At 59.2% G+C, this 162256-nt stretch carries 144 protein-coding genes, 4 tRNA genes, 1 rRNA gene and 2 pseudogenes; 70 read left to right on the top strand and 81 right to left on the bottom strand.

Going from position 1 to position 162256, the window contains the following annotated elements; all coding sequences use genetic code 11:
* Positions 1 to 401 precede the first annotated feature (401 nt).
* The 6 genes from msrQ to BLR20_RS25135 form a co-directional block, all read right to left on the bottom strand.
* A complete protein-coding gene (msrQ, locus tag BLR20_RS25160) occupies positions 402 to 1034 on the bottom strand; it encodes a protein-methionine-sulfoxide reductase heme-binding subunit MsrQ (RefSeq protein ID WP_010427363.1) in 633 nt (210 codons plus the stop codon).
* A complete protein-coding gene (gene msrP, locus BLR20_RS25155) occupies positions 1034 to 2047 on the bottom strand; it encodes a protein-methionine-sulfoxide reductase catalytic subunit MsrP (protein ID WP_010427366.1) in 1014 nt (337 codons plus the stop codon). The genes msrQ and msrP overlap by 1 nt, the downstream gene beginning before the upstream one ends.
* 69 nt (positions 2048 to 2116) lie before the next feature.
* Positions 2117 to 2962 carry a CDP-diacylglycerol--serine O-phosphatidyltransferase gene (gene pssA, locus BLR20_RS25150; protein WP_010427369.1) on the bottom strand — a complete coding sequence of 282 codons (846 nt, stop codon included), beginning with the start codon at positions 2960 to 2962 and terminating at the stop codon, positions 2117 to 2119.
* Between the two features lie 170 nt (positions 2963 to 3132).
* Entirely contained in the window at positions 3133 to 4149 is a 1017-nt protein-coding gene (ilvC, locus tag BLR20_RS25145; protein WP_002552076.1) for a ketol-acid reductoisomerase, read from the bottom strand.
* Positions 4150 to 4196: 47 nt separating this feature from the next.
* On the bottom strand, positions 4197 to 4688 hold the full coding sequence (gene ilvN, locus BLR20_RS25140; RefSeq protein ID WP_002552075.1) for an acetolactate synthase small subunit: 492 nt from the start codon (positions 4686 to 4688) through the stop codon (positions 4197 to 4199).
* A 2-nt stretch (positions 4689 to 4690) separates the two neighbouring features.
* Positions 4691 to 6415: an acetolactate synthase 3 large subunit gene (locus BLR20_RS25135; protein WP_025990798.1), complete on the bottom strand. Its 1725-nt coding sequence runs from the start codon at positions 6413 to 6415 to the stop codon at positions 4691 to 4693.
* A gap of 397 nt (positions 6416 to 6812) precedes the next feature.
* Between BLR20_RS25135 and BLR20_RS25130 the strand changes: the two genes are divergently transcribed.
* The gene (locus BLR20_RS25130) at positions 6813 to 7229 is read left to right on the top strand and encodes a DUF4124 domain-containing protein (protein ID WP_010427376.1); all 417 of its coding nucleotides are present in this window, start codon (positions 6813 to 6815) and stop codon (positions 7227 to 7229) included.
* An 11-nt stretch (positions 7230 to 7240) separates the two neighbouring features.
* Here the strand turns inward: BLR20_RS25130 and BLR20_RS25125 are convergent, their stop codons facing one another.
* The 3 genes from BLR20_RS25125 to mrcB are packed head-to-tail and all read right to left on the bottom strand — an operon-like array spanning position 7241 to position 10652.
* Positions 7241 to 7570 (bottom strand): YqcC family protein, encoded by a 330-nt coding sequence (locus BLR20_RS25125; RefSeq protein WP_003392631.1) that lies wholly within the window; start codon positions 7568 to 7570, stop codon positions 7241 to 7243.
* A complete protein-coding gene (locus tag BLR20_RS25120; RefSeq protein ID WP_050549157.1) occupies positions 7570 to 8313 on the bottom strand; it encodes a tetratricopeptide repeat protein in 744 nt (247 codons plus the stop codon). Before BLR20_RS25120 ends, BLR20_RS25125 begins: the two co-directional genes overlap by 1 nt.
* A 17-nt stretch (positions 8314 to 8330) precedes the next feature.
* On the bottom strand, positions 8331 to 10652 hold the full coding sequence (mrcB, locus tag BLR20_RS25115) for a penicillin-binding protein 1B (protein WP_054992583.1): 2322 nt from the start codon (positions 10650 to 10652) through the stop codon (positions 8331 to 8333).
* A 130-nt stretch (positions 10653 to 10782) separates the two neighbouring features.
* On the opposite strand from mrcB, the gene BLR20_RS25110 reads away from it, so the two are divergent.
* Positions 10783 to 12321 (top strand): bifunctional aminoglycoside phosphotransferase/ATP-binding protein, encoded by a 1539-nt coding sequence (locus tag BLR20_RS25110; protein WP_032613685.1) that lies wholly within the window; start codon positions 10783 to 10785, stop codon positions 12319 to 12321.
* 100 nt (positions 12322 to 12421) lie between these two features.
* Positions 12422 to 12766 (top strand): pentapeptide repeat-containing protein, encoded by a 345-nt coding sequence (locus BLR20_RS25105; RefSeq protein WP_010427385.1) that lies wholly within the window; start codon positions 12422 to 12424, stop codon positions 12764 to 12766.
* Between the two features lie 368 nt (positions 12767 to 13134).
* Here BLR20_RS25105 and deoC read toward each other — a convergent pair whose 3' ends face one another.
* Entirely contained in the window at positions 13135 to 13920 is a 786-nt protein-coding gene (gene deoC, locus BLR20_RS25100; protein ID WP_032613683.1) for a deoxyribose-phosphate aldolase, read from the bottom strand.
* Positions 13921 to 14145: 225 nt separating this feature from the next.
* Between deoC and BLR20_RS25095 the strand changes: the two genes are divergently transcribed.
* The gene (locus tag BLR20_RS25095) at positions 14146 to 14484 is read left to right on the top strand and encodes a Rieske (2Fe-2S) protein (RefSeq protein WP_054992582.1); all 339 of its coding nucleotides are present in this window, start codon (positions 14146 to 14148) and stop codon (positions 14482 to 14484) included.
* Positions 14485 to 14507: 23 nt separating this feature from the next.
* Here the strand turns inward: BLR20_RS25095 and sfsA are convergent, their stop codons facing one another.
* Both sfsA and BLR20_RS25085 read right to left on the bottom strand, forming a co-directional pair.
* The gene (gene sfsA, locus BLR20_RS25090; RefSeq protein ID WP_010427391.1) at positions 14508 to 15221 is read right to left on the bottom strand and encodes a DNA/RNA nuclease SfsA; all 714 of its coding nucleotides are present in this window, start codon (positions 15219 to 15221) and stop codon (positions 14508 to 14510) included.
* Positions 15221 to 16393 carry a pyridoxal phosphate-dependent aminotransferase gene (locus BLR20_RS25085; protein ID WP_010427393.1) on the bottom strand — a complete coding sequence of 391 codons (1173 nt, stop codon included), beginning with the start codon at positions 16391 to 16393 and terminating at the stop codon, positions 15221 to 15223. Before BLR20_RS25085 ends, sfsA begins: the two co-directional genes overlap by 1 nt.
* A 349-nt stretch (positions 16394 to 16742) precedes the next feature.
* Here BLR20_RS25085 and dksA point away from each other — a divergent pair, with 349 nt between their 5' ends.
* From dksA to BLR20_RS25015, 13 genes are all read left to right on the top strand, one after another.
* Positions 16743 to 17183, top strand: coding sequence for an RNA polymerase-binding protein DksA (dksA, locus tag BLR20_RS25080; protein WP_003317723.1), 441 nt, complete (start codon positions 16743 to 16745; stop codon positions 17181 to 17183).
* 897 nt (positions 17184 to 18080) lie between these two features.
* Positions 18081 to 18968 carry a tRNA glutamyl-Q(34) synthetase GluQRS gene (gluQRS, locus tag BLR20_RS25065; protein WP_054992703.1) on the top strand — a complete coding sequence of 296 codons (888 nt, stop codon included), beginning with the start codon at positions 18081 to 18083 and terminating at the stop codon, positions 18966 to 18968.
* Between the two features lie 98 nt (positions 18969 to 19066).
* Positions 19067 to 19243 carry a hypothetical protein gene (locus BLR20_RS25060; protein ID WP_002552060.1) on the top strand — a complete coding sequence of 59 codons (177 nt, stop codon included), beginning with the start codon at positions 19067 to 19069 and terminating at the stop codon, positions 19241 to 19243.
* Positions 19227 to 22181, top strand: a complete 2955-nt coding sequence (locus BLR20_RS25055) for a sensor histidine kinase (protein ID WP_024641215.1) — start codon at positions 19227 to 19229, stop codon at positions 22179 to 22181. The genes BLR20_RS25060 and BLR20_RS25055 overlap by 17 nt, the downstream gene beginning before the upstream one ends.
* 22 nt (positions 22182 to 22203) lie before the next feature.
* Positions 22204 to 23637, top strand: a complete 1434-nt coding sequence (locus tag BLR20_RS25050; protein WP_010428596.1) for a sigma-54-dependent transcriptional regulator — start codon at positions 22204 to 22206, stop codon at positions 23635 to 23637.
* A 472-nt stretch (positions 23638 to 24109) separates the two neighbouring features.
* Complete coding sequence (locus tag BLR20_RS27910) at positions 24110 to 24409, top strand: hypothetical protein (RefSeq protein WP_156357940.1); 300 nt, start codon at positions 24110 to 24112, stop codon at positions 24407 to 24409.
* The gene (locus BLR20_RS25045) at positions 24336 to 25739 is read left to right on the top strand and encodes a polynucleotide adenylyltransferase PcnB (RefSeq protein WP_054992623.1); all 1404 of its coding nucleotides are present in this window, start codon (positions 24336 to 24338) and stop codon (positions 25737 to 25739) included. The genes BLR20_RS27910 and BLR20_RS25045 overlap by 74 nt, the downstream gene beginning before the upstream one ends.
* Positions 25732 to 26238: a 2-amino-4-hydroxy-6-hydroxymethyldihydropteridine diphosphokinase gene (gene folK / locus BLR20_RS25040; protein WP_054992624.1), complete on the top strand. Its 507-nt coding sequence runs from the start codon at positions 25732 to 25734 to the stop codon at positions 26236 to 26238. The genes BLR20_RS25045 and folK overlap by 8 nt, the downstream gene beginning before the upstream one ends.
* A gap of 228 nt (positions 26239 to 26466) precedes the next feature.
* A complete protein-coding gene (gene panB, locus BLR20_RS25035) occupies positions 26467 to 27267 on the top strand; it encodes a 3-methyl-2-oxobutanoate hydroxymethyltransferase (protein ID WP_054992625.1) in 801 nt (266 codons plus the stop codon).
* Complete coding sequence (gene panC / locus BLR20_RS25030) at positions 27264 to 28115, top strand: pantoate--beta-alanine ligase (protein ID WP_054992626.1); 852 nt, start codon at positions 27264 to 27266, stop codon at positions 28113 to 28115. Before panB ends, panC begins: the two co-directional genes overlap by 4 nt.
* A 253-nt stretch (positions 28116 to 28368) precedes the next feature.
* Positions 28369 to 30033 carry a glucose-6-phosphate isomerase gene (gene pgi, locus BLR20_RS25025; RefSeq protein WP_010428585.1) on the top strand — a complete coding sequence of 555 codons (1665 nt, stop codon included), beginning with the start codon at positions 28369 to 28371 and terminating at the stop codon, positions 30031 to 30033.
* A 368-nt stretch (positions 30034 to 30401) separates the two neighbouring features.
* Entirely contained in the window at positions 30402 to 31268 is an 867-nt protein-coding gene (locus BLR20_RS25020) for an oxygenase MpaB family protein (protein WP_054992627.1), read from the top strand.
* Positions 31269 to 31375: 107 nt separating this feature from the next.
* On the top strand, positions 31376 to 32554 hold the full coding sequence (locus tag BLR20_RS25015; protein WP_054992704.1) for an acetyl-CoA C-acetyltransferase: 1179 nt from the start codon (positions 31376 to 31378) through the stop codon (positions 32552 to 32554).
* 39 nt (positions 32555 to 32593) lie between these two features.
* On the opposite strand, the gene BLR20_RS25010 is transcribed toward BLR20_RS25015, so the two are convergent.
* From BLR20_RS25010 to ptsP, 3 genes are read right to left on the bottom strand one after another with little or no spacing between them, the layout of a single operon-like run.
* Positions 32594 to 34336 (bottom strand): PTS fructose-like transporter subunit IIB, encoded by a 1743-nt coding sequence (locus tag BLR20_RS25010; protein ID WP_010428577.1) that lies wholly within the window; start codon positions 34334 to 34336, stop codon positions 32594 to 32596.
* 12 nt (positions 34337 to 34348) lie between these two features.
* The gene (gene pfkB, locus BLR20_RS25005) at positions 34349 to 35290 is read right to left on the bottom strand and encodes a 1-phosphofructokinase (RefSeq protein ID WP_054992628.1); all 942 of its coding nucleotides are present in this window, start codon (positions 35288 to 35290) and stop codon (positions 34349 to 34351) included.
* Positions 35290 to 38160, bottom strand: coding sequence for a phosphoenolpyruvate--protein phosphotransferase (ptsP, locus tag BLR20_RS25000; RefSeq protein ID WP_054992629.1), 2871 nt, complete (start codon positions 38158 to 38160; stop codon positions 35290 to 35292). The genes pfkB and ptsP overlap by 1 nt, the downstream gene beginning before the upstream one ends.
* 355 nt (positions 38161 to 38515) lie before the next feature.
* Here ptsP and cra point away from each other — a divergent pair, with 355 nt between their 5' ends.
* A complete protein-coding gene (cra, locus tag BLR20_RS24995; protein WP_054992630.1) occupies positions 38516 to 39511 on the top strand; it encodes a catabolite repressor/activator in 996 nt (331 codons plus the stop codon).
* Positions 39508 to 40308 (top strand): TatD family hydrolase, encoded by an 801-nt coding sequence (locus tag BLR20_RS24990; RefSeq protein ID WP_054992631.1) that lies wholly within the window; start codon positions 39508 to 39510, stop codon positions 40306 to 40308. The genes cra and BLR20_RS24990 overlap by 4 nt, the downstream gene beginning before the upstream one ends.
* 21 nt (positions 40309 to 40329) lie before the next feature.
* On the opposite strand, the gene ampE is transcribed toward BLR20_RS24990, so the two are convergent.
* The 3 genes from ampE to BLR20_RS24975 form a co-directional block, all read right to left on the bottom strand.
* Positions 40330 to 41166, bottom strand: coding sequence for a regulatory signaling modulator protein AmpE (gene ampE / locus BLR20_RS24985; protein ID WP_054992632.1), 837 nt, complete (start codon positions 41164 to 41166; stop codon positions 40330 to 40332).
* A gap of 15 nt (positions 41167 to 41181) precedes the next feature.
* Positions 41182 to 41730 carry a 1,6-anhydro-N-acetylmuramyl-L-alanine amidase AmpD gene (gene ampD / locus BLR20_RS24980; protein WP_010428559.1) on the bottom strand — a complete coding sequence of 183 codons (549 nt, stop codon included), beginning with the start codon at positions 41728 to 41730 and terminating at the stop codon, positions 41182 to 41184.
* A 210-nt stretch (positions 41731 to 41940) separates the two neighbouring features.
* Positions 41941 to 44196 (bottom strand): DUF1631 domain-containing protein, encoded by a 2256-nt coding sequence (locus BLR20_RS24975; RefSeq protein ID WP_032613664.1) that lies wholly within the window; start codon positions 44194 to 44196, stop codon positions 41941 to 41943.
* Positions 44197 to 44549: 353 nt separating this feature from the next.
* On the opposite strand from BLR20_RS24975, the gene nadC reads away from it, so the two are divergent.
* Together nadC and BLR20_RS24965 are read left to right on the top strand one after the other, a co-directional pair.
* The gene (gene nadC / locus BLR20_RS24970; RefSeq protein ID WP_054992633.1) at positions 44550 to 45398 is read left to right on the top strand and encodes a carboxylating nicotinate-nucleotide diphosphorylase; all 849 of its coding nucleotides are present in this window, start codon (positions 44550 to 44552) and stop codon (positions 45396 to 45398) included.
* Positions 45399 to 45443: 45 nt separating this feature from the next.
* A complete protein-coding gene (locus BLR20_RS24965; protein ID WP_054992634.1) occupies positions 45444 to 46520 on the top strand; it encodes a TIGR00266 family protein in 1077 nt (358 codons plus the stop codon).
* 215 nt (positions 46521 to 46735) lie between these two features.
* On the opposite strand, the gene BLR20_RS24960 is transcribed toward BLR20_RS24965, so the two are convergent.
* The 13 genes from BLR20_RS24960 to BLR20_RS24900 form a co-directional block, all read right to left on the bottom strand.
* Positions 46736 to 47314, bottom strand: coding sequence for a TerD family protein (locus BLR20_RS24960; protein WP_032613659.1), 579 nt, complete (start codon positions 47312 to 47314; stop codon positions 46736 to 46738).
* A 37-nt stretch (positions 47315 to 47351) separates the two neighbouring features.
* The gene (locus BLR20_RS24955) at positions 47352 to 47927 is read right to left on the bottom strand and encodes a TerD family protein (protein ID WP_010437904.1); all 576 of its coding nucleotides are present in this window, start codon (positions 47925 to 47927) and stop codon (positions 47352 to 47354) included.
* 27 nt (positions 47928 to 47954) lie between these two features.
* Positions 47955 to 48989: a TerC/Alx family metal homeostasis membrane protein gene (locus tag BLR20_RS24950; protein ID WP_010437902.1), complete on the bottom strand. Its 1035-nt coding sequence runs from the start codon at positions 48987 to 48989 to the stop codon at positions 47955 to 47957.
* A gap of 26 nt (positions 48990 to 49015) precedes the next feature.
* Entirely contained in the window at positions 49016 to 49465 is a 450-nt protein-coding gene (locus BLR20_RS24945) for a tellurite resistance TerB family protein (RefSeq protein WP_002552036.1), read from the bottom strand.
* A gap of 51 nt (positions 49466 to 49516) precedes the next feature.
* Positions 49517 to 50716, bottom strand: coding sequence for a TerD family protein (locus BLR20_RS24940; RefSeq protein WP_054992635.1), 1200 nt, complete (start codon positions 50714 to 50716; stop codon positions 49517 to 49519).
* Positions 50713 to 51306: a TerD family protein gene (locus BLR20_RS24935; RefSeq protein ID WP_010437893.1), complete on the bottom strand. Its 594-nt coding sequence runs from the start codon at positions 51304 to 51306 to the stop codon at positions 50713 to 50715. The genes BLR20_RS24940 and BLR20_RS24935 overlap by 4 nt, the downstream gene beginning before the upstream one ends.
* A 46-nt stretch (positions 51307 to 51352) precedes the next feature.
* Positions 51353 to 52099 (bottom strand): HAD family hydrolase, encoded by a 747-nt coding sequence (locus BLR20_RS24930; protein ID WP_032613655.1) that lies wholly within the window; start codon positions 52097 to 52099, stop codon positions 51353 to 51355.
* A complete protein-coding gene (locus BLR20_RS24925) occupies positions 52100 to 53050 on the bottom strand; it encodes an HpcH/HpaI aldolase/citrate lyase family protein (protein WP_054992636.1) in 951 nt (316 codons plus the stop codon). It abuts the gene before it with no gap.
* Positions 53050 to 54144, bottom strand: a complete 1095-nt coding sequence (locus BLR20_RS24920) for a cysteine protease StiP family protein (protein WP_054992637.1) — start codon at positions 54142 to 54144, stop codon at positions 53050 to 53052. The genes BLR20_RS24925 and BLR20_RS24920 overlap by 1 nt, the downstream gene beginning before the upstream one ends.
* The gene (locus BLR20_RS24915) at positions 54137 to 54895 is read right to left on the bottom strand and encodes an HAD family hydrolase (protein WP_054992638.1); all 759 of its coding nucleotides are present in this window, start codon (positions 54893 to 54895) and stop codon (positions 54137 to 54139) included. The genes BLR20_RS24920 and BLR20_RS24915 overlap by 8 nt, the downstream gene beginning before the upstream one ends.
* A complete protein-coding gene (locus tag BLR20_RS24910) occupies positions 54888 to 56021 on the bottom strand; it encodes a phosphoribosyltransferase domain-containing protein (RefSeq protein ID WP_054992639.1) in 1134 nt (377 codons plus the stop codon). The genes BLR20_RS24915 and BLR20_RS24910 overlap by 8 nt, the downstream gene beginning before the upstream one ends.
* 66 nt (positions 56022 to 56087) lie before the next feature.
* Positions 56088 to 57230, bottom strand: coding sequence for a trypsin-like peptidase domain-containing protein (locus BLR20_RS24905; protein ID WP_054992640.1), 1143 nt, complete (start codon positions 57228 to 57230; stop codon positions 56088 to 56090).
* A 54-nt stretch (positions 57231 to 57284) separates the two neighbouring features.
* Positions 57285 to 58283: an ATP-grasp domain-containing protein gene (locus BLR20_RS24900; RefSeq protein ID WP_054992641.1), complete on the bottom strand. Its 999-nt coding sequence runs from the start codon at positions 58281 to 58283 to the stop codon at positions 57285 to 57287.
* Positions 58284 to 58402: 119 nt separating this feature from the next.
* On the opposite strand from BLR20_RS24900, the gene BLR20_RS24895 reads away from it, so the two are divergent.
* Positions 58403 to 58948, top strand: a complete 546-nt coding sequence (locus tag BLR20_RS24895; RefSeq protein WP_054992642.1) for a DUF1523 family protein — start codon at positions 58403 to 58405, stop codon at positions 58946 to 58948.
* Positions 58949 to 59044: 96 nt separating this feature from the next.
* On the opposite strand, the gene gstA is transcribed toward BLR20_RS24895, so the two are convergent.
* Positions 59045 to 59665, bottom strand: coding sequence for a glutathione transferase GstA (gstA, locus tag BLR20_RS24890; RefSeq protein WP_054992643.1), 621 nt, complete (start codon positions 59663 to 59665; stop codon positions 59045 to 59047).
* A gap of 156 nt (positions 59666 to 59821) precedes the next feature.
* Between gstA and BLR20_RS24885 the strand changes: the two genes are divergently transcribed.
* Entirely contained in the window at positions 59822 to 60181 is a 360-nt protein-coding gene (locus tag BLR20_RS24885) for a winged helix-turn-helix transcriptional regulator (protein WP_054992644.1), read from the top strand.
* A 199-nt stretch (positions 60182 to 60380) separates the two neighbouring features.
* Here BLR20_RS24885 and BLR20_RS24880 read toward each other — a convergent pair whose 3' ends face one another.
* The gene (locus tag BLR20_RS24880; RefSeq protein ID WP_046269790.1) at positions 60381 to 60797 is read right to left on the bottom strand and encodes a pilin; all 417 of its coding nucleotides are present in this window, start codon (positions 60795 to 60797) and stop codon (positions 60381 to 60383) included.
* A gap of 225 nt (positions 60798 to 61022) precedes the next feature.
* Between BLR20_RS24880 and pilB the strand changes: the two genes are divergently transcribed.
* The 5 genes from pilB to yacG are packed head-to-tail and all read left to right on the top strand — an operon-like array spanning position 61023 to position 65637.
* The gene (gene pilB, locus BLR20_RS24875) at positions 61023 to 62717 is read left to right on the top strand and encodes a type IV-A pilus assembly ATPase PilB (RefSeq protein WP_054992645.1); all 1695 of its coding nucleotides are present in this window, start codon (positions 61023 to 61025) and stop codon (positions 62715 to 62717) included.
* Positions 62718 to 62719: 2 nt separating this feature from the next.
* Positions 62720 to 63937 carry a type II secretion system F family protein gene (locus BLR20_RS24870; RefSeq protein WP_054992646.1) on the top strand — a complete coding sequence of 406 codons (1218 nt, stop codon included), beginning with the start codon at positions 62720 to 62722 and terminating at the stop codon, positions 63935 to 63937.
* Position 63938: 1 nt separating this feature from the next.
* Complete coding sequence (locus tag BLR20_RS24865) at positions 63939 to 64811, top strand: prepilin peptidase (protein ID WP_054992647.1); 873 nt, start codon at positions 63939 to 63941, stop codon at positions 64809 to 64811.
* Positions 64808 to 65431 carry a dephospho-CoA kinase gene (gene coaE, locus BLR20_RS24860; protein WP_054992648.1) on the top strand — a complete coding sequence of 208 codons (624 nt, stop codon included), beginning with the start codon at positions 64808 to 64810 and terminating at the stop codon, positions 65429 to 65431. The genes BLR20_RS24865 and coaE overlap by 4 nt, the downstream gene beginning before the upstream one ends.
* Positions 65428 to 65637, top strand: a complete 210-nt coding sequence (gene yacG / locus BLR20_RS24855) for a DNA gyrase inhibitor YacG (RefSeq protein ID WP_007251656.1) — start codon at positions 65428 to 65430, stop codon at positions 65635 to 65637. The genes coaE and yacG overlap by 4 nt, the downstream gene beginning before the upstream one ends.
* A 268-nt stretch (positions 65638 to 65905) precedes the next feature.
* Here yacG and BLR20_RS24850 read toward each other — a convergent pair whose 3' ends face one another.
* Positions 65906 to 66232 (bottom strand): hypothetical protein, encoded by a 327-nt coding sequence (locus BLR20_RS24850; RefSeq protein WP_032613630.1) that lies wholly within the window; start codon positions 66230 to 66232, stop codon positions 65906 to 65908.
* A 196-nt stretch (positions 66233 to 66428) separates the two neighbouring features.
* On the opposite strand from BLR20_RS24850, the gene BLR20_RS24845 reads away from it, so the two are divergent.
* The 14 genes from BLR20_RS24845 to BLR20_RS24770 all read left to right on the top strand — a co-directional run bounded on the left by BLR20_RS24845 (position 66429) and on the right by BLR20_RS24770 (position 79756).
* A complete protein-coding gene (locus BLR20_RS24845) occupies positions 66429 to 67058 on the top strand; it encodes a DUF1780 domain-containing protein (RefSeq protein ID WP_003345130.1) in 630 nt (209 codons plus the stop codon).
* Positions 67055 to 67588: an MOSC domain-containing protein gene (locus BLR20_RS24840; RefSeq protein ID WP_032613628.1), complete on the top strand. Its 534-nt coding sequence runs from the start codon at positions 67055 to 67057 to the stop codon at positions 67586 to 67588. Before BLR20_RS24845 ends, BLR20_RS24840 begins: the two co-directional genes overlap by 4 nt.
* 216 nt (positions 67589 to 67804) lie before the next feature.
* Positions 67805 to 69103 (top strand): NAD(P)/FAD-dependent oxidoreductase, encoded by a 1299-nt coding sequence (locus BLR20_RS24830; protein WP_032613626.1) that lies wholly within the window; start codon positions 67805 to 67807, stop codon positions 69101 to 69103.
* A gap of 750 nt (positions 69104 to 69853) precedes the next feature.
* Positions 69854 to 71071 (top strand): methyl-accepting chemotaxis protein, encoded by a 1218-nt coding sequence (locus BLR20_RS24820; RefSeq protein WP_074595075.1) that lies wholly within the window; start codon positions 69854 to 69856, stop codon positions 71069 to 71071.
* A gap of 9 nt (positions 71072 to 71080) precedes the next feature.
* A complete protein-coding gene (locus BLR20_RS24815; protein ID WP_002553206.1) occupies positions 71081 to 71449 on the top strand; it encodes a response regulator in 369 nt (122 codons plus the stop codon).
* Between the two features lie 23 nt (positions 71450 to 71472).
* Entirely contained in the window at positions 71473 to 71763 is a 291-nt protein-coding gene (locus BLR20_RS24810; protein WP_003347075.1) for an STAS domain-containing protein, read from the top strand.
* Positions 71764 to 71809: 46 nt separating this feature from the next.
* On the top strand, positions 71810 to 73921 hold the full coding sequence (locus BLR20_RS24805; protein WP_054992649.1) for a chemotaxis protein CheA: 2112 nt from the start codon (positions 71810 to 71812) through the stop codon (positions 73919 to 73921).
* Positions 73922 to 73951: 30 nt separating this feature from the next.
* Positions 73952 to 75607, top strand: a complete 1656-nt coding sequence (locus BLR20_RS24800; RefSeq protein WP_054992650.1) for a methyl-accepting chemotaxis protein — start codon at positions 73952 to 73954, stop codon at positions 75605 to 75607.
* 36 nt (positions 75608 to 75643) lie between these two features.
* Positions 75644 to 76183, top strand: a complete 540-nt coding sequence (locus BLR20_RS24795; RefSeq protein ID WP_005745466.1) for a chemotaxis protein CheW — start codon at positions 75644 to 75646, stop codon at positions 76181 to 76183.
* Positions 76184 to 76192: 9 nt separating this feature from the next.
* Positions 76193 to 77002 (top strand): CheR family methyltransferase, encoded by an 810-nt coding sequence (locus BLR20_RS24790; protein WP_010437762.1) that lies wholly within the window; start codon positions 76193 to 76195, stop codon positions 77000 to 77002.
* Complete coding sequence (gene cheD / locus BLR20_RS24785) at positions 76999 to 77532, top strand: chemoreceptor glutamine deamidase CheD (protein ID WP_032613176.1); 534 nt, start codon at positions 76999 to 77001, stop codon at positions 77530 to 77532. Before BLR20_RS24790 ends, cheD begins: the two co-directional genes overlap by 4 nt.
* Positions 77495 to 78571 carry a protein-glutamate methylesterase/protein-glutamine glutaminase gene (locus BLR20_RS24780; protein ID WP_010437760.1) on the top strand — a complete coding sequence of 359 codons (1077 nt, stop codon included), beginning with the start codon at positions 77495 to 77497 and terminating at the stop codon, positions 78569 to 78571. Before cheD ends, BLR20_RS24780 begins: the two co-directional genes overlap by 38 nt.
* Before the next feature lie 199 nt (positions 78572 to 78770).
* Positions 78771 to 79298 carry a hypothetical protein gene (locus BLR20_RS24775; protein ID WP_054992651.1) on the top strand — a complete coding sequence of 176 codons (528 nt, stop codon included), beginning with the start codon at positions 78771 to 78773 and terminating at the stop codon, positions 79296 to 79298.
* A 14-nt stretch (positions 79299 to 79312) separates the two neighbouring features.
* Positions 79313 to 79756, top strand: a complete 444-nt coding sequence (locus BLR20_RS24770; RefSeq protein ID WP_054992652.1) for a DUF421 domain-containing protein — start codon at positions 79313 to 79315, stop codon at positions 79754 to 79756.
* Positions 79757 to 79805: 49 nt separating this feature from the next.
* On the opposite strand, the gene BLR20_RS24765 is transcribed toward BLR20_RS24770, so the two are convergent.
* The 3 genes from BLR20_RS24765 to BLR20_RS24755 all read right to left on the bottom strand — a co-directional run bounded on the left by BLR20_RS24765 (position 79806) and on the right by BLR20_RS24755 (position 81809).
* Positions 79806 to 80477: a haloacid dehalogenase type II gene (locus BLR20_RS24765; protein ID WP_054992653.1), complete on the bottom strand. Its 672-nt coding sequence runs from the start codon at positions 80475 to 80477 to the stop codon at positions 79806 to 79808.
* Between the two features lie 104 nt (positions 80478 to 80581).
* Entirely contained in the window at positions 80582 to 80737 is a 156-nt protein-coding gene (locus BLR20_RS24760) for a hypothetical protein (RefSeq protein ID WP_003317799.1), read from the bottom strand.
* Positions 80738 to 80888: 151 nt separating this feature from the next.
* On the bottom strand, positions 80889 to 81809 hold the full coding sequence (locus BLR20_RS24755) for a LysR family transcriptional regulator (protein WP_054992654.1): 921 nt from the start codon (positions 81807 to 81809) through the stop codon (positions 80889 to 80891).
* Between the two features lie 132 nt (positions 81810 to 81941).
* Between BLR20_RS24755 and BLR20_RS24750 the strand changes: the two genes are divergently transcribed.
* From BLR20_RS24750 to BLR20_RS24740, 3 genes are read left to right on the top strand one after another with little or no spacing between them, the layout of a single operon-like run.
* Positions 81942 to 82436 (top strand): YagU family protein, encoded by a 495-nt coding sequence (locus BLR20_RS24750; RefSeq protein ID WP_054992655.1) that lies wholly within the window; start codon positions 81942 to 81944, stop codon positions 82434 to 82436.
* A 56-nt stretch (positions 82437 to 82492) separates the two neighbouring features.
* Complete coding sequence (locus BLR20_RS24745; RefSeq protein ID WP_054992656.1) at positions 82493 to 83062, top strand: cupin domain-containing protein; 570 nt, start codon at positions 82493 to 82495, stop codon at positions 83060 to 83062.
* A 20-nt stretch (positions 83063 to 83082) separates the two neighbouring features.
* Positions 83083 to 84099, top strand: coding sequence for an SMP-30/gluconolactonase/LRE family protein (locus tag BLR20_RS24740; RefSeq protein ID WP_054992657.1), 1017 nt, complete (start codon positions 83083 to 83085; stop codon positions 84097 to 84099).
* 77 nt (positions 84100 to 84176) lie between these two features.
* Here the strand turns inward: BLR20_RS24740 and BLR20_RS24735 are convergent, their stop codons facing one another.
* Positions 84177 to 85754 carry a carbohydrate porin gene (locus BLR20_RS24735; protein WP_054992658.1) on the bottom strand — a complete coding sequence of 526 codons (1578 nt, stop codon included), beginning with the start codon at positions 85752 to 85754 and terminating at the stop codon, positions 84177 to 84179.
* A 167-nt stretch (positions 85755 to 85921) separates the two neighbouring features.
* Here BLR20_RS24735 and BLR20_RS24730 point away from each other — a divergent pair, with 167 nt between their 5' ends.
* The 7 genes from BLR20_RS24730 to BLR20_RS24700 all read left to right on the top strand — a co-directional run bounded on the left by BLR20_RS24730 (position 85922) and on the right by BLR20_RS24700 (position 94766).
* Positions 85922 to 87196: an ABC transporter substrate-binding protein gene (locus BLR20_RS24730; protein WP_054992659.1), complete on the top strand. Its 1275-nt coding sequence runs from the start codon at positions 85922 to 85924 to the stop codon at positions 87194 to 87196.
* A gap of 21 nt (positions 87197 to 87217) precedes the next feature.
* Entirely contained in the window at positions 87218 to 88180 is a 963-nt protein-coding gene (locus BLR20_RS24725) for a carbohydrate ABC transporter permease (protein WP_054992660.1), read from the top strand.
* Positions 88177 to 89019: a carbohydrate ABC transporter permease gene (locus BLR20_RS24720; RefSeq protein ID WP_054992661.1), complete on the top strand. Its 843-nt coding sequence runs from the start codon at positions 88177 to 88179 to the stop codon at positions 89017 to 89019. The genes BLR20_RS24725 and BLR20_RS24720 overlap by 4 nt, the downstream gene beginning before the upstream one ends.
* A gap of 27 nt (positions 89020 to 89046) precedes the next feature.
* Positions 89047 to 90192: an ABC transporter ATP-binding protein gene (locus BLR20_RS24715; protein WP_276325960.1), complete on the top strand. Its 1146-nt coding sequence runs from the start codon at positions 89047 to 89049 to the stop codon at positions 90190 to 90192.
* On the top strand, positions 90189 to 91703 hold the full coding sequence (locus BLR20_RS24710) for a glycoside hydrolase family 32 protein (protein WP_054992663.1): 1515 nt from the start codon (positions 90189 to 90191) through the stop codon (positions 91701 to 91703). Before BLR20_RS24715 ends, BLR20_RS24710 begins: the two co-directional genes overlap by 4 nt.
* A gap of 67 nt (positions 91704 to 91770) precedes the next feature.
* The gene (locus BLR20_RS24705) at positions 91771 to 92763 is read left to right on the top strand and encodes a LacI family DNA-binding transcriptional regulator (RefSeq protein WP_054992664.1); all 993 of its coding nucleotides are present in this window, start codon (positions 91771 to 91773) and stop codon (positions 92761 to 92763) included.
* Positions 92764 to 93146: 383 nt separating this feature from the next.
* Complete coding sequence (locus tag BLR20_RS24700; RefSeq protein WP_054992665.1) at positions 93147 to 94766, top strand: methyl-accepting chemotaxis protein; 1620 nt, start codon at positions 93147 to 93149, stop codon at positions 94764 to 94766.
* A gap of 149 nt (positions 94767 to 94915) precedes the next feature.
* Here the strand turns inward: BLR20_RS24700 and trpC are convergent, their stop codons facing one another.
* On the bottom strand, positions 94916 to 95716 hold the full coding sequence (gene trpC / locus BLR20_RS24695) for an indole-3-glycerol phosphate synthase TrpC (protein WP_054992666.1): 801 nt from the start codon (positions 95714 to 95716) through the stop codon (positions 94916 to 94918).
* Positions 95717 to 96272: 556 nt separating this feature from the next.
* Here trpC and BLR20_RS24685 point away from each other — a divergent pair.
* Positions 96273 to 96713: an MEKHLA domain-containing protein gene (locus BLR20_RS24685; RefSeq protein WP_054992668.1), complete on the top strand. Its 441-nt coding sequence runs from the start codon at positions 96273 to 96275 to the stop codon at positions 96711 to 96713.
* A gap of 142 nt (positions 96714 to 96855) precedes the next feature.
* On the opposite strand, the gene cysC is transcribed toward BLR20_RS24685, so the two are convergent.
* Positions 96856 to 97485, bottom strand: a complete 630-nt coding sequence (cysC, locus tag BLR20_RS24680) for an adenylyl-sulfate kinase (RefSeq protein WP_054992669.1) — start codon at positions 97483 to 97485, stop codon at positions 96856 to 96858.
* A gap of 193 nt (positions 97486 to 97678) precedes the next feature.
* Here cysC and BLR20_RS24675 point away from each other — a divergent pair, with 193 nt between their 5' ends.
* Entirely contained in the window at positions 97679 to 99760 is a 2082-nt protein-coding gene (locus BLR20_RS24675) for a M10 family metallopeptidase C-terminal domain-containing protein (protein WP_054992670.1), read from the top strand.
* Between the two features lie 459 nt (positions 99761 to 100219).
* Here the strand turns inward: BLR20_RS24675 and BLR20_RS24670 are convergent, their stop codons facing one another.
* The 3 genes from BLR20_RS24670 to BLR20_RS24660 all read right to left on the bottom strand — a co-directional run bounded on the left by BLR20_RS24670 (position 100220) and on the right by BLR20_RS24660 (position 103128).
* Positions 100220 to 100852, bottom strand: coding sequence for a LysE family translocator (locus tag BLR20_RS24670; RefSeq protein WP_054992671.1), 633 nt, complete (start codon positions 100850 to 100852; stop codon positions 100220 to 100222).
* Between the two features lie 63 nt (positions 100853 to 100915).
* Entirely contained in the window at positions 100916 to 102079 is a 1164-nt protein-coding gene (locus BLR20_RS24665; protein WP_032613211.1) for a beta-methylarginine biosynthesis bifunctional aminotransferase, read from the bottom strand.
* Positions 102076 to 103128, bottom strand: a complete 1053-nt coding sequence (locus tag BLR20_RS24660) for a 2-ketoarginine methyltransferase (RefSeq protein WP_032613213.1) — start codon at positions 103126 to 103128, stop codon at positions 102076 to 102078. Before BLR20_RS24660 ends, BLR20_RS24665 begins: the two co-directional genes overlap by 4 nt.
* 789 nt (positions 103129 to 103917) lie before the next feature.
* Between BLR20_RS24660 and BLR20_RS24655 the strand changes: the two genes are divergently transcribed.
* Together BLR20_RS24655 and BLR20_RS24650 are read left to right on the top strand one after the other, a co-directional pair.
* On the top strand, positions 103918 to 104886 hold the full coding sequence (locus BLR20_RS24655) for a ParB/Srx family N-terminal domain-containing protein (RefSeq protein WP_054992672.1): 969 nt from the start codon (positions 103918 to 103920) through the stop codon (positions 104884 to 104886).
* 294 nt (positions 104887 to 105180) lie between these two features.
* A pseudogene (locus tag BLR20_RS24650) lies at positions 105181 to 105498 on the top strand (TraI domain-containing protein); the annotation flags it as partial.
* A gap of 710 nt (positions 105499 to 106208) precedes the next feature.
* On the opposite strand, the gene BLR20_RS24645 reads toward BLR20_RS24650, so the two are convergent.
* The 7 genes from BLR20_RS24645 to rluD all read right to left on the bottom strand — a co-directional run bounded on the left by BLR20_RS24645 (position 106209) and on the right by rluD (position 111351).
* Positions 106209 to 106285 (bottom strand) — tRNA-Pro (locus tag BLR20_RS24645).
* Positions 106286 to 106382: 97 nt separating this feature from the next.
* A tRNA-Lys gene (locus BLR20_RS24640) sits at positions 106383 to 106458 on the bottom strand.
* A gap of 5 nt (positions 106459 to 106463) precedes the next feature.
* Positions 106464 to 106540, bottom strand: a tRNA-Pro gene (locus tag BLR20_RS24635).
* Between the two features lie 29 nt (positions 106541 to 106569).
* A tRNA-Asn gene (locus tag BLR20_RS24630) sits at positions 106570 to 106645 on the bottom strand.
* Between the two features lie 294 nt (positions 106646 to 106939).
* The gene (gene clpB, locus BLR20_RS24625) at positions 106940 to 109504 is read right to left on the bottom strand and encodes an ATP-dependent chaperone ClpB (protein WP_054992674.1); all 2565 of its coding nucleotides are present in this window, start codon (positions 109502 to 109504) and stop codon (positions 106940 to 106942) included.
* Positions 109505 to 109663: 159 nt separating this feature from the next.
* A complete protein-coding gene (gene pgeF, locus BLR20_RS24620) occupies positions 109664 to 110392 on the bottom strand; it encodes a peptidoglycan editing factor PgeF (RefSeq protein WP_054992675.1) in 729 nt (242 codons plus the stop codon).
* Complete coding sequence (rluD, locus tag BLR20_RS24615; RefSeq protein WP_010427432.1) at positions 110389 to 111351, bottom strand: 23S rRNA pseudouridine(1911/1915/1917) synthase RluD; 963 nt, start codon at positions 111349 to 111351, stop codon at positions 110389 to 110391. The genes pgeF and rluD overlap by 4 nt, the downstream gene beginning before the upstream one ends.
* Before the next feature lie 149 nt (positions 111352 to 111500).
* Here rluD and BLR20_RS24610 point away from each other — a divergent pair, with 149 nt between their 5' ends.
* The 4 genes from BLR20_RS24610 (at position 111501) to BLR20_RS24595 (ending at position 115806) form a co-directional block, all read left to right on the top strand.
* Entirely contained in the window at positions 111501 to 112523 is a 1023-nt protein-coding gene (locus BLR20_RS24610) for an outer membrane protein assembly factor BamD (RefSeq protein WP_010427430.1), read from the top strand.
* 121 nt (positions 112524 to 112644) lie between these two features.
* Complete coding sequence (locus BLR20_RS24605) at positions 112645 to 112884, top strand: PP0621 family protein (protein ID WP_054992676.1); 240 nt, start codon at positions 112645 to 112647, stop codon at positions 112882 to 112884.
* A complete protein-coding gene (locus tag BLR20_RS24600) occupies positions 112874 to 114466 on the top strand; it encodes a sensor histidine kinase (protein WP_054992677.1) in 1593 nt (530 codons plus the stop codon). Before BLR20_RS24605 ends, BLR20_RS24600 begins: the two co-directional genes overlap by 11 nt.
* A 2-nt stretch (positions 114467 to 114468) precedes the next feature.
* A complete protein-coding gene (locus BLR20_RS24595) occupies positions 114469 to 115806 on the top strand; it encodes a sigma-54-dependent transcriptional regulator (protein WP_054992678.1) in 1338 nt (445 codons plus the stop codon).
* 128 nt (positions 115807 to 115934) lie between these two features.
* Here BLR20_RS24595 and thiO read toward each other — a convergent pair whose 3' ends face one another.
* Genes thiO through BLR20_RS24560 form a run of 7 tightly spaced genes read right to left on the bottom strand, consistent with a single transcriptional unit; the run spans position 115935 to position 122879 of the window.
* Positions 115935 to 117038 carry a glycine oxidase ThiO gene (gene thiO, locus BLR20_RS24590; RefSeq protein WP_054992679.1) on the bottom strand — a complete coding sequence of 368 codons (1104 nt, stop codon included), beginning with the start codon at positions 117036 to 117038 and terminating at the stop codon, positions 115935 to 115937.
* Positions 117039 to 117063: 25 nt separating this feature from the next.
* Positions 117064 to 117468, bottom strand: coding sequence for a type IV pilin protein (locus tag BLR20_RS24585; protein WP_054992680.1), 405 nt, complete (start codon positions 117466 to 117468; stop codon positions 117064 to 117066).
* 11 nt (positions 117469 to 117479) lie between these two features.
* Positions 117480 to 120677, bottom strand: a complete 3198-nt coding sequence (locus tag BLR20_RS24580) for a pilus assembly protein (RefSeq protein WP_054992681.1) — start codon at positions 120675 to 120677, stop codon at positions 117480 to 117482.
* Positions 120664 to 121170, bottom strand: a complete 507-nt coding sequence (locus BLR20_RS24575) for a pilus assembly PilX family protein (protein WP_054992706.1) — start codon at positions 121168 to 121170, stop codon at positions 120664 to 120666. Before BLR20_RS24575 ends, BLR20_RS24580 begins: the two co-directional genes overlap by 14 nt.
* Before the next feature lie 11 nt (positions 121171 to 121181).
* Positions 121182 to 121886 carry a PilW family protein gene (locus BLR20_RS24570; RefSeq protein ID WP_054992682.1) on the bottom strand — a complete coding sequence of 235 codons (705 nt, stop codon included), beginning with the start codon at positions 121884 to 121886 and terminating at the stop codon, positions 121182 to 121184.
* Positions 121883 to 122398, bottom strand: coding sequence for a type IV pilus modification protein PilV (gene pilV, locus BLR20_RS24565; RefSeq protein WP_054992683.1), 516 nt, complete (start codon positions 122396 to 122398; stop codon positions 121883 to 121885). The genes BLR20_RS24570 and pilV overlap by 4 nt, the downstream gene beginning before the upstream one ends.
* Positions 122388 to 122879, bottom strand: a complete 492-nt coding sequence (locus BLR20_RS24560) for a GspH/FimT family pseudopilin (RefSeq protein ID WP_054992684.1) — start codon at positions 122877 to 122879, stop codon at positions 122388 to 122390. Before BLR20_RS24560 ends, pilV begins: the two co-directional genes overlap by 11 nt.
* Before the next feature lie 131 nt (positions 122880 to 123010).
* Here BLR20_RS24560 and BLR20_RS24555 point away from each other — a divergent pair, with 131 nt between their 5' ends.
* Positions 123011 to 123511 (top strand): GspH/FimT family pseudopilin, encoded by a 501-nt coding sequence (locus BLR20_RS24555; RefSeq protein WP_054992685.1) that lies wholly within the window; start codon positions 123011 to 123013, stop codon positions 123509 to 123511.
* Between the two features lie 6 nt (positions 123512 to 123517).
* On the opposite strand, the gene ispH is transcribed toward BLR20_RS24555, so the two are convergent.
* The 6 genes from ispH to murJ form a co-directional block, all read right to left on the bottom strand.
* Positions 123518 to 124465, bottom strand: coding sequence for a 4-hydroxy-3-methylbut-2-enyl diphosphate reductase (gene ispH / locus BLR20_RS24550; protein WP_003318785.1), 948 nt, complete (start codon positions 124463 to 124465; stop codon positions 123518 to 123520).
* 57 nt (positions 124466 to 124522) lie between these two features.
* A complete protein-coding gene (locus BLR20_RS24545) occupies positions 124523 to 124999 on the bottom strand; it encodes an FKBP-type peptidyl-prolyl cis-trans isomerase (protein ID WP_010427409.1) in 477 nt (158 codons plus the stop codon).
* Positions 124992 to 125498, bottom strand: coding sequence for a signal peptidase II (gene lspA, locus BLR20_RS24540; RefSeq protein ID WP_054992686.1), 507 nt, complete (start codon positions 125496 to 125498; stop codon positions 124992 to 124994). Before lspA ends, BLR20_RS24545 begins: the two co-directional genes overlap by 8 nt.
* Positions 125491 to 128322 carry an isoleucine--tRNA ligase gene (gene ileS, locus BLR20_RS24535; RefSeq protein WP_054992687.1) on the bottom strand — a complete coding sequence of 944 codons (2832 nt, stop codon included), beginning with the start codon at positions 128320 to 128322 and terminating at the stop codon, positions 125491 to 125493. The genes lspA and ileS overlap by 8 nt, the downstream gene beginning before the upstream one ends.
* A 20-nt stretch (positions 128323 to 128342) precedes the next feature.
* Positions 128343 to 129269 carry a bifunctional riboflavin kinase/FAD synthetase gene (gene ribF / locus BLR20_RS24530; RefSeq protein ID WP_003371105.1) on the bottom strand — a complete coding sequence of 309 codons (927 nt, stop codon included), beginning with the start codon at positions 129267 to 129269 and terminating at the stop codon, positions 128343 to 128345.
* Between the two features lie 132 nt (positions 129270 to 129401).
* Positions 129402 to 130940, bottom strand: a complete 1539-nt coding sequence (murJ, locus tag BLR20_RS24525; protein ID WP_010427402.1) for a murein biosynthesis integral membrane protein MurJ — start codon at positions 130938 to 130940, stop codon at positions 129402 to 129404.
* 250 nt (positions 130941 to 131190) lie between these two features.
* On the opposite strand from murJ, the gene rpsT reads away from it, so the two are divergent.
* Positions 131191 to 131469, top strand: coding sequence for a 30S ribosomal protein S20 (gene rpsT, locus BLR20_RS24520; protein WP_003344603.1), 279 nt, complete (start codon positions 131191 to 131193; stop codon positions 131467 to 131469).
* A 316-nt stretch (positions 131470 to 131785) separates the two neighbouring features.
* On the opposite strand, the gene BLR20_RS24510 is transcribed toward rpsT, so the two are convergent.
* From BLR20_RS24510 to rplU, 5 genes are all read right to left on the bottom strand, one after another.
* Positions 131786 to 132256 (bottom strand): CreA family protein, encoded by a 471-nt coding sequence (locus tag BLR20_RS24510; protein ID WP_010436750.1) that lies wholly within the window; start codon positions 132254 to 132256, stop codon positions 131786 to 131788.
* Positions 132257 to 132283: 27 nt separating this feature from the next.
* Positions 132284 to 133402 carry a glutamate 5-kinase gene (proB, locus tag BLR20_RS24505; RefSeq protein WP_003318792.1) on the bottom strand — a complete coding sequence of 373 codons (1119 nt, stop codon included), beginning with the start codon at positions 133400 to 133402 and terminating at the stop codon, positions 132284 to 132286.
* Between the two features lie 89 nt (positions 133403 to 133491).
* Positions 133492 to 134715: an Obg family GTPase CgtA gene (gene cgtA / locus BLR20_RS24500; protein WP_002551973.1), complete on the bottom strand. Its 1224-nt coding sequence runs from the start codon at positions 134713 to 134715 to the stop codon at positions 133492 to 133494.
* Positions 134716 to 134931: 216 nt separating this feature from the next.
* Positions 134932 to 135207, bottom strand: coding sequence for a 50S ribosomal protein L27 (gene rpmA / locus BLR20_RS24495; RefSeq protein WP_002551972.1), 276 nt, complete (start codon positions 135205 to 135207; stop codon positions 134932 to 134934).
* A gap of 32 nt (positions 135208 to 135239) precedes the next feature.
* Entirely contained in the window at positions 135240 to 135551 is a 312-nt protein-coding gene (gene rplU / locus BLR20_RS24490) for a 50S ribosomal protein L21 (RefSeq protein WP_002551971.1), read from the bottom strand.
* A gap of 239 nt (positions 135552 to 135790) precedes the next feature.
* Between rplU and BLR20_RS24485 the strand changes: the two genes are divergently transcribed.
* The gene (locus BLR20_RS24485) at positions 135791 to 136759 is read left to right on the top strand and encodes a polyprenyl synthetase family protein (RefSeq protein WP_010436744.1); all 969 of its coding nucleotides are present in this window, start codon (positions 135791 to 135793) and stop codon (positions 136757 to 136759) included.
* Positions 136760 to 136848: 89 nt separating this feature from the next.
* Here BLR20_RS24485 and BLR20_RS24480 read toward each other — a convergent pair whose 3' ends face one another.
* The 5 genes from BLR20_RS24480 to selD form a co-directional block, all read right to left on the bottom strand.
* Positions 136849 to 137745 (bottom strand): LysR family transcriptional regulator, encoded by an 897-nt coding sequence (locus tag BLR20_RS24480; RefSeq protein WP_054992688.1) that lies wholly within the window; start codon positions 137743 to 137745, stop codon positions 136849 to 136851.
* A 58-nt stretch (positions 137746 to 137803) separates the two neighbouring features.
* Complete coding sequence (mdaB, locus tag BLR20_RS24475) at positions 137804 to 138391, bottom strand: NADPH:quinone oxidoreductase MdaB (protein WP_032613241.1); 588 nt, start codon at positions 138389 to 138391, stop codon at positions 137804 to 137806.
* 198 nt (positions 138392 to 138589) lie between these two features.
* Positions 138590 to 139354, bottom strand: a complete 765-nt coding sequence (locus BLR20_RS24470; protein ID WP_054992689.1) for a sulfite exporter TauE/SafE family protein — start codon at positions 139352 to 139354, stop codon at positions 138590 to 138592.
* Positions 139355 to 139387: 33 nt separating this feature from the next.
* Positions 139388 to 140488, bottom strand: coding sequence for a tRNA 2-selenouridine(34) synthase MnmH (gene mnmH, locus BLR20_RS24465; RefSeq protein ID WP_054992690.1), 1101 nt, complete (start codon positions 140486 to 140488; stop codon positions 139388 to 139390).
* Positions 140488 to 141522, bottom strand: a complete 1035-nt coding sequence (selD, locus tag BLR20_RS24460) for a selenide, water dikinase SelD (protein ID WP_054992691.1) — start codon at positions 141520 to 141522, stop codon at positions 140488 to 140490. Before selD ends, mnmH begins: the two co-directional genes overlap by 1 nt.
* 235 nt (positions 141523 to 141757) lie before the next feature.
* Between selD and BLR20_RS24455 the strand changes: the two genes are divergently transcribed.
* The 4 genes from BLR20_RS24455 to phnE are packed head-to-tail and all read left to right on the top strand — an operon-like array spanning position 141758 to position 144988.
* The gene (locus BLR20_RS24455; RefSeq protein ID WP_010434149.1) at positions 141758 to 142609 is read left to right on the top strand and encodes a putative selenate ABC transporter substrate-binding protein; all 852 of its coding nucleotides are present in this window, start codon (positions 141758 to 141760) and stop codon (positions 142607 to 142609) included.
* Positions 142606 to 143403, top strand: a complete 798-nt coding sequence (locus BLR20_RS24450) for a phosphonate ABC transporter ATP-binding protein (protein ID WP_054992692.1) — start codon at positions 142606 to 142608, stop codon at positions 143401 to 143403. Before BLR20_RS24455 ends, BLR20_RS24450 begins: the two co-directional genes overlap by 4 nt.
* The gene (locus BLR20_RS24445) at positions 143397 to 144224 is read left to right on the top strand and encodes a PhnE/PtxC family ABC transporter permease (RefSeq protein ID WP_032613249.1); all 828 of its coding nucleotides are present in this window, start codon (positions 143397 to 143399) and stop codon (positions 144222 to 144224) included. Before BLR20_RS24450 ends, BLR20_RS24445 begins: the two co-directional genes overlap by 7 nt.
* On the top strand, positions 144221 to 144988 hold the full coding sequence (gene phnE, locus BLR20_RS24440; protein ID WP_054992693.1) for a phosphonate ABC transporter, permease protein PhnE: 768 nt from the start codon (positions 144221 to 144223) through the stop codon (positions 144986 to 144988). Before BLR20_RS24445 ends, phnE begins: the two co-directional genes overlap by 4 nt.
* 67 nt (positions 144989 to 145055) lie before the next feature.
* Here the strand turns inward: phnE and ggt are convergent, their stop codons facing one another.
* The 3 genes from ggt to BLR20_RS24425 all read right to left on the bottom strand — a co-directional run bounded on the left by ggt (position 145056) and on the right by BLR20_RS24425 (position 149434).
* The gene (gene ggt, locus BLR20_RS24435; protein WP_054992694.1) at positions 145056 to 146783 is read right to left on the bottom strand and encodes a gamma-glutamyltransferase; all 1728 of its coding nucleotides are present in this window, start codon (positions 146781 to 146783) and stop codon (positions 145056 to 145058) included.
* A 203-nt stretch (positions 146784 to 146986) separates the two neighbouring features.
* A complete protein-coding gene (gene mmsB / locus BLR20_RS24430) occupies positions 146987 to 147874 on the bottom strand; it encodes a 3-hydroxyisobutyrate dehydrogenase (RefSeq protein ID WP_054992695.1) in 888 nt (295 codons plus the stop codon).
* Between the two features lie 33 nt (positions 147875 to 147907).
* A complete protein-coding gene (locus tag BLR20_RS24425) occupies positions 147908 to 149434 on the bottom strand; it encodes a CoA-acylating methylmalonate-semialdehyde dehydrogenase (protein ID WP_054992696.1) in 1527 nt (508 codons plus the stop codon).
* A 158-nt stretch (positions 149435 to 149592) separates the two neighbouring features.
* Between BLR20_RS24425 and BLR20_RS24420 the strand changes: the two genes are divergently transcribed.
* From BLR20_RS24420 to BLR20_RS24410, 3 genes are all read left to right on the top strand, one after another.
* The gene (locus BLR20_RS24420; protein ID WP_054992697.1) at positions 149593 to 150540 is read left to right on the top strand and encodes a LysR family transcriptional regulator; all 948 of its coding nucleotides are present in this window, start codon (positions 149593 to 149595) and stop codon (positions 150538 to 150540) included.
* 229 nt (positions 150541 to 150769) lie between these two features.
* Complete coding sequence (locus tag BLR20_RS24415) at positions 150770 to 151930, top strand: polymorphic toxin type 44 domain-containing protein (protein WP_054992698.1); 1161 nt, start codon at positions 150770 to 150772, stop codon at positions 151928 to 151930.
* On the top strand, positions 151917 to 152336 hold the full coding sequence (locus BLR20_RS24410) for a hypothetical protein (protein ID WP_054992699.1): 420 nt from the start codon (positions 151917 to 151919) through the stop codon (positions 152334 to 152336). Before BLR20_RS24415 ends, BLR20_RS24410 begins: the two co-directional genes overlap by 14 nt.
* Before the next feature lie 59 nt (positions 152337 to 152395).
* Here the strand turns inward: BLR20_RS24410 and BLR20_RS27585 are convergent.
* The 5 genes and pseudogenes from BLR20_RS27585 to rrf all read right to left on the bottom strand — a co-directional run.
* A pseudogene (locus BLR20_RS27585) lies at positions 152396 to 152590 on the bottom strand (NUDIX domain-containing protein); the annotation flags it as partial.
* Between the two features lie 119 nt (positions 152591 to 152709).
* Positions 152710 to 154803, bottom strand: a complete 2094-nt coding sequence (gene recD / locus BLR20_RS24400) for an exodeoxyribonuclease V subunit alpha (protein ID WP_054992700.1) — start codon at positions 154801 to 154803, stop codon at positions 152710 to 152712.
* On the bottom strand, positions 154800 to 158492 hold the full coding sequence (gene recB, locus BLR20_RS24395; protein ID WP_054992701.1) for an exodeoxyribonuclease V subunit beta: 3693 nt from the start codon (positions 158490 to 158492) through the stop codon (positions 154800 to 154802). The genes recD and recB overlap by 4 nt, the downstream gene beginning before the upstream one ends.
* Entirely contained in the window at positions 158489 to 161962 is a 3474-nt protein-coding gene (gene recC / locus BLR20_RS24390; RefSeq protein WP_054992702.1) for an exodeoxyribonuclease V subunit gamma, read from the bottom strand. The genes recB and recC overlap by 4 nt, the downstream gene beginning before the upstream one ends.
* 194 nt (positions 161963 to 162156) lie before the next feature.
* Positions 162157 to 162256: ribosomal RNA gene (rrf, locus tag BLR20_RS24385) — 5S ribosomal RNA — on the bottom strand; the annotation flags it as partial.

Genomic DNA, 162256 nt, shown 5'->3' with positions numbered 1-162256 from the left:
TGTTGACTTCAGTCTGACACCACAAGCACCCACACGAATTGCTTGATTCATTTGTTAAAGAGCGGTGGGTTAAGATCTTTCGTCTCAACCGAGGCGCGCATTCTACAGCGTCCTCTGTATCTGTCAAGCGGTTATTTTAAGAAGTTTTCAAAGTTTCCTTTGCAACTTCAACCACTTGCGCTGCGATCAACTCTGGAGTTGCTCATCAGCGGGAGGCGAATTCTACAGCGTTACAACCGCGTGTCAAACTCTTTTTTCTCACCGCTGTCGATCAATCCAGACCCGACCTCCTTCCTCGCTGACTCTTCACTCCAAAACCTTGCAACCTATTGATCTACAAGGTTTTTTCGTTTCCGTCTGCGCCGGAAGTGGGGCGAATTATAGACACCTCACAGAGGGCGTCAACCGTTATTTTGAACTTTTACCGATCTGGCCTTGGCAGCGCCGCCCAGACGCGGGATTCGCCGAGCAAACACGGGAATCCGTAGCAATAAAAGGAATGCACCTATCCCCGCATACAGCGCCCACTCTTTAAGGTCGGCCCGGACAATCCAGAACATATGTAGCAAACCCAGCCCCAGAATCGCATAGATGATCCGATGCAGCTTTTTCCAGCGTGCTCCGAGGCGACGCTGACTATACCGGTTGGAGGTCACCGCCAGCACAAGCAGCCCCAGCAACGCCAGCGCACCGACGATGATATAGGGACGCTTGACCAGCTCGACACCCAGCTGCCCCCAATCCAGCCCAAGAATGAACAGCGCATACATGGTCAGGTGGAGCAACGCATAGGCAAAACACCACAGGCCCAGCTGGCGACGTACCACAATCCAACCGGACCAACCGGTAAGGCGCTGCAACGGCGTCATGGAGAGCGTGATCAGCAGCATGACCAACGTCGCCACTCCGAAGTTCTCCACAAGGACTTTGCCGGGATCAGGCCCGAGCGCAAAAATCCACGCCTGATACAACCACCACACAGGTGCAATGCAAGCGGCAAGAAATACAGCCAGACGCACGAACGGATATCGCATCAATAGTCCTTCCGCAAATCCATGCCGGCGTACAAGGAACCGACCTCTTCCTCATAGCCATTGAACATTTTCGTGTCGCGCAGATTCGGGCTGAACAGACCGCTCGGCAAGCGACGCTCACGGGCCTGCGTCCAGCGCGGGTGATCGACCGTCGGGTTGACGTTGGCATAGAAGCCATACTCGTTCGCCGCAATGCTCTGCCAGGTGGTCTTCGGCTGCTCACTGACCAGGCTGATGCGCACGATGGACTTCACACTCTTGAAACCATATTTCCATGGCACCACCAGGCGTAACGGTGCGCCATTCTGGTTAGGCAGCTCCCGCCCGTACATGCCCACCGCCAGAATCGCAAGAGGGTTCATCGCCTCATCCAGACGCAGCCCTTCTACATAAGGCCAGTCGATCAGAGCGAAGTCCGAACGCTGACCCGGCATGGACTTGGAGTCCTCCAGCGTTTCGAAACGGATGTACTTGGCTTTGGAGGTCGGCTCTACCTGCTTGAGCAACGCGGCGATCGGAAAACCAATCCACGGAATGACCATCGACCAGGCTTCGACGCAACGCAACCGGTAGATCCGTTCTTCCAATTGGTAAGGCTTCATGAAGTCTTCGAGCGCATAGCGGCCGGGCTTGCCGACCTCACCGTCGATCACGACACTCCAGGGCTCGGTCTGCAGGGACCCGGCATTCTTCGCAGGGTCGCCCTTGTCAGTACCGAACTCATAGAAGTTGTTGTAATGAGTCGCGTCCTTGAACGGCGTGATCGCCTCGTCCTTGACGTTGACCGCCTGCCATTTCGTGGAAGGCAATTTGTCCGCGAACCAGCCCGGTGCTTTACCTGGCTCGACATCGGCATACCGAGAAGCATCGGCGGCACCGGCCCAGCGCGGCATTGCGGTGACGGCAAGACCTGCAAGCGAGCTCGAGAGCAATGTGCGTCGTGAGAGATAAATGGATTCGGGCGTGACGTCCGACTCTTTGGAGTCGGACGCAGAAGGAAGTTTGATTAACATGATGACTCCGCAGGCCAGGGAACTGATGCACCAATAGACTACGGAGTATGGTGGAAATTAGATCCTTGACTAGGCCTTGCGGCGACGAAGTAGATACTGAATCGGCCCGGACAACGCGTAGGCGAGGAATATCAGCAGCAAAATGCGCGGCGGGTCGCTGAATACGACAGCAAACACCAAGACCACTGCCAGAATCGCAACGAAAGGCACGCGCCCCTTCAAGTCCAGCTCCTTGAAGCTGTTGTACTTGATGTTACTGACCATCAGCATACCGGCGGCGGCGACCAGCAACGCAACGAGAAACGACAGTTTGGAGCCCTGAATCCCGAAATCGCTGAATGCCCAGACCGTGCCGGCCACCACACCTGCCGCAGCCGGACTGGCCAGGCCGATGAAGTAGCGCTTGTCAGCCTTGCCGACCTGAGTATTGAAGCGCGCCAGACGCAATGCAGCGCCGGCTACATAGATGAAGGCAACCATCCAGCCCACCTTGCCCATGTCACCCAGTGCCCAGCCGAATGCCAGTAACGCCGGGGCTACACCGAAGGCGACCATGTCGGACAAAGAATCATACTCGGCGCCAAACGCGCTTTGCGTATTGGTCATGCGCGCAACACGACCATCCAGGCCGTCGAGCACCATGGCCACGAAGATAGCGATCGCAGCGAATGCGAAATACTTGCTTGCCCCGGCAAAATCACCTGCACTCATGGCGCTTTGCGCACTCATGGAACTGATGATGGAGTAGAAACCCGCGAACAAATTCGCCGTGGTAAACAGATTGGGAAGCAGATAAATACCCCGATGCCGGACCTGCCGGCCGTCGGCGTCATGGCCCTCTTCCACATGTTCATCGATAGGTAGCAGACTTTCAGCGTCAGAGGCCTTGATGGGCTCTTCAGGACGTTCGCTCATGGAGATTACCTTGCAGCGGTATGAAAAGGTTCGACACAGGTCTGCGGCGAGGGTTCGCCTGCAAACGATGCAGCTTTATACCAGAGCCTGACCCATAACGAAAAAGCGCGACCGGTTGGTCGCGCTTTTTCCTGTAAACCAGCTGTAGTCCGGCAGTGAACCAGAAAAGCTTAGTTCTTGTCCTTGTCGACGATTTTGTTCGCCGCGATCCAAGGCATCATCGAGCGCAGTTTTTCACCGATGATTTCGATACCGTGCGCAGCGTTGTTACGACGCTTGGCAGTCATCGATGGGTAGCCGGTGGCGCCTTCGCTGATGAACATCTTCGCGTATTCGCCGTCCTGGATGCGCTTCAGAGCGTTGCGCATGGCCTGACGGGATTCAGCGTTGATGACTTCAGGGCCGGTGACGTATTCGCCGTATTCGGCGTTGTTGGAGATCGAGTAGTTCATGTTGGCGATACCGCCTTCGTACATGAGGTCAACGATCAGCTTCAGTTCGTGCAGGCACTCGAAGTAAGCCATTTCCGGCGCGTAGCCAGCTTCGACCAGTGTTTCGAAACCAGCCTTGACCAGCTCGACAGTACCGCCGCACAGAACAGCCTGCTCGCCGAACAGGTCGGTTTCAGTCTCGTCCTTGAAGGTAGTTTCGATGATGCCGGTACGGCCGCCGCCAACGCCCGAAGCGTAGGACAGGGCAACGTTCTTGGCGTTGCCGGAAGCATCCTGATAAACAGCGATCAGGTCAGGGATACCGCCACCCTTGACGAACTCGGTACGCACGGTGTGACCTGGAGCCTTCGGCGCGATCATGATCACGTCGAGGTCAGCGCGCGGTACGACCTGGTTGTAGTGAATCGCGAAGCCGTGGGAGAACGCCAGTGTTGCGCCCTTCTTCAGGTTCGGCTCGACTTCGTTCTTGTACAGCTGGGACTGGAACTCGTCCGGGGTCAGGATCATGACCAGGTCGGCAGCAGCAACGGCAGAAGCGACGTCAGTCACTTTCAGGCCATGAGCCTCGGCCTTGGCGACAGTGGCCGAACCTTTACGCAGGCCGACAGTGACATCAACGCCGGAGTCTTTCAGGTTGCACGCCTGAGCGTGGCCTTGCGAACCGTAACCGATGATGGCGACTTTCTTGCCCTGGATGATCGAAAGGTCACAGTCTTTGTCGTAGAAAACTTTCATGGAAATCCCCTGTTATCTTGGCCACGCAGGCCATTTGCTTAATTGATTTAAATGCTCAGCACTTTGTCGCCACGGGCAATGCCCGTTACGCCACTGCGTACTGTTTCCAGGATAGCGGCGGTGCCGATGGCCTGAATGAAGCTGTCCAGTTTGTCGCTCGTGCCGCTCAGCTGCACGGTGTAGACGCTGGCGGTCACGTCGACGATCTGCCCGCGGAAGATATCCGTGGTGCGCTTGATCTCCGCACGCTGCGCGCCGGTGGCCTTGACCTTGACCAGCATCAGTTCGCGCTCGATATGAGCGCTTTCCGACAGGTCGACCAGCTTGACCACTTCGATGAGCTTGTTGAGGTTCTTGGTGATCTGCTCGATCACCTCATCATGACCTACGGTGGTGAGCGTCAGACGCGACAGGGTCGGGTCTTCGGTCGGCGCAACCGTCAGGCTTTCGATGTTGTAGTTACGCTGGGAGAACAGACCGACAACGCGCGACAATGCACCCGGTTCGTTTTCCAGCAGCAGGGAAATGATATGGCGCATGATTATGTCCGCTCCGTCTTGCTCAACCACATATCGCGCATGGAGCCGTCCTTGATTTGCATCGGATAGACGTGCTCGGTCACATCGACCTGAATATCCATGAACACCAGCCGGTCAGTCATGGCAAAGGCTTCTTCCATCTTCGGCTTCAGATCCTTCAGGTCCGTGACACGCATGCCGACGTGGCCATAGGCCTCGACCAGTTTGACGAAATCAGGCAGCGACTCCATGTAGGAGTGCGAGTGACGCGCGCCGTAGCTCATGTCCTGCCACTGGCGGACCATGCCCAGCACACCGTTGTTGAGCAGGATGATCTTCACCGGCAGGCCGTACTGCAGGCAGGTCGACAGCTCCTGGATGTTCATCTGGATGCTGCCTTCACCGGTCACACACGCGACATGCGCATCCGGAAAGTTCAGCTTGACGCCCATAGCAGCCGGGAAGCCGAAGCCCATCGTGCCCAGACCGCCCGAGTTGATCCAGCGGTTCGGCTTGTTGAAGCGGTAGTACTGCGCAGCGAACATCTGATGCTGACCGACGTCCGAGGTGACATAAGCGTCGCCCTTGGTGACTTCGCACAGCGTTTCGATAACGGCCTGCGGCTTGATGACCGTGCCATCGCCACGGTTGTACGGGAACAGATCACCCGTGCCGCGCCACTCGTCAATCTGCTTCCACCACGCGGCAACGGATGCCTTGTCGGGCGTCTCGCCGATCTCTTTCAAGGTGGCGACCATTTCGGTCAGCACGCTTTCGACAGGACCGACGATAGGCACGTCGGCCTTGATGGTCTTGGAGATCGAAGCCGGGTCGATATCGATGTGGATAATCTTGGCGTTCGGGCAGAACTTGCTGGCACCGTTGATGACACGGTCATCGAAGCGCGCGCCGACTGCCAGGATCACATCGGTGTGGTGCATCGCGAGGTTGGCGGTGTAGCTGCCGTGCATCCCGAGCATACCGACGAACTGACGATCAGTGCCCGGATAGCAACCAAGCCCCATCAGGGTGTTGGTTACCGGAGCATCGAGCAGTTGCGCCAGTTCGGTCAGTTGCGCCGAAGCATTGCCCATGATCACCCCGCCACCGGCGTAGACGATCGGACGCTTGGCAGCCAGCAGCATCTCGACGGCCTTGCGGATCTGACCGGAGTGGCCACGAACCGCAGGGCTGTAGGAGCGCAGCTTGGCTTTTTTCGGGAAGACGTATTCGAATTTTTCGGCCGGGTTGGTCATGTCCTTCGGAATATCGACGACCACCGGGCCCGGACGACCGGACTGTGCCAGGTAGAAAGCCTTCTTCAGGACTTCAGGGATTTCCGACGGGTGCTTGATCATGAAGCTGTGCTTCACGATCGGCCGGGAGATACCGATCATGTCGGTCTCCTGGAACGCGTCGGTGCCCACCAGCGTACTGGCTACCTGGCCGGACAGGACCACCATCGGAATGGAGTCCATGTACGCCGTGGCGATACCGGTAATGGCATTGGTTGCACCCGGACCCGAGGTCACCAGCACCACGCCCGCCTTGCCGGTAGCCCGCGCATAGCCGTCAGCCATGTGCGTGGCAGCCTGCTCGTGGCGAACAAGGATGTGGCTCACCGCCGGTTCTTTGAACAGGGCATCGTAGACATGCAGGAGGGCACCACCCGGGTACCCATAGATATGCTCAACGCCTTCGTCACGCAAAAAGCGGACGACCATTTCAGCGCCAGATAAAAGCTCCACGTTGTTCACCTCTAAAACGCCAGAATACCGTCCACTCCGGGACGGGTCTTAATAGGTTTACTGCCAGCAGAGCATGAGCGACGGTGGTCGCCGACTACGTCAGCACTGACTGAGCAAGTATTGGGAGGTCCCTGAGTGTTGCGGAACATTCCCACCCAGCGCGAGGTAACGCGTTGCGGGTGTTACAGGTCGGCGCGGGTGTGCGCCTCATGATCTACCGAGAGGGTCTGCTTCTGGCAGTCCTTCTACAGCGAACTTTGGATTGTTGTGATTCCCCCCCTTCAAGTCAAGCGATCCGTGCGCTTTCTTGACACCCGACAAGTGAAATCGCACCGTTTCGGACTGAAATGCACTGTTATGGTAGCTTTCTGCATGCACAGACTTTCAAGGACCCGACATGCATTGGATGATTCTCGCCGCCGCGCTGGCCATCAGCGCAACCAGTCAGGCCGCTTCGATCTACAAGTGGGTGGATGCTCAGGGTGTGACGCACTTTGATGCCCAGCCCCCCACTGGCCAGCCAGTGCAGGAAATCAATGTGCAGACGCCGCCACCTGCCGCCCCACCCGGCATCCCCGCAGACGACGGAGCTGCGCAACAGCGCGAGATTGACCAGAAAGTCAAAAGCCAGGTGAAGGTTCAGGAAGCAAAGCGCGTGGAAAATTGCGAAAACTTGCGCACCAATCTCGCGCAACTGCAAAACAATCCGCGAGTGCGCGAGCAGGTGGGAGGGGTATCAAGGCGCCTTACGGATGAGAACCGCAAGACGCGTATCGAAGAGACCAACAGGGCTATCGACGACTACTGCCGCTAGGAGCGTGCCGATCAGCGCGCCGCTGTAATCAACTGGTCGAACCGCGCCAGATGCGCCTGCAGCTGCCGTGTTTCACTCATGCACCCGGCATAGACCATCTCGGCCATTTCCAGAATGCCGGAAGCATTCGGCAATGGCAGGTCGCGCTCAAGGATGACCTTCATCCGCGGCAGGAAAATCCATTGCAGCCACTGGGCGAACTCCAGGGTATCGACGCTGAACGGTTCCTGACTGGCGAGCGCCTGCTCGCTGGGCGGTGTCGCATCCCACCAGCCCAGCAGGCGCAACTCGCGCTCTATCAACAGCAACTGCTCGGCAACCTCAGGCAAACGTCCGTCCATCAGCGAGCCTTTTGGCGAGCCAGGGCAGCACCGGCCGCATCACCCTGCTTTTCGCGTGACTGAGCGATCAATCCCCACAGACTGGCCTGAAGGCTGGTACGTCCATTGGCGTAAGTCAGAGCGCGACGGGCGAGTTGCTCGGCTTGGGCGGCATCGCCTTGAGCCAGACGCACCTGAGCCAGACGATAGAGCACTTGCGGCTCGCGCGGTGCAACCCGCTGCGCACGCTCGAGACTGGATGACGCGCCGTTGAGATCGCCACTGGTCTGCTGTTGCTGTGCGGTGGTCAGCAATGCCAGTACGGGCCCGTCAAGCTGCTCGTCCTCTGACAGACCGCCACCGCTGGACGGGATTCCGGTCGGGGCAGAGGCAGCCGGCATGCTGTAACTGTTGTTCGCAGGAGCCTGACTGACCGGGGCCTGATTGACCGGAGCGGCATCGACTGGCGGAGTATTGACACTGAACGGTGCCTGACTGGCGGGTGCAGAGTAACTCTGCCCGGCATCGGCACCACCCGCGCCCGGCACCATCACCACAACGCCAGAGTCCTGCGGTACGGCTTGCGGCTGCTGTTGCACCGGAGCCGTGTTGGTGCGGTAAGTACCGTTACGCGACGCTGCCGCACGTTCACCGTTGGACACCTTGGAGCTCGAATCCACGACTGGAATCGAGCCGCGTTCCACACTGGCGCAGCCGTTCAGCAAGGCCAGTGCCGTTAAAGCTGGAATCCACCATTTATTCACTTCAAAACCTCGATTGCCTAGTTCAACCAACCCTTGACCCAGTCCATCACCTCAGTGGCAGGTGCCGGAGCGCCGCCGCATGTCGCGCCGGGCTGGGGCTCACTGCCGCGAATATACGGCATCTGCACGGCATTCGGGCAGCTTGCATCCGAACCCTGACCGGTCTGCGCATCGACCCACGCCTGAACGACGTTGTCCGGCATCGCCATGTCCAGGGGTAGCGGACCGGCCTTGCGCATGAAACTGGTCCAGACCTGCAGGGCACCGGTGGCACCGGTAAACGGTGTCTTGCCGTTGTCGTCGCGGCCCATCCACACCACGGCCAGCAGATCCTGACTGAACCCGGCAAACCAGCTGTCGCGCGAGTCATTACTGGTGCCGGTCTTGCCTGCCAGATTCAACGATCTCGGCAACACGTTGTAAACAGATTTGCCCGTACCTTCACGCATGACCCGCTGCATCGCATTCTGCACCAGGTAAATCGCACCCGGATCGAAGCGCTGTTCGATCTGGAACGGATAACGTTTGAGCGGCTCGCCTTCAGCGGTGAGCACGCTGCGAATACCCCGCATCGGCGTATTGAACCCGCCGCTGGCGATGGTCTGATACATGGTGGCCACTTCCATCGGACTCAAGCCCCCCGCACCCAGCAGCATCGACGGGTAGGCAGGCCATTCGCGCGTCACACCCAGCCTGGCCAGGGTTTTGAACACGTTTGGAATGCCCAGTTCAAGACCCAGCTTGGCGGTCGACAGGTTGTACGAATGCGCCAGCCCCTGATACAGGAAGATATTGCCGTGTGACTTGTGATCGTAGTTCTGCGGTTTCCAGATCTGGCCATCGGCGCCTTTGACCTGGAACAATTCGTCGGCGATCCAGCTGGTCAACGTGTACTGGCTTGGTCGTTCGAGAGCCGTCAGGTAGATAGCAGGCTTGACCAGCGAGCCGATCGGCCGCACCGCGTCGATCGCCCGGTTGAAACCCGAAAAACCGGCCTCACGCCCACCGATCAATGCCTGCACTTCGCCGGTTTCAGGGTTAGTGACGACCATGGCCGACTCAACTTCATCAGAACCCTTGCGCCCGGCGAGCTTCTTGAACGTATCGTCCATGGCAGCCTGGGACTTCATCTGCAAAATTGGATCGAAGCTGGTAAAGATCCGCAGTCCTTCTTCGGTCAAGTCTTCGTCGCGATAGTCTTCGCGCAGCTGACGCTTGACCAGATCGAGGAACGCCGGGAACGAGCTGTCGGCGAGGGTCCCGGTCTTGGTCACACCCAGTGGCATTTTCTTCGCAGCGGCAACCACTTCCGGTGTGGCCACGCCCTGCTGCTCGAACAGATCGAGCACCAGGTTGCGACGTTCCATAGCACGCTCCGGATTACGACGCGGGTTATAGAAAGACGGCCCTTTGACCAGACCGACCAGCATCGCCACCTGATGGATCTTCAGTTCGGAGAGCGGCTGGCTGAAGAAATACTGACTGGCCAGACCAAAACCGTGAACGGCACGCTGGCCGTCCTGCCCGACGAACACTTCGTTGAGATAGGCCTCGAGGATTTCCTGCTTGCTGTAATGAATCTCCAGCAGGATCGCCATCATGGCCTCGGTCAGCTTGCGGGTCAGGCTGCGCTCGTTGGTCAGGTAGAAGTTCTTGACCAACTGCTGGGTCAGCGTACTACCGCCCTGCCGCATCTGCCCCTTAGAGCTGTTGACCCAGATCGCCCGGGCGATGGATTTGGGTGACACACCGAAGTGGTGATAGAAATCCCGGTCCTCGACCGCCACCAGCCCGTCGAGCAGATAGGGCGGCGCCTGGTCCAGCTTGATCAGGATCCGGTCCTCCAGATTCTTCGGGTACAGGCCGCCGATCAGCAAGGGCTCAAGCCGTGCCACCGCAAGCTTGGCACCATTGCCCGAAGACAGGTCGGCTACGTAATCACCGGAAAAGCGCACGCGAACCTGCTGCGCTGCGTCGGTGCCTTCATAGAACTGAAAGCCACGCGTATTGAGGTCGACCGTGTTGCCGTTCACCGCTGCGGCACCGGGCCCGTTCGCCACGCTTTCGCGGCGATAGCCCAAGGCGTCCAGCTCGATGAGAAAGTCATCGCGGCTCAGCTTCTGTCCGACGAACAGCTCCAGCGGTCGTGCATAGACCTTGGCCGGAATGGTCCAGCGCTTGCCGGAGAATTTCTCCTGAACGATTGCATCGAGGTAAATGGCCAGGCCGCCCAGCAGAACCAGGCCGACAATACCGAGCTTCAACGCCCAGCCCAGCCACTTGTTGAGGCTGCGGGGGGGGTGTTTTTTTGCAGAACGAGAGGTGCGGGATCGAGTCATGGGCGCGGATTATACGCACTTTGCCAAGGATCGACAGACGCCCGAGTCAGCGGTTTGCAGCCTCGCGCCAAGCGGCCATAATGGCGGCATCGTGTACTTACATCTTGAACACATTCCTGAAGGATCGACCGTGAGCCAGTCTTTGATTGCTGCCCTGCAGAACCCTGCCCTCTTCCCCCATCCGGTGGAGAGTTTCCAGGTCATCGAAACGCACATTTCCTGGGTGCTGCTGACGGGTCCGTATGCCTACAAATTCAAAAAACCGATGAACTTCGGCTTTCTGGATTTCACCACCCTGGCCCTGCGCAAGCATTTCTGCGAGGAAGAGTTGCGCCTGAATCAGCGCCTGACCGACGACCTCTACCTCGAGGTACTGCCGATCACCGGTACAGCGGACGCGCCGCAACTGGGTGGCGACGGCGAAGCCATCGAATACGCGCTCAAGATGAAGCAATTCTCGCAGGATGGCCTGCTGAGCACACTGCAGGCCAACGGTGAGTTGACGACTGGGCACATCGACGAGCTGGCACACCAGATTGCCGGTTTTCACCTCACCTCACCGCAAGTCGGAGCCGAAAGCGAACTCGGCTCGCCTGAAAGCGTGATGGCCCCGGTGGTACAGAATTTCGAGCAGATTCGCCCACTGATCAGCGAAAAAGCCGACCTGGCACAGCTTGATGCACTGCAGGCGTGGGCAGAGTCGAGCTTTGCGCGTCTCAAGCCGTTGCTGGCTCGCCGCAAGGCCGACGGGTTCATCCGAGAGTGCCATGGCGACATCCATCTGGGCAACGCGACGGTGATTGATGGCAAGGTCGTGCTGTTCGACTGCATCGAGTTCAACGAGCCGTTCCGCAAGACCGACGTCTATGCCGACATCGGTTTCCTGGCAATGGACCTTGAAGACCGTGGACTGAAATCGCTGTCACGACGTTTGATCAGCCAGTACCTGGAAGTCACCGGCGACTACGCAGGCCTGGAGCTGCTGAATTTCTACAAGGCCTACCGTGCAATGGTCCGCGCCAAGGTGGCACTGTTCAGCCAGCCGGCCGATGCCGACGGTGTGCAGCGCGCAGCGACACTTCGTCAATACCGCAACTATGCCAATCTGGCCGAGAGCTACAGCGCCATCCCTTCACCGTTCCTGACGATTACCCACGGTGTATCTGCCGTCGGCAAAAGCCACGTTGCGATGCGCCTGGTGGAATCGCTGGGCGCCATCCGCCTGCGCTCGGACGTAGAGCGCAAGCGCTTGTTTGCCGGCAAGGATCAGGACCTGTACGACGCGCAAGCCAGCAGCGCAACCTATGCACGCTTGCATGAGCTTGCCACTGCAACCCTGCGCGCGGGCTTCTCGGTGGTGATCGATGCCACCTACCTGAAGCGCGAGCAACGCGATGCGGCGGCGAAGATTGCCGAAAACACCGGTGTCCCGTTCCTGATTCTGGATTGCGAAGCGCCGCAGGCAGTGATCGCGGGCTGGCTTGCGCAGCGCCAGGCACAGAGCAACGACCCATCTGACGCGACACTGGAAGTCATCGAAGCTCAGCAGGCCAGTCGCGAGCCGCTCGGCGCCGAGGAAATCCTGCGCAGCAAGAAGGTTGCAACCAACGTCAGCAGCGAACTGGACAGCCTTATTGATAACCTGCGTCAGCGCCTGCCGGGCCTGTGAAAAGACACATGGCCGTTGAGCGGTTAACGCTTCACGGCCTCAAGATGATGGCGATATACTGGCGCCATAATTCCAACGCAATGACATGTCCGAGGCCATCATGAGCCATCCCAAACAGATCGACTCACCGCTTTATATGCTGCTGCGCAAAGATGATGTCGAAGGTTTCAATCAGGAGAAACCGCGAACCGGCACCATCGATATGGCCGGGGGCGACTTCAGAGGGTTGGACCTGCGCGAGCTGGACACCGCCGGTATCGACTTCACCGACGCCTACTTTCGCTCTGCCGACCTTCGTGGCCTGGACCTGCGCAACACGCCGATGGAAGGTGCGAGCATCGCTCACGCACAGATTTCAGGGGTGTTCTTCCCGGCCGAACTCTCGGCTGACGAGATTCTGATGTCAGTGAACTTCGGCACGCGCCTGCGCTACCGTACCCGCTGATACCGCAAAAACGTTGCAGCCTGCATGCGCTACGCACAGCAGGCTGGCGATGTATTGTCCTGTTTTCAACTCCCCTCCTCGCTTGCATGCGCAACCCGGTCGCCGCTGAGGCTACGCTGTGCCCGCCACTTTTAATCCCTTGATGTTTGTTCTGAATCAGGTGCAAGCGCCGGCATGCGTACGGTCAAAAGAAAAGTTTGACTTACAAATGAGAATCGTTATGATTATCACATCCGGTCGCGAGACTGGACGGTAGCCTGAAAGACCTTGGTTCGGACTTTCAGATTATCTCCTCATCAGGCTAATCACGGTTTTTGACCCGGCTCTTTGCCGGGTCTTTTTTTGCCCGGCGCAAAGCTACCGATCATTCAAAAGCCATCGCCGCCGCCATGCGATTCGAGCAGGCCGAGCCTTGCCAGCAAGTCGTCCAGCAAGCTCGATCCCCCCAGCCGTAGGCGCCCGGCGTTGATCCATTGCAGACCAAATCGCGCGCGGACCAATGCCATGTAAATACGTGCCTCGTCGAACGTACGGATCCCGCCTGCAACCTTCAGTCCCACTTGCCCGCCTACGTCCGCAATGGACTCCAGCATGACCCGCGCAGCCTGCGGCGTGACATGAGTGGCGGCCTTCCCCGTGCTGGTCTTGATGAAGTCGGCGCCCGAAACAATCGCATCGCGACAAGCGTCGAGGATCATCTGCGAGTCACGCAAGTCACCGGTTTCAAGTGTCGCTGTAAGCCTGACATGCCCCGCGCACAAGGCAGAGCACGCCGAGATCATCGCAAGACCGGACTGCCGATCTCCGCCAAGCAGCGCGCGAAAGGGATAGACGACGTCGATCTCGTCCGCGCCGGACATCAGCGCAGCGCGTACCTGCGCGATGACTGACTGAACATTGCTGCTGCCATGAGGGAAATTGACCACGGCGACGACCTTGATGTGACGAGCCTGTATGCGATCCAGCGTGGTGCGCGCCAGACACACGAAACGTTGCTGGACGCTGACCGCTGCAACCGGCCCCACAGGCGTGCATGCACGCCGACAGATGCCGACAATGCGCCGCTCCGTGTCGTCTGTATTGAGGGCGAACAGCTCAAGCAGCCCGATGACCTGACGTGCCAGCCGCTCATCATCTGCTGTCATATCTTTCATAGTGTTTCCGCTCTGCAAAACATCAGCGGACGATATACGGCTGCACGGCTTGCAGCCGCGAGTAGTGTGCTTAGAGACGAAGGCTACAAAAAGACAGGAAAGAACCGACGCAGCCTGTAATAACTTCAACGTAACTCAGCGCATCAATCCGAAGAAGATGCCAGACTTGTCCGATCAGGCATCGACCCGAAAACGGGTTCACGAAGAATGGCCCAAGGAGGCTTTTTGATATTTCTTTGCTCGTCAAGCCAAGTGCCCGAAGCCCACAGCAAAGGCTTCGAGCTGGGCGAACACGCACTGTTCGCCGTGCGCCGCCAGGGCGAGGTGTTCGTCTACAAAAACCGCTGCCCGCATCGCGGCGTTCCCTTGGAATGGCAACCCGATCAATTTCTGGACAGCAGTGCAAGCCTGATCCAGTGCGCTACGCATGGCGCGTTGTTCCTGATCGAGAACGGCGAATGCGTGGCCGGGCCTTGCGAAGGCCAGTCCTTGACCGTCATCAAAAGCCGTGAAGACGCCGAGGGCATCTGGGTGTCGCTGCATCGGGATGCAGACGGAGTCTGAACCGCCGCCTGTAGCCAGATACCTCAATCCAGTCCGTGCACTTGCAGGCGCCGGTCGATAAAAATCTCTTCCGACGTCAGTTGCGCACCGTAGGCGAGAATTTGCACACCGGCAGCAATGGCTTCACGCAACGCCGCTGCGTAGGCAGGATCGATCTCCTGCGCAGGCCGCACAGCGTCGATACCGCTGAGATTGACGCAATACAACAGCACGGCGCGCACACCCTCGCGTGCCAGCGTCGCCAGTTCGCGCAAGTGCCGCGCGCCACGCTGGGTAACGGCATCGGGGAATGCCGCCACGCTGGAGCCATCGAATCCCAGCGTGACACTTTTCACTTCCAGGTACAGGTAGCCATCCGGATACTCCAGACGAAAGTCCACACGGCTTTTTTCCTGTCCATAGGCCACCTCGCGCTTGAGCGCCGTGAACCCCGTCAGTTCGCTGATGACACCGGCACGCAGGGCCTCTTCAACCAGCGTATTGGCCCGTCCGGTATTGATGCAGGCCAGGCGCCCCTGCGGGGTTTCGCTAATCTCCCAGGTCCCCGGCAGTTTGCGCTTGGGGTCATTCGAGCGACTGAACCACACGCGCCCGCCGGGCATCATGCAGTTGAGCATCGAGCCGGTGTTAGGACAGTGAATGGTCAGCAACTCACCGCTATCGGTTTCGATATCAGCTAGAAAGCGCTTGTAACGTACCAGCAGACGACCCTGTTCAAGCTGCGGAGAAAAACGCATCAGACGCCCCAGCTACGCAGACCGCGAGCGATTCGTTCGACCGCCTGTTCAAGGCGCGGCAGGCTTTGCGTGTAGGCAAAGCGCACGTGGTGCCCGGCCTGAAAACGGCCAAAGTCCAGCCCCGGTGTAAAGGCGACGTGCTCGGTTTCCAGAAAGTGTTGGCAAAAGGCAAAGGCATCGCCGCCAAACGCGGAGATATCGGCATACAGATAAAAGGCCCCTTCCGGCTCGACGGCGATACCGAACCCCAGTTCGCGCAGCGCTGGCAGCAGAAAGTCCCGGCGGCGGCCGAACTCGGCGCGCCGTTGCTCGAGTATGGCCAGTGTCTGCGGCTCAAAGCAGGCGAGCGCGGCGTATTGCGCCATGCTCGGCGCGCTGATGTACAGGTTCTGGGCCAGCTTTTCCAGATCGGCCACCGCATCCTGTGGCGCGACCAGCCAACCAAGACGCCACCCGGTCATGCCGAAATACTTTGAAAAACTGTTAAGGACGAAAGCGTCGTTGTCCACTTCCAGCACACTGCTGGCGTCCACGCCGTAGGTCAGGCCGTGATAGATCTCGTCCACCACCAGATGGCCATTGCGGACTTTCAGTGTCTGAGACAAGGCTGCCAGTTCTTCACGACTCAATAGAGTGCCGGTCGGGTTGGCGGGGGATGCCACCAGAGCGCCGACACTGTTCTGGTTCCAGTGCGTGGCCACCAGTTCGGGGGTCAACTGATAGCGCTGTTGCGGACCGACCGGCACCAGTTGCGCCTCACCTTCTATCAGACGCAAAAAGTGTCGATTGCACGGATAGCCAGGGTCGGCCAGCAACCAGTGCTTGCCCGGATCGACCAGCAGACTGCTGGTCAGCAACAAGGCACCCGAACCACCCGGCGTGACCAGAATTCGCTGAGGATCAATGTTGACGCCGTAGCGCTGAGCGTAAAACCCGGAAATGGCCTCGCGAAGCTGCGGCAGACCGCGCGCAGCGGTGTAACGCGTCTTGCCGTCTGCCAGTGCCGCCTGGCCAGCCTTAATGATGGGCTCTGCAGTCGTGAAATCGGGCTCGCCGATTTCGAGGTGAATCACATCATGACCCGCCGCCTGCAATTCATTGGCACGCGCCAGCAGCGCCATGACGTGAAAAGGTTCTATGGCGCGACTGCGCGCACTGTAAGGCTGGCTCATGGATATTCCTTTATGAGGGCGGGCGTTAAAACATGATTGTCATCACGGCACGCCATGATTCTACCCAAGCACCCGCCCGACGGTGCGTTTGCGGACTGAAAAACCTGGCCCCCAAACGCTGAATAAAAGAAAGCTACGACGGTGCGCAGCGACTAGAGTTCATTTAGATGCAGGGCAGATGCGAAATGGCCATCTCCATAGGAAGACGGCGTCGTCATGCTCGACAACCGGGAGTAGCGCACTCCGATTTGATCTGGTAAGTTCGCCCGCTTGCAGCTGCAGGGCCGACGGGTGTCGGTGATGGAACAATCCTGCGCAATAGATTAGAAGAGTGAGAGGCGGTCCAGACATGCCCACCCCAGAAAAGCAACAGAACCATCTAATCAGCGGCTTTGAGCCCTACGTGCAAACGAAGGGTGAAGAGTACATGGGCGAGCCGATGCGCGCGCACTTCACCAAGATCCTGAACAAGTGGAAGCAGGACTTGATGCAAGAGGTCGACCGAACGGTAGACCATATGAAGGATGAAGCTGCCAACTTCCCTGATCCGGCCGACCGTGCCAGTCAGGAAGAAGAGTTCAGCCTCGAACTTCGTGCCCGCGATCGCGAACGCAAGCTGATCAAGAAGATCGACAAGACGCTGCAATTGATCAAGGACGAAGAATATGGCTGGTGCGAATCCTGCGGCGTAGAGATCGGCATCCGCCGTCTTGAAGCACGCCCGACTGCAGACCAGTGCGTCGACTGCAAGACCCTTGCAGAAATCAAGGAAAAACAGGTCGGTAAATGACCTGGGGCCGCCTTTGACTGAAAAGACGCTTCGGCGTCTTTTTTTGTGCCTGTTGAAAGCACTCTGGAGCGCATGCCAAGGGAAATGTCTCTTCGGACACCTCTCATTCTTCACACTCTGCGCTCATCGTTATACACAAATCTGCTCTTGATTCTGGCCGAAGGCCGTTGGAGTGAGCCGGGCGACGCTTCGCTTGCTCGCGAAGAGGCCAGTAAAGCACCTGAAAATGGGGCGTCTGGACCATTGTATTCGTGAACCATGCGATTCACCGCAACCTGCATCGTCAGTGCCATCGCGGTTTAAAAGCACCGCGCTGGCAGCTGCTGCGGATGAGGCATGAGATTGTTTTGACTATCGTTCCAACGCTCCGCGTGGGAATGCAGTTCGTGACGCTTCGCGTCACATAGCGGTTCTGCGATGTCAGGTAGATTGAGGTCCGACTCAGGTCACCTTTTCGCCCCTCGGCGACTTACTTTGATGGGGCCAAAGTAAGCAAACCCCCAAGCTCCGTTTCCGGCCCGACTTCGTCGGGTTCCTTCGTCTTGACACTGATCCGGGGGTCGCCGCAACGGGCCATCCATGGCCCGGTGCGGCTAACTCGGCATCCTTGCCGAGTTACCCCCGGATCAGCGCCAGGACTCAGCCGTCACTTACGTCGCACTCTGCGTCGTCAGTGCCATTGTGGTCGAAAAGCGCTTCGCTGGCAGCGGCTGCGAGTAAGGCATGAGATTGTTTTGACTATCGTTCCAACGCTCCGCGTGGGAATGCCGTTCGTGACGCTCCGCGTCACATAGCGGTTCTGCGATGTCAGGTGAATTTGGGTTCGGCTCAGGTCACCTTTTCTATCCTCTGCGTTCCACTTGCCCGCCCAAGCCCGTCACCCGTAACATCCCGCCCATGAAAAAACCGGCCTATATCGGGCGCTTTGCGCCGACTCCCAGTGGTTACCTGCATTTTGGCTCGCTGATCGCAGCCCTCGCCTCGTATCTCGATGCGCGCGCGGCAGACGGTCAGTGGCTGTTGCGCATGGAGGATCTCGACCCGCCGCGTGAAGTGGCCGGCGCGCAGGCGGCGATTCTCGAGACGCTTGAGCGCTACGGTTTTGAATGGGACGGCCAGATGGTGCGACAAAGCGAGCGCCATGACGCCTACGCCGAGATCCTCCAGCGCTGGTTCAATCATGGCCTGGCCTACGCCTGCACCTGCTCGCGCAAACAGCTTGAAGACTTTCAGGGTGTCTATCCGGGTTTCTGCCGCAATGCAGGACATTCGCCGGACAACGCCGCGATCCGCATTCGCGTACCGGAGCTGGAATATCGCTTCGAAGACCGGGTTCAGGGCACCTTCAAAATGCACCTGGGGCGCGAAAGCGGTGACTTTGTGATCCGCAGGCGCGACGGGCTATATGCCTATCAACTGGCCGTGGTCATTGACGACGCCTGGCAAGGCATCACCGATATCGTCCGCGGTGCCGACCTGCTCGACTCGACCCCCCGCCAGCTGTACCTGCAGGAACTGCTGGGCCTGCCCCAACCGCGCTACCTGCATGTACCGTTGATCACCCAGCCGGATGGCCACAAGCTGGGCAAGTCCTATCGCTCGCCACCGCTGCCGGCCGATCAGGCGACGCCACTGCTGCTGCGGGCCTTGCGAGCATTGGGCCAACCGCTCGATGCACACATGACCGATGGCACTGCGCAGGAAGTGCTTGCCTGGGGCATCCGTCACTGGAACGCTGACCTGATACCTCGACTGCGCAATATTGAGGAAGCCCGGATAGACTGATCCAGAGCGGTCGCCGCAAACTGCGACGCAAGGATACTTGCAGGTTATCCGGCATCCGTTAACATGCCGCTCCTCATCTACCAGCGCAGGGAGACCAGATGTACATATACCGGTTGGTTTTGCTTCTGGTGGTCGGCATTTATCTGTTCTCTCCAGCCATCATGGACTGGTGGATCGATGCCACCGGTGCCTGGTATCGGCCTTACATGTTGTGGCTGATCCTGATTGTGGTGACGTTCATTCTGCAGAGCCAGCGAGATGCCGATGAGCTTTAGTCTGACGCAGATGTTGCTGGTCAGTGCCGCCTACCTGCTGGTGCTGTTCGGTGTAGCCTGGGTCAGCGAACATGGTCTGATTCCGCGCTGGATCATTCGTCATCCGCTGACCTACACCCTGTCACTGGGCGTCTACGCCAGCGCCTGGGCGTTCTATGGCACGGTCGGCCTGGCCTATCAGTATGGCTATGGCTTTCTGTCCAGTTATTTGGGGGTGTCCGGAGCCTTCCTCCTCGCGCCGGTGCTGCTTTACCCGATCCTCAGAATTACCCGTACCTACCAGCTGTCATCACTGGCCGATCTGTTCGCCTTTCGTTTTCGCAGCACCTGGGCCGGCGCGCTGACCACCGTATTCATGCTGATCGGCGTGCTGCCACTATTGGCCTTGCAGATTCAGGCGGTCGCCGACTCCATCGGCATTCTGACCCGCGAGCCGGTGCAGGATCGGGTCGCAGTGGCGTTCTGCGCATTGATCACGCTGTTCACGATTTTCTTTGGTTCACGGCACATCGCGACCCGCGAGAAACACGAAGGGCTGGTATTTGCCATCGCCTTTGAATCGCTGATCAAGCTGATCGCTCTGGGCGGCGTCGGGCTGTACGCCTTGTACGGGGTGTTCGACGGCCCGCAACAATTGGAACTGTGGCTGCTGCAGAATCAGACCGCTCTCGCCTCGCTGCACACACCTTTGCAGGAAGGCCCGTGGCGCACGCTGCTGCTGGTGTTCTTCGCCTCGGCCATCGTCATGCCGCACATGTATCACATGACCTTCACGGAAAACCTCAACCCGCGCTCGCTGGTCAGCGCGAGCTGGGGTCTGCCGCTGTTTCTGCTGTTGATCAGCCTGGCAGTGCCGCTGATCCTCTGGGCAGGGCTAAAGCTGGGGGCCACCACCAGTCCGGAATATTTCACGCTCGGCATCGGTATCGCCGCCAACAGCAAGTCCCTGGCCCTGCTCGCCTACATCGGCGGGCTATCGGCGGCCAGCGGTCTGATTATCGTCACCACGCTGGCGTTGTCCGGCATGGCCCTCAATCACCTGGTGCTGCCGCTTTATCAGCCACCCGCCGAGGGCAATATCTATCGCTGGCTGAAGTGGACGCGACGCGGACTGATCGTGGCGATCATCGCGCTGGGTTACGGCTTCTACCTCATGCTCGGCGCTCAGCAGGACCTGGCCAATCTGGGTATCGTCGCCTTCGTTGCGACCCTGCAATTCCTGCCGGGCGTGCTGTCGGTGCTGTACTGGCCGACCGCCAACCGGCGCGGCTTCATTGCCGGGCTGCTGGCCGGCATTTCGGTCTGGGCGGTCAGCATGCTGTTGCCGCTGATCGGCAACCTGCAGGGCTTCTATATTCCCTGGCTGAACATGATCTATGTGCTGGACGACACCAGTTGGCACATGGCAGCCATCGCCTCGCTCGCCGCCAACGTATTGCTGTTCACCCTGATATCGCTGTTCACCAATGCCAGCCCTGAAGAAGCCGGGGCCGCCGAGGCCTGCGCGGTCGATAATGTGCGCCGCCCGCAACGCCGAGAACTGCACGCCGTGTCGCCGCAGGAGTTCGCCACCCAACTGGCCAAGCCGCTGGGCGCGAAAGCCGCGCAGAAGGAGGTCGAGCAAGCGCTGCGCGATCTCTACCTGCCGTTCGACGAGCGCCGTCCTTATGCCCTGCGCCGCCTGCGCGACCGCATCGAGGCCAACCTGTCCGGGCTGATGGGCCCGAGCGTTGCGCAGGACATGGTGGAAACCTTCCTGCCGTACAAATCGGGCAGCGAAAAATACGTCACCGAAGACATACATTTCATTGAAAGCCGGCTTGAGGATTACCACTCGCGCCTCACCGGCCTTGCCGCGGAACTCGATGCCCTGCGCCGCTACCACCGCCAGACCCTTCAGGAACTGCCGATGGGGGTGTGCTCGCTGGCCGAAGATCAGGAGATCCTGATGTGGAACAGGGCCATGGAAGAATTGACCGGAATCGTCGCCCAGCGCGTGGTCGGTTCACGGCTGGAAACCATTGCCGAGCCGTGGAAGGGCCTGCTGACCGGTTTTACCAGCCTGCCCGATGAGCATTTGCACAAGCAGAAACTCGGTCTGGACGGTCAGACACGCTGGCTCAATCTGCACAAGGCGGCTATCAACGAGCCCCTGGCGCCGGGCAACAGCGGCCTGGTGGTGCTGGTCGAAGACCTGACCGACACGCAGATGCTCGAAGACAAGCTGGTGCATTCGGAACGCCTGGCCAGTATCGGCCGACTGGCCGCCGGGGTGGCGCATGAGATCGGCAATCCGATCACCGGCATTGCCTGCCTCGCCCAGAACCTGCGCGAAGAACGTGAAGAAGACGGCGAGCTCAAGGAAATCAGCAGCCAGATCCTCGAACAGACCAAACGCGTATCGCGCATCGTCCAGTCATTGATGAGCTTTGCCCACGCAGGCGCCCATCAGCATAGCGACGAAGCCGTCTGTCTGGCCGTGGTGGCTCAGGATGCTATTGGTCTGCTGGCGCTGAACCGGCGCAATTTCGAAGTACACTTCTACAACCTGTGCAACCCCGAGCACTGGGCTGTCGGCGATCCGCAGCGGCTGGCGCAGGTATTGATCAATCTGCTCTCCAACGCCCGCGATGCCTCCCCGGCAGGCAGCGCAGTCAGGGTCAGAAGCGAAGTATCCGAGCACACTGTGGACTTGATCGTCGAAGACGAAGGCAGTGGGATTTCAAAGGCAATCATGGACCGATTGTTCGAGCCGTTCTTCACCACCAAGGATCCTGGCGAGGGAACCGGACTTGGCCTGGCGCTGGTCTATTCCATCGTTGAAGAGCATTATGGACAAATCACCATCGACAGCCCGGCCGATCCCGAGCAGCAGCGTGGAACCCGAATCAGGGTGACCTTGCCACGCCATGTCGACGCGACGTCCACCGCGAACTGAGACCGTCGAGAGAACTGAATCAATGCCGCATATTTTGATCGTCGAAGACGAAACGATTATCCGCTCAGCCCTGCGTCGCCTGCTTGAACGCAACCAGTATGAAGTCAGTGAAGCAGGCTCCGTTCAAGAGGCTCAGGAACGCTTCAGCATCCCGTCGTTCGATCTGATCGTCAGCGACCTGCGCCTGCCCGGCGCACCCGGCACCGAGCTGATCAAGCTTGGCGAAGGCAAACCGGTGCTGATCATGACCAGTTACGCGAGCCTGCGTTCGGCAGTCGATTCGATGAAGATGGGCGCGGTGGATTACATCGCCAAACCCTTCGATCACGATGAAATGCTGCAGGCAGTCTCGCGGATCCTGCGTGATCGGCAAACGGTCAAGCACCTTCAGGACGAACGCAGCACCACTGCCAAAACCAGCAGCGCTGAAAAAGGCCCGTCTCAGAACCATAACGGCGAGATCGGCATCATCGGCTCATGCCCACCCATGCTGGATCTCTACAGCAAGATCCGCAAAGTCGCCCCGACTGATTCAAACGTCCTGATTCAAGGGGAATCGGGCACCGGCAAGGAACTGGTCGCCCGCGCCCTGCACAACCTCTCACGCCGTGCCAAGGCGCCGATGATTTCCGTCAACTGTGCGGCCATTCCCGAATCGCTGATCGAGTCCGAACTGTTCGGTCACGAGAAAGGCGCGTTCACCGGGGCCAGCGCAGGCCGCGCAGGGCTGGTCGAGGCCGCTGACGGTGGCACGCTGTTTCTCGATGAAATCGGTGAACTGCCGCTGGAAGCCCAGGCTCGACTGCTGCGCGTATTGCAGGAAGGCGAGATTCGTCGCGTCGGTTCGGTGCAATCGCAAAAGGTCGATGTGCGCCTGATTGCCGCGACCCACCGCGACCTGAAAACGCTGGCCAAAAATGGCGAGTTTCGTGAAGACCTGTTCTATCGCCTGCACGTCATCGCCCTGAAACTCCCCGCGCTGCGGGAACGGGGCAGCGACATCCTGGAAATCGCCCGTGCGTTTCTGGTCCGCCAGAGCAGCAAGGTCGGGCGCGACGACCTCACATTTGCACACGACGCCGAACAGGCGATCCGTCATTACAGCTGGCCGGGTAACGTACGCGAGCTGGAAAACGCTGTGGAGCGCTCGGTGATTCTGTGCGAGAACCCGGAAATCACCGCTGACCTGTTGGGTATCGACATCGAACTCGACGGTCTGGATGACGATGAGTACATGGGCATGGCGCCGTTGCCGGGCTCTTCCGGCTCGTCGGGCAACGAGCCTGCCGAAGACCTGTCCCTCGAAGACTATTTTCAGCACTTCGTTCTGGAACATCAGGACCACATGACTGAAACCGAGCTGGCGCGCAAACTGGGCGTCAGTCGCAAATGTCTGTGGGAACGCCGTCAGCGTCTGGGCATCCCGCGACGCAAGGGCGTCGCCAGCGAGACATAAAACCAGCCCAAGGCTCTGGCACGCGGTGCGCAGGGCGGGGACAAACTGTTACCTCAAGCGCTTCACGTAACAAAAGCCGGGTCTTACGGTAACGCAGGCCCGGCTTTTTTGTGTGAGCAAAAACCGTCTGATGCCCGCAAAGGCCCGGTTTACGGGGCTTGGTAAAAGTTGGCACAGCTTCTGCTATATCCTTAGTACAAGAAGAACAACAAGCAGTACGACACCTACAATAAAAACAATACGAATCGACTCACGCATAACAAGAACAACACGGCGGAGGCGCAGCTAACTGATTCTTTTGGAGAGGAGTTGTATTTGGGGCTTGCCCCGCAACCAGGCCGAGAACAACAAAAACTACCCTTAGGTAGCGCCTGAACTGGTTGGATCGAATGATCATTGCAACGCAGCGACCAAAGCAATCCGTTTGCTCTTGACTCCCGACTGGGAGGTTTCACAGACGCGAGTCTCGTGAATGGGCACTCAACAAAAACAAGAAGCCCAGGCAGAAAACAATAATAAAGAGCACACACTTTGGGGGAGCTTCGGCTCCCCCAGTAGCTTCCCCGCCTTTATCCGCGTCATCGTTTGTCCTTCAGCGACAGCTTCCTACACCATCACTCGACTAAATGCTAGAATCCCCGCCCATCATGCGGTCATTCCACGTTTTTGGCCGAATATTCCTTCAAACAGTGCATCCCATGCTGAAGAAGTTGTTCCAGTCATTTCGTTCCCCACTGCGCAAACCGCAGCAACATACGCGCACCACGCCTGAAGTGCTCAACAGCAGCCAACACTCGCTGCAACGCAGTCAGTTCAGCCGCTATGCCGTGAATATCGTCGAGCGCCTGCAGAATGCCGGCTACCAGGCCTATCTGGTCGGTGGCTGCGTACGCGACATGATGCTCAACATCACGCCCAAGGACTTCGACGTCGCCACCAGCGCCACGCCCGAACAGGTGCGTGCCGAATTCCGCAACGCGCGGATCATCGGCCGCCGGTTCAAGCTGGTGCACATCCATTTCGGTCGCGAAATCATCGAAGTGGCGACGTTCCGCGCCAATCATCCCCAGGATGATGAGGAAGAGGACAGCAACCAGTCCTCGCGCAATGAAAGCGGACGCATCCTGCGTGACAACGTATACGGCACGCTTGAAGAAGACGCCCAGCGTCGCGACTTCACGATCAACGCGCTTTACTACGACCCGGTCAGCGAGCGCGTTCTGGATTACGCCAACGGCGTGCATGACATCCGCAATCGCCTGATCCGCCTGATCGGCGATCCGGAACAGCGTTATAAAGAAGACCCGGTACGCATGCTGCGTGCCGTGCGTTTCGCGGCCAAGCTGGACTTCGGTATCGAGAAGCACAGCGCTCAACCGATCCGCGCACTGGCGCCGATGCTGCGTGACATTCCGTCGGCACGCCTGTTCGAGGAAGTGCTCAAACTGTTCCTTTCCGGACATGCCGCCCCCACCTTTGAAATGCTGGTGGATCTGGAACTGTTCGAACCGTTGTTCCCGGCCAGCTCCAAGGCCCTGGAATACAACCCGACCTACACCCACACGCTGATCAGCAATGCGCTGATCAATACAGACCTGCGCATCAAGCAGAACAAACCGGTCACGCCGGCGTTCCTGTTCGCTGCCCTGCTCTGGCCTGCGCTGCCCGCCAAAGTGCTGCGTGCCCAGGAACGTGGCATGCCGCCGATCGCAGCCATGCAGGAAGCCGCTCACGAACTGATCATCGAACAATGCCAGCGCATCGCGATCCCCAAGCGCTTCACGCTGCCGATCCGCGAGATCTGGGACATGCAGGAGCGCCTGCCGCGCCGTTCGGGCAAACGCGCCGACCTGCTGCTTGACAACTCGCGGTTCCGCGCAGGCTACGACTTCCTGCTGTTGCGTGAAACGGCGGGCGAACAGACCGATGGTCTGGGCCAGTGGTGGACCGATTACCAGGACTGCAACGACAGCGAGCGCCGCGACATGATTCGCGACCTGAGCAACAAGCCGGAGGCGGCGGGCGCTGCCCCGCGCAAGCGTCGTCGTAACAGCGGTGCCAAACGCAAGCGCGCCACGGGCGAGGCGCAAAGCGGTGAATGAACCGCTGTTGGCCACTGAACGCGTATACATCGGTCTGGGCAGCAACCTGGCTGACCCGGCCGAGCAATTGCGCAGCGCCCTCAAGGCCATTGCGCAGTTGCCCGATTGTCAGTTGAGCGGCGTGTCGTCCTTCTATATCAGCGACTCGCTACTGCCCGGCCAACCGCGCTTCACCAATGCCGTCGCCGCAATCGACACCGCTCTGCCGCCCCTGACACTGCTTGATGCGCTACAGGCCATTGAACTGGATCAGGGCCGCGAACGCCACGAACGCTGGGGGCCGCGCACGCTGGACCTCGATATCCTGTTGTTCGGCGACCGTCTGATCGACGAGCCACGCCTCAAAGTGCCGCATTACCACATGCAGGCCAGGCCATTCGTGCTGTACCCGCTGGCAGAGCTGGCTCCGGGTCTGACACTGGCTGACGGGCGCCCACTAAATCGTTTGCTCGATGAATGCCCGTTCACAGGTCTCGAGCGTCTGCCCGCCGAGGCATGAAGCCTGTCTGTCACCGCACCGGTGTAACCGGTCCGACGCACAGGTAACACCTTCAATTGACTTCACGCCCCCTCCTCACGAAGATAGGCCTCCCGCCGCCACACCACAGGCGAACGGGCGCGAAACAGGCCTTTGCAAAACACCGCGACACGACGGTGTGCCTGCTTTTCCAGGATGACTCTCACGCGCTGAGCACCCGTCTTCACAGCGCCTGATGGAGGACTTTACATGCCGAACATAACCGTTACGTCGCTGCTGGCCATGAAGCAGAAGGGTGAGAAAATCACCATGCTCACCTGCTACGACGCAACCTTCGCCCACACGGCCTCCCAGGCGGGTGTCGAAGTGCTGCTGATAGGCGACTCGCTGGGCATGGTCCTGCAGGGTCACGACAGCACCCTGCCTGTTACCACCGCTGAAACGGCGTACCACGTTGCGTGTGTGAAACGCGGCAACCAGGGCGCAATGATTCTCGCCGACCTGCCGTTCATGGCCAACGCCACACTGGAGCAGACCCTGATCAACAGCGCGACGCTGATGCAGGCGGGCGCACACATGATCAAGGTCGAAGGCGCCGCCTGGCTGGGCGAGTCGATCCGTTTGCTGGCCGAACGCGGCATTCCGGTGTGCGCGCACATGGGCCTTACGCCGCAGGCGGTCAACGTGCTGGGCGGTTACAAGGTTCAGGGTCGGCTGGAGGCACAGGCGCGGCAGATGCGCGCCGATGCAATCGCTCTGGAACAGGCGGGCGCAGCAATGATCCTGCTGGAGTGCGTGCCCAGCGAACTGGCCGAGGAAATCACCCACGCGGTGAAGATCCCGGTCATCGGCATTGGCGCAGGCAGCGCCACCGACGGCCAGGTCCTGGTGCTGCATGACATGCTCGGCCTGTCCATCACCGGGCGCGTGCCCAAGTTCGTGAAAAACTTCATGACCGGTCAGCCCGATATCCAGTCGGCTATCCAGGCCTACGTGGCCGCCGTCAAAGACGTCAGCTTTCCGGCCACTGAACACGGATTCTCGGCATGAACACAGTAAAAACCGTACAGGACCTGCGCGCCGCTGTTGCGCGGGCACGCAGCGAAGGCAAGCGGATTGCGCTGACCCCGACGATGGGCAACCTGCACAGCGGCCACGCCGCGCTGGTCACCAAGGCGGCGCAGCGTGCCGACTTCGTGGTCGCCACCATTTTCGTCAATCCGCTGCAGTTCGGCCCCAACGAAGACCTGGCCACCTACCCTCGCACGCTGGCTGCCGATCAGGAAAAGCTCCTGCAGGCCGGTTGCAACCTGCTATTCACCCCAGGCGTCGAAGAAATGTACCCGCACGGCATGGCCGACCAGACGCTGGTCAGCGTGCCGCACCTGTCGCAAGGCCTGTGTGGCGCCAGCCGTCCCGGCCATTTCGAAGGTGTCGCGACCGTGGTCAGCAAGCTGTTCAACATGGTGCAGCCTGACTTGGCCATCTTCGGGGAAAAAGACTTCCAGCAACTGGCCGTGATCCGGGCCATGGTCCGTGATCTGAACATGCCGATCCAGATCATCGGCGAACCGACGGTACGTGCCGACGACGGGCTGGCGCTGTCCTCGCGCAACGGCTATCTGAGCGACGATCAGCGCGCCGCAGCACCCGCGTTGTATCAGGCGATCCGCCAGACCGCCGACGCAATAAGTGCCGGCGAGCAGGATTTCGACACGCTGCTGGCAAGCAAGAAACGGCAACTGGAGAACGCTGGTTTTCGCATCGATTATCTGGAGATACGCGACGCCACCAGCCTGCGCCCGACGAATGCCGAAAATCGCGACCTGGTCATCCTCGCCGCGGCATTTCTGGGCACAACCCGCTTGATCGACAACCTGCACCTGACCAGAAGCTGACAGGATGTGCGCAGGCAATGAACTAAGACACACCGGTAATGCCATAACGGTACAGGTTGCCTGAACCGCAACCGGCAGTATTCGAGACAAAGCCCCGGTTGCCTGTGTGCGAAAAAGTACCGGGGTCATGTAAGGCGAGGCGCAGACAAACAGGTACGCGAAGGGTAGTCTGCGATGTGTAGCCCGTGAGAAAGCTTGCGACCTCGCTCCAAGAATATCCAAAGACAGAACCAGTTAAAGGAAACCCGCAGCGATGGCGTACTACCGCACTCCTTCCGATGTGACCGCTCTGCCCGCCTGGCAAGCGTTGAGCAAACACCGCCAGGCCATGCAGAACTTCAGCATGCGCGAAGCGTTCAATACCGATCCGCAGCGCTTCAGCCAATTTACCCTCAGCAGCGCCGGTCTGTTTCTCGACTACTCCAAAAACCTGATCACCACCGAAACCCGCGACCTGCTGGTCAGCCTGGCTGGCGAAGTGGGCCTCAAGGACGCGATCAAGGCTCAGTATGACGGCGAGCTGGTCAACTCATCCGAAGGCCGCCCTGCCCTGCACACCGCTCTGCGCCGCCCGGTCGGCGACAAGTTGAAAGTCAACGGCGTCGATGTGATGCCGGACGTACACCGCGTACTCAATCAGATGACCGAACTGGTCGGCCGCATCCATGACGGCCTGTGGCGCGGTTACACCGAAAAGCCGATCACCGACGTGGTGAACATCGGTATCGGTGGCTCTTTCCTCGGCCCGGAGCTGGTTTCCGAAGCGCTGGTGGCCTATGCGCACAAAGGTGTTCGCTGCCATTACCTGGCCAACATCGACGGCAGCGAGTTCCATGAGCTGTCGATGAAGATTCGTGCCGAGACCACGCTGTTCATCGTTTCGTCGAAATCCTTCAACACACTGGAAACCCTGAAAAACGCACAGGCTGCACGTGCGTGGTATCTGGCGCAGGGCGGCTCGGAAGTCGAACTGCATCGCCACTTCATCGCTGTGTCGAGCAACAACGCGGCGGCCGTGGCATTCGGCATTCGTGAAGAAAACATCTTCCCGATGTGGGACTGGGTCGGCGGTCGCTATTCGCTGTGGTCGGCCATCGGTCTGCCTATCGCGCTGGCCATCGGCATGTCCAACTTCAAGGAACTGCTGTCCGGTGCCTACACCATGGACCAGCATTTCCAGAGCGCGCCTTTCGAACAGAACATGCCGGTATTACTGGGCTTGCTGGGCGTCTGGTACGGCAATTTCTGGAACGCACAAAGCCACGCGATCCTGCCGTACGACCACTACCTGCGAAACATCACCAAGCACTTGCAACAACTGGACATGGAATCCAACGGCAAGAGCGTCCGTCAGGACGGTACGCCGACCTCGACCGATACCGGACCGGTGATCTGGGGCGGCGTGGGTGCCAATGGTCAGCACGCCTACCACCAGTTGCTGCACCAGGGCACGCAGATGATTCCGGCCGACTTCATTGTGCCGATCGTCAGCTTCAACCCGGTTTCCGACCATCACCAGTGGCTGTACGCCAACTGCCTGTCGCAGAGCCAGGCGCTGATGATGGGCAAGACCCGCGCAGAAGCCGAAGCCGAACTGCGCGAGAAGGGTATGGACGAGAAAGAGGTGCAGAAGCTGGCACCGCACAAGGTCATCCCCGGCAACCGTCCTAGCAACACGCTGGTGGTCGAGCGCATCAGCCCGCGTCGTCTTGGCGCGCTGGTGGCCATGTATGAACACAAGGTGTTCGTGCAGAGCGTGATCTGGGGCACCAACGCCTTTGACCAATGGGGTGTGGAGCTGGGCAAGGAAATGGGCAAGGCGGTATACCAACGTCTGACGGGCGGCACCGAAGAGCCGGCTGACGATGCTTCGACTCAAGGCCTGATCAACTACTTCCGCGGCCGTCACCGCGGCTGATTGTTTCCCTCTCGTTCCCACGCTCTGCGCTCAGCGTTACGCAGAAGTCTTGATGAGTAGGGGAAACGGGGCTTTTGTAGGAGCGACCGGGGCGGCGATCCGCCTTGTTCGCGAAGTCGTTATGTCAGGCACAGAAACTTCTGCGGCTGCACAGGCCCTTTCGCGAACAAGTTCGCTCCCACGCCCTGCGGGCAGAAGCCCTGTAAATCTTCAGCGGATGTACGCTCTCCTTGTTCGCGAAAGCTTTATTTCGGGTGATACATCTTTAGCGGATGTACCGGCCCTTTCGCAAGCAAGCGAAGGGTCGCCCGGTCGGTTACCACAAAAGCCTCTTTGCCGTACTTCCCTCCCCGATGCACGAGCACGACATGGAATTCATCCGTACCCGCATCGAAAACCAGGTCATCAGCCTTACCGGCCTGGCGCTGGGTCAGCTGGATCTGGCAAGCCCCAAGGGCGACCCTGGCCTGTTTGGTCCCCAGGCGGTGTGCTGGAAGGTGCATGGCGACTTCACCAGCATGCTGGTCGGCGGTATCAGCGCATTGATGCTCCAGGCGTTGCACCCGTTGGCACTGGCGGGCATCTGGGATCACTCCAACTTTCGTCAGGACATGCTTGGCCGCCTGCGGCGTACCGGGCAGTTTCTGTCCGGTACCACCTACGGCTCCACGCGAGATGCCAACTGGCTGATCGACAAGGTTCGCAACATTCACCTGAACATCGTCGGCACTGCGCCCGATGGCCGGCCATACTCCGCCAGCGATCCGGATTTGCTGACCTGGGTGCATGTAGCCGAAGTCAGCAGCTTTCTCGCAGCGCATATGCGCTACCTCAACCCGGACATGCCGCTCGCCGATCAGGACGCGTACTACGCTGAAACAGCGCTGGTTGCCGAGCGACTCGGCGCCCGCAACGTGCCGCGCTCCCGTCAGGCCATTGCTGACTATCTGGCAGACATTCGTGGTCAACTGGTCTGTGACCAGCGCAGCCGCGAAGTAATGCGCCTGCTGCTCGATGCGCCGGCACCCAACTGGCTGGCCAAGCCGTTTGGCGTGCTGATGATGCGCGCCGGTATCGATCTGCTGCCGGACTGGGCCAGCGAAATGCTCGACGTCACGCAAAGCTCCGTCACGCGTCGAATAATCCGTCTGGGCGTCAACAGCACCGCGCCCATTCTGCGCTGGGCGGTGCGCGACGGATCGGCGCAACGCGCCAGACGCCGCATGGACGTTTGAACGAGACATGAAGGTTTTCGGCAAACCGTGACCGAGCGGTTCACGGTTGGAACCTGCCCGCCTATCTGTGCCACCATGAGCGCTCAATAACAATGAGGATCAGCACCATGCACGACGTCGTTATCGTCGCCGCCACCCGTACCGCCGTGGGCAGTTTTCAGGGCTCACTGGCCACTGTATCCGCAGTCGACCTCGGCGCAGCGGTCATTCGTCAACTGCTTGCCCGCACCGGCATAGACGGCGCGCAGGTCGATGAAGTCATCATGGGTCAGGTGCTGACCGCAGGCGCTGGTCAGAACCCCGCGCGGCAGGCAGCCATCAAGGCCGGCCTGCCCTTCTCGGTACCGGCCATGACCCTCAACAAGGTCTGCGGCTCTGGCCTCAAGGCCCTGCACCTGGCGACCCAGGCGATCCGCTGCGGCGACGCCGAGATCATCATCGCCGGTGGCCAGGAAAACATGAGTCTGTCCAACTATGTGCTGCCGGGCGCACGCACCGGATTGCGCATGGGCCACGCCAGCATGGTGGATACGATGATCACCGACGGTCTGTGGGATGCGTTCAACGATTACCACATGGGCATCACCGCCGAGAACCTCGCGCAGCAGTACGACATCAGCCGTGAGGCCCAGGATCAGTTCGCCGCGTTGTCTCAGCAAAAGGCGCTGGCTGCGATTGAAGCCGGACGTTTCGTCGATGAGATCACCCCGATCCTGATCCCGCAGCGCAAGGGTGATCCGCTGTCGTTTGCAACAGACGAGCAGCCCCGCGCCGGCACCACCGCCGAGACCCTGGCCAAGCTCAAGCCCGCCTTCAAAAAGGACGGCACGGTCACCGCCGGCAATGCTTCGTCGCTGAACGACGGGGCTGCCGCCGTGATGCTGATGAGCGCCGCCAAGGCCGAGCAACTGGGCTTGCCGGTGCTGGCGCGCATTGCCGCTTATGCCAACGCCGGTGTCGACCCGGCGATCATGGGCATCGGACCGGTCAGTGCCACACGTCGCTGCCTGGACAAGGCTGGCTGGTCGCTGGCCGAACTGGACCTGATCGAAGCCAACGAAGCCTTTGCCGCACAGTCCCTGTCGGTCGGCAAGGAGCTGGGGCTGGATCCGCAAAAGCTCAACGTGAATGGTGGCGCTATCGCCCTTGGCCACCCGATTGGCGCGTCGGGCTGCCGCGTGCTGGTGACACTGCTGCACGAGATGATCAGGCGCGATGTGAAGAAGGGCCTGGCCACGCTGTGCATCGGTGGTGGTCAGGGGGTTGCCCTGGCGCTGGAGCGCTAGGGCAGGCAGAAGGCGCGGGTCAGCCCGCGCCTTGCATCATCAGGCGGCTGCGGGAGCCACTTCCATGTCAGCAGGCTCCGGACGCTTGATCAGCGCGTAGATCACGCCGGTCAGCACACTGCCGGCGATGATCGCCACCAGATAAAGCAGCGCATGGTTGATCGCGTTGGGAATCAGCATCACGAACAAGCCGCCATGCGGTGCCATCAGCTTGCAGCCGAAGTACATCGACAGCGCACCGGTCAGCGCCCCCCCCACGACACTGGCCGGAATCACCCGCAACGGGTCCTTGGCAGCGAAGGGAATGGCACCTTCCGAGATGAAGCACAGCCCCAGCACGAACGCCGCCTTGCCTGCTTCACGCTCACTTTGGGCGAACTTGCGGCGAGCCAGAATCGTGGCGATGCCCATACCGATGGGTGGCACCATGCCGGCAGCCATGGCGGTGGCCATCGGCGCATAGCTCTGAGACGCCAGCAAACCGACCGAGAACGCATAGGAGGCCTTGTTGATCGGCCCACCGAGGTCGACGCACATCATCGCGCCCAGCACCACGCCCAACAGGATCGCGTTGGTGGTGCCCATGCTGTCGAGGAAGTGCGTCAACGCTTCGAGCATCCCGGCAACCGGCTTGCCGACCACGTAGATCATCACCAGACCGGTGAACAGGCTCGACAGCAGCGGGATGATCAGAATCGGCTTGAGCGCTTCGACGCTCGCAGGCAGACGCGCGTAGCGGTTGATCGCGGCAGCACTGTAACCGGCCAGAAAGCCTGCAACGATACCGCCAATGAACCCTGCACCCAGCGTACTCGCCAGCAGACCACCGATCATGCCGGGTGCCAGCCCCGGACGGTCGGCAATCGAGTAGGCGATGTAACCGGCCAGCAACGGCACCATCAGTTTGAACGCCGCTTCCCCACCGATCTGCATCAGCGCTGCGGCCAGCGTGCCAGGCTCCTTGAACGCGGTGATACCGAACACGAAGGAAAGAGCGATCAACAGCCCGCCCGCCACGACCATCGGCAGCATGAACGACACGCCGGTCAGCAAGTGTTTATAGACGCCCGCTTTCTCCTGTCTGGCAGGTGACTTGGCGGCGGCCTCATCGGATTCCACCTGCCCTTCCGCGAGGGCTTTTTTCAGAGTTGCCTCGGACTGCTTGAGCGCGATCCCGGTGCCGCAACGGTAGATCTTCTTGCCGGCAAAGCGGTCGGTGTTGACTTCGATATCCGCCGCCAGCAGCACCACGTCGGCATCGGCGATAGCCTTGGCGCTGAGCGGGTTGCGCGCCCCTACCGAGCCCTGGGTTTCGACTTGCAGGTCGTAGTTCAGACGCTTGGCAGCCTGCTGGATCGCTTCGGCAGCCATGAACGTGTGCGCGACACCGGTCGGACAAGCGGTGATCGCAACGATGCGCGGTTGCGCGCCCGTGCTACCGCTAACCTGAGGCGCCGCTGCTTCGGACGCTGCATGAACCTGCGCGTCTCGCTCGGCGCGCTGCAGAAAACTGTCGACATCCTGCAAGGCATGCGCAGGCGAATCCTGAAACAGGCGTTTGCCGACAAAGCGGCTCAAGTCCACAGGACCGGTATTGACCACCAGAACAAGATCGGCGGCTTCGATGTCCTGGGCGGACAATTGTTGATCGGCCTTGTTGGGGTCGATGATTTCGACGCTGGTTTCCCAGCCCTGGCGCAGGGCCGCCGCTTCGAGCAATCGTGCGCTGAGTACGCTGCTGACCTTGCCGTTCGGGCAGGCCGTAACTATGGCTAACTTCATGACGATCCTCTCTTATTGTTCTGAAAGGCTGCGTACAGTGACGCCGCCTTCAAGCCGTTTGAGTTGCGCGGCATCGGTGATACCGAAACCGATCTGGGTCACCGCCATGGCGGCGATCGCTGTGGCAGTGCGCAAGGTCTTGTGCGGCTCTTGACCACTGATCAAGCCATGCACCATGCCTGCCAGCAGCGAGTCGCCAGCACCTACCGTACTGGCCACCGTGACCTTGGGCGGCAGTGAGTGCAGCGCCACGCTCGGGCTGAACCAGTGCACGCCTTCGGAGCCTTGCGAGATCACCACGTGCTCGATGCCCTGCGCCTGCAGACGCGCAGCCGCCTCGGCTTGCGCAGCGATAGAGATGATCGGTGCGTCAAGGGCATCAGCCAGCTCTTCGGTATTGGGTTTAATCAGCCAGGGCCCGGCCTTCAGACCGGCACGCAAGGCCAGACCACTGCTGTCCAGCGCCACTTTCAGACCGAGGTCCTTGAGCATCAGCAGCAGTTTTTGCAGCCACTCCGGGGTGACGCCGCGCGGCAGACTGCCCGCCACGACCACCACGTCGAAACCCTGGGCGATCTGTTCGACGCGGGTGAACAGCGCTTGCTGCGCCTCTTCACTGACCTGTGGCCCGGGGCCGTTCAGGTCGGTGATACGCCCACTGCCTTCGGCCAGCTTGATATTGCTGCGCGTTTCGCCCGGCACCCGGACAAACTCGTCGACGAACTGACGACGCTCGAACAATGCTTCGAACGCTTGCGGATTGTCGACACCGAGAAAGCCGGCAACGGTCAGGTCATGGCCCAGGTCAGCCAGCACCTGCGCCACATTCAGGCCCTTGCCCGCGGCGTGAGTGAGCATCGCCGTGCTGCGGTTGACCTGGCCCAGCTCCAACTGCCCCAACTGCACAGTCAGGTCCAGCGCCGGGTTCATGGTCAGGGTAAGAATCTTCGCCATTACACAGCCTCCACAAGCGCGCGGACTTCGGCGGCGCTGCCCGCCGTCAGCGCATTCTGCGCCAGTTCCCGAGCGCTGCTCAGGGTCAGTTCACGCACGCAGGCCTTGACCTCGCCAATGCTGCGCGCCGAGACACTCAATTCATCCACGCCCAGACCGACCAGAATCGGCACTGCCAGCGGGTCTGCAGCCAGTTCGCCGCACACGCCCACCCATTTGCCGTTGGCATGCGCAGCACGTACGGTCATGTCGATCAGTTGCAGCACCGACGGGTGCAGCCCGTCAGCCTGGGCCGACAGTGTCGGGTGGCCGCGGTCGATGGCCATGGTGTATTGCGTCAGGTCATTGGTGCCGATACTGAAGAAGTCCACTTCCTTCGCCAGCACCGGGGCGATCAGCGCAGCCGATGGCACCTCAATCATGATCCCCAGTTGCAGGTCGCTGACCGGAATTTCCTCGCGCAGGCGCTGGGTCATGTCCCGCGCCTGACGCCACTCTTCAAGCGTGCCGATCATCGGGAACATGATGCGCAGCGGGCCACTGTCTGCCGAACGCAACAGGGCACGAAGCTGGCTTTCCATGACGTCCGGTCGCTGCAGGGTAAGACGGATACCGCGGACGCCGAGGAACGGGTTTTCCTCTTTGGCGATCGGCCAGTAAGGCAGCGGCTTGTCGCCACCGACATCCAGCGTGCGCACCACCAGCGGACGCCCGCCCAGATCGGTCAGCACGCGGCGGTATTCAGCTTCCTGCGTGGCTTCATCCGGCGCCTGGGAATGCGCCATGAACAACAGCTCGGTGCGCAGCAGGCCGACGCCTTCCGCGCCCTGCTCGACGGCGGCCGGTGTGCCGGTGCTGTCGCCGATATTGGCGAAGACTTCGACGGCATGACCATCACGCGTCACAGCAGGCTCCATGCGCGCTTCGGCGGCCGCCTTGAGACGTTGCTCACGCGCGTCACGGTCCTGAACGGCACGCTGCAAGGTCGCTTCGTCAGGCGCGACGGTCAGCCGTCCGCGCTGGCTGTCGAGCAGCAGTACGGTGCCAGGCTTGAGCAGCAGCACTTCGTCGCCGGCACCTACCAGCGCAGGAATGCCCAGTGCACGCGCCACGATGGCACTGTGCGCCGTGGCACCGCCACGCGCGGTAAGAATGCCGGCGACCTGTGCCGGGTCGAGACGGGCAACGTCGGACGGGCCAACTTCATCCATCACCAGAATGTAGGGTTCGTCCGGGGCCGCAACGGTTTCGACGCCACAGATCTGCGCCAGCACGCGGCGCCCGACATCACGCAGGTCCGCGGCGCGCTCGGCCAGCAGTGCGTCCTGCAGTTGCTCCTGCTGAACGGCAGCGGTCTCGATAACCGTGGCCCAGGCCGCAGCCGCGCTTTCATCGTTGTTGAGGCGCGCTTCGACTTCGCTGGTCAGTTCCGGGTCTTCGAGCATCTCCTGGTGGGTGATGAAGATTTCCCGGATGGCCTTGGACTTGCTGCGCTGAATGAGGTTTTCGATATCGCTGCGCACCTCGCCGATCGCCTTGTGCAGGCGCTCGCGCTCGGCAGCCACCGACTCGCCACGCTGGGGATAATCGAAGCTTTGCAGCACTTGAACGTGGGCCGGCCCCATGGCAATGCCCGGTGAAGCAGGCACGGCCTGCAACACGCTACCGGCTGGCGGAGCGCTGAGCGGTTTGGCCGCAGCCGGGGCCGGCGTTGGCGCAGCCTCGGTCGGCGAGACGGCGGGCAAGGGTTCGACTTCCTCGCCCAGACCTTGCTCCACGGCCGCGATCAGCGCTGGCAGCGCGTCGTCGGCGATGCTCGGCTCGGCAATGAATTCCAGCGTCTGACCACGGCGGGCGCCGAGGCTGAGCAGCTTGCTCAGGCTCTTGGCCGACACGGCAGCTTCGCCGGTTTCCAGCACGCGCATGCGGATCTCGCCGTCAAACTCCTTGGCCAACTGCGCCAGTATCTTCGCCGGGCGGGCGTGCAGGCCATGGGCGTTGGCCAATTGAATCTGCCGGGTCGGCCACTCGGCTGGCAGTTCGCCGCCCAGCGCTTCGAGCACGGCGCGACTGTTGGTGGCGTGACCCAACTCGTGGCCACGGCCTTCGATCAGCAACAGGCAGAGACGCTCGAGCAGCGCCTGATGCGCCTCACCGAGGCTGGCCAGGCAGAACAGACCGGTCAGCGGCTGGCCCAGATAGCGCATCGGTTTGTCGGGGGTGACGAACGCCAGACCGGGACGCTTGACGGTTTGCTCGCTGTGCAGCCACCAGAGGCCATCACCCAGCGACAACGCTTCCACTTGCTGGAGCACGGCGGCAAATCCGTTACTCACGCAGTCGGCCTTGCGCAACAGGCGTGCGCCGCGCCAGACCAGTTCTTCAAAATCGTCGGCTGATACGCCGAGGCTGATCATCTGTGCGTCGAGCGCCAGTTCCTGCGGAGCGCCCTGCAATAGCTTGAGCAGGTCTTCCGGGGTCTTCGCTTCGCGCAGCGCCTGGCCAAGATCCTCTTCGCCCAGTGCGCGAGTCAGCAGTTGCAGCAGGCGCAAGTGCTCGTCGGATTTGGCAGCAATACCAATCGCCAGGTAAACCATTTGTCCGTCGCCCCAGTCCACCCCTTCGGGGAACTGCATCAGACGTACGCCGGTGGTAAACACCAGGTCGCGGGTCTCGGGTGTACCGTGTGGGATGGCGATGCCCTGACCGAGGAAGGTCGAGCCTTGCTGCTCACGGTTCATCAGCCCGGTGAGGTAGCCCTCGGCAACCAGACCATCAGCGACCAGGTGGTCGGCAATCAGCTTAAGTGCGGCAGTTTTATCCACAGCCGACTGGGCCATGGATATTTGCTCCAGAGTGAGTTCGAGCATTGCCTTGACTCCTGTGCAGCGCCAAGGCGCCACCTGATTCTTGTTTTAATGGCGATCATGTGATCGACAGCTTAGGGGGGATGAAGGTGATATCTGTCCGAGCATCGTATCGGACATCACTTTCATCTCGATTGCAGCAGACAACAGGCGTGCTGAATCGTTTAATCTAGAATTGCCCGGCACGTTACTCGATTCTGGGGTTTCATTGAAGCCCGGTCGGTCCGATCACTGTGGGACACTTCCCAAAATACTTGAAGTACTTGGGAATTTCCTACGGTCTGGTGTAAAGATCAGCGCCATGAAAAAAATAACTCGATTGTCCTGAGCCGCGTACCTAATAAAAGGAAATTCCGGGGTGAAACTTAGCGATATCGCACGTCTGGCAGGTGTTTCTGTCACTACGGCCAGTTACGTGATCAATGGCAAGGCCGAAAAACAGCGCATCAGCCCGGCAACGGTCGAACGTGTCAAAGCCGTGGTCGAGCAGCACGACTTCCGACCCAACCCGCAAGCGGCGGGCCTGCGCAGCCGCCATAGCAAAACACTGGGCTTTATCCTGCCCGACCTGGAAAACCCCAGCTATGCGCGCATCGCCAAATTGCTCGAGCAAGGCGCGCGCAGCCTCGGTTATCAACTGCTGATCGCCAGCTCCGATGACGACCCTGCCAGCGAGCTGCAGCTATTGCAGCTGTTCAAGGCACGCCGTTGCGATGCGCTGCTGGTCGCCAGTTGCCTGCCGACCAGTGACGACAGCTATCGGGAATTACAGCTCAAGGGCACGCCGATCATCGCCATTGACCGGGAAATGAATCCCGAGTTTTTCTGCTCGGTGGTCAGCGACGACCATGACGCCTGCCTGCAACTGACCCACAGCCTCCTGCAAACCCGACCGCGCCACATTGCCCTGATCGGTGCACGTCCTGAGCTGAGCATCAGCTGCGCGCGCGCCGCAGGCTTCAAACACGCACTCGACGGGTTTGCCGGAACCACCATCATCGAGCACGGCGAAGCGTTCAGCCGCCAGTGTGGTCAGCGTTTGATGACCGAGATGCTACAGCGCCAAGGGCATTTTCCGGACGCGTTGATCACCACGTCCTACGTGCTGCTGCAAGGCGTATTCGATGTGCTGCAAAGTCAGGCATTGCAATCGACCCCACTGCATCTGGGCACCTTCGGCGATACGCAATTGCTCGATTTTCTGCCGCTGCCCGTCAATGCCATGGCCCAGCAACACCAGTTGATCGCCGACAAGGCCCTGCAGCTGGTCATGGCCGCTATCGAGAAGGACGATTACCAGCCCGGCGTGCACGCTATTGTCAGGGCCTTCAAACAACGTATACACGAGGCGTGAATGTGACGCTGATCGATACCCACACCCACCTGGATTTTCCGGATTTCGATGCAGACCGTGCCCAAGTGCTGGACACCTGTCTGACGCTTGGCGTGCAGCGCATGGTGGTGCTCGGGGTGTATCAGCGTAACTGGCAGCGGCTGTGGGCGTTGACCGAAGCCAACTCCTGCCTGTACGCAGCGTTTGGCATGCATCCGGTGTACAACGATGAGCACCGCACTGAACACCTGACAGAGCTGGGCGACTGGCTGACACGCCTGCAAGGCCATCCGCAGCTGTGTGCGGTGGGTGAGATCGGTCTGGACTATTACGTCGAGCAGCCGGACAAGGCGCGTCAGCAAGCGCTCTTTGACGCGCAATTGCAATTGGCGGCGGACTTCAACCTGCCCGCCTTGCTGCACGTGCGTCGCAGTCATGCCGATGTGATCGCGACTCTCAAGCGCCACAAGCCAAAGCGCAGCGGCATCATCCACGCTTTTGCCGGCAGCCGCGAAGAGGCACGTGAATACATCAGGCTGGGGTTCAAACTGGGTCTGGGCGGAGCGGCGACCTGGCCGCAGGCGCTGCGCATGCATCGGGTCATCGCCGAACTGCCGCTGGACAGCGTGGTGTTGGAAACCGACTCACCGGACATGGCCCCCGCAATGCATCCCTATCAGCGCAACAGCCCGCAGCACTTGCCCGACATTTGCGCGGCCCTCGCGGGGCTGATGAACATCAGCCCCGCGCGCCTGGCCCAGGCGAGCACGGACAATGCCTGCGAACTGTTCGACTGGCCTCGCCTGTCACATGCCTGAGCCTGCGCGGCCGGGATCGGATCAGAGCAGCAGGGTCCACAGGGCGAACCCTGCGTACCAGACCACCGCGGCACGTACCAGCAGCTCCCAGAGCATGTCGAGGCCGGTAACACCTTGCGCGCCCATCATCGGAGGCGGGACCTCGCTGGCGGCACAGCCCACGCGCGTAATCAGTTGTGCGGCACTGATGTTCCAGTTCAGCAACTCGTGCAGCATCACCCGGGTGACCGCCACAAAATTGCCGACCAACGCGAAGCTGGCGGCGAGCAACCTGACCGGCGCCCAGTCAAAGGCGTGGCGTAACTGCCCTGCACGCTCGACCAGTGCGGGTGTCTTGCCATGTTCGACGGCAAGCGCCAACAGCCTGTAGGCCAGCGCAGCCACCGGGCCGAGTACGAAATACCAGAAAATCACGGCGAAGAAGCTCTGAAACGCCTGCCAGAGCAGGTAGCCCTGCACGCCCTGCAGCAATTGCTCGCTATTGTCCGCTTGCACGCCCATGTCGCGCTCGGCCACATGCACCGCAGCCTGTGCATCTCCACGTCGGCAGGCATCGCGAAACGGCCCGAGCACCGCAATCAGGTCAACCCGGCCAAGGCTGTAGATCAACACCAGCAGATGAACGGGCAGAACCAGCCAGCCATAGGCCACCGAACCGATGATGGTCAACGCCAGGTGCAGGACCAGCACGGGAACAAGCACCAGCAACGCCAGCATTACCCAGGGGCGTGTCGACGTCCGCGGGCTGGCCTCGAGTTTTGCCAGCTCTTTCAGCCACGGCCCATCACGCTGAACGCGCTGACGCAGAGCAGAAAACTTTTCGATAAGAACGGCCAGCAGTAGCACCAGAAAACTCATTGTTCGTCCCTCACATCAATCCAGCAAAGCCGCTCGAAACCTGGCCCAGTCAAAACAGGGCCCAGGATCAGTCTTGCGTCCCGGCGCCACGTCACTGTGACCACAGATACGCTCGGGGGTGATTGCCTCGAACGCCTGTCGCAACTGTCGCGTCAGGTCGATGAGCGCGTCGTATTGCGCATCGGTGAAAGGCTGGTCATCCGTCCCCTCCAATTCAATGCCGACAGAAAAGTCATTGCACCCTTCACGGCCCTGAAAACTGGAAACACCGGCGTGCCACGCACGATCAAGACAAGAGACGAACTGAACGACCTCGCCATCACGTTCGATCAGAAAATGCGCTGAAACGCGCAGATCGGCAATCCCCACAAAGTAGGGATGCTCGTCGATGTCGAGCTGGTTCTGAAAGAAAGCCTGCACCTTGCCAGTCTTGAATTGCGCTGGCGGCAGGCTGATGTTGTGGATCACCAGCAGCGAGATTTCGCCTTCGGGTCGCGCATTGAAGTTGGGCGAGGGGCAATGCTGCACGCCGTCGCACCAGCCACTTGCGGAGTCCAGTTGCATGAATGCTCCTTGAACGGGGGAAAAAGTAGCGCTGATTATGCCCGTGACAGGAGCCGATGTGGGGGCTTGGCTACAGGCCTGCAGCGTCGAACGCCAGAGATCCGCGGCGACGCGTGTCGAACTGCGTGCCGACGCGGGGCGTCGGCAGCATGGTCAACCGCGTGTCTGGCGACCGGCACCGCAGGGGAACGCCAGCTTGAAATCCGCCAGTCAGGCGCCCTTGAGCTTGCGCAGGTTGCTGATGACGGATTCCAGGGCACGGTCGAAGAGCAGCGCATCGTCGAGAATACGTACTGCGCCGCGACGAAATTCGACGGCAAGACCGGTACGGGTCTTTTCCAGAACCTTCATGCCCGTGCGATTGACGAACACATAACGCCCGGTCGGCTCGACAATCGCAGTCAATTTGCAACGCAGCTTGTGCTCCTCATCTTCCTGAATCTCGACCCAGCAACCGACCCGCAGCTTGTCGACCATCTGCAGCCCTGCGTCGTCGTCAGGTAACTGAACAACAGGCTCATTGAGCATCCGTTCTTCAGGGGTGATCAGAACGATTTCCTCGACCACCGCCATCATCGGCGGGCCTTCGATGGCCTGACCGCCTGCCTGCGCCGTATCACCTTGCGCGGTGCCGCCCTCGCCTTCCTGCAAACGCGAGAAGTGCTGAAACGCCTGGACATGCAGCGACTCCAGCTGACTGAAGAATTCACTGGTGGCGAACGGGTCGAAGGCGGCGCTGGTCAAGCCGTCACGCAGCGATTTGAGCAGTCCAGGAACCAGCTCCAGCAGGCGCTGCAGGGCCTGCGGGTCGTCGTGCAGCTCGACGCTCCAGATCAACTCGTCCATGGTCTCCAGCCCGGCCTGCCACTCGCTGGACTCCTCGCCATGCTTGAGGCAGGTCAGCAGCAGGACCTTGCTCCAGGCCTCCTGCAACAGACGCACCACTACCTCCGGCAAGGTTCTGCCCAGCAAGCGCTGATTGAGCTCGTGCTGCACCTGCTGTCGAGCCAGTTCGGCACGCGCGCGGCCCTCTTCGGCATCGCGGGTGCGCTGCTCGAGCAACTCGCTGCGGCGACGCTCGTCACTGGTGAAGGCCAGAAAATCCGCCAGCAATTCGGAGAAAATTGCCGGGTCATCGACAAAATCATTGAGCAGGCGCTGCACGATCTGCTCGACGCGCTGATACAGCGAGTCGCGCTGATAGTCGTCACGACCACCCCAGCCCAGTGCGGCAGTGGCTATTTCGTTGAGCAGGCGGCGGGCGGGATGACTGCCGCGGCTGAAGAAGCTTTTGTCGATGACCGCCACCTTGAGCATCGGAATCTGCAGGCGTCCAATCAGCGCACGCAATGAAGGTGTCAGGTTGCGGTCATCGAGAATGAATTCAAACAGCATGGCAATCAGGTTGATGACGTCTTCGTCACCGACACCGACAATTCTGGATTTACCGGTCTTGACGTTGACTCGGGTCAGCAGCTGTTCCAGCTGGTTGCGCAGGTCGAAATCGTCTGAAGTGTCCTGGGACGGCACATATTGCTGCAGGTGAGACAGCAGGCGCAGCAGGTCACGGCTGGAAATCGGACGCACTTCTGCGTTGGGTTCATGACGCGGCGCGAGGCTGCCGCGAACGTGCAGCAGCAGTTCCTGCAAGGCCGAGAAAACCTCCTGCACACTCTTGTCGAGCTTGTCGGCGGCTTCACTAAAGGCAGGGTCGGACATCTCGGAGACGCGACTTCTGGGCGCCGCCCGGTCGGAAGAGCGCCGGGCCGGCAAGGCTTTCATGTCCGGCAATACACCTGTGGCAATCAGCAACTGATTGGCTTCGCTGTACAGATCGTCCGTATTGGCCAGGACGTACTTCTCGAACAGTTTGAGAATGATCAGTTTGACCTTGATCTCGACGCCAAGGCTGCGCCCGGCCTCCAGAAAAAACCTGCAGAGCATCGCCGGCCCCAGAGGATTGGAGTCTTCGGCAATCGCTTGAGGAATGAGGACGTTCAGGCGTGCAGTGAGCTGGCCCAGAGCGAGAGCATCACGGCTCATGACCTTGCTGACCATGGCATCCACGGCCACAGTTTTCTCGAGATCATCGTTGTGCACCAGCGACAGCTTGTCGAAGGACACAGCGGCCGGAAGCACGGGCTCCTGAATCTGATACTGACCCAGGACCAGGAAAGACTCGTAGAACTTGTCGAGGAAGCCACGTTCTATGCTTTTGCGCTTGAGGCGCAGGTCACGCATGGCTTCAAAAAAGATGTTCTGCTCAGTGTTGCTGCGGGCGCGGTCAGCCATTTCGAACAGCGTATCGTCGGCGTTATCGAACAACGCCTGCAATGCATCCTTGAGCTGCTGGGCCGCCTTGTCGCGAACCTGCAGCAACACAACAGGTAATCGGGCCAAAGGAGTACCCGCCCCCTGCAGAGGGAACGATTTGCTCAACGGCACTACTTTTTCGTCGTTCGGCATTACACCCCCTGACAGGAAACAACCTGAACCCCATCACAAACGTGGCTTGTTACCCTCGCACTGTGAAGCGACCCCCTTGGTCTTGCGCAACGTCAAACTCATGGCGTCAATTACAAGTCGGATTATCTTTCAAAACTTGTCATTAACGCCAGCGGGACTTTTCTTTCACTCTCGCGAAGGAAGCGGCAAGACATTCATGTGCAGCGATAGACCGCGATATTCGCTTTCCATCGCAAACGAATTTGCCAAACCGACCAACTGCATGTTCCCGGAGGTAACACCCTGCATTGGCGCAGGTGGGTAAGCGGCATGCGGTGCCTTATACTCGAACGACTTTGCTACTGGAGCCCGCTATGCCGAATTTACGAATTGCCGACCTGACCGCCGAGATCGAGGCCAATGTGCGTCGCGCATTGCTGGAGGATGTCGGCAGCGGCGATATCACCGCCCAACTGATTCCGGCAGAACGGCTGGCCAAGGCCACCATCATTTCCCGCGATGCAGCGGTGATCGCGGGCACTGCCTGGGTCGATGCGGTATTCCGGCAACTGGACCCGCGCGTGGCGGTGCACTGGCAAGTGACAGACGGCGACCGCGTCAGCCCGAATCAGGCGCTGTTTCACCTTGAAGGCCCGGCACGCTCTCTGCTGACCGGCGAACGTAGCGCACTCAACTTTCTGCAGATGCTCTCGGGAGTGGCCACGCGGGCGCAGTACTTCGCGGACATGGTCGCGGGCACTCAAGTCAGACTGCTGGATACCCGCAAGACCCTGCCGGGCCTGCGCCTGGCGCAAAAGTACGCGGTCACCTGCGGCGGCTGCCACAATCACCGCATCGGGCTATACGACGCGTTTCTGATCAAGGAAAACCACATCGCAGCCTGTGGCGGCATCGCTCAGGCAGTAGAAGCGGCGCACCGGATTGCACCGGGCAAGCCTGTCGAAGTCGAGGTGGAGAGCCTCGGTGAACTCAAGCAGGCGCTGGACGCAGGCGCCGACATCATCATGCTTGATGAGTTGAGCCTTGATGACATGCGCGAAGCCGTGCGCCTCACCGCAAGCCGTGCCAGTCTGGAAGCCAGCGGCGGCATCAACGACGATACCCTTCGGGTTATTGCTGAAACGGGTGTGGATTACATTTCCATCGGTGCGATGACCAAGGATTTGAAAGCCGTGGACCTGTCCATGCGCCTGAGCCTCTGACGTATCGCGCACAGCCAACTCACTATTCGCTCGGGAGTAGACGCTTTGGAACAATGGTTTGTGATGAACGCGGGCAAGCAACTCGGCCCGATGGACGCGGATGCTGCGCGGCTGATTGCCCGTGAGTCACCCGGTGCGTGGTGCTGGAAGCAAGGCATGCCTGACTGGCAGCCGATCTATCAGGTGCCGCAGGTACGCGCCATGAAGAAGGACGGTGTGACGCCTTTTCCTGATCCGACCCCGGACATGATCCAGCCCAAACCGTCCGCGCTGCCGGCGCAGGCAGCCCCGACACCCGCGCCTGCCTCTGTGCCCGCCAGACGCCCTTCGTTTACGCCCGACCCGAACGCCTCGGGCGGCTATGGCCTGGCGCAGACCACCGACGGGGTGGACTTCAAGCTGTACGGTACGGAAACCCAGTTCATCGAACTGGAGCTTGACCCTGGCGAAAGCGCCGTCGCCGAAGCCGGGGCGATGATGTACAAGACCTGCGATGTGCAGATGGAAACCATCTTCGGCGACGGCAGCAATCAATCGTCTGGGCTGCTGGGTTCGCTGTTCGGCGCAGGCAAGCGCATGCTGACCGGCGAAAGCCTGTTCACTACGGTGTTTTCGCAACAGGGCTCGGGCAAGGGCCGCGTGGCATTTGCAGCGCCCTACCCGGGCACGATCCTGCCGCTCAACCTGCGCGATTTCGGCGGCAAGCTGATCTGCCAGAAAGACAGTTTTCTGGCCGGCGCCAAAGGCGTCTCCATCGGTATCCAGTTCCAGAAGAAAATCCTTACCGGCCTGTTCGGGGGCGAAGGTTTCATCCTGCAAAAGCTGGAAGGCGACGGCTGGGTGTTCGTGCACATGGGCGGCACGGTGCGCAAGATCGAGCTGGCGGCAGGCGAGGCTCTGGATGTCGACACCGGGTGCCTGGCAGCCATGACCCAGACGGTCGATTACGATATCCGCACGGTCGGTGGCGGCATCAAGTCAATGCTGTTCGGCGGCGAAGGGGTGTTTTTCGCCAGACTGACCGGGCCTGGCACAGTATGGCTGCAAAGCCTGCCCTTTTCTCGACTGGCAGGGCGCATGCTGGCCGCGGGGCCTTCGGGTGTGGGCAGAAGCGAACGCTAACTTCAGCACTCCGTTATTAGACCGGAGAAATCCCGACTATCGTGCCAATGCTCCGCGTTGGCATGCCGTTCCGGACGCTCCGCGTCCTCTTGCCGACGCAGAGCGTCGTGAACTGCATTCACACGCTGGAGCGTGAGGAACGATAGCTGTAATCAGCACCCAATAAAAAACCCCCACCATCGCTGGCGAGGGTTTTTAGTGGGCGCTGCTCGGGTTTAGCCGATTGCCACGCCGTGAGCTTCTGCCAATGGCTTCAGACCGCCGGCAAAGCCCTGGCCAATGGCCTTGAACTTGAACTCTTCGCCATTGCGATACAGCTCGCCGAAGATCATCGCGGTTTCAGTGGATGCATCTTCCGACAGGTCGTAACGAGCGATTTCCTTGCCATCGGCCTTGTTCACAACGCGGATGTAAGCGTTGGAAACCTGGCCAAAGCTTTGCTTGCGCTCGTCGGCGGAATGGATGGTGACCGCGAAAACCAGCTTCTTCACTGCTGCTGCCAGGCCAGTGAGCTTGACCGTTACCGACTCGTCATCACCTTCGCCGGCACCGGAGCGGTTATCGCCCAGGTGCTCGACCGAACCATCGGTCGACTTCTTGTTGTTGTAGAAAATGAAGCTGTTGTCATCCAACACCTTGCCATTTTCGCCAACGATGAAGATCGAAGCATCCAGGTCGAACTCGGTGCCATCGGTAACACGCGGATCCCAGCCCAGGCCCACGGTGATTTCTGTCAGGCCCGGAGCCTCTTTGGACAGGGAAACGTTACCGCCTTTACTCAGACTTACTGCCATGTTCTTGATCCTTTCCAGAAAAGTGGTGGGGCGTGAATCAGAAATTCATGCCGAAAGAGTTGGCGACGGCTTTCAATCCACCGGCAAAACCGCTACCCACGGCGCGGAACTTCCACTCGCCATTGTTGCGGTACAGCTCGGCGAAGATCATCGCGGTTTCAGTGGAAGCGTCTTCTGCCAGGTCGTAGCGAACGACTTCAGAACCTGACTGTTCATTCAATACGCGAATGAACGAGCCACCCACCTGACCGAAGTTCTGCTTGCGGCTGTCTGCATCGTGAATGGTCACGACGAAAACAACTTTCTCCACATCGGCAGGAACACGGGCCAGGTCGACCTTGAGGACTTCGTCATCGCCGTCGCCGGCACCGGTACGGTTGTCACCGGTGTGCTCGACAGAACCGTCGGCGCTCTTGAGCTGGTTGTAGAAAATGAAGTCAGCTTCACTGCGGACCTTGCCATTGGCGGCCAACAGGAATGCGCTGGCGTCCAGGTCGAAATCCTGTCCGTCAGTGGCTCGCGGATCCCAGCCCAGACCGATCAATACTTTGGTCAGGGTAGGGTCGGTTTTCGACAGCGAAAGGTTGCCACCTTTTTGCAGAGTCAAAGCCATGATTCGTTTATCTCCTTTATCCAGTGTTTACGCTTTTTCTTCCGCGGATTCGTCTTTGCCCGGGAAGAGCAGGCTTGCAACGATACCGATGATCAACACGACGACCACAACCAGCAGGCTGGTGTTGGCGCTGATCTCGTAACCGTGATGGAACAGGTGGTTGGTCGCATTCAGGCCCAGTTTGACGGCGATGAAGAACAGCAAGGCGATAACCGCTTTCTCCAGGTGCACCAGGTAACGCTTGAGGGCTTCCAGAACAAAGTACAGGGTACGCAGACCGAGGATCGCGAACAGCATGGCCGAGAATACGATCAGCGGCTCGCGGCTCACGGCGATGATTGCCGGCACGGAGTCGAACGCGAACAGTACGTCGGAGATTTCCGCCACAACCAGACACAGGAACAGCGGGGTCGCGAACAGAGCGCCTTTGGCCGCCAGGGTGATACCGGCGTTTTCAGGCTTTTTGACTTCCTGTTCCAGAACCGAGCGGCTGACAAAGAAGTTGCTGCCGTGCAGCTTTGGCCACACCGGGAACAGCTTCTTGGCAAAGCGATAAGCCATGTGTTGCGAGTAGTCGACTTCTTCGTCGTCGTCATCACCCGCCCTGAGCATCATGATGGCTGTCCAGGCAACGATGACTGCAAACACCACTTCGACCCATGGACCAAGCGCCAGCAGGCCGGTACCAATGGCGACGAAGATGCCGCGGAAGACGATGGCGCCGATGATGCCCCAGTACAGAACGCGGTGGCGCAGGCCATCCGGAATCTTGAACCAGGAGAACAACGCCATGAACACGAACAGGTTGTCGACGCTCAACACTTTTTCCAGCGCATAACCGGTCACGAACAGCGTTGCGACTTCAGAGCCGTGCTGGACATACAGGAAACCGGCAAAAGCCAGCGAAATGGCGACCCAGAAAATCGACCACGCCGAGGCTTGCGCGAGGGTGATTGGCTTGTTTCCCCGGTGGGAAAACATGTCGATAGCCATGGCCGTAATGGCCAGGCCGACGAAAACCGCCATCGTGAGTGGAGGGAAGCCAAGAGAGGTGCTTTCCATTTAACTGCGTTCCTTAGGGTAAAAAATTACAGGTCGAAATCGGACGGGTTGAGGCCAAGCTCTCGACAGATCGTGCGGCAGACTTCCCGCTCTTTCTCATCGAAGCTGCCATCGGCGCCACCGATAGCACAGCAGACGCGCACCAGCAAACGGGCTGCATCTTCTTTCTTTTTGATCTTGCCAATGGTTTTCAAGGCCTCGGCGCGACCAATTTCAAAATCGAACTCGAACTTCGAGCAGGCTTCCTGGAAGCCCTGGATGACCTCCTTCATGTCGAAAACTTTCAGTTCCTGAGAGTTCTGAATGAAGCCCGCCATCTTCTGCTTTTCACTGGAGCTGATATCACCGTCTGCGGCCGATACCAGGGCACAGCCGGAGACCACAGCCTCCATGAATTCGCGATTCTTGAACTTCGAGACTTCCGAAGCCAGCTTGTCGCGAGCAGCTGTTGCGTTTGTTTTCAACCAGTCCAGCATGTCTATCTCCCATGAGGCGGCACAGCCAGCCCAGAAATACCACGGTATTGTTTACTTGGAACCGGCAGCCCAGCGCATGCCCCATCCGTAGGCCTTGTCCATGTTGCTGTGGCCGTTGTGGAAATCCACACGACGCGTCACCTTGACCGCACCGTTGTCATTTTCCAGCAGCGCAATGGCACACATGCCCTGACGACCGCCCTCTTCATTGAGGCGAACCTCGATGGGTGGCTGACCCGGAGCATGAATGGTGACAACCCCATCGGTTTCCTTCCAGTTCGGCGCACCTTCATAGATGAACGCGTAAACCAGAATGCGACGGATCTTGCTCCAGTGCGCACCATTGATATGCAGCCACTCACCGTCGCTGATCGAGCCGGTACGGTCATCGCCCATCAACTTGATGAAAGGCTCGGTGTTGAGCGAACCGAACGAGTTGCCCAGCGCCTGAACAGCGCCTTTGAGACCGTCCTGCATTTCGAAGAGGCAGCCTACATCAAGGTCGATGGCATTGCTCTTCTTCATCGAGAAGAAGCCGCCGCCCTTGCTGTCGCTGCGACGGTTCCAGTTCAGGTTGACCCGGATCTCACCGAAACCGGCACTGGATTTTTCCAGACTGATCGAAGCACGGGTCTTGTCGAGCGTGATCTTGCTCAGACTGACGGTCGACTTGGGCGCCGGTGCTGGAACAGGTGCAGGTGCAGGTGCAGGTGCAGGTGCAGGTGCAGGTGCAGGCTGATCCTGTGGCGTGGCGACTTCAACGCCAAAGTTTTTCGCCAACGGTTCAAGGCCGCCGGCAAACCCCTGGGCCACGCAACGGAATTTCCATGCCCCCTGACGCAGGTAGAACTCGCCCAGAATCAGCGCGGTTTCTTTCATGCCGCTGGTAGGGATATCGGCTTCGATACCGCCGGTGATGCTCAGCGCCAAGCGTGACACGCTGCCAAAACTGGCCTTGTTCTCATAGATGGTCGCCGTCAGGGCAACCTTCTCGATGACCGGGTCGAGACGGCTCGGGTCAAGACTGAACACCGCACGTCCCGCTGACGCTTCCGTCTGCTGCAGCGCTCCGCTGTTCACACTTTTCTGGCCGTAGAAACACATGTCCTGATCGCCACGGACCTTGCCGGTATCGGTCAGCAGAAAAGCAGAGACATCGATGTCCGCATCCGCCAGCGGGGAATAGCTGATTTCGACCGTCAACGGCCCGGTGGTGACTGGTGCGTTGGCACCCGGGACAAGTTGGGTCATACGCGTACAGCCCCGATCGCCAGCTCGACCAGATCATCGGCAGTACGCCCGTTGGTGACCTGGCCTACTGCGGTGAAGTCCCAGCCCGATGGCGTGCGTGCCAGATAGGACATCACCACGCCGGTGTGCTGGCCTTTCTCGGACAGATCAAAGCGGCCCAGCTCGTTACGGCTGCCCAGATCGACAATACGGCAGTAGGCATTGGCGACTTTTTCGAAATTCTGACCGGTGAACGAATTGACGGTGAACACCAGGTATTTGACGGTGGCTGGCAGTTTTTCCAGATCGACGCTGATGGTTTCATCGTCGCCCGCGCCTTCACCGGTACGGTTGTCACCCGAATGCTGAATGGCACCGTCACGCGATTGCAGCTGGCGGAACCAGACCAGGTCGAGGGGCTTTTTGTCGGCGTCGAGCATGATGCACGAGGCATCCAGGTCGATATCGCCGCCGCCACCACCGAGCAATTTACCGAAGAAACCGCTGGCTTTTTCAGGGTCCCATCCAAGTCCCATGCTGACTTTCTTGAGGCCTGTACCAGCAGTTTTCTCGAGTGAGATCGTCTGGTTCTTTGCCAAAGTGAGTGCCATTTTTCGCTCCATGTGACGTTGGATTTCGGATAAAAGTGTTACAGCCTTACTGTGTTGGCCCGTCTTTGCCATCAGGATTGTGTAACTTGGCGTTAACGGGGCCTTTATAACGGCCTCGACGCCACGTCGGATGGAACAGACGCCAGTGCGCATCCTGAGCAGCGGCAAGCAATTCGTGGTCACCTCGGGTGTCGCCCCAGGCGCGAACCCGGAACTGGGTCAATGGCCCGTAGACACTCTCCAGGCGTGCAACTTTCGAGTCGCAACGGCAGTTGCTGCCTTCGATCAAGCCGGTCAGCTTGCCGTCGATTACTTCCAGGTTGGTGCCGATCAGTTCTACTTTCAAGCGATCAGCGAAAGGTTGCAGGACCATAGCAGGCGATGCTGAACAAAGCGTGACAATGGCGCCCTTCTCGATTTCAGCGGCAATGGATTCCAGCGCTGCGGGGCGCATCAGGCGTTTCCAGTGCGACTGGCAGAACGCTTCAGCCTTCTGCTGCAGCCACTGCACTTCGACGCCGCTGAGGAAGGCCTTGATCAGGCGCCCCTTGAGTTCATCGCGGGTCAGGCGCTTGGCCAGGTAGCCGATGCTGGGCAGCACCAGCCGCGCCATGCGCACCGAAAAGGCACGTTGCCCGAAGGCGAATTTAAGAAACGGGACAAAACTGTCGTGGCGGGTAATAGTCCCGTCGAAATCGAAGACCGCCAGCAGGCGCTGTTCCACTTCGATTTCAAGGTCGGGCCCTACAGGCTCAAGATCAGGTCCTACGGTTTCAAGGTCAGGTTCTATCATCTAGCTAACTGCCTCAGCGAGTCGAATGCTGGCATCCATGATCGAAGCGGGTGCGGATAACACTCCATGCCATTTGGCGCGCTCCATGATGTGGGTTGCCCATTTGTAGTGGGTAGCCGGTTCACACATCGCATCGTTGTACTTGAACACTGCGGGGGCCACAGAGTTCAAAATCATCCGGGCGGAGTTCATGTCCTCCAGACTGACGCGTAACGCATTCTGAATGATATTGACCTGCGAGGGGTGAATTGCCGTTTTACCGACCAACCCATTGGTAATATCCAGCGCCAGCTCATGTTGAAGAATGTCAGGGGTTGCCAGTTGCTCGAACACCGGTGCGGTGAGCGCAAAGCCCTGCGAACCCATGACACCGGCCAGCATGGGGATGACATACCCCATCGGCGTAGAATACAGGGTCATGGCCGGATTACGACGCAGTCCCAGGCAGCCCATCAGGTCATTGCCCCCGATGCGCAGCGCAATGATCCGCTCGTAGAGACTGGCCTTCAAGGCCTCCCCCAGCTCGACCATCGCCGCCGGATTGAACACCTCAGGGGTTTCCAGTGTAGGCATCAACGCCAGCGCCGGGTTGGTGACGGCCTGCTCCCAGCTCGTCAGACTTTTCAGCGAAAGTTTGGGAACAACAAAACCGTCGACGTGCGCCATCAGCGGCCAGTCGTTGAGAATTCGCGCCATCGCCGCGTCTCTCGGACGCACGAACAGCAGCGGACCATGGGCAGGACGACCGCCACGATCACGGATACGGGAGAGTACCTGACGGAGATTGAGCAACGCCGTGTCGACGTCGGTCAGCGCTACGGCGTCCTCCAGACAGACAACCAACGAGCGCAGCTCGGGAATCTTTTCACCGAACACCACATCGACGATGTCGTCCCGGGTCGCGGGCATGTACAGCGTTGCGCCCAGCGCGTAAGGCGAGAATAAGGCCATTAGCTCAGACTCCGAATGATGGTCACGGCCCGATAGGGCCCCAGGAGATCGCCAACTTCTTCGACGGGAATCCCCGCTTTTTCGGTCAGGTGCAACAGCAATTGCACGTCGCTGTCAGCCAGGTTGCGCACCAGTACGTGATCCGGCACGCGGCGCATGACCGCTCTGGTGGCTTCGGCAATGCCCGGCTTGATGCGATTGAGGTTATTGATCCTGAAGCGCTCGGCCAGACGGTCGACCACCAGTGATGCGGCGGCCTTGAGTTCAGTCCGCTGTGGCAGCGTCCAGGGTGTCAGCGTGAGCGTAGAACTGTTTTGACGACGCTGGCTGTCGATCTGTTCAATAAAAGACTGCGTGACGTCGTGGTCCAGCAACTGCTCGTACACCACGCAACCGTGCAGCCCGCCGTCTGTCGGCCAGATCGAGCGCGACACCAGGCCGGACACCGTGGCACCGAGAATGCCGGACGGAATCACCCAGTCTTCTGCCGACGCTGCCAGCCAGGCGCTGCCGCACGGATCGGCCAGCACCACCAGCCGTGGCTGATCAGGGAAGCGTGTGTCGCCCGCCAGACTGCGACGGATCTCACCCGATATCGCGCCCTTGCCGGTCCAGCCGTCGACGAACACGATGTTCTGCGCGCCGTGGGCCTGAATGATGGCTTCAAGCGCCACCGTATCAATACCGCGATCACGCACGATACTGATGCCGTAGTGATGTGCTTCGCGGCCCAGATCAATCAGCGCCCGCCGCAACAACACACCCAGCGGCAGACCGGCGCGCACGAACGACACCAGAATGATCTCAGCGCCCGTGCACTCGCGGACGAGCGCCAGGGCAAGGGCTTGCACGTCTTCGGCCATGCGCGCGCCGTTCTGATCGAGCGCACGCTCATACAGCGCCTTGTGAGCAGCGCTGGGGGCCGACTCTTCACTGATCATTTCCGAATAATGCTTCTGTCGCGTCTGGATCAGGCGCTCCTTCTCCTCGACGCTGGTGGTCTGCATTGCCACGCCGCGCAGCAGAAAGTGCACGTCATCGTGCAGGTAGCTGCCGCTGCCGACCGTATCGAGCCCGTGAACGGGATCACTCATGCGCTGCTCCGACAAACATTTTCGCCAACTGACTGCGGGCAGGTGTCGCCCACCAGTGGCACTCGTCCATGAAACCCAGATCGGTAATGCTGTCGCCAAAACCGAGCACCGGGCGTTCGCCATTGATCGCCTTGTCGCGCCGCAGCCACTCCTGGACCGCGTAACGCTTGGCCAAACCCTCGGGCAGGAAGGCCAGATTGTTGCCGTTGCCGTGGATATGCATGCCGTCGAGCAATCCCCGGGCCTGCACTTCGGCCAGCACTTTGCCGAGGATGCTGTCATCGCTCTCGTTGTGCTTGGTCACCACGTAATGGAACAGCTGCGCCTCTTCGACCACCCAGCCGCGCAGTGAAAACCCCAGCTCCTGACCGATCGCCAGTGTCGTGGCCGACAGCTCATGCAGGCGCGACTGGTAGCTGGACAGGGTCTTTTTCATCTGCTCGTTCCAGTCATGATCGAGCCGCCCCATGACATCGAGCATCACGCCACCATGGGAGCAGATCGCGCCTGCGGTGAACGGCAATTTGACCCGGCTGTAGGCCTCGACACTGCGCGCCGTCACCGGCACCACATCGGAATGCGCCAGCAACCAGTGCGCGAACGACTTCTGCACGTTGGTCATGTAGCCGTTGGCATTGCCAGTGATGTCCAGCGTTGCGACATGCTTTTCAATGTCAGCCGGGGTTTTGCGGGCGGTCTGGAACAGCGTGTCGTCCAGATCGACGAAGATCAGCGGGCGGTCGTTACTCATCGCAGATGACCTCGGCGTTCAGTGCTTCGATCAGCTCGGCAGGCACGGCCTGCCTTGGGGTTTCGGTACAGATCAGCACCCGGTCGAACTGACCTGGCCGCACGTTGTAGAGGAAGTTGGGGATGCCCAGGCCGTAGTTGTCGGAGAACGACAACGCATGGTCGATGGCATGACCGAGTGCAATCGGTGAACGGCTGGTGGAACTGAAGTGTACGTCGGCTCCGGCTTTTTCCAGACGCTCGGCGAGCAGGAACGGACGCCAGACGAATTCACTGGTGCCAACCACCAGAATGCGTTCACCCTTTTTGACAGTAATACCGAGTGCCAGCGTATCGGCCACCGACAGCACGCCCATGCGCCCCCAATCATTGGCAGTGACCAGCGGCCAGTCGCCCATGGCGACGGTGCCGACTTCCGGCATCTCCGGCAGCGGCGCGCTTACGTCTTCATCAAAGGAGTACGAGCCTTGCAGCAGCGAAACCTGCTCCGCCACTGCGCCCATCGATGTACTGACTGCGCCGGCCGACCAGTCGGTGAGCACGCAGGTCACCACTCGCTCGAGCTTGCTCAAGCCGGCGTCGACCAGCGCCTGATGCAGGTTGATGAAAGTCTTGCCCGTCGACGCCTCGTCATCGACCAGCACCAGCGAACGGGCGCCAAGCATCATCTCGCGTAACGCAGGGTCAACGGGCAGGTGAATCAGGTGAGCGCTGGCGTGGCTGTGCTCTTCTTCAAAGCGGGCGAACAGTGCGCTGCCGGTCGGATGGCGCGTGCTGACCATGTACAAGGCGTCCGGGCGTGTTGCGCTATAGGCACGGTGTACGCCGGCGCCGAGGCCCACGGCCGTTTCGGCCATGCCGATGACCAGCACCGGGCCGGGCAGTTCTGTAGGGATCTTGTGCGCCAGATCCTGAAAACTTTTCAGCATCACGCTTGGGCGCGCAGGGATGTGGCGGCCGAGCACTCGGGACACGAAGAGAAACGCGCGCTTGGGGTTGCGCCGCTCGGCGAAGCCGAACAGTGAATCCGGAGCAATGGTCGACGAATCGACGCTGACATTGAGGCGACCACGAAGCAAATCAGCACGAAGCTTTGTAGGGTTGGAAAAAGCTGCGCTGCTGTCCATCGATAAATTCCTGATTAGCGGGGCCGCAGCCCCTGACGCCTGCGGATCGGGCAGGCAACACCGGCTTCATTGGCGAGAGGCTTCAACGAGCCATAACGATGACTGAGCGGTGCGTGAGATTTCTGTGGTGGTGTACGACCTTTCCGGGCGGGCATGCGCAGCGTCGATGCGGCACGCCTGCAGAAAGGCAAGCAGCAGTGCGGATTTCACGGCGAAGTTCATGTTCTGCCCGTCCGGTACGGTGGACGTCACCATGCCAATCACCGCACCCCCGTTGTCGAATAACGGGCTGCCACTGGACCCCGGCTGTATGGGTGCCGTGAACTGAAACAGGCTGGCATCGTTGTGCAGGCCGAACAGACCGGAGATCCCGCCCTGAGTCACCTGCAACCCGCCACCTGAAATGGACGCCAATGGATAGCCCAAAACCGCTACGGTATCACCCGGCTCACAGCCCTGCCCGTCCCGGAATGTAACCGGAGACAACGGCGGTGCGCCTTGCACGCGCAGCAACGCGATGTCGTTACGGCGGTCGATGACCACCGGCTCGGCCTTGTAACGACCTTCCAGTGAAGTGATATAGAACACGCCCATGTCTTCGATGACATGCGCACAGGTCATGACGTGCGCAGGGCCGACCACGAATGCCGTGCCGGTCGCCGACTCATGCCGGGGCCCGCCACCCGAGGGCACGCCAGACGGACGGCGCGGATGACGATCGTCCACGTCCAGACCGATCTTGCGCCCGAACGCCGACAGCCCATACGCCGAGCCTTCGCTCAGCGCGCGGAATTTCCATTGCTCATTGCGCTTGTAGAACTCGCCGATGATGATCGCTGCTTCGCCGTTATCACGCAGGTCCAGGCGGTGCTCGATATCGCCATCCACCTTCAGGTGCAGGCTGCCGATATCACGAACCGGGCCCATGGCCGCGTAGACGTAGACCATCAGCAGCACGCGATCACTGCCCGTCGGCAACCTGTCCAGCCGGAGCGTGCAACCAACGTCCTGAGGGCCGCCGCTCCACTCCATCCAGCCTTGTTCCTGATGCAGCAGCGCTGGATCGCCCATCGGCTGGCGCTTGTCGTTGACCGCCAGCAAGGCGACCGCTGCGTACTCACCAAAAACCGAAGACTTGCCGCTCTCCAGGTTCCAGGTGCAGTGGGCGTCAGCTAAAGCAGTATTTGCACCTGGCGCAAGAAGCTTCATGCCCGATCCTCCCTGATAAGAGCGATTAGTGATAGCAAAAATCTATTATCACGATCAAACCGAGGCCCGTACAGCGACCGTGATGGCCTTCACGCGGATATCTTCCAGCCAATGTGTTTCCGGTTCTTTCAAGCCGAGACGCCGTGCCGCGAAAATACCCGGCAGGTTGACGCCGGTTTCACGGGTGTAGCCAATGCCGCCTGAGTAACGCGGGTTGATCTCCAGCAAGCGCGGCTTGCCATCCGCGTCGTCACGGGTCTGTACATTGATCAGCCCGTCGCAGGCAAAATGCTCCGCTGCGCGGACCGCCAGCTGTACCGCCTCGCTGTCACGCTCGAAGGTCTGATTGAGCCCCACCTTGCGCCGCCCGACGAAGGCAACCGCCTTGCCGTGCTCGCAGACCATGTCCACCGAACACTCACTGCCCGGCATGTACGGCATGAGCAGCATCGCCGGGACGTCATCGGCCTGACGATAAGCATTAAGGTACGCCTGAAAGGTCGTCTCACGCGCATCGGGGTTGGCGAAACAACGAAAATCGTCAACGTCGGTCTTGAAGCGCCAAAAGCCGCGCCCGTAAATCCCGACCACCGGCTTGATACACACCTCGCCAGACACCGCCAACGCATCATAGGCCGCCTGCAACTCCTCGGCATTGCAGACGGCAATCCCCGGAATACACGCCAGCCCCGCCGCCTCGGCCGCCGCAGTGAAACGACTCTTGTCATCGACATCCATGAAGGTCTGCAGGGACGTTCCGCCCGTAACGAGGTCCAACCCTTGAGCGACAAAACGTGCACGCTGCGTTTCGTAAAAACTGCCTATCCGCCCGGCGACAATAATCTTGACGCCCAGCGAGCGAGCGATCTGCAGCACCCAGTCGATACGCTCGTCGTTATCGACCGGCTCTTGCAGCGCCACATCGGCCTGCCCGGTAATTTCGGAACGCTGCTGGCGATGCGAAGCGATAATCTGCACCGACGCAGGCAGCGCATCGCGTGCGCCCATGATCACTTCACGCTGGCTGGATTGCCCTTCAAGGAACCAAATCATGTCAATCTCCGGGAGACAACGCCGTCAGCAACGGCCTTGTCGAATTTTGTAATAACTGTTTTGCTTCGAAATGTTCGGTTTAGGGCAAAGTCACGCAATTTTAAACAGAGGACGCTGGTATGAAGTGGCTGAGAAGGTCGATTTGGCTTGTGGTATTCGTTGCACTCGGGATCGGCGCATTAAGCCTCTACTACGTCCTGCCGCGCCATGATGTCGTGATGATCACCGGCGTGGAAGTCAAAAGAATGGACGCCGACGGCGTCATCAACGCCGAAAACCCGGCAGACGGCCCGACACGCGACGTGTACTTCATCAACACCGAAGATCCGGACAGCAAGAAAGTCGTGGTCTACCGCAACGAAGACACCGGCTGGAGCTTCCCGTGGTACTTCAAATTCGACTCCGCCGACATCCAGGCCAAAGCCCAGGGCTACTCGCGCGATTCCCAGCAACTGGCGTTGATTCGTTACTACGGCTGGAGGATAACGATCCTGTCGATGTTTCCCAACGTGACCGAAGTTGAAGCGGTGACGAGTCGTGATCAGCCGTTTCCAGTTTTTAACACGATCTTTTTTGTAGTGGTGGGGTTGCTGGTGGTGATGGTTGTGGTTGGGGTGAGGAGGAGGTTTCGTAGGCAGCCGCGGGTTGATGGGGTGGCTAGGTAACTTTCAGCAGTGATCACATGAACACGCCCAGGCAGAGTCAATCTGCCGGGGCGTTTTCGTTTCAACAGATTGAATCTGGACTTTGGCCTAAGTGACTCAGCCCTTGTTGAACAGTTCGGGCAAACCTTCCGCTTTCAGTACGGCCTTGACGGATGGACGTGCTTCGACTCGGGCCATGAACGCTTGCAAAGCAGGTTGCGCTTCCAGCGAAATGCCAAAATTGACAGACCAGCGTGTTACCGCGAACAGGTAGGTGTCAGCAACGCTGAAATCGTTACCCAGCAGGTAATCACGACCATCCGCCAGCAGGCCATTCAAGTAGGTTTGTCTGGCGATGACCGGACGCTGAGCGTCGGTGGCATCAGCCCCCTTCGCCAAATAGAAAAGCGGCGTCCAGGACTTATGATATTCAGCAGCCAGATAATTGAGTATCTCTTGCAGCCTTGCACGCTCCAGCGTGCCGTTGGCTGGCACCAGCGCTGGTACGAAGTGGTCACCGAGATACTGCAAAACGGCAACGCCTTCAGTCAGAACAGCACCGTCATTTAACTCAAGCGCAGGCACAGCACCCTTGGGGTTGATCGCATAGTAGTCCTCGCCAGATTCAAGCGTGTGCTGCCGCAGATTGACCTTGACCAACTCGTGAGCGACAGCCGCTTCGTGCAACACGATATGAGCGGCAAGCGAACAGGATCCGGGTGAGTAGTAGAGCTTCATAGGGTGATTTTTCCGGTGGTTGAGAATGACCAGATCCTAGCACCCTGATAACTTTCATATAGCTGGTAACTTAAGGTTACTCTCATTCGCCGGTAACCATTCTGTAGCCTGGTTACGCGCTGGAAACTCGCGTCTCGACAAAGGAACACCCCTGCCATATCCCTGAAAATGCGCAAAAGCAAAGTCAACCATCCCGTCCCAGAATGCGCGGTGGCCGCATGCATGTGGTTGCTGGGCGGCGTGTGGACTTCAAATTTGCTGTGGAGTTTGAGCGGCGGTCCTCGATGGCTCGGCGAACTGCGCGTCGACATTCCCGGCATTTCGGCAAAGATGCTGTCGGTACGGCTCAAGGAGATGGAGGAGAAAGGCGTGGTTGTTCGGACGGTGCTGGCGACTTCGCCGCCTTCGGCTGAGTACAGTCTTTCGCCGTTGGGGCTGGAGTTGCTGCCTGCGATTGAGGCGATTGCGAAGATTGGATACTGGTTGAATATGCAGCAGGGGGATGGGCGGAAATGAGTTGGATTAAGACAACGCTGGCACCACCTAGATTGGGCAATGTGTACAAAGCAGGCCTAATCAAGGATCCGATCAGGCCTACTTGGAGTCAAAAAAACTAGCTGATGGGCTAAGCGGGGCCGCCTGCAAAATTACCGTATCTCTACAGGCTAACCCATCTAAGATCATTTACTCTTATGCCGATAAGACTAAATTCTGCTTACGCACCGGGACAACCTTTTGGCGCGAACTCATTAGCGACTGTAGTCGCACACGACCAAGCACCAGCAGCGGTACGCGATAGAGTGATAGTTTTAGTAGCAACACCAGGGTTACCGGCTATAGTGCAAGCGATTGAAGCAACACCTGAACCAGCAACCGAAACAGTTAGTGTTGGGCAGCGCGTAGACACAGTAAGCCCCACATCTGATGCGGCAGTCAGGGCAGTAGCACCAATACCATCATTAATTTTAGTTTCCGCCAGAGTTCTGCCAGGTTCAATCTCGGCCAGTGCAGATGTTACCTGAGCCTTGGTCACGTAATTTTGATATGCGGGAATTGCTACCGCAGCTAAAATTCCGATGATGGCGACAACGATCATCAATTCAATCAACGTAAAACCTTTTTGGTTTTGCATAGTTACTACTCCGAGCGTCAAGAAGGTGGTGCTGAACTCACATGAAGCACAGTACGTGCCAATTACCCTAAAAGTAGACATCCACTGGAAATAACGACACCCATAAAAGCACCAAGCCTTCAGAAATCAGCAGAAACTGACAATTTTCGTCACATCCCTCACTGCTATTTGGCAGCAAAGCCCGACTGCGCTATAAACCTCACACTGTCCGTGTCTGGTGGTTTTATGACTGATGCTGTCCTCACTGGCTTGGCCAAGCAATTGGTCCTCGCCGAGCTCCTTACTGAACCTGTTGCGCAGCAAGCGTATCAACAGGCGCGTCGTGACAAGATTTCGTTGGTCAGCTATCTGGTTCAGAACAAACTGGTCAAAAGCCTGACGCTGGCAGAAATGGCTTCCGATCAGTTTGGCGTGCCATTCATGGACCTCGCCAGCCTGGACAAGGAAAGTCAGCCTAAAGGGCTGGTCAGTGAAAAGCTGGTTCGACAGCATCACGCTCTCCCCCTCTGGCGACGCGGCAACAAGCTGTTCATCGCCATATCAGACCCGACTAACCATCAGGCAGTGACTGATATTCAGTTCAGCACCGGCCTGAATACTGAAGCGATTTTGGTCGAAGACGACAAGCTGACCACGGCAATCGATCGCTTATTTGACAATGATAGCGGTCTTAGCAATCTGGAAGATGTCGATCTGGGTCTTGATATCGAGCCTTCCAGCGACAAGGAAACCTCGCTAGCTACACAAAATGACGCAGATGATGCTCCGGTGGTGCGATTCGTCAACAAGATGCTAATGGACGCTATCCGTTTAGGATCATCCGATCTGCACTTCGAACCCTACGAAAAAATTTTCCGCGTGCGCTTGCGTACTGACGGCATCCTGCATGAAGTCGCCAGACCTCCCATTCACCTGGCCAATCGTATTGCCGCGCGTTTGAAAGTGATGGCCAGTCTGGATATCTCGGAACGGCGCAAGCCGCAGGACGGACGCGTGAAGTTACGAGTGTCCAAAACAAAAGCCATCGATTTTCGTATGAATACCTTACCCACGTTGTGGGGCGAGAAGATCGTAATGCGGATCCTCGACCCAACCAGTGCGCAGATGGGTATCGATGCGCTTGGCTATGAGCCAGATCAAAAGGCACTGTACCTAGAGGCGCTTAAATTGCCGCAAGGGATGATTCTTGTGACTGGCCCTACAGGCTCAGGCAAGACTGTCTCTCTCTATACTGGCCTGAACATTCTCAACACGGTGGATATCAACATTTCCACGGCCGAAGACCCGGTGGAGATCAACCTGGAAGGGATAAATCAGGTCAATGTAAATCCGCGTCAGGGCTTGGACTTCTCTCAAGCATTACGTGCCTTCTTGCGCCAAGATCCTGATGTAATCATGGTTGGCGAGATTCGCGATCTGGAGACTGCCGAGATTGCAATCAAGGCTTCGCAGACCGGTCATATGGTGTTATCAACGCTGCATACAAACAGTGCGGCAGAAACCCTGACGCGTCTCCATCATATGGGTGTCGCAGCATTCAATATCGCTACCGCGATCAACCTGATCATCGCTCAGCGCTTGGCGCGCAAGCTGTGCGGCCACTGCAAGAAGGAAATTGATATCCCTCGCGAAACACTGATTCGAGAAGGATTTCCAGAGTCGGCCATTGGCACCTTCAAGATTTATGGACCCGTAGGCTGCGAACACTGCAATGGTGGATATAGAGGCCGTATCGGTATTTACGAAGTTGTCAAAAAGACGCCTGATCTCGAACGCATCATCATGGAGGAAGGTAACTCGCTGGAGATTTCCAGACAAATGCGCAAGGACGGCTTCAATGATTTACGCACCTCAGGGCTACTGAAAGCTATGCAAGGGGTTACCAGTCTCGAAGAAGTCAACCGCGTGACCAAGGATTAAGCATGGCCAGCAAGGCAGTCAAAGTCACCGTCTACACATGGGAAGGTGTTGACAAAAAAGGCATTAAAACCAGTGGTGAACTCAGTGGACATAACGTCGCGCTCGTAAAAGCCCAACTGCGCAAACAAGGCATCAATCCGATCAAGGTGCGTAAGAAATCCGTATCGATCTTCGGAAAGGGGAAGAAGATCAAGCCGCTGGACATCGCGTTTTTTTCCCGGCAGATGGCGACCATGATGAAAGCTGGAGTGCCGCTTTTGCAATCGTTCGACATCATCAGCGAGGGCGCGGAAAACCCTAACATGCGTGCGCTTGTAGGCTCATTGAAGCAAGAAGTTTCGGCAGGTAACAGCTTCGCGACCGCATTACGGCAAAAACCAGAGTACTTTGATGAGTTATTTTGTAACCTTGTGGACGCTGGCGAGCAGGCAGGTGCACTTGAAAGCCTGCTTGACAGGGTCGCAAGCTATAAGGAAAAGACGGAAAAACTAAAAGCCAAGATCAAAAAAGCAATGACCTACCCTGCCGCTGTTTTAGTGGTAGCGGTATTCGTATCAGGCATTCTGCTCATAAAAGTTGTGCCGCAATTTCAGACAGTATTCGAAGGCTTTGGCGCGGAATTGCCAGCGTTTACGCTGATGGTAATAGGCTTATCGGAAATTGTTCAGACGTGGTGGTGGGCAATCGTTGGTCTGTGTTTTGGATCATTCCTCCTGTTCCGGCGCGCTTATAAAAAATCTCAGAGCGTTCGCGACAGCGTCGACCGATTCCTGCTGAAAGTACCAATAATTGGCCCCCTCATTTTTAAATCAGCAGTTGCGCGATATGCGCGCACGCTTGCAACGACCTTTGCAGCAGGGGTTCCGCTGGTAGAGGCTTTAGACTCCGTGGCAGGAGCCACGGGCAATGTGGTTTTCAGGAACGCAGTCAACAAAGTCAAGCAAGATGTCTCTACCGGTATGCAACTGAATTTCTCTATGCGCTCGACCGGTGTTTTCCCGAGTCTGGCGATTCAGATGACCGCTATTGGCGAGGAATCTGGAGCACTGGACAACATGCTCGATAAAGTCGCGACCTATTACGAAGAAGAAGTCGACAACATGGTCGATAGCCTGACAAGCCTGATGGAACCCATGATCATGGCTGTGTTGGGTGTCATCGTCGGCGGCCTTGTCATTGCGATGTACCTCCCCATTTTCAAACTCGGAAACGTCGTCTGACATGCCCCTCCTCGATTTCCTGGCCAGCTCCCCCCTGGCCTTCGTCACTACCTGCTGCATTCTCGGCCTGATCATCGGAAGTTTCCTCAACGTGGTCGTCTACCGCCTCCCGATAATGATGGAGCGCGACTGGAAAGCCCAATCCCGAGAACTGCTCGGCCTGCCCGCCGAACCCGATCAACCCGTGTTCAACCTGAACCGCCCCCGCTCCAGTTGCCCGCATTGCGCACACAAAATCCGCCCGTGGGAGAACCTGCCGGTCATCAGCTATCTGCTGCTGCGCGGTAAATGTTCGCAGTGCAAAGCGCCGATCAGCAAACGCTACCCGCTGGTCGAGCTGACCTGCGCAGTGTTGTCGGCCTACGTGGCGTGGCATTTCGGTTTCGGCTGGCAGGCGGCGGCGATGCTGGTACTGAGCTGGGGGCTGCTGGCGATGAGTCTGATCGATGCTGATCACCAACTGTTACCTGATTCTCTGGTGCTGCCACTGCTGTGGCTAGGCCTGATCGTCAACGCTTTCGGGCTGTTCACCTCGCTGAACGATGCGCTATGGGGAGCGGTGGCCGGTTATCTGGCGCTGTGGTCGGTGTTCTGGCTGTTCAAGCTGGTGACCGGCAAGGAAGGCATGGGCCATGGCGATTTCAAGTTGCTGGCCATGCTTGGCGCGTGGGGCGGCTGGCAGATTTTGCCGCTGACCATCCTCTTGTCGTCGCTGGTGGGCGCGGTATTGGGAGTGATCATGATGCGTGTGCGCCGGCTTGAGAGCGGCACGCCGATCCCCTTTGGTCCTTATCTGGCCATTGCGGGGTGGATCGCTTTGCTCTGGGGTGGTCAAATAACCGACTCTTACATGCAGTTTGCCGGTTTCAGATGACTCACCCTGATGAAAAACCCTGGATTCTTGGCCTCACTGGCGGCATCGGTAGCGGTAAAAGTGCAGCGGCGAAGTGCTTTAGCGACCTTGGCATCGACACTGTGGATGCCGACCATGCCGCCCGCTGGGTAGTCGAGCCCGGGCGTCCGGCGCTGGAGCAGATAGCGGCGCACTTCGGCAAAGGCGTGTTGCAGGCCAGCGGCGAGCTGGATCGTGGCGCGCTGCGCAAGCTGATCTTCGAAAACCCCGAGCAGCGACGCTGGCTGGAAGCGCTGCTGCATCCGCTGATCAATCAGGAAATCGTCAGCCATCTGGCCAAGGCCAAATCGCCGTATGCCATTCTGGTGTCGCCACTGCTGGTCGAGTCAGGGCAATACCGCATGGTTCAGCGGCTGCTGGTGATCGATGCTCCGGCGCACCTGCAGATAGAACGCACCATGCTGCGCGACAGCTCCAGCCAGGAGCAGGTCGAAGCCATTCTCAAGGTGCAGATCCAGCGCGAAGACCGCCTGCGCCATGCCGACGATGTGCTGGTCAACGACCGCGATCACGCCTGGCTGAACAGCGAAGTCGCGCGACTGCACCATTTTTACCTTACTTTGCGTGGAGGCCAATCATGAGCCAACCAATGACCGTTCAATGCCCAACCTGCGACGCCCCGGTGGAATGGAGCGCAGCCAGTCCGAGCCGCCCGTTCTGCTCCGAGCGCTGCAAACTGATCGACCTGGGGGCCTGGGCTTCTGAAGAACATGCGATTCCGGTGAGCCCGGATGCTGAGGATGAGATGTTTTCGGGTGATTTAGAGGCTCCGCACCGGGGGCATTGATACATTCCGGGACGCATGCACACGCTCTACGCTCATCGTTCTACTCAATTACAACTGACTCCCGTGCCAATGCTCCGCGTTGGCATGCATTTCGGGACGCTCCGCGTCACAACTCTGCGCCGCGCCGCACATTCCAACGTTGGACGCAGAGCGTCCAGAAATGCATTCCCACGCGGAGCGCGGGAACGAGAATGGTCGAGATCAGAGCCCCGTTTTTCGGGCTCATTCCAACGCTTAAAAACGTCACGCACCACGGGCTTAACAGTTTTTACTGAGTCTTTCCGCTAGTGCGAATGGAGTCCCACTCGGTGACAAAAGCAACCTTCGATTTGCTATTGAAAAGGCAAAGTTCAGTACCCTGACGACCTTTCATATGCTTCTGCGGATACTGGCCTTGCATGAGGATAGCTGTATAGCCAACGCGGTCATCAAATTGAGCTGGAGTACCGACAGGTTTGGCATCTTTCAAACCACTGGATCTGATACAGCTTTCCAAGGCGACTTTATCGTAAGCCGCCCAAGCATCAGCGCTGGAAGCTTGAGCTTGAGTGGCAAGGGCAGTGAGGCAGAGAAAGGCAAGCGAGGCGGCTTTCATAGGGAGGGATTCTTTATCGTAGGAATGAGCAGGGTCGGAGTACTTCCCACAGAGTGTTCCAGCTCAGCGTAATAAAGCAAAGCTTTAGCCTGCTGAAAGGTTTTTTCACTCACTCTGGAGCTTTAGTCGAAAAACTCCCGAAATCATCTCAGTCTTTGTTTTTCACCTTCACGTTTGAGCGGTAAGCTACAGCCCCATGGATGACTCAGACTACCTGCGCCTGTTGACGATCCAGGCCGAACAAGCCAACGCCTTTCTGTCCAATGCGCGGAAGTGGGAGCGCGAGCGCTGGGTTTGTCAGCGCCTGTTGCAGGGGCTGAACATTGCGCATCGCAATGAGGACTTCACGCCTGCCAGTCAGGAACCACCGGATGTGCTGTTTCGTGACGGGCGCTTCGAGGTGTTTTTTGTGCTGGACGAGGGGCGGCGTCTCAATGACGAGTGGCGCGAGGAGCTGGCGCGACGACGAAGCGCGTTCTCGTTGAGCCAACTGGTACGTCGGGAAGCCAAGCCCAAGCGGATTCCTGCTTCTGAACTGCTGCACCGACTCGCCCCTACCCTGCGCAAGAAATCCACCAACTATCGCGAACGCGGGATTGACCTGGGCGGGCTGGATATCATCGCCTTCGCCAGTCTCAAGCGCGAGGTGCTGGACCTCAACAGTCACTTTCCACCACCGACCGAGTACCTGCGTCAGGGCTGGCGCTCGTTGTCGCTGGTGGGGCCGACCTTCGCTCGGGTATTGTTCGCGCATCCCGGCGCTCCGGATTTTCTGCGTACCAATCTGGGCCGCAGTGTCGTTTTCGATGTTGGAATCAGCTTATGAGCCCCTTGCAGGAACTGCTGGCCGATGTGCCTCAACAAGGTCGCGTGCGCTGGATAGGCGTGCGCCCGCAATCGCGGGTCGAGATGATCGAGCTGGATGCCGTCGAAGCGCGTCGCGAAGCGGGTCTGACCGGCGATCACTCGCGGCCCGGCCCGCGCAATGCGCGGCAGGTGACGTTGATCCAGTGGGAGCATCTGGCGGTGGTCGGCTCGTTACTGAACCGCGCAGCGGATAACCCTATCGTGCCGCAGGATTTGCGGCGCAATCTGGTGATCAGTGGCATCAACCTGTTCAGCCTGAAGAATCGCCGCTTCCGGATCGGTCAGGCGATTTTCGAAACCACCGGCTGGTGCCAGCCTTGTGCACGGCTTGAGCAGCGCCTCGGTCACGGGACGTTCCAGGCGGTGCGCGGGCATGGTGGAATTACCGCGCGGGTGTTACAAAGCGGAATCATCCGCCTGGACGACACGCTGCAGGTCGAGCCGCTGGAAATCACCGATCCTTGGCCCCCTGCCCGACAGCACGGCTGAGACAACGGAGAAATTGAGCAGACACCTGAACCCGGAACCGCAAAGGTGTGTCGAAGAGTACCTTCAGGCACACCGGTATCCAGTCGAGCGCAGGCCGCTCCTGGCCCGGGCAGTGTCGTGATGAACCCTTTATTGAGCCTTCTGACGCTATGAGCTGCCTTGCGCTCGCGAAGATCGAGCTCCCCCCGAATTCCTTAAACCTTCCGAGTAATCCTTATGACGCATCGTATTGTTATCGTTGGCGGAGGCGCTGGCGGTCTGGAGCTGGCTACCAGTCTGGGCAAGACCCTGGGCAAGAAAGGCAAAGCCAGTGTCACGCTGGTTGATGCCAACCTGACGCATATCTGGAAACCGCTGTTGCACGAAGTGGCTGCCGGTTCGCTCAACTCGTATGAGGACGAGCTGAACTACGTGGCTCAGGCCAAGTGGAACAACTTTCAGTTTCAGCTCGGGCGCATGACCGGCCTGGACCGCGCCAGCCGCCAGATTCATCTGGCCGAGACGCTGGATGAAAACGGCGCAGAACTGGTTCCGGCACGCAGCCTGGGCTACGACTCGCTGGTCATCGCGGTGGGCAGCACTACCAACGACTTCGGCACCAAGGGCGCGGCAGAGCACTGCCTGTTTCTCGACAGCCGCAAACAGGCCGAGCGCTTTCACCAGCAACTGCTCAACCACTACCTGCGCGCCCACGCCGGTCAGGCCGACAGCGCGCAGGAAATCACCGTGGCCATCGTGGGTGCCGGTGCAACCGGTGTCGAGCTGGCGGCAGAGCTGCACAACGCGGCGCATGAGCTGGCGGCTTACGGGCTGGGTCAGATCAAGCCGGAAAACCTGCGCATCACGGTGATCGAAGCCGGGCCACGGGTGTTGCCCGCGCTGCCAGAACGCATCGGCGCGCCGGTGCACAAGACGCTGGAAAAACTCGGCGTGACGGTGCTGACCAATGCAGCAGTCAGTGAGGTGACGGCTGATGGCTTGATCACTGCTACCGGGCAGGTCATCCCGGCCAGCTTGAAAGTCTGGGCGGCAGGTATTCGTGCTCCAGCCTTCCTGCATGAACTGGATGGGCTGGAAAGCAACCGGATCAATCAGTTGCAAGTGCTGCCGACGCTGCAAACCACTCGTGACGAAAATATCTTCGCCTTCGGCGACTGCGCAGCCTGTCCGCAAAAAGGCACCGACCGCAACGTCCCGCCCCGCGCTCAGGCAGCCCATCAGCAGGCATCCTTGTTGGTCAAGTCACTGCGCCTGCGCATCGAAGGCAAGACGTTGCCGGAGTACACCTACAAGGACTACGGCTCACTGATCTCGCTGTCGAGCTTCTCGGCAGTCGGCAATCTGATGGGTAACCTGATGGGCAGCGTGATGCTTGAAGGCTGGCTGGCGCGGATGTTTTACGTGTCGCTGTACCGCATGCACCAGATGGCGCTGTACGGCACCTTCCGCACCCTGATGCTGATGCTGGGCAGCAAGATCGGCAAAGGCACCGAGCCGCGGATGAAGCTGCACTAAGCCACGCCAGACGAGAGGCGTACGGGAGACCCCCATCGTGCCCATGCTCCGCGTGGGCATGCCGTTCTGGACGCTCTACGTCCGCTCTTGAATTCGCCTGTGCAGCGCAGAACTTGCGACGCAGAGCGTCGTGAACTGCATTCCCACGCTGGAGCGTGAGGAACGATAACCTCGACTATCGTGCGGCGCTCTGCGTCGCATGCCGTTCCGGACGCTCCGCGTCCTCTTGCGACGCGCAGCGTCGTGAAATGCATTCCCACGCTGGAGCGTGAGGAACGAGAACCTCGACCATCGTGCGGCGCTCTGCGTCGCATGCCGTTCTGGACGCTCCGCGTCCTCTTGCGACGCGGAGCGTCGTGAAGCGCATTCCCACGCTGGAGCGTGAGAAACGATAACCTCGACTATCGTGCGGCGCTCTGCGTCGCATGCCGTTCCGGACGCTCCGCGTCCTCTTGCGACGCGGAGCGTCGTGAAGCGCATTCCCACGCTGGAGCGTGAGGAACGAGAAGTGCACGGGAGAACACTCTCGTTTCTGAACGCTCTGCGTCCTCTCCTGAGTGAGTCCGGCTGTTCTGCCAGCGCGTTTACTGCGCCGACTTGCGGTGCCCCGAATACCCGCTATTTTTAACAGGATAGGGTTGTGCGCCAGGCGATCAGACGGAAGGCTCTCGTACTGGTATCAAGTTTGTCTGCGGCGCGCAGATAACCATTGAGTCGTGTACAACGCTGCACTGTTCAGGGATCGAACCCATGATGTCGAATCAATACAGCAGTACTCCTGCAGAAAATCATCCGCGTTTCATCTGGTTCTCACTCATTCCCGTCATACCCGCCATTGCCTGGATCCTCACGCAGTTCGGCACGGGTATGGCCAATCTGGTGGCTTGCGCTGCACTGCTGGCGATCGGTCTCGGCGCTTGTGCCTGGGCTGCGCGTTCACAGCAGAACGAAGTCCGCCGCGCCGTGGCTCAGACGCTGGATCACCACCAGGCGCATAGCGCTCAAAGCAGCGCCATGGCGTCCAACGCCCAGTTCAATGAAATCCTCCTTGGTGCCATGCCGATCTGGGCCAAGCAGGTCGAGAGCTCGCGCCAGCAAACCGAAACCGCGATTGTCGAGCTGAGCACGCGTTTCATGGGCATTTCCGAGCGTCTGCAGGAAACCGTGCAGGCGTCGCAACACGCTGCCGGTGAGCTGGACGGTCAGAGCGCCGATGGTGCTCTGAAAGTCTTGTCGCAGAGTGACAGCGAGCTGAGCCAGGTGATCGACTCGCTCAAATCCACTCAGGCCAGCCGCGACCAGACGCTTTCTCAGGTCCGCAGCCTCACCGCCTATACCGGCGAATTGCGCACAATGGCCGCCGACGTCGCTGCGATTGCCGCACAGACCAACCTGCTGGCGCTCAACGCGGCCATCGAGGCGGCGCGCGCCGGTGAAGCGGGTCGCGGCTTTGCCGTGGTCGCCGACGCGGTGCGCAGCCTGTCGAGCAAGTCCAGCGAAACCGGTCAGCAGATGTCCGCCAAGGTCGACATCATCAACAACGCCATCACCCAGCTGGTACAGGCCGCATCGAGCGGTGCCGATCAGGACAGCCATTCGGTGGCTGCTTCCGAACAAAGCATTCAGAACGTACTGGAGCGTTTCCAGAGCATCACTGGCCGCCTGGCCGAGTCCGCCGACCTGCTCAAGCAAGAGAGCTACGGGATTCGCGACGAAATGACCGAGGTCCTGGTGAACCTGCAGTTTCAGGACCGGGTCAGCCAGATTCTCGCCCACGTACGCGACAACATCGACTCGTTGCACGCACACCTTCTGCAAGCCAGCCAGTCCCCCGATGAGGCCATCGCCATCGACGCCCGGCAATGGCTGGCGCGCATGGAGTCCACCTACGCGACCGACGAGCAACGTCGCACTCACCGAGGTGAATCGGCAGCACAGCAGGATTCGCAGGAAATCACGTTTTTCTAGGAGTAAATCATGGCTAAGAGTGTATTGGTGGTCGACGATTCAAGCAGCGTCCGGCAAGTCGTCGGTATCGCGCTGAAGAGTGCCGGATACGACGTTATCGAAGCCTGTGACGGGAAAGATGCACTGGGCAAGCTCACCGGACAGAAAGTGCACCTGATCATCAGCGACGTGAACATGCCGAACATGGACGGCATCACCTTCGTCAAGGAAGTGAAGAAGCTGGCCAGCTACAAATTCACGCCGATCATCATGCTGACTACCGAATCCCAAGAATCGAAAAAGGCCGAAGGTCAGGCCGCAGGCGCCAAGGCGTGGGTCGTCAAACCGTTTCAGCCGGCACAAATGCTTGCAGCGGTTTCCAAGCTGATCCTGCCCTGAGACCCAGGCCCATGGAGGCCAGCATGCCCACGCCAGACGAGAACGCCACCGACACTGCACGCGTGCAGATAGACGGCGAGTTGACGATCTACACCGTGACCGAACTGGCCGCCAGGTTACTGCCACAGATCGGCGCAGCTGCACGCCTGGAGGTTGACCTCTCACAGGTCACCGAGATGGACGGCGCCGGCCTGCAACTGCTGGCAGTTATCCAGCGCGAAGCCGGCAAGACCGGGACTTCGCTGCACCTGACCGGGCAAAGCAAAGCGGTCAGCGAAACCTTCGAGTTATGTAATCCGGGTGTCGTGCTGTAGCGCGTCCATTTGCAGTACTGCCCAGTGATCGATCAAGGAAGTCATCGTGAGTATTAATCTCGATCAGGCACAGCAGACGTTCATCGTCGAAGCGCGTGAGCTTTTGCAGGCCATGGAGGAATCCCTCCTGCAACTCGAAAGCGAGCCCGGCGACCTGGACGCGATCGGCGCGGTTTTTCGCGCAGCGCACACCATCAAAGGCTCGGCCGGACTGTTCGGGCTGACGCCTATCGTCAGTTTTACTCACATAGTCGAAGACGTGCTGGATCGTCTGCGTGAAGGCAGTGTTTCGGTAGACGCCGAGCTGATCGCAGTGCTGCTCAAATCCGGCGATCACATGCTTGAGTTGATCGACGTGGTCGCCAGCCGTGGCGAGCAGTTGCAGCAGCCTGCTCTGGAGCGCGAGGCGGCGCTGCGTCAGGCACTGCAGGTGTTCCAGGCACCGGCCAGCGCCGGGGCAACTGACAGCGCGAGTGCGCCGGTGGTCAGCGATGATGAACAGTCAGCCGATATGCTCTGGCATATCTCGCTACGTTTTGGCGTGGATGTGTTTCGCAACGGCATGGATCCGCTGTCGTTCCTGCGCTACCTCAATACCCTGGGGCAGATGGTCCAGGTCACGACGATAACCGACAGCATTCCAGCAGTTGAGGCGTGGGACCCGGAATCCTGCCACTTGGGTTTCGAGATCGATTTCCGCTCTGCTGCCGGACACGCAGCAATCAATGAAGTCTTCGATTTCGTGCGTGAAGACTGCGCGGTAGAAATCACCCCAGTGAACCAGACGCCAGACCACGTCGAGCCTACTGGCACAGAACTGGTCTCGCAGCCCGAGCACAGCCCTATGGTGGCCAGCGGCGAACTGCTGGGCGATCAGCGCGCAGTGCCTCGTACGCCCGCAACGGCAACGGCAACGGCTGTAGAGCGCCCTTCTTCGGCCAGCGAGCAGAAAAACAAGGATGGCCGCTATGTGCGCGTCAACGCCGACAAGCTCGACGAACTGATCAATCTGGTCGGCGAGCTGGTCATTGCCAGCGCTGGCGCCAGCCTGCTGGCCAAGTCGTGCGACAACGACCCGCTTCAGGAAGCCAGCTCGACGGTATCGGGGCTGGTCGAGCAGATTCTGGATGGTGCGCTGCACCTGCGCATGATCCCCATCGGCGACACCTTCAATCGCTTCCGCCGTGTAGTGCGCGATGTCAGCCAGGAACTGGGCAAGGATATCGACCTGATTATCAATGGCGCGGAGACCGAACTTGACAAGACCGTCGTCGAAAAGATCGGCGACCCGCTCATGCACCTGCTGCGCAACTCCATGGATCACGGCATCGAGAGCGCCGAAGCGCGTCGCGCGGCGGGCAAGCCGGCCAAAGGTCATTTGAGCCTGAATGCGTACCACGACTCGGGCAGCATCGTCATCGAAATCGCCGACGACGGCGCCGGACTCAACCGCGAGCGCATCCTCGACAAGGCCCAGCAACGCGGTCTGGTGGCGGCCGGCGCAAGCCTCACCGATCAGGAAATCTACAACCTGATTTTCGAGCCCGGCTTCTCCACCGCCGAAGCCGTCACCAACCTCTCGGGGCGCGGTGTCGGCATGGACGTGGTCAAGCGCAACATCACGTTGCTGCGCGGCACGGTGGATCTGGACAGCCAGCCCGGTCAGGGCACCATCGTGCGCATTCGCCTGCCTCTGACGCTGGCGATCATCAACGGCTTTCTGGTCGGTATCGATCAGTCGACTTACGTGATCCCGCTGGACATGGTGCAGGAATGCATCGAACTGGACGAACACAACCGGCAGTTGACCCGTGACAGCGGCTACCTGGACCTGCGTGGCGAAGTGCTGCCGCTGGTCTACCTGCGCGACCACTTCAATCATGAAGGCCCGGCCGCGCGCCGCCAGAACGTGGTGGTGGTGCGTTACGCCGAGCACAAGGCCGGGCTGGTGGTCGATGACCTGCTTGGCGAGTTCCAAACCGTTATCAAACCTCTGGGCAAGCTGTTCGGCGCGCTGCGCGGCATCAGCGGCTCGACGATCCTGGGCAGTGGTGCGGTGGCGTTGATTCTCGACATTCCCGCCCTGCTCAATCAGATCGTACAAATGGAGGCCCGCTCGACCCAGGCGCCTCAACCTCTGCTGCCCACTTCTCGCTGACGGATTCGCAATTCCCAAGGAGTTACTTCAATGAAATGGTTCTACGATCTGAAGATTTCCACCAAGCTGATTACCTCGTTTCTGGTGGTTCTGGCGTTGACCGCGGCCATGGGAGTCTTTGCCATCATCCAGCTCGGCCAGGTTAACCAGGCCGCTCAGGACATCAAGGAAAACTGGATGCCGTCCATGCGTGCGGCTTCGGGCATGCGCTTCTTCGCCGCCAACTATCGCTTGAAGGAAAACCGCCACATTGCAGCTGACACCACCCAGGAAAAGGCGCAGATGGAGCTGGAAGCAGCGGACGCTCGCAAACAGTTCGAAACCCGCCTGGCCACCTACGACAAGCTGGTGGTCAGTGATGAGGATCGCCAGTTGTTCAATAGCGCTACCGCGACATGGACTGCGTACCTCAAGAGCAGCGGCGAGCTGTTCGACATGTCGCGTCAGGGCCTCGAAGCCCAGGCACGAGCACTGCTGAGGGGCGATTCCAAAATGCACTTCGACGAATTGACCAGCCAATTACAAAAAATGGTCGAGCTCAACGACGCCGGCGCGACTGTCGCGGGTGACAAGGGTACGAAGCTGTATGAAAACGCACGCATCTCGATCGTCGTCGTACTGGTTGCAGCCTTGTTGATAGGCCTGGGTCTGGCGCTGTTCATCGCCCGGATCATTTCCCGCCCGCTGAAAGAGGCTGCAACTGCCGCCGAGCAGCTGGCAGAAGGCAATCTCAACGCCCACATCGGCCACGGCTCCAAGGACGAGACCGGCATGGTGCTCAACGCTATGCGCAACATGGTCGGCAAGCTGTCGCACATCATCGGCGAAGTGCGTAATGCCGCCGACAACCTGGCCAGCGCCTCGGAAGAAGTCAGCGCCACTGCACAGTCGATGAGCCAGGCCACCAGCGAGCAGGCCGCCAGCGTCGAAGAGACCAGCGCGTCGGTCGAGCAGATGAGCGCCAGCATCAATCAGAACACCGAGAACGCCAAGGTCACCGATGGCATGGCCAGCAAGGCCGCCAAGGAAGCTACCGATGGCGGCGAATCGGTGCAGCAGACCGTCGTGGCGATGAAGAAAATCGCCCAGCGCATCAGCATCATCGACGACATCGCTTACCAGACCAACCTGCTCGCCCTCAACGCTGCCATCGAAGCCGCGCGTGCCGGCGAACATGGCAAGGGCTTCGCGGTTGTGGCCGCCGAGGTGCGCAAGCTGGCCGAACGCAGCCAGGTGGCCGCGCAGGAAATCGGCGAGTTGTCGTCGAGCAGCGTGGACATGGCCGAGAAGGCCGGCAAGCTGCTGGACGAGATGGTGCCGTCGATCAACAAGACCTCCGACCTTGTGCAGGAAATCAGTGCAGCGTCAGAAGAGCAGGCTGCCGGTGTGGCGCAGATCAACACCGCCATGACCCAACTCAACCAGGTCACCCAGCAAAACGCATCGAGCAGCGAAGAACTGGCGGCCACCGCTGAAGAAATGAGCAGCCAGGCCGAACAACTGCAACAGGCCATGAGTTTCTTCACCCTCGACGCATCGCCAAGGGCAGTCGCACAGAGCGGTAATCTCGACAGCCGCAACAGCCCGAGCCGTCAGCCTCCGCGCCCGCCGCAACAGGTTCAGCGCAAGGCATTTGCGCAAAGCATGGCGGGCGCCCCGGACGAATCGGAATTCACCCGTTTCTGATTGCCGGCTTCGATAGAGACTCCAGGGGAGAACGACATGGGCTCATTGGTCACGACTCGACAGACCGCAGCGACGGTCGAAGAAGAGGCGCAGTACCTGACTTTCATGCTCGGTGGCGAGATGTTCGCCATCGGCATTCTGGGCATCAAGGAAATCATCGAGTACGGCAGCCTGACGGTGGTGCCGATGATGCCCGCCTTCGTGCGCGGAGTGATCAACCTGCGCGGCGCTGTGGTGCCGGTGGTCGATCTGTCGGCGCGCTTCGGGCGACAGAACTCGGACATCACCCGGCGCTCGTGCGTGATCATCATCGAGGCCAACAGCGAGGACGGCCAGCCGCAGGACATCGGTCTGCTGGTCGACAATGTCTCGGCGGTGCTGGAGATTCCGGCGTCGCAGATCGAGCCGCCGCCGAACTTCGGCGCGCGAATTCGCGCCGACTTTATCAGCGGCATGGCCAAGGTCGACGGCAAGTTCGTGATCGTTCTTGAGGTCGACCGCGTGCTGTCCATCGATGAAATGTCCAGCCTCGCCGAGGCAAGCCAGTCGCTGCCGCCCGACGTCGACGCGACGTGAGGTCTGCACATGCCTGATACAGCGTCGCTCACCGATCGCGAATTCGGCCAGTTCCAGAACTGGCTGTACAACGCTGCGGGCATCAAACTCACGCTGGCCAAGAAAGCGCTGGTCGCCGGCCGCCTGTTCAAGCGTCTCAAGCATTACGAGCTGGACAACTATGGCGAGTATTTCAAGCTGATCATGAACGATCAGCGCAACGGCGAGCTGCAAGTGGCGCTGGACCTGCTGACCACCAACGAAACGTATTTCTTCCGCGAGCCCAAGCACTTCGATTTTCTGCGTCAGCAGGTGCTGACCAAGGTGACACCCGGCAAGGTATTCCGCATCTGGAGCGCCGCCAGTTCGTCCGGCGAAGAGCCCTACAGCCTGGCCATGACCCTGGCCGAGCAACTGGGCAGCACACCTTGGGAAGTGGTCGGTTCGGACATCAGCACCCGCGTGCTGAGCAAGGCGCGCAGCGGGCATTACCCGATGGAGCGCACCGAAACGTTGCCGCAACCTTTGCTGTTCAAATATTGTCTGAAAGGCATAGGTCGCCAGGAAGGGACCTTTCTGATCGACAAGTCGTTGCGCAGCCGGGTCAGCTTTGTGCAGGTCAATCTCAATGACACCCTGCCGGATCTGGGCGAGTTCGACGTCATTTTCCTGCGCAACGTGATGATTTATTTCGATCAGGAAACCAAAAGCAAAGTGGTGGCGCGGTTGATCCCGCGTCTCAAGCCAGGAGGCTATTTCATCATCAGCCACTCAGAAAGCCTGAACGGTGTAAATGACATGTTGAAAATGGTCTCCCCTTCGATCTACCGCAAACCATGAACACGCCCGTCGGTGTAGCCGAAATAGTGCTGGGGCCTGGCGAAGTGGTCTTTCAGACCCGCCCGACTCGCCTGCGCACGTTGCTGGGTTCATGCGTGGCAATTACCTTCTGGCACCCGTGGCGGCGTATTGGCGGCATGTGCCACTTCATGCTGCCCGGGCGCATACGCAGGCATCAGCCACTGGACGGCAAGTACGCTGACGAAGCGATGGAAATACTCATTCGCCACGCACTGGCCAACGGCACCCTGCCAGAGGAATATCAGGTCAAGCTATTCGGCGGCGGCGAAATGTTTCCTGCTCATCGCCATGATCCGCACATGCGAAACGTCGCTGACAGCAACGTCCACGCGGCGCTTGCGCTGGCCGAACAGAACCGCCTGAAACTGATGGCTCAGGACCTGGGCAGCACCGGCCATCGCAGCATCATCTTCGACCTGTGGGACGGAAACGTATGGGTCAGGCACCAACCAATGGAAGCACTTGAAAAAGATGCCAAACAAAAAAATCAGCGTACTGCTGGTCGATGATTCGGCCGTGGTGCGCCAGGTACTCGTGGCCATCCTCAACGACACCCCCGACATTCACGTGATAGGCGCGGCGTCGGACCCGATATTCGCCATGGGCAAGCTCGCTCAGGAATGGCCGGACGTCATTGTGCTGGACGTGGAAATGCCGCGCATGGACGGCATCACTTTTCTCAAGAAGATCATGAGCGAGCGGCCGACTCCGGTGGTGATCTGCTCGTCGCTAACCCAGAAAGGCGCGGAAACGTCATTGCAGGCGCTGTCTGCCGGGGCAGTGGAAATCATCACCAAACCCACCACTGGCCTGAAAAACTTCCTCATCGATTCGGCCGCCGAGCTGGTTGCAGCGGTACGCGCAGCCGCCAACTCCAACGTCAGAAACCTCGGCAAGCGCACCGCCGCCCCGGTGCTGACCCCGGCCAGCAAACTGACCGCCGATGCCATTCTGCCCGCTGCCGGCGGCCATGCCATGGCGCAGACCACTGAGCGCATCGTCGCCATCGGCACCTCGACAGGTGGCACCCAGGCACTCGAAGCCGTGCTGACTGCCCTGCCCCGCGTCTGCCCCGGCATGGTCATCGTTCAGCACATGCCGGAAAAATTTACCGCATCGTTCGCTGAACGCCTCAATAGCCTGAGCCAGATCGAGGTGCGCGAGGCCAGAAACAACGACCGCATCCTGCCCGGCCTCGCGCTGATAGCCCCCGGTGGCAAACACATGATGGTCACGCGCAGCGGCGCCTACTATCACGTCCAGGTCATCGACGGGCCGCTGGTCAACCGCCATCGTCCTTCGGTGGACGTGCTGTTCCGTTCGGTGGCCAAATTCGCCGGCAAGAACGCCACCGGCATCATCATGACCGGCATGGGCGACGACGGCGCGCGCGGGCTCAAGGAAATGCTCGACGCCGGCAGCGCTACAGTGGCTCAGGACGAGGCCAGCTGCGTGGTGTTCGGCATGCCCAAGGAAGCAATCAAACTGAATGCGGCGCAACGGATCATTCCGTTGCAGGAGATTCATCAGGTGATATTGCACAGGTGAGGTTGAGCCCAAGACTGTGCAGTCAGGGTTTCTGTCGACTCACCGTCGATGGGCAGATAAAGTCACCACGCCCGCCCCTCCAACCCGGTCGCTACTCTTCAACGCTCACCCGCCATGGCAAAGCTTGCAGCCAGCCTGGGCAGCGGGCTGAACGGGGCGTATAGGCCCCTACAAAATTTCACTAACGGAAAGCACGTTAATGGCACTAAGCGGTGATGAGGCGCACGACCATGAGTTCCGCAGCCGGTCATATCCCGTCGAGGAAGATATGGCGCAACAGCGTCGAGTCTGGCGCTTTGAGCGCATCGGTTGGGCAGGCCTGATTGTCTTGATAGTGCTGACCCTTGCCGGTTTGTTTTCCAAAGGGCCATTGAGCCAGGTGGAGCCTCGAACGGCAGACGGCAAATTGCAGGTGAGCTACGAGCGCTTCAGCCGCAACGGCAGTCAGGACGATATGATTGTCACGTCCAAAGGCGCCCCCTCCGAAATGCGTTATCTGGTCGTCGGCAGTGGGCTGCTCGAAGGTGTGTCGATCGAGAAACTTAATCCCCAGCCTGCGCCTCTTCACAGCGAAGGCCGTGATCTGGTCATTCCGATGCAGGCCGACAAGGACGGTTTAGCCACCTTGTACCTGACTGTTCGCAGTAACGGGGTGGGACTGTACCGAGGGCAAATGCATATGCTGGGTGGCGAAACGCTGCCGATGCCCAGGTTCATCTACCCGTAGAGAGAAAGCGATTTATGGATGCAGTGCTCAGAGCAGCAGCGATTTATTTTGTCTTGATGGTCTTGTTTCGTATTGCCGGACGCCGCTCCCTTACCGACCTCACCACCTTCGATTTCGTCTTGTTGCTGATCATTGGCGAGGCCACTCAGCAAGCGCTGCTGGGCGATGATTTTTCGGTCACCAACGCAATACTGATCATCTCCACCCTTATCGCTATAGACGTCGGCTTTTCCCTGGCCAAGCGCCGATCGAAGCGGCTGGCAAAGTTTCTGGATGGCGGCCCTACTGTGATCGTGGAGGATGGCAAGCCACTGACCAAACGAATGAGAGAGGCGCGTATCAGTGAATCAGATGTGATGGAGGCAGCGCGAACCACGCAAGGGATCGTGGAGATGAAGGACATCAGGTACGCGATCATTGAGAGGAACGGCGAGATATCGATCATTCCCTTCAAATGAACGTCTGCAAGTGATCAGGGACCGCTGGAAGCCGACTCGCGAATCAGCGCTAAAACGGACCTGCGCAGAGTTTCATGGCGACATCCTGAACATCTTTACCGATTAAATCGGGCTGGGTGCCGATCGGGTTGAGCACCTTTCCCGGACGCTCGACAAACGCGGTGCGACATCCGACCTGGGCAGCCCCGGCGATGTCCCAGGCGTGCGCAGCGACCATGATCATCTGATCCGGCGCGATGCCCAGGCGCTGTGCGACCATTTGATAGGTTGCCACGGCGGGCTTGAATTGACCGATTTCGCTGCCGGCCATGATGTGCTCGAAGCAGTCGGTCAATCCTGCAAATTCGAGCTGTTGCCGCAGCGCCTCCAGCGCGCCATTGCTCAGGGCAATGAGCACAAATCCTTTGTCGTTCAATAACTGCAGTGCCTGATGAACGTCGTTATGCGCAGGAAGAGATTTGATGCCTGCGGCCAGGGCCTGGCACTGATCATCGCCCACTTCAACCTGGTGCCGTGCGGCAACCATTCTCAACGCGCCCTGCGCCAGATCACCAAACGCCTGGTACTGGCCGGTTATGGTGTTGGTCATCCAGCACTCTTGCAGCGTCAGGAACCATTCGGTGCGCAAGCGGCTGTCGCCGAACAGTCCCTCGAAGAAACCATCGAGCGCAGCCAGATCCAGCAGCGTCTCGTTTACGTCAAAAATGATGTGTTTGAGCATGCTATAGGCCTCTGTTACCTGCCTGAATTAATGAGCTCGAAGGCGGCCCCCAGCGGATGCTGACATCAGTCAGCACCGCCAAAAGTCACGATCAGGTCACTGGCTTACGCCTGCTCTTCCTGCTCGTCATCATCGTGCTTGAGTGCTGGCTTCATACCAGGCTGAGGCGCGTGCTCGGCATTCGGCGCGATTTCTTCGCCGTGGTTCTTTTTCTCTTGCTGGACTTTTTTGTCGTGGGCGACGTTACGTGGATCGGTCATGGGAATTCCTTGATTGGCAGAGGATTCGAACACCCATCGACGTGATGCATTGGTTTGAGCGCCGGGGCAAGATTTGGAGTCAGGCCGTAGCAAGGCGTTCAGTGCATTTGAACCGGCACGCGAATAGCGGGTTGAGGTCCAAGTGACGGCGTCATGACTCCGCGGACGACAGCGTGAACGCCGGCGACTGAACCAGCTCCATGATCACTTCGCGCAAGGACTGCGCACACGGAGACAGCTCGCGATACGCCAGCGCCAGCACATAGGCAACAGGTGTACCCGGGCCCGTCAGCTCGCGACAGGCCAACCGCCCAGGCTGACGTCGGGCATAGCGCTGCGGCATCAGCGCCACGCCCATTCCGCCAGCCACCAGCGCAGCCGTGGTCTGCATCTGGCGAGGCTGTTGCACGACCCGCGGGGTGAAACCTGCACTGGCGCAGGCCATAAGAATATGCGAGTGCATGCCCGGACCATGATGCGGGGCGAACAGAATCCAGGGTTGATCTGCCAACGCCGCAAGACCGATGGACGTCTGCTCTGCCAAGGGATGATCCTGCGGCAGCACCGCGATCATGCGGTCCTCGAACAGCGGCTCGATATAGATATTGCCCGGCTCTATAACCGGCAGCACCAGAATGCCGACGTCCAGCCGGTCGTTGCGCAGGCCTTCAAGCTGCTCGGGAGGGGTGGCCTCCTGCAGTTGAATATCGACGTTCGGGTTCGCAGCCTGATAGCGACGCAGAAGCGCCGGCAGCAAACCATCGACAACGCTATCGACAAAGCCCAGGCGAATCGTGCCGAGCATGCCTGCCGCAGAGCGACGTGCCATTTCACAGGCCCGTTCGGCCTGCAACAGTGTCTGCCGAGCCTCGGCCAGAAACACGACGCCTGCAGCGGTCAGTTGCGTGGAGCGCGTACTGCGCTGCAACAGCTGCACGCCCAGGCATTCTTCCAGACGACGAATCGCAACGCTCAGTGGCGGCTGTGACATGTTCAAGCGCTGCGCGGCCTTGCGAAAATTCAAGGTTTCAGCGACCACCACGTACTGGCGCATCAATTTCAAATCAATCATCTGATATTTTTTTAGTATCAATGAGCTATCAAATTAGTATGTTACAAATAAATGAGCGTTGCACATACTTCATGGCTCAACGGCTAGGGCGAGATCGCTCACAGCCTGGTCTATCGAAGAAGGGGCATCGATTTGAACACGCGAGCGTATGGTGTCGCCGCACTGGCCGGCTTTGTTGGGGGCAATGTTTCCAGTTTCATCAAATGGGGCACAGAAATACCCTTCCCGCCTCGCACGCCGGATCGCCCGGTCCCCCCTGTGGAAATGCTTGATTCGCTGGGCATCAACGCTCAGCAGCTGACCTACGTGTATTCAGAGCATGTTGTGAATTACGGCAGTGCCCTGGTCCACCATGGCTTTTCCATCTTCTTCGCCATGTTCTATTGCCTGCTTGTACTCAGGTATCCGCGCACCGCCCTGTGGCAGGGTCTGGGTTTCGGCCTGTTGGTGACTCTGGGTTTTCACGGCGTCATCCTGCCGACGTTCCATTGGGCACCGCCGCTGTGGGAGCTGCCTGCCTCGGAGTTGTTATCTGAAACCTTCGGGCACTTGCTGTGGATGTGGGTGATCGAAGTCATACGGCGGGATTTGCAGCAGCGCTGGCTGCCTCACACCCGACCGGCCTGAGCAGCGCGCTGTCTTGCGAAAGACACATGGAATTTCCCTGTAAACGGAGTGACCCGATGAAGTCTCTATACACCCTGGCCCTGGCCTGCGCCGCCTGCGCGGGCATGGCGAGTGCCAATGCCGACGTGCAATCGGTGCCGAAAGAGTCTACGCAAATGACTCACAGCAACGGTCAACTGCAACCGCCTGTGTCATATGCCACGCTGTGGGCTGACGAAAAAGGTGCCACGCATGTGGGCCACTGCCGCCTGGAAGGCCTGGAGTTCAAAAGCTATGCCCCGCCAGCCGCGCCGCAATGGGTCGGCGTCTCCCCTGACGATATTGAAAGCATCGCTTACGCGGTGCTGCCGGTGGGCTATGTCGGCAACTGGCACCACGCGCCGGGGCCACAATGGGTCATCACCCTGCAGGGGCAATGGTCAGTGGAAACCACCGACGGCAGCGTGCTGGTGCAAGGACCGGGAGAGATGCAGTTCAATGCCGACACCCGGTCCCGGCCGCGTGCGGATGACGAGCGTGTAGGCCACCTGACGCGCACAGTGGGTGATCAACCCAATGTTCAGCTGATCATCAAACTTAAACCAGATGCGGCTGACAAACGTACCAACGGCAGCTGTGCCTACTGATTGCATACGGACCTGAACACATGAAACCAACCTGTAAAAAACGCTTCCTGCGCCCCTCCTCATGGTTATTGGGCGGTGCGCTCCTGGCCGCAGGTTCAGCAGGCGCAACCGACGCCGTCGTCCCTGTTCGGCAAGTGGTTATCGATCCAGCCTTTAGTCAACTGGTCGCCCCCCAGGCCCGCGTCGAGCTGCTCACCGATCAGGCGAAATGGGCAGAAGGCCCGCTGTGCCTGGCCGATGGCCGTTTGATCTGGAGTGACATCAAGGCCAACAAGGTCGACAGCTGGCAGGCAAAGGGTGGCGTGTCCACCTGGCTGGAAAAGGCCGACTTTCAAAACGGGCATACGCTCGACGGCCAGGGCCGTGTGGTGGCGGCCTCGCATGGCAAGCGTGGCATCGTGCGGCAGGAGCCCAATGGTGAGTGGCGTACATTGGTCGACACCTACCAGGGCAAACGACTGAACAGCCCGAACGATGTCGTGGCGGATAAAAGCGGCACTCTCTGGTTTTCCGATCCCACCTTCGGCGTGCTGAGCAAAAGCGAGGGCTATGGCGGCAAGCCCGAACAAGGCGGCGAGTTCATCTATCGCTACGTACCCGACACCGGGGAAATCACCCGCCTCGACACACCCGAAGTCCACTCGCCCAACGGCCTGGCCTTCTCGCCGGATCAACAACTGCTGTATGTGGCCGACTCACAGATGGCCCACGACTTCACCAACAAGAAGCTGGCACATCGCATCATGGTCTATCAGGTACGCGACGGTCGTTTGATCAACGGCAAGGTGTTCGCTGACATCGAGCCCGGCATCCCGGACGGGATCAAAGTCGACGCGCTCGGCAACTTGTGGAGCAGCAGCAAGGAAGGTATTCAGGTGTTCTCCCCAGCAGGCAAGCCACTGGGCAAACTGCTGGTCGCGGCTGCCGACACCAGCAACCTGACGTTCTGCTCCAGTGAGCAGGCCAGTTGGGCGTACATTACCGCTGCCAACAAGGTGCTCAGGGTGGAGGTGATGGAGGGCGTAGCTGGTCAGTAGGATTGTCTTGTTGCTCATTGGGTAGCAGTAGACCGATTCAAAGCCCGGCACACGGCGCCGGGCTTTACCTACAGAGCTTAGAACCAGGTCTCCATCTGAATGCCGAATTGCCATACACCACCGGCGTTGAAGTCGCTTTTGCCGAAGTTGCCGGTCGTGCTGTAGCGGTCCAGGTCCGAAGACCAGTTCATGAGGCTTGCGAACACTCGCAGTTCGGGACGCGTGAGCAGGTCCCCCATGTCCGGCTTGAAGGTCGGTGCAACCGTAAACTTCCAGAAGTTACCGTCGACGGCATTGCGTTGCAGGTAGCCTTTGGGGTCGAGGTCCATGGTTTGCCAACTCAGCTCGTAGGCCATCTCGAAGTTGCTGTTGATCTCGTTGGCCAGGCGCATGTTCAGCGTGAGCCAACGGTAATCGTCGCCTTTGACATAGCGGTCTTTGCTCTGCTCGGCCAGCAGGCTCGGGCCGATGCGCCATCCCGGCGCGATAGGCGTTTCGCCATACATGGCCAGACGCAACGCGCGGGCGTCGTCGAGCAGTTCGCCATCCGCGCCAATGTCCTTGACCTGTGCACCCAGGCCCTGCCCATAGAGCAACGCCGTCTTGAAGAAGCCTTCCCGACCGAAAAAGTCTTTTTGGTGATTGGCCAACATGGTGTGCAGGCCTGAGTCTGCGGGTGCAAAACCGGCTTGATTGGTGCGCGTACCGACGTCGTTTTTCTTTGCGCCAATGGCGTTGAACATCCACTGCCACTGACCGTTGTCGAAGAACTGGTTGGAGGTCAGGATGTAGCTTTCCACATCGGCATCGACGCCGCCCTCACTGAAATCTCCGTAGTTACGTCCGATCAGGGAATAGTTCGAGCGCCAGTCCTTGGTCATCTGCACATCGTAGATACCGCCACCGGTACCGGCCAGAAAGACCACATCCGAGTCCAGCCAGTGGATATCGAAATTATCCCTGTCGAAGCGCTTGCCGGCCCACAGCGTGGCGTTCTCGAACACCGAATTACCCTTGAACGCGGCGATGTGGTCGAGTTCGGTAAATACCTGACGCACGTTCAGGTTGCTTTCGGTGGCCGTCCAGTCGTTATAGCTTTCAACGCCATCGGCGATGGAGACGGTGAACTTGGAACGCGTGCCGTTCTGCGCATAGATTTCTTTCGACAGATCGAAGCGCATGTAGGTGTCGTCTTCGTTACCCAGGCGCCCGACTGCCCCACCGACTGAACCCGCGGGGGTTGTGTAAGGCCCGCCGCGACCGCCGCCCAGCCCGTCGTTGATCAATAGACCTGAGCGGGCATAGCCCTTGAAGCTGAACCCATCGGTGAGTTGTCCGGCACCGCTGGGCTTCTCCATGCTTTGCTGGCGTGCCTCGAGTTTTGCCACGCGATCATCCAGAGCGGGCTGTGGACTGGTCGCCACAGTCGGCGCTGGAGCGGGTGCGGCAGGCTGCGCAGCGGGGGTGGCGAGTTTGAGTTGCTGAAGCTCCCTGGCGAGCGCCTGGGTTTGCTGTTCGGCTGCGGCTGCACGTTTTTCCGCAGCGCTGGCACGGGCTTCGAATGCGGCCATCCGCTCTTCCAGCGTCGCGGCCTGAGAGACGGTTGTCGAGGTGCCGAGTACCCCTGCGAGTAGCCATCTTGATGCGTTCTGCATGTGGACTTCCTGTTTTGTTTTTATTGTTTTTGTGACGTTGGCCGGGCCTTTTTCATTCAGCGCAAAATTGTGCAAATCGAAGAAAAAAGGGTGCCACATCGAAAATACGCTGCTACATTGACGATGTTAACGTTAACTTTTATAAAAACAAAAATAAAGAGGGCTCTATGAAACAGCTGAAATCTCTTCTTCCCGCCGCGCTGCTCACCCTGTCTGCCGGTTTTTCTGCGCTGTCGAACGCAGCCGATCTGACGATCTCGTGCGGAGCCGTCGGAGCTGAATTGCAACTGTGCAAGGAGGCAGTCGATAGCTGGTCGAAACAGACCGGCAACAACGTCCAGGTGGTTTCCACGCCTAACTCTGCAACCGAGCGCCTGTCGTTCTACCAGCAGATCCTCAGTGCCCAGTCCACCGACATCGACATTATTCAAATCGACATGGTGTGGCCGGGGATGCTCGCCAAACACCTGACGGACCTGCGCGAACTGCTTCCCGCGAATGCGACACAAGGCTATTTCCAGGCCCAGGTGGACAACGCCACCGTCGACGGCCGGCTGGTGTCGATGCCCTGGTTTACCGATTCGGGGCTGCTGTACTACCGCAAGGATCTGCTCGACAAGTACCAACAGCCGGTCCCGCAGACCTGGGAGGACATGACCGCTACTGCCAAAAAAGTGCAAAAAGCCGAGCGCGATGCCGGCAACGCCAATATGTGGGGTTATGTGTTCCAGGGGCGCGCCTACGAAGGCCTGACGTGCAACGCCCTGGAATGGATCAGCAGCCAGCCGGACGGCGGACTGGTCAACCCGCGCGGAGACATCGTGGTGAACAGCCAGGCCTCAAGAGTCGCGCTGACCCTGGCGAAAAGCTGGATAGGCGATATCTCCCCGCCCGGCGTACTCAATTACACCGAGGAAGAAGGCCGTGGCGTATTCCAGTCGGGAAATGCGCTGTTCATGCGCAACTGGCCCTACGTCTGGGCCTTGGTGCAAAGCAAGGACAGCGCGATAAAAGACAAGGTCGGCGTCGCGCCCCTGCCCAGTGGCGGCGCGAACGGCACCCACGCCTCAACGCTCGGAGGCTGGGGCCTGGCGGTTTCGCGCTACAGCCGCAACCCCGGGCTGGCGGCAGAACTGGTTGCCTACCTGACCAGCGCCCAACAGCAAAAACAGCGTGCCCTGGCGGGTGCCTACAACCCGGTCATCGAGTCCCTGTATGCCGACCCCGAGTTGCTCGCGGCGATGCCTTACTACCCACAGCTGCACAGCATTCTCAGCAATGGGGTCATGCGCCCCGCCGCCATCACGGCCAACGGCTACCCACGCGTCTCCAACGCGTTCTTCGATCGGGTGCACAGCGTGCTGGCGGGCGATATACCGGTCGATCAGGCACTGGTCGAACTGGAACGCGAACTGACCCGCATCAAACGCCGGAACTGGTAAGCCACACGTAAGGAAACCAACATGCCTGTCTCTTCTACCGACTTCCCCGGTGATGATGAACTCGTCACTCGGGAAACGCCTGTACAACGTCGCAGGCTACGCGCCGCCTGGCTGTTTCTGACGCCAATGCTGTTGTGCCTGATCCTGGTGGCGGCCTGGCCTTTGCTGCGCACCTTCTGGTTCAGCCTGACCGACGCCGACCTGTCGGATACCGGCAGTGGCTCATTCGTGGGCCTGAGCAATTATCTGCTCTACGACGGCGTCATCTGGTCTGGCGTTCTGGTCGATCCGCAATGGTGGAACGCGGTACGCAACACCCTGCATTTCACCGTGGTGTCGGTCGGGCTGGAAATGGTCCTGGGGCTGATGGTGGCGTTGCTGTTGAACGTCAAGTTCACCGGCCGCGCGCTGGTCCGTGCTTTGATTCTGATCCCGTGGGCGATTCCGACCATCGTCTCGGCGAAGATCTGGTCGTGGATGCTCAATGACCAGTTCGGCATCATCAACCACATGATGCTGAGCCTGGGCCTGATCGACGCGCCGCTGGCCTGGACCGCAGATGCGGACCTGTCGATGTGGGCAGTGATCATCGTCGACGTCTGGAAGACCGTGCCCTTTGTCACCCTGCTGATGCTCGCGGCACTGCAGATGCTGCCAAGCGATTGCTACGAAGCCGCCAGGGTCGACGACATTCATCCGGTGCGAGTGTTCTGGCGTGTCACTTTGCCGTTGCTGATGCCCGCCCTGCTGGTCGCAGCGATCTTTCGCATCCTCGATTCGTTGCGGGTATTCGACGTCATCTACGTCCTGACCTCCAACTCTTCGAGCACCATGAGCATGTCGGTCTATGCCCGCCAGCATCTGGTGGAATTCCAGGACGTCGGCTACGGCAGCGCCGCCTCCACCCTGCTGTTTCTGGTCGTGGCCGTGATTGCCATGCTTTACCTGTACCTCGGACGTCGCCAGCTGGAGGTGCGCTCATGAGCCTGCGCCAACTGAAAAAAGCGCTGCTGCGCCTGGCCTTCTGGGGCCTTGTCGGGATCGTGCTGCTGTACGCAATCTTCCCTTTTTATTACGCCATCCTGACCTCGCTGAAACCGTCCAGCGCCTTGTTTGAAGTGAGCTACTGGATCACCGAAGCTGACTTCTCCAATTACGCAACGGTCCTCAGCCAAGCGTCATTCCTGCAGGCCATCGCCAACTCGCTGGTGGTTGCGCTGAGTGTGGTGGTACTGGCGCTGTTCCTGGGCCTGACGGCGTCCTATGCCTTGGGCAGGGTCAAGTTCCGAGGGCGCGGCACGGTCCTGATGATAGTGCTCGGCGTCTCCATGTTTCCTCAGGTCGCGGTGCTGTCGGGGCTGTTTGAAGTGATCCGCGCATTGGGTCTGTACAACACCTCATGGGCGCTGATCCTGAGCTACACGATTTTCACCCTGCCCTTCACCGTCTGGGTGCTGACCACGTTCATGGGGCAACTGCCGCATGAACTGGAAGAAGCGGCAATCATGGATGGCGCATCGCCCTGGGTCACGCTGACCCGCGTGCTGTTGCCGCTGCTGTGGCCCGCACTGGTCACGACCGGCCTGCTGGCTTTTATTGCCGCGTGGAACGAGTTCCTGTTTGCCCTGACCTTCACCCTGACAGACGCCCAGCGAACAGTCCCGGTCGCCATCGCCCTGATTTCGGGTGGCAGCTCCCACGAATTGCCCTGGGGTCTGTTGATGGCGGCGTCGGTGCTGGTCACCGTCCCACTTGTGATTCTGGTGCTGATCTTCCAGCGCCGCATCGTTTCCGGCCTCACTGCCGGCGCGTTGAAAGGTTGATGCACACAACTGACAAGGAACAGCATCGTGATGAAATTGAAGCTAGCCAACATCAACAAGCAATTGGGCGGCACGCGTATTCTGCGCGACGTCAGCCTGGAGATCGCTGCAGGTGAGTTCGTTGTGTTCGTTGGCCCTTCGGGCTGCGGAAAGTCGACACTGCTGCGCCTGATCGCCGGGCTGGATTCGATCTGTGCTGGCGACCTGCTGATCGACGGACGACGGGTCAATGACCTGGAACCGCGCGAGCGTGGTGTCGGTATGGTCTTTCAGTCCTACGCCCTGTACCCGCACATGAGCGTCTACGACAACATCAGTTTCGGCCTCAAGCTGGCCAAAACAGAAAAAAGCAGCCTGCGCGAACGCGTGCTGAAAACAGCGCAGATCCTGCAACTGGACAAACTGCTGCAGCGCAAGCCCAGGGAACTGTCCGGCGGCCAGCGTCAGCGCGTGGCCATGGGCAGAGCAATGGCGCGGGAACCGGACATCCTGTTGTTCGATGAACCGCTTTCCAACCTCGACGCCTCGCTGCGGGTTCAGATGCGCAACGAAATCGCCCGGCTCCACAAGCGCCTGGGCTCGACGATGATCTACGTTACCCACGATCAGGTAGAGGCGATGACCCTGGCGGACAAGATTGTCGTGCTCAACGGCGGTCAGGTCGAACAGGTCGGCTCGCCACGCGAACTCTACGAGCGCCCTGCCAGCCTCTTCGTCGCCGGTTTTCTGGGCTCGCCGAGAATGAATTTTATGCATGTGCCCTTGCAGGCACCGGGTCGCAACAGCCTGATCGATATCCCGGCACTGGGCATGAAATCCCTGCCCTTCGACAGCTCGAATCTGACCGAGGGTGCGCAACTGACCCTGGGGATTCGCCCGGAGCACATCACCCTCAATCCTGCGCACAACGGCGTTGGCGTCACAGTGACCGGTATCGAATACCTGGGCAGCGAGGTCTACGTGCACCTGGCTACCGGCGAAAGCGAACCCTTGATTTGTCGCTGCGATGCCAAGACCGATTGGCGGGTCGGCGACCAGGTCGCGCTGCAATTCGACGACAGCAACCTGCACCTGTTCGACGCCGATGGCCTGGCACTGAAGCGCCATGCAGACGCCAGTCAGCACCTGACACCCGGCACCACACCGCACCTCGTACAAGCAGGCACCCTATGAGTTTTTCCGTGAATGCCATGAGCAACCCGATGTCTCCCGCCCTCGAGCGCGCGCGCTATGCGCTGGAAGAGGGGCTGTCGCAGCTCATCCACGATTATCGGCCCGGTTATCATCTGGCCCCGCCGGCAGGCTGGATGAATGACCCTAACGGGGTGGTGTTCTTTCGTGGCGAATATCACGTGTTCTATCAGCACCACCCGTTCGACGCGAAATGGGGCCCGATGTACTGGGGCCATGCAAAGAGTGCCGATCTGGTCCATTGGCAGCACCTGCCCATTGCCCTGGCACCTGGTGATGACGTCGACCGGGACGGTTGTTTTTCCGGCAGTGCGGTGGTGTGTGGCGACACACTGGCACTGATCTACACCGGGCACACGTGGTTGGGTGAAGTGGGCGATGAGCGTTTTATCCGCCAGGTGCAGTGCCTGGCCACCAGTACCGACGGCATCAGCTTCATCAAACACGGCGCCGTCATCGATACCCCGCCGCAAGACGAGATGATTCATTTCCGTGACCCGAAAGTCTGGCGGCAGGATGGCCACTGGTACCTGATTGCCGGCGCACGCCTGGGTGACAAACCGCTGCTGCCGCTCTATCGATCCATGGACCTGCACGCCTGGGAATTCGTCAGCTATGTGTCCACAGGCGAAGAAGGCGACGGCTATATGTGGGAATGCCCGGACCTGTTTGGCCTCAATGGACGCGACGTACTGCTTTACTCACCTCAAGGCATGCCCGCACAGCGCTACGAGCGACTGAACCGGTTCCACACCGGCTATCGGGTGGGCCAGGTCGACAGTCAATGGCAGTTCACCGGCGGGCCTTTTATCGAGTTGGACAGCGGCCACGATTTCTATGCAGCGCAGACGTTGGTGGCCGCCGACGGCAGACGTTTGCTGTGGGCGTGGGTCGACATGTGGGAAAGCCCGACCCCCACCGAGGCGCATCACTGGCGCGGCATGCTCGGCCTGCCACGAGAACTTGAAGTGCGCGCCGATCGCCTGTGCGTGCAGCCTGCACGCGAACTGACAGCGTTGCGCGACGCAACATTGCCAGGCTCTCCCTGGTGGAGTGAAGCGGGTAGCCAATGGCTGAACGACATACACGGTGACATGCTCGAAATTCACGTGCACCTGGACCTGCTCGACTGTATAGAAGGTCACTTGGGCGTGGCATTGCGTTGCAGTGCGGATGGCAAGGAGCAGGCTCTGCTCTACTACGATGCGTCGCTAAAACGTTTGGTCCTGGACCGCGATCAGTCGGGCACCCACGTCAGCGGTCAGCGCAGCGTAGCGATAAATCCACAACAGCACCGGCTTGAACTGCGCATCTTCCTTGATCGCTCGTCCATTGAGGTGTTCGAGCAAAACGGCAGCTTCAGCTTCAGCAGCCGCCTTTATCCACAGACCGACAGCCTGGGGGTGAAGCTTGTTGCCAACGGAACCGGAGGCCGAGTCTGCATTGCCGACGCATGGCAACTCTCCTCGGGATACCTGCAGGCAAATCATTGAAGTCGCGAAAAAAATCAGGTCTCTGTAGCATGATAATCATCAGTCAACCCGACAGGCCCCGCCTCGCATGACTTCAGTTAAAGACGTTGCAAAACTGGCCGGTGTGTCGCTGATGACGGTGTCTCGGGCGCTCAATGATCCGGGAAAACTGAGCCCCGAGACTTATCAGCGAGTGCGCAACGCGATTGATGAGCTTCAATTCGTACCCAGCCTGTCGGCTCGCCGGATTCGCGGCGACAACCTGCAGACCCGAACCATCGGCGTATTTGCCCTGGACACCGCGACGACACCGTTTGCGGTCGAGCTGCTGCTGTCAATCGAACAGACCGCGCAGCAGGCAGGCTGGAACGTCTTTATCCTCAACCTGCTAAGCAACCCGCCCACCGACCAGAACATCGACCTGATGCTGTCGCACCGTCCCGACGGGTTGATCTTCAGCGCCATGGGGCTACGCAAAGTGAGTATTCCCCAGCGCTTGAAGAGCAAACCGCTGGTGCTCGCCAACTGCGTAGCCGATGACAGCAGCCTTGTCAGTTATGTGCCCGACGACGAGACAGGTCAGTACCGCGCCTTGCACCACGCGTTCAGCAAGGGCTATCGACGCCCGCTGTTCATCAACCTGCCTAAACAGAGCCTGGCCTGGGAAATCCGCCAAGCGGGTATGCAACGTGCCTGCGAGGCATTCGGCCTGGCTCGCGACGAACTGTTGCAATACAACCTGTCCGAGCATGACGCCTATTGGGAAACTGCCGCCATCCTTGCCCGGCACATGGTGGATGGCCGTCCGCAGTTCGACATTCTGATCTGCGGCAATGACCGCATTGCCTTTTGTGCCTATCAATTGCTGCTGGGCCAAGGCCTGAAAATCCCCGGCGATGTCGCCGTACTGGGTTATGACAACATGATCGGCATCGCCGAGCTGTTCATCCCTGCGCTGACCACGGTGCAACTGCCGTATTACGAGATCGGTCGCAACGCTGCCCGGCACTTGATCGACAGCCTTGACGTATCGGGCTCCCAGCCGGTGGATTGCCCGCTGGTGGTCAGAGAATCGTTATGAAGCCTTGTGTGGGATAGCTCATGCACCGAGTCGTCACGCAGAACGAAAACGACTGATCTTGAGCCCTGATTTTCTACCCTGAAAGTCTGCCTGTATCGAATGGCTGCGATTGAGAGCGGTGGGCGCGGCTGGGCGTTCGGTGCCCCTCCACGTGTAGGTTTTCACTTCTGTTTCAATCACCTGCTGATAATAGCTTCAACTAATCAAGCTTTATTCGCCGCTCACTTAGATGAATTTTCGCCCCAAAACAGCGCACTAAAAACTCAAGAACATAAAACAGGGCGCAACTAATATGGCGACTAATCCTGCAGCCTCAAGTTATAGGCTTAGTCGCCGATAGTTCTAAAACCGTAAAAATCAATTCTACAAGGAGGTCAGTGGCAATGAGAAACCTGAAAGTATCTGCGCGTGCAGCACTCAGCTTTATGTTTATTGCGCTCCTATTGGTCGCCTTGGGGGGGATTTCAGTATGGAAAATGGGAGAAATTCGCGAAACGGCCAGAGACCTTGAGAACGACGCCTTGGCCAGCGTGGTAGTCGCAGACCGAATCAACGCAACGATGCTGCGCCTGCGCCTGGAAGTCCGCAGAATGCTGTCCCAGACCAATCCGAAAGACATGGCCACCACGACCGGCATGATCGCTTCGCTGAGCGAGGAATTGAAAAAGCAGATAGCCCTTTACGCCCCTTTTGTCGCCAGCGATAAAGAAGGGCAACTGTTCAAGGCCGTGTCTGAAAACACCGATAAGGCACTGGTTGCATTCGATCAGGTGACTGCACTTATCCGTAAAAACGCAACCACTGAAGCGTTGGCCTACCTAAGCTCCAACGTCACCCCTGTTACCCGTCTTCTTGACGACGCTGTAAACGGACTGGTTCAAATGAACATTGACGAGGCCGCAAACTCAGGAAAAGAATCCGAGGATTCGTATCAAAGCGGCCTAATGTTTGTGCTTTTTATTATTGCAGCCGCGACGCTGGCGACGATTGTGCTGGCCGTGCTGTTCACCAAAAGTATCGTCACGCCGTTGCGCGACATGTTGCGTGTCAACGACACCATCGCCAAGGGTGATCTGCGCAGCGTGATTATCGTCACGGGCAAAGACGAGTTTTCCGATCTGATGCGCTCTACCCAAGTGATGCAAAACAATCTGCGCGATACGATCAGGCTGATTGGCGATTCATCCACTCAACTGGCGTCCGCCGCCGAGGAAATGAACGCGGTCACCGAGGAGTCGAGCAGAGGTTTGCTGCGCCAGAACAACGAAATCGATCAGGCAGCCACCGCGGTCAACCAGATGACCGCTGCGGTAGATGAAGTGGCGCGTAATGCTGCCGCCGCATCGGATGCAGCCAAAGCCTCTGATCAGTCAACCCGCACCGGCGCAGCGCGGGTCACCAGCACGGTCGACGCTATCGAGAAACTGAGCAAGACCGTGCAGAGCACCAGTGCCGATGTAGAGCGTCTGGCCGTGCAGTCCAAGGACATCAGCAAGGTACTGGAAGTCATTCGTACGATTGCGGAACAAACCAACCTCCTGGCCCTGAACGCGGCAATCGAAGCGGCACGGGCAGGTGAGCAGGGACGCGGTTTCGCGGTGGTAGCTGATGAAGTCAGAGCGCTGGCACATCGCACCCAGACCTCGACTCAGGAAATCGAGAAAATGATTGGCGACATCCTCACGGGCACTGCACAGGCCACCAAGGCCATGAGCGAAAGTTGCGATCAGGCCGATGGCACACTCACCATCGCTCATGAAGCCGGCGCAGCGCTGACCCTGATCGCGAAAGCAATCAATGAAATCAACGAAATGAACCTGATGATTGCGACCGCATCGGAGCAGCAGGCACAGGTCGCACGTTCGGTCGACGGCAACCTGATGAGTATTCGCGATCTTTCCATCCAGAGCGCAACGGGGGCCAATCAGACGGCGGCGGCAAGCTCCGAGCTTTCAGTGCTTGCTGCAGACATGAACAAGCTGGTGGCGAGGTTTTCGCTATAAGGGTTTTTACTGCTTCAGGTTGGGCTCTGGGCATGCTGTGGATAGTGATTCCACAGCATTCAGGGCAACTAACAGCATACGTCTGGACAAGTGTATGACGGGTCAGAGGAGCGCATAACCGCCCCTCTGAGCCAGAAGTTTAATACGTGTCAGTCAGCACTGCCGGTCAGCAGTGTTTTTGTCGCCGCAGTAACATCCTCTTTGCGCATCAGACTTTCGCCGACCAGAAAGGTAGTGATGCCGGCTTTTTTGAGTCGCAGGCAATCATTATGGTTGCCGATTCCACTTTCGCCGACCAGGAGTTTGCCTGCCGGCACCATCGATGCCAGTCGCTCGCTCACGCCGAGGTCTACTTCGAAGGTATGCAGGTTGCGATTATTGACGCCGAGCAGCGGGGAAGCCAGTTTGAGCGCACGCTCCATTTCATGTTCGTCATGCACTTCCACCAGCACGTCCATGCCCAGCGTCATGGCCGCACTTTCAAGTTCGGCAGCCAGGTCATCACTCAATGACGCCATGATCAGCAATATGCAGTCCGCGCCCCAGGCACGTGCCTCATACACCTGATAAGTATCAAACATGAAGTCTTTTCGCAACACCGGGAGGGCGCAAGCGTTTCGCGCGTCAATGAGAAACTGCGGAGAACCCTGGAAGCTTGGCGTATCGGTAAGAACGGATAAACAGGCGGCCCCGCCGGTTTCATAAGCCTTCGCCAGCTCGGGCGGATTGAAGTCTTCGCGAATCAGACCTTTTGATGGACTCGCTTTTTTTATTTCTGCAATTAACCCCATCAGACCCTGCTGCTCTTTATCTTTCAGTGCCTTATAAAAACCGCGGGGGCTGGACTGTTCAAGGGCAATCTGCTTGATGCGGTTCAACGGCAAATTCGCTTTCGCCGCCTCTATTTCCTGAAGTTTGTAATGTTTTATTTTGTTTAGAATATCACTCATGACAGTCACTCATAGTAGCGGGCAGTGTATTACGTTAAGCCCTGTGGCGGTTCGACACGAGAATGCTCGCTCTCGCGCTCTGGCAACATTTAAATCAGAGTACATTCGCCGACCGACGAATAACAATTAAATTTAATTTATCAAGCTTTAAATATCATAAAAAATTAATATACCATAACAGCTTATGATGTAAATCCGGGGAATACGCTGTTCGGCAAAGCCCCACTTCACTGAAGCCAGGCGATCAAGATGGCAAAACAACATCAACTTCCCGATCAGCCCGAGATATAGCGTGCTGTCTAAAACATAAATTCTCTGTAACAGAATCTGTGCTTGCTCGTTGATTACAGCACTGGCGGTGAAGACAATGAGCGCCCGGAAACAGGATAAGCGAGCCCGCGCGGCCATGACCATGCAGGTATCAGAGAGGCTGATTTTGAGACAACGCACAGGGCGCGTTCGAGGCGATCTTGCGTTCGCTACGGCGGCTACCAAAGGGCAAACGTTTCCAACTGACGATGCGAGGTGACAGGTGTCTCAAGAACATTTCATACAGATGCTCGATGAAAGCTACCGACATTGGACCGGCCACGGACTGCCGTCTCCTCGACAACTGGACTCGCAACAACGCCTCACCTGGCTGCACGACCAGGCGCCCTACAGCCTGTTGGCCCACGATGGCGCCGCTGACCCACGTTTTACCTACGTGAACGAATGCGCGCTGCAATGCTTCAAGTACCCACGCGACCGTTTCATCGGCATGCCCTCACGTTTCAGCGCCTCGGAGCTCGATCGCGCTGAGCGCCAAGTACTGCTGGAGCAGGTCACCGCAAATGGCATCGCCGAGGGCTACAGCGGCTGGCGAGTGGATGCGGATAACAAACCGTTCATGATCTACGCAGGTGTGGTGTGGACCTTACTGGACTCGCAGGGCCAAGCGTGCGGGCAGGCCGCGTTGTTCTGGCCGGATGAGCAGCGTATCGGTGTACTGGATTAAGGGTTTCTGGAACATTTGGCATCGCCTTCTGCCTGCACAGACATCCACTGAATCCGTATACGCGTCTGGATCAACGCCGCCGACACGTCATGCAGCACTCGTCTCGACGCGCCAATCGTATTGAACAGCAATTGGCACATTATCAGCCGAGACTGATATCCGTTGCGCTCGTCGGCGTCTCGATCAACTTCTGTTGCACCAAAAAATCTACGATCGTCAAAGCCAGTAACGAGGGCGAGCCTTTACTTCCATCAAGGATCAAGTCGGGCTCTACAGGCGGTTCGTAGGTGTCTGAAACGCCGGTGAAAGAGCGGAGTGTTCCGGCCCTTGCTTTTGCATAAAGCCCCTTTACATCTCGAGCTTCACAGACACTGAGCGGGGTGTTGACATAGACTTCAAAAAAACACCCATTTTCCATAATTTTATTGCGCATTGTGCTGCGGCTATCAGCATAAGGAGCGATAACCGCGCACAACGCTATCCCCTTATGCTTAACAACTTCAGATGCAACATAAGCGATACGAGCAATATTCGATGCACGCCCCGCTCTGGAGAAATCCAGATCTGCGCAAAGATGGGTTCGCACGGCATCCCCATCCAGTAACGTGACAGGCCTCTTGATCTGTAACTGTAAATAGTCCGCCAGCGCCTGGGCAATGCTTGATTTGCCAGCGCCCGATAGCCCTGTAAATAATATTGCGAAGCCCCCAGGAGACCGGGCGCTTATGTCAAATGGCGAGCTTCTGGAGGAAGCGTTGTCGAGGGTGCTCATATCAGTCTGGATTCAGGGAAGGTGAATTAGGCGGGTTGCCGGTCAGGTACATTGAGCTTCTCCAATAACGTTGTATACGCGGCATCAAGGACTGACGTTTTCGCATTTATTCATTCTGCCAAGGTCAGATCCAGAGGATCCGTGCAATCCCCTTCTCATTCCCTTCGGGTTCCATGTCTAAAAGGATAATGTCATGGCGTCAATCAATAGCAAGGCCACCATCAATTACACCGTGCGAACCGGCCCGGGGACAGTGCAGGTCGACCCGTCCACAGGTGGCGATTCAAACTGGAGCATCAACCTTCAGCCGGACGGCAAAATCCTTGTCGGTGGCGAAAGCTTCCAGACTGCTATTGGTTACCCAGGCTCGCCGGGCGATGAAAGCTATGGCACGCGCGGCAGCTACACGGCGGTGCGCCTCAACGCTGACGGCAGCCTGGACAACAGCTTCGGCCAGGACGGAATTGCCCTCGTGCCCGGCAATCTGGATCCGGAAGATTATGCTTACTACGTAATGGCGGTGCAGGCCGACGGTAAAGTGCTATCAGCACAGCCAGGGCTCGGCGGTCTGAAGGTAGAACGCTTCAACGTGGATGGCACCCTGGACAGCACTTTCGGCAATGGCGGCGCCGCGGGCCTTGATGTGCCCTTCGGATCCGATGGGATGGCTATTTACGCCACAGCAGACGGCTCGGTGTACGTCAGCCTTCGCGGCACTTCGCAAGCAATAGTGTTCAAGCTGGACAGCAGCGGTACTCCGGTCGAGGATTTCGGTGCCAACGGCGCACTTGTCCTCAACCCGACCGGATACTACGGCACCGGTAATATCGCCACCGTTGTACAGCCCGACGGCAGCGTACTGCTCGGCAGTTGGCTGTACGTGGGCGCCAACGGACCCCACGACCCGGGCGATCCGGTTTATGCCGTTCAGCGACTTGCAGCCGACGGCAACCTGGATACCGCGTTTGGCGTGGACGGCGTGGTGTACTTCGATACCGCGCTGGGGCTGGACTACCGCGCTGCGATGACCGTGCAAGCCGATGGAAAGCTCATCATTGCCGGCGAGAGTAATGACAATACCGCCTTCAACGTACTGCGGCTGAATGCGGGCGGTTCCTTCGATACCTCCTTTAGCGGTGATGGCAAGCTCACTATCCAGGTGCCCCAAGGCGAGTCCGCCTATGCCCACTCGGCAATCGTTCAGCCCGATGGCAAAATCCTGATCGCCGGGGACGTGATCACCCGACTGAACGCGGATGGCAGCCTGGACACTACCTTTGGCAGCCAGGACGGTAAATATCATGTGGATGGCTCCAGCGATGCCAATCACTTGCTGGGTAACGACACAGCCGAAATTATCCGTGGTCTGGACGGAGACGATGTGCTGCAAGGCGCGGGTGGCCGTGACGTGCTGACAGGCGGGACCGGCGCAGATATTTTCCGCTTCACCCAGACCAGCGACAGCTACCGGACCGCTACCGAAACCGGCAGTGACCGGATTCTGGACTTCGACGCCTCTCAGGACCGTGTCGATCTGATTGCGTTGGGCTTTACCGGCATTGGCGATGGCCACAATGGCACGCTGGCCATCCAGGCCAACGCCGAGGGCACTCGCACATACCTGAAAAGCTTCGATGCCGATTCCAACGGGCAGCGCTTCGAACTGGCATTCGAAGGCAATCTGGTCGGGCAATTGAACAGCACCAACCTGGTGTTCACGACCCCCGCCGTCGAAGGAACGGCAGGCAAAGATGTGATCACAGGAAGCGCAATGTCGGAAGTCATCTATGGCCTCGCCGGCAACGACCGTATCGACGGCGGCAGAGGCTCGGATGTGATCATCGGAGGCGCAGGTGCCGATCTGCTGATCGGCGGCGACGACCCGAACATTTCGATTTATGCCCGTAACGGCAACGACGCTGATGTGTTCCGCTACACGGCGGCGACTGACAGCTACCGCACGGACAGCCAGAGTTTTGTGGACCTGCTCGTACGGTTCGCCGACAACAACGACAAGATCGACGTGTCGGCGCTGGGTTACACAGGGTTCGGTGACGGTACCGGTACTACGCTGAAGATGGCATATAACGCAGATCTGGACCGCACCTACCTAAAGGATGTAGAACCTGACGCCCAGGGCCATCGGTTTGAGATTGCCCTCACCGGCGACTGGACCCAGGATCTGGGCAACAACGATATGGTCTTTGCGCCAACGGCGGAGGTGTCTTTGGTAGGTGTGGCTAGCGCGGCCGCCCAAGCAACAGACATGGTGTAAACCAGGCATAGCTCCTGCGGGATAGTGAGACGCCGGGGATCGCCTTGAGACGTTTGTGCGTAGCAGGACCACAGGAAAGTTTCGCTGCACTCACCAGCCCGCACATGCGGGCCAACCCATAAGCGAGAGACCATCATCGCCTCCCGGAATCATTCAGGAAAACAAAACAGCTGTGTGCTGTCGAGAACTTATCCAGATCGGAATCGATCCACTTATATGATTCAGTGTTGTGTTATCGGGCTGGCCTGCCGCAGAAACCCAGGTATCCGGAAAGCGTCTACGCCGGATTATTTGATATATATATGGGGCCCGTGTCAGCAGAACGTGAATCACGCCTCGAAGCCAACAAAGAATCACTTATTACCGACACTCGCAGCAACGCTGAACGAACAGTCGCTTTTGAATTGCGTGGAGAACTTCAAAGACACCCTCAGAACATTCGTCACTGCGCATTACTGCTTAGCTATTGGGTCGTTCCTGAGTGAGCAGAGCCAGGCCCAACACAATAAAAGTGGTCCCGCTTATTCGATTGATGATTCGCTGCGCCTTCATGGACATAAGACCTCCTGTAATCGCACCGAGCCGATGTACACCCAGCATCAAAGCGATATCCCATGTGACCTGTAGAGCGACGAAGGTAGCCCCAAGAATCAGCAGTTGAGCTTCCATGTGACCGAGCTCAGGATCAGCGAACTGAGGCACGAGCGAAACGTAAAACAATATAGCCTTGGGGTTCGCGGTTTCGACGATGAACCCTTGTAAAAGCGGTGTTGCTGACGTTTCTATTGTGCAGGCGTGTTTGGCCTCGGGGCGGGTAAGAAACGTGCGAACCCCAAGTGCGACAAGGTATGCGCACCCGATAAACTTCAGAGCCACGAATGCGGCCGGATAGGCTGCAAAGAGTTGGGCTACTCCGAACGCGAGCGCCATGGTGATGGTCAGCCCGCCGAGCGCCATGCCAAGTGCGTTGCGGCAAATCACTTGTCGAGAGCTGCGCATCCCAACGGCGATTGCATAAGCAAAACTGGGCCCTGGAACGACAAGGACGATAAGGCTAGTGAGGATAAAAGAAAGATACAGATGTACATTCATTGAGTAAGTTTTCAATACATCGAGGGTTCAGCCCGCAGGATGCGGGCCATATTTGATTTTTATTCAGACATCGGCGTAGCGTTCGATGCCCTGGCGAAGCAGCTCAAGGGCATTGTGAGTGATCGATTCCGGGTAGCCGGTCGGGATACGGATATGCGCACCTTGGGCGCCTGAATAGTTGCTCGCAGTAGCCAGCACCAGGCCGTACTCGCCCAACATTTGATCGGCGAAACCCTCGATGTCATGGACTGGCAGGTTGACGAACACCTGGGTGCCCGCAGGTGGCAGCGATGCGTACCTCGACAGGTGGCGGCCGAGGAACTCTCGAACGATGGCCCGGCTGCTGACCACTTGTTGATGCAGCGGTGCATTTCCCATCGAGATCAAGGACGCGGCCTTGGTTTGCGCAGGCGAGCAGACGGCGACACACTCAATCTCCAGCATCCCCGCCATCGCCTCGACATTGTCCGAAGAGGAGGCTACCCAACCGATCCGCAAACCAGGCGAGCCATAGTTCTTCGACACTGAATTAACGGTGTAGAGCAACGAAAGATCGTTTGTGCAAGCGAAGGGTGAGCGTATCTTCTGGTCGTCGAAGATGAAGGAGTCGTACACCATATCCAGCACCAGCGAGATGCCGCGCTCGGCCAGACTCGGCACCAGCTGCTCTATAAAGGCGTCTGAGTAAATCCCACCCAATGGATTATGTGGAAAGTTGAGGTACACCAGACGGGTATCTGCGCGGCATACCGCCAGGATCTCTTCGACGGTAGGGAAGGCAGCACTCATCTGATAGTAGATCAGATCGTAGCCCGTTGCTTCCAGCAGGGCGGGGACGGCACCGAATACCGGCGCCAGGCACACCGCTGAGCCAGCCTCGGCGCTACGGCGCTTGATCTGGCGAAACACAAGCGACAAGCCGTGCATTCCGCCATTGGTGACGAGGAAATTCTCGTCTGACAAATCCAGCCCGTACAGCGCGTTGTCGCGGGCGCAGATGGTATTGATCAATGGTGGGGCACCATTGCAGTCGGCGTATTGAAAGATATCGGTGCTGGCGGCAAACGGAGTCGGTGCTGCCGCACCTGGCCATACCGGAACATTCTCCACGAAGTAGCAAGCCGACTCCTGCAGCTCCGAACGAGCGTATTTCAGGCGCTGCTGAAGCACGCTCAGGCAGCTATCTGGCCGGACGATCTGGTGGCGTTTGTTGTAAGCCAAGGTCATGCCCTCCGCAGCAGATAGCCGATTTCCAGACCGGTCGAGTCAACCTGGTCAGACGTCGTCTCGCGGGTGACCAGGGACAAGCCAGCCTCGGCAAAAATATCCAGCCAATCCGCGTCCTGCACCAACAATTGATTGGTGAAGCAATGCAACAGATAGTAAGGGTTGTAGTAAGCGAGCGCTAAGCCGTGGCGCATTGCGCCGGCATTGTCGAATTGGTTGTCGACTTCGATAATGATCAGGTTGATGGCAGGGAAACGGTGGACAATCTTTTTCAGGAAGTTAACCACTGCCGGTCGGCCGGCCTGGCCAAGGATCTCATGCAGCACAAAACCAAGCACGATGAAATCGGGCTCGAAATCGAAATCCGAATCCAGGAATTCGACTGCCCCGCTGTGGCTGATGTGAACTCGATGCGACAGACCTTCTTTCTCGATCAGGTCTACAGCCTCCTCAAAGCCTCCGCGGTCCGGTTCGGCGCCCCAGGCCTGGATCTGCGGAAGCGCCTTGCAGAATTCGGCGAGGTATCGACCGTTTCCGCAACCCAGGTCCAGCAGTTTTGTGCATGTACCGGGAGCTTGGGCCATCAAAGACCTGGTCAAGGGGATAGCGTCAAAGTGGCTGATACCACAACTACCTACACCGACCTTGGTTGCGTCGCGGGTGGCCCAACCGGCGCCCTCTTGAAGGCGTTCGCCCATTTGTAGGAAGGTTGTGGCATAGCCACCGACCAGCATCACATACCAGCCCTCGAAAGGTGCCAGCGCGTGCCCTTCTTTCGATAACGAGAAACCGTCTATTGTTTCCAGAAGAATCCCTTCGTTCTTCAGGTACCTGAATAAGCCCAGTAACTTCTCTTTCTCCATTCCGAGTTCATTACAGGCCACCTCCGGCGAGGCGACCTCGTGTTTAATCAGCAAGGAAAATAATTTTGTATCGAAGAGATGATAAATCGAGATAGCCAGAACAAACTGTCGAATCGGTTCAATACCCTTAATAAGGGTTGTCTCAAAGCCAGTATTTTCGCTTTTTATAGAGTCAAGCAGATTCATTGTATGCAATGTCCATTTGTTTATTGATTAATCCGTTAATGTTTATATTTTTACACAAAATACAAAAAGGGTGTCAATTATTTTCTCGCAAAAATTCAGACTCTCCCATTCTGACGTTGATAATAGGCCGTCTCAAAATTAACATCCCTTGTACCTGCGCGCCTATGGCTGCGGGGGCTCGCTGTATAGTATTCAGGTATATTCTGCTGTAGTGCCGCCATTCCCTGATCACCAAAGAGGACGACCCAATCACCGTCTTCAGTGCCATTCTCAGCGACGTTTGCGAAGCGCATCACTCACAGGTCAATACGCCGCTCATGCACTGTTCCAAGTGTTTTTTTGCCGACCTGAACTTGCTGAACGGGAATCAAACTTGTTGAGTGCGTCTTCCACCGTCCACATTCCGCACAGCACGCACTGAAGGAATCCCCGTTCATGGGAGCCTACAGAATTCGGAAGAAATCATACGCCAAGGTTTACGAATCTGTGGCCCCCTTAGACGTTAGCACTACCGGAGGCCGATCGAGCATTTCTGAGTCTGAACTGCTGAGAGGATCAGAAAGCCTGGTGACTCATCCGCTGGTGCAGCCTGAGCCACTCCGCCGAAGACATGGGGTTGCGGGTTTTCAGACGTATGAAAAAAGTTGCATCCTGTTTTGTCAATGTCGTCACGCACCCACCCGTACCAGCCGTTTGCACGTTCTTCGGAACCCTCCAGGCTCTCCTAACCACTCATTACATCCGCTTTCGCTCTATCGATTAATACATCATCAGTAGGTACCGCCAGCTATGAACCCTATTCGCCAAGCGTTCCTCCCACAGCAGACAGCCGTGCGGGTCAATGCCGGTCAGCAGCCCAGGTCTTCGGGTCCACAGGCCCAGACTCGTCACGCCCAAAAGCTGTCGCTGGTTAAGATAAGCAATAACTCGCTGAGGGCGCTTGATGACCACCAACATGAGCCTCCGGTAAAGCGAGCAATTGAATCGATCAATGATTCTGACTTGGACTTTAAATCAGAGCACCAAGCAGACGCTCACTATGCAACGCCAGATGGCAGTTTGACGGTCCACGCACGACTGAACGAACAGTTACGCTACGACATCATCAGCATCAGTCCTCCAAACGCGAACCCTGTCTATCTTCAAGTTCCGCCGCCTGTCACCACGCACTACGATGCGTCCGCCTCCATGGCAGCTCAGACGTCACCACGTGCCTATCCGGCCCACCCCTCACGCAGTAACCTGACGCAAACGTTGATAGAGCAGCACAATCCTGGAGAAGCCACCAACACCACGGGCGCTGACCTTATTAAAACCGCACAAAATTTAATGCAGCACGGAACATTATCCCTTTCCGGTACCGAGATTGGCCAGCGGTATGGTAATTTAATGTATAAAGCTACATATCAACCTCATTCACCTATAAACATTGAAAATTCAAGCTATGCCGATTTTCTGCCTGGTCAATCTGACCTTGTAGGGGAGCACTTGGAGTTTTACAAGGATGAATTCAGGCGTGGCCTCAGTGGAAGGCAAGAGCCTATTATCGCCGCACCTACAGAGCACGGACCACTTGTTATCGTTGAAGGGCATCACAGGTTTGCGGCAGCTTTAGCTACAGGCATGCCTATAAAAGTAATGATTAATACTGATAAAGAGTCAGCAGCAGATCAGAATTGGTCGAATGTTTCCAAAATAAACAAAGGGGATGATGGATATGAGACAGATGTTCCATCATATAAGCAACGCGGGATGTAACCTTTGGTAGCCGCCCTTGTTCGGCAGCGCCCAGGCGCTGCCGAACAAGGACATTGATCCGCTACTGCCTGCTTCAGCCTATGTAGCAGGATATGGCATCGACACCACCGAAAGAAGATATTGAAGTGTTAAAAATCGCACAGACATCATTCTTGGGGAAGCCCGATCGACAGCCGATCAGGCGGGGCTCCTGCCTGTACAAAGTCATGTTCGGCAGATGGATTAATTTGTTGCTCTGGACTAGCTAACATACAAATCAATATCTAATGAAGCACCTATACATCCGGGCCAATGAGGCTTGTCAGCAAGCCAGCCGTAGATCAGCCCAGAGCTCTTCTACTGCCTCAGGGTATCGAACACATCCCCACGTCCAACGCCCCAATGTTTAACCTGCTCCAGGATCAGGCGATCATTCAGCCCAATGGAGAGGAGAAGGCCATCTGGAAGGCCAGCATCGACAATGGTCGCGGGTGGAAGAACACGTTCACGGTTCTGAAAATAGCGCCGGCACTGATCCGGCCAAACACAACTGATAGACCTGAGACGTATACCGGCACGCTGACCGTGGAATCTGCACCAATGGCAGATGACAACGAGCCAGTTCCTGCTGGAGGCGACGCTGCGCGCTGATAGACACCGATCAATCTCTGCTCCAGTTAAGGACTTGACTCCGTCGACTACGACTCGCGAAACCACTGCAGAAGCCGAAAGCTTAGATGGCCAATCCTCGCGCACTGCCTACACCGATCTCGACCATGAGCCCATCAACTGCTCCAGATACCAAGACAGTGAACCGCGACGAGACGCCCTCACCCGTTAGTGGCCGCGACACCACTGTCAGCCAGCTCACATTGCCGGCGTAGGAGCTGGTACTGAACAGTGATCGAGGAAAGACCTGTCCCAAGCCAGGATGCTGGGCATCTACGTCCTGAAACGCTGGAATTGTCCGGATGGATCGGTAGGTCAGGCTGATCACCTGCGTTGGATATTTGTAAAAATACTCAATCTGCCATTATCAGCGGATATCTCGCGCTGCCGATTATTCAGTTATCAGGCCTGCTTCAGATAGGCTGATACACGAGCAGCACAGTACTTTTGCCAAAAAGCGCCCCGTACACAAACTTCCGCTAGGTACGGGAGCGCTCCAATTTCCCATCACAGCTTGCTGGTGGCCTGTTTCGCGTCAGGCTGCGGCTTAAAGCGGTCTCAACCGAAAATGCACCCCAAAACAAAAAAGGCGTCCCGAAGGACGCCTTTTTTGTTGGACTCAAAACAACTGTTCTTGAGTCCTGATCTTCAACCCTGATACAGCTGGGCGAAAATGGTCGGGGTAAGGGGATTCGAACTCCTGACATCCTGCTCCCAAAGCAGGCGCGCTACCGGACTGCGCTATACCCCGATGATGCTAAAAAACACCTCCGAAGAGGCGTTTTCTATTTGGGTGACGCTTGTGGCGTCACTCCCTAAGATCCAGCCAGATACAAACTGACCAAAAATGGTGGGTCGTGTGGGATTCGAACCTACGACCAATTGGTTAAAAGCCAACTGCTCTACCAACTGAGCTAACGACCCAAATATGGTCGGGGTAAGGGGATTCGAACTCCTGACATCCTGCTCCCAAAGCAGGCGCGCTACCGGACTGCGCTATACCCCGACTGAAACTGCATTGAACCTTGCGAAATCTGGCTCCACGACCTGGACTCGAACCAGGGACCCAGTGATTAACAGTCACTTGCTCTACCAACTGAGCTATCGCGGAACTATCGATTTCAGATTCAACTTTACAACATGTTGCCTTGAAACCAGCTTGCTGTTAACTCGTTGATTTCAATCTCATCGACCTTTGCGCTTCGTTTGTATCGTTGCGTTCACGTCTCTGAGGCGCGCTATTCTACAATTTTAAAAACACCTGTCAACCCTATAAATTGCTTTTTAAGACAATGATTTGCGATTTTTTTTCAGATCGCCTCTCGGGCCCGATTCTACTGCCGACCGCGCCTCAAAAAAAGGCCCTCGGTCCGAGGGCCCTTCTATAGAGCGTTGACGAGCGCGGTCAGACAAACGTGATCTCGTCGTCGACCACCTTGCCTGTGATAGTCGTGCCGGGCATGAAACTGCCCGAGAGGATCATCTGCGCCAGCGGGTTCTCGATCCAGCGCTGAATCGCGCGCTTCAGCGGCCGTGCGCCATAGACCGGGTCGTAACCAACGGCGATCAGCTTGTCCAGCGCCTCGGGGCTCAGGGTCATCGACAGCTCGCGCTCGGCCAGACGTTTGCGCAGGCGGCCCAGCTGGATGTCGGTGATACCAGCGATCTGGTCACGTGCCAGTGGTTCGAAGATCACCACTTCGTCGATACGGTTAACGAACTCCGGACGGAAGTGCGTACCGACTGCATCCATCACCGCAGCACGCTGCGCCTCACGATCACCGACCAGTTCCTGGATCTGCGCCGAGCCCAGGTTGGAGGTCATGACGATCACGGTATTGCGGAAGTCCACCGTACGCCCGTGGCTGTCAGTCAGGCGTCCGTCTTCAAGCACCTGCAAGAGGATGTTGAACACATCGGAATGCGCCTTCTCGACCTCGTCGAGCAGAATCAGCGAGTACGGTTTGCGACGCACGGCTTCGGTCAGATAACCGCCCTCTTCGTAACCGACATAGCCTGGCGGTGCACCGATCAGGCGAGCCACGGAATGTTTCTCCATGAACTCGGACATGTCGATGCGCACCATCGCCTCTTCGGTGTCGAACAGGAACTCGGCCAGCGCCTTGCACAGTTCGGTCTTGCCCACGCCGGTCGGGCCGAGGAACATGAACGAGCCGCTCGGACGATTAGGGTCGGACAGCCCGGCCCGCGAACGACGCACCGCATTGGAGACCGCGACCACCGCTTCTTCCTGGCCGATCACCCGATTGTGCAGCAGGGTTTCCATGCGCAACAGCTTCTCGCGCTCGCCTTCGAGCATCTTCGACACCGGGATACCAGTCCACTTCGACACGACTTCGGCAATTTCTTCCTCGGTCACCTTGCTGCGCAGCAACTGGTTTTCGGGCTTGCCGTGCTGGTCGACCATTTGCAGACTGCGTTCCAGGTCCGGAATGATCCCGTACTGCAACTCGGCCATACGGTTCAGATCGCCCCGGCGGCGTGCGGCTTCCAGTTCCTGACGGGACTGTTCGATTTTCTGCTGGATCTGTGCCGAGCCGGTGACCTCGGCTTTTTCCGAGGTCCAGATTTCTTCAAGATCCGCGTACTCAAGCTCAAGACGCTCGATTTCGCCCTGAAGTTTTTCCAGGCGCTTGATCGCCGCCTCGTCCTTTTCCTTCTTGAGGGCCTGAGCTTCTACCTTCAGCTGGATCAGACGACGCTCAAGGCGGTCGAGCACTTCAGGCTTGGAGTCGATCTCCATGCGAATACGGCTGGCCGCTTCGTCGATCAGGTCGATGGCCTTGTCCGGCAACTGGCGGTCGGTGATGTAGCGATGGCTCAGCTTGGCTGCGGCGATGATCGCACCGTCGGTGATGGCGACCTTGTGGTGCACTTCGTAGCGCTCTTTCAGGCCACGCAGGATCGCGATGGTGTCTTCCTCGCTTGGCTCGTCGACCAGGACTTTCTGGAATCGACGCTCAAGCGCAGCATCCTTCTCTATATATTGGCGGTACTCGTTGAGCGTGGTAGCGCCGACACAATGCAGCTCACCACGCGCCAGCGCAGGTTTGAGCATGTTGCCAGCATCCATCGAGCCTTCGCCCTTGCCGGCGCCGACCATGGTGTGCAGCTCGTCGATGAACAGGATGATCTGGCCTTCCTGCTTGGACAGTTCGTTGAGCAGCGACTTCAGGCGTTCTTCGAACTCGCCACGGTACTTGGCACCGGCAATCAGCGAGCCCATATCCAGCGACAGCAAGCGCTTGCCGCGCAGGCCATCGGGTACTTCGCCATTGATGATGCGCTGCGCCAGGCCCTCGGCAATGGCGGTCTTGCCCACGCCAGGCTCGCCGATCAGCACCGGGTTGTTCTTGGTGCGGCGCTGCAGGACCTGAATGGTGCGACGAATCTCGTCGTCACGACCGATCACCGGGTCGAGCTTGCCCTCTTCGGCACGTTTGGTCAGGTCGACGGTGTACTTGTCCAGCGCCTGACGCGACTCTTCGACGTTCGGGTCATTCACGGCACCTTCGCCGCGCAGGTTGTTGATTGCATTTTCCAGGGCCTTTTTGCTGACGCCCTGCCCCAGCAACAATTTGCCGAGCTTGCTGTTCTCGTCCATTGCCGCGAGCAGCACCAGCTCGCTGGAAATGAACTGGTCGCCTTTCTGCTGCGCCAGACGGTCGGCCTGGTTGAGCAGGCGCGCCAGATCCTGCGACATGTTGACGTCGCCGGTCGGGTTCTGGATTTTTGGCAGCCGGTCCAGCTCTGCGCTCAGTTCCTTGCGCAGGCTGTTGATATCGAAGCCTACCTGCAACAGCAGAGGCTTGATGGAACCGCCCTGCTGCTCAAGCAGCGCCTGCATCAAGTGCGCAGGTTCGATGGCGGGATGGTCGAGGCCGACGGCCAGCGACTGGGAATCGGATAACGCTAACTGTAATTTACTGGTCAATCTGTCGATACGCATTTGTCACCTTCCTTTAATGCAGGCCGGAGCAATGAACACACCTATAAAGAAAACCTGCTTGATAGCCAGTTAGATGCGGACGATTCTGCGCGTTTCAAGCAGGCCGGGGTTGATACAGATCAGGCAAGCCTAGCTGGCTTGTGCAAAACAGCCCGGTAATCAGGCGTGTTCGATCCAGATCAGCGAAGCGAAGCGGCCAGTGCGCGCGGCACGCCGGTAGGAAAAGAAGCGCGGATCGGTGAAGGTATCCAGCCCGCCGCCATACACGGCGCAGATACCCTGGGCGGCCAGTCGTAACCGGGCGAGCGCGTAGATGTCGGCCATGAAACGATCAGGGTTCGAACTGGCGACAAACGCAGTGGCTGTCTGCGGGTGGCTGGCCATAAAGGCATCACGCACCTCGGGACCGACTTCGAACGACGGCTGGCCGATGGCCGGTCCCAGCCAGACCATGATCTCTTCGGGAGCACTCTGCAGGCTGTCGGCAGTGGCCTCCAGCACGCCGGCCGCCAGTCCGCGCCAGCCGGCGTGCGCTGCAGCTACCCGCGTGCCGTCACGACGACAGAACAGCGCGGGCAGGCAATCGGCCGTCATGATGGTGCACGCCACGCCAGGCGTGCTGGTCCAGCTGGCATCGGCCTCGACGACGCGGGAGGGATCGGCAGGTACGACGTCGACGCCATGCACCTGCCTCAACCAGGCGGGCCGAGCATTGAGACTGGAGGTCAGGCGCTGGCGATTGATCGCCACGGCCTGCGGGCTGTCATCGACATGATCGCCCAGATTGAAGCTGTCGAATGGGGCCAGGCTGACCCCACCCGAGCGAGTGGTAACACAGGACTTGATCTGTGCTGGCGCAGGCCAGTCAGGTATCAGCCAGTCATTCACCCGATGAACGCCTCGCGATCCTGCTTGAGCAAGGACAGCAACCAGACGAAATCGTCCGGCAACGGCGATTCCCAGCTCATGCGCTTACCGGTGGTCGGATGATCCAGCTCCAGGAAGCGGGCATGCAACGCTTGCCGCGGGAAGGTCTTGAGCGAATCGACCATGGTCAGGCTGGCCGCTGGCGGAATACGGAAGCGACCGCCATAGGCCGGGTCGCCGACCAACGGGTAGTTGATGTGCGCCATGTGTACGCGAATCTGGTGAGTACGGCCGGTTTCCAGCTTGACCCGCACATGGGTATGCGAACGGAAGCGCTCCAGCACGCGGTAATGACTGACCGCCTGCTTGCCGCCCTCCATCACTGCCATGCGCTGACGCTGCTGGCCGTGACGGCCGATCGGTGCGTCGATCTTGCCACCTGCGGTCACCACGCCGATCACGATGCACTCGTAGATACGGCTGACACTGCGACTCTGCAACTGCGTAACCAGTTGTGTCTGTGCCTGAATGGTCTTGGCGACCACCATCAGACCGGTGGTGTCCTTGTCCAGACGGTGCACAATGCCGGCGCGCGGAACATTGATGATGTCCGGCACATGGTGCAGCAGGGCGTTGAGCAGCGTGCCATCGGCGTGACCGGCAGCCGGATGCACCACTAGCCCGGCAGGCTTGTTGATGACGAGGATCTGGTCGTCTTCATAGATGATGTCGAGCTCGATGTCCTGAGCGACCCATTCACCCTGGGCCTCCTGCTCGGCAACCAGCTCGAGAACAGCGCCACCATGCACGATGTCGCGAGGGCGCAGAACGCCTCCGTCCACAGTCAGGCGGCCGTCCTTGATCCAGGCGGAAAGGCGCGAGCGCGAGTGCTCAGCGAATAATTGTGCGGCGACTTGATCGAGGCGTTGACCGCCCAATTCGGACGGCACCTCTGCGCGGAGTTCTATATTTTCGGACATGACCAGACTAGGTGGCGGCTAGCCTTTGGTTTCGGCAGCGCGCTTGTGGTTAAATACGGCGTCTTTTGTCCCGCCGGTATCGCGGGGCGCTCATCATAACAGGACGGCCCCGCCCAAGACAGCAGGCCGTTATAGGGACGCAAGCCGCCATGCAAGTGAAACACCTGCTGCTGATCGCCATCCTCGCATTGACTGCGGCCTGTTCGTCGAAGGAAGTCATCGACGAAAACCTCAGCGAAGTCGAGCTGTACCAGCAGGCGCAGGCCGACCTGGGAAATAACAGCTATAACAGTGCCACTGAGAAGCTCAAGGCGCTGGAATCTCGCTATCCGTTCGGTCGCTACGCCGATCAGGCCCAGCTCGAGTTGATCTACTCGAACTACAAGAACGGTGAACCCGAAGCAGCCAAATCCGCTGCCGAGCGTTTCATCCGCCTGCATCCACAGCACCCGAACGTCGACTACGCGTATTACATGAAGGGCCTGACCTCCTTCGACCAGGACGTGGGCCTTCTGGCGCGCTTCCTGCCGCTGGACCAGACCAAGCGTGACCCGGGAGCTGCCCGCGACTCGTTCAACGAGTTCGCCCAGCTGACCAGCCGCTTTCCGAACAGTCGCTACTCGCCTGACGCCAAGCAGCGCATGATCTACCTGCGCAACCTGCTGGCTTCCTACGAAATCCACGTAGCCGACTACTACCTGACCCGTCAGGCCTACGTCGCCGCCGCCAACCGCGGCCGCTATGTAGTGGAAAACTTCCAGGAGACGCCTTCGGTAGGCGACGGCCTGGCGGTGATGGTCGAGTCTTATCAGCGTCTGCACCTTGACGACCTGGCTGCCACTAGCCTGGAAGTGCTGAAGACCAACTACCCGAACCACCCGCAACTGGCGGACGGCAAGTTCACCCCGCGTGAAGCCGAAGCCGATAACCGCTCATGGCTGTCGAAAGCGACCCTGGGCCTGATCGACGGTAGCGCGCCGCTGCCACCGGGCCAGACCCGCGCCGATCAGGACATGAAGAAGCAGTATCAGGACGCCAAGGACTCCATTCCGAAAGAGCTGCTGCCGGAGAATCAGGCAGAGCTGGACGAACAGGCCGAGAAAGAAGCCGAAGAGAAAGGCACCAAGAGCCGTTCGTGGTTCAGCTACATGACGCTGGGTCTGTTCGACTGATCCTGAGCGCATGAAAAAAAAGAGGCCTTCGGGCCTCTTTTTTTGTGCATCAATTTTGCCACTGTGCGCCCGCTCGCGGCTTGGCTACACTGCGCCATCGTCAATCACTAAGCTGGTAGTCATGATTCGCTTACTTATGTGGGTCGCGTTGATCGCGGCGGTGGTCTGGTTCGTCAAGCGTCTGATCAATCCCCCCAAGCCGAAACCCCGCGCAGAGCAGCCTGAACTGGCGTCTACCCCCATGGTGCGTTGCGCGCAGTGCGGCGTTCATCTGCCACAGGATCGTGCGCTGAGCCAGGCACAGCAATGGTATTGCAGCGAGGCACACCGGCTGCAGGGCCCCGCGGCACGTGACCGCTGACTCACCATCCCTTGTCAGCCCGCAGGCGCAGCGGATTCTGCGGCTGTACCATCTCTATCGACTGACCATCGGCATCGTACTGGTCCTGTTGATTTCCAGCAGCCTGGAAACCGAACTGCTGCAACTGGCCAACCAGAACCTGTTCCGCTCGGGCTGCTGGTTGTATCTGGTGTTCAACATCCTGGTCGTCGTGCTGCTGGAGCGCCCCAGCCGTCAGGCACAGTTTTTCGGCCTGGCGATGACTGACGCTATCATGCTGTCCGCGCTGTTCTACGCAGCGGGCGGCCCTTCCAGCGGTATCGGCAACCTGTTGATTGCCTCGGTGGCGATCAGCAACGTGTTGCTGCGCGGCCGTATCGGTCTGCTGATCGCTGCGGTTTCGGCCATCGGCATCATCTACCTGACGTTCTACATCAGCTTCGGTACACCCTCGGTTTCCAACGACTACGTGCAGGCTGGCTCGCTGGGCGCCTTATGCTTCGCCGCTGCCCTGCTGGTGCAGGCGCTGACAGCGCGCATGCAGGTCAGCGAGGTACTGGCCGAACAGCGCGCGGCGGATGTCGACAGCCTTGAAACGCTCAACGCGCTGATCCTGCAACGCATGCGTACCGGCATTCTGGTGCTGGATGCCAACCATCAGGTGCTGCTGGCCAATCAGGGGGCCTTGAACCTGCTAGGCCAAGAACGACTGGTCGGCCAGATCATCGACACCTGCTCGCCACAACTGGTCGAACGCCTGCGCCAGTGGCTCGTCAACCCGATCATGGTGTCGCGCAGCATCACCACCACCCCTGTCGGGCTGGTACTGCAACCGAGCTTTGCCACGCTCAACCGTGGCGATCAGCGTCAGACGCTGATTTTTCTCGAAGACCTGTCGCAGATCGCCCACCAGGCGCAGCAGCTCAAGCTCGCCGCACTGGGACGCCTGACCGCCGGGATTGCCCATGAGATACGCAACCCGCTGGGCGCCGTCAGCCATGCGGCGCAGTTGCTTAATGAATCGGAAGAGCTCAGCGCGGCGGATCGACGCCTGGGGCAGATCATTCATGAGCAGTCGGGACGCATTGACCGGGTCATTGAAAATGTCCTGCAGTTGTCGCGCAGACGCGAAGCGCAACCCGAACTGCTCGATCTGAAAACCTGGCTGGAACACTTTGTCGCTGAATTTCGCAGTTCCGCTGCGCCCAATCAGGCGATTCATGTCGACATCAGTCCCGGCACACTGACAACTCGCATGGATTCCGGACAGCTGACGCAGATCATGACCAACCTGCTGCAGAACGGCCTGCGCTACAGCGGCAAAAATCATCCGTCAGCGCAGGTCTGGCTGAAACTGCACAATGACCAGAGGAGCGATTTGCCTACGCTGGAGGTTCTGGACGACGGGCCGGGGGTCAGCGAGCAACACCTGAGCAAGATGTTCGAACCGTTTTTCACCACAGAAAGCAAAGGCACCGGCCTTGGTCTATATCTGTCACGTGAACTGTGCGAAAGCAATCAGGCGCATCTGGAATATGCGCCCCGCCCCACGGGTGGCAGTTGCCTGCGCATTACCTTCGCCCACCCGTTCAAGACGAGCTGAGCATGAGCCAACGGCAAAAAATCCTGATAGTCGATGACGAGCCGGATATTCGCGAACTCCTGGAGATCACGCTGGGGCGCATGAAACTCGACACCCGCAGTGCCCGTAACGTTGCCGAAGCACACGACTGGCTGGCCCGCGAACCGTTCGACATGTGCCTGACCGACATGCGTCTGCCTGACGGTAATGGCCTTGAGCTGGTGCAACACATACAGCACGGCTACCCCCACGTACCGGTGGCGATGATCACTGCACACGGCAATGTGGATACCGCGATCAACGCGCTGAAGGCCGGGGCTTTCGATTTTGTGACCAAGCCGGTCGACCTCGGCAGGTTGCGCGAACTGGTCAATAGCGCGCTGAGCCTGCCCGGCGCACCACCCACTCGGAGCATCGACAACCGCCTGTTGGGCGACTCGCTGGCGATGCGTACCTTGCGCAATCAGATCGGCAAGCTGGCACGCAGCCAGGCGCCGATCTACATCAGCGGTGAGTCGGGCAGCGGCAAGGAGCTTGTAGCGAGGCTGATCCACGAGCAGGGTCCGCGCATCGACAAACCCTTCATACCGGTGAATTGCGGTGCCATTCCTTCCGAACTCATGGAAAGCGAATTCTTCGGCCATCGCAAAGGCAGTTTCAGCGGTGCCCACGAAGACAAGCCCGGTCTGTTTCAGGCGGCGCACACCGGCACGCTGTTTCTCGATGAGGTCGCCGACATGCCGCTGGCCATGCAGGTCAAACTGTTGCGCGCCATCCAGGAAAAATCCATCCGCAGCGTCGGCGGCCAGCAAGAGCAGATCGTCGACGTGCGCATTCTGTGCGCCACCCACAAGAACCTGAATACAGAGGTCGCGGCCGGTCGGTTTCGTCAGGATCTGTATTACCGATTGAACGTGATCGAAGTACGCGTGCCACCGTTACGCGAGCGGCGTGAGGATATCGACCAACTGGCAGCCAGTGTTCTCAAGCGCCTTGCCGGGAACGGCGCGCAACCCGTCGCGCGCATGAACGCGCAGGCGCTGGAAACGCTGAAGAGCTATCGATTCCCCGGTAACGTGCGCGAACTGGAAAACATGCTGGAGCGCGCCTACACGCTGTGTGAGAACGACGAAATCCACGCCAGCGACCTGCGCCTGACCGAGTCCGCCAGCCCTCAGGAGAGCGACGGCCCGAGCCTGGCCGACATCGACAACCTTGAAGACTATCTGGAAAGCATCGAACGCCAGCTCATCCTGCAGGCACTGGAAGAAACCCGCTGGAACCGCACCGCTGCAGCAGAAAGGCTCAGCTTGTCGTTCAGGTCACTGCGCTACCGACTGAAGAAACTGGGTCTGGATTGACTGCGTGCGCGGCAAAGACTGTGTGACGCAGAGCGTCACGAAAGGCATTCCCACGCTGGAGTGTGCGGAACGATAGGTGCGCGCGCGGACACCCTCGCGCCCCACGCTCCGCGTGACCGGGAGGATGGCTAGCCTGCCAGGCGCCCCGCAGGCGCATAGGGTGCCGGGTCGATGATCGGCTCGCGCTCCAGCAGCAGATCAGTGATCAACTGGCAGGAAGCCGGGGCCAGCACCAGACCGTTGCGGTAATGCCCGCAGTTGAGCCACAGGCCGTCAAAACCTTCCAGCGGGCCAATGAACGGGATGCCCTCGGGTGAGCCAGGGCGCAGGCCTGCCCATTGGGCGACCGGCTCGGCATGGGCCAATGGTGGAAGCAATTCGACGGCCGACGCCTTCAAACTTTCCAACGCAGCCTGCGTGGTGGTTTTATCGAAACCTTCATGCTCCAGGGTGCTGCCGATCAGGATATGCCCGTCACGACGCGGGATCGCATAGCGCCCTTTCGCCAGCACCATGCTCGACAGAAAATCCGATGCACATTTGTAGAGAATCATCTGGCCTTTGACCGGCTCGACCGGCAGGTCCAGCCCCAGGGTCTTGAGCAACTCGCCACTCCACGCGCCCGCCGCCAGAATCACCCGATCGCCGGTGATATCCCCTGCAGGTGTCTGCACACCCGAAATCCTGCTGCCTTCACGGGTAAAGCCGCTGACTTCACACTGCTCGCGAATCTCGACATTGGGCATTGCCAGCAAGGCGGCATTGAGCGATTTGACCAGACGGGGATTGCGCACGTTGGCCACATCGGCCATGTAGATCGCCCGCGAATAACCCTCACCCAGCCCCGGCACGGCATCATTCACCGCCAAGATATCCACACGGCTCAACGAACGTTTTTCGCGGACAGCCCATTCAAGCGCAGACTGCTCGTCATCAAGATCGAGCCAGTACAGGCCGGTCTTGTGCACTTCAGGGTCGATATCGGTCTGTGCTAGCAAACGCTCGGCGAGGTGCGGGTAGAAGTCCTGCGACCAGTGCGCCAGCGCGGTGACCGCAGGGCTGTAGCGCCACGGGTAAAGCGGCGAAACAATTCCGCCGCCCGCCCAGGAAGACTCCTGACCAACACCCGAACGATCCAGCAGCACGACCCTGACCTGCTCGGACGCCAGATTGAAGGCGGTCAACAGCCCTATGACGCCACCGCCGACAATGACTATTTTTTGCTTGGACATCTTGGTCTCGTGAAGAGAAAACGGTTTAGCGGCCCCAACAGTCTTTTGGGGTGACACCAGCGGTTGCGCCGGGGTTGGTACGCGCCCCGGTGTTGGTGATCACGAAACTGCCGCATTTGTCGCCAGCCATTAGCGTGCCTGGGATGGGAGTGGCTGTCAGGGTGAAGTCGGTGGCGGTGGGAGCGAAAACTATCGTGTAATAGGTATTGGCGGCAACCACTGTCGCCCCGACATAGGTGGGCTGAGTGGCTCGTGAATAAAAGCGTTCAACTGCCTGCGTTTGCTCCGATAGCAGACTGGCAATCGCCGAACGCTGGGTACGCTTCACGTACTCGGTATAACTGGGATACGCGATGGCGGCCAGAATACCGACAATCGCCACGACGATCATGAGTTCGATCAACGTAAAGCCCCTGGATGTCGCTCGCATGATTCGTTTCCCTATTGGATTTGTCGCCACATGATGCGTTGATAAGTGCCGATACCTCCTAAACGCTCGCCAAGTCCACCAATATTTCCGCTACTGTCCGTAACATAGGTCACTGCGCGGGCGGAAGACTCAACATAAGAGGCCAGATTTGGAATACCCGCACCGAAGCTGATGCCGGAAACCAGCGCGTCCTTGTCTGTAATGTCACCGTCTCCGTCAGTATCGAGAAAACGATAAGTGAGCATGCCTCCGGTTGCCGGGTCCAGCTCAAAAAGGCGTCCTGTTCCTTTGCTTTCGCAAGGGTCGGTGGAGTTCACTGCCGCCGTTGTGAAAGCAATTCGTCCCCGGATGGCCTGTGCGGGGAAGATAATTCGTTCGCCCACAAACGGAGCGACGGTCGAAAGCGGCATATACCAGCCTTTCTTGCTCGTCCAGTCCACTTTGTCGGCAGTCGAATTGTAATAGGTTGAGCCACTGCCAGTAACACTCGTGCCGATCTGCTGAACCTGAAGATTGCTCTCTTTAATGCCACCGACTCCGCTGTCTGCGTCCCAGATAGCGTAAAAATCCTGCTGCGCATTCGTCTGTTTATCTGCGGCTTCAAGAAACTTCCCGGTGCCGAAATAGATAATCTTGCCGTTCAGCGGATGATCCAGAATAAACGGCTGCACAGTAATCGGTTGGCCGGCACCCAGTGGCGCGGTAAAGAGTGGTGTGCCGTTGAAGGCCACCTTCCAGCCGCTGGCAGCCGTGGAGCTGAGGTCAAACTTCCACATGCGCCCTTTCAGGTCGCCGGCGTAGGCTGCCTGAACAACGTTCTGTGAGTCCACACGCAACTTTACCGATGAGAGCCCGTTATCTGTTTCGCTACCGGTGACCGGTGTCGGAATTTCAGCAATCAGGGCTCCAGTCGACGCGTTGAGCACGAAAAGCGACGCCCTGCCTGTAAAGCTGCCATATCCGTTGCCGACCACGACTATCCCGGTGCCGTCGTTCATTCGGGCGGCTTCGGGTCTTGAGTAGCTGTACCCCAGGTTATTGAATTTGTTGTTGGCGTCAGAAGCGTCCGGCGCCTTCACTTCCCACAGCGCGCCTACGTTGTTGGTCGTACCCTCAAACAACCTGACAGCGAAGAACGCCTTGCCGCCAGCGCCCAGACCGCTCGCGGCGACTGTACGCCAAGTCGCGTTCTTGCCATTTTGAGTATCGAATACGCTCATCTGCCCATCGACCGTAAATTTATGTACGCCCGCCCCATAGTTACTTGCTGCAATCGTGGCCAGTGAATTCAGCGCCGTCGATGGCATGTAGGCATAGGTGCGCAGACCCGTGCCAGGAGTGATCACGTTGAAGAATCCGTCGTTGGCATTTACAAGCAGGCTTGAACTCATATTGCCAGCCTTGGCGGTCAGGTAATCAGAGTACGAAGTGGTAGTGCCGTAATCGGTGGACGTCTTGTCCGACGGGTTGGCCACCAGCAGATTGGTATTGATCAGGTCGCCCAGTACCCGTGTGCGGGTTCGAAGCGCTGAGTTTGCGGTGCCTTTGGCCCAGGCAATCATTTGCGCACCGTTCACACCGGTCGGTAACGTGGCGGTAAATGCAGTCTGCTGTGCAGAAGACAGTGCGTTGAAGTCCAGTGCAATTCTCGCGAGCGATGACGTGTTCCAGGTTTCATAGGTTGGCGCGGGGGCCGTATTGGCCAATATGGTCGTGTCCGATGTCCAGGCAAGAGCACCTGGATCCCCCGTGGTAGCGTTGAGGTTGTAGGCGTTTACCGTGCCGTGCCAGTCAGCCGGGTCATACAACGTCTGGAAGAAAAGCGTGCCTGACGCAAGGGATGATGAGTTCGATGAGGCTCCGCCACCGGACCCCGCCCTGGCGTAAATGTCAGTGAGCGCAAGGTTCAATGCACTGTTCAAACCGGCGCTGTCATTGGTCTGGAAGTACTTGCCGTGCCCGTGATCATTATTGGCGGCATCTATCAGCATCTGGTTGGCGGCCGTGAAACCGATGGTGTAAGTAATCATGTTCTGCTGCGAGAAGCCGTCGGTGTCCCAACTTTTCTTGGCCAGGTCAGTGGCAGGTGTACTGGTCGCTCTTCGCATGTCGATGTCGTAGGCGAACTTGGCAACGTCATCCAGATAAAGCGTATCGCCCTCGCCATCACCGTTAAGGTTGGCCCCGTCATTGGCCGCATTCAAATCCCAATTGGGCAATGAGCGAGAGGTATTGAGTACATCCTCCGGGTCGTTGGTCGGGAACGTTCGATCGTAAGTCGGCAAACCATCGGTCACTACGACGCCGTAGTTTTTCTGGCAACGGTATTGAATCGGACTCACATAGTTCGAACCGTTCTGATAATACGGTGACATGCCGCGAAAATACCGCGTGATCTCATAATAGGTTTCAGCCAGCGGGGTGTTGGCCGTCGGCTGCAGGTTGGCAATGGCCTGCTTGAGGGCAGCAATATTGTCATTAGCCTGCGTCTGAGTGACGCCATTGGTAGTGCCTGCCACCGGGGCTAGATCGGTGATGACTCTTGCAATCTTGCCACCGGGTCCGAGGTCAAAATTATTCGGATCGTTAAACGTAGCGAGCCCGATTCTAAGCGACGTATTGTTGGTCACCAGATTAGTCGCTACGGTTCTTGCAACGTTCATCCGGTAGTCGTTGGGGATGACACCATTCGTGTAATCGCGAACTCCCGTAAAAAACGCGGGCCGGACCAGGTCGATCAAATAGGAAAGATAATCAGCGGTATAGCGTGTCAACCCGTTTCCTGCCGGATCTGGCAGATTGAGGCAGTACTGAGTGTTATTGCGAAAAACCGCTCGGCCGCCGAACGGGCACATCAATGACAAGTCAAAAATGCTGAGCGCATTGATATCCCCCACCGACAGCGTGTCATCTCCCGATATCGTACTCATGAAGGGGCAGACAACGGTAATCACGCCACTTATGCACTGAGTGGAGTAGTAGCCGATATCTGGACGGTTGACCGATGCGTCAAACCCTGACGCCCAGATGATGTTGTACATACTCCCGGAGTTATCCACCAAAAGCATCAGGTTGGGGGGCACTGCCGACGCACTGAGCAATGGCACCTGCGCGGGTGTAAACGCATAGACCGGCGACGCCAGGTACAACGCCAACAGTGCACCGTAGACGTACTTCAATGCCCCCCGCAACCCTTTAACAGTTGGCATAAATGCTCTCCAACACCGTACGCGGAACGGTCTGACTGGAGACCGGAGCAACGGCTGTTACCCGATAAAGCGTCACGGCACTTGAAGTTTTACACTTTACCGGCGTCATCGTAGTGCCCAAATTCTGAATGGCGTACACGCCGCCGCCCGCCGCTTCAACCCATGTCACACCGGCGCTACCTGCACCTTTGCCTTGCACCGTATTGAAGTCGGTAGGTGGTGCACAATTGGTCGGGGGGGTACAGATGCTCATGGAAAAATCAGCCTTTTTGATCGCGGATTCACCGATGCGCAAAGCCGACTCAGCCATTTGAAAGGACTGGTTGCGGGCCGTGACACTGCCCGCCATCTTCTCCTGTAACGTGGCGTTCTGCATCGATGAAATACCCAGCAACGTCAGCAGTAACAGAAATACCAGGCTGACCAGCAACACCATGCCGCGCTGTTTTGCCGGAAAGGCATGTGTTGTATTGAAGCACCCAGTCTTGTTCATGTTCGGCCCGCTCAAAATCGGTTACGCAAGTAGGCGACGACACTGTACTCCTGGTCCTTGACCCGCCCGTCCGGATCCCGCAGCGTCAAGAGGATGCGTACGCTGCGTATATCGCCAGAGTTGGCTGCGGTAATGGCCTGTGTGTAAGTCATCGGATTGCCCGTCATGCCGAATAGAAAATCCAGCCTGGCCACGTTTTGCAGCAGCGGCTCTGACTTCCCTGTGGTAGTGGCCTGGATATTCAAGTTTGTGCCATTCAGTGTGTAAACCAGTTGCCGCAAGGGAAACGCGGTTTCTCCGACAGCTGGGGTACGCGCACCGGCGTATAGCTGGAGCGTTGATCTGCAATTGGAAATAATCGTCCAGGTGGGCGAGCTTCCAGTGGTGCCGATATCGGCGGTTATCAGTGTCAGTTTATTGTTCGCGCTATCCCACAGGATCGGGTTATCCAGTGCTATGGGATAGGTGATCGCTGGCGAAACGGGTATGTAATTCCTGAAACTCAGGCAGCCATACATACCGCTCATCCTGATTTCCTGTACCAGTTTGCTCAATATGAAACGGGCATCTTCCTGCATCCGCGCGGCAGCGTTCTGGCTTTGAAACGTGCCTCTGGAGGCGGTGAATATCTGGATGATGCCCAGGCTCACTACCAGCCCGAGCACCAGAGCGACCATGATTTCGACCAGCCCGAAGCCTCTGGAAATCTTTCTCATGGGGTGACCCCGATGCGCGAGACCAGCTTGAAGCTTTGAGGCGGCGGCGTGACGGTCGCACTGCCTGTTGCCTGATTGCTCGCAGCGGCAGCCCGCGTATCGTTCCAGCCAATGATAATGGTCACTTCCGGAGCCTTGCTGACATCAACACTGCCCGTGCCACTCGCGCCTGCAAAATTAATGATATTGGCCTTGAAGTCGTATAAATCCTGATCCCGAACTTTATTCGGGTTGGCTACCTGGGATGCAGTAAGGTCCGCCAACGCATACGTCGCCAACACATTGGTCGCACCATTGGCACTCGCATTGCCATCAACATTGGCGCGAATACGATCCATCATGTCGTAGGCAATAAAGCTGGCCTGGCTGCTCATGGTCGCGCTGTCAGTGTATTTGAGCGCGTTGAGCTGAATAGCCGCGGCACCCAGCAGCCCGATAGCCAGGATCAGTACCGAAACCAGTACCTCGATCAAGGTCATGCCGGTCTGGCGATGTCGGGTTTCATTGGGCATTGCAGCTTCCATTGTTTGCACTGAGAACTATTCGGCCAGTCAGGCAGATACTCATGATTTTAGTCGTACTGCCTCGGGTGTAGGTCATGTTCACCGCCGTAGCCGGAGCACTGAGGCCGCCCAGATTATTGAAATCAATTGCCGCCACATTAACGTCCGGTACCAGCGTCCCCCCACTGCTCATTGCGGCCACGTTACGAAGCGCAGTAGGCGGCGTCTTGGTGTCGGAAGCCAGATACACCTGCAAATCGCCTGTCCACGCCGTCCCGCTGGTCGGCGCTATACGCACCGTCACTCCCCTGTTTATCGCCTCGAGCCGCGCATAGTTGAGCGCCCGCTGCAAATCGCTGAGCTCGGTATCGGCCTTGTTGCTCTGAATGGAGCTGGTGAAGTTCGGGATAGCGATAGCCGCCAGGATGCCCACCAGGGACACAGTGACTAACAATTCGATGAGGCTGAATCCCTTGGCTATATAACGCATTGAGTGTCTCCTAGACGTTACGACTATAAGGCAGCAACGCCGCTGGAAAATCCATAGCGGGACGTACGGTTGTTTTGCGACGACGAACGCCCGCAGGGTGCTGAAACGGCGGTTTCCAGGGAGGAAAGCTTATGAAGCATGCAGGATTCACACTGATCGAATTATTGATCGTCCTTGCACTGATGGCCATCCTGGCCAACGTCGCAACCCCCTCTTTCAAGGCACTCGTCGATTCCAGCCGTGGCCTTGCGACCGCCCGGGAGCTGGCCAGCGGCATTCGCTCGGCGAGAGCGGCCGCAATCACACGCAACCAGATCGTTACGCTTCATGCCATCGAGAAAGACTGGAGCAACGGCTGGCGGATCATACTCGACGCGGATGGCAAAGGTCCCGACGAAAACGATACGGTGCTGATAGAACGCGCCAATGACGGTACGGCCCGAGTGGTGGATAACCGCAAGCGCGCAGAGGAGATCAGTTTCAGCGGTCTGGGTACGTTGCGACGCAGAACCGCCAGGACGTTGCACGTATGTGCCGCAGACCAGCCGGTGAGCAACTATCGAGTGATAGTCGCACCGGCCGGGCGCGTGAGGGTCGAGGACACGAAAATCGATGCTGCGCTGTGTGAATGAATAGCCTCAGAGCAGCGACTTGACGCGCAATTCCTTGGGCATGGAGAAGGTGATGTTCTCCTCGCGGCCGGCAAGCTCATCGGCACCGGTCGCGCCCCAGGCCTGCAGTTGCTGGATCACGCCGCGCACCAGCACTTCCGGGGCCGAAGCGCCCGCAGTGATGCCGATACGCTCTACCCCGTCGAACCAGCCCTGTTGCATGTCTTCGGCACCGTCGATGAGGTACGCCGGAGTCGCCATGCGTTCGGCCAGCTCGCGCAGGCGATTGGAATTGGAGCTGTTCGGGCTGCCCACCACCAACACCACATCGCATTCATCGGCCAATTGCTTGACTGCGTCCTGACGGTTTTGCGTGGCGTAGCAGATGTCGTCCTTGCGCGGCCCGCCAATGGCCGGGAAACGCTTGCGCAAGGCATCGATCACCCGGCTGGTGTCATCCATGGACAAGGTGGTCTGGGTCACGAAGGCCAGGGCTTCAGGGTTGCGCACCTGCAGGCTGGCAACATCCTCTTCGTCCTCGACCAGATAGATCGCACCACCATTGGCGGCGTCGTACTGGCCCATGGTGCCTTCGACCTCCGGGTGACCGGCGTGGCCGATCAGGATGCACTCGCGGCCGTCACGGCTGTAACGGGCGACCTCGATATGCACCTTGGTCACCAGCGGGCAGGTAGCATCGAAGACCTTCAGACCACGGCCTGCCGCCTCGGTACGCACCGCCTGGGAAACACCGTGGGCGCTGAAGATAACGATGACGTCATCCGGCACCTGATCCAGCTCTTCGACGAAGATCGCACCCCGAGAGCGCAGGTCTTCGACGACAAATTTGTTGTGAACGACTTCATGGCGCACATAAATCGGCGGACCAAACACTTCCAGAGCGCGATTGACGATTTCGATCGCGCGGTCCACTCCGGCACAAAAGCCGCGGGGGTTGGCGAGTTTGATTTGCATGCTGTGCCTCATGGTTGGTACGGGCAGCCCGGCCTGGGCCGGGCTTGACGGCGAAGGTCAGGAAGCCAGAATCGCCTTCACTTCGAAGATTTCCACTTCAAAGCTCAGAGTCTTGCCTGCCAGCGGGTGGTTGAAGTCGATGGTGACCTGATCATCATCGAAAGCTTTCACCACGCCGGGCAATTCGGTATTGGCGGCGTCATTGAAGATCACCAGCAACCCTTCGGACAGCTCCATGCCCACGAACTGCGAGCGTGGCATGATCTGCACGTTTTGTGGGTTGGGCTGACCAAAGGCGTTTTCCGGCAGAATCTCAACGGTCTTTTTATCGCCCGCCTTGAAACCGAAAATCGCCATTTCGAAGCCGGGCAGCAGGTTGCCGTCGCCGACCTTGAACGTGGCCGGAGCCTTTTCGAAAGTGCTGTCGACGGTATCGCCGTTTTCCAGACGCAGGGCGAAGTGCAGAGTGACCTGCGTATTCTGACCGATACGCAGCTCGTCAGACGAGCCTTGAGTCGAAGATTGCTCAGTCATTGACGGTCTCTCCGGTTTTCTTGCTCTTGAACATGTCCAGCGCCAGCATGATTGCGCCGACGGTGATGGCACTGTCCGCGACGTTGAACGCCGGGAAGTACCAGCGGTTCTGCCAGTGAACCAGAATGAAGTCGATCACGTGGCCCAGCACGATACGGTCGTAGAGGTTGCCCAATGCTCCGCCCAGTACCAGCGCCAGTGCCACGGCCAGCCATGTGTCGTCACGCCCCAGGCGCCTGAGCCAGACGACCAGCACGGCGCTGACCACGACTGCGATCAGGGCAAACAACCAGCGCTGCCAGCCGGCACCGTCGGCCAGAAAACTGAAGGCGGCACCGGTGTTGTAGGCCAGGGTCCAGCTGAACAGGTCCGGAATCACGATGATCTGCTGATACAGGCTCAACGCGTTCTCGAAGTAATACTTGCTGGCCTGGTCAATGACCAGAACCAGCACGCTCAACCACAGCCAGGCCAGGCGGCCAAACGAGGCGTTAGGCATAGTGACGGACCTCGCCTGCGCCGCTGATGTTGTCTACGCAACGACCGCAGATTTCCGGATGCTCGGGGTTGCCCCCTACATCCTCGCGGTGATGCCAGCAACGGGCGCATTTGGCATGACTGGACTTGAGCACTTTCAGTTTCAGACCGGCGACTTCGGTGACCACGGCATCGGCTGGCGCGGATGCGAGCGGCGCCACACTGGCTGTCGAGGTGATCAGCACGAAGCGCAGCTCGTTGCTCAGCTTCGACAGGTCAGCCACCAGCGACTCCTCGGCGTACAGGGTCACTTCAGCCTGCAGGTTGCCGCCAATCGCCTTGGCAGCGCGCAGGTTTTCCATTTCCTTGTTGACCGAGGTCTTCACCGCCATGATCCGCTCCCAGTAGGCGCGGTCCATGTCGAAGTGGGCAGGCATTTCGGTCAGGCCTTCGTACCAGGTGTTGAGCATCACCGATTCGTTGCGCTCGCCGGGCAGGAACTGCCACAGCTCGTCGGCGGTGAACGCCAGGATCGGCGCGATCCAGCGCACCAACGCTTCGGAGATATGGAACAGTGCCGTCTGGCAGGAGCGACGCGCGGTGCTGTTGGCCGCCGTGGTGTACTGACGATCCTTGATGATGTCGAGGTAGAAACCACCCAGCTCCTGCACGCAGAAGTTGTGGATCTTCGAGTACACGTTCCAGAAGCGGTATTCGCCGTAATGCTCTTGCAGCTCGCGTTGCAGCAGCAGGGTGCGATCCACGGCCCAACGGTCCAGCGCAAGCATTCCCTCGGCGGGCAGGATGTCGGTCGCCGGATTGAAGCCCGTCAGGTTGGAGAGCAGGAAGCGTGCAGTGTTGCGGATACGGCGATAGGCGTCGGCGCTGCGCTGCAGGATCTGGTCGGAAACCGCCATCTCGCCGGAATAATCGGTCGCCGATACCCACAGGCGCATGATGTCGGCACCCAGCGAATCGTTGACCTTCTGTGGCGCTACCACGTTGTTCAGCGATTTGGACATCTTGCGGCCGTTCTCGTCGACCACGAACCCGTGGGTCAGCAGTTCGCGATACGGTGCGTGATCGTCCAGCATGCAGCCGGTCAGCAGTGAGGAGTGGAACCAGCCGCGATGCTGGTCCGAGCCTTCCAGGTACAGATCGGCACGCGGACCGCTTTCATGGCCCATCGGGTGCGAACCGCGCAGCACATGCCAGTGCGTGGTGCCCGAGTCGAACCAGACGTCCAGGGTGTCGGAGATCTTGTCGTACTTGCCGGCCTCTTCACCGAGCAACTCGCTGGCGTCCAGCTTGAACCAGGCCTCGATGCCCTCTTTCTCGACACGCTGCGCCACTTCTTCCATCAGCTCGACGGTACGTGGGTGCAGGTCGCCGCTTTCCTTGTGCAGGAAGAACGGAATCGGCACGCCCCAGTTGCGCTGACGCGAGATGCACCAGTCAGGACGGTTGGCGATCATCGAGTGCAGGCGCGCCTGCCCCCATGCCGGAACGAACTGAGTGTCTTCGATGGCCTTGACCGCACGCTTGCGCAGGGTCTCGCCGCTTTCAGGCTGCTTGTCCATGCCCACGAACCACTGCGCGGTGGCGCGGTAGATCAAGGGCGACTTGTGGCGCCAGCAGTGCATGTAGCTGTGGCTGATGGTTTCGGTATCCATCAGGCTGCCGACTTCGACCAGCTTGTCGATGATGTTCTGGTTGGCCTTGAAGACGAACTGGCCACCGAAGAACTCCAGCGACTCGACGTACACACCGTTGCTCTGCACCGGGCTGATGATGTCGTCGTTGGTCAGGCCATATTGTTTGCAGATATTGAAGTCGTCTACGCCATAGGCAGGCGAGCAGTGAACGATACCCGTGCCCGCACTTAGCTCGACGTAGTCAGCCAGGTAGACTGGCGACAGGCGGTCGTAGAACGGATGGCGGAAGTTGATCAGTTCCAGCGCCTGACCGGTGCTGGTCGCGATGACGGAGCCTTCCAGCTTGTAACGGGCCAGACAGCTTTCGACCAGTTCGGCAGCCAGTACCAGCAGTTTGTCACCGACATCGACCAGCGCGTATTCGAATTCCGGGTGAACGTTCAGCGCCTGGTTGGCGGGGATCGTCCACGGTGTGGTGGTCCAGATCACGATGGACGCAGGCTTGCCCAGCGACGGCACGCCGAACGCGGCTGCCAGCTTTGCTTCGTCGGCAATCGGAAACGCCACGTCGATGGTCGAGGACTTCTTGTCCTGATACTCGACTTCGGCTTCAGCCAGTGCCGAGCCGCAATCGAAACACCAGTTGACCGGCTTGAGGCCCTTGAAGACGAAACCGCCCTTGACCATCTCGGCCAGCGCGCGGATTTCTCCGGCTTCGTTGGCGAAGTTCATGGTCAGGTACGGATTGCTCCAGTCGCCCAGCACGCCCAGACGGATGAATTCGGACTTCTGGCCTTCGATCTGCTCGGACGCATAGGCGCGGCACAGCTCGCGCGTACGGTCTGCGGAGAGGTTCTTGCCGTGGGTCACTTCGACCTTGTGTTCGATCGGCAGGCCGTGACAGTCCCAACCCGGCACATACGGGGCATCGAAGCCCGCCAGGGTCTTGGAACGCAGGATCATGTCCTTGAGAATCTTGTTGACCGCATGACCGATGTGAATATTGCCGTTGGCGTACGGAGGACCGTCGTGCAGGACGAACTTGGGACGATCCTTGCCAATCTCGCGCAGCTTCTGGTACAGGCCAATGCTGTCCCAGCGCTGCAGAGTTTGCGGCTCGCGCTGGGGCAGGCCGGCCTTCATAGGGAAGGCGGTGTCCGGAAGGTTTAGCGTGGCTTTATAGTCAGTCATTTCAGGCTCTTGTTTAGCGGTTAGCCATGCCAATGGGCACGGGCGGCGGCGACGTCCGCATTGATCGCCGTCTTGAGCGCCTCCAGTGAGGCGAAACGCTGCTCATCACGCAGCTTGTGGTGGAAAGCCACCGTCAAACGCCGGTCATAAAGATCGCCGGCAAAATCCAGAAGATGCACTTCAAGGTGGGCACTGCCATCACCCGTTACCGTCGGGCGCACGCCGATGTTGGCGACCCCCGGCCAGGCTTTGCCATCGATCTCCGTGCTGACCAGATAGACCCCGCTCAGCGGTACACGACGCCGCTTGAGTTGCACGTTGGCGGTGGGCGTACCCAACTGACGCGCCAGCTTCTGGCCGTGCAATACCCGCCCGGCTATCTGAAACGGACGACCGAGCATGCGCTCGGCCAGGGCAAAGTCCGACGCAGCCAGCGCCTTGCGCACCTTGGTACTGCTGACCCGGATGCCATCTATTTCAACGGTCTGCGCCGCTTCTACGGTAAAACCATACGTCGTGCCGGCCTGTTGCAGGAAGTCGAAGTCACCGACCCGGTCGAAGCCGAAACGAAAATCGTCGCCCACTTCGAGGTGCTGAACACCGAGACCGTCGATCAGCACGGTTTCGACGAAACTCGCCGCGCTGAGCTTGCACAGACGCTGATTGAAGGACAGGCACAGTACCCGGTCAACGCCTTCGGCACTCAGCAGCTCGAGCTTGTCACGCAGACGGGCCAGACGTGCTGGCGCCGTCTCGGGTGCAAAGAACTCACGCGGCTGCGGTTCGAAGATCACCACACAACTGGGCACACCCAATTCGACTGCACGCTCGCGCAGACGCGCCAGAATAGCCTGGTGGCCGCGATGAACGCCGTCGAAATTGCCAATCGTGGCGACGCAGCCCCGATGTTCGGGGCGCAGGTTGTGAAGGCCTCTAACCAGCTGCATAACGCACTTCTTGCTCATAAAGTGGCCGATTATAACCACACACGGCCGTGGACGACAGGCAACACACCAAGACCGGATGAAGGTTCTCGCCGTGCGGCCACAAAAACCGCAGGTCCACCCCTGCGACGTGCCCTACATAATGGCTTTGCGGGCGAAATCCCTGAGGCGGAAGCCTAATAAAAGAAGCATGGCGAAATAGGTCACGACGCCGGCAGCAACCAGCGCACCCAGACGCAGAAAACGCTCCAGCATGTGACCTTCGTCCCACGCCGGCATGACATGCATGAGGCCCAGCAGCACCGCCGACATCACCGCGACGGCAATCACCAGCTTGAACAGGAACTTCGTCCAGCCGGGCTGCGGCTGAAACAGATCCTGCTTGCGTAGCTGCCAGAACAGCAAACCGGCATTGATGCACGCGCCAACACTGATCGCCAGCGCCAGGCCGGCATGCTGCAGGGGCACGATAAAGGCCAGGTTGAGCAATTGAGTCACTATGAGGGTGAAGATCGCGATTTTCACCGGGGTGCGGATATTTTGTTGAGCATAAAAACCGGGGGCCAGCACCTTGATCAGGATAATCCCCAGCAAACCGATGGAATAGGCGACCAAGGCGCGCTGGGTCATGGCTGAATCGAGTGCATCGAATTTACCGTACTGAAACAACGAAACGGTCAACGGCTCGGCGAGCAAGCCCAGCGCCAGAGTGCAAGGCAGCACCAGCACGAAACACAGGCGCAGGCCCCAGTCGAGAATCCGCGAGTATTCCTGGCGATCCCGTTGCGCGTAGGTTTTGGACAGTATCGGCAGCAGAATCGTACCCAGCGCCACACCCAGTACGCCGGAAGGCAGCTCCATCAGGCGGTCGGCGTAGTACATCCATGACACCGAGCCGGCGACGAGGAACGAGGCAAAGATCGTATTGATGATCAGAGAAATCTGACTGACAGACACGCCAAGGATGGCGGGCAGCATCTGCTTCATCACACGCCAGACCCCGGTGTCGCGCAGATTCAGGCGTGGCAGCACCAGCATGCCGATCTTTTTCAGGTGCGGCAGTTGGTAAAGCAGTTGCAGCAGGCCGCCCACCAGCACCGCCCAGCCCAGCGCCATGACCGGCGGGTCGAAGTACGGCGTCAGGAACAGCGCGAAAAATATCATGCTGACGTTGAGCAGCGTGGGCACGAACGCCGGCACCGAGAAGCGGTTCCAGGTATTGAGAATCGCACCGGCCATCGATGACAGGGAAATCAGCAATATATAAGGAAAGGTCACCCGCAGCAGGTCCGAGGTGAGCGCGAACTTCTCCGGGGTGTCGGCAAAGCCGGGCGCGGTAGCCCAGATCACCCAGGGCGCAAAGATCACCCCGAGCAGCGTCACCAGCGCCAGCGCCAGGGTCAGCAACCCGGTGACATAAGAAATGAATGTGCGCGTCGCCTCCTCCCCCTGCTGGCTCTTGTATTCGGCCAGGATCGGCACGAATGCCTGGGAAAAGGCACCCTCGGCGAAAATACGGCGCAGCAGATTGGGCAGTTTGAAGGCGATGAAGAACGCGTCCGTGGCCATTCCGGCACCGAAAGTACGCGCGATGATGGTGTCGCGAACAAAGCCCAGAACCCTGGAAACCATGGTGATAGAGCTGACGGCGGCGAGTGACTTGAGTAGATTCATTGAAAGAGTTGTGCGCCTTGGCAAAGGATGGGCGATTAAGCCAGCCATTTATGCGATACTTCGCGCCGCAAAAACGTCCGAAGCAAAGGCCGCGAGTTTACAGGTCACAGGCCGGAAATAAATCCTCCAGTCAAATGTAGCAACCACTCAGCGGAACACCTTAACTGCCCTTGACAAGACTTCAACTCATCGGCATGATTCGCGGCCTATTTTGTTTGCTATTTCACAAAGTCTTTCGAGGAGCTCGACGGTGGCCAACACACCTTCCGCCAAAAAACGTGCAAAACAGGCTGAGAAGCGTCGCAGCCACAACGCCAGCCTGCGTTCCATGGTTCGTACCTACATCAAGAATGTAGTTAAAGCCATCGACGCAAAAGACGCAGAAAAAGCGCAAGCCGCTTATGTTCTGGCTGTTCCTGTTATCGACCGTATGGCCGATAAGGGCATCATCCACAAGAACAAGGCTGCTCGCCATAAAGGTCGTCTGAACGGTCACATCAAGGCTCTGAGCCTTGCTGCTGCAGCCTAAGCGACCCGCTTGTTAAAAAACCGACCTCAGGGTCGGTTTTTTATTGCCTGCGGGAAAGTAGCGGAAAACATAAATGTGCGGAGCGGCGCAGATTTGTGACGCGGAGCGTCACGAAAGGCATTCCCACGCTGGAGCGTGAGGAACGATAGCCTTGTAACTGTCGTGCCTCCGCAATGTGGTGTAGATCTGTGACGCAGAGCGTCACGAAGGGCGCTCCCACGCTGGAGCGTGAGGAACGATAGCCTTGTAACTATCGTGTCCATGCTCCGCGTGGGCATGCCGCCTTTGACGCTCTGCGTCCTATCCTTCTACAGGCTCAAGGCGCAGGCGCGGTTGTCCATGGCAGGATCGGAATTGCGGTCACGGCATTTTGCGGGCTGCCTTCGATGACCCGGTCGCTGTAGACCAGGTACACCAGCGCATTACGCTTCTTGTCGAAGAAGCGCACTACCTGCATGGTCTTGAAGACCAGCGAAGTACGCTCCTTGAACACCTCATCACCATCCTTGAGGGTTTCCTTGAAGCGGATCGGCCCGACCTGACGACAGGCGATGGACGCCTCGGCACGATCCTCGGCCAATCCCAGACCACCCCTCACGCCGCCCGTCTTGGCGCGTGACAGGTAGCACGTCACTCCGTCCACCTTGGGATCGTCAAACGCCTCGACCACAATTCGATCGTTGGGCCCGACCATCTTGAACACGGTCGACACCTGACCGATCTCTTCAGCCGAGACCAGCACCGGCATCAGCAACGCGGCCGCCAGTAAACCTTTCATGAAGTGCATCAAATAGTCCTTTTTTGCAGCCTTGAGTCAGACGAGGATCAGGTTATCCCGATGAATCAGCTCAGGCTCGGCCATATAGCCCAGCTCGCGCACGATGGATTCGGAAGAGTGACCAATGATTTTCTGGGCTTCGATGGCACTGTAGTTACTCAGCCCACGAGCGATCTCGCGACCGTCCGGGGCGACGCACACCACCATCTCACCACGCCGGAAGCTGCCCTGGACCAGCTTGACGCCCACCGGCAGCAGGCTTTTCTGGTCCTTGGCCAGCGCGGCAACCGCACCATCATCCAGCACCAGCGTACCGCGGGTCTGCAGATGCCCCGCCAGCCACTGCTTGCGTGCTGCGAGCATGCCACGCTCGGGGGACAGCAGCGTACCCAACCGCTCACCCCCCTTGAGCCGCGCCAGAACGCGCTCGATGCGTCCGCCGACGATGACAGTATGCGCACCGGAACGCGCCGCCAGACGCGCGGCACGCAACTTGGTCTGCATGCCGCCACGCCCCAGCGCACCGCCCGTGCCGCCAGCCACCGCATCCAGCGCCGGATCATCGGCACGCGCTTCGTAGATCAGCTGCGCCTCCGGGTTGTTGCGCGGATCGGCGTCGAACATGCCGTCACGATCGGTCAGGATGACCAGCAGATCAGCCTCGACCAGATTGGCAACCAGCGCCGCCAGCGTGTCGTTATCGCCAAAACGGATTTCGTCGGTAACCACTGTGTCGTTTTCGTTGATGACCGGCACAACCCCAAGCTCGACCAGCGTGCGCAGGGTGCTGCGAGCATTCAGGTAGCGCTTGCGGTCCGACAGGTCGTCGTGAGTCAGAAGAATCTGCGCGGTATGCCTGCCGTGCTCGGCAAAACTCGACTCCCACGCCTGCACCAAGCCCATCTGACCAATGGCCGCAGCAGCCTGAAGCTCATGCATGGCACTGGGTCGGGCCGTCCAGCCAAGACGGCTCATGCCGGCAGCCACCGCCCCGGAAGACACCAGTACCAGCTCGACACCCGCCTCGTGCAGCGCCACCATCTGCTCCACCCAAACACCCATGGCGTTGCGATCCAGGCCCTTGCCATCAGCCGTCAGCAAGGCACTGCCGATCTTCACAACCCAGCGCTGGGCGCCCGTCACTTTGCTGCGCATCTTCTTCCAACCCTAGCCAGAGATTTTCAAATTCGGGATACAAAAACGCCGCTAACAATCGTAGCGGCGTTCAAGTTTACTTCAAGCGATCAGTCACGGACGTAAATGATTTCCGGACCGTCTTCATCGTCCACGTCTTCTTCATCCCAGTCATCGTCACCGATGTCATGCACGCTCTTCACGCCGCTGCGACGCAGGGCACGCTGATCGTCCAGTGCCTGCAACTGGGCACGGGCTTCGTCTTCGATGCGCTGATCAAGCTCAGCCAGCTCTTCGGCGTAACCAGGCTCTTCGGCGATACGCTGGCTGCGCTCTTCGAGGTAACGCATAATGTCGCGGGTCAGCTGCTCGGTGCCTTCTTTGGCAATTGCAGAGATCACGTAAACAGGGCCAGTCCACTCCAGACGATCGACGATCTCCTGCTTGCGCGCCTCCTGCTCCTCTTCGAGAATCTGATCGCACTTGTTCAGCACCAGCCAGCGATCACGCTCAGCCAGTGAAGGGCTGAATTTCTCCAGCTCGTTGACGATCACTTCGGCAGCATCCGGAGCACTGCTTTCGTCCAGCGGCGCCATGTCGACGAGGTGCAGCAACAGACGGGTACGCGCCAAGTGCTTGAGGAAGCGAATCCCCAGGCCAGCGCCGTCGGATGCACCCTCGATCAGACCCGGAATGTCGGCAACCACAAAGCTTTTCCAGCGATCGACGCTGACCACGCCCAGGTTCGGCACCAGCGTGGTGAACGGATAGTCGGCAACCTTTGGCTTGGCCGCGGACACCGAGCGGATGAAGGTGCTCTTGCCCGCATTCGGCAAGCCCAGCAGACCGACGTCAGCCAACACTTTCAGCTCGAGCTTGAGATCACGCTGATCACCCGGCTTGCCCGGCGTGGTCTGGCGCGGAGCGCGGTTGGTACTGGACTTGAATCGGGTATTACCCAGACCGTGCCAGCCGCCCTGGGCAACCATCAGGCGCTGACCGTCTTTGGTCAGGTCACCGATGATTTCCTGGGTGGTGGCGTCGATGATGGTGGTCCCTACCGGCACACGCAGCACCAGCTCTTCACCCTTGCGACCGGTGCAGTCGGCGCTGCCACCGTTGGAGCCACGCTCGGCATCGAAGTGGCGGGTGTAACGGTAGTCAACCAGCGTGTTCAGGTTGACGTCGGCGACCATGAAGATCGAGCCGCCATCACCACCATCACCGCCGTTGGGACCACCGTTTTCAATGAATTTTTCGCGACGGAAGCTCATGCAACCGTTGCCGCCGTCACCGGCTTTTACTCGAATGGATACTTCATCTACAAATTTCATAACGCACGCCTCCCGCCACAGGGACGAGCAGAACCACATAAATTACATAAGACTCTTGCAAAAATGAGCGTTGCGATACCGATCAGAAACCAGCGACCCCACGGGTCAACATCACAACAGCCCGCACAAACAGTTTTGCAAGAGACTCACCTGCCTCTCTACCTCTACAAACAAAAAAGCCCCGTCGCAAGACAGGGCTCTTAAGCTACTGCGTGATTACGCTGCGGAGACTTCAGTCTTCGGAACGATGCTCACGTAGCGGCGACCGAAGGCGCCCTTGACTTGAAACTTGATCACGCCTTCCACTTTCGCGAACAGGGTGTGATCTTTACCCATACCAACGCCGTAACCAGCGTGGAATTGGGTGCCGCGCTGACGAACGATGATGTTGCCAGGGATGATAGCCTGGCCGCCATACATCTTCACGCCAAGGCGTTTGGCTTCTGAGTCGCGCCCGTTACGGGTACTACCACCAGCTTTTTTGTGAGCCATGAGTCAATTCTCCAGTTGAGGATTAGGCTGAATTAAGCCTGAATACCTGTAATTTTGATCTCGGTGTACCACTGGCGGTGGCCCATACGCTTCATGTGGTGCTTACGACGACGGAACTTGATGATACGAACCTTATCGTGACGACCTTGCGAAACCACTTCAGCCACAACGGTAGCGCCAGCAACAACCGGAGCACCGATATTGACGTCGTCGCCATTGCCAACCAGCAGAACGCGGTCAAACGTGACGGATTCGCCAGTAGCGATTTCCAGTTTTTCAATTTTCAGGTATTCACCTGGGGCGACTTTGTACTGCTTGCCACCGGTAACAATTACTGCGTACATGGTATTTCTCCGAAAATCCTGCTCACCCAGCTCTTTATAAGAAGAGTATCGGCTGGCATGGCTGCATGGGGCTGGAACGGCCCGTTTGCATTGCGTAAGGCAGGTGCTGCCCAGGAAAGTTAGGGTGCGCGATTGTACGCAAGGCATTCGAGTGTTGCAAGAGGCGGGTCGTCATACCTTGACACGCTCTACCCCGCGACCTAGCATGCGGCGCAACCTATCCGGAGCACCTGTCGCTGATGCAACCCCAAGCCTTCTACCGCGCGGTGGCGGACGACTTTAGTGCCGTTGACCTTATCATCAAAAAGCAACTGACGTCGCGCGTACCGCTGGTCTCGAAAATCGGTGATTACATCACGTCGGCAGGTGGCAAGCGCCTGCGCCCGTTGCTGGTGCTGCTGTGTGGCAAGGCGCTGGGTCGCGAAGGCGATGACGTTCGCCTGCTGGCCGCCACCATCGAATTCCTGCACACCGCGACCCTGCTGCATGACGACGTCGTCGACATGTCCGGCATGCGTCGCGGTCGTTCCACCGCCAACGCACTCTGGGGCAATGCGCCGAGCGTGCTGGTGGGTGACTTCCTTTATTCGCGCTCGTTCGAAATGATGGTCGAACTGGGCTCGATGGACGTCATGAAGATTCTGTCCAAGGCCACTCGCATCATCGCCGAAGGCGAAGTGCTGCAGCTCTCGAAGATTCGTGACGCCAGCACCACCGAAGAAACCTATATGGAAGTGATTCGCGGCAAGACAGCCATGCTGTTCGAAGCCTCGACCCACAGCGCCGCGGCCCTGTGCAACGCCTCCGAGGCACAGAGCGAAGCACTGCGCACGTTCGGCGATCACCTGGGTGTGGCCTTCCAGCTGGTGGATGACCTGCTGGACTACCGCGGCGATGCCGAGACGCTGGGCAAGAACGTCGGTGACGATCTCGCAGAAGGCAAGCCGACCCTGCCGCTGATCTACACCATGCGTGAAGGCAGCCCGGAACAGGCCGCGCTGGTTCGCCAGGCGATCCAGAAAGGTGGCCTGGAAGATCTGGAAAGCATCCGCAATGCCGTGGAAAGCGCCGGTGCCCTCGATTACACCGCACAGCTGGCCCGCGACTACGCGGCCCGCGCCATTGCCTGCCTGGACGCGCTGCCGCCCAGCGAGTACCGCGACGCACTGGTCGAACTGAGCGAGTTTGCAGTCGCCCGCACGCACTGACAGCCACTCGGTAAAAAGCCCGTCCAGCGTGACGGGCTTTTTATTGCCTGCGTGAAAGACAATTAACTGCCGAGCGCGCACTCCAGGCCTCAGCGTGCGTAGCCCTCAAGCTTCTCCTGCATGAAGTCCAGAAAACACTGAATCCTCAATGCCAGTCGAGAGTTGCGGTAATACACCGCGTGGATCGGCTGGCGGTAGCCGCTGTTGGCTTCCTTCAACAGACAGACCATCCGCCCCTCGCGCAGGTCATCACAGGTCATGAAATCGGACAGGCAGGCGATACCCACGCCTTCCAGCACCAAGTGACGCAAGGTGTCGCCGCTGGATGCAGATATGGAGGGCTTGATCGGCAGGCGGTCGCCCCCGCCATGACGTAACGGCCACTGGTTGAGGACCTCCACATGAGTGAACCCCAACAGCACGTGCTGTGCCAGATCCTCTGCAGTTTTGGGCCTGCCGTGGCGCTGCAGGTAAGCCGGGCTGGCCACGATATTCAGCAGGCAACTGCCCAGCGAGCGGGCATGCAGGGTCGAGTCGGACAACGCACCGATACGGATCGCGACATCGGTGCTCTGTTCAAGCAGGTCGATGAACCAGTCATCGCTGTTGAGCTCCAGCTCGATATCCGGATAACGCTGACGAAACTCCGCCACATGCGGCACGATGGAGTGCAACATGAACGGTGACGCGGCATTGATACGCAAGCGCCCGGCGGTTGTCTGTCTGGATGAGGAGAGCCGTTCTTCGAGGCTTTCCATCTGCTCCAGAATGTGACGGGCACGCTCCAGAAAGAACTTGCCCTCCTCGGTCAGGTCCATGCGCCGCGTGGTGCGGTTGATCAGCGTGGTTTCCAGCTTGGCTTCCAGACGCGACAGGGTGCGGCTGACACCTGAGGGCGTCTGGCCCATTTTCTCGGCTGCGGCGGAGATCGAACCGCTTTCGATGACCGAGACAAACACCTGCAATTCATCGGACCGGGCTTTCATTTTTGTCCCCTGCTCAACGCTCAGGGGATATTAGCGCTGTTCAGTGCAAAGTTCGTGTTCACTGCACACCAAACACCTTGGCCAGATGAGCCTGGTAACGCTGCACGTCAGCTTCGATATCGGGCATTTTCATCACGTCCACCGCCAGAAACGTCGGCAGGGCTGTCATGCCCAGAAACTCGTTGGCCTTGTGAAACGGAAAGTAGACCGCGTCGACACCTTTGGCTTCGAAGAAATCGGACGGGTCATCGAAGGCTTTCTGCGGCGCATTCCAGGTTGCCGAAATCATGTACTGCCTGCCATGCAGCAAGCCGCCGCTGCCATATGTCTGCGATGCATCCGAACGGGTACGGCCGTCGTTGGCATACAGGCTGCCGTGGCCCTCGGTGAACACTTCATCGATGTATTTCTTGACGGTCCAGGGCGCACCCATCCACCAGCCAGGCATCTGCCAGACGATGACATCGGCCCAGAGAAACTTCTGCACTTCCTCGACCACGTCGTAGCCGCCGTCAATGAAGGTTTGCTTCACATCGAAACCGGCGCGGTCCATGAACGCTACGCCCGCCTCATGCAGGGTCGCGTTATAGCGGCCTTCCGAGTGCGCAAACTGTTTACCGCCGTTGAGGAACACTACTTTTTTCATGGCTGAACTCTCGCAACCCGACCCCGCCCTTCTTGAGGCTGAGGTGGAGGTGATTAATGGATGAGCCGAGAGTAAAGAGATGCGCGCCCATGAGTAAGACAGCGAAGGGCAAAATACTCTTGCTGCCCAGTCACGAATGGCGTGAAGACTATTGAGCGAAATGCGTGAACAGAAGAGGACAGGTTTATCCCGTCAGGCTCAACCCTTTATCAGCAGGTGCAGCCCCAACAGGCCCATGCCGATGAAGAACACACGCTTGAACAGCACCGCGCTGATTCGCTGGCGCAGCCATTGCCCCAGCAGCATGCCCAACAAGGCCGGAATCAGCGCCAGCGTGGATGCGCCCAGCTCTGCGCCGCCCAGCGCGCCGTTCCACGACAAACCCGCCGCCAGCGCCAGCGTCGAGACAGTGAAAGACAACCCCAGCGCCTGGACCAGTTGGTCGCGCTCAAGCCCCAACGCCTGCAAATAAGGCACTACAGGAATCACGAACACCCCGGTTGCCGAAGCGATCACCCCGGTGATCAGGCCGCACAGCGGACCCAGCCAGCGCTCGGCAGCGGCGGCAACCTTGAAGGTCGGCAGGAACAGCCCGCTCAGCGCGTAAAGAAACAACGCGCCACCCAACGCGCGGGTCATTGAATGACCGCCACTCATGCCCAGCCAGAACGCCCCGACCAGCGTGCCGATGAAAATCATGCTCAGCATCGGCCATAGCCGCTTCAGCAAAGGCCGTAGATTGCGACCCGTCGCCAGCTGCCAGACGTTAGTGAACGTCGACGGGATGATCAGCAACGCCGCAGCCTGCGCAGGCAGCATGGCCAGCCCCAGCAACCCCATTGCTACCGTGGGCAAGCCCAGGCCGATCACACCCTTGACCGTTCCGGCCAGCAGAAAGGTGCCGATCACCAGGGCCGAAAGGCCCCAGCCCAGCGTTTGATAGAAGTCGAGAATCGAGTGCATGGCATCCCTTGCCAGATGGATAGAGGTAGAGACTTAACGTTGCTCGGAGCGCTCGCGCAGGTAGGCCAGCACTTCCACTTGATGCCCTGCAAATTCGATACGCGCCGCTTTGTGTTCGCGCTGGTAAGCGTACATCGGGTCGTAATATTCGCCGAGCAGGCCTTCGATCCAGCCGCGGTGCAGGTCAACCGCACCGTTGCGCTGCTGTTCCTCCAGCGCCGCCTGCATAATGCCCGACAGGCGCTGGTGACGCTCGCCGCCCAGGCGTTTGTGAATGTTGTTCAGGCTTTGCAACAGACGCTCGGCAAACAGGCCAAAGCCCTGCTCTTCGCCCTTGACGGTGATGAACTCTGCGCAGAGGTTGATCACGTAGTCATCGAGAATGCGCTCGACGCGATTCTCGAAGCTGTCTTCCAGCCAGACCATCGCGCAGCCCTGCATGGCCTGGTGCAGTTCCAGGGGCACGTTGCAACTGCCGACCAGACGGCTTTCATCTTCCAAGACGAATTGTTCGATACCGGCTGCGCGCTTCTTGAGCAGGTCGATGGCCAAGCGGTTCTCGAAGTCGATCTGTGCCGGCTGCCCGGTGGCACGCTTGCCGAAGCTGGAGCCGCGGTGATTGGCGATGCCTTCCAGGTCCACGCTATTGCGCAGTTGCGTCAATACTTCGGTCTTGCCCGTGCCGGTCATCCCGCCGAGCACGACGATATCGCACTCGGTCACCGCCTCGTGCAGGGTATCCAGCAGGAAAGTGCGCATCGCCTTGTAGCCGCCAAGAACGCGCGGGTAGTCGACCCCGGCCTCCTTCAGCCAGCGCTGCACGGTCTGCGAGCGCAGCCCACCGCGAAAGCAGTACAGATAGCCCTGCGGATTCGCTCTGGCGAACTCGATCCATGCATTGACGCGTTCATCCTTGACCTGACCGCAGACCAGTTGATGCCCGAGCTGGATAGCGGCGTCCTGGCCGCGCTGCTTGTAGCAGGTGCCGACCTTTTGCCGCTCGAGGTCATTCATCAGCGGCAGGTTGATCACACCAGGGAAAGCCCCCTTGGAAAACTCTACCGGAGCGCGAGCGTCCATCATCGGCACGTCGTTGAGAAACAGTGCGCGGTAGTCGCTGCTGTTGTCGGCCATCAGAACACCTCGACGGCGTGGGTCTGTCGCTCGCGCAGGGTGCCGATAGGGTTGAGCAGCAACCCCAGCTCGGCGGCCACGATCAGAAACTCGGCTTCACCTTCAGGGCTGACCGCGACCAGCAGACCACCGCTGGTCTGCGGATCACACAACAGGTCACGCTGGGCATCGCTCAGCGCGCCGATCCTGTCGCCGTAACTTTCAAAATTGCGCAATGTGCCGCCCGGCACACAGCCCTCGGCAATGTAATGCTCGACGCCGGGCAGACGCGGCACAGCAGCGTAGTCCAGACGCGCGGTCAGACCTGCGCCGTCCGCCATCTCAACCAGATGCCCGAGCAGACCGAAGCCGGTGACATCGGTCATTGCCTGCACCCCGTCGAGCTTGCCGAAACGGCTGCCCGGCTTGTTCAGGGTGCACATGCAGTCACGCGCCAGACCGATGTCTTCATCGCGCAGCTTTGATTTTTTCTCGGCCGTGGTGAGGATGCCGATGCCCAGGGGCTTGGTCAGGTACAGGGTGCTCCCCGCCAGGGCCGTGTCGTTGCGCTTCATGTGCTTTTTCTGCACCACGCCGGTCACCGCCAGACCAAAGATCGGCTCCGGCGCATCGATGGAATGCCCGCCTGCCAGCGGGATACCGGCAGCGTCGCAGACGGCACGGCCACCGCGAATGACTTCACGCGCCACTTCGGGTGGCAGGATATTGACCGGCCAGCCGAGAATGGCGATGGCCATCAGCGGGTCGCCGCCCATCGCATAGATGTCGCTGATGGCATTGGTCGCGGCGATACGGCCGAAGTCGAACGGATCATCGACGATGGGCATGAAGAAGTCCGTGGTCGAGACCACGCCGCGTTCGTCATCCAGCGCATAGACTGCCGCGTCATCACGCGAGGCATTGCCAACCCAGAGTCTGGGGTCAAGGTTCTGAGCGCCGCTGCCAGCGAGGATCACGTCCAGCACCTTGGGGGAAATCTTGCAGCCACACCCTGCTCCGTGACTGTACTGGGTCAGGCGGATTGGCTCATTCATCGCGACACTCTCGGTTACCGGGAAACAGGCTGTGGAGTCTAGGGGCTGTTCCCTTATCAGCGCAAACCGCGTCGTGTGCCGGTTGTGCATTCGTAAGGTGAATCTGCCGAACTGGCCTTTCTCGCCATGCCTCTTATAATCCCCGCGCATCAGCACCGAATCCTGTGAAGCCCCGCCTGCTCGTGCACGCGGGCTTCACGCTATCCTTTTTCCGCTATTGAACCGGAGAACCTCCATGCTCAAGCGTACCCTGGCGCTCGCAGCCGGCCTTGCCCTGTCCTTCTCCGCCCTGACCAGCCACGCTGCAGATACCCTGCGCGTCTCGGCCATTCCCGACGAAGCGCCCACCGAACTGCTGCGCAAGTTCAAGCCGCTGGGTGCCTATCTGGAGCAACGGCTGGGCATGAAGGTCGAGTTCGTCCCGGTCGCGGATTACCCGGCAGTGGTCGAAGCGCTGGCCACTGACCGGCTCGACATGGCATGGCTGGGCGGCTTTACCTTCGTGCAGGTCAACCTCAAGACCGGTAATGCAGTGCCACTGGTACAGCGTGAGCAGGACGCCAAGTTCACCAGCAAATTCATCACCTCCGATCCGAACGTGACAACCCTGGCGGACCTCAAGGGCAAGACGTTTGCCTTCGGCTCGGTGTCGTCGACATCCGGCAGCCTGATGCCGCGTTATTTCATGCTCAAGGAAAATATCAAGCCGGAAACGTTCTTCAGCCGCGTCGCCTATTCCGGCGCGCATGACGCAACCGCCGCATGGGTTCAGGCGGGCAAGGTCGATGCAGGCGTGCTCAACGCCAGTGTCTGGGACAAGCTGGTCGCCAGCGGCAAGGTCGACACCAACAAGGTTCATGTATTCCAGACCACGCCTACTTACTTCGACTACAACTGGACCGTGCGCGGCAGCCTCGACCCGGCACTGGCAGCGAAGATCAAACAGGCTTTCCTCGACCTCGACCCGGCCAACCCGGAGCAGAAGGCGATCCTCGATCTTCAGGCCGCCAGCCGCTTCATCGAGACCAAACCAGAGAACTACAAGGGCATCGAAGAAGCCGCACGCGCTGCCGACCTGCTGAAATGACCCTGTGTCTGTCCGGCATCGAGCTGCGCCACAGCGACGGCACACTGGCGTTGCGTGGCCTGGACCTGAGCATCGATAGCGGCGAGCGAGTGGCGATCATCGGGCCGTCCGGTGCAGGCAAGACCACGCTGCTCAATCTGCTGGCCAGCGCTCTGCCGCCCAGTGCCGGACAACTGCAGGTGCTGGGGACTGATCCCTGGCAGCTCTCCAGTAAACGACGCCAGCGCCTGCGCAGCCGCATTGCGCTGATTCATCAGGCACCGCCGTTGCCGGCGCGCCAGCGGGTGGTGACTGCGGTGTCGGCGGGCAGGCTTGGTCAGTGGGGGCTGGGCAAAAGCCTGCTGAACCTGCTGCATCCACTCGACATCAGCGGCGCCCGCGAGGTGCTGGCACGTCTGGACCTGGCGGACAAATTGTTCGAGCGTTGCCAGCAGTTGTCCGGCGGACAGCTGCAACGTGTCGGCATTGCCCGTGCCCTGTATCAGCAACCCGAACTGCTGCTGGCCGACGAGCCGGTTTCGGCGATGGACCCGCGCCTCGCCGATCACACCCTGGCGCTGCTGTGTCAGCACGCCATCGAGCACAACGTGACGCTGGTCGCCAGCCTGCATGCGGTGGAACTGGCGCTGGCGCATTTTCCGCGCGTCATCGGGGTGCGCGACGGGCGAATTCACTTCGACCTCGCCGCCAGCGAGGTCGGCCGGGAGCATCTCGACACGCTGTATGCCAACGAACAACTCAGCCCTCAGCCGGTTTCGGATGCGACTGAGACACGCTGGACACCGCGATGCTGAGTCGGGATCAGCGCGACCCGGCGGCAACGCCACGCTTGTTGCTGACACTGCTGGCGGTGGCCCTGCTCTGGCCGGGCATTCGCCTGGCCGAACTGAATCCGCTGGTGCTGTTGCAAGCCGATAATGCGCGGACGATGGGCAGCTTTCTCGCCGAGTTCTGGCCAGTGGCGCACTCTGCGGAATTCCTCGGGTTGCTGCTGGATGCGACGCTGCAAACCCTGGCGATTGCCACCGCCGGCATTGCCCTTGCCTTGCTGCTGGCCGTACCGGCAAGCCTGCTCGCCAGCCAGGCATTGTCGCTGTCGGCCGCCTCACGTGGCGGCCGCCCCGGCTGGCTCGGCCAATGCCTGCGCTGGCCGGTACGCGGGGTGCTGATCTTCCTGCGCAGCGTGCCGGAAATAGTCTGGGCGCTGTTGTTCGTGCGCGCGGTCGGCCTGGGCCCGACGGCGGGCGTGCTGGCCATCGCCATCACCTATGCAGGCATGCTCGGCAAGGTGTACGCCGAGATTTTCGAATCGGTGGACCAGCGCCCGGCCCACGCGCTGCTGCAGGCAGGCAGCGGTCGCTTGGCCGCACTGGCTTACGGCATCCTGCCCAATGCTGCAGCCGAACTGACTTCCTACACTGTGTACCGCTGGGAGTGCGCCGTGCGCGCCTCGGTGGTCATGGGCTTCGTCGGCGCAGGCGGGCTAGGTCAGCAGATCGACCTGTCGATGCGCATGTTCGCCGGTGACGAAGTGGCGAGCATGCTGCTGACCTTCCTGCTGCTGGTGCTGCTCGCCGACCAGCTCAGCCGTTTGCTGCGCAGGCAGTTCACATGAAGCGCGCAGGCAACCTGCTGGTCGTGCTGACGATGATTGCGTCCGTGGTCGCATCGTTTGTGTACCTCGGCCTCGACCTGTTCACCCTGGGCAGTCACGACAACCTGACGCAGATGGGCCGTTACGCGTTGCGCTTCATGAGCCCGGACCTGAGCAGCACTCATCTGCAGGCAATCGGCCAGGGCGCTCTGGAAACCCTGGCCATGTCTGCGCTCGGCACATTGTTGGCCGCCATTGCAGGTTTGCTCCTGGCATTGCCCGCTGCCGGGCGCTTCGGCTGGCTGCTGCGCAGCCTGAGTCGCCTGCTGCTCAATGCGCTGCGCGCCATTCCGGAACTGGTGTGGGCCGTGTTGATGGTGCTGGCTGCCGGGCTCGGCCCCAATGCTGGCACGCTGGCACTGGCACTGCACACCACGGGCGTTCTGGGCCGTCTGTTTGCCGAGGCACTGGAAAATACCGCGCCGCAACCCGCTGCAGCGATTCGTCTGCAGGGCGGCAGCGCCTGGCAGGCGTTCAGCTACGGCACCCTGCCCAACCTCTGGCCACAGCTGCTGGCGTATACGCTGTATCGCTGGGAAAACAACATTCGTATGGCCAGCGTGCTGGGTTTTGTCGGCGCGGGCGGTCTGGGGCAGATGCTGTACGTCAGCCTCAGTCTGTTTCAGGAAGCGCAGGCCAGCACCGTGATTGTGGCGATGCTGGTACTGGTGTTCGCCGTCGACGCATTGAGCGGCTGGAGCCGGCAGCGCTGGGTGCGCAACTGAGCAGACGCTGGAAAGCAAAACGCCACGACCCTGAAGCTCAGGGCCGTGGCGTGATCAGTAGCGTGACTCAGTAGCCCAGCGACAACCCGGTGTTGCGACGCGGGTCGTTGGCGCCGTAGAAGCGGTTGTTACCGACCGGCTTGCCACCCAGCGAAGGCGCGCCCACCAGAATTGCCGCCACATGATTGAGCGGCTGCGGACCTGCGAACTTTTGCCCCCAGCTCTCGAGAATCTTCAGCGTGTCAGGGCTGACCGCGAAGGTATCGATGTTGGTTTCCTCAGGCTGCCATTGCTGGTGGAAACGCGGCGCGTCCACCGCTTCCTGAATGTTCATGCCGTAGTCGATGACATTGAGCATGGTCAGCAGCGTGGCGGTAATTATGCGACTGCCGCCCGGCGTGCCGACGACCATAACTGCCTTGCCGTCCTTGGTGACAATGGTCGGGCTCATCGACGACAGCGGCGTCTTGCCCGGTGCGATGGCGTTGGCTTCGCCCTGCACCAGTCCGTACATGTTGGGCACGCCGACCTTGACGGTAAAGTCATCCATTTCGTCGTTGAGGATCACGCCGGTCTTGCTGGCCATGACGCCCGCGCCAAACCAGTTGTTCAGGGTGTAGGTCACCGACACCGCATTGCCCCATTTGTCGACAATCGAGTAATGGGTGGTGTTGCTGCCTTCGTGGGGGGCGACGCCCGGTTTGATCTTGTTCGAGTCACCGGCCTTCTGCGGCTCGATGGCAGCGCGCAGCTTGGCGGCGTACTTGACGTCCAGCAGGTGCTCGACCGGATTCTTGACGAAGTCCGGGTCGCCCAGGTAGCTGTTGCGGTCCGCGTAGGCGTGCCGCATGGCCTCGATCTGATAATGCATACCCTGCGCCGAGCGGAAGCCCAGCTCTTTCATCGGGTAACCTTCGAGGATGTTCAGAATCTCGCAGATGACCACACCGCCGGAGCTAGGAGGCGGTGCCGAGACCACGTGGTAGCCGCGGTAGTCACATTCGATCGGTACCAGCTCGCGGGTCTTGTAATGGTCGAGGTCCGCCTGGGTGATGATGCCCTTGCCAGCCTGACTGGAATCGACCAGTGCCTTGGCAACCCAGCCCTTGTAGAAACCGTCGCTGCCCTTCTCGGACACTTCCTTGAGGGTCTTGGCCAGGTCTTTCTGCACCAGCTTCTGACCGACCTGCATCGGCTCGCCCTTGTCGAGGAAGATCGAACCGGAATCGGCCATGTCCGCCTTGAACACATCGGTGGCGCTCGACAGCATGTCGACATCGCCCTGCCCCAGCACAAAACCTTCCTCGGCGAGTTTGATCGCCGGAGCGATGACTTCTTCACGCTTGCGAGTGCCGTACTTGCTCAGCGCCATTTCCATACCGGACACGGTGCCAGGCACGCCGACGGCCAGATGGCCCTTGGCACTCAGATCAGGGATGACCTTGCCGTCCTTGTCCAGGTACATGTCGGCAGTGGCCGCCAACGGTGCCTTTTCACGGAAGTCGAGGAAGGTCTTGCGCCCGTCGGCCAGCTGGATGGTCATGAAGCCGCCACCACCGAGGTTGCCGGCAGCGGGATAGACCACTGCCAGCGCGTAGCCAACCGCTACGGCCGCATCGACCGCATTACCGCCAGCCTTGAGTACATCGACACCCACGTGGGTAGCCAGGTGCTGAGCCGTCACGACCATGCCGTTTTCGGCAGCGACCGGGGCTTGTGACGCGGCGAATGTGGGGGAATACGCGACAATCAGTGCCGTCGCGATCAACGATCTGGCGAGGGGTTCGAACTTCATGATCGATCTCTTCTTTTTCTGGGTCAGGGACGTTTGATGTGAAGCGCCAGCCTCCGGGCGAGGATGCGGCGCTTCTCGTCGAAGCGTACCGAGCATCCCTGCGCGGGTATGACGAGTTCCAAAGTAGCCGGTTCTGCTGCGTTTTCCTAATGTAAAAACCGGATACATATCAACGCCCCGCTGCTCCCCGAGACAGGTCACGCCTACACTTTCGGGCGATACCCCTCAATGATCGCCGAGAAATCCTTGCCGCCGTCGCCACGCAGGCTCATGGCTTGATACAGCTGTTGCGCCACTGCGCCGAGGATGACCGGTTGATGCGCCGAACGCGCGGCCTCGGTTGCCAGGCCCAGATCCTTGAGCATCAGCTCGGCACCGAAGCCGCCGCTGTAACCGCGTGACGCAGGAGCGGTTTCGACGATGCCGGGCCACGGGTTGTAGGCCTCGGAACTCCAGCAACGACCGGTCGAGGTATTGATGATGCCGGCCAGCACTTGGGTATCGATACCCAGTGCATTGCCCAGCGCCATGGACTCGGCGACGCCGATCATGGAAATCGCCAGCAGCATGTTATTGCAGATCTTGGCGATCTGGCCGGTGCCCACATCACCACAATGCACGATGTTGCGGCCCATCTGGTCCAGCACCGGTTTGAGCACAGCAAAGTGCCCGGCAGAACCTCCGACCATGAAGGTCAGCGTCCCGGCCTGCGCACCACCGGTGCCGCCCGACACCGGCGCATCGCCCAACACCACGCCTTGCTGCGCAGCGAGCGCGGCGATGTCGCGAATGGTTTGCGGGTCGATGGTGCTGCAATCAACCGCCGGAACTCCGGGCGAGATCCCCTTCAAAACGCCGTCGTCGTTCAGGTATACGCTGCGCACGTGCGCCGCAGCGGGCAGCATGGTGATGACCAGTTCACTGCCCTGGGCCGCCTGTGCCGGTGAGTCGCCGATCTGTGCGCCCAACTCGGCGAATTCGGCCAGTACTGTCTTGTTCAGGTCGAACACCTGCAAGGCGTGGCCGGCTCTGATCAGGTTGCGGGCCATGGGCGCGCCCATGTTGCCCAGACCGATAAATGCGATGTTCATGGTTGTTCTCCCAAGCGAATTGACCGCCAGCGCTCAGCGCAGATTGATCGTGGTGTTCACACCATCATTGACGCTGTCGTCATCGAACCAGCGGCTGGTGACGGTCTTGGTCTGAGTGTAGAACTGCACCACCTGTTTGCCGTACGGGCCCAGATCGCCCAGTTTGGAACCCCGCGAGCCGGTGAAGCTGAAAAACGGCACTGGCACGGGAATCGGAATATTGATCCCGACCTGTCCGATATCGATCTCGCTTTGAAACTTGCGTGCCGCCGCGCCGCTCTGGGTAAACAGCCCGGTGCCGTTGCCGAACGGGTTGGCGTTGACCAGCGCGATAGCCTCATCAAGGGTATCGACCTCCAGCACCACCAGCACCGGCCCGAAAATTTCCTGAGTGTAGATCTGCATGTCGGTGGTGACGCCCGAGAACAGTGTCGGCCCTACGAAGTTGCCGCCCTCGTAACCCGGTACCGAAACCTCCCGACCATCCAGTTCCAGCGTCGCACCTTCACGCACACCGCTCTCGATCAGGTCCAGAATGCGCTGTCTGGCGCGCCGTGAAATCACCGGCCCGATGTCGGTGCCCGGTTCCTGACCGGCATTGACCTTGAGTGTCTGCGCCCGCGCCTTGAGGTCCGGCAGCCATTGTTTCGAAGCGCCGACCAGCACCACCACGGAGGTCGCCATGCAACGCTGGCCCGCCGCACCGAAACCTGCGCCCACCAGCGCGTCCAGGGTTTGCTCACGGTTGGCATCGGGTAGCACGACGGCATGATTTTTCGCCCCCATCATCGCCTGCACACGCTTGCCATGCCGACCGGCAAGATCGTAGACATGCGTGCCGACCGCCGTCGAACCGACGAAGGAAACAGCCTTGATGTCCTTGTGCGTGCAGATCGCGTCCACCACCTCCTTGCCGCCATGCACCACGTTGAGCACACCGGGCGGCACCCCCGCCTCGATCGCCAGCTCGACCAGTAGCAGGGTCGACAGCGGATCCTGCTCAGAAGGCTTGAGCACGAATGTATTGCCGCAGGCGATCGCCATCGGAAACATCCACAGCGGAATCATCGCCGGGAAGTTGAACGGTGTGATCCCGGCGCACACGCCGATCGGCTGACGCAGCGTGTAGGTGTCGACGCCGCTGGCGACGTTCTCGGCAAACTCGCCCATTTGCAGCGTGCCGATCGAACAGGCGTGCTCGACCACTTCCAGGCCCCGAAAGATATCGCCCTCGGCATCGGCCAGCGTCTTGCCCTGCTCGGCACTGAGTACCGCCGCGATACGTTTGGAGTGCTCGCGGATCAGCGCCTGCAACTTGAGCATGATGCGCATACGCACACCGATCGGTGTTTCGCGCCAGGTTCGATAGGCCGCATGGGCTGCTGCGACGGCGGCGTCTACTTCACTGGCCGTGGCGAATGGCACCTGGGCGAGGATTTCCTGGGTGGCCGGGTTGACGATGTCTTGCCATTCGCTGCTTAGCGAGTCGGTCCACTCGCCGTTGATCAGCAGTTTCACGCGGGCAATCGAGGTCGTCGTGTGGTTCAGTGAGGCATTCATTTCAGCGATTCTCCCTTCAGCAAACCACGCATCCACAGCCTGTACAGAAGGATGATCGTGGCCTCCCGGCAGTCTTGTTTTTGAATTGGTCAGGGGGCGTGCTTTGGAGTATAGATGTGCAAACTTCTAACAAGAATGCAGATAAAAGCAGGGTCAACATGCAAAAAAACATCACCTCCCTGGGGTTGTTGAACTGGGATGACCTGAAGTTTTTCCTCGAGGTGGCACGCACTCGAAAAGTCAGCAGCGCGGCCCGGCGCCTGGGCGTTGACTACACCACCGTGTCGCGGCGTATCAACTCGCTGGAAACCTCGCTGGGCACACTGCTGTTCGAGAAATCGCGCAACAACGGCTTCATCATGACCGCCGAAGGTCAGCGCCTGCTGGGCTATGCCGAGTCCATCGAAAGCACACTGCACATGGCCTGCGAGCAGGTATCCGGGTCCAGCGTCGCGTTGTCCGGGCATGTCCGCATGGGCTGCACCGAAGGCTTCGGCAGCTTCTTCATCACCCCGCAACTGAGCCACTTTCTCGACAGCTACCCGAGCATTTCGCTGGACATCCTGCCGCTGCCGCACTTCATCAGCCTGTCGAAGCGCGAGGCGGATATCGTTATCGCCCTGGAGCGCCCCGAACACGGCCCCTACGTGTGTTGCAAACTCTGCGATTACAGCCTGCGTCTGTACGCGACCCAGGCCTACCTCGACAACCACCCGCTCATCGAACACAAGACGGACCTAAGCGAGCACGTCTTCATCAGCTACGTCGACGACCTGGCGTTCAGCTCCGAGCTGCTGTACATGAGCAATCTGCTGCCCAACGCCCAGGCACAACTGCGCAGCACCAGCGTCATCGCCCAATACACCGCCGCCCTGCAGGGCCGCGCACTGGCCATCCTGCCATGTTTCCTCGCCGCTCAAGACCCACGGCTGCTGCCGGTGCTGACGGAAGAAGTGAACATCACTCGTCAATTCTGGATGTACTGCAGGGAGGACCTGCGCAAGCTGAAACGGATCACGTTGCTGTGGGATTACATTCGGGAGGTGACGGAGTTGAATAAGGGGTTTTTGTTGGGGGAAAACCGCGCTATTCGCTTCCTTCAGTGACAGATTTTCAAGGGACCAGGTAACCGTATAGTAGCGGGGTAGACAGCTTGTGACACGGATGCGAGTTCGCTCTCATTGAGGTCACACCGACTTTTCGATCAGATTCTCAAGGTACTGCGCAAAATTGAGACTTGCCCTACATACCGTCTTTTACGCTTCCGGTAGCCTCCCACGCGTCAACTAAACGCTGGTTGTTGTCTACGGATCAAAGACGCAAGGACGGCATGCAATGATTTCTTCAGCTCGATTGGGCGACAGGCACGCCTGCCCATTACCGGGTCACGGTACACTGTCTGTCGCTTCTGCATCCGGTGACGTCAACATCAACGGCATGGGCACGGCACGTGTGGGTGATACCTGCGGGTGCGGGGCGGTCATCACTTCAGGTTTTCCTTCCATTCTGGTGAATGGCCGTCCTATGGCCCACTTGGGAAGCCCCACCAGTCACGGCGGGACAATCACCACGGGCTCAGGCAATGTTGGTGGCGGCTTCGTCATGGGCGACGCTGGCGGCGCGAGCATTATTGACTTCATGGCGCTGGGGGCTTTCCGGCCAGACGGTTCCGTGGACGACGAGAAGATGGCGACCTTGTTGTCTGACCCGAAGCTCACGGAGAAAGCCTTGGCGGCGAATGCCTTGGTAGATCCCAAGGCAGCCGGTAAGAAGTCAGATGCGCAGCCTGAGTCAAAAGCGGAACCTGTTGTTTGCAAACACCCTGACAGGATGGAAGAGCTGGCGACTTATATTGCTGGAGAGATGAACGCCAACATCAATAGTCCCACAGTTCGACAGATGAGAGACCTCAATAGCTTCGATGCGGCGGTAAAGATGAAGGAGTATGAGGCGCTTCCATTTTACTTGCGCCTTGGTCCCGGCCCGGACTTTTACAGCATGGCGTCCGGTATGCAAGCAAAGGCCTTTGCCATCTGGGCAGAACGTGTTGGTCAGAATCGCCCGTGGGATCACAAGCCGATCATCCGTCGAACAATTGGTGGTGTTTGGCACAAACAAGGCAAGTACGAGTATTTTTATGACATCTGGTCCAACGTCCATTACGGATATGTAGGCATGGCTGGGGGTCTCTCCGAAAGCGCTCTATTGGATGGCGCCGGAGCCGAGCAGATAATTTCAGACGCTGGACGGAAGGTTGATGAGGTGTTTACAAAGCCTAAGGCTCAATGGGAACTACCCGGTCCGAACCGCTCCGGTGATGTCGATGGCCTGAGGGCTTGGGATGATGCTCCCGACCGAATATCTATTAGCATTGGGGTGAAGCTCTATCAACAACATCCCAACGGAGGCATCACGGCCAAGATGATCATGGACGAAGTGCTTGCAGTACCGCCCCAGGCATGGGGTAAAGGAGTCCAAATACATGCCTGTCCATAAACCCAAGATCCGATATGGCCGTTGGATGCTTCTTCTACTCGTCATCCTTCCTGTGGCTTTTTGGTATTTTGCCTCTCCGGTCGTAGCGGTCAATTTTTCTCCGAATAGCAAGGAGGAGTTTCGATACGTGTGGAACACTCAGGACAGAATCCACAGGGGCGATATCAGGCAAGGCGGCTCAGCCGTTGAGTTCAGCTACATATTCCCTGATGGGGACTTCTTCATGAGGTTCGACTGGTGGACCGACAAGGGATTTCAGAGGTGTTTCTACGTAACGCCGAAATGGGGGCGGATGATAGACATCTATCTTGATGATATCGGCAGGATCGACACAGCCAAGACGGCGCCTGACGTCATTGCTCGTCTGAAACAGTGTCCGGGGCGACCAGACCCCTTCCAGCCCTGAGGCGTGCTACCAGCGCCACGTCAAACTCGGCACAGCCAATGAGTAAACACAAAGACACTCCCATGACTGCGTTGGTAGATGGAGCTAATAGCTGCCTCCTCCATTAACTCCCGCACAGCAGCCGCGCCACTTGACTCGTCTGGTTCCACACTGCCCTTGACCAATTGCAGGCCCGCCAACGGATGCTCAAATGCCAGAATTTCCAGCACTCCCCGGTTCCGCAGAACCACAGCACACGCTTTATCCGCCGCCATGCAGTTACACCTTGGCCTTTTCAGTTGCCCCTTAACCCGGTTGAAGAGCATAGGGGTTATGACGCTAGACGTCGTATCTGTGCTGCCCGGTAGAGAATCGCCGGACAGCCCGGACATGATCAAAGCCCCAGCATCAGCCCACTCAGGCGTTTGACCTTGCGGCGCAGGGCTTCTTCGAATATGCCCTGGCGCGGTTCGATCAGGCTGAACCAGTGCTTGGCGCGGGTGATGCCGGTGTAGATGAGCTCCTTGGTCAGTACCGGGTTGAGCGCTTCGGGCAGGATCAGGGCGGTATGGGCGAATTCCGAGCCCTGGGATTTGTGTACGGTCATGGCGTACACGGTTTCTACCTCGTTGAGGCGGCTGGGCAGGACGAAGCGTACGCCTTCGCTGCCGTCGTTGCGGGGGAAGGCGACGCGCAATACCTGTTTGCCATCGCCGTCGCGCTCGGGCAGGCGCAAGGTGATGCCGATGTCGCCGTTCATAAGGCCGAGGCCATAGTCGTTGCGGGTCATCAGCACCGGGCGACCTTCGTACCATTGCTGCTCGCTTTCGATCAGCTTCGCGCTGAACAGCGCGTGAGTGATGCGCTGGTTCAAACCCTCCACGCCCCACGGGCCTTTGCGTACGGCACAAAGCAATTGAAAGGCGTCGAAGGCGCTGAGTACCGAGCGCGCCCAACGCGTCCAGCACGCGTCGTCCAGTGCCGAATCATCGGCGGGACGCTCGGCAGCGAGTATGTTCAGGTAATGCCGGTAACCCTGCGGGCCTTGCTCGCCCCTGCCCAGACCGTCGAGAACCAGGCGTTCAAACTTGAGGTCCTGCTCGCCCTTGAGGGCCAGGGCGAACAGGTCGTCATGACTGCCTGCCGACAGCAGCGCGCGGGCCTGTTGGTCCTGTTGCTGGTTGACCAGTCGGGCCAACTGGCCGATGCCGCTGCCCTGGCCAAAGCGACGCGAGTGGCGCAGCATCACCACTTGCTGGGCCAACGGATGCTGCTGCGCATCGCCCTGGCGCAAACCGCCCTTGCCGAGGTCTTCGCCGCTGACGGCTTCAAGCCAGGCCTGGGTATCGGGGCTGTAGAAACCTTCTTCGGCGTCGCGGCACAAATCCCCCAGTACCGCCCCCGCCTCAACGGACGCCAGCTGGTCCTTGTCACCCAGCAGAACCATGCGTGCATGCGGCGGCAGTGCGTCGAGCAGATTGGCCATCATTTCCAGGTCGATCATGGATGCTTCATCAACCACCAGCACGTCCAGCGGCAGTAAATTGCCCGCATGGTGGCGGAAGTGCCGGGTACCGGGGCGACTGCCCAGCAAGCGGTGGACGGTAGTTACTTCGCTGGGGATTTTCTGCCGTACGTTGTCACTGACATCCAGGCTCTGCACCTGTTGGCTGATGGATTCGGTCAGACGTGCCGCCGCCTTGCCGGTAGGTGCCGCGAGACGGATGCGCAGCGGCTGGCCACTCTGTACCGCCGGGGCCTGCAACAAAGCCAGCAGGCGCACCACCGTGGTGGTTTTGCCGGTGCCGGGGCCGCCGGTGATGATGCTGAAGCCCTTGCGGGTGGCCAGCGCGCAGGCAAGTTTCTGCCAGTCGATGACGGCTTGTGGCGAGGGATCGGCCGGACCGAACAACGCGTCGAGCTGCTGCGCCAAATCCTCCGGCGGCGTTTCACGCTGGGCCAGGCGCTGACGCAAGGCTGCAGCGATACGCCGTTCGTAAGTCCAGTAGCGACGTAGGTACAGACGCCGCTCGGCCAGCACCAATGGTTTTTGTCGCGCTTCGGCACTTGAATCGCCGACCTCGGCGACCAGCATGCTGTCTGCCAGCGCCTGACACCAGGCAGCGCCATCCAGTGCTGCCAGCAGTTGTGAGGGCAGCAGCATCGGCGCGCTCTGCTGATCGCCTTCGGGTGGCAGTGACAGGGCGAAGTCCGGTTCTTTGAGGGTCTCGTACAGATCAAGGCAGACGTGACCGTGGCCGAGCTGATGGCTGGTAAGCGCCGCAGCCACCAGCACCAACGGATCGGCCTGCGGATCGAGATCACTGAGGAACGCGACGAACGCTTTGTCCAGAGCACGCAACCAGCCGCGCTCGACCCAACGTTCGAGCAGGATCAGCAGATCGCTGACACGCGTCAGCGGGCTCAACTCCGCGAGGCTGATATCGTCCAGCGCGGTAGGCAACAGATCATCGAACGAGCGGCTCATGCCAATGCTCCCGGCAGGTCATGCGCTATCGGTTTGCCCTGAAACAACAGGTCCAGACTTTCGATCAGCTCACGTGGCGGACGGGTGAAATACGCTCCCTGAGAGGCCGAGCGACTGCCCCGCAGGAACAGGTACAACGCGCCGCCCATGTGCTGGTCGTAATCGTAATCGGCCATTCGCGCCTTGAGCTGACGGTGCAGGGCCAGCAGGTAGAGGACGTATTGCAGGTCGTAGCGGTTGTCGAGAATGGCGGTTTCCATCGCCAACTGGGTGTACGCATTGTCGTCGCTGCCCAGCCAGTTCGACTTGTAGTCCGCCACGTAATACCGGCCCTCGTGTTCGAACGTCAGGTCGATAAAGCCCTTGAACATGCCGTTGAGCGAGACCGTCTCGGTCGCAGCACGCGGTGCGTTGTCGTGGGTGAAGCGACGCACCAAGGCATCCATCTGCGCGACGTTGACGTTATTGCTGGCGAACCAGAATTCCATTTCCACACGGTACTGATTGGGCTGATCCAGCTCGCTCAGGGCCACCGGTGCAGCATCCGGTGACAGGCGCATCGGCATGTTCAGCATGTGTTGCAGCCAATCGCTCAGGGTATTGATCCAGCCTGCCCAACCGCGCCGATTGCAGCGCCGGGCGACGGCGTCCTGCAGTTTCTCCGGCGCGTGTGCCGTCATCGCAAAACCTTCGTTGCCAGCCCACTCAAGCAGCCCGTGCAGAAAGGTGCCGGGATTGGGGCCACGCGGAAAACGATGGATATCGCCGCCGCTGGTCAGGATGTCGCGCGGGGCTTCGGGGTCCAGGCGCTCATCGTCGAACAGTTTCTGTGCCTGCGGGCTGTCAGGTGATTCATCGGCACCGGCCGTTACCGTGTCGCCGATACGCAGGGCACTGTAGGACGCGATCCACCAGTTCTCGGCAGCGCGGCGTTTGGGCACCAGCAGCTTGACCAGCGCCGCTGCGTTGCGCGGCGCACTGAAGTGCTCGTCGGTGGGTTCAGGAACGGGCTGCAAGGCAATCGCCTCACACCCCTGGGCCAGATCACGCAGCCAGACGCTCAACTCCGTCGACTCGGCCAGCGCTGCGCCACCGCCCAGCAGGTAACCCAGTGCCGAACGATGCAGCATCGAGGTGTTGGCATTGCCACGCTTGAGGTCGGCGACGCCCAGCCAGCAGGCATGTTCCGATCGGGTGAGGGCAACGTAAAGCAAGCGCAGGTCTTCGGCCAGACGTTCGTCATCGGCTTGTTGAATCAGCGCCTCGGTAGGCTGCAGGCTGATCTGGGACTTGCCGTCGGCGTCATGAAACTGCAACGGCAGGCGACTGCCGTCCACAGGCTTCGACGAGCAAATGAACGGCAGGAACACCAGCGGGTACTGCAGCCCCTTGGACTTGTGGATAGTGACCACCTTGACCAGTTGCTCGTCGCTTTCCAGACGCAGGATCTGCTCCTCTCCGGCCTGACCGGAGAGTGCCAGGTGGTCGCCCAGATGACGGATCAGCGCCTGTTCGCCATCCAGCTCGGCGGCAGCCTGCTGCAACAATTCAGACAGGTGCAGCAGGTTGGTGAGTACTCGCTCGCCGTCGTTGCGGGTCATCAAGGTCTGTGGCAGGGCAAAGTCGTGCAGCAGACGGCGCAGCATCGGCAGCACACCCTGGCTGCGCCATATGGCGCGATAGCCACGAAACTGCATAACGCGCCGCTCCCACGCCAGTTCGTCCTGATTCAGGCGTTCCAGCTCGGCCAGCGGCAGGTCCAGCGTGATACACGCCAGCGCGGCACGCAGCGTGCGTTCGGAGTCCGGCTCGGCACAGGCCTTGAGCCAGGACAGCAGGTCGTGGGCTTCCTGAGCGGCGAACACCGAATCCTTGTCGGACAGGTACACGCTGCGCACACCACGCGTGGTCAGTTGCTGACGCACCGCCTGCGCTTCCTTGCCGTCGCGGACCAGAATCGCAATGTCGGCCGGACGCAGCCCGCGCAGTGCGTTGTCGGGCGTGACGAAACCGGCACGGTCCTGCTGACCGGCATTGAGCAGACGCACGATCTCGCTGGCGCAACTGGCTGCCAACTGTTGACGATAAACCACGCCGGACACCGGCTGGTCGCTCTGCAGATGCCAGACCGTCAGCGCCGTCAGGGGTGCACCGTCGACGTGCAGTGTCTCTTTGCGGCCTTGCGCCAGCGCATCGGAGAACGGTACCTGATTGCCTTGCTCGTCACGAAACAGGAACGCACCGCGACCTTGTTCACGTTGCTCTGCGCGCGTGAAGACATGGTTGACCGAGTCGACCATCGCATGACTGGAGCGGTAGTTGGTGTCCAGGGTATGCCAACGGCCATCGGTGGCCTGGCGGGCACGCAGGTAGGTGTAGATATCGGCGCCGCGAAAGGCATAGATCGCCTGCTTCGGGTCGCCAATCAGGAACAGCCCGGTCTGCTCATCGTTGGCCTCGAGACGATAGATGCTGTCGAAGATCCGGTACTGGACCGGGTCGGTGTCCTGGAATTCGTCGATCAACGCCACCGGAAACTGTTCGCGAATCAGGGTGGCCAGACGCTCGCCGCCAGCGCCATGCAGGGCGGCGTCGAGCCTGAGCAGCATGTCATCAAAGCCCATCTCGGCACGGCGACGCTTCTCTTCTTCAAAGCGCGCGCTGACCCACTGCGCCGCATGCTGCAACACGGCAGCATCCGGTTTGGGCAAGCCGTCGAGCGCCGCCTTCAGCTGTGCCATCGCCTCGAAGGCCGGGTGCGCAGGTGGATCGCTCTTCCAGGCTTCAGCAATACCTTCAGGGGTCAGACGAGTGAAACCAGTGCCCAGGTCCAGCGCTTCCTGCGTGTCGTCAGCAGCCCAGGCGGCAAGCTTTTCAAACCAGGGTTTGAAGTAGCGTTCCTGCATCTTGCGGCCATCGACAGCCTTGCGGGCGACGGCGTCCTGACAGAGCGCATACAGCTCGTCAGCCCACACGGCCCAAGGCGCTTTCAGCGCGGCAAGCGCTGCCCGGCGCTCTTGCAATGATGCCGCGATCAGTTCGGCCGGTTCCTGCGTGAGAGGACTGCGCTCACGCCCGAACAGACCTCGTACACGCGGCAATAACGCTGCCGGGCCGCTGAGGTTTTCCCGCACCCAGAGCAATGCGTCGCCGCTCATGGGGTAGCAGAAGCGTCGCCAGTAATCGCGCAGGACTTCGCCGAGCAAATCGCTGTGGTCGGTTTCCAGCGTCTGGGTGAACAGGCTGCCGCTGTCGAATGCGTGCTCGCGCAACATGCGCTGGCACCAACTGTGGATGGTCGAGACCGCGGCCTCGTCCATCCACTGTGCGGCAATGTCCAGACGGCTGGCGCAGGCTGGCCATAGCGACGCGTCGAACTGCTCACGCAGCTCGGCAATCAGGCCATCGGGGGCGGCGATCTCGTCACGAAAGAACCGCGCAGCCTCCGCCAACCGGGTACGAATTCTGTCTCGCAACTCTTTGGTCGCGGCGTCGGTGAAGGTCACCACAAGGATCTGCGGCGGCAGCAGTTCACGACCAAAGCCGGACTGCTCGGTGCCGTGGCCGAGTACCAGACGCAAGTACAGAGCGGAGATGGTGAAAGTCTTGCCGGTGCCGGCGCTGGCCTCGATCAACTGGCTGCCGCGCAGTGGAAAGCGCAGCGCGAGTGGAAGGGATTGCTCGCTCATGCGCTGCCTTCTCCGCCGGACAACGACTGCCAGGGCGCGTCGTAAATCGGTTTGTAAAGCGTCTCGCACCAGCCTGCAAATTCTTCACTGTCCATCAGTGCGTCAAAGTCCGGGAACTGCCGAGCCAGTGCCGTGCTTTCGCGACGCTCGCCATCGGTGGTCTGTCCGTCACCTTCGTAGGCTTTGCGGGCGGCCGCTTCGGCTTTGTCGGCGGGCTGGCCCAACCAGGCAAAGGCGGTTTTGACAGCGATCGGAAGAGGTTCCTGCATGCCGCGCAGCCAGGCCGTCAGCAAGTGATTGAGGGTAGTCACGGCGGCTGCCTTGTCCAGCGGCTCAAGCATCAGGGTTTCATCACTGGCGACCAGCGCCGTGCTCAACGGCAGACCACAGGCGCACGCCACCAGGTGATTGACCCACGGCCGAATCAGCCGGTGCCACTTGCGGGTCTTTTTCGAACCGATGCTGTTGGGAATGGCGGTGACCAGCAACAGCTCGCTGCGGGCGTTACGGTGCAGCCCGCCCAGCCAGCCGTCGATGCTGACACCCGCATGGCTGAAACCGATCGGTAAAGCGCTGCTCAGGGTCTCGGGCCAGAGGGTCAACAGATCGTGGTAGCGCCTGAGTACGTCCGGCAGCGGCTCGATCAGTTCGCTCTGCATCAAGGTGCCGAAACCTGCGAGCGGCAGCAGACCACTGGCTTGCAGTTTCAGCGCCTGAGTCTGCAGAGCAGCATCCATGTCGTCCGGCGAGGACATGCCAGCGCCAAGCAGGCTTTCACTCAGGCCGTAGCGCTCAAGGGCGTCGAGCACGAACGGTTCCTCATCGGCGAGCGGCGCTTCAGCGACTTCGAAATAGATCTTCAGGCGCTGGCTGAAGAAGTGCTTTACCGGATTTCTCAGGAAATCCTGCAACTGCGCAATGGACAGCGGTTCTTCCTGTTCATGAGCGGGCAGCGCTTGGGGCACGGGCAGCTGAAGGTCGGTTTCATGCAGCAGGCGCCACTCGCGTGCGAAGCTGAAGTACCCCGTGCCGGCGTGGAAGTAATTGGCGCTGAAGGGTTGCAATGGGTGATTCACCGTCAGGGCTTTCAGCAAGCGCTCATCATCCTGTTTAACGTCCGGATCGGTCTCGCCAGCCAGCTTCCAGCCGCTGGCGAGGTGATCGCGCAGCTGACCGATCAGCACCGAAGCAGGACGCTCACTGTTGTCACGAATGCTGTGGCCAACCCAGCTGATATACAACTGGTCTCTGGCCGAGAGCAGCGCTTCCAGCAACAGGTAGCGATCGTCTTCACGTCGGGAACGGTCGCCGGGGCGGTAATCACTGCCCATCAGGTCGAAATCCAGCGGCGGTTGCGCGCGCGGGTAATCGCCGTCGTTCATACCGAGCAGACAGACCACTTTGAACGGGATGGCACGCATGGGCATCAGCGTGCAGAAGTTGACCGAGCCCGCCAGAAAACGCTGGGACAGGCGCCCTTGGTCGAGCCCGGCCAGCCACGCCTCACGCACAACGGTCAGCGGCAGTTCATCGGTCAGCCTTACCGTTGCACAGGTTTCCAGCCAGTTCTCGCGCAGTGTTTCCAGCTGGGCAAGCAGGTAGTCGTCATGCTCGCTGTCGGCGAGGAAGAACAACTGCAGCAAGGATTGCAGGCGGGCACCCCACGCTTCAGGAGTCGTGGGTGTCGACAACTCCGTATGAGCGACCTGGAGAGCGTCAATCAGCGCGACCAGCGGACCGATCAACGCCGCATCAAGCCCGCCGATCTCATCGTAAGGCTCGATACCGTCGTAAGCTGCACCGGCCCCTACGGCGTAACCCAGCAACATTCGGCGCAGGCCGAAATGCCAGCTGTTCTGCTCAAGGGCATCAGGCAGTCCCAGACCTGCACGCTGTTGAGCATTAAGGCCCCAACGAATGCCTGCGCCTTCTATCCAGCGATGCAGCGTTGGCAGGTCACGCTCCTGAATCCTGAAGCGTGCTCGCAAGGCTGGAACGTCCAGAAGGTCAAGAATTTCGCTGACCGGAAAACGGCTGTCCGGGAGTTTGAGCAGATGCTCGACAGCAATCAGCAACGGCTCGCGGCCGCGCTGGCCCTGGTCAGCCAGCGTGAAGGGTATGAAGCGACGATCTTCGCGTTCGATCTGCCCGAATACCGCTCGTATGTGCGGGGCATAGCTGTCGATGTCCGGGACCATGACAATCACGTCACGCGGGCGCAGGCCGGGGTCTTTGCTGAATCTCGCCAATAGCTGGTCATGCAGCACCTCCACTTCGCGCTGTGCGCTGTGCGCCACATGGAAGCGGATCGAGCGATCCTCAAGAGGATCGACTGCCGGCCAGAGCTCACGGGTCTCATCCAGCGGACGCAGCTCGAGAATATCGTCCTGCAACTGGTTCAGCAGGGTGGTGGGCTCCGTGTCACTGAACAGGTCAATGCGCTCGTCCTTGAACGAGGAGCGGTAGCTGCGTGGGTCGTCATGGCTGTCGAGCAGGTTGATGTAATCACGTCCCTGCTTGCCCCAGGCCGCGAGCAAGGGGTGAGCATGCTGATGCAGCGCTTGCGGGTCGAGGACCATCGGCATCCCGCTCTTGCGCGCCTGGCGCTTGTACTGGTGACGCAGCAGGTCCTTGTCAGCAACGATATCGGTCCAGTGGTGACGGCACGGATTGTGGACACAGAGCAGAACCTGACTGAATCTGGCCAGCCCTGCCAACGCCTCGAGTGCTTGTGCCGGCAGTGACGAAATGCCGAAAACGATGACCCGTGCCGGCAAGCCCGGCGGCGCTTCGGTCATGTTGCCGATGCGCTCGATGAAGCGTTGATGCACGCCTGCGCGGCTCTGCGACATCCCTTCAGCACCGACATCATCCAGCAGCGCGCGCCACAGTTCGGCTTGCCAGCAATTGGCGGCTGACAGTGGTCTGGACTGGCCTAGTACGTCGCGCAATTGATGGCGACCAGCGGCCCAGTCTTCCAGCCAGTCAGCGCGGTAAACCTGATATTGGTCGAACAGATCGGACAGGCGTTCGGACAATTGATAGCGCTTGCGCAGGTCAGTGTCGTCGGTCAGAAAGCGCTGCAGAGGCTCGAAGTGTGGCTGATTGATCAGCGAGGGCAACAAGCGCATCAAGCGCCAAGTCAAAGGGGTCTTGTCGAGCAACGAAGTCTGGGGAATCTCATCCCCTCCCAGCACCATGCGATACAGCGTCCACATGAAACTGCCGGGCAACTGGACGTCTATGGCGGCAGCGATACCACAGCCACCGTTATCTTCATCCTGAGCATCTTCGGCCAAGGCCAGCTTCAGCCATTGCGCAATGCCGTTGCTCTGCACCAGAGCAATCTCGTTTTCCAGGGGCGCCAATGGATATCGCCGCATCCAGGACACAACCAGACTGCGCAGTTCATCCGGGCGGTTGCCTTGAACCACCATGAAGCCTGCACTCAGAGAGGTTGTAACGGACATGCTTGCTTCCTTGACGGGTGCGTGGAACCTGATGCCGAACCATAAGGGCAAGCGCGCCGGATTGCCATAAGCACGTGGGTCTGGATGACTGCCGGAGAGATGGAGTTATGAGTTCAGGAGAGTGCAGAGGTTTCTCAAACCCCAGACAAACAAAAACCCTCGACGCGTAAGCGAAGAGGGTTTCTGGAATTCAATCTTGACGATGACCTACTCTCACATGGGGAAACCCCACACTACCATCGGCGATACATCGTTTCACTACTGAGTTCGGGATGGGATCAGGTGGTTCCAATG

Source organism: Pseudomonas congelans (assembly GCF_900103225.1).
Lineage (GTDB): Bacteria > Pseudomonadota > Gammaproteobacteria > Pseudomonadales > Pseudomonadaceae > Aquipseudomonas > Aquipseudomonas congelans.
Note: the sequence above shows the minus strand (reverse complement) of the source record. Positions and strands in the feature narration are given on the sequence as shown.

Coding starts and splice junctions, on each gene's coding strand:
- msrQ (WP_010427363.1), bottom strand. CDS start 1,034: ATGCGATATCCGTTCGTGCGTCTGGCTGTATTTCTTGCCGCTTGCATT.
- msrP (WP_010427366.1), bottom strand. CDS start 2,047: ATGTTAATCAAACTTCCTTCTGCGTCCGACTCCAAAGAGTCGGACGTC.
- pssA (WP_010427369.1), bottom strand. CDS start 2,962: ATGAGCGAACGTCCTGAAGAGCCCATCAAGGCCTCTGACGCTGAAAGT.
- ilvC (WP_002552076.1), bottom strand. CDS start 4,149: ATGAAAGTTTTCTACGACAAAGACTGTGACCTTTCGATCATCCAGGGC.
- ilvN (WP_002552075.1), bottom strand. CDS start 4,688: ATGCGCCATATCATTTCCCTGCTGCTGGAAAACGAACCGGGTGCATTG.
- BLR20_RS25130 (WP_010427376.1), top strand. CDS start 6,813: ATGCATTGGATGATTCTCGCCGCCGCGCTGGCCATCAGCGCAACCAGT.
- BLR20_RS25125 (WP_003392631.1), bottom strand. CDS start 7,570: ATGGACGGACGTTTGCCTGAGGTTGCCGAGCAGTTGCTGTTGATAGAG.
- mrcB (WP_054992583.1), bottom strand. CDS start 10,652: ATGACTCGATCCCGCACCTCTCGTTCTGCAAAAAAACACCCCCCCCGC.
- BLR20_RS25105 (WP_010427385.1), top strand. CDS start 12,422: ATGAGCCATCCCAAACAGATCGACTCACCGCTTTATATGCTGCTGCGC.
- deoC (WP_032613683.1), bottom strand. CDS start 13,920: ATGAAAGATATGACAGCAGATGATGAGCGGCTGGCACGTCAGGTCATC.
- sfsA (WP_010427391.1), bottom strand. CDS start 15,221: ATGCGTTTTTCTCCGCAGCTTGAACAGGGTCGTCTGCTGGTACGTTAC.
- BLR20_RS25085 (WP_010427393.1), bottom strand. CDS start 16,393: ATGAGCCAGCCTTACAGTGCGCGCAGTCGCGCCATAGAACCTTTTCAC.
- dksA (WP_003317723.1), top strand. CDS start 16,743: ATGCCCACCCCAGAAAAGCAACAGAACCATCTAATCAGCGGCTTTGAG.
- gluQRS (WP_054992703.1), top strand. CDS start 18,081: ATGAAAAAACCGGCCTATATCGGGCGCTTTGCGCCGACTCCCAGTGGT.
- BLR20_RS25060 (WP_002552060.1), top strand. CDS start 19,067: ATGTACATATACCGGTTGGTTTTGCTTCTGGTGGTCGGCATTTATCTG.
- BLR20_RS25055 (WP_024641215.1), top strand. CDS start 19,227: ATGCCGATGAGCTTTAGTCTGACGCAGATGTTGCTGGTCAGTGCCGCC.
- BLR20_RS25050 (WP_010428596.1), top strand. CDS start 22,204: ATGCCGCATATTTTGATCGTCGAAGACGAAACGATTATCCGCTCAGCC.
- BLR20_RS27910 (WP_156357940.1), top strand. CDS start 24,110: ATGGGCACTCAACAAAAACAAGAAGCCCAGGCAGAAAACAATAATAAA.
- BLR20_RS25045 (WP_054992623.1), top strand. CDS start 24,336: ATGCTGAAGAAGTTGTTCCAGTCATTTCGTTCCCCACTGCGCAAACCG.
- panB (WP_054992625.1), top strand. CDS start 26,467: ATGCCGAACATAACCGTTACGTCGCTGCTGGCCATGAAGCAGAAGGGT.
- panC (WP_054992626.1), top strand. CDS start 27,264: ATGAACACAGTAAAAACCGTACAGGACCTGCGCGCCGCTGTTGCGCGG.
- pgi (WP_010428585.1), top strand. CDS start 28,369: ATGGCGTACTACCGCACTCCTTCCGATGTGACCGCTCTGCCCGCCTGG.
- BLR20_RS25020 (WP_054992627.1), top strand. CDS start 30,402: ATGGAATTCATCCGTACCCGCATCGAAAACCAGGTCATCAGCCTTACC.
- BLR20_RS25015 (WP_054992704.1), top strand. CDS start 31,376: ATGCACGACGTCGTTATCGTCGCCGCCACCCGTACCGCCGTGGGCAGT.
- BLR20_RS25010 (WP_010428577.1), bottom strand. CDS start 34,336: ATGAAGTTAGCCATAGTTACGGCCTGCCCGAACGGCAAGGTCAGCAGC.
- pfkB (WP_054992628.1), bottom strand. CDS start 35,290: ATGGCGAAGATTCTTACCCTGACCATGAACCCGGCGCTGGACCTGACT.
- ptsP (WP_054992629.1), bottom strand. CDS start 38,160: ATGCTCGAACTCACTCTGGAGCAAATATCCATGGCCCAGTCGGCTGTG.
- ampE (WP_054992632.1), bottom strand. CDS start 41,166: ATGAGTTTTCTGGTGCTACTGCTGGCCGTTCTTATCGAAAAGTTTTCT.
- ampD (WP_010428559.1), bottom strand. CDS start 41,730: ATGCAACTGGACTCCGCAAGTGGCTGGTGCGACGGCGTGCAGCATTGC.
- BLR20_RS24975 (WP_032613664.1), bottom strand. CDS start 44,196: ATGCCGAACGACGAAAAAGTAGTGCCGTTGAGCAAATCGTTCCCTCTG.
- nadC (WP_054992633.1), top strand. CDS start 44,550: ATGCCGAATTTACGAATTGCCGACCTGACCGCCGAGATCGAGGCCAAT.
- BLR20_RS24960 (WP_032613659.1), bottom strand. CDS start 47,314: ATGGCAGTAAGTCTGAGTAAAGGCGGTAACGTTTCCCTGTCCAAAGAG.
- BLR20_RS24955 (WP_010437904.1), bottom strand. CDS start 47,927: ATGGCTTTGACTCTGCAAAAAGGTGGCAACCTTTCGCTGTCGAAAACC.
- BLR20_RS24950 (WP_010437902.1), bottom strand. CDS start 48,989: ATGGAAAGCACCTCTCTTGGCTTCCCTCCACTCACGATGGCGGTTTTC.
- BLR20_RS24945 (WP_002552036.1), bottom strand. CDS start 49,465: ATGCTGGACTGGTTGAAAACAAACGCAACAGCTGCTCGCGACAAGCTG.
- BLR20_RS24940 (WP_054992635.1), bottom strand. CDS start 50,716: ATGACCCAACTTGTCCCGGGTGCCAACGCACCAGTCACCACCGGGCCG.
- BLR20_RS24935 (WP_010437893.1), bottom strand. CDS start 51,306: ATGGCACTCACTTTGGCAAAGAACCAGACGATCTCACTCGAGAAAACT.
- BLR20_RS24930 (WP_032613655.1), bottom strand. CDS start 52,099: ATGATAGAACCTGACCTTGAAACCGTAGGACCTGATCTTGAGCCTGTA.
- BLR20_RS24925 (WP_054992636.1), bottom strand. CDS start 53,050: ATGGCCTTATTCTCGCCTTACGCGCTGGGCGCAACGCTGTACATGCCC.
- BLR20_RS24920 (WP_054992637.1), bottom strand. CDS start 54,144: ATGAGTGATCCCGTTCACGGGCTCGATACGGTCGGCAGCGGCAGCTAC.
- BLR20_RS24915 (WP_054992638.1), bottom strand. CDS start 54,895: ATGAGTAACGACCGCCCGCTGATCTTCGTCGATCTGGACGACACGCTG.
- BLR20_RS24910 (WP_054992639.1), bottom strand. CDS start 56,021: ATGGACAGCAGCGCAGCTTTTTCCAACCCTACAAAGCTTCGTGCTGAT.
- BLR20_RS24905 (WP_054992640.1), bottom strand. CDS start 57,230: ATGAAGCTTCTTGCGCCAGGTGCAAATACTGCTTTAGCTGACGCCCAC.
- BLR20_RS24900 (WP_054992641.1), bottom strand. CDS start 58,283: ATGATTTGGTTCCTTGAAGGGCAATCCAGCCAGCGTGAAGTGATCATG.
- BLR20_RS24895 (WP_054992642.1), top strand. CDS start 58,403: ATGAAGTGGCTGAGAAGGTCGATTTGGCTTGTGGTATTCGTTGCACTC.
- gstA (WP_054992643.1), bottom strand. CDS start 59,665: ATGAAGCTCTACTACTCACCCGGATCCTGTTCGCTTGCCGCTCATATC.
- BLR20_RS24880 (WP_046269790.1), bottom strand. CDS start 60,797: ATGCAAAACCAAAAAGGTTTTACGTTGATTGAATTGATGATCGTTGTC.
- pilB (WP_054992645.1), top strand. CDS start 61,023: ATGACTGATGCTGTCCTCACTGGCTTGGCCAAGCAATTGGTCCTCGCC.
- BLR20_RS24870 (WP_054992646.1), top strand. CDS start 62,720: ATGGCCAGCAAGGCAGTCAAAGTCACCGTCTACACATGGGAAGGTGTT.
- BLR20_RS24865 (WP_054992647.1), top strand. CDS start 63,939: ATGCCCCTCCTCGATTTCCTGGCCAGCTCCCCCCTGGCCTTCGTCACT.
- coaE (WP_054992648.1), top strand. CDS start 64,808: ATGACTCACCCTGATGAAAAACCCTGGATTCTTGGCCTCACTGGCGGC.
- yacG (WP_007251656.1), top strand. CDS start 65,428: ATGAGCCAACCAATGACCGTTCAATGCCCAACCTGCGACGCCCCGGTG.
- BLR20_RS24850 (WP_032613630.1), bottom strand. CDS start 66,232: ATGAAAGCCGCCTCGCTTGCCTTTCTCTGCCTCACTGCCCTTGCCACT.
- BLR20_RS24845 (WP_003345130.1), top strand. CDS start 66,429: ATGGATGACTCAGACTACCTGCGCCTGTTGACGATCCAGGCCGAACAA.
- BLR20_RS24840 (WP_032613628.1), top strand. CDS start 67,055: ATGAGCCCCTTGCAGGAACTGCTGGCCGATGTGCCTCAACAAGGTCGC.
- BLR20_RS24830 (WP_032613626.1), top strand. CDS start 67,805: ATGACGCATCGTATTGTTATCGTTGGCGGAGGCGCTGGCGGTCTGGAG.
- BLR20_RS24820 (WP_074595075.1), top strand. CDS start 69,854: ATGATGTCGAATCAATACAGCAGTACTCCTGCAGAAAATCATCCGCGT.
- BLR20_RS24815 (WP_002553206.1), top strand. CDS start 71,081: ATGGCTAAGAGTGTATTGGTGGTCGACGATTCAAGCAGCGTCCGGCAA.
- BLR20_RS24810 (WP_003347075.1), top strand. CDS start 71,473: ATGCCCACGCCAGACGAGAACGCCACCGACACTGCACGCGTGCAGATA.
- BLR20_RS24800 (WP_054992650.1), top strand. CDS start 73,952: ATGAAATGGTTCTACGATCTGAAGATTTCCACCAAGCTGATTACCTCG.
- BLR20_RS24795 (WP_005745466.1), top strand. CDS start 75,644: ATGGGCTCATTGGTCACGACTCGACAGACCGCAGCGACGGTCGAAGAA.
- BLR20_RS24790 (WP_010437762.1), top strand. CDS start 76,193: ATGCCTGATACAGCGTCGCTCACCGATCGCGAATTCGGCCAGTTCCAG.
- cheD (WP_032613176.1), top strand. CDS start 76,999: ATGAACACGCCCGTCGGTGTAGCCGAAATAGTGCTGGGGCCTGGCGAA.
- BLR20_RS24780 (WP_010437760.1), top strand. CDS start 77,495: ATGCCAAACAAAAAAATCAGCGTACTGCTGGTCGATGATTCGGCCGTG.
- BLR20_RS24775 (WP_054992651.1), top strand. CDS start 78,771: ATGGCACTAAGCGGTGATGAGGCGCACGACCATGAGTTCCGCAGCCGG.
- BLR20_RS24770 (WP_054992652.1), top strand. CDS start 79,313: ATGGATGCAGTGCTCAGAGCAGCAGCGATTTATTTTGTCTTGATGGTC.
- BLR20_RS24765 (WP_054992653.1), bottom strand. CDS start 80,477: ATGCTCAAACACATCATTTTTGACGTAAACGAGACGCTGCTGGATCTG.
- BLR20_RS24760 (WP_003317799.1), bottom strand. CDS start 80,737: ATGACCGATCCACGTAACGTCGCCCACGACAAAAAAGTCCAGCAAGAG.
- BLR20_RS24755 (WP_054992654.1), bottom strand. CDS start 81,809: ATGATTGATTTGAAATTGATGCGCCAGTACGTGGTGGTCGCTGAAACC.
- BLR20_RS24745 (WP_054992656.1), top strand. CDS start 82,493: ATGAAGTCTCTATACACCCTGGCCCTGGCCTGCGCCGCCTGCGCGGGC.
- BLR20_RS24740 (WP_054992657.1), top strand. CDS start 83,083: ATGAAACCAACCTGTAAAAAACGCTTCCTGCGCCCCTCCTCATGGTTA.
- BLR20_RS24735 (WP_054992658.1), bottom strand. CDS start 85,754: ATGCAGAACGCATCAAGATGGCTACTCGCAGGGGTACTCGGCACCTCG.
- BLR20_RS24730 (WP_054992659.1), top strand. CDS start 85,922: ATGAAACAGCTGAAATCTCTTCTTCCCGCCGCGCTGCTCACCCTGTCT.
- BLR20_RS24725 (WP_054992660.1), top strand. CDS start 87,218: ATGCCTGTCTCTTCTACCGACTTCCCCGGTGATGATGAACTCGTCACT.
- BLR20_RS24720 (WP_054992661.1), top strand. CDS start 88,177: ATGAGCCTGCGCCAACTGAAAAAAGCGCTGCTGCGCCTGGCCTTCTGG.
- BLR20_RS24710 (WP_054992663.1), top strand. CDS start 90,189: ATGAGTTTTTCCGTGAATGCCATGAGCAACCCGATGTCTCCCGCCCTC.
- BLR20_RS24705 (WP_054992664.1), top strand. CDS start 91,771: ATGACTTCAGTTAAAGACGTTGCAAAACTGGCCGGTGTGTCGCTGATG.
- BLR20_RS24700 (WP_054992665.1), top strand. CDS start 93,147: ATGAGAAACCTGAAAGTATCTGCGCGTGCAGCACTCAGCTTTATGTTT.
- trpC (WP_054992666.1), bottom strand. CDS start 95,716: ATGAGTGATATTCTAAACAAAATAAAACATTACAAACTTCAGGAAATA.
- BLR20_RS24685 (WP_054992668.1), top strand. CDS start 96,273: ATGCTCGATGAAAGCTACCGACATTGGACCGGCCACGGACTGCCGTCT.
- cysC (WP_054992669.1), bottom strand. CDS start 97,485: ATGAGCACCCTCGACAACGCTTCCTCCAGAAGCTCGCCATTTGACATA.
- BLR20_RS24675 (WP_054992670.1), top strand. CDS start 97,679: ATGGCGTCAATCAATAGCAAGGCCACCATCAATTACACCGTGCGAACC.
- BLR20_RS24670 (WP_054992671.1), bottom strand. CDS start 100,852: ATGAATGTACATCTGTATCTTTCTTTTATCCTCACTAGCCTTATCGTC.
- BLR20_RS24665 (WP_032613211.1), bottom strand. CDS start 102,079: ATGACCTTGGCTTACAACAAACGCCACCAGATCGTCCGGCCAGATAGC.
- BLR20_RS24660 (WP_032613213.1), bottom strand. CDS start 103,128: ATGAATCTGCTTGACTCTATAAAAAGCGAAAATACTGGCTTTGAGACA.
- BLR20_RS24655 (WP_054992672.1), top strand. CDS start 103,918: ATGAACCCTATTCGCCAAGCGTTCCTCCCACAGCAGACAGCCGTGCGG.
- clpB (WP_054992674.1), bottom strand. CDS start 109,504: ATGCGTATCGACAGATTGACCAGTAAATTACAGTTAGCGTTATCCGAT.
- rluD (WP_010427432.1), bottom strand. CDS start 111,351: ATGTCCGAAAATATAGAACTCCGCGCAGAGGTGCCGTCCGAATTGGGC.
- BLR20_RS24610 (WP_010427430.1), top strand. CDS start 111,501: ATGCAAGTGAAACACCTGCTGCTGATCGCCATCCTCGCATTGACTGCG.
- BLR20_RS24605 (WP_054992676.1), top strand. CDS start 112,645: ATGATTCGCTTACTTATGTGGGTCGCGTTGATCGCGGCGGTGGTCTGG.
- BLR20_RS24595 (WP_054992678.1), top strand. CDS start 114,469: ATGAGCCAACGGCAAAAAATCCTGATAGTCGATGACGAGCCGGATATT.
- thiO (WP_054992679.1), bottom strand. CDS start 117,038: ATGTCCAAGCAAAAAATAGTCATTGTCGGCGGTGGCGTCATAGGGCTG.
- BLR20_RS24585 (WP_054992680.1), bottom strand. CDS start 117,468: ATGCGAGCGACATCCAGGGGCTTTACGTTGATCGAACTCATGATCGTC.
- BLR20_RS24580 (WP_054992681.1), bottom strand. CDS start 120,677: ATGCCAACTGTTAAAGGGTTGCGGGGGGCATTGAAGTACGTCTACGGT.
- BLR20_RS24575 (WP_054992706.1), bottom strand. CDS start 121,170: ATGAACAAGACTGGGTGCTTCAATACAACACATGCCTTTCCGGCAAAA.
- BLR20_RS24570 (WP_054992682.1), bottom strand. CDS start 121,886: ATGAGAAAGATTTCCAGAGGCTTCGGGCTGGTCGAAATCATGGTCGCT.
- pilV (WP_054992683.1), bottom strand. CDS start 122,398: ATGCCCAATGAAACCCGACATCGCCAGACCGGCATGACCTTGATCGAG.
- BLR20_RS24560 (WP_054992684.1), bottom strand. CDS start 122,879: ATGCGTTATATAGCCAAGGGATTCAGCCTCATCGAATTGTTAGTCACT.
- BLR20_RS24555 (WP_054992685.1), top strand. CDS start 123,011: ATGAAGCATGCAGGATTCACACTGATCGAATTATTGATCGTCCTTGCA.
- ispH (WP_003318785.1), bottom strand. CDS start 124,465: ATGCAAATCAAACTCGCCAACCCCCGCGGCTTTTGTGCCGGAGTGGAC.
- BLR20_RS24545 (WP_010427409.1), bottom strand. CDS start 124,999: ATGACTGAGCAATCTTCGACTCAAGGCTCGTCTGACGAGCTGCGTATC.
- lspA (WP_054992686.1), bottom strand. CDS start 125,498: ATGCCTAACGCCTCGTTTGGCCGCCTGGCCTGGCTGTGGTTGAGCGTG.
- ileS (WP_054992687.1), bottom strand. CDS start 128,322: ATGACTGACTATAAAGCCACGCTAAACCTTCCGGACACCGCCTTCCCT.
- ribF (WP_003371105.1), bottom strand. CDS start 129,269: ATGCAGCTGGTTAGAGGCCTTCACAACCTGCGCCCCGAACATCGGGGC.
- murJ (WP_010427402.1), bottom strand. CDS start 130,940: ATGAATCTACTCAAGTCACTCGCCGCCGTCAGCTCTATCACCATGGTT.
- BLR20_RS24510 (WP_010436750.1), bottom strand. CDS start 132,256: ATGCACTTCATGAAAGGTTTACTGGCGGCCGCGTTGCTGATGCCGGTG.
- proB (WP_003318792.1), bottom strand. CDS start 133,402: ATGCGCAGCAAAGTGACGGGCGCCCAGCGCTGGGTTGTGAAGATCGGC.
- cgtA (WP_002551973.1), bottom strand. CDS start 134,715: ATGAAATTTGTAGATGAAGTATCCATTCGAGTAAAAGCCGGTGACGGC.
- rpmA (WP_002551972.1), bottom strand. CDS start 135,207: ATGGCTCACAAAAAAGCTGGTGGTAGTACCCGTAACGGGCGCGACTCA.
- rplU (WP_002551971.1), bottom strand. CDS start 135,551: ATGTACGCAGTAATTGTTACCGGTGGCAAGCAGTACAAAGTCGCCCCA.
- BLR20_RS24485 (WP_010436744.1), top strand. CDS start 135,791: ATGCAACCCCAAGCCTTCTACCGCGCGGTGGCGGACGACTTTAGTGCC.
- BLR20_RS24480 (WP_054992688.1), bottom strand. CDS start 137,745: ATGAAAGCCCGGTCCGATGAATTGCAGGTGTTTGTCTCGGTCATCGAA.
- mdaB (WP_032613241.1), bottom strand. CDS start 138,391: ATGAAAAAAGTAGTGTTCCTCAACGGCGGTAAACAGTTTGCGCACTCG.
- BLR20_RS24470 (WP_054992689.1), bottom strand. CDS start 139,354: ATGCACTCGATTCTCGACTTCTATCAAACGCTGGGCTGGGGCCTTTCG.
- mnmH (WP_054992690.1), bottom strand. CDS start 140,488: ATGGCCGACAACAGCAGCGACTACCGCGCACTGTTTCTCAACGACGTG.
- selD (WP_054992691.1), bottom strand. CDS start 141,522: ATGAATGAGCCAATCCGCCTGACCCAGTACAGTCACGGAGCAGGGTGT.
- BLR20_RS24455 (WP_010434149.1), top strand. CDS start 141,758: ATGCTCAAGCGTACCCTGGCGCTCGCAGCCGGCCTTGCCCTGTCCTTC.
- BLR20_RS24450 (WP_054992692.1), top strand. CDS start 142,606: ATGACCCTGTGTCTGTCCGGCATCGAGCTGCGCCACAGCGACGGCACA.
- BLR20_RS24445 (WP_032613249.1), top strand. CDS start 143,397: ATGCTGAGTCGGGATCAGCGCGACCCGGCGGCAACGCCACGCTTGTTG.
- phnE (WP_054992693.1), top strand. CDS start 144,221: ATGAAGCGCGCAGGCAACCTGCTGGTCGTGCTGACGATGATTGCGTCC.
- ggt (WP_054992694.1), bottom strand. CDS start 146,783: ATGAAGTTCGAACCCCTCGCCAGATCGTTGATCGCGACGGCACTGATT.
- mmsB (WP_054992695.1), bottom strand. CDS start 147,874: ATGAACATCGCATTTATCGGTCTGGGCAACATGGGCGCGCCCATGGCC.
- BLR20_RS24425 (WP_054992696.1), bottom strand. CDS start 149,434: ATGAATGCCTCACTGAACCACACGACGACCTCGATTGCCCGCGTGAAA.
- BLR20_RS24420 (WP_054992697.1), top strand. CDS start 149,593: ATGCAAAAAAACATCACCTCCCTGGGGTTGTTGAACTGGGATGACCTG.
- BLR20_RS24415 (WP_054992698.1), top strand. CDS start 150,770: ATGATTTCTTCAGCTCGATTGGGCGACAGGCACGCCTGCCCATTACCG.
- BLR20_RS24410 (WP_054992699.1), top strand. CDS start 151,917: ATGCCTGTCCATAAACCCAAGATCCGATATGGCCGTTGGATGCTTCTT.
- recD (WP_054992700.1), bottom strand. CDS start 154,803: ATGAGCCGCTCGTTCGATGATCTGTTGCCTACCGCGCTGGACGATATC.
- recB (WP_054992701.1), bottom strand. CDS start 158,492: ATGAGCGAGCAATCCCTTCCACTCGCGCTGCGCTTTCCACTGCGCGGC.
- recC (WP_054992702.1), bottom strand. CDS start 161,962: ATGTCCGTTACAACCTCTCTGAGTGCAGGCTTCATGGTGGTTCAAGGC.